This window comes from Egbenema bharatensis FJBBOT/2019, from assembly GCF_048077055.1.
GTDB lineage: Bacteria > Cyanobacteriota > Cyanobacteriia > Elainellales > Elainellaceae > Egbenema > Egbenema bharatensis.
In genome coordinates, this window is sequence record NZ_CP182236.1 from 3313187 (window position 1) to 3543872 (window position 230686).

184 protein-coding genes, 15 pseudogenes and 3 riboswitches (2 of these 202 cut by a window edge) are annotated in these 230686 nt (G+C 50.9%); of the genes and pseudogenes, 111 read left to right on the forward strand and 88 right to left on the reverse strand.

Annotation, left to right across the window (positions count from 1 at the left end; all coding sequences use genetic code 11):
- From ACM1PF_RS15385 to ACM1PF_RS15405, 5 genes are all read right to left on the reverse strand, one after another.
- Nucleotides 1-52, reverse strand: partial view of a hypothetical protein gene (locus ACM1PF_RS15385; RefSeq protein ID WP_416676106.1) — the 5' end (the start) only. The gene continues 398 nt to the left of window position 1, outside the view; 52 of the gene's 450 nt are visible here — the first part of the coding sequence; the start codon lies at nucleotides 50-52; the stop codon falls past the left edge of the window.
- Entirely contained in the window at nucleotides 42-206 is a 165-nt protein-coding gene (locus ACM1PF_RS15390; RefSeq protein WP_416676108.1) for a hypothetical protein, read from the reverse strand. The genes ACM1PF_RS15385 and ACM1PF_RS15390 overlap by 11 nt, the downstream gene beginning before the upstream one ends.
- Before the next feature lie 310 nt (nucleotides 207-516).
- A riboswitch (cobalamin riboswitch) is annotated at nucleotides 517-662 on the reverse strand.
- A gap of 102 nt (nucleotides 663-764) precedes the next feature.
- Entirely contained in the window at nucleotides 765-1316 is a 552-nt protein-coding gene (locus ACM1PF_RS15395) for a nickel-binding protein (protein ID WP_416676111.1), read from the reverse strand.
- On the reverse strand, nucleotides 1313-2851 hold the full coding sequence (locus ACM1PF_RS15400) for a hypothetical protein (protein ID WP_416676114.1): 1539 nt from the start codon (nucleotides 2849-2851) through the stop codon (nucleotides 1313-1315). The genes ACM1PF_RS15395 and ACM1PF_RS15400 overlap by 4 nt, the downstream gene beginning before the upstream one ends.
- The gene (locus tag ACM1PF_RS15405; protein WP_416676117.1) at nucleotides 2845-4446 is read right to left on the reverse strand and encodes a BTAD domain-containing putative transcriptional regulator; all 1602 of its coding nucleotides are present in this window, start codon (nucleotides 4444-4446) and stop codon (nucleotides 2845-2847) included. Before ACM1PF_RS15405 ends, ACM1PF_RS15400 begins: the two co-directional genes overlap by 7 nt.
- Nucleotides 4447-4989: 543 nt before the next feature.
- On the opposite strand from ACM1PF_RS15405, the gene ACM1PF_RS15410 reads away from it, so the two are divergent.
- The 11 genes from ACM1PF_RS15410 to ACM1PF_RS15460 all read left to right on the forward strand — a co-directional run bounded on the left by ACM1PF_RS15410 (nucleotide 4990) and on the right by ACM1PF_RS15460 (nucleotide 17266).
- Nucleotides 4990-5445, forward strand: coding sequence for an orange carotenoid protein N-terminal domain-containing protein (locus ACM1PF_RS15410; protein WP_416676120.1), 456 nt, complete (start codon nucleotides 4990-4992; stop codon nucleotides 5443-5445).
- 499 nt (nucleotides 5446-5944) lie between these two features.
- Nucleotides 5945-7504, forward strand: a complete 1560-nt coding sequence (locus ACM1PF_RS15415) for a fatty acyl-AMP ligase (RefSeq protein WP_416676122.1) — start codon at nucleotides 5945-5947, stop codon at nucleotides 7502-7504.
- Between the two features lie 17 nt (nucleotides 7505-7521).
- Nucleotides 7522-7812: a hypothetical protein gene (locus ACM1PF_RS15420; RefSeq protein ID WP_416676125.1), complete on the forward strand. Its 291-nt coding sequence runs from the start codon at nucleotides 7522-7524 to the stop codon at nucleotides 7810-7812.
- A 135-nt stretch (nucleotides 7813-7947) separates the two neighbouring features.
- Nucleotides 7948-8211 carry a hypothetical protein gene (locus ACM1PF_RS15425; protein ID WP_416676126.1) on the forward strand — a complete coding sequence of 88 codons (264 nt, stop codon included), beginning with the start codon at nucleotides 7948-7950 and terminating at the stop codon, nucleotides 8209-8211.
- A complete protein-coding gene (locus ACM1PF_RS15430; protein ID WP_416676129.1) occupies nucleotides 8145-9842 on the forward strand; it encodes a fatty acyl-AMP ligase in 1698 nt (565 codons plus the stop codon). Before ACM1PF_RS15425 ends, ACM1PF_RS15430 begins: the two co-directional genes overlap by 67 nt.
- A 13-nt stretch (nucleotides 9843-9855) precedes the next feature.
- On the forward strand, nucleotides 9856-11520 hold the full coding sequence (locus ACM1PF_RS15435; protein ID WP_416676132.1) for an aminotransferase class I/II-fold pyridoxal phosphate-dependent enzyme: 1665 nt from the start codon (nucleotides 9856-9858) through the stop codon (nucleotides 11518-11520).
- A 90-nt stretch (nucleotides 11521-11610) separates the two neighbouring features.
- Nucleotides 11611-12513 (forward strand): hypothetical protein, encoded by a 903-nt coding sequence (locus ACM1PF_RS15440; protein ID WP_416676135.1) that lies wholly within the window; start codon nucleotides 11611-11613, stop codon nucleotides 12511-12513.
- A gap of 25 nt (nucleotides 12514-12538) precedes the next feature.
- The gene (locus ACM1PF_RS15445) at nucleotides 12539-13786 is read left to right on the forward strand and encodes a glycosyltransferase (RefSeq protein ID WP_416676137.1); all 1248 of its coding nucleotides are present in this window, start codon (nucleotides 12539-12541) and stop codon (nucleotides 13784-13786) included.
- A 115-nt stretch (nucleotides 13787-13901) separates the two neighbouring features.
- Nucleotides 13902-14768: an SDR family oxidoreductase gene (locus tag ACM1PF_RS15450; RefSeq protein WP_416676140.1), complete on the forward strand. Its 867-nt coding sequence runs from the start codon at nucleotides 13902-13904 to the stop codon at nucleotides 14766-14768.
- A 413-nt stretch (nucleotides 14769-15181) separates the two neighbouring features.
- Nucleotides 15182-16261, forward strand: coding sequence for a GDP-mannose 4,6-dehydratase (gene gmd, locus ACM1PF_RS15455; protein ID WP_416676143.1), 1080 nt, complete (start codon nucleotides 15182-15184; stop codon nucleotides 16259-16261).
- A gap of 54 nt (nucleotides 16262-16315) precedes the next feature.
- On the forward strand, nucleotides 16316-17266 hold the full coding sequence (locus ACM1PF_RS15460) for a GDP-L-fucose synthase family protein (protein ID WP_416676146.1): 951 nt from the start codon (nucleotides 16316-16318) through the stop codon (nucleotides 17264-17266).
- A 358-nt stretch (nucleotides 17267-17624) separates the two neighbouring features.
- Here the strand turns inward: ACM1PF_RS15460 and ACM1PF_RS15465 are convergent, their stop codons facing one another.
- Nucleotides 17625-17972: a hypothetical protein gene (locus tag ACM1PF_RS15465; RefSeq protein ID WP_416676149.1), complete on the reverse strand. Its 348-nt coding sequence runs from the start codon at nucleotides 17970-17972 to the stop codon at nucleotides 17625-17627.
- A 271-nt stretch (nucleotides 17973-18243) separates the two neighbouring features.
- A riboswitch (Glutamine riboswitch) is annotated at nucleotides 18244-18339 on the forward strand.
- A gap of 42 nt (nucleotides 18340-18381) precedes the next feature.
- Between ACM1PF_RS15465 and ACM1PF_RS15470 the strand changes: the two genes are divergently transcribed.
- Both ACM1PF_RS15470 and ACM1PF_RS15475 read left to right on the forward strand, forming a co-directional pair.
- Complete coding sequence (locus tag ACM1PF_RS15470) at nucleotides 18382-18801, forward strand: DUF4278 domain-containing protein (protein ID WP_416676151.1); 420 nt, start codon at nucleotides 18382-18384, stop codon at nucleotides 18799-18801.
- Nucleotides 18802-18944: 143 nt separating this feature from the next.
- Nucleotides 18945-20120, forward strand: coding sequence for a GNAT family N-acetyltransferase (locus ACM1PF_RS15475; protein ID WP_416676153.1), 1176 nt, complete (start codon nucleotides 18945-18947; stop codon nucleotides 20118-20120).
- On the opposite strand, the pseudogene ACM1PF_RS15480 reads toward ACM1PF_RS15475, so the two are convergent.
- Nucleotides 20117-21249 (reverse strand): annotated as a pseudogene (locus tag ACM1PF_RS15480) (cob(I)yrinic acid a,c-diamide adenosyltransferase). The gene ACM1PF_RS15475 and the pseudogene ACM1PF_RS15480 sit on opposite strands and share 4 nt — an antisense overlap.
- A 353-nt stretch (nucleotides 21250-21602) precedes the next feature.
- Here ACM1PF_RS15480 and fraC point away from each other — a divergent pair.
- The 3 genes from fraC (at nucleotide 21603) to ACM1PF_RS15495 (ending at nucleotide 24275) form a co-directional block, all read left to right on the forward strand.
- Complete coding sequence (gene fraC, locus ACM1PF_RS15485) at nucleotides 21603-22244, forward strand: filament integrity protein FraC (RefSeq protein ID WP_416676155.1); 642 nt, start codon at nucleotides 21603-21605, stop codon at nucleotides 22242-22244.
- 53 nt (nucleotides 22245-22297) lie between these two features.
- Entirely contained in the window at nucleotides 22298-23395 is a 1098-nt protein-coding gene (locus ACM1PF_RS15490) for a DUF5357 family protein (protein ID WP_416676158.1), read from the forward strand.
- 100 nt (nucleotides 23396-23495) lie between these two features.
- Nucleotides 23496-24275 carry an ABC transporter permease gene (locus ACM1PF_RS15495; RefSeq protein WP_416676160.1) on the forward strand — a complete coding sequence of 260 codons (780 nt, stop codon included), beginning with the start codon at nucleotides 23496-23498 and terminating at the stop codon, nucleotides 24273-24275.
- Nucleotides 24276-24277: 2 nt separating this feature from the next.
- Here the strand turns inward: ACM1PF_RS15495 and gatC are convergent, their stop codons facing one another.
- The 3 genes from gatC to ACM1PF_RS15510 form a co-directional block, all read right to left on the reverse strand.
- Nucleotides 24278-24586 carry an Asp-tRNA(Asn)/Glu-tRNA(Gln) amidotransferase subunit GatC gene (gene gatC / locus ACM1PF_RS15500; protein ID WP_416676162.1) on the reverse strand — a complete coding sequence of 103 codons (309 nt, stop codon included), beginning with the start codon at nucleotides 24584-24586 and terminating at the stop codon, nucleotides 24278-24280.
- 307 nt (nucleotides 24587-24893) lie between these two features.
- Nucleotides 24894-25415, reverse strand: a complete 522-nt coding sequence (locus ACM1PF_RS15505; protein WP_416676163.1) for a photosystem I assembly protein Ycf3 — start codon at nucleotides 25413-25415, stop codon at nucleotides 24894-24896.
- Between the two features lie 395 nt (nucleotides 25416-25810).
- A complete protein-coding gene (locus tag ACM1PF_RS15510) occupies nucleotides 25811-29779 on the reverse strand; it encodes a DUF4347 domain-containing protein (RefSeq protein WP_416676166.1) in 3969 nt (1322 codons plus the stop codon).
- 674 nt (nucleotides 29780-30453) lie between these two features.
- On the opposite strand from ACM1PF_RS15510, the gene ACM1PF_RS15515 reads away from it, so the two are divergent.
- On the forward strand, nucleotides 30454-32088 hold the full coding sequence (locus tag ACM1PF_RS15515; protein ID WP_416676168.1) for an ATP-binding protein: 1635 nt from the start codon (nucleotides 30454-30456) through the stop codon (nucleotides 32086-32088).
- Between the two features lie 207 nt (nucleotides 32089-32295).
- On the opposite strand, the gene ACM1PF_RS15520 is transcribed toward ACM1PF_RS15515, so the two are convergent.
- Nucleotides 32296-33351 (reverse strand): class I SAM-dependent methyltransferase, encoded by a 1056-nt coding sequence (locus ACM1PF_RS15520; RefSeq protein WP_416676171.1) that lies wholly within the window; start codon nucleotides 33349-33351, stop codon nucleotides 32296-32298.
- Between the two features lie 159 nt (nucleotides 33352-33510).
- Here ACM1PF_RS15520 and cax point away from each other — a divergent pair, with 159 nt between their 5' ends.
- Nucleotides 33511-34599: a calcium/proton exchanger gene (gene cax / locus ACM1PF_RS15525; protein WP_416676172.1), complete on the forward strand. Its 1089-nt coding sequence runs from the start codon at nucleotides 33511-33513 to the stop codon at nucleotides 34597-34599.
- A 285-nt stretch (nucleotides 34600-34884) separates the two neighbouring features.
- Here the strand turns inward: cax and ACM1PF_RS15530 are convergent, their stop codons facing one another.
- Together ACM1PF_RS15530 and ACM1PF_RS15535 are read right to left on the reverse strand one after the other, a co-directional pair.
- Entirely contained in the window at nucleotides 34885-35883 is a 999-nt protein-coding gene (locus ACM1PF_RS15530; RefSeq protein WP_416676174.1) for a hypothetical protein, read from the reverse strand.
- A 550-nt stretch (nucleotides 35884-36433) separates the two neighbouring features.
- Nucleotides 36434-37822 (reverse strand): GH1 family beta-glucosidase, encoded by a 1389-nt coding sequence (locus tag ACM1PF_RS15535; protein ID WP_416676176.1) that lies wholly within the window; start codon nucleotides 37820-37822, stop codon nucleotides 36434-36436.
- A 102-nt stretch (nucleotides 37823-37924) separates the two neighbouring features.
- Here ACM1PF_RS15535 and ACM1PF_RS15540 point away from each other — a divergent pair, with 102 nt between their 5' ends.
- The 3 genes from ACM1PF_RS15540 to ACM1PF_RS15550 all read left to right on the forward strand — a co-directional run bounded on the left by ACM1PF_RS15540 (nucleotide 37925) and on the right by ACM1PF_RS15550 (nucleotide 39993).
- A complete protein-coding gene (locus ACM1PF_RS15540) occupies nucleotides 37925-38398 on the forward strand; it encodes a YbjN domain-containing protein (protein ID WP_416676178.1) in 474 nt (157 codons plus the stop codon).
- Between the two features lie 403 nt (nucleotides 38399-38801).
- Nucleotides 38802-39095, forward strand: a complete 294-nt coding sequence (locus ACM1PF_RS15545) for a DUF2288 domain-containing protein (RefSeq protein WP_416676181.1) — start codon at nucleotides 38802-38804, stop codon at nucleotides 39093-39095.
- Nucleotides 39096-39153: 58 nt separating this feature from the next.
- Nucleotides 39154-39993, forward strand: a complete 840-nt coding sequence (locus ACM1PF_RS15550; protein WP_416676184.1) for a Uma2 family endonuclease — start codon at nucleotides 39154-39156, stop codon at nucleotides 39991-39993.
- A gap of 19 nt (nucleotides 39994-40012) precedes the next feature.
- Here ACM1PF_RS15550 and ACM1PF_RS15555 read toward each other — a convergent pair whose 3' ends face one another.
- Nucleotides 40013-41311 carry an ABC transporter substrate-binding protein gene (locus ACM1PF_RS15555; protein ID WP_416676186.1) on the reverse strand — a complete coding sequence of 433 codons (1299 nt, stop codon included), beginning with the start codon at nucleotides 41309-41311 and terminating at the stop codon, nucleotides 40013-40015.
- A gap of 432 nt (nucleotides 41312-41743) precedes the next feature.
- On the opposite strand from ACM1PF_RS15555, the pseudogene ACM1PF_RS15560 reads away from it, so the two are divergent.
- Nucleotides 41744-42528 (forward strand): annotated as a pseudogene (locus tag ACM1PF_RS15560) (transglutaminase domain-containing protein).
- A gap of 5 nt (nucleotides 42529-42533) precedes the next feature.
- Nucleotides 42534-43286: a hypothetical protein gene (locus ACM1PF_RS15565; protein ID WP_416676188.1), complete on the forward strand. Its 753-nt coding sequence runs from the start codon at nucleotides 42534-42536 to the stop codon at nucleotides 43284-43286.
- On the opposite strand, the gene patD is transcribed toward ACM1PF_RS15565, so the two are convergent.
- Nucleotides 43248-43607 (reverse strand): heterocyst frequency control protein PatD, encoded by a 360-nt coding sequence (gene patD / locus ACM1PF_RS15570; protein ID WP_416676191.1) that lies wholly within the window; start codon nucleotides 43605-43607, stop codon nucleotides 43248-43250. The two genes, ACM1PF_RS15565 and patD, sit on opposite strands and share 39 nt — an antisense overlap.
- Before the next feature lie 515 nt (nucleotides 43608-44122).
- Here patD and ACM1PF_RS15575 point away from each other — a divergent pair.
- Nucleotides 44123-44649 (forward strand): annotated as a pseudogene (locus tag ACM1PF_RS15575) (HD domain-containing protein); the annotation flags it as partial.
- Nucleotides 44623-46389, forward strand: a complete 1767-nt coding sequence (locus ACM1PF_RS15580; protein ID WP_416676659.1) for a RelA/SpoT family protein — start codon at nucleotides 44623-44625, stop codon at nucleotides 46387-46389. The pseudogene ACM1PF_RS15575 and the gene ACM1PF_RS15580, both read left to right, overlap by 27 nt.
- Nucleotides 46390-46772: 383 nt before the next feature.
- Here the strand turns inward: ACM1PF_RS15580 and ACM1PF_RS15585 are convergent, their stop codons facing one another.
- Both ACM1PF_RS15585 and ACM1PF_RS15590 read right to left on the reverse strand, forming a co-directional pair.
- Entirely contained in the window at nucleotides 46773-47933 is a 1161-nt protein-coding gene (locus ACM1PF_RS15585) for an MFS transporter (RefSeq protein WP_416676193.1), read from the reverse strand.
- A 112-nt stretch (nucleotides 47934-48045) separates the two neighbouring features.
- Nucleotides 48046-48234, reverse strand: a complete 189-nt coding sequence (locus ACM1PF_RS15590) for a hypothetical protein (protein ID WP_416676959.1) — start codon at nucleotides 48232-48234, stop codon at nucleotides 48046-48048.
- Here ACM1PF_RS15590 and ACM1PF_RS15595 point away from each other — a divergent pair.
- Both ACM1PF_RS15595 and ACM1PF_RS15600 read left to right on the forward strand, forming a co-directional pair.
- Nucleotides 48162-48395: pseudogene (locus tag ACM1PF_RS15595) on the forward strand (Uma2 family endonuclease); the annotation flags it as partial. The gene ACM1PF_RS15590 and the pseudogene ACM1PF_RS15595 sit on opposite strands and share 73 nt — an antisense overlap.
- 1 nt (nucleotide 48396) lies before the next feature.
- Nucleotides 48397-48618 carry a hypothetical protein gene (locus ACM1PF_RS15600; protein WP_416676960.1) on the forward strand — a complete coding sequence of 74 codons (222 nt, stop codon included), beginning with the start codon at nucleotides 48397-48399 and terminating at the stop codon, nucleotides 48616-48618.
- A gap of 52 nt (nucleotides 48619-48670) precedes the next feature.
- On the opposite strand, the pseudogene sir reads toward ACM1PF_RS15600, so the two are convergent.
- Nucleotides 48671-50592, reverse strand: a pseudogene (sir, locus tag ACM1PF_RS15605) (sulfite reductase, ferredoxin dependent).
- A 264-nt stretch (nucleotides 50593-50856) separates the two neighbouring features.
- Here sir and ACM1PF_RS15610 point away from each other — a divergent pair.
- Nucleotides 50857-51273, forward strand: coding sequence for a secondary thiamine-phosphate synthase enzyme YjbQ (locus ACM1PF_RS15610; protein ID WP_416676196.1), 417 nt, complete (start codon nucleotides 50857-50859; stop codon nucleotides 51271-51273).
- Nucleotides 51274-51331: 58 nt separating this feature from the next.
- Here the strand turns inward: ACM1PF_RS15610 and ACM1PF_RS15615 are convergent, their stop codons facing one another.
- Nucleotides 51332-51610, reverse strand: a complete 279-nt coding sequence (locus tag ACM1PF_RS15615; RefSeq protein WP_416676199.1) for an HU family DNA-binding protein — start codon at nucleotides 51608-51610, stop codon at nucleotides 51332-51334.
- A gap of 251 nt (nucleotides 51611-51861) precedes the next feature.
- On the opposite strand from ACM1PF_RS15615, the gene groES reads away from it, so the two are divergent.
- Nucleotides 51862-52173: a co-chaperone GroES gene (groES, locus tag ACM1PF_RS15620; RefSeq protein WP_416676202.1), complete on the forward strand. Its 312-nt coding sequence runs from the start codon at nucleotides 51862-51864 to the stop codon at nucleotides 52171-52173.
- A gap of 350 nt (nucleotides 52174-52523) precedes the next feature.
- On the opposite strand, the gene ACM1PF_RS15625 is transcribed toward groES, so the two are convergent.
- Complete coding sequence (locus ACM1PF_RS15625) at nucleotides 52524-52877, reverse strand: hypothetical protein (RefSeq protein WP_416676205.1); 354 nt, start codon at nucleotides 52875-52877, stop codon at nucleotides 52524-52526.
- A gap of 249 nt (nucleotides 52878-53126) precedes the next feature.
- Between ACM1PF_RS15625 and trpS the strand changes: the two genes are divergently transcribed.
- From trpS to ACM1PF_RS15640, 3 genes are all read left to right on the forward strand, one after another.
- The gene (trpS, locus tag ACM1PF_RS15630; protein WP_416676207.1) at nucleotides 53127-54137 is read left to right on the forward strand and encodes a tryptophan--tRNA ligase; all 1011 of its coding nucleotides are present in this window, start codon (nucleotides 53127-53129) and stop codon (nucleotides 54135-54137) included.
- A 339-nt stretch (nucleotides 54138-54476) separates the two neighbouring features.
- Nucleotides 54477-54920: a pentapeptide repeat-containing protein gene (locus tag ACM1PF_RS15635; RefSeq protein ID WP_416676209.1), complete on the forward strand. Its 444-nt coding sequence runs from the start codon at nucleotides 54477-54479 to the stop codon at nucleotides 54918-54920.
- 386 nt (nucleotides 54921-55306) lie between these two features.
- The gene (locus ACM1PF_RS15640; RefSeq protein WP_416676211.1) at nucleotides 55307-56008 is read left to right on the forward strand and encodes a Crp/Fnr family transcriptional regulator; all 702 of its coding nucleotides are present in this window, start codon (nucleotides 55307-55309) and stop codon (nucleotides 56006-56008) included.
- 88 nt (nucleotides 56009-56096) lie between these two features.
- Here the strand turns inward: ACM1PF_RS15640 and ACM1PF_RS15645 are convergent, their stop codons facing one another.
- Nucleotides 56097-56450: a DUF6464 family protein gene (locus ACM1PF_RS15645; protein ID WP_416676214.1), complete on the reverse strand. Its 354-nt coding sequence runs from the start codon at nucleotides 56448-56450 to the stop codon at nucleotides 56097-56099.
- A gap of 337 nt (nucleotides 56451-56787) precedes the next feature.
- Between ACM1PF_RS15645 and ACM1PF_RS15650 the strand changes: the two genes are divergently transcribed.
- Complete coding sequence (locus tag ACM1PF_RS15650) at nucleotides 56788-60624, forward strand: TIR domain-containing protein (protein ID WP_416676217.1); 3837 nt, start codon at nucleotides 56788-56790, stop codon at nucleotides 60622-60624.
- A gap of 637 nt (nucleotides 60625-61261) precedes the next feature.
- Here ACM1PF_RS15650 and ACM1PF_RS15655 read toward each other — a convergent pair.
- Nucleotides 61262-61828, reverse strand: a complete 567-nt coding sequence (locus ACM1PF_RS15655; RefSeq protein ID WP_416676219.1) for a hypothetical protein — start codon at nucleotides 61826-61828, stop codon at nucleotides 61262-61264.
- A gap of 401 nt (nucleotides 61829-62229) precedes the next feature.
- On the opposite strand from ACM1PF_RS15655, the gene ACM1PF_RS15660 reads away from it, so the two are divergent.
- Nucleotides 62230-63447 carry a Coenzyme F420 hydrogenase/dehydrogenase, beta subunit C-terminal domain gene (locus ACM1PF_RS15660; protein WP_416676221.1) on the forward strand — a complete coding sequence of 406 codons (1218 nt, stop codon included), beginning with the start codon at nucleotides 62230-62232 and terminating at the stop codon, nucleotides 63445-63447.
- Between the two features lie 344 nt (nucleotides 63448-63791).
- Nucleotides 63792-64652 carry a response regulator transcription factor gene (locus ACM1PF_RS15665; protein WP_416676223.1) on the forward strand — a complete coding sequence of 287 codons (861 nt, stop codon included), beginning with the start codon at nucleotides 63792-63794 and terminating at the stop codon, nucleotides 64650-64652.
- A gap of 85 nt (nucleotides 64653-64737) precedes the next feature.
- Here ACM1PF_RS15665 and ACM1PF_RS15670 read toward each other — a convergent pair whose 3' ends face one another.
- The 7 genes from ACM1PF_RS15670 to psbZ form a co-directional block, all read right to left on the reverse strand.
- A complete protein-coding gene (locus tag ACM1PF_RS15670) occupies nucleotides 64738-65349 on the reverse strand; it encodes a pilus assembly FimT family protein (RefSeq protein WP_416676225.1) in 612 nt (203 codons plus the stop codon).
- A gap of 29 nt (nucleotides 65350-65378) precedes the next feature.
- Entirely contained in the window at nucleotides 65379-66428 is a 1050-nt protein-coding gene (locus ACM1PF_RS15675; protein ID WP_416676228.1) for a prepilin-type N-terminal cleavage/methylation domain-containing protein, read from the reverse strand.
- Between the two features lie 181 nt (nucleotides 66429-66609).
- Nucleotides 66610-67428, reverse strand: a complete 819-nt coding sequence (locus tag ACM1PF_RS15680) for a type IV pilus modification PilV family protein (protein WP_416676230.1) — start codon at nucleotides 67426-67428, stop codon at nucleotides 66610-66612.
- Between the two features lie 163 nt (nucleotides 67429-67591).
- Nucleotides 67592-72517: a hormogonium polysaccharide biosynthesis protein HpsA gene (hpsA, locus tag ACM1PF_RS15685; RefSeq protein ID WP_416676231.1), complete on the reverse strand. Its 4926-nt coding sequence runs from the start codon at nucleotides 72515-72517 to the stop codon at nucleotides 67592-67594.
- Between the two features lie 895 nt (nucleotides 72518-73412).
- Nucleotides 73413-73649, reverse strand: a complete 237-nt coding sequence (gene rpmB / locus ACM1PF_RS15690) for a 50S ribosomal protein L28 (RefSeq protein ID WP_416676233.1) — start codon at nucleotides 73647-73649, stop codon at nucleotides 73413-73415.
- Between the two features lie 238 nt (nucleotides 73650-73887).
- Entirely contained in the window at nucleotides 73888-74469 is a 582-nt protein-coding gene (gene ribH / locus ACM1PF_RS15695) for a 6,7-dimethyl-8-ribityllumazine synthase (RefSeq protein WP_416676234.1), read from the reverse strand.
- Between the two features lie 50 nt (nucleotides 74470-74519).
- On the reverse strand, nucleotides 74520-74708 hold the full coding sequence (gene psbZ / locus ACM1PF_RS15700; protein ID WP_416676235.1) for a photosystem II reaction center protein PsbZ: 189 nt from the start codon (nucleotides 74706-74708) through the stop codon (nucleotides 74520-74522).
- A 266-nt stretch (nucleotides 74709-74974) separates the two neighbouring features.
- Here psbZ and ACM1PF_RS15705 point away from each other — a divergent pair, with 266 nt between their 5' ends.
- Complete coding sequence (locus ACM1PF_RS15705) at nucleotides 74975-77821, forward strand: CBS domain-containing protein (RefSeq protein WP_416676236.1); 2847 nt, start codon at nucleotides 74975-74977, stop codon at nucleotides 77819-77821.
- 92 nt (nucleotides 77822-77913) lie between these two features.
- Nucleotides 77914-78240, forward strand: a complete 327-nt coding sequence (locus ACM1PF_RS15710; protein WP_416676238.1) for a hypothetical protein — start codon at nucleotides 77914-77916, stop codon at nucleotides 78238-78240.
- A gap of 24 nt (nucleotides 78241-78264) precedes the next feature.
- On the opposite strand, the gene ACM1PF_RS15715 is transcribed toward ACM1PF_RS15710, so the two are convergent.
- Complete coding sequence (locus ACM1PF_RS15715) at nucleotides 78265-78660, reverse strand: DUF4346 domain-containing protein (protein WP_416676239.1); 396 nt, start codon at nucleotides 78658-78660, stop codon at nucleotides 78265-78267.
- A 543-nt stretch (nucleotides 78661-79203) separates the two neighbouring features.
- On the opposite strand from ACM1PF_RS15715, the gene ACM1PF_RS15720 reads away from it, so the two are divergent.
- Nucleotides 79204-80334: an ABC transporter ATP-binding protein gene (locus tag ACM1PF_RS15720; RefSeq protein WP_416676241.1), complete on the forward strand. Its 1131-nt coding sequence runs from the start codon at nucleotides 79204-79206 to the stop codon at nucleotides 80332-80334.
- A gap of 31 nt (nucleotides 80335-80365) precedes the next feature.
- Here the strand turns inward: ACM1PF_RS15720 and ACM1PF_RS15725 are convergent, their stop codons facing one another.
- The 3 genes from ACM1PF_RS15725 to ACM1PF_RS15735 all read right to left on the reverse strand — a co-directional run bounded on the left by ACM1PF_RS15725 (nucleotide 80366) and on the right by ACM1PF_RS15735 (nucleotide 82451).
- On the reverse strand, nucleotides 80366-80752 hold the full coding sequence (locus tag ACM1PF_RS15725; RefSeq protein ID WP_416676242.1) for a DUF4278 domain-containing protein: 387 nt from the start codon (nucleotides 80750-80752) through the stop codon (nucleotides 80366-80368).
- A gap of 214 nt (nucleotides 80753-80966) precedes the next feature.
- Nucleotides 80967-82064, reverse strand: a complete 1098-nt coding sequence (locus tag ACM1PF_RS15730; RefSeq protein ID WP_416676243.1) for a Get3/ArsA fold putative tail anchor-mediating ATPase NosAFP — start codon at nucleotides 82062-82064, stop codon at nucleotides 80967-80969.
- Nucleotides 82065-82256: 192 nt separating this feature from the next.
- The gene (locus ACM1PF_RS15735) at nucleotides 82257-82451 is read right to left on the reverse strand and encodes a cytochrome b6f subunit PetP (protein WP_416676244.1); all 195 of its coding nucleotides are present in this window, start codon (nucleotides 82449-82451) and stop codon (nucleotides 82257-82259) included.
- Nucleotides 82452-82672: 221 nt separating this feature from the next.
- On the opposite strand from ACM1PF_RS15735, the gene ACM1PF_RS15740 reads away from it, so the two are divergent.
- The 10 genes and pseudogenes from ACM1PF_RS15740 (at nucleotide 82673) to ACM1PF_RS15785 (ending at nucleotide 92015) form a co-directional block, all read left to right on the forward strand.
- On the forward strand, nucleotides 82673-83458 hold the full coding sequence (locus ACM1PF_RS15740; protein ID WP_416676245.1) for a ferritin-like domain-containing protein: 786 nt from the start codon (nucleotides 82673-82675) through the stop codon (nucleotides 83456-83458).
- 26 nt (nucleotides 83459-83484) lie between these two features.
- A complete protein-coding gene (locus ACM1PF_RS15745) occupies nucleotides 83485-83871 on the forward strand; it encodes an SMU1112c/YaeR family gloxylase I-like metalloprotein (protein ID WP_416676246.1) in 387 nt (128 codons plus the stop codon).
- A 220-nt stretch (nucleotides 83872-84091) separates the two neighbouring features.
- A pseudogene (larB, locus tag ACM1PF_RS15750) lies at nucleotides 84092-84873 on the forward strand (nickel pincer cofactor biosynthesis protein LarB).
- A gap of 50 nt (nucleotides 84874-84923) precedes the next feature.
- Nucleotides 84924-85322, forward strand: coding sequence for a histidine kinase (locus tag ACM1PF_RS15755; RefSeq protein WP_416676247.1), 399 nt, complete (start codon nucleotides 84924-84926; stop codon nucleotides 85320-85322).
- 364 nt (nucleotides 85323-85686) lie between these two features.
- Complete coding sequence (locus tag ACM1PF_RS15760; RefSeq protein WP_416676248.1) at nucleotides 85687-87165, forward strand: ATPase domain-containing protein; 1479 nt, start codon at nucleotides 85687-85689, stop codon at nucleotides 87163-87165.
- A 44-nt stretch (nucleotides 87166-87209) separates the two neighbouring features.
- Complete coding sequence (locus ACM1PF_RS15765) at nucleotides 87210-87659, forward strand: response regulator (RefSeq protein WP_416676249.1); 450 nt, start codon at nucleotides 87210-87212, stop codon at nucleotides 87657-87659.
- 29 nt (nucleotides 87660-87688) lie between these two features.
- A complete protein-coding gene (locus ACM1PF_RS15770; RefSeq protein ID WP_416676250.1) occupies nucleotides 87689-88819 on the forward strand; it encodes an ATP-binding response regulator in 1131 nt (376 codons plus the stop codon).
- Nucleotides 88820-88961: 142 nt separating this feature from the next.
- On the forward strand, nucleotides 88962-90386 hold the full coding sequence (locus tag ACM1PF_RS15775) for a DICT sensory domain-containing protein (protein WP_416676251.1): 1425 nt from the start codon (nucleotides 88962-88964) through the stop codon (nucleotides 90384-90386).
- Between the two features lie 28 nt (nucleotides 90387-90414).
- Nucleotides 90415-91056, forward strand: a complete 642-nt coding sequence (locus ACM1PF_RS15780; protein WP_416676252.1) for a pentapeptide repeat-containing protein — start codon at nucleotides 90415-90417, stop codon at nucleotides 91054-91056.
- Nucleotides 91057-91091: 35 nt separating this feature from the next.
- Entirely contained in the window at nucleotides 91092-92015 is a 924-nt protein-coding gene (locus ACM1PF_RS15785; RefSeq protein ID WP_416676253.1) for a glutaminase, read from the forward strand.
- A 206-nt stretch (nucleotides 92016-92221) separates the two neighbouring features.
- On the opposite strand, the gene ACM1PF_RS15790 is transcribed toward ACM1PF_RS15785, so the two are convergent.
- Both ACM1PF_RS15790 and ACM1PF_RS15795 read right to left on the reverse strand, forming a co-directional pair.
- The gene (locus ACM1PF_RS15790) at nucleotides 92222-92548 is read right to left on the reverse strand and encodes a DMT family transporter (RefSeq protein WP_416676254.1); all 327 of its coding nucleotides are present in this window, start codon (nucleotides 92546-92548) and stop codon (nucleotides 92222-92224) included.
- Between the two features lie 211 nt (nucleotides 92549-92759).
- On the reverse strand, nucleotides 92760-92975 hold the full coding sequence (locus ACM1PF_RS15795) for a DUF4278 domain-containing protein (RefSeq protein ID WP_416676255.1): 216 nt from the start codon (nucleotides 92973-92975) through the stop codon (nucleotides 92760-92762).
- A 285-nt stretch (nucleotides 92976-93260) separates the two neighbouring features.
- Between ACM1PF_RS15795 and ACM1PF_RS15800 the strand changes: the two genes are divergently transcribed.
- Together ACM1PF_RS15800 and ACM1PF_RS15805 are read left to right on the forward strand one after the other, a co-directional pair.
- Entirely contained in the window at nucleotides 93261-95372 is a 2112-nt protein-coding gene (locus tag ACM1PF_RS15800; protein WP_416676256.1) for an NB-ARC domain-containing protein, read from the forward strand.
- A complete protein-coding gene (locus ACM1PF_RS15805) occupies nucleotides 95297-96814 on the forward strand; it encodes a WD40 repeat domain-containing protein (protein ID WP_416676257.1) in 1518 nt (505 codons plus the stop codon). The genes ACM1PF_RS15800 and ACM1PF_RS15805 overlap by 76 nt, the downstream gene beginning before the upstream one ends.
- A 93-nt stretch (nucleotides 96815-96907) precedes the next feature.
- On the opposite strand, the gene ACM1PF_RS15810 is transcribed toward ACM1PF_RS15805, so the two are convergent.
- The 4 genes from ACM1PF_RS15810 to ACM1PF_RS15825 form a co-directional block, all read right to left on the reverse strand.
- Nucleotides 96908-98326 carry a LuxR C-terminal-related transcriptional regulator gene (locus ACM1PF_RS15810; protein WP_416676258.1) on the reverse strand — a complete coding sequence of 473 codons (1419 nt, stop codon included), beginning with the start codon at nucleotides 98324-98326 and terminating at the stop codon, nucleotides 96908-96910.
- Between the two features lie 301 nt (nucleotides 98327-98627).
- Nucleotides 98628-99686 carry a photosystem II D2 protein (photosystem q(a) protein) gene (psbD, locus tag ACM1PF_RS15815; protein ID WP_416668356.1) on the reverse strand — a complete coding sequence of 353 codons (1059 nt, stop codon included), beginning with the start codon at nucleotides 99684-99686 and terminating at the stop codon, nucleotides 98628-98630.
- Nucleotides 99687-99858: 172 nt separating this feature from the next.
- On the reverse strand, nucleotides 99859-99993 hold the full coding sequence (locus ACM1PF_RS15820; protein ID WP_416676259.1) for a hypothetical protein: 135 nt from the start codon (nucleotides 99991-99993) through the stop codon (nucleotides 99859-99861).
- Between the two features lie 192 nt (nucleotides 99994-100185).
- Entirely contained in the window at nucleotides 100186-100797 is a 612-nt protein-coding gene (locus ACM1PF_RS15825) for a PEP-CTERM sorting domain-containing protein (protein WP_416676260.1), read from the reverse strand.
- A gap of 131 nt (nucleotides 100798-100928) precedes the next feature.
- Between ACM1PF_RS15825 and ACM1PF_RS15830 the strand changes: the two genes are divergently transcribed.
- Complete coding sequence (locus ACM1PF_RS15830) at nucleotides 100929-101057, forward strand: hypothetical protein (protein WP_416676261.1); 129 nt, start codon at nucleotides 100929-100931, stop codon at nucleotides 101055-101057.
- Between the two features lie 24 nt (nucleotides 101058-101081).
- Here ACM1PF_RS15830 and ACM1PF_RS15835 read toward each other — a convergent pair whose 3' ends face one another.
- The 3 genes and pseudogenes from ACM1PF_RS15835 to ACM1PF_RS15845 form a co-directional block, all read right to left on the reverse strand.
- The gene (locus ACM1PF_RS15835) at nucleotides 101082-102218 is read right to left on the reverse strand and encodes a GNAT family N-acetyltransferase (RefSeq protein ID WP_416676661.1); all 1137 of its coding nucleotides are present in this window, start codon (nucleotides 102216-102218) and stop codon (nucleotides 101082-101084) included.
- A gap of 181 nt (nucleotides 102219-102399) precedes the next feature.
- The gene (locus tag ACM1PF_RS15840) at nucleotides 102400-104340 is read right to left on the reverse strand and encodes a mannose-1-phosphate guanyltransferase (RefSeq protein WP_416676663.1); all 1941 of its coding nucleotides are present in this window, start codon (nucleotides 104338-104340) and stop codon (nucleotides 102400-102402) included.
- Nucleotides 104326-104957, reverse strand: a pseudogene (locus ACM1PF_RS15845) (nucleotidyltransferase family protein); the annotation flags it as partial. The pseudogene ACM1PF_RS15845 and the gene ACM1PF_RS15840, both read right to left, overlap by 15 nt.
- Nucleotides 104958-105542: 585 nt before the next feature.
- Between ACM1PF_RS15845 and ACM1PF_RS15850 the strand changes: the two are divergent.
- From ACM1PF_RS15850 to ACM1PF_RS15860, 3 genes are all read left to right on the forward strand, one after another.
- Nucleotides 105543-105725, forward strand: a complete 183-nt coding sequence (locus ACM1PF_RS15850) for a hypothetical protein (RefSeq protein ID WP_416676262.1) — start codon at nucleotides 105543-105545, stop codon at nucleotides 105723-105725.
- Nucleotides 105726-105975: 250 nt separating this feature from the next.
- Nucleotides 105976-106716 carry a class I SAM-dependent methyltransferase gene (locus tag ACM1PF_RS15855; protein WP_416676263.1) on the forward strand — a complete coding sequence of 247 codons (741 nt, stop codon included), beginning with the start codon at nucleotides 105976-105978 and terminating at the stop codon, nucleotides 106714-106716.
- Between the two features lie 6 nt (nucleotides 106717-106722).
- Nucleotides 106723-107565, forward strand: coding sequence for a precorrin-6A/cobalt-precorrin-6A reductase (locus ACM1PF_RS15860; RefSeq protein ID WP_416676264.1), 843 nt, complete (start codon nucleotides 106723-106725; stop codon nucleotides 107563-107565).
- Here ACM1PF_RS15860 and ACM1PF_RS15865 read toward each other — a convergent pair.
- Nucleotides 107562-107831: a YciI family protein gene (locus tag ACM1PF_RS15865; RefSeq protein WP_416676265.1), complete on the reverse strand. Its 270-nt coding sequence runs from the start codon at nucleotides 107829-107831 to the stop codon at nucleotides 107562-107564. The genes ACM1PF_RS15860 and ACM1PF_RS15865 overlap by 4 nt on opposite strands.
- Nucleotides 107832-107979: 148 nt before the next feature.
- Here ACM1PF_RS15865 and ACM1PF_RS15870 point away from each other — a divergent pair, with 148 nt between their 5' ends.
- From ACM1PF_RS15870 to ACM1PF_RS15900, 7 genes and pseudogenes are all read left to right on the forward strand, one after another.
- The gene (locus tag ACM1PF_RS15870; protein WP_416676266.1) at nucleotides 107980-109380 is read left to right on the forward strand and encodes a TldD/PmbA family protein; all 1401 of its coding nucleotides are present in this window, start codon (nucleotides 107980-107982) and stop codon (nucleotides 109378-109380) included.
- Nucleotides 109381-110070: 690 nt separating this feature from the next.
- Complete coding sequence (locus ACM1PF_RS15875; RefSeq protein ID WP_416676267.1) at nucleotides 110071-111861, forward strand: iron uptake porin; 1791 nt, start codon at nucleotides 110071-110073, stop codon at nucleotides 111859-111861.
- Between the two features lie 164 nt (nucleotides 111862-112025).
- Nucleotides 112026-112463, forward strand: a complete 438-nt coding sequence (locus ACM1PF_RS15880) for an RrF2 family transcriptional regulator (RefSeq protein ID WP_416676268.1) — start codon at nucleotides 112026-112028, stop codon at nucleotides 112461-112463.
- Between the two features lie 157 nt (nucleotides 112464-112620).
- On the forward strand, nucleotides 112621-113574 hold the full coding sequence (gene cysK, locus ACM1PF_RS15885; RefSeq protein ID WP_416676269.1) for a cysteine synthase A: 954 nt from the start codon (nucleotides 112621-112623) through the stop codon (nucleotides 113572-113574).
- Nucleotides 113575-113630: 56 nt separating this feature from the next.
- Nucleotides 113631-114370: pseudogene (locus ACM1PF_RS15890) on the forward strand (J domain-containing protein).
- A gap of 180 nt (nucleotides 114371-114550) precedes the next feature.
- Nucleotides 114551-115911 (forward strand): annotated as a pseudogene (gene der / locus ACM1PF_RS15895) (ribosome biogenesis GTPase Der).
- Nucleotides 115911-116849 (forward strand): energy-coupling factor transporter transmembrane component T family protein, encoded by a 939-nt coding sequence (locus ACM1PF_RS15900; protein ID WP_416676270.1) that lies wholly within the window; start codon nucleotides 115911-115913, stop codon nucleotides 116847-116849. Before der ends, ACM1PF_RS15900 begins: the two are co-directional and overlap by 1 nt.
- A 45-nt stretch (nucleotides 116850-116894) precedes the next feature.
- On the opposite strand, the gene galE is transcribed toward ACM1PF_RS15900, so the two are convergent.
- Nucleotides 116895-117896, reverse strand: a complete 1002-nt coding sequence (gene galE, locus ACM1PF_RS15905; protein WP_416676665.1) for a UDP-glucose 4-epimerase GalE — start codon at nucleotides 117894-117896, stop codon at nucleotides 116895-116897.
- Nucleotides 117897-118067: 171 nt separating this feature from the next.
- Between galE and ACM1PF_RS15910 the strand changes: the two are divergent.
- Nucleotides 118068-119518 (forward strand): annotated as a pseudogene (locus tag ACM1PF_RS15910) (cobyrinate a,c-diamide synthase).
- On the opposite strand, the gene ACM1PF_RS15915 reads toward ACM1PF_RS15910, so the two are convergent.
- From ACM1PF_RS15915 to ACM1PF_RS15950, 8 genes are all read right to left on the reverse strand, one after another.
- Nucleotides 119515-122043: a type I secretion system permease/ATPase gene (locus tag ACM1PF_RS15915; protein ID WP_416676271.1), complete on the reverse strand. Its 2529-nt coding sequence runs from the start codon at nucleotides 122041-122043 to the stop codon at nucleotides 119515-119517. The pseudogene ACM1PF_RS15910 and the gene ACM1PF_RS15915 overlap by 4 nt on opposite strands.
- A complete protein-coding gene (locus ACM1PF_RS15920; protein WP_416676272.1) occupies nucleotides 122040-122801 on the reverse strand; it encodes a peptidylprolyl isomerase in 762 nt (253 codons plus the stop codon). Before ACM1PF_RS15920 ends, ACM1PF_RS15915 begins: the two co-directional genes overlap by 4 nt.
- A gap of 122 nt (nucleotides 122802-122923) precedes the next feature.
- A complete protein-coding gene (locus ACM1PF_RS15925) occupies nucleotides 122924-124183 on the reverse strand; it encodes a competence/damage-inducible protein A (protein WP_416676667.1) in 1260 nt (419 codons plus the stop codon).
- Between the two features lie 105 nt (nucleotides 124184-124288).
- On the reverse strand, nucleotides 124289-125338 hold the full coding sequence (locus ACM1PF_RS15930; RefSeq protein WP_416676273.1) for a glycosyltransferase family 4 protein: 1050 nt from the start codon (nucleotides 125336-125338) through the stop codon (nucleotides 124289-124291).
- 694 nt (nucleotides 125339-126032) lie between these two features.
- Entirely contained in the window at nucleotides 126033-126341 is a 309-nt protein-coding gene (locus ACM1PF_RS15935; RefSeq protein WP_416676274.1) for a hypothetical protein, read from the reverse strand.
- Nucleotides 126342-127041: 700 nt separating this feature from the next.
- Nucleotides 127042-128109 carry a mechanosensitive ion channel gene (locus ACM1PF_RS15940; RefSeq protein ID WP_416676669.1) on the reverse strand — a complete coding sequence of 356 codons (1068 nt, stop codon included), beginning with the start codon at nucleotides 128107-128109 and terminating at the stop codon, nucleotides 127042-127044.
- Nucleotides 128025-128504, reverse strand: coding sequence for a mechanosensitive ion channel family protein (locus ACM1PF_RS15945; RefSeq protein WP_416676671.1), 480 nt, complete (start codon nucleotides 128502-128504; stop codon nucleotides 128025-128027). Before ACM1PF_RS15945 ends, ACM1PF_RS15940 begins: the two co-directional genes overlap by 85 nt.
- A 47-nt stretch (nucleotides 128505-128551) precedes the next feature.
- On the reverse strand, nucleotides 128552-128725 hold the full coding sequence (locus tag ACM1PF_RS15950) for a hypothetical protein (RefSeq protein ID WP_416676275.1): 174 nt from the start codon (nucleotides 128723-128725) through the stop codon (nucleotides 128552-128554).
- Nucleotides 128726-129362: 637 nt separating this feature from the next.
- Between ACM1PF_RS15950 and glgB the strand changes: the two genes are divergently transcribed.
- Nucleotides 129363-131672, forward strand: a complete 2310-nt coding sequence (gene glgB, locus ACM1PF_RS15955) for a 1,4-alpha-glucan branching enzyme (protein ID WP_416676276.1) — start codon at nucleotides 129363-129365, stop codon at nucleotides 131670-131672.
- A gap of 89 nt (nucleotides 131673-131761) precedes the next feature.
- On the opposite strand, the gene ACM1PF_RS15960 is transcribed toward glgB, so the two are convergent.
- The 3 genes from ACM1PF_RS15960 to cofH all read right to left on the reverse strand — a co-directional run bounded on the left by ACM1PF_RS15960 (nucleotide 131762) and on the right by cofH (nucleotide 134765).
- Nucleotides 131762-132406: a Uma2 family endonuclease gene (locus ACM1PF_RS15960; RefSeq protein ID WP_416676277.1), complete on the reverse strand. Its 645-nt coding sequence runs from the start codon at nucleotides 132404-132406 to the stop codon at nucleotides 131762-131764.
- Nucleotides 132407-132429: 23 nt separating this feature from the next.
- On the reverse strand, nucleotides 132430-133320 hold the full coding sequence (locus ACM1PF_RS15965) for an alpha/beta fold hydrolase (RefSeq protein ID WP_416676278.1): 891 nt from the start codon (nucleotides 133318-133320) through the stop codon (nucleotides 132430-132432).
- 278 nt (nucleotides 133321-133598) lie between these two features.
- Nucleotides 133599-134765, reverse strand: coding sequence for a 7,8-didemethyl-8-hydroxy-5-deazariboflavin synthase subunit CofH (gene cofH / locus ACM1PF_RS15970; protein ID WP_416676673.1), 1167 nt, complete (start codon nucleotides 134763-134765; stop codon nucleotides 133599-133601).
- 227 nt (nucleotides 134766-134992) lie between these two features.
- On the opposite strand from cofH, the gene ACM1PF_RS15975 reads away from it, so the two are divergent.
- From ACM1PF_RS15975 to ACM1PF_RS15990, 4 genes are all read left to right on the forward strand, one after another.
- Nucleotides 134993-135229 (forward strand): hypothetical protein, encoded by a 237-nt coding sequence (locus tag ACM1PF_RS15975; protein ID WP_416676279.1) that lies wholly within the window; start codon nucleotides 134993-134995, stop codon nucleotides 135227-135229.
- 75 nt (nucleotides 135230-135304) lie between these two features.
- A complete protein-coding gene (locus ACM1PF_RS15980; protein WP_416676280.1) occupies nucleotides 135305-135487 on the forward strand; it encodes a hypothetical protein in 183 nt (60 codons plus the stop codon).
- Nucleotides 135471-136058, forward strand: coding sequence for a hypothetical protein (locus tag ACM1PF_RS15985; protein WP_416676281.1), 588 nt, complete (start codon nucleotides 135471-135473; stop codon nucleotides 136056-136058). Before ACM1PF_RS15980 ends, ACM1PF_RS15985 begins: the two co-directional genes overlap by 17 nt.
- 104 nt (nucleotides 136059-136162) lie before the next feature.
- Nucleotides 136163-138412, forward strand: a complete 2250-nt coding sequence (locus tag ACM1PF_RS15990) for a peptidoglycan D,D-transpeptidase FtsI family protein (protein WP_416676282.1) — start codon at nucleotides 136163-136165, stop codon at nucleotides 138410-138412.
- Nucleotides 138413-138604: 192 nt separating this feature from the next.
- Here the strand turns inward: ACM1PF_RS15990 and glmU are convergent, their stop codons facing one another.
- Together glmU and ACM1PF_RS16000 are read right to left on the reverse strand one after the other, a co-directional pair.
- Nucleotides 138605-139954, reverse strand: a complete 1350-nt coding sequence (glmU, locus tag ACM1PF_RS15995) for a bifunctional UDP-N-acetylglucosamine diphosphorylase/glucosamine-1-phosphate N-acetyltransferase GlmU (protein WP_416676283.1) — start codon at nucleotides 139952-139954, stop codon at nucleotides 138605-138607.
- Between the two features lie 90 nt (nucleotides 139955-140044).
- Nucleotides 140045-141088 (reverse strand): response regulator, encoded by a 1044-nt coding sequence (locus ACM1PF_RS16000; protein ID WP_416676284.1) that lies wholly within the window; start codon nucleotides 141086-141088, stop codon nucleotides 140045-140047.
- 355 nt (nucleotides 141089-141443) lie between these two features.
- Here ACM1PF_RS16000 and ACM1PF_RS16005 point away from each other — a divergent pair, with 355 nt between their 5' ends.
- From ACM1PF_RS16005 to ACM1PF_RS16015, 3 genes are all read left to right on the forward strand, one after another.
- Nucleotides 141444-142313, forward strand: coding sequence for a sulfurtransferase (locus tag ACM1PF_RS16005; protein WP_416676285.1), 870 nt, complete (start codon nucleotides 141444-141446; stop codon nucleotides 142311-142313).
- Nucleotides 142314-142971: 658 nt separating this feature from the next.
- Nucleotides 142972-143490, forward strand: a complete 519-nt coding sequence (locus ACM1PF_RS16010) for a LabA-like NYN domain-containing protein (protein ID WP_416676286.1) — start codon at nucleotides 142972-142974, stop codon at nucleotides 143488-143490.
- A 132-nt stretch (nucleotides 143491-143622) separates the two neighbouring features.
- Nucleotides 143623-144582: a TIGR04168 family protein gene (locus ACM1PF_RS16015; protein ID WP_416676287.1), complete on the forward strand. Its 960-nt coding sequence runs from the start codon at nucleotides 143623-143625 to the stop codon at nucleotides 144580-144582.
- Between the two features lie 143 nt (nucleotides 144583-144725).
- Here ACM1PF_RS16015 and ACM1PF_RS16020 read toward each other — a convergent pair whose 3' ends face one another.
- From ACM1PF_RS16020 to ACM1PF_RS16040, 5 genes and pseudogenes are all read right to left on the reverse strand, one after another.
- A complete protein-coding gene (locus ACM1PF_RS16020) occupies nucleotides 144726-145388 on the reverse strand; it encodes a rhomboid family intramembrane serine protease (RefSeq protein ID WP_416676288.1) in 663 nt (220 codons plus the stop codon).
- 428 nt (nucleotides 145389-145816) lie between these two features.
- Complete coding sequence (locus ACM1PF_RS16025; RefSeq protein ID WP_416676289.1) at nucleotides 145817-146002, reverse strand: hypothetical protein; 186 nt, start codon at nucleotides 146000-146002, stop codon at nucleotides 145817-145819.
- A 464-nt stretch (nucleotides 146003-146466) separates the two neighbouring features.
- On the reverse strand, nucleotides 146467-146931 hold the full coding sequence (locus ACM1PF_RS16030) for a GNAT family N-acetyltransferase (RefSeq protein WP_416676290.1): 465 nt from the start codon (nucleotides 146929-146931) through the stop codon (nucleotides 146467-146469).
- 594 nt (nucleotides 146932-147525) lie between these two features.
- Nucleotides 147526-148176, reverse strand: a complete 651-nt coding sequence (locus ACM1PF_RS16035; protein WP_416676291.1) for a hypothetical protein — start codon at nucleotides 148174-148176, stop codon at nucleotides 147526-147528.
- Nucleotides 148177-148562: 386 nt separating this feature from the next.
- Nucleotides 148563-150280, reverse strand: a pseudogene (locus tag ACM1PF_RS16040) (metallophosphoesterase).
- Nucleotides 150281-150712: 432 nt separating this feature from the next.
- Between ACM1PF_RS16040 and ACM1PF_RS16045 the strand changes: the two are divergent.
- From ACM1PF_RS16045 to ACM1PF_RS16055, 3 genes are all read left to right on the forward strand, one after another.
- Nucleotides 150713-151981, forward strand: a complete 1269-nt coding sequence (locus ACM1PF_RS16045) for a glycosyltransferase family 4 protein (RefSeq protein WP_416676675.1) — start codon at nucleotides 150713-150715, stop codon at nucleotides 151979-151981.
- Nucleotides 151982-152120: 139 nt separating this feature from the next.
- Nucleotides 152121-153287 (forward strand): glycosyltransferase family 4 protein, encoded by a 1167-nt coding sequence (locus tag ACM1PF_RS16050; RefSeq protein ID WP_416676292.1) that lies wholly within the window; start codon nucleotides 152121-152123, stop codon nucleotides 153285-153287.
- Nucleotides 153288-153511: 224 nt separating this feature from the next.
- A complete protein-coding gene (locus tag ACM1PF_RS16055; protein ID WP_416676293.1) occupies nucleotides 153512-154957 on the forward strand; it encodes an O-antigen ligase domain-containing protein in 1446 nt (481 codons plus the stop codon).
- 141 nt (nucleotides 154958-155098) lie between these two features.
- Here ACM1PF_RS16055 and ACM1PF_RS16060 read toward each other — a convergent pair whose 3' ends face one another.
- Nucleotides 155099-155893, reverse strand: a complete 795-nt coding sequence (locus ACM1PF_RS16060) for a pentapeptide repeat-containing protein (protein WP_416676294.1) — start codon at nucleotides 155891-155893, stop codon at nucleotides 155099-155101.
- A 190-nt stretch (nucleotides 155894-156083) separates the two neighbouring features.
- On the opposite strand from ACM1PF_RS16060, the gene ACM1PF_RS16065 reads away from it, so the two are divergent.
- Nucleotides 156084-156605, forward strand: coding sequence for a 2'-5' RNA ligase family protein (locus ACM1PF_RS16065; RefSeq protein WP_416676676.1), 522 nt, complete (start codon nucleotides 156084-156086; stop codon nucleotides 156603-156605).
- 60 nt (nucleotides 156606-156665) lie between these two features.
- A riboswitch (Glutamine riboswitch) is annotated at nucleotides 156666-156801 on the forward strand.
- Nucleotides 156802-156835: 34 nt separating this feature from the next.
- The gene (locus tag ACM1PF_RS16070) at nucleotides 156836-157279 is read left to right on the forward strand and encodes a DUF4278 domain-containing protein (protein ID WP_416676295.1); all 444 of its coding nucleotides are present in this window, start codon (nucleotides 156836-156838) and stop codon (nucleotides 157277-157279) included.
- A gap of 129 nt (nucleotides 157280-157408) precedes the next feature.
- Here the strand turns inward: ACM1PF_RS16070 and tpiA are convergent, their stop codons facing one another.
- The 3 genes from tpiA to ACM1PF_RS16085 all read right to left on the reverse strand — a co-directional run bounded on the left by tpiA (nucleotide 157409) and on the right by ACM1PF_RS16085 (nucleotide 160124).
- On the reverse strand, nucleotides 157409-158143 hold the full coding sequence (gene tpiA / locus ACM1PF_RS16075; protein WP_416676296.1) for a triose-phosphate isomerase: 735 nt from the start codon (nucleotides 158141-158143) through the stop codon (nucleotides 157409-157411).
- A 119-nt stretch (nucleotides 158144-158262) separates the two neighbouring features.
- Nucleotides 158263-159198, reverse strand: a complete 936-nt coding sequence (locus tag ACM1PF_RS16080; RefSeq protein ID WP_416676297.1) for a histone deacetylase family protein — start codon at nucleotides 159196-159198, stop codon at nucleotides 158263-158265.
- Nucleotides 159199-159335: 137 nt separating this feature from the next.
- Nucleotides 159336-160124, reverse strand: coding sequence for a YdcF family protein (locus ACM1PF_RS16085; RefSeq protein ID WP_416676298.1), 789 nt, complete (start codon nucleotides 160122-160124; stop codon nucleotides 159336-159338).
- Nucleotides 160125-160969: 845 nt separating this feature from the next.
- Here ACM1PF_RS16085 and gyrA point away from each other — a divergent pair.
- Nucleotides 160970-163632, forward strand: a pseudogene (gyrA, locus tag ACM1PF_RS16090) (DNA topoisomerase (ATP-hydrolyzing) subunit A).
- Nucleotides 163633-163684: 52 nt separating this feature from the next.
- Here the strand turns inward: gyrA and ACM1PF_RS16095 are convergent.
- The 5 genes from ACM1PF_RS16095 to ACM1PF_RS16115 all read right to left on the reverse strand — a co-directional run bounded on the left by ACM1PF_RS16095 (nucleotide 163685) and on the right by ACM1PF_RS16115 (nucleotide 169559).
- Entirely contained in the window at nucleotides 163685-165067 is a 1383-nt protein-coding gene (locus ACM1PF_RS16095) for a hypothetical protein (RefSeq protein ID WP_416676299.1), read from the reverse strand.
- A 480-nt stretch (nucleotides 165068-165547) separates the two neighbouring features.
- Nucleotides 165548-166636, reverse strand: coding sequence for a hypothetical protein (locus tag ACM1PF_RS16100; RefSeq protein WP_416676300.1), 1089 nt, complete (start codon nucleotides 166634-166636; stop codon nucleotides 165548-165550).
- Nucleotides 166637-166764: 128 nt separating this feature from the next.
- The gene (locus ACM1PF_RS16105; RefSeq protein WP_416676301.1) at nucleotides 166765-167877 is read right to left on the reverse strand and encodes an LptF/LptG family permease; all 1113 of its coding nucleotides are present in this window, start codon (nucleotides 167875-167877) and stop codon (nucleotides 166765-166767) included.
- 257 nt (nucleotides 167878-168134) lie between these two features.
- Nucleotides 168135-168863, reverse strand: coding sequence for an LPS export ABC transporter ATP-binding protein (lptB, locus tag ACM1PF_RS16110; protein ID WP_416676302.1), 729 nt, complete (start codon nucleotides 168861-168863; stop codon nucleotides 168135-168137).
- Between the two features lie 174 nt (nucleotides 168864-169037).
- A complete protein-coding gene (locus ACM1PF_RS16115) occupies nucleotides 169038-169559 on the reverse strand; it encodes an LptA/OstA family protein (protein WP_416676303.1) in 522 nt (173 codons plus the stop codon).
- 387 nt (nucleotides 169560-169946) lie between these two features.
- Between ACM1PF_RS16115 and ACM1PF_RS16120 the strand changes: the two genes are divergently transcribed.
- Nucleotides 169947-170930, forward strand: coding sequence for an alpha/beta hydrolase family protein (locus tag ACM1PF_RS16120; RefSeq protein WP_416676304.1), 984 nt, complete (start codon nucleotides 169947-169949; stop codon nucleotides 170928-170930).
- Nucleotides 170931-170991: 61 nt separating this feature from the next.
- Nucleotides 170992-171695, forward strand: a protein-coding gene (locus ACM1PF_RS16125) for an IS1 family transposase (RefSeq protein ID WP_416665731.1) whose coding sequence is annotated in 2 segments (ribosomal slippage) — nucleotides 170992-171327 and nucleotides 171330-171695 — 702 coding nt in all. Because the reading frame shifts where the segments join, the coding sequence is not laid out codon by codon here.
- Between the two features lie 219 nt (nucleotides 171696-171914).
- Here ACM1PF_RS16125 and rsmG read toward each other — a convergent pair.
- Nucleotides 171915-172814, reverse strand: coding sequence for a 16S rRNA (guanine(527)-N(7))-methyltransferase RsmG (gene rsmG, locus ACM1PF_RS16130; RefSeq protein WP_416676677.1), 900 nt, complete (start codon nucleotides 172812-172814; stop codon nucleotides 171915-171917).
- A 30-nt stretch (nucleotides 172815-172844) separates the two neighbouring features.
- Nucleotides 172845-173522: an ABC transporter ATP-binding protein gene (locus ACM1PF_RS16135; protein WP_416676305.1), complete on the reverse strand. Its 678-nt coding sequence runs from the start codon at nucleotides 173520-173522 to the stop codon at nucleotides 172845-172847.
- Between the two features lie 219 nt (nucleotides 173523-173741).
- On the opposite strand from ACM1PF_RS16135, the gene ACM1PF_RS16140 reads away from it, so the two are divergent.
- Together ACM1PF_RS16140 and ACM1PF_RS16145 are read left to right on the forward strand one after the other, a co-directional pair.
- A complete protein-coding gene (locus tag ACM1PF_RS16140; RefSeq protein ID WP_416676306.1) occupies nucleotides 173742-174032 on the forward strand; it encodes a hypothetical protein in 291 nt (96 codons plus the stop codon).
- 38 nt (nucleotides 174033-174070) lie between these two features.
- The gene (locus ACM1PF_RS16145) at nucleotides 174071-174763 is read left to right on the forward strand and encodes a Sll0314/Alr1548 family TPR repeat-containing protein (RefSeq protein WP_416676679.1); all 693 of its coding nucleotides are present in this window, start codon (nucleotides 174071-174073) and stop codon (nucleotides 174761-174763) included.
- Between the two features lie 459 nt (nucleotides 174764-175222).
- Here the strand turns inward: ACM1PF_RS16145 and ACM1PF_RS16150 are convergent, their stop codons facing one another.
- Both ACM1PF_RS16150 and ACM1PF_RS16155 read right to left on the reverse strand, forming a co-directional pair.
- A complete protein-coding gene (locus tag ACM1PF_RS16150) occupies nucleotides 175223-175837 on the reverse strand; it encodes a hypothetical protein (protein ID WP_416676307.1) in 615 nt (204 codons plus the stop codon).
- 274 nt (nucleotides 175838-176111) lie between these two features.
- Nucleotides 176112-176234, reverse strand: a complete 123-nt coding sequence (locus ACM1PF_RS16155; RefSeq protein ID WP_416676308.1) for a hypothetical protein — start codon at nucleotides 176232-176234, stop codon at nucleotides 176112-176114.
- Here ACM1PF_RS16155 and ACM1PF_RS16160 point away from each other — a divergent pair.
- Together ACM1PF_RS16160 and ACM1PF_RS16165 are read left to right on the forward strand one after the other, a co-directional pair.
- On the forward strand, nucleotides 176233-177318 hold the full coding sequence (locus ACM1PF_RS16160; RefSeq protein WP_416676309.1) for a YdcF family protein: 1086 nt from the start codon (nucleotides 176233-176235) through the stop codon (nucleotides 177316-177318). The two genes, ACM1PF_RS16155 and ACM1PF_RS16160, sit on opposite strands and share 2 nt — an antisense overlap.
- 72 nt (nucleotides 177319-177390) lie before the next feature.
- A complete protein-coding gene (locus ACM1PF_RS16165) occupies nucleotides 177391-179142 on the forward strand; it encodes an ABC transporter ATP-binding protein (protein WP_416676310.1) in 1752 nt (583 codons plus the stop codon).
- 29 nt (nucleotides 179143-179171) lie between these two features.
- Here the strand turns inward: ACM1PF_RS16165 and recN are convergent.
- Nucleotides 179172-181069, reverse strand: a pseudogene (gene recN, locus ACM1PF_RS16170) (DNA repair protein RecN).
- A gap of 659 nt (nucleotides 181070-181728) precedes the next feature.
- On the opposite strand from recN, the gene ACM1PF_RS16175 reads away from it, so the two are divergent.
- The 4 genes from ACM1PF_RS16175 (at nucleotide 181729) to ACM1PF_RS16190 (ending at nucleotide 186566) form a co-directional block, all read left to right on the forward strand.
- Nucleotides 181729-183885 carry an ABC1 kinase family protein gene (locus tag ACM1PF_RS16175; protein ID WP_416676311.1) on the forward strand — a complete coding sequence of 719 codons (2157 nt, stop codon included), beginning with the start codon at nucleotides 181729-181731 and terminating at the stop codon, nucleotides 183883-183885.
- Nucleotides 183886-183937: 52 nt separating this feature from the next.
- Nucleotides 183938-185134, forward strand: coding sequence for an NAD(P)/FAD-dependent oxidoreductase (locus ACM1PF_RS16180; RefSeq protein WP_416676312.1), 1197 nt, complete (start codon nucleotides 183938-183940; stop codon nucleotides 185132-185134).
- Nucleotides 185135-185139: 5 nt separating this feature from the next.
- The gene (locus tag ACM1PF_RS16185) at nucleotides 185140-185805 is read left to right on the forward strand and encodes an HAD-IA family hydrolase (protein ID WP_416676313.1); all 666 of its coding nucleotides are present in this window, start codon (nucleotides 185140-185142) and stop codon (nucleotides 185803-185805) included.
- 218 nt (nucleotides 185806-186023) lie between these two features.
- Entirely contained in the window at nucleotides 186024-186566 is a 543-nt protein-coding gene (locus ACM1PF_RS16190; RefSeq protein WP_416676314.1) for a pentapeptide repeat-containing protein, read from the forward strand.
- Between the two features lie 14 nt (nucleotides 186567-186580).
- Here the strand turns inward: ACM1PF_RS16190 and uvrC are convergent, their stop codons facing one another.
- The 5 genes from uvrC to ACM1PF_RS16215 form a co-directional block, all read right to left on the reverse strand.
- On the reverse strand, nucleotides 186581-188551 hold the full coding sequence (gene uvrC, locus ACM1PF_RS16195; RefSeq protein WP_416676315.1) for an excinuclease ABC subunit UvrC: 1971 nt from the start codon (nucleotides 188549-188551) through the stop codon (nucleotides 186581-186583).
- A 159-nt stretch (nucleotides 188552-188710) separates the two neighbouring features.
- Complete coding sequence (locus ACM1PF_RS16200) at nucleotides 188711-189181, reverse strand: YdcF family protein (RefSeq protein WP_416676681.1); 471 nt, start codon at nucleotides 189179-189181, stop codon at nucleotides 188711-188713.
- A 244-nt stretch (nucleotides 189182-189425) separates the two neighbouring features.
- Nucleotides 189426-190175 (reverse strand): PP2C family protein-serine/threonine phosphatase, encoded by a 750-nt coding sequence (locus ACM1PF_RS16205; RefSeq protein WP_416676316.1) that lies wholly within the window; start codon nucleotides 190173-190175, stop codon nucleotides 189426-189428.
- A gap of 72 nt (nucleotides 190176-190247) precedes the next feature.
- The gene (locus ACM1PF_RS16210; protein ID WP_416676317.1) at nucleotides 190248-191999 is read right to left on the reverse strand and encodes an ABC1 kinase family protein; all 1752 of its coding nucleotides are present in this window, start codon (nucleotides 191997-191999) and stop codon (nucleotides 190248-190250) included.
- 10 nt (nucleotides 192000-192009) lie between these two features.
- The gene (locus tag ACM1PF_RS16215) at nucleotides 192010-192333 is read right to left on the reverse strand and encodes a DUF6825 family protein (RefSeq protein ID WP_416676318.1); all 324 of its coding nucleotides are present in this window, start codon (nucleotides 192331-192333) and stop codon (nucleotides 192010-192012) included.
- Nucleotides 192334-192511: 178 nt separating this feature from the next.
- Here ACM1PF_RS16215 and ACM1PF_RS16220 point away from each other — a divergent pair, with 178 nt between their 5' ends.
- The 4 genes from ACM1PF_RS16220 (at nucleotide 192512) to ACM1PF_RS16235 (ending at nucleotide 196513) form a co-directional block, all read left to right on the forward strand.
- A complete protein-coding gene (locus ACM1PF_RS16220) occupies nucleotides 192512-193672 on the forward strand; it encodes a DUF58 domain-containing protein (RefSeq protein ID WP_416676319.1) in 1161 nt (386 codons plus the stop codon).
- Between the two features lie 89 nt (nucleotides 193673-193761).
- Complete coding sequence (locus tag ACM1PF_RS16225) at nucleotides 193762-194190, forward strand: DUF309 domain-containing protein (protein ID WP_416676320.1); 429 nt, start codon at nucleotides 193762-193764, stop codon at nucleotides 194188-194190.
- A gap of 287 nt (nucleotides 194191-194477) precedes the next feature.
- Nucleotides 194478-194783, forward strand: coding sequence for a hypothetical protein (locus ACM1PF_RS16230; protein ID WP_416676321.1), 306 nt, complete (start codon nucleotides 194478-194480; stop codon nucleotides 194781-194783).
- A gap of 278 nt (nucleotides 194784-195061) precedes the next feature.
- Nucleotides 195062-196513: a BCD family MFS transporter gene (locus ACM1PF_RS16235; RefSeq protein WP_416676322.1), complete on the forward strand. Its 1452-nt coding sequence runs from the start codon at nucleotides 195062-195064 to the stop codon at nucleotides 196511-196513.
- A 287-nt stretch (nucleotides 196514-196800) separates the two neighbouring features.
- On the opposite strand, the gene ACM1PF_RS16240 is transcribed toward ACM1PF_RS16235, so the two are convergent.
- The 3 genes from ACM1PF_RS16240 to ACM1PF_RS16250 all read right to left on the reverse strand — a co-directional run bounded on the left by ACM1PF_RS16240 (nucleotide 196801) and on the right by ACM1PF_RS16250 (nucleotide 200344).
- Entirely contained in the window at nucleotides 196801-198429 is a 1629-nt protein-coding gene (locus ACM1PF_RS16240) for a peptide chain release factor 3 (protein ID WP_416676323.1), read from the reverse strand.
- 179 nt (nucleotides 198430-198608) lie between these two features.
- On the reverse strand, nucleotides 198609-199010 hold the full coding sequence (locus ACM1PF_RS16245) for a metal-sensing transcriptional repressor (RefSeq protein WP_416676324.1): 402 nt from the start codon (nucleotides 199008-199010) through the stop codon (nucleotides 198609-198611).
- Nucleotides 199011-199099: 89 nt separating this feature from the next.
- On the reverse strand, nucleotides 199100-200344 hold the full coding sequence (locus ACM1PF_RS16250; protein ID WP_416676325.1) for a hypothetical protein: 1245 nt from the start codon (nucleotides 200342-200344) through the stop codon (nucleotides 199100-199102).
- Between the two features lie 362 nt (nucleotides 200345-200706).
- Between ACM1PF_RS16250 and ACM1PF_RS16255 the strand changes: the two genes are divergently transcribed.
- The 9 genes from ACM1PF_RS16255 (at nucleotide 200707) to ACM1PF_RS16295 (ending at nucleotide 209089) form a co-directional block, all read left to right on the forward strand.
- Complete coding sequence (locus ACM1PF_RS16255; protein WP_416676326.1) at nucleotides 200707-201798, forward strand: calcium/sodium antiporter; 1092 nt, start codon at nucleotides 200707-200709, stop codon at nucleotides 201796-201798.
- A gap of 152 nt (nucleotides 201799-201950) precedes the next feature.
- On the forward strand, nucleotides 201951-203720 hold the full coding sequence (locus tag ACM1PF_RS16260) for a serine/threonine protein kinase (RefSeq protein WP_416676327.1): 1770 nt from the start codon (nucleotides 201951-201953) through the stop codon (nucleotides 203718-203720).
- Nucleotides 203720-204802, forward strand: a complete 1083-nt coding sequence (locus ACM1PF_RS16265; protein WP_416676328.1) for a glycosyl transferase — start codon at nucleotides 203720-203722, stop codon at nucleotides 204800-204802. Before ACM1PF_RS16260 ends, ACM1PF_RS16265 begins: the two co-directional genes overlap by 1 nt.
- Before the next feature lie 38 nt (nucleotides 204803-204840).
- Nucleotides 204841-205332 carry a hypothetical protein gene (locus ACM1PF_RS16270; protein ID WP_416676329.1) on the forward strand — a complete coding sequence of 164 codons (492 nt, stop codon included), beginning with the start codon at nucleotides 204841-204843 and terminating at the stop codon, nucleotides 205330-205332.
- 209 nt (nucleotides 205333-205541) lie between these two features.
- Nucleotides 205542-205727: a hypothetical protein gene (locus ACM1PF_RS16275; RefSeq protein WP_416676330.1), complete on the forward strand. Its 186-nt coding sequence runs from the start codon at nucleotides 205542-205544 to the stop codon at nucleotides 205725-205727.
- A 214-nt stretch (nucleotides 205728-205941) separates the two neighbouring features.
- The gene (locus ACM1PF_RS16280) at nucleotides 205942-206358 is read left to right on the forward strand and encodes a secondary thiamine-phosphate synthase enzyme YjbQ (RefSeq protein ID WP_416676331.1); all 417 of its coding nucleotides are present in this window, start codon (nucleotides 205942-205944) and stop codon (nucleotides 206356-206358) included.
- Nucleotides 206359-206416: 58 nt separating this feature from the next.
- A complete protein-coding gene (locus ACM1PF_RS16285; protein WP_416676332.1) occupies nucleotides 206417-207241 on the forward strand; it encodes a class I SAM-dependent methyltransferase in 825 nt (274 codons plus the stop codon).
- A 123-nt stretch (nucleotides 207242-207364) separates the two neighbouring features.
- Entirely contained in the window at nucleotides 207365-207502 is a 138-nt protein-coding gene (locus ACM1PF_RS16290; RefSeq protein WP_416676333.1) for a hypothetical protein, read from the forward strand.
- Nucleotides 207503-208132: 630 nt separating this feature from the next.
- Complete coding sequence (locus ACM1PF_RS16295) at nucleotides 208133-209089, forward strand: RNA polymerase sigma factor, RpoD/SigA family (RefSeq protein ID WP_416676334.1); 957 nt, start codon at nucleotides 208133-208135, stop codon at nucleotides 209087-209089.
- A 142-nt stretch (nucleotides 209090-209231) separates the two neighbouring features.
- On the opposite strand, the gene ACM1PF_RS16300 is transcribed toward ACM1PF_RS16295, so the two are convergent.
- From ACM1PF_RS16300 to ACM1PF_RS16310, 3 genes and pseudogenes are all read right to left on the reverse strand, one after another.
- Nucleotides 209232-209759: a CAP family protein gene (locus tag ACM1PF_RS16300; RefSeq protein ID WP_416676335.1), complete on the reverse strand. Its 528-nt coding sequence runs from the start codon at nucleotides 209757-209759 to the stop codon at nucleotides 209232-209234.
- A gap of 137 nt (nucleotides 209760-209896) precedes the next feature.
- Nucleotides 209897-211480 carry a DEAD/DEAH box helicase gene (locus tag ACM1PF_RS16305; RefSeq protein WP_416676336.1) on the reverse strand — a complete coding sequence of 528 codons (1584 nt, stop codon included), beginning with the start codon at nucleotides 211478-211480 and terminating at the stop codon, nucleotides 209897-209899.
- Between the two features lie 261 nt (nucleotides 211481-211741).
- Nucleotides 211742-212691: pseudogene (locus tag ACM1PF_RS16310) on the reverse strand (IS1595 family transposase).
- A gap of 396 nt (nucleotides 212692-213087) precedes the next feature.
- On the opposite strand from ACM1PF_RS16310, the gene ACM1PF_RS16315 reads away from it, so the two are divergent.
- The 10 genes and pseudogenes from ACM1PF_RS16315 (at nucleotide 213088) to ACM1PF_RS16360 (ending at nucleotide 223158) form a co-directional block, all read left to right on the forward strand.
- Nucleotides 213088-213660: a hypothetical protein gene (locus ACM1PF_RS16315; protein ID WP_416676337.1), complete on the forward strand. Its 573-nt coding sequence runs from the start codon at nucleotides 213088-213090 to the stop codon at nucleotides 213658-213660.
- Nucleotides 213661-213817: 157 nt separating this feature from the next.
- Nucleotides 213818-214987, forward strand: a complete 1170-nt coding sequence (locus ACM1PF_RS16320; protein ID WP_416676338.1) for a transposase — start codon at nucleotides 213818-213820, stop codon at nucleotides 214985-214987.
- A 57-nt stretch (nucleotides 214988-215044) separates the two neighbouring features.
- Nucleotides 215045-215605, forward strand: coding sequence for a hypothetical protein (locus ACM1PF_RS16325; RefSeq protein WP_416676339.1), 561 nt, complete (start codon nucleotides 215045-215047; stop codon nucleotides 215603-215605).
- A gap of 263 nt (nucleotides 215606-215868) precedes the next feature.
- Nucleotides 215869-216759 (forward strand): hypothetical protein, encoded by an 891-nt coding sequence (locus ACM1PF_RS16330; RefSeq protein WP_416676340.1) that lies wholly within the window; start codon nucleotides 215869-215871, stop codon nucleotides 216757-216759.
- Nucleotides 216760-217055: 296 nt separating this feature from the next.
- Nucleotides 217056-217262 carry a photosystem I reaction center subunit IV gene (locus ACM1PF_RS16335; RefSeq protein WP_416676341.1) on the forward strand — a complete coding sequence of 69 codons (207 nt, stop codon included), beginning with the start codon at nucleotides 217056-217058 and terminating at the stop codon, nucleotides 217260-217262.
- Nucleotides 217263-217328: 66 nt separating this feature from the next.
- Nucleotides 217329-218167, forward strand: a pseudogene (locus ACM1PF_RS16340) (DNA-formamidopyrimidine glycosylase).
- A gap of 279 nt (nucleotides 218168-218446) precedes the next feature.
- Nucleotides 218447-220027, forward strand: coding sequence for a gamma-glutamyltransferase (ggt, locus tag ACM1PF_RS16345; RefSeq protein ID WP_416676342.1), 1581 nt, complete (start codon nucleotides 218447-218449; stop codon nucleotides 220025-220027).
- A gap of 106 nt (nucleotides 220028-220133) precedes the next feature.
- Entirely contained in the window at nucleotides 220134-221732 is a 1599-nt protein-coding gene (locus ACM1PF_RS16350; protein WP_416676343.1) for an L-lactate permease, read from the forward strand.
- Between the two features lie 203 nt (nucleotides 221733-221935).
- Nucleotides 221936-222169, forward strand: a complete 234-nt coding sequence (locus ACM1PF_RS16355; RefSeq protein ID WP_416676344.1) for a hypothetical protein — start codon at nucleotides 221936-221938, stop codon at nucleotides 222167-222169.
- A 206-nt stretch (nucleotides 222170-222375) separates the two neighbouring features.
- Nucleotides 222376-223158 (forward strand): sulfite exporter TauE/SafE family protein, encoded by a 783-nt coding sequence (locus tag ACM1PF_RS16360; protein WP_416676683.1) that lies wholly within the window; start codon nucleotides 222376-222378, stop codon nucleotides 223156-223158.
- On the opposite strand, the gene ACM1PF_RS16365 is transcribed toward ACM1PF_RS16360, so the two are convergent.
- Nucleotides 223153-224001: an urease accessory protein UreD gene (locus tag ACM1PF_RS16365; RefSeq protein ID WP_416676345.1), complete on the reverse strand. Its 849-nt coding sequence runs from the start codon at nucleotides 223999-224001 to the stop codon at nucleotides 223153-223155. The genes ACM1PF_RS16360 and ACM1PF_RS16365 overlap by 6 nt on opposite strands.
- A 262-nt stretch (nucleotides 224002-224263) precedes the next feature.
- Here ACM1PF_RS16365 and ACM1PF_RS16370 point away from each other — a divergent pair, with 262 nt between their 5' ends.
- Nucleotides 224264-227356, forward strand: a complete 3093-nt coding sequence (locus ACM1PF_RS16370) for a Fe2+-dependent dioxygenase (protein ID WP_416676346.1) — start codon at nucleotides 224264-224266, stop codon at nucleotides 227354-227356.
- A gap of 523 nt (nucleotides 227357-227879) precedes the next feature.
- Nucleotides 227880-230686, forward strand: partial view of a putative Ig domain-containing protein gene (locus ACM1PF_RS16375; RefSeq protein WP_416676347.1) — the 5' portion only. 121 nt of this gene lie beyond the right edge of the window; 2807 of the gene's 2928 nt are visible here — the first part of the coding sequence; it begins with the start codon at nucleotides 227880-227882; its stop codon lies beyond the right edge, outside the window.

Consider the following 230686-nt stretch of genomic DNA (forward strand, 5'->3'; position numbering starts at 1 on the left):
TAAATTGATTTTGCCAGTAGCCGCAACCGACTTGCCAGAGATCATTTCGCATCGGCTTTCTCCTGAACTTGCCGTGCTGCTACCACCCTGTGGTTTAGAGTGGGAATTCCTTCTTTCCAGTATCCTTCCAGAGCCTTTCCCACGTCTTGGTTGTTGGCACTACGGGAATATTGCAGCGTTGTAGTTTGCATGTTTTGCAGGGGCATGATTGTAGGATCTTGATGCTGAGAATAGTTGTAAAAGCTGACTTCACTCCTGTAACCAACAGGCAGAGTGAATTGATTGAGTCGTGCAACACAATATTCACCAGGTAGAATTCAGTACTCTCCAAAAGATCTACCATAGTCGCCGTTCAATGGGTGACCTCCAAAAACGGATGCCTGAACAGAGCTGATTTTCTACAAGCTGGCAAATTCAAGTGACGACGCTACAAATTCACTCAAGAGAAATTGCCCTAAGCTCAATGAATCGTTTAAAAGCTAAGTTAGCCATCATCCGTACCTCGCAGATGTTTATGTAACGGGTTGACAAATCGGTGGGCATTCTGACTCAGAGAGTTGCACCTCTCCTTACAGCTGCGGGACAGCGGCAGATTTGCACTGCACTTTCCCCCTTGCGTCTGATGGCTGCTCCCCACCAGAACCGATATAAGTATTTGAAGATTAGCACAATAAGGGGGTGACAACACATTCTGATCTCAGAGCACTAAAACCTCTAGCGGAGTACGCTGGAAGTTCATAATTCTGTAGGGAACCCCAGACAGATCAGGAAATGGGCTGGATCAGCGTACCTTGCCAGATGTATTGAACAGGAATTTTGGCTCTGCGATAGAGCGATCGCACCTCCTCGACATTGGCAGTGGCAAACAAACCGACCGCATGGGTTCTATCCAACGCCAGGACGGAAACACGCTGAATGTTTAACTCCTCCAGGTCTGCCTGCATTTGTTGTTGGGTTGCCTGATCGTCCTCCGGGGTAATGGGTGCGTTGTAATGGCTCTCAACAATAATCAACGTAGCGTGTTGGGGGAAGCACTGGGGAAACGGAGGAACTTTTGCTGACGCTCGCTCGGCTGTCCAGACGCGCTGAAAGGGCATGCGGGCCTGGCGGCAAGCTTCCCGCAATGACTCGGCGTAGGGTGCATCAAACAGGCAAATCGAGCGATCGCCAGTTGATGACACCAGGGAACACAGCCAATCAACGTGGCGGACTTCCAGGCAGGAGTCGATCGCATGATTGTGCTGCATCCAGTTGTCGTAGGTCATCGTTCCAGGGAGCGGAGGTGAGTGGGTTCGCTCCAAAGCAACGAGTTTCATGGGGGAGCCTCCAGTAGATCTGACTGAATCAATAACTGCTCTAGATGCGCCAAGGCTTTCTGGGCACGAGCACTCAAGGGCTGATTCTTGAGCTTGGCTTGTAGTTCGCGGTGATGGCGTTGGGCACAGGCTAGGTTGCCCCTCTGGTGGCTGGCCTGGATGATAATTGACCACGCCAGGGCAATTTCGCTGGGATTATCTACCATCTGAGCTGCTTCTAGAGCTTCCTCGGCCCGGGTCACAGCTTGGAGAAGATGCCCCTGTTGCAAATCCCACTGTCCGGCGATCGTCTGAATGTAGGACAGGACGCGGGGAGAATCGATCTGAATCAGATCCTGGCGTGACTGCTCCAACAACACCGTAGCCTGTTCCAGATCATCCTCTTCCTGCAATAAATATTGAGTCACTGCATTCAGGGCTGCCGCATGGGGTGCCTCACTCCCTTCTCCCATTTGCGCTGAAACATGGAGCAGTTCGCGGCAATAATCCAGAGCCAGGTCAGGCGATCCGCGTTCCAGTTCCAACATCACCAGATTCATCAAACATGCACATTCTCGCCAGTGATCCTGAGACAGTTGCGCCATCAGCCAACCCTGACCCAGCAACGATCGCGCCTCCTCCAGTTGCCCCTGATAGCGACGCACACAGCCCAACCCAAAGGGGATATCGATTGTATCCAACCCCAGGCGATCGGCGATCGATTGGGCTTCCAATAACAGAGCTTCGGCGCGGGTCATTTCCCGGCCAATTTCTGCTAAACAGGCTCCCGTATGGGCCAGCATATACATCGTGGTGGCTGGGCTGGCCGTGCGTCCCTGTTCGGCCGCTCGCAGGGAATGCTGATGAACGGCGCGCAGGTTGCCATGATCGTAGTTCAGCACAATCAAAGCCTCTAAACCAGTTGCCTCTTCATCCTTGAGCTTCAGTGCAACGGCTGCCTGGATCAATTGCTGGATCTGCTGTTGGAATGGTGCTGCCTCAGCTTTAGGCACACCTGCTTTGACCAACACCTTCAGCAAATTTAGCTGCGATCGTACCCGTTGGATCGGCTCCAACGACTGACAGTGACGCATTCCCCGCTGGGCCAATTCAGCCGCTTCAGCATAGGCAAACAGTCGCAAACAGCGTTCAGCCGCCATCAAAGAAGCTGATGCTGCTAATTCGTGATCGTTCCCCAGAGCAGCGTGATGAGCCACATCGTTGATCAGATGGCTGGTGGGAGTGGCGATCGGATTCAATGCCCGGGCAATGTGGGTGTGAATGAGGCAGCGGCGCGGGTCGGAAAACTGCTGATAGGCCACCTGTCGGACAATATCGTGGGCAAAGTCGTAGAAAATTTCCCCTTCGATCGAGCTGCTGGGCCGAATCATGCCATACTGTTCCAGCTGATCGATCGCCGTTAATAAACGCGGTAGCGACCAGTCCATCACCCGGGCTAGCGTCGTTGGATTAAAACTATGTCCCAATGCCGCTGCCCAGGAAACGAGATCTCGCGTTGCATCATCCAGTTGGGCTAAACGACCTTGAATCAGCATTTCCAGCGTTCCCGACGAAACACGGGCTGCGGGAGATTGGGCCGAATCATTTCCAGAATAAACAGAGGATTGCCGCCACTGTTGGTAAAAACCTGGTCGTAGTCTAGTGCAGGTTCAGCGTATTGACTGTCAACCGATTGGGCTAAGTCCACCGTCTGTTGCCGATCGAGGGGAGCCAGTTCCAGGGTTTGCAGCCGCTGTTCTCGATGGAGGGCCTGAATGAATTTAAAAGCTGGACGGTTCGTTTCAATCTCTTTTTTGCGGGCAGCACAGGCAAACCCGATTGGGATTGCATGACTCAGGAGGCGCGACACGTAATGCAGGAAGGCGATCGAGGTTTCATCCAGCCACTGAATATCATCCAGCACCACCAACACTGGAGCCGTCTCCCCCAACTGCGCCATGAACTGGGTCGCCAGATCAAACAATCGTCCCCGGTTTAAGTTGGCGGAGAGGTCAGCATTCAGCACCAATGCCCTTAACTCTTTTAAAAAGTCCGTCGCTCCGATCGTCTGAAACGCATCAACCCAGGCTCCGTAGGGCCGCAGCATTTCTGCCTCAAACCCTCTCCCCCAGAGAACATGTCCGCCGATCGCCTGCATTTCATGGGCTAATTCTTCCAGCAGCCGAGTTTTGCCAATGCCAGGTTCTCCCATCACCAGTAGCAGCCGAGTATGAGTGCGATCGCGGCAGTTAAGCATCCATTGCTGAACCACAGCCCATTCCGTTTCCCGTCCGGTGAGGGGGATATCCAAAGGGGGGCGGGGCGGATGAATGGTGATTTCAGGAAGGGGGGGAACGGGCGCAGGAAAACGGGTTTGGGCGGCAGCGGCACAGCTTGCAGGGGGAAGGGCATCCTCCAGGGTCAACAGTTCCTCGTACAGCTTGCAGGTGGTGGGACTGGGATTCACCCCCAACTCTTCTTGCAGCACCGTCATACATTGGTGATACACTCGCAAAGCACCGGCCCGATCGCCTTCCTGGGCATGGAGGCGCATTAGATGGCAATAAGCCGGTTCATAGAGCGGGTCAATTCGCTGCAACTGTTGGGCGTAGTGAATCGCTGGCCGGGTGTGATTTTCCTGGGTCAGCAAGGTAATCAGCATTTCCAAACCCGCGATCGCCTGTTGCCGCAGTTGGTCACGGTAGGGCACAATCCAGTCATCATAACAACTGGGAAGCAAATCCCCTTGATAGAGCCTGGCTGCCTGTTCCAGAGCGGATTGGGTGGGATGAGTCGAGGCGATCGCTGCTTCAAAGGCAGCAATATCCAGAAAGCAATCCGAGTTTTGCACCCACTGCACCGTTTTGGGTTCAATCCGCAACCAGCGATCGGACTCAGGCATTAACTGTTTTAATTCATGGAGTCGTCGGCGCAGGTTAGCTTTAGCATCGGCATCGGTGACATCGGGCCAGAGCTGTACGGCTACTTGCTGTCGGGGTTGTGGCGTATTTCGATGCAGCAAAAGGAAGGCCAGTAGTGCCTGTAACCGCTCTGAATTGACCCCAGCGACGGGCAGTCCATTGGCGATCAGGCAAAATTCCCCAAATAGCTTGATGTGGAGATCAGTAGAGCCAGAATTTTGAGGGGACAAGCAGGCAAATGAAGGTTAGAAAATACCAAAATTTTAGGATGCTAAATCTGCGATCGGCTCAAACCGGGGGGAAACTTAATCTTGGGAGCATGTCACTTTTGTCGCCCTCACCCTAAATCCCTCTCCCGAAGGGCGAGGGACTTCGATCCGGTTCCCCTTCTCCCCGCCTGGGAGAAGGGGTTAGGGGATGAGGGTTAGACTTGCAAACATGACATGCTCCCCTTAATCTTTGGGGTCATCCAGTGCGGAGAAAGCAGATTGAAACCTGCGGTCATTTCACCCATTCGTTACATTTTGTAATCAGGAACACAACCCGCCTCCTGCCCCGACTTTCATCTGTCAAAAGGGACAATCTAGATCCACGCCCTGAAGTAGAGCCAGAAAATCGACGTTATTGGTTAACTTTTGTATACGGATGAGAACTTCTCATACTCAGGTTTCAGCACTGATCTGGGAAAAATACAGGAACTCTAGTTTGAAAGAGTGTTTTCTTGTGTTCAGTTCAGTCGCGGGAATAGACTTTGACTCGATCAGGAGAATTGTATGACGTACACTACTGACAAAACAACTCAGAAAGCATTTGAGCAATTTCAACGGTTTGATGTTGATACGCAGCTTGCCCTGCTTTGGTATGGTTATCTTGACATTAAGGAGCAGCTCCAGCCTACACCCACTTCCTCCACCGAGGATACGGGTGAAGCTCTGTTCGATCGGATTAAAGCTGGTTCAAAAGAGGAGCAACTGCAAGCCCAGCGGGATATCGCAACCTGTGCCAATACCGACATTAGCAAAGCCTACAGTGCTTTGAGTTCTAGCGGCAAAATATTCCTCTGGCTGCGATTAGCTCAAGGAATGGAAAAAGGAGCGATCGTCCAACTGCCCTCAGACTATCAATTACCTTCTGAAACAAAAGAGTTCGTGAATCAGGTCAAGAAGTTGAACTTTGAGCAACGCATTAACCTGACGCGCAGTGTAGTGGTGGAAATGGGCGCGAAGTAATAAGGGTTGATGCAGGGTGATGGCGTACGGCGATTTGTGAGTGAGTCCCGTGGTTGACCTATCCACCTATCTCTGCGTTCCTACCCCAAGTGTTCTACCCTCATACCCTGGACATGGATCTAGACATGAATCGCTATGTCCGGGGTTTCTGCAATTTGAATACACTCACCCGACCTGATTTGCCTCATGCCAGCTTTTTTGTAACGAACTATTTTTTAAATACTCTATCTACAGAGTGAATTATATTAAGCCTGAATGTGTTCTGAAGTACACCTGCTCTGATTTTTCTATGGCGGTAGCAACTGCTGACTTCACCCTGTTTATTCTGCGAATAGCGATCGACAAAAGCTGTACACCTTATATATCAAGTCTTTCAAAAAAACAATCTAATTATTAAAAAAGGTTTAAATCAGGAATAGAAACAGAGGAAGGGGAGTCAAAAAAGGACGGAGTCGGAGAGTCAAGGTTCCTGAAAAGGGTTGAACATTTAATTCATTCGATGAATAACGCACTATATTTGTTGAATGAAGATATGGCTAACAGGTATATGTCTGGTTATGTCCATTCAGCGGATGCCCAACTGGCAGTGGAGCAATCTGCGACTTTAATTGAACTGTTACGTCACCGCGCTTTGAAGCAGCCCGATCGCATCGGGTTTACGTTTCTGGCGGATGGTGAGACGGAAACCGATCGGTTGACCTATCGGGAGTTAGACCAGCAGGCCCAGCAGATTGCAGTCCATTTGCGATCGATCGGTCACCCTGGCAGTCGAGCCTTGTTGCTCTATCCGTTCTCTGCCACGCTGGAGTATATTGCTGCCTTTTTTGGCTGCCTCTATGCAGGGGTGGTTGCCGTTCCCACCTATGCCCCTCGCCCCCACCAACCGTTGGACAAGCTCCAGCAATTTGTCGCCGATTCTCAGGCAACCCTGGCTCTGACGGTAGATTCTCTCCTGACACGGATTGAACCCTGGATCAGCCAACATCCACCTCTGACATCCTTACGCTGGGTTGCCACCGATCGCCTTTCTGAGCCTACAACAGCCTGGCAGGAACCTTCGGTCACCGATGACACCCTGGCCTATATCCAATACACCTCTGGCTCCACCGGACAGCCTAAGGGCGTAATGGTGACGCACCAGAATATTTTGCACAACTCCGCCATGATTTACCGCAGTTTTGGGCACTCGGCGGCAAGTCGAGGGGTGATCTGGCTACCGTTGCATCATGATATGGGGCTGATTGGGGGGGTGATCCAACCGATTTATGGTGGGTGTCCGGTGGTGCTGATTCCACCAGGAGCTTTGATTCAGAAGCCCGTTCGCTGGTTGCAAGCCATTTCCCGCTACCGGGCGACAACGAGCGGTGGGCCAAATTTTGCCTATGAGGTGGCCTGTCAGCGGATTTCCCCAGAACAGCGATCGCAACTCGATCTGAGCAGTTGGAAAGTCGCCTTTAACGGGGCCGAACCTGTGCGGGCAGAAACCCTGGGGCGTTTTACTGAAACCTTTGCATCTTGCGGTTTTCGGCGATCGGCTTTTTATCCGTGCTATGGCATGGCAGAAACCACCTCTTTCTTTTCTGGAGGGGACAAGGCGATAGAACCGACGATTTTGTCCGTAGACCGAGCTGCCCTAGAGCAGGGACAGGTGGTAGAAGCAGAGCCATCTGCCGCAACTCGATCGATCGTCAGTTGTGGGCGGGTGGAGCATGGACAGACAGTGGCGATCGTTGATCCTGAGTCCTTCACGGGCTGTGGAGAGGGGCAGGTAGGCGAAATCTGGTTGGACAGCCCCAGCCTGGGCAAGGGCTACTGGAATCGGCTGACGGAATCTGAACAGGCGTTTCATGCCTATCGAGCCGATACCGGAGCGGGCCCCTTTTCCGGACGGGCGATTTGGGATTTTTGCAGGATGGGGAACTGTTTGTTACGGGTCGTCGGAAGGACATTATCATCATCTGGGGACGGAATCATTATCCCCACAACATTGAACAAACGGTCGAGCACAGCCATCCGGCACTACAATCTGGGGCAAGCGCTGCCTTTTCTCTGGAGCTGAATGGGGAAGAGCAGTTGGTGGTAGCCCAGGAGGTCGATCGCAGGGCGTTGCGCACCCTGGATGGGGATGCCGTGATTTTGGCGATTCGGCAGATGATTGCGGTGCAGCATGGTGTCGATGTGTTTGCGGTCGTATTGCTCAAACCGGGGCAGTTACCAAAAACGTCTAGCGGGAAGGTGAAACGCCATGCCTGCCGGGAGCAATGGCTGGATGGACAGTTGGATGTTGTTGGGGAATGGCGGCGGGATGAGGTCGATCAGCGTCAAGCCCTTCAACCTTTGGTAGATTCCGAGGGTGAAGAACCCTAGCAGAATTTAATTAAACCGATTGTTAAGCCGATTGGTAAACAAAGGGTTAGATAAAGGGCGGGACAACGGGTTAGACAAAAGGCGAATCAGTTCCATCAGTGGGTTGCCTGACTGGATGAAAAGGGTGAGGATTGAATGACTGTCAAATTGCGACTTGAAACCATTGCGGATATCTTGCACGATCGAGGGCAAAATCAGGCCGATCGCACGGCATTTATCTTCCTCCAGGATGGAGAGACAGAATCCGGGCGGTTGACCTATTTTGAGTTAGACCAGCGGCCAGGGCAATTGCGGCCCAACTACAAACCCGCACTCAGCCAGGCGATCGCGTCTTGCTGCTGTTTCCTCCCAGCTTGGAGTATATTGCGGCCTTCTTTGGCTGTCTGTATGCTGGGGTGATTGCCGTTCCCGCCTACCCCCCTCGTCCGAATCGATCGCTCCAACGGCTTCAGTCCATTGCTGCCGATGCCCAGGCCTCGATCGCGTTAACCGTGTCTACTACGCTGACGAGTTTAAAGCGGCAATTAGCTCAAACCTTAGAGCAAGCAGCCCCAGAACTTCAGAATTTACACTGGTTTGCCACTGATGCAATTCCCAACACCCTGGCGCAAGACTGGCAACCTCCTATCTTCAACCCAGATGCGCTGGCCTTTCTTCAGTACACCTCTGGCTCAACGGCTGCCCCTAAGGGAGCAATGATCACCCACCGCAATTTGCTGTACAACCTGGACTTGATCTATGAGTATTTTGGTCACAGTGCGGACAGCATTGGTGTGTTGTGGTTGCCGCTTTACCATGATATGGGACTGGTGGGGGGAGTGCTGCAATCGGTCTACGCCGGTTTTCCCGTCACGTTAATGTCGCCGCTGGTGTTTTTGCAAAGTCCAATTCGCTGGCTGCGGGCGATCTCCCACTATCGGGCCACGACAAGCGGTGGGCCAAACTTTGCCTATGATTTTTGTGTTCGTAAAATTACGTCAGAACAGCGATCGGGACTGGATTTGAGCAGTTGGACGGTGGCTTTAAACGCAGCGGAACCCATTCGCCCTGAAACGCTGGAGCGGTTCACTGCAACCTTTGCTCCCTGTGGCTTTCGGCGATCGACCTTTTTCCCATCCTACGGGATGGCAGAGGCAACGTTGATGGTGTCTGGTGGATTGCATACGGATGAACCTGTGCTGAAGACGGTGCAGGCAACGGGATTGGCACAGCATCAAGTCATTCCAGCGAACGCAGATGATCATGCACCTGATCATATAACTAATCATGGGATTGCTCATACAACTGATCATGCAGCTCATCCTCCAGTAGAGAATGCCACCGATCAGGATAACTCTCATGGGACTTCTCTCCAAATCCGAACCCTAGTAAGCTGTGGGAAAACCCTGCGTGATCAACAAATTGTGATTGTCCATCCAGAAACCCTGAGCCGCTGTGCGGCAAACCAAGTTGGGGAAATTTGGGTCGCGGGTGATAGCGTTGCGAAAGGCTACTGGGGAAATTTAGAGGCCACAAAGCGAGACTTTCACGCTTACCTGGCAGATACGGGGGAAGGCCCATTTTTGCGAACAGGCGATTTAGGATTTTTAGATCAGGGTGAGTTATTTGTCACGGGTCGCTTGAAGGATGTGATTATTATTAATGGACATAATTACTATCCTCAGGATATTGAAACCACGGTAGAGCTGTGTTCTGAGGCGATTCGCCCAACTTGCTGTGCTGCCTTTTCGGTGGACTTGCATAACACAGAACAGCTAATTGTATTGGCAGAAGTCGATCGCCGGTATTTTAGTCGCACATCCGGTCATCCTCAAACTGCTAAAAACAGCTCACAACCTAATGTAAAAGACATTACTCAAGCAATCCGGCGATCGGTACTAAAACAGCATGATTTGCAGGTCAGTTCGGTTGTATTGCTAAAGCCAGGCACGATTCCCAAAACATCGAGCGGCAAAATCCAACGCCATGCTTGCCGAGATCTTTTCCTCAAACAAAATCTAACGGAAATCGAGATACCCATTCATGTCTAAGCAGGAGCAACGTATGAAATGTCAGGATCACCTTAGCAATCAAACGATTCGGAACCTTGCGATCGCAGGTGGTGATCCGATTCAACCTGATAGTACGGCTCAGGCTTCTCAAACAGCGGTTCTTCAACAGTGGTTAATCCAAAAACTGGCGGAACGACTGAATGTTGCCCCTGGGGAGATTGATGTTCAGGCTGAGTTTATTGACTATGGTTTAAACTCCATTGAAGCAATCAATTTATCGGGAGAACTGGAGAACTTTTTAGAGCGGCGGCTGGATCCCACCTTACTATGGGAATATCCAACGATCGAAGCCCTATCGCTGTATCTGGCAGGTGAACTAGAAGATTGGGAGAATGCATTAAACGGCTCTGAATCTAATAGTCCTGAATCTAATAATCCTGAATTTAACAATCCTGAATCTAACCTTCAGACAAAAGCAGATGACATTCCGCCGGAACAATATCAGTTCGATCGCTACCCCGAATATTGCCAACTGCAACAGCAACAGGAAACGTTAGACGCATTAGGCATCCGCAATCCCTACTTCATGGTGCATGAGGGCATTGCCAAGGATATAACCCAGGTTGACGGACGGGAATTGATTAATTTTTCCACCTACAATTACCTGGGAATGTCCGGTGATCCAATCGTCTCGGCAGCCGCGAAGGACGCGATCGATCGCTATGGCACGTCTGTTTCCGCCAGTCGGATTGCTTCAGGGGAAAAACCGCTGCATCGAGAATTGGAACAGGCGATCGCTGATTGGATCGGCGTAGAGGATGCGATTACCTATGTAGGGGGTCATGCCACGAACGTCACGACCATCAGCCACTTATTCGGCAAAAATGACCTGATTTTGCACGATGCCCTCAGCCATAATAGTATTCTGCAAGGTTGTATGCTGTCTGGTGCCAGTATCGTTGCCTTTCCCCACAACGACTGGCAAGCCCTCGATCGAATGTTACATGAGCGACGGCATCGCTATCGACGGGTGTTGATCGTAATTGAGGGAGTGTACAGCATGGATGGGGATATTCCAGATTTGCCCCAGTTTATTGCGGTGAAGCGACAGCACAAAGCGGTGCTCATGGTGGATGAAGCCCATTCAATGGGGGTTCTGGGAGCACGAGGACGGGGCATTAGTGAATTTTTTGGGGTTGACCCCAGAGCAGTGGATTTGTGGATGGGAACGTTGAGCAAATCCTTTGCCAGTTGTGGCGGCTACATTGCCGGATGTGCAGCGGTGGTGGAACACCTGAAGTACAGCGCACCCGGATTTGTCTACAGTGTAGGACTCTCCCCTGCCAATGCTGCCGCGGCCCTGGCCGCCATTCGCTTGCTGGAGGCAGAACCAGAGCGAGTTAAAACCCTGGCCGATCGATCGCAGCTTTTCCTGCAGTTGGCGCAGCAGCGAGGCCTGGATACCGGAAAAAGTCAGCATTCAGCCGTGGTGCCCGTGATTGTCGGCGATTCAATGGAATGCATGAAGCTATCTCAAACCTTGTTCGATCGAGGAATCAATGTTCAGCCGATGGGATTTCCCGCTGTGCCCAACGGAACCGCCCGACTGCGATTCTTCATTAGCTGCACCCACAGCCCAGAGCAAATTTGCACCACCGTTGATACCGTAACCCAAGCATTCGCCCAGCAGCGTCAGGCAGGAGCAGCGTATGGTTAGGAATGCAATTTTAATTATCTGGAAATTCTTGTGGGGTGGGCATCTTGCCCGCCCAGTCAGCGAAGTAAACCGTTGCACAGGTTTTAATCCATGATCCTTAACATCCCAGAACGAGAACACCTGAACCTGGATGCCCCCTGGAGTATGGGGGAAGCCGCCTTTACCAAAATGATGGCGATCGTGCATCAGAAAGTGCCCCATCTCAAAACCCTGGTGGAATTTGGTAGTGGTAAAAGTTCGATTCGGTTAGCCAATACTTTTCCTGATGCCCAGGTATTTTCAATCGAAAGCGATCGCTTCTGTTTTGAGCAAACTCAAACACTGGCAAAGACATTACTAACACCCTGCCAATTTACCCAATCCAATCTCACCTTGCTACACCAACCGTTGTCCTTCCAAACCTATGGTTCTGGAGAAATTCTCTCCTACACTCCTACAACTAGCTGGAATGACTTAACGATCGATTGCGTGATTATTGATGGCCCGGCATTTTACACGCTGCGAGGACGGGAAGCCTGCCTGTATCAAGTGTATGATCAACTGGCGATCGGTGGAGTGGTGATTTTAGATGATTATCGGCGTACCAGCGAACAGGCGATCGTGAAAAATTGGCTGGCCGTTTACCCCAATAGCTTTACGGTCGAGATTGTGCCTGTGGGACATCGGTTGGCTGTATTAACCAAGCAAGCAACCGTAGCGGCTAATTGGGATCATCCGGTGAAACAAAAAGATCATCAGATACTCAGGCAAAACTATCAAAGGATTCGATCGCTGCTGCTCATGGGAACAGTCGATCGGCTCAACTGGCTTCAGCAACGAGGCGCACTGGGCAAACAGATCGTCCAGGTGATTCAAGCCATGCAGGCAAGCTATGGTATTTCTGAGGAACACATAGCCGCGGCCCAGATGAAATCCAATTCCTTCATCGATCGCCAGCGCATGTATTGGGAGAGTCTCCAGGTTTGCCTTCAGCTAGCTTATTTGGCGCGTTAGATCTGAAAAAGGGAGGGTTTCAATCATGAAGATCGCCATTCTCACCTCTGGTTTTCTGCCCGTTGTGGACGGTGTAACGGTTAGTGCCCTCCAGCGGTTGCAAAGATTAAGCCAGTGGGGTCATCAGGTGCGGGTATTTTGCCCCGATTATCGACCGCTAGAAGCTATCTATCCCAATTGGAAAGATTATACAGGGGAAATTCTGCCGGGGGTGACGGTAGTGAATCTGCCCAGCGGTTCATTTATGGGGGTAGAGTTTGAGCGCAATGTCAGCAGAACAGCGTACTCCATTTTGATTCAGGAATTGCAAAAATTCTCTCCTGATCTGATTCATGTGGATGAACCGGAAAGAATGTTTGTTGGGTTTCTGCATATTCCTGGAGTCCAGTTTGCTAGGAAATCTGGTATTCCCTGCATTGGCTTTTTTAGAACCAACTTTATGGAATACGTTGAAGATTTTTTCCCCTTACCGCCGATCGTCCTTACCCCTCTGAAAGCATTCCTGAAGCAGCTCATTGTCAAAATATACAATGCCTACGATCTGACCCTGGTAGCAAGTCCCATTACCCACGAGAAGCTGGTGCATATGGGAATTAAAAATACTCACTATGCACTACTCCTGGGCTGCGATACTGACCAGTTTCATCCTGATTTGCGGCAGGCAGGTTTCTTTAAACGCAACTACAACTTACCCCAGGTCGATCGCACCGTGAAGCTGGTGTTTTTGGGACGACTGACTCCCGATAAAGGCTGGCGTTTCACCATGAATGCCTTTGCTCAGGTGGTGCAGCAGGTCGATCGGAAAGCCATTTCTCTACTGATTGCGGGAGATGGTGAACTGCGCGATGAAATTGAGCAACGGTTGAGTCAGTTTGTGCCCCAGGTGCATTTATTGGGGCGGGTGCCTCCCGATGAAGTCCCTGCCCTGCTGGCCAATAGCGATGTTCATGTCACCACCTCAGAGAAAGAAACCAGAGGGTTGACTGTATTAGAAGCCTTTGCCTCAGGGATTCCGGTGATCGCACCACGAGCAGGGGGTGTGGTTGAGAATATTCGAGATGGCTGGAATGGCTTTTTGTTTACCCCAAAAGATCAAAGGGATTTTGTCACGAAGTTACAAACGTTGATCCAAAATCCAGAACAGCGGCAGATGATGGGGAAGAACGGTCGAGAATGCATTGCAGATTATAGTTGGGATACCGCCGTGAAGAACTTAATTAACATTTGGGAAGCACAAATTGCCGAAAAAGAAACTCTAAAATCTAAAATCTAAGGATCATGGATTAAATAACCTGCAACGTTTTTCTTTGTTGAATGGGCGGGCAAGATGCCCACCCCACAAGAATTTCAAATGATTCAATTCGTATTCCTGAAATCCAAAATCCAAAATGGCAAAGCCAATGATATGGCGAAAATCTAAATCAACGATCGCACCCTTCTACCATCACCACGCCATGATTGTTGGTGGGTCTAGCGGCATTGGCAAAGCAACGGCCCAACAGCTTGCCCAGTCCGGGGCCCATCTGTCCATCATTGCCCGAACGGTCACGACCCTGGAAGCGGCCAAAGCTGAAATTGAGTCAGCCAGAATTGATCCAGACCAGCGTGTTATCTCGATCGCCGCTGATATCACCAACGCCCAACAAATCGAACAGGCGATTCAGACAGCAATCCGTCAGCAGGGCACTCCCCATCTTCTAATTGTTGCAGCCGGAATGGCCCACTCTGGCTACTTCCGAGAATTGCCGATCGAAGTCTTTGAACGCACCATGGCAGTCAATTACTTTGGCTCCCTCTACGCCATTAAAGCCGTTTTACCTGCAATGGAGCAGCGGCGGCAGGGACATATCGTGCTAATTTCCTCTGGAGCCGGATTAGTCGGGATCTATGGCTATACCCCTTATAGCCCCAGTAAGTTTGCCCTGCGGGGATTAGCAGAGTCCTTGCGGGGTGAATTAAAAGCATCGGGCATTCACCTGTCGATCGTCTATCCTCCCGACACGGATACGCCCCAACTGCTCGCCGAGAATCAAACCAAGCCGATCGAAACCCAACGGATTACAGGCAGTGCCAAAACCTGGCAACCGGAGGATGTGGCGCGAGTGATTCTTAGGGGCATTCAGCGCAAAGATTTTACGATCGCTCCTGGATTAGAAATGTCTTTACTGTCCTGGTTGCATAGTTTACTTGCGCCGCTGCTGCGGTGGTATTTTGATGGTCTGGTCTTCAAAACCAATCGGGAGCCAAAGCAGTAGAATGATTCAGATCAAAAATCAGGGATGGAAAGCGATCGAGATCACTTCAGAAAAGTCTGAATCAGGTTACTGGACTTGTTTAAACCCACTTTTAAACACACAATCTTCATCCTTTTCTTAGCCGATTCTTATGATTTTTGTAGAGAAATCTGCGGATATTTGCCCTGAATTTGGTAAATCTACTGAGGGTGGTGTTCAATCAACTGATGGGAGTTCAATTTGAATTCACATTGACTAAACTAAACTGACCTTCCCAGTCCAGTGTACATTAGCGTTATTTTGGGAACGCTATCAGTTGAGACTCGGCAAAGTTTGTGCATCAACCGAACTGGCCGATTTTGGCAAAAGTTCTCTAGATACTGAAAAATAGGCTTTTTGCCGTTTCACCTACGTTTGATTAAGGATAATCCAAGATGACACAACGGAAATGCGCGCTAATTACAGGGATTACAGGGCAAGATGGCTCTTACTTGAGTGAGCTTCTGCTAGAGAAGGGGTACGAAGTTCATGGCATCATTCGCCGCACTTCCACCTTTAATACCGATCGCATCGACCACATCTACGAAGATCCTCATAAAGAAACCGCTAAACTCTTCCTGCACTATGGCGATCTCACCGATGGCACCACGCTTCGCCGCATTCTAGAAGAAGTTAAACCCGTCGAAATCTATAACCTGGGTGCGCAATCCCACGTTCGCGTCAGCTTTGATGCTCCCGAATACACCGTTGACAGCGTGGGCATGGGCACCCTGCGCCTGTTAGAAGCCATCCGCGACTACCGCCATCGCACCGGCATTGAAGTTCGCTTCTATCAAGCTGGCTCCTCAGAGATGTTTGGCAAGGTTCAGGAAGTACCCCAGAAGGAAACCACCCCCTTCTACCCCCGCAGTCCCTACGCCTGCGCCAAGGTCTATGGTCACTGGCAAACCGTCAACTACCGCGAATCCTACGGCATGTTTGCCTGCAACGGCATCTTGTTTAACCACGAGTCGCCGCGTCGGGGTGAAACCTTTGTCACCCGCAAAATCACCAGAGCTGTGGCCCGGATTGTGGCAGGACAGCAGAAAAAGCTGTTTATGGGCAACCTCGACTCCAAGCGGGACTGGGGCTATGCCAAGGACTATGTCCGCGCCATGTGGCTGATGCTTCAGCAGGAAACGCCGGATGATTATGTCGTGGCAACCGGAGAAACCTACTCCGTGCGTGAGTTCTTGGATCTAGCCTTTGGCTACGTCAACCTGGATTGGCAGGATTATGTTGAGTTTGATGAACGGTATCTGCGTCCGGCGGAAGTGGAGTTGCTGATCGGCGATCCAGCCAAAGCCAAGGAGAAGCTGGGTTGGGAGCCTTCGGTTACCTTTGAACAACTGGTGCAGATCATGGTGGAGGCAGACCTGAAGGCACTGGGCTTGATTCCCCTTAATGGCAACATTTCCAATGCCGCGCCCGATCACGCCACAATTCGTCCCAGCGTGGGCAGCCTGTCGTTTTAGTCGGATGCCCAATCCACTCTCCTCAGTTCCTCCAGAAGTAAGTGAAGTGAAATCATGACCTCAACTGATTTATCGCTGAACCATCAGCGGATTCTTGTCACCGGTGGAGCCGGGTTTCTGGGTCGCCAGGTGGTTGACCAACTCTGCAAAGCCGGAGCAGATCCCCACAAGATTACCACCCCCCGATCGCAGGATTGTGATCTGCGCTTGATGGAAAACTGTCAGCGGGCTGTAGACCAGCAGGATATTGTGATCCATCTCGCTGCCCATGTGGGCGGGATTGGCTTAAACCGGGAAAAGCCCGCTGAGTTGTTCTACGACAACTTGATGATGGGGACGCAGTTGATCCACGCGGCTTATCAGTCCGGCATCAAGAAGTTTGTCTGTGTTGGTACAATCTGCGCCTATCCCAAGTTCACCCCGGTTCCCTTTAAGGAAGATGACCTGTGGAATGGCTACCCAGAAGAGACCAACGCGCCCTACGGGATTGCCAAGAAGGCGTTGCTGGTGCAGCTTCAGTCCTACCGCCAGCAGTACGGCTTTGATGGGATTTATCTGCTGCCGGTGAACCTCTATGGCCCAGAGGATAATTTTGATCCCCGCAGTTCCCATGTGATTCCGGCACTGATTCGCAAGGTCTACGAGGCGCAGCAGCGCGGCGACAAGGAGATTCCAGTCTGGGGCGATGGCAGTCCGACCCGCGAATTTCTCTACTCCACCGATGCCGCCAGGGGGATTGTGATGGGAACTCAGTTCTACAGCGATCCGGAACCGGTCAACCTGGGCACGGGCTACGAAATCTCGATTAAAGACCTGATCGAGTTGATCTGTGAGTTGATGGGGTTTGAGGGCGATATTATCTGGGAAACGGATAAACCCAATGGTCAGCCCCGGCGTTGTTTGGACACTCAACGGGCGAAAGCGGCCTTTGGCTTTACCGCTGAAGTCGATTTCCGCCAAGGATTGAAAAACACGATCGACTGGTATCGTCAGCACGCTGCTTAAAGACTGCGAATTTAATCATCTGAAATTCTTGTGGGGTGGGCATCTTGCCCGCCCAATTCACGAAGCAGGCTAATTGCCGAGGTTATTTAATCCCTGCTCCTAACCCCAACTCATCGGGAGCATCCCATTGATGCAAATTGATCGATTTCCGTAGCGCAGGCATCTTGTCTGTCAGGGAACTATCTATCACGCAAATGCAATCTATCACGCAAATGCAAAAGTGGGATACACCCAACTCATCCAACAGGTTTTTAACGCAAATCCCCGATCTCCTGAGGAAATCGGGGAGCTTTTTTATTTACGAATATGACCCGAATGCAACTCGAATCTCATCCGAACAGCTTCAAACCGGTTGAGCTTAGATAATGCCGGTTCCCTTGCCGCGATCGTCTTCCTCCATCGTCAACTCGCCCGTCTTGTCGGTGTCTTTGACCTCATCGTATTCCTGTTCACGTTCGGCCTTCAACGCTTCCTCTTTCTCGCGCAGGTCACCCGGCTCATTAACGTACATTTCCGGTTCGATCGCAAAGTTATTGACCAGACCTTCCTTATCTACGCTGTAGCCACCTGACGTATCAATGCTATCGCCTGCATTCTCTTCAGGAACCTGCTTATATTGTCCGCCTTCTCGTTCCTTCCGAGCAGCCGTCTCAGCAGGCACAATCCCACGATCGTAGGTGTCTGGCTCTGTTCTCTTATCACTCATAAAAATACCTCGTACCAGCAACATTAAGTGTGTTTACAGGGTATGTTATGGAAAGCTGATAAGAAGTACCTCTATCTGAGGAGGAAAGATTCCCTGTTTGAGAATCTACCCATAGATACAAGATTCAGTCAAAGCCCCTAATAGCATCCCGTTCAGCCATCTTAGGTCAGCGGACTCTGTTCCCTGGCTCCCTTGAATCCGGGATTATTAAGATTGCTAAATTTACAAATCAATCTGAAAAACAGTAAAATAAGATACAGAAAGAAATCGATTCGTTTATCCTGCTTGGGTGCTCTCTGCGCTAGGAAGGGGCCCCTCAGGACGGAAGTAGGTTAGCAGCATTAGGTTGGCACCGAAGAAACGCAATATTTACCTCCCTTTAAATCCAGCGCATTCAGGAGCAGATGTTATGAAACTCTCATATCGTGGTACGTCCTATTCTTATCAGCCGACTCCCGTGGATATGGTAGACAGCGGCATCCCCGTTAAGTTCCGGGGGCAGCAATATCATTTGTCCTATCTCAGACATATCCCCGTACCGCAAGCCGTTTCTACCCTCAAGTATCGTGGGGTATCTTACCAAACGACGGAAACCGGAGAAATCCAGCCGATCGCTCCCGGTACTCGTCGGGTTACAGCCCTCGCTGGAAAAGCTGTTCCCCTGCCCCTAGCGACTCAGGTTCGTCGCAGGCTCCTGCCAGAAGATGCCCAAAGAGTCCATCAAGAAACAATTCGGCAACGGCTACAGCACCGAATTGATGTGGCAAAAGCACGGGGCGATGAACAGCTCCTGCATCAGCTTGAGGATGAATTGCATCGGTTTGCCTGAGGCAGATTGGTTTACCTGGCTTTGACCTTGTGATTCAGAGGGGGCTTCGTCCTCCTCTTTTTTGTTGAAATGCCCGATGGGGTGAAGCAAACTGCGATCGTTCTCGCCTAAGTTAGAAAAATTCTGCACTCTCCTAATTTTTTATGACAGCCTTTCTGGAATATGGTGTGCTGCAACCGGATGAAGCCCAGCAAGTTATCAAAGTTGAAGCGCAATGTTTCGTCAGCAGCCTCGATCGCGGGCAGGTATACTTCGATCGCATTGGTCAAGAAAACTTTCGTGTGGTGCGGCAGGGGACAAGGGTAGCCGGAAGTCTGGCCCTGATTCCCCTGGGGCAATGGTGGCAGGGGAAGCGGGTGCCCATGACTGGAGTTGCCTCGGTGGGCGTTTCGCCAGAGTATCGAGGAACCGGCGTGGCGATTACCCTGATGCAGCAGATGCTCTGCGAACTCTCCGAACAGGAAATGCCGCTGTCCGTCCTTTATCCAGCTACCCAACGGCTGTATCGCAAAGCGGGCTATGAGCAGGCCGGAACACGCAATTCCTGGTCAGTGCGGATGGCTGAAATTCAAATCACCGATCGATCGCTGCCCATTTACCCCATTGAACCCATCGAGGCAGAGTCCTTTAAGGTGCTTCAGCAACACTATGCCCAGCGCACCAATGGCAACCTCGATCGCTCTCCTCTCCTCTGGCAAGAAATTTTAGAAACAACTGGCTCAGAACCGCTTTATGCTTACCAGATTGGTGAGCCTGACCAGCCTCAAGGCTATCTGATCTTTCAACAGCATCGCTCGGCAGGGGAAACCATTCTTCGGGTGCAGGATTGGGCCATCCTATCGGCTCCGGCTGGACGAACCCTCTGGACATTGCTGGCGGATCATCGCTCCATGATTGACAAGGTTCGCTGGCGAGGGGCATTACTGGATCCATTGACGCTCCTCTTGCCGGAACAATCTCCGGAAATGAAAGACTCCGATCGCTGGCTGATGCGAATTATCAACGTGCGATCGGCCCTGGAAAAGCGCGGCTATCCGATCGGGGTTGCAGCAGAACTCCATCTGGAGATTCAAGACGATCTGCTTCCCATTAACACTGGCAAGTTCATCCTGACGGTATCCCAGGGACAGGGAGAAGTGAGTTCAGGAGGGCGAGGGGACATGAAGCTTTCCATTCGCGGACTTTCCCCCCTCTACAGTGGATTGTTTACACCTTCACAACTTCAGGCGATCGGGTTTTTGGATGGGACTGAATCGGCCATCAATGCTGCCACTCAGATTTTCGCCGGCCCATCTCCCTGGCTCCCCGATTTCTTTTAAAAATCTACACCCCGCTTCAAATCCACCCCCTTCTCCGCGTAGTGCTTATGGCAGTAAACCTCTGAGTGAATGCTGGCCAGGTCAAAGTAGGCGGGTTGATGTTTGCAGCGTCCGGTGATAATTACTTCCGTATCGCGGGGTTTGCGGAGCAGCGCATGGACGATCGGCTCCTGGGGCAATAGTTCCAGATCCACCGTTGGGTTTAGCTCATCCAGAATAATCGTTTTGTACATCCCCGACGCAATGGCGGCCCTGGCAATCTCCCAGCCTCGTTCCGCCTCCACATAGTCCAACTCCTGCTGCTGACCGCGCCAGACGATCGCATCTCGGCCGCAGCGTTGATGATCGACCAGATTGGGATAACTTTGCCGCAACGCAGAGATCGCATCATCTTCGGTATAGCCATTGCCTCCCTTCAACCACTGCATGATCAATACCCGGTGAGACTTATCCTGACTGATACCTTTGCCCAGGGCTTGCAGTGCCTTTCCCAGCGCACTCGTCGATTTTCCCTTCCCATCCCCCGTATAAATCTCAATCCCTTCAATCCCGTGGGCCAGGGCATTGGGATGATGCTGCGGTTTCATCTCTGAATGGAGATCTGCAATGTCTAGCAACGCCTGGGGGCCCCTCGTCCTGTGGCAATAATTTCCAGATCTTCCGTCTTCCGCTTCAGGGTTTGCACCACCTCCTCTACCGGCAGCAAGCCCAAATCCAGCACCGGATTCAGTTCATCCAGAACGACGACCGAATACAGCCCAGAAGCGATCGCCCCCTTGGCCACATCCCAACCGCGCTGGGCTTCCATCCGGTCAAATCGGGTAATTTCTTCTGCCCCAAAAAACTCCGCCCGTCCCGTCCGCACCTGATCGATCAAATGGGGAAAGCCGCGCCGCAGGGCTTCGATCGCTGCATCCTCATCATAGGTACGCCCCGGCCCCTTCAAAAAACGCAACAATAATACACGGGTTTGGGTTCCGGTATGAATGCCCAAGCCAATCGATCGTAAGACTACCCCCAAAGCCGCCTGGGACTTCCCTTTTCCCGCTCCATCATAAATATGAATTTGTCCAACCAATCGCTCAGCACGGGCTTGAGCCGTCCGAATACCAACACCAGTTCTTGTCATGGATCTAATATGAGTCATGAAGGGAAAGACGAGTCAGGATTGAGTATAGTTAGCGATGTTTGGTATCACCCTCACTCCCCCATTCCTGCCCGTATGTTACCTCTATATGTAGAGACTATAGTGTAAACAAACCAAATTAAATATCCACTCATAGCGTTTATTCATATTTCCCCTATTCTTTACCCCTACTCCCAATTCCCATTATCCCAACCCCCCACTCCCCCACCCACCTACTCCCCCACTCCCCCACTCCCCCACTCCCCCACTCCCCTACTCCCCACTCCCTCACCTCCCCACTCCCTCACCTCCTCACCTCCTCACTCCTCACTCCTCACTCCTCACTCCTCACTCCTATGTTCCCCACCGTCCTCCCCCTCCGCGCCATTGCCTTCCAGGCACTCTTCCTGCTGATTGCGATCGCCATTGAAGCGACGGTGCTGCGTCGAACCCTGGCAACGGAGAAAAAAGAATTTATTTCACCCAAGCAGAGCATTCACTATGCCGGCACCATTAATTTGCTGTGTACCGTGGTGGGCTGGCTGGGGTTTTTCCTGTTCTTTACGATCGCCTACACGCTTCCCTCTGCCTGGACTGCTCGCGTTGAAGCCAACCTGGTGAACTTCATCTTTTTTGACCAGTGGACGAATGAAACCGCAACCTCGCTAATTGTGATTGGCTTAATTATGTTCTTTGCCAGTTATGGCGTGAAGCAAGCGGGGTTAAATGGATTGCGATCGACGCTTCAGGCTGGAATTGACAACAAGGAGAAAGAACAGGCGGATCCAGGGGAGTCTGGTGAAAGTGTAATTCAGGAGGTAAAATCCCCTCGACGGTGGGCCCGGTCTGGAGCCATTCGGGTTCGTGGTAAAGAAACCTCCGCCCTTCAGACAATGCCCCCCCAGGCAAAGGCGGTTTTCTATGCCAATGCCTGGAGCTTCAGTGCCATTCTCGCTATTCTGATGCTGCGTTTAGCCCTATTGCGGATCACGGTTTAGCGACTGTTTCACCCCTACCCCTTTCCGTTCATCTTTGTGCCAACCCCAAATCCATGTCGTTCATCGTTAAGTTCTTTAAATTTAAGTTTCTTGTTGAGCTGTGCGATCGCATTAAAGAGCGAATAAAGGCAATCGCCAGTGGGATTAACCTCTTCTCCTGGCAAACGGCCCTGATGCTGAGTTTGTTTGCCTGGATCATCTACATCATCGTGATTGATCCGAACCTGGAGCAGTTTGTCGCACTGTATGGGTGGGGGTTTTTGATTATTGGTGTGGATTGGTTCTTTCTGGATGACAAAGATGACAAGAAGAAGCCAACCCTGCCTGGGCTAAACATTAAGCTCAACATTGGCCCCTGGATCACGGGTGCGTTAATCTGCCTGGCTTTACTCAGCTACGAAGTGATCTTGACCCGGTTTTCAACGGCACTGGTAGCCTGGCCTCTGGTTTCAGTCGGCGTAGCAACGTTTCATAAGTTTTTACGCCCCAGCTTCAAACCCAAAGTGTTCAGAATTCCCAACGATCCAGAGGTACGGCAGAATTTGATTCTGTTAGCCCTATTGGGAGCTTTGATGAGCTGCTGGTTTCAGTTCGGCATTTTGCTGGAGAGTTTGCTCGATCGCTACCCCAGCCTGGCGGGAGATGACTTTCGCAACAGTGCTTTTGTTGTGCGCACCAGTCCAACCACGACGAGTCAAGTTCCTGCCAGTGGAGCCTCTTTGTTAAATACCGCAGAAGCTCAAATTCGAGATGACCTGTCGGGGCGATCGTGGATTGACGTGCAGCGATGGCTACGGCAGATTGATGCTCAGGTGCCCCGGTTAGAACGCCAGATGATCGATCGCGTGTATGGGATTCCAGCGAGAACCGCAGAGAGTCAATTTTGGCGGCTGGATGCTGACCATGAAGATGGATTGCCCAATGACATTTTGCGGCTACGGTTGTTCTGGATTGGCCCAAGTTCCCAGGCAGGAGGATATACCTTAGAAAAGGTTTGCCTGATCCAGCGGGCTGGATTAACCGCGCCCGGCACTGCCCCCGTTCTGGGGGAGTCGTACCAGATGGAGTGTCAACCCATTACATCGGATTTGCCCACGGAAACCCAGCAACCAGAAACAGAACCCACCGGACGGGGCAGAATAATTGAATAGACGATTAGTTTGAATCGTCAGCTTGAATCGTCAGTTTGAATCGAAGAGCATTACACTTGTTTGTCCATCTTTTTTTGCATCGTATGGCGGGAGGGATGCTGTGAGCCTGAGCCGAACCCTGGTGATTGCAGCCAACGTGTTTCGAGAAGTGATCCGCGATCGGGTGCTGTACCTGATTGCCTTTTTTGCCGTCATTATGGTGGCGGCGATCGTCCTGGTGCCAGAGGTGGCGGCCAGCACAGAAAATCAGATTATTTTAGATATTGGCTTGGCGGCCATTAGCCTCCTGGGGCTGATGATTACAGTCTTTGTGGGAACAGGTCTGGTCAACAAAGAAATTGAAAAACGCACCGTTTATGTGATGGCGGCCAAGCCGATCAGCTCTGCCGAATTTATTGTGGGCAAACACTGGGGCTTTTCTGCGGTGATTGCAGTGCTGGTTTTTGCCATGACGCTCCTCTACCTGGGAACGCTGGCCCTGAAGCAAATTCCAGTTCCCCTGGGCAGTATTGGACTGTCTGCCCTATTTCAGTTTTTAGAACTCTCGTTGATTGCCGCTGTCGCTATTTTGTTTGGCGTTTTCACCAGTTCCCTACTGGCAACGCTGCTTACCTTTGCCCTTTACTTGATGGGGCATTTCAGCCGTGATTTGCTGGCCTTTGGCGCACTGACGGATAACCCTGGACTCAAGCAGGCAATTCAGGGGATTTATCTGACTCTTCCCGATCTATCCCGACTGAACCTGAAAAATCAGGCGATTTACGGCCTTAACCTGCTGCCCGAACCCAGCGAACTCCTCGCCAATGCAGGCTATGCGATCGTCTATATAGCCCTACTTTTGACGATCGCCATTGTCATCTTTTCCAGACGGCAGTTCTAGCCCTACTCCCCTTCACCGCTGAGAATTTGCGGCACCTTGAAGAAGTCTCCCTGGGGAGTGGACTCTCGATCGGGGGCACTCTCCAGAATCATTTCCCGGTTGTCATAAGGCTGGAGCTGATCGGCGCGGGTAATGTTGCTGACATCGATCGCCCGTGCAGTGGGCTGCACTTCTGCCGTGTCTAACTCGCTCAACTGCTCAAAGTATTCCAGAATGTCGCTCAGTTGCGTCGTAAACTTTGCTTCTTCGTCAGGGGTCAGGTCTAAGCGAGCCAGATGGGCAACTTTACGAACTTGTTCACGATCGATCATGGTGAGTTAGATGAGTTAATAGGTAAAAACAAGCGGCTAGAAACAAACAGCTAGAAACGAATAATAGCAAATGGGGCTTTACCCACCCCTAACCCCTCCCAGGAGGGAAAACCCTACCCCTACTGTTTGGACAAAGGTGTACAGAGGGAGGGTTAAGAATGTTGCTTTGGACAGAAGGAATTGACCCAATTAGCGAGGCATTACGGTTAGGGGGTATGCGGAAAAATAACGTACCCAGCGCACCTGGTAGGGGTGCACTGCTGTGCGCCCTCCCTTAATACCGTGATTCTTCGCAAACAGGATGGTTTTAGAAGAAAACATCCGCTTTCGATCGCCCGGTGGTCTTCAGCCAGTTTTGGGCTTCGATGTAGTTGTTGGGAGCCAGACGGATTGCCCGTTGCCAATAGTCGGCGGCTTTATCGTACCAGGAATCGGCTTCCTCCGTTTTTTCAGCTTCCTGGGCCTGATCCCCAAAGTGATGGTAGAGCACCGCAATATTGTTTAGCGCCTGGGTCATCCGAGGATTCAGATCCAGAGCCTGGTGATAATGCTCCAGGGCCCGCTCATGTTCGCCGTTGCTGGCATGGATCAGTCCCATGTTGTAAAGAATAAAGCTGCGATCGTAGTCATCTTCTTCGAGCTTCAATGCCTCTTCGTAGTTTGCCAGAGCTTCGGCGTATTCCCCATCTGCCTGGGCAGACATCCCATCCCGGTAGTAGGCAAAGGCTTCCTTCGCCGATTGGCTGGCGGGCAAAATCTTGAGGATAGTATCTGCCAAAACGGTAAAGGTTTTATCGATAAAGTTATCGTTTCGTTGAGTTCTGGGCATAGCTGCCTCGACTTTATTGAGGTTTGTAAATGAGCGGAAGGATCCACCAACTGATTATCTCAGATGTTGCAGTCCAATGCGGAGGACGGCTCGCAAGCAAAGTGTAGCCCATCGGATTGAATGATTGCAGATGGGTTGGCATTTATTAATTTAGCAAGGATGGAGTCGGGTTGGTGTCCTGGCAGTTCGCTATACAAAACCGCTATACAAAACCGCTATACAAAACCAGTAGATCTAAAATGGGTTCGTTTCACAGTGAACCCTGGGCTTGATCCCCCTAAATCCCCTTAAAAAGGGGGACTTCAACCCCTCTTCGGTTTGTGCTACGCACACGCTCCGCGAACGGTTCCCCCTTTTCAAGGGGGGCTAGGGGGGATCTAAACAAGGTTTGTGATCTACACAAAGTAATTACTGACGGTGAGCACTCCCGCATTGGCATCCCCTGGTTTGAACTTGATGCCCGTCACATCTGCAACCAGATCACGGTTCGCGGAGAAGCCTCTGGTGGAGTCGTTGACCGATAGATAGGTGCGTTTCTTCCAGGAGAAGAAGACCGCTTCATTTGCCCCCAGGGATTGTTTACCAGATTGCGCCTGATTTTTATCGGCATAGGCAGCTCTGGCGGCCGCCTGAAGGGTCTTTCCGGTGACCTGACCGGCGTTGAACAAGCCTTTGGGACGCGATCGGGTGCGCAGATTATCGTTAAAGTCAAGCTGGAATTTGTCCTTTTGGGCGAAGTTAAAGTCCAGAATCCGATCGGGTGCTTCAACGGTAGAACTTGCCAGGGCATCAGCCTGGGTCGCACCAGAGAAAACAAACCGATCGCGGCCACGGCCACCCCGCAGGGTATCCTGTCCCGGGCCACCCACCAGCACATCATTCCCCGCACCACCCACCAGAAAATCATTGGCTTCACCGCCGATCAGCGTATCGTTGCCCGCTCCTCCGTAGAGGCGATCGTTGCCATCTAACCCAATCAGGCGATCGTTCCCGCCTGCCCCAATCAGCACATCATTTTCATCCGTTCCCACCAGGACATCGGGGCCATTCGTGCCGCGCCGAACAATGCCCGGATCAAAGGCATCTACCGTTTCCAGGTTGACCCACCGTTGCAGGACGTTCTGGGTCAGGGGATTTTTGGCTGCATCGACAATGCCACTATCGCCTGCCGCAACGGAGAGAATATATTCTCCCTTCTGATTCGTCAGCTTTTTGATATTGCCCAGCGTCCAGGTAATGGCATCTGGACTGGTCAGGGTAGCCTGGCTCAGATCAATTAACTTGCCATCGCGGGTGAACCGAATGTCGCCCTTATCAAAGCCCTGAATCGCTTCACTGAAGGCAAAGGTAACCGCATTCACCTTGTCACGGCGCGGATTTGGAGCAACATCCACAATCTGTAGGCTGGGCAGGGTTTTATCAACCCGATAGACTTCACCCGTAAAATTGCCATTTTGCACTCCCCGTCCCCCCAGGGGTGTACCTAAGCTGTTTAAGATCGAGTCATTATCAACCAGATTCAAACCGATAAAGCCACTGCCGCTCCCTGTGTTCACCTGAACCGTATAAAAACTGCCATTGACTCGGGTAATCGTAGAGATGTTTGCGCCTGCAACACCCGACGTGACTAAGCGGAAATCTGCTGGATCAACCCGGACAACATTTTCGTTAAACAGAACGGTGAAGGTAATCGTATTGGCGTTGGTGGGATTCGTTTCCAATCGGTTGATTGCCGTGACTCTAGGGGGCTGCTTATTGACGGTATAAAGTGGCCCATTAAAGTTACCGTTTCCTGATCCGTTGCCTCCTAAAGGCGTGTTGACAGCGTTCTTAATGGAATCATTATCTCGGAGATGGAGTCGTAGCGAGCCACTGCCTCCCCCCGTGCTGATTTGAACATTGTAGTTGCGTCCACTACCGCTCACAGCTGTGACTCTGGCTCCGGTGATGCCCACAGCAGTCAGGTTAAAGTCAGATACATCCACCCCAGACACATCTTGACTGAAGGTGACTGCGTAGTTCAGGGTGTTGGCGGCGGTAGGGTTGGGATTGACTAACGTCATGGCCGAGACGATCGGCGAATTTTTCAGCAGGGAATAGGTCTGTCCGGTAAAGTTACCGTTGTTTTCCCCTCTCCCCCCTAACGCCACCCCAAGGGCATTTTTAATTGAATCATTGTCCCGCAAATCCAGCCGCACCGAACCATCGCCGCTGCCTGTATTGACCGCAACGGTATAGGTTTTGGCATCCACTGCTCGAATCGAAGCAATGCTGGCTCCTTTCACGCTGCCGCCTGCGATCACCCGAAAATCTGTGATGCTCACTCCGGTTACGTTTTGGCTGAAGGTGACGGTGTAATTGACGACGTTAGCCTTCGTGGTTTGAGCATCAACGCGCCGAATGGCGGAAACCACAGGTGGAGTTTTGTCGATCGCGTAGGTTTCTCCTGCAAAGTTGCCGTTGCCGTTGCCCGTTCCCCCCAGCGAGAGGCCGCGTTCATTGCGAATGGAATCATCGTCCACCAGATTCAGGCTCAGTTGGCCGTTGCCCGTTCCAGTATTGACTGCCACCTCGTAGGTGCGGGCATCCAGGCGTTTGACGCTGGAAACACTTGCTCCAGTAATTCCATTGGTGGTCAACCCAAAGTCAGTTCGGTCTACCCCGGTGACATTTTGAGTAAACGTGACGAGGTAGTGAACGGTATCCGCAGCCGTAAGATTCCCACTTTTGCGACTAATGGCAAAAACAGCAGGTGGCGTTTTGTTAATGGTGTAAACTTCTCCAGTTCTAGAACCATTCCCCAGTCCGGTTGCTCCTAAGGGCACGCCTGCATTGTTTTTGATCGAATCATTATCCTTTAAATCAAGCCGTAGAGTGCCGTTGCCTGTTCCAGTATTGACTTCCACCGTGTAAGTTTTACCGCTTCCAGTCACGCTGGCGATGTTAGCCCCTACCACCGTGTCGCCCGTTACAAGCTGAAAATCACTGGAATCAACGCCCGTCACATCTTGATCAAAGGTGACAACATAGCTAACTTTATTGTCTGCGGTGATTTGCGGTTGAACTCGGGCGATCGAGGCTACCATCGGCGGAATCACGATCGATAGGGAACCAAAAACATTATCATCATCTCCGGCAATGCCCCGATCGCTGGAGGCACTATTCCCCATAAAGGTAGGGTTCCGTTCGGCAATGACCGTGCCACCCGTTGCCACATAAATCGCGCCCCCTTTCCCCTGCCCTCTGGTTCCATTATTGTTAATAGAACCCCTGCCGCCTGACCCGCCATCGGCAAGATTGTTATTAAAGCTTGTGTTGCTGATCCGTAGAGAACCCGTGCTGCCGACAAAAATGGCTCCTCCCTGACCATTTCCCCCATTTCCCCCCACACCAGTGATGCTTTCGCCCCCCTCACCCCCGATCGCTTTGTTTTGAGAAAAATTAGAATTAACCAGCGTGACATTGCCCTGCTGGATAAACAGCCCCCCGCCGCGCCCATCGGAGCCAACGCCGCCTGGAGTACTGCCGTTATTGGTACCGGCACCCCCTTTAGCCAGACCATTGGCGATCGTTAAGTTGGTCAACCGAACATCGATTCCCGCTCTGTTGACCGTAAAAACCTGATAAATATTGCCGCCGCTAATGGTGTGACTATTGCCGACAAATTCAATATTGCTGGTAATGGTAGGAAGCTCCCCTGCCAGAACAATACTGCCGTTGAGCCGAATCACTGCACTTTCATAATCACCATTGTTCAACGGATTGGCTTCTAGAAACGATTCATAATCCCTATTGGCCTGCAGAATGGCTTCTACAAGCGACTCATAGCTGTTGACGTTAAAGTCTCGCAGTACCGATGGATAAGTGGCGAGTACCTCTGGCGAAAAGGCGATCGGCGTTTGGACTAATCCTGTTGCATACTCCAGTAACCAATTGCCCCCTTTTGCGGAATTCCCCACCAGCGTTTCTGAAGCTGCAATCTCTATCCCCAGGATTTGCCGCATTTTCTGGATAAAGGCTTTACCCCGATCGCCTGCGGCCACATTACAACTCATCAACAGCAGACTTGCGTTCTGAGCCAATGCTTGTGACCAGCCTCGCAACTGGAATCTATAGGCGTAAAGCGTTTCTGCATTCAGGTCAGCGGTGCCTAACTGTACACTGCCCTCGCTCCCATGGGACACGATCTGAAGACTGTCCAGGTCATGATAATAGCTCAGCACATCGCTAATTTGTTCAATCCCATCTCGACTGGGATCAAGAACAACCACATCTACATCAGAAGAGAGTCCTTGAATCAAATGCTGTGGGTCATCAACATTTGCATCGATAAAGATTAACGTGGCGGCAGTGAAAGAAGTCATGGCAAATGCGAGGAGAACTAGAGGATAGGGAATTTACAGAAAGATGATTGCAAAAGATGCATGGATATATCAAAAAGGTTGGCAAGTTTGAAAAGAATTTTTCTATTCGATGAATCAAAAGTATAAATTCAAGTTTCCATTTCCTTGACAGAATTAAACAAAACCAGAATCATTAATAGAAGAGGATTAAGCTTGCCCACAAGAGAAAATTTCAGCCCAAATCTGCCAACCATGATTCCTGTAAAAAGACTGAATCGTGATTGATCAATCACATTGATAAATGACAAGTCATGGGACTGATGGACTGATGGACTGATGCCGAGATTGTGAACCTATGGAATGTTTAGCTGGGGAAGCTCTTGAGTTTGGGTCAATGAAAACCCATGAGCCAGACTAAAGGGACAATCACTTCTGAAGAGAATATACCCATGAAGGTTAGAAATCTTACATTTGGGCAAAAATAGTTCGTTTGAGGGTTTGCAATACAATCCAGTCCATAAAGCATTTAAGGGTCGAATCAGGCAAACCAATAGCATAGGCAGATCCACGGACTGATGAGGGGCATCGCTTTATAGAATGCCCAAATTTCTAGGGAATCGATCGCTGATCAAAATTCATGGGAACCCTAAGGAAGTCATTGCCCCAGGGTGCTCCTGGATTAGCAAATCAACAAAATGCTCATGTTTGCTACAAACCATTCCTGTTCTTCCCCTCCAACCCCTTCCATTCGAGAAGGAAAGCATCAAGAGTTGTGCCTGGAATCGAGGCTGGCGGAACTGAGACTGTATGATTTCCAGGTTGATGCTTGCTGTTCCAGCCAAGCAATTTTGCCTAGCTTTGAACGCCACTCTACCCTGCCTGGCGTGGTGTTAGAAGAAAAGGGGCAGTTTTTGGGAATGATTTCACGGCAACGTTTACTAGAGTTTCTGCTACGCCCCCAGGCAATAGAACTCTTTGTTCCCCAACCGCTTTCCGTTTTGTATAGCTATGCTCGTGTCAGTAGCCTGATATTGCCTGAAACTATGCCCATTCTGGCTGCGGCTCAACTAGCACTCAGACGACCGCCTTCCCAACACAACGAGCCAATTGTCGTGGTTTGTGACGCGGACGATGAAATCCCGGTGATGAATCACGTTAAGAAGGATCTGAGCAATAGTCACCAGGTTAGGAGCGATCTGGAGCAGGGATATCTGAATAGACCAGATCTGGATAGTCAAGATCCTGATCTGGATGAGCACTGTCATCATGGCGATTGTTACGATCGCTGCGGTAATGGCGATCGGATTGAAGGGGCAAGACAACCTACCTATTACTTGCTCGATAGTCATGAACTGAATATCGCGTACTGGCAAATTCGCGGCATTGAAACCCAGGTGCGCTATGAGCGATCGCAGGTGCAAATGGTTCAGACGGAAAAAATGGCGAGCTTAGGACGCTTGGTGGATGGCGTAGCCCATGAAATTCTTGACCCCGTGGGATTCATCTGGGGCAATCTGGTGCATTTGTCAGACTACACCCATCAGGTCATGGGTTTGCTCAATGCCTATGAGCATCACTTCTCCGATCGGATGCCCTCGCCGATCGCCCAGCTTCGGACTGAAATTGAGTTAGACTACCTCTGCCACGACATTCCGCAGACGATCGCCAGTATTCGGGCTGGCGCAGAACGCTTGAAAAACCTGGCCTCCAGCCTGCAAAATTTTTGCCATATTGATGATGTCTATCCCAAACCCGCAGATCTTCATGATTGCCTGGACAGCATTCTGTTGTTATTGAAGAGTCACCTGACCGGAGAGATTGAGATTGTTCGCAATTACGGCCATTTGCCCCCTGTGAACTGCTACGCGGGGCAGTTGACCCAGGTATTTATGAATATCCTGTCCAATGCTGTGGATGTTTTGATGAATCAGGCAATCCGTCAAGATCTGGCGGACAACTTTGGCGGTGAATTGGGTGCTGATGTGCAGCAATACCTGAAGCGCAAACCGCAGATCACCATTACAACCCAGGTGCGATCGTTTCCTGCCAGTTTTCATCCCGCCAATCCGTCCCTGCGGTGGGTATCCATTCGGATCTTTGACAATGGCCCAGGTTTATCTACTGAAAAGCAGCAGCAGATCCTGGCTTCCTTCTCAGTTGAAAAACGGGCGGATAAAGAAACCAGCCTGGCCATGAGCTATCAGATTGTTACTGCAAAACATGGCGGTAAGTTTTACCTGCGATCGCCCGCTCCCGAATCAGACGATTCATCCCACCACTCCGACTCTAACCCAGGCACTGAGTTTGAGATCCTACTGCCATTGATTTAATCTCCATCACACCGAGTGCATCCCAATCAAGGACAGTGGTTCGATTACCGTAGCGCAGGCAGCGTTGTTAGTTAAAGTCCTTTCCCAGCGCCTATCTAAAACCCACTAAAGTTTTGGGAATCCAAAACCCCGTCAGGGGTTTTGGGATAGGTTCTTGTTGATCAACCAGATCAGCCAGATCAATCAGATCTAACAGATCTAATTCGCTCAGGCGGCTTTGCGAGCAATCCAGTATTTACTCATGAAATGGACTTCGGTTTGTACCGACATAAAGCCTGCCTTTTCCAGGCGATCGGCTAAATCATCGGTAGTGTAATGCCGATAGTACGGTTCGTGGAACATGGTGGGGAAGTTGCGCATGGCAGGGGCCAATTCTGGCGAATCGCTTAACTGAATCGAATCGCAGATCACAAACACACCACCGGGCTGTAACACACGGAAGCTTTCTTCGATCACCGTTTGGCGAACCTCTGGCGGCAGTTCATGGAACAAAAACACTGACACAATGCCGTGAAAATAGTCATTCAAGAAAGGAATACTTTCAGCATTCGCCTGGATCAGTTGAGGCAATGCACCTGGCACATCAGCAAGCAGTTGGTTGGCTTTCCGCAGATAAGCTGGCGATAGATCCACCCCGTAGAGTGATGTATCGGGCAACATCCCTTGAATTTGCCGCAGCGTCCGCCCTGTGCCACAGGCCACATCTAAAACCCGAGTTTGGTGATCAGGCAGGTTAAATACCTCTAAACCACGCTTCAGGGGTAATAGGGTGCGTCGGCGCATGGCATCGGCCGTGCCGTTGAAAAGAATCTCGACCTGAAGGTCGTAAAGATTGGCGGAAGTCTCGCTCAGGTAGCCATCTGTCTGGTGATGGAAATTTTGCACATAGTAGCTGGGATAGCCTTCCGTGCGAATGTCTGTGGAAAAGTCTTGATACCGCTTTTCCGCCGCCCGTCCCCAGATTGTGGGCATGTCCAGCCAAACGAAGGGATAAAACCGGAAGAAATCTTCCCAGGGATTGTCAAACAGTAGATGGGTGGGATAAACTCCCTGCTCAGCATCTAACCAATCTCGATCGATTAGATCATTCAACCGTTGCTGAATAAGGCCCAATAGGGCAGGGGAAAGGGGTTCTGTGCCCTGTTTTGCATCCGGGGCAAGGAAATTCATTAACTGGGTACTTAGAGTCTTGTGGGCCAGCCCAAAGTAGCTTTTGCCCTGCTGAAACGTTTGGTATGCCAGTTTGGTGAGAGTCTCAGCCATGAGAACAGCCTAGTTCGATGAGTATGTACAAAAGTGAAGGATAACTGTAAACAAGTGTAACGAAGAAATCACAAAACTTCCGGGTTGATCGCAGCCTGTAGGCGATCGCAGGGTGAAGCTTTTAGCTAACACTTAGAGACGGGAATACTTTAGAGACAAATGAGTGGCTCAACCATGACAGTCAAAAACATCATTTTTTCAGTACTGTTGATCTTTATACCGATTTCGCTGGCGGCTGAGTATCTCCATTGGGGGGAGTTGGCGGTATTCATTACGGCAGGTTTAGCGATTTTGCCGCTCGCTGCCTGGATGGGAACGGCGACTGAAGAAATTGCCCTGGTCGTCGGGCCTTCGTTAGGTGGACTGCTCAATGCCACCTTCGGTAACGCAACTGAGTTGATCATTGCTCTGGTCGCGCTGCGGGCGGGAGTGGTTAATGTGGTGAAGGCCAGCTTAACCGGATCAATCATCGGCAACTTACTGCTGGTGATGGGCTTTTCCATGCTGCTGGGGGGACTGCGCTACAAAGAGCAGGTCTTTCAACCGACGATCGCCCGTCTTAATGCCTCTACCATGAATCTGGCCGTGATTGCCATGCTGTTGCCCACTGCGGTGGATTACACGTCTGCTGGCATTGATGAACCCGAAATGCAAAAGCTCTCTGTGGTGGTGGCGATCGCCCTGATTGTGATCTATCTGCTGACGCTGTTCTTTTCTATGAAGACCCACAGTTATCTATATGACCTTAGTGCAGAGGAAGAGAGCGAAACTGAATCTCACAAGCCAAATGCCTGGCTGTGGACGGGCGTTTTGCTAACAGTAACAGTTCTGGTTGCGGTTGAGTCGGAACTTCTGGTGGGAGCGTTAGAAGAGGCGACAAAACAACTGGGGTTAACGGAACTGTTCACGGGCATTATTGTGTTGCCGATCATCGGCAATGCCGCAGAACACGCAACAGCGGTTGTAGTTGCGGTGAAAAATAAAATGGATTTGTCGGTTTCAGTGGCAATGGGTTCTAGTTTGCAGATTGCCCTATTCGTTGCCCCGGTATTGGTGATTGCTGGATGGTTTATGCATCAGCCGATGGATCTGAACTTCAACCCCTTTGAATTGGTGGCAGTAGCGGTCGCCGTTTTAATTGCCAATTCCGTCAGTTCAGATGGACGATCGAACTGGTTGGAGGGATCCCTGCTCTTAGCGACCTACATCGTCATTGGAGCTGCATTTTTCTTTCATCCACCCATTTAATTAGCAGCATCTTGCTGGTACGAACTGACACCTGGTATGAACTGATACAAAGGACGAATTTATGTAGCGCAGGCATCTTGCCTGCCAGAAAGATTTTTACAAAGCGAAAATATTACAAAACCAGATATTTGCAAAACAAAATATTTGCAAAACGAAGTTATTTACAGACAAGAACTTTACAAAACAAAGATACTACAAAACAAAACATCTACAAAGCAGACAAAAGATTGGATGCACCCGATCTAAATTCCGATCGCTCTCTGCGATTGGTCACCCCCGTCCCAATCAAACCGTTGGCTGGAGGTCTGGTTGCCGCGCTTCTCGTGCTTTAATGCGCACCGGAGTCAGCGTGTAAGGAGAATGGGGTTCTGGATAAAGTTTGGAGTACTTTGTGTCGTAATGCTGTACTTCCAGGTAGTGCAAATTATTGGGGTGCGGTTTATATAAGTTGAAACATTCCAGCAAGCAAAAAGTCGCTGCACTTTCGAGAGGGCCGACCATGACGATCTGATTTTTCCAGATCCGCTTCGATCGCGCCCAATATTTGATTTGCGCTTGAGACAAACAATACATGCCAGAGTGAGGATTCATACACTCAGCAAACTTGACACTGCCAAGCTGAAATGCCGAAAGCCGATTCCATGCCATTTCAGACTCAATCGTCAGGTCAATATATCGCTTTGTGCCATCGAGAAATTCATAGCGATTGGGTAAAAGCACATCCTGCACCGTGGCGTGTCGGTGAAAAGCTGCAATTTTATCCAGAAAAGAACCATCGTTAATCAAAATATCGTCTTCAATGAAGACAAACCAATCAAACTGATTGACGCAATCCACCAATTCATCTTGAACTCTAAAACCGACGTAGAGCGGATCGCAGCCAGGTTCTAGCTTGAGATGAATGCACTGCCGTTGATAGGCTGGCAGATATTGCACAACGTTTCGATGGGGTAAAGAACTAACGTTAATCGTCAAATTGCAGTGGGAAAAACTGGTGAGTAATCCATCAATTGTTCGCCGCAATCGATCGATTCGGTAAGCCGCTTTTTGGGGGTTTTGGGCTTCCTCTACCGGAGCAATATGTGAGATATTCACAAGAACTCTGGGACGAGCGATCGATGGGGCGATCGGTTCGTCTAGAAACGCAATCAGAGGTCGCCGCTGGTAAAACATCATCAGCTTGCACTTGCGCTGAACCGCCTGTAAAAAGTTTTTAACAAGTGCATAAACAAAAAAGATAGTGTGAGCAACTGCTCGCTTGAAGGTGCGTTGCTGAGTCGCCATAATTCTTTTCTCGTTAAACAATTTGTTTCGATTCAGACCGATTTAAGCTGAATCCAGATACTAAATACCCTAACCAAATGCTCTGGCTGTTTCATGATGCTTTAGAGCGATCTTGATAGAAGCCAACCAAAATCATTGCAAAGCAAAGGTATTATTTCTTAACCGAGCCCACAAGATAGATCAAGGGAAAGAAGATGTCAGCTGATCCTGACGAAGCAAACCGAATTAACCCTGATGAAGCAGCGAATGCTTAAAACAGATGATTAAAACAATCGCCCTGATAGCATTTCAACAAACTGGATATCGCAAAACTGAATAGCAGTTCAAGCTGAACCAGTGCCAAACGTAGATATAGAAATGCTACAACACAGATACCACGCGCTCCGGAATCAAACCAGCGAATCTGGAGCAAAACCGCCAAATTGCGTTGCCAAAAACTAGAACTCGCTGCCAAAGTACAGATTCTACAATCGATCAGCGACTTATCAAGTAATGTGACAAATTTATGCGAATTCGTCAACTTTAACGGCGAATTGTAGTTAACGTTACTTTAAACAATCTGATTGTGGCGAATGCAGGTAGAAAACCAATGAGCACTGGCTTTGGGGATGCGGGCCTGGGTGGCATAATCTACGTATACAATTCCAAATCGCCGATCGTATCCCCACGACCATTCAAAATTATCCATCAAGCTCCAGACGAAATATCCCTTCAGGGGGTAGCCTTCTCGGATAGCGCGATGGGACGCAGATAGATACTGCCGCAGGTACAGAATGCGATCGCTGTCCATAACTTCACCCTGGGCAGTCAGCTCATCATCAGCCGCACAGCCGTTTTCGGTAATCAAAATCGGTAAATCCGATCGACCCAGCGTTTCGCTAATGTGTCGCACTCCCCAATAGAGGGATTCTGGAACGATCTGCAGCCAGGGCATATGCATCCGAGGGTAGCCTCTGGGAAAATCCAAAATTTCGTAGCCCGGAGCCTGCTCGATCGCCCGCACATAAACGCCACTGTAGACGTTAAATCCCAGAGCATCCAGGGGTTGATGGATGGTCGCTAAGTCCCCTTCCTGAATTTCCGGAGCAGCCTCCCCCATTTTTGCCAGCCAGTTGGAGGGATATTCCCCTGTTAAAGCCGGAAGCAGAATCCCGCCGTTATAGCCGCAGAAGGGAAAGGCCTGACGCGCCGCCTCACAATCGGCTGGGAGTTCCGTCAGCGGTACGGGCACTGCAAAGTTATCCACTAAAGCCACCGAGCAGGGAACTGGAGAAGCCGATCGAATTGCCTGACATCCCAGACCGTGGGCCAGTAAGGCATGATGGGACGTTTGCCAAACCTGCTTTTGAGTCCTGACAACGGTTCCCGGCGCGTGAATGGGCACCTGCACCCCATAGCCAAAGTGGGTGAAGCACATGATTTCATTCAACGTCATCCAGTGCGTGATGCGATCGCCCAGGCGACTCACCACGGCTTCAGCATAGGCGGCAAAATCCTGAGCCATTTCGCGGCTTTGCCACGACCCGTAGCGATCCTCCAGTGCTTGAGGACTATCCCAGTGAAACAACGTAGCGTGGGGTGTAATGTTGTACTTCCGCAGTTCATCCACCAGCCGTCGATAAAAATCCAGTGCCGCTTCATTTACAATTCCCCGTCCATCCGGCATCACGCGGGCCCAGGAAATGCTGAACCGATAGTGCTGAATCCCTAGCTCCGCCAGCAGCCGAATATCCTCTGGGTAACGATGATAGTGATCACAGGCGATCGCTCCCGTCTGACCGTCCTGCACTCGTCCCGGAGTCGCACTGAAGGTATCCCAGACGCTGGGCTTCCGGCCATCGACCTCGGCGGCTCCCTCAATCTGATAGGCTGAAGTCGCAGCTCCCCAGACAAAATCTTCAGGAAATCGATCGCATTGCAGATCTAATTGCCGATCCATTGGTTACAAAACCCTAAAAAAATTGACAGGTTAGAGCGGATTTAGGTTCTTAGCCGTTAGAGTTGGTGTAGTCAACGTTCACTTTCGCTAAACCAAGCTGTTATGACTGCTTACGACCTTGAACTGAATCCGTCCAATGATTCCAGTCCATCTGATACGGATATTAACCCAAATTGCGTAGAGCTGATTGAAACAGTAATCTCCAGCCTGCAAGAGGATCAGAGTGCAATGGTTAGCCATACGGATAGTGGCTATGTATGGAAGTTTAAGTATGGCAGTGTAGAGGTGTTTGTTCAGCTTCTAGGACTGAACGAGGAAGATGAACTGACGGTCTGGTCGCCAGTGTTAAAGTTGCCAGTCAAAAACGAAGATCAGCTCATGCGAAAGCTGATGGAAATGAACTGGAGTGGCACGTTTGAGTCCCGCTTCGCTGTATTTGATGATTATGTGGTGATTTGCGCCAAACGCACCTTAGCTGGAATTACCCCAGGGGAAGTATCCCGCAACATTACCATCGTGGCAACGATCGCCGATGACAATGACGAAGCATTGCAGGCAGAATTCGAAGCGGTTTAACCTGAAACAATCGCAACGCGACTGGCTGAAATTTTGAGTCAGGCAAACCGTAGCGCAGGCATCTTGTCTACCATCAGAACAAGCCGCAGGCATCTTGTCTGCCATTAGAACAAGCCGCGGATTGCAATTTAACAAAACTGGGTTGATCAGGATCACTGAAACCTTGCTCAACTTCCAGCTGAATTACTTCGATCCAGGCGGGTGTATCTCACTTTTGCATTTACATAATCAATATCTCGCTGGCAGGCAAGATGCCTGCGCTACGGAAATCAATTTGCATCAATGGGATGCTCCCAAGCGGGCTGACACTATTCGGCATGGCTCCCTTCCTGGTATGACGATCGCGTTAGTCGGGTTGTGGTATCTTAGCGAGAACTAACCTACTGACATTACGAGAGATTTCATGCAGGATTTGAAAGCAGAACTGGCAACTATGGTGGATGAAGCCGAGTGGGAATGGCTGATTCCTCATGTACAACGGGATGCTGTGGTGATTGTAACTTCTGGATTAGAACTGGTGGATGTGGGTGTTGCTCTGGCCAGTGATGATGTAATGGCCGTGCAACGGTGGATTAGTGAGCAGTTAATTTACAAACCCACTTCAGAACAATTGGCAGACTGGGGAAACGATCGCAACCATCGGTTTAACGCCTTGATTGTACAGCCCTATGTGCTGGTGCAGGATTTAGCCGCATAGCGTTCACTCGATCGCTACAGTGAAGTTAGTGCCGACGACTAGAGAGGGAAAAGGGACTATGGTATCTTCGGCAACGTCTATTTCAAAAAGCGATCGAGCTACAGAATTGGCAGAAGCCGGTTGGCGCTATGAAACCGTCAACGATACCGATGGCACGACTGCGCTGATTCAAGTTCCCCTGACTCCAGAAGAATTCTTGCACCCCAAGGAAGGCTATCGCTTGCCCAACAGTACCCTTCATGATCAGATTGCAGGCGATGCCAGAGATATGCTGACTCGTCGCTATGCCGATCGCCCGGAAGTTGGCGTATTTCGAGATTTGCTGATTGAGTGGGAACCTCCAGAGTTGAGGGATCACTGTCCCGATACCTTTGTGGCCTTTGGAATTCAAAACCGGGATCAAAATCGGCAAAAGTTTATTGTTGTCAATGAGGGAGTACGCCCCACCCTGGTGATAGAAGTCGTTTCGCCGCGCTACCGCAAAGAAGATCGGGAAATTAAGGTCGTCGAATATGCCCGTGCGGGAGTGCAGGAGTACGTGATTATCGATCGGCGAACCTATCGGGGGCAATTACTGGAGGAAGTCCTGGGCTACCGGCTGGTGGCAGGACACTATCAGCCCATCACACCTGATGACGATGGACGGATTCTGTGTGAAACGGTGCGGCTGTGGATGAGTTTGCGAGACGGTCAGCTGCTGATGGAAGATGCGGATAATGGTCAACGCCTGAAGACTTCTCTGGAATTAGAGGCAGAAAATCGAGAGCTGGAAGCAAAGAACCGAGAACTGGAAGCAGCCAAACAGCAGGCAGAGCAGCAGGCGATCGACCTGGCGGCCCAGTTAGCGCGCTACCAGTCCCAGTTTGGGAATTTACCAGAACCCAATCCACCTGAATAGAATCCGTCCGTTGGCTTACCTATCGCTCATTCCACTCTGCCGCAGCATCTTCAACCGCCTGCTCAACGGTCTTTTCCCCCAGCATTGCCCCTTGCAAGTTGTCGTACACGATCTTCTGTAACTCTTTGATGTCCTTAATGGTGGGCAGCAATACTTCAGCATCCTGAAGCTGTCTGGCACTGACCGATCGCGCTTTCTCCAGGGTTGAAGCATCCGCAGACACCTCGGTAAAGTAGCTATCCTGGGCAGCGGCAACGGTGGAGGGCAGGACATTGGCAGCCTTGGCAAACTCCAGTTGGTTGGTGTCGTTGGTCAGGAACAGGGCAAAGTCAACGGCGGCATCGGGTTGATCGGTATTGCGGGGAATCACGACATTCATCACCGCCACATTTTTCTTACCCGTTGAACCAGAAATTTGATCGGCTGTTTCAGATACTTCCGCGATCGCCGGAGCATTGGTTCTGACCGTTTCCAGGAACTGGGGCCCGGTGGTCAAAAACGCCAACTCTCCCGCCTGATAGAGTTCGATCGCCCGTCTGTGTCCCTGCGTCAGGGCTTCTCTGGGCATTAGTCCTTCCTGGTAGAGATCCGTCCAGTACTGAAAAACCGCTCTCCCTTCCGGACTGTCGAACGCCGCATTCCCTTGCTCATCAATCAATTCCGCTCCCATCTGAACAAAGGATTGCAGCACCTCTGCCGAGTCTTCCGGCACAAAGGTTTTGAAGAAGGCATATTTCCCAGTCCGTTCCCGAATTTGCTGCGCGGCTTGAGCCAGTTCTTCGTAGGTGGTCGGCGGTTCATCAATTCCAGCCTGTTCTAGCAAATCCTGGTTGTAAATGGTGACATTCGTTGTCAGATACCAGGGTAGCCCAAAGGTTTTGCCATCCAGCGTATTCGCCTGCCAGATGTTGGGTAAATAGGCTTGTCGATCGCCCTCGGAAATGCGATCGTCCAGTTCCAGCCAGGCATTGCGTCCCGCCAGTTGAGCCGCAAAATCAGGATTCAGGTTCACCACATCAGGAGCTGTTCCCGCCGAAACTGCGGTCAGAATTCGGCTCTGCATATCTCCCCAGGGCACATCGACCCAGCGCACCGTCACTCCTGGGTTTTCACTCTCAAATTGCGCAATCAGCTGATTGAAATAGTCTGTGAATTGAGGTTGAAGCTGCATCGTCCAAAATTCCACCTCGGCGGTTCCTGAAGCGGATGGGTTGGACTGAGTCGAAGCGTTGGGGCTACAACTGCTGATCGCCCAGCTCATGACCAGACCAAGCAGGGCAAGTATTCCGAACGTTTTCCAGGTTTTGCGTCGTCTCATGGGCGGGTTCCTGACAGTCACCACTTTGATTTAACTTCACTAGATTAACCTGAGGGATGGATGCGCGAGAACAGTTAGAAAATGAACAATTGAAAAGATAGCAGTTGAAACCATCGCTCAGTTTCTTTCGGGAGGTCTGGGCAGGAAGTCCAGTTTGAGCAAACGAGGGAATGCTCGATCGGACACAATAAGTCCATAAGGGGAGCATGTCACGTTTGCAAGTCTAACCCTCATCCCCTAACCCCTTTTCCCAAGCGGGGAGAAGGGGAACCGGATTGAAGTCCCTCTCCCAAAGGGTGAGGGATTTAGGGTGAGGGCGACAAAAGTGACATGCTCCCGTCTATAAGTCCATCGGTTCATAGATCCCTAGGTTCATAAATCCCTAGGCAGTTTATTTAAAGTCGTCCGCTTCGATCGACGTGGAGAGTTGATATGCGTCTCAGTGCAGGATGTGAAATTTCCTTTGAAGCAAGTGCCTCAACACCGGCTATTTTCATGCTTCGACCCCGCAGTGGCTATGGCCAGTGGGTGATCCGCGAGGAGTATTTGCTGGAGCCGAGTGTGCCCGTTACAGAATACACCGATAGCTATGGTAACTTGAGCCAACGACTGGTGATTCCGCCCGGAACCTTTCAAGTTCGATCGATCGCCTGTGTGGAAACTGCCGATGCAATTGATGTAGATTTTGATGCCCCCTATGTTTCCGCCGAAGCCCTGCCAGAAACAGTGCTGCAATTTCTATTGCCCAGTCGCTACTGTCAGTCCGATCAGTTGGGGGATCTGGCAAGTGAGATTGTGGCCAATGCAACGCCGGGTTATGCCCAGGTGGAAACCATTCGGCAGTGGATTCAGTCTCATGTTACCTATGAGTATGGCACCAGCGATGCCTCGACCTCAGCGATCGACACTGCCAGTAGTCGCATAGGCGTTTGCCGAGATTTCACTCATCTGGGCATTGCTCTCTGCCGTAGTTTGAACATTCCTGCCCGCATGGTTGTAGGGTACTTATATCAGCTTGACCCAATGGATTTACACGCCTGGTTTGAAGCCTATGTTGGCAATCGATGGTATACCTTTGATGCCACGCAGAAAGAGCCACGGGGCAACCGGATTACGATCGCCTATGGCCGGGATGCTGCCGATGTGGCCCTCTGCACCCAATTGGGCCGATGCAGTTGCAGAAAATGCGGGTCTGGGTGGACGCGGAAGGAGCCTGAACTGGATGAGCCAGATGAACCAGATGAACCAGAACAGCACTATAGAACCCACTTCGCTCCAGCCACCCGAAGATTATCCCGTTACCCTTTGGGAAACCATTGGGATCATTATGGGTGCAATTGTTCTGGTCGTCATTGGGGTGGCAGGATTGGGGGTAAAAGCAGTCCAGAATGCCTACGAACCCGAACGAGCTGAAGCGATCGCCCACAGTTTGATTACCTATGATTTGCGGGATGGCAGGGGACAATTCGGCACGAACGTTGGCGGTGCCAGGATTGCCGTTATCTCCAGCAATGAACCCCCGGCGGAGATCTCTCCTTCCCTGCGGAATCAAGCAGAATCCCTGCCCCATTCGATCGAGCTATTGGTGGCCCGCATTCCAGTCAGCCAGGAATCAGAATCGTTGGAACTCGAAGCGGATATTTCCCACGGATTTTTCTCTGGGTTCTCATTCCTGCATCAGGTGGATGGTGTATTTGAGGTGACAACCCAGCGCACCGAATACAGAGAATTTTGCGGCGGTTTATCGCCAGTGATTCTTCAACGGGGAGTGCTTACCCTACCCGACCAAAGCACCCTACCCGCTGTTCGGTATGGGGTAGAGGCAAAACGAGAAACCGATCACTACATCGCAATTATTACCGCCGTCGGTCAAAACGCTTCCAGCAATGCGATCGAACTGTTTCGCTCCATTCGTTGCACAACCGTTCCTCCCTCCTCACCCCTCACTCAACAAAGCTTCACAATAAACCCGTAACCGCTCCAATCGCTCCCCCATCTGCTGCTGTCGCTGGGTTGAAGTTGCACTTTGGCGAGAAGCCTGGAGGAACATCACATCCATTCCCAGTAAACGCAATTGCTTATTAATCTCCGTGTAATAGGATTGGGCGTTGGTACTCTGCTGGGGATCAAGCCCATCTAAACCGAGATCAAGCACGGTTTGAAAAGACTGTTGAACAGCCTGAAAGCTTTTATGAATCAGGGGTTTAGGTGAATTGGGATCACGAAAAACGCCGCTGAATTGCTCCAGCGATCGCTCGAATGCGGTATAAGCCTGCTGGTAGGTCTCTGGGAGCATGGAGAAAAACTAAGGAGTGAACTCGATCGTTTGGCATAAATTAGCATCAATGATCGTAAAGGAAATTACCATTTGTTAAGGTGTACATAACTGATGGTGAAACAAATCCACGATTTAGGGTAGCAACGAACACATTCAGTCCCAGGATCAGTTAAAGTAGTGTTAAGAATTTTATAGCGTTCACGTTTAGTTGATCAAAAGTTCTTAAACAATCCCTCAGAAGAGTAACTGGGTTGAATGTTGTCAGGAACAAATTAGTAAGCTAGTAGATATCACTCAAACAGTACGACGGGTTCCCTGACGCACCTCAACCGATAGAGGAATGACAGTCCCAAGATTTGCTTAACTGAACGATTGATTTCAGTCCTATATTTTCAATACTTGTTTCAATACTTGCAGGTATTTTCAGATCGCTTCCAAATTGTTTTCTATGCTTCTAGGGACTAAATACCTTAGAATCAGCAAACATCTATCCACCCTCCAGCCTTCTCCATGACATCGTCGGGTTTAACCGTATGAATGTAGCAGCGTCCTCTCTTCCAACCGACATCAATGTACCTGATTGGCTTCGTGCGTGCATTGTTGACCACCGATCGCCCCTGACCGGTAATGATTCCGATGGCTCCTCGGGAGATGCAACTCTGGTTTGTCAAGCGTTCGAGTTTGCCTATTGTTTGCATCAGGAACAGTATCGCGCCTCTGGGGAACCCTACATTGCTCACCCAGTTGCCGTTGCGGGGTTGCTGCGAGAATTAGGGGGCGGTGCTGCAATGATTGCTGCCGGCTTTCTCCACGATGTAATCGAAGATACCGATGTGACCGCTGAGGAAATTGAACAACGCTTTGGGGTTGAGGTACGGCGACTGGTGGAGGGAGTCACTAAGCTGTCTAAGTTCAACTTCTCCAGCAAAACCGAGCGTCAGGCAGAAAACTTTCGCCGCATGTTCCTGGCCATCGCCAGGATATTCGAGTCATTGTGGTGAAGCTAGCCGATCGCCTCCACAATATGCGCACCCTGGAGCATTTATCCGACGACAAACGCCGCCGCATTGCCTTAGAAACCCGCGAAATTTTTGCGCCTCTAGCGAATCGATTGGGGATCGGGCGATTTAAGTGGGAACTGGAGGATCTGTCGTTTAAGTATCTGGAACCGGAAGCCTATCGGCAAATGCAGGAATTAGTCGCCGATAAGCGGATCGATCGAGAAACTCGTCTGGAGCGTGTCGCTGATTTACTGCAAGAACGATTGACCCAGTTGGGTGTGCGTTGTCACGATGTCAGCGGTCGTCCCAAGCATCTCTACGGCATCTACCAGAAGATGCAGCGACAGCAGAAAAGCTTCCAGGAAATCTACGATATTGCGGCGATTCGAATTATTGTTGACTCCAATGATGAGTGCTATCGGGCCCTTGCCGTGGTTCACGATGCCTTTCGTCCGATTCCCGGTCGCTTCAAGGACTACATTGGTTTACCCAAACCCAACCGCTATCAATCTCTACATACGGTGGTGATTGGCAATACGGGACGACCGATCGAAGTCCAGATTCGGACGCTGGAAATGCATCACATTGCCGAATACGGGATCGCTGCCCACTGGAAGTATAAGGAAAAGGGCAGTGGCTACAGCAAACTCAGTACAGATGACGAAAAATTTACCTGGTTACGGCAGCTTTTGGAATGGCAAAGCGACCTGAAGGATGCCCAGGAATATCTGGAAAACATCAAAGATAATTTGTTTGCGGATGATGTCTATGTCTTTACCCCCAATGGGGATGTGATTGCCCTGGCCCAAGGCTCGACCTCGATCGACTTTGCCTATCGGATTCACACCGAAGTTGGGAATCACTGTGCGGGCGCACGGGTCAATGAGCGCATGGTGCCGCTGGATACGCCCCTGAAAAATGGGGATATTGTTGAAATCATTACTCAGAAAAATGCCCACCCCAGCCTGGATTGGCTGAATTTCACCGTCACCCCCAGTGCCCGCAACCGAATTCGCCAATGGTACAAGCGATCGCACCGGGATGAGAATATCCTGCGCGGTCGGGATATGTTAGAAAAAGCCCTGGGTAAGGCTGGATTTGAGGCACTGCTGAAGTCGGAACCGATGCAAACGGCTGCCGAACGATGTAATTATCCCTCTGCGGAGGACTTACTGGCGGCTCTGGGCTATGGCGAAATTACCCTGAATCTGGTACTGAATCGCCTCCGGGAAGCCATTCGGGCCAAACAGCCGATCGATCCAGCCCCAGCCAACCAGGAAGCGGAACTGTTGATGTTGGCGAACAGTCCGGCTCCGACCCCGGCTCCGGCGCGTGGTAAAAGTTCACCGATCGTCGGTGTGGAGGGGTTGCTCCATAGTCTGGCAGGCTGCTGTAATCCGGTTCCGGGTGAGCCGATTATTGGGGTGGTGACGTTGGGCAGTCGGGGCATTTCAATTCACCGTCAGGGTTGTCACAATACTGAAAATATTCCCGGCGATCGACTGATCCCCGTCAGTTGGAATGTGAATGATCTCCACAGTCGTCCCCAAACCTACCCGGTGCAGGTGCAGATTGAAGTGTTCGATCGGGTGGGCGTTTTGAAGGACATTCTTTCCCGCCTCAGCGACTATAACATCAACGTTCGCAGTGCTCAGGTGAAGACTTTTCCCGGTCAGACGGCAGTGATTAACCTGGGAATCGATATCCTGGATCACAATCAGCTAGAGCGCATCTTCACGCAAATCCGCAAGATGAGTGATGTGTTGAAGCTACACCGCCTCAGCCAGGTAGATGATTAAGAATGAAAATTAAATAACCTAAACTTCTTGTGGGGTGGGCATCTTGCCCGCCCAGTCAACAGGGCAGAATGATCGACAGGTTACTGAATCCACAATCCTTTAGGAAATAATGCATGATTTTAAGCGCATCATTTCGGCGCATTATCTTCAGGGATTCGATCGCTCCATTTCCAGTTCCGAGCAACCCACCCCTAACCCCTCCCACGAGGGGAGATGGAGATCCCCGCTCAACCAGGATGAATGTCCATCAAATCCCCTCTTGGGAGGGGCAGGGGTGGGTGAAGCTTCACCCTTTCACGAAAGTAGGATGCTGCTGAGGCAAATCCACTGCGTAGCTGTCCCGTCCCAGACCCAGGGCAAACCGCAGGGAGTGGGATGTATCCTTACCCGCAAATGCCAGGAAGACTGCCAATCCCACTAGCGATAAAACAGCACAAATGCCAAAAATGCCCCGATAGCTCACCTGGGCCACCCATAGCCCCAGAACTGGCCGCCAGGGCAATCCCCGCATCGAACCCCAGCATACAAACCCCAAAAGTCCGCCCCCGCTCATTTGGATAGGAGCGATCGGCCATCAAAGCGGCAATCATTGGGACAAGGGTTCCAGACCCCGCGCCGTTTATCACTCCTGCTAGCAAAAATGTAGCGGCATGATGGGCCTGCCACAGCAGCAGCATCGCAACCGCATAGAAAATCAGGCTGATGCTGATAAATATCCCCCGACCGTAGCGATCGGAGGCGGGCCCTACTATCAAGCGAATACTAAAACTGGCCAATGCCACTGCGGTGTAGAACAAGCCCACGTTGAGCTGTGCCCCCACATCCTGAATGAACAGCGGAATAAAGGTACTGAGGGAACCAAAGGTTAAGCCCACCAACAGCAAGACGATCGCCGGAATCCGAATCCGAGGACTCAATAATAACCGCCAGAAGTAGTTGTGTTGGGCCTGTGCAGCAGTAGATTGGGGTTGTTGTATCTCTTTCACCTGAGTGGTGCAGACTAATCCTACGGTTCCTAAACCTGCTGAGATCAAAAACATGGGCGTAAACCCAAACCAGGCTTGAGCATAACCGCCGATCGCCGGGCCCAGTGCCATGCCGATCGGGTTTACCAGACTCATAAAGCCAATCACTTCTCCCCGGTGGTCTGGGGGTGATAGATCCACCACCAGGGCACTGTAAGCCAGCGCGAATGCCGCAATACTGATGCCATGAACCGCCCGAATCCCCATCAGCATTGGAATACTGTCAGTGAGAATGTATCCCAGAGGAGCCACGGCGACTGCCACCATGCCGATCAGCATCACCACCTTACGGCCCCGATGGTCAGCCAACCGAGACAACCAACCCCGTGAGGCAATTAACCCCGCTGCGAAGGTTCCCATCACAATCCCGACCATGTGGTCGCTGGCTCCGGTTCTCTGGATGTAGAGCGGTAGAGTTGGCAAAAGCGCGGCTAACCCCGACCAAAACAAAAGACCTGCGGTAAATAGGATCAACAGGTTTCGACGCAACACCGGATGAAACGACAGAAAAACGTTCAAGGCTTTTTCTCGATCGGAACGACAGATGAATGGAGTGGAGTAGCAAGATCACTTTACGGGCTTCTTTTCTTGACAGACTCCCATTCGTCAGCTTAACGTAATTTTACAATTCCTACAGGTCAGGACTGTAGAGGCGATCGCCCGCCTGGTTCTCCCTGCGAGCCAGAAGGAATCCGATCAAAATCTCGCTACACTGGAAGCTACCGTGAGTCTCCCAGGGCGAATGCCATGTCTGCCCCAATAACCGAATCGACTTCAGCCGGAACCCTATCACATCCAGTGGAGAACATCGTTTTTCCACCTGGCGATCTCTACAGTAATGAACCTCTCCTGGAAAGCTCTCTGCACCTCCAGCAGATCTTGCTGCTGCTGAAATGTCTGGACTGGCTCTGGCAAGACCGCAACAATTACTTCGCCGCAGGCAAGCTCACGGTTTACTACAGTCTCCAGCAGCGCAAGTCAGTTGGGAATTGTCGATCGCAGTCTTCGGTTCTTCTTGCCGGACGGTTCCCTTGTTCCCACCCCGGAGGAGTCTGCCCAAGCAGAGCAACGGCAGCGTCAGGAAGCGGAACGCCAGCGTCAGGAAGCGGAACGCCAGGTAACAGAAATGGCTGCATTGCTGGAACAATATCGCCAGCAGTTTGGTGATCTGCCCCATAGAGGTGAAGTAGGGAGTGAGGTTTGATCAGACCCTGCACCCCCTACAATGATGTTCTCGTGAATGACGTTCTCGTGAATTAGTCCTCAGACTGGGCTAACCCTTCCAGGTAAGCATCGATCGCTATATTGACAATCTCGGTCATCGATTTACCCTGAGCCGTTGCGGCTGCCTTGAGCCGACCATAGACTTCCTCTCGCACCCCAATCCGGTGACGAGACTTACTGGCGATCGTGGGTTGAGGTTTATAAGTCGCTGCATAGTTGCGGAGGGCATCAAAACCAACCCGATGGCAGAAGTCCCCAAAGCTTTCGCCTGTCTGGCGATCTTGCTTAAAGAAGACAAACAGCGGTTCAAAGTGCTTCTCCAAATCATCGATCGGCATACTGTCCATGTAGGGTTCCGATAGCCGCGTCTGGTTCGGATCTGCTCCCAGCCAGATCTGATAGGCTCCAGGTTTTTGACCCACAAATCCCAGTTCTGCCAGATAAGGACGAGCACAGCCATTGGGGCATCCCGTCATCCGCACTACGAAATGTTCGTCAGGTAAACCCACCCGGTTCAACAATGCCCGAATTCGATCGAGGATGCCAGGAATCGCCCGTTCTGACTCCGTTACCGCCAGACCACAGGTAGGCAGTGCTGGACAGGCCATGGAATAGCGCACCAGGGAATCCAGTTCCGGCTCTTTTTGAATCCCGCAGCGATCGAGGATGGACTGAATCGCCTCTTTCTGGTCTGGATCAATTTCGTAGAGCAGAATGTTGTGGTTAGGAGTCAGGCGCATCGGCAGTTGGTAGGTCTGCACAATCTCCCGCAGGGCGGTTTTCAGTTGGAACGCGCCATCATCTTTAACGCGACCATTCTCCACCGAGATCCCCAGGAACAGTTTGCCGTCCCCCTGTTCCTGCCATCCCAGGTAATCTTCATACTTGAATGGTGGCAGCGGCTTCATCGGCTGAATCGCCCGACAAAAGTAGTTCTCTACCGTTTCCCGGAACTTTTCTACGCCCCAATCATGCAGGAGATACTTCATCCGAGCATGACGACGATTAAACCGATCGCCATAGTCCCGCTGGGTCGCTACGATCGCCTTCACCAGGTCATACACATCCGCCTTTTCCACATAACCGATCGGATCAGCCAATCGCGCAAAGGTTTGCTCATTGTTGTGCGTCCGGCCCAGACCACCGCCAGCATAGACATTGAAGCCCTGTAATTCGCCGCGATCGTCGGTAATCACTACCAGTGTTAAATCCTGGGAGAATAAATCTACTGAATTATCCCCCGGAACGGTAACACACACCTTGAATTTGCGCGGCATATAGTGAGTGCCATAGATCGGCTCCTCTTTGTCATGGAAGATGGTGCGATTGCCGTTCTGCTGGAGGGCTGCCAGCACCTCAGGATGGGGTTCTCCAGAAATAGCTTTCTCACCATCTAACCAGATTTCGTAGTAAGCCCCCGTCTGGGGAGTGAGTAACTCTGCCACTCGCTCGGCATACTCCCAGGCATAGCCATACTCTGGCCGATTTTTGAATGGAGCCGGAGGGGCCATGACATTCCGGTTGAGATCACCACAGGCCCCAGGGTTGATCCCATATTGCGGATAATTTCCGCAACCACCGTCTTGAGGTTTTTCTTCAATACCCCGTGAAGCTGAAATCCCTGCCGGGTCGTGACCCTGAGGGTATGATTGCCGTATTCCTCCGAGAGGCGATCGAGCGTCAGATAAAGCTGCGGGGGCACCAGCCCACCCGGATTACGAGTTCGCAGCATGAACTGATAGTCCTTCTCCTGCCCTTTGACGCGGTTGTCCCGATTATCTTGCTGATAGGAGCCATGAAACTTGAGGATCTGAATGCCATCCTCGCTGAAGTGAGTCGTATCTTGCAAAATTTCGGTAGCGACTGGTTCGCGTAGGGCATTGCTGCGCTCTTTCAAACCCTCAACTTTGGAAACTTTGGGAGCGGTAGAAGGTGGTGTGGGAGTTGTAACCATTGCAGAATCAGGCGATATTACACTATGGAATTTCCAGCTTCCCGGCACATTTCCGGTTTTCCGGTCGGGATTAAGGTAAATCAGACGACAAATACGATCTTAACATCGCATCTGATGATCCAAATATCCGCAATGTTAGGAAATGTTTTACTTTGCCGTTGGGTGGGAGTGGACGACTACGGTTTATTGCGTTGGTTCTTTAAGTGAGTTCCTCAAACAAATTAGTTCCTCAAACCCTTAACTCAACCCTACAACTCAAACCCTATGGTGTACCAGGACGAATTTAACCTCATGACCAGTGGGCATGGCGATATGCACGACCTTACGCCCCTGATTAGCGAATTAGTTGCTCGATCGGGAATTCAGGTCGGCATGGTGAATATTTTTAACATTGGCAGCACCGCCAGCATTGGCACGATCGAGTTTGAACCAGGACTCCAACGAGATCTGCCCCAATTGCTTGATCGTCTGATTCCGCCCAGTCAAGCCTATGGACACGAACAAGCCTGGCATGATGGCAACGGCCATTCCCACCTCCAGGCAACCTGGTTAGGGCCGTCGCTGACCGTTCCAATCCATCAGGGTCGCCTGAAATTGGGAACCTGGCAGCAGATTTTTCATCTTGAATGCGATATTAAACCGCGCCGGAGAACAATCAGCGTAACGGTCTATGGAGAATGAAGTTGTAAAAAGAAGTAGTAAAGAAAGATAACAGCTCAATTGAGCTAACCACGGCTCACTACTTGGGTGCAACCATATCTTTAAAGAGTTTTCCGGCTGAAAAAACAGGAACAGTGGTTTCTGGAATGGTCATGGTTTCTCCCGTTTTAGGATTGCGTCCTTCCCGGGCTTGACGCTTACGCGCTTCAAATGAACCAAATCCCACCAGGGTTACCTTGTCACTGGTTGAAACCGATTCCATCACAACATCTAAGATTGCGGTTAAGACAGCGTCGGCTTGCTTTTTAGTTACGCCTGCCTTCTCCGAGATTTTGTCAACTAACTCACCTTTGTTCATAAACGAAACGTCCAGAATGCTTTACCAGAATAGTTTGCCGGAATTGTATCACAGGGGTTTAAACCCGCAACCATTTATTGACGATTCAGCAAAGAAACTGGACAAATTTCTATTAAGAAATATTGAGTCGATCGCACGATTCATCCATGCTGGTTTTAATCAACTCCTCTCCCGAAACCTTGCTATGATTGCGGTTCTGTGGCTAAATTAGCATTCAGGCAAACAAACACTAGAAGCATCAGGAGATTGGTATGGCAACGCTTTCGATCGAAGTTTCATCCTTCAAACCCCTGGGCGATCGGTTGTTGGTGAAAATCAGTGCAGCAGAGGAAAAAAGCACAGGTGGAATTATTTTGCCTGATACTGCAAAAGAAAAGCCCCAGGTGGGCGAAGTGGTCAGTGTGGGGTCAGGTAAGTTAAGCGATGAGGGAGTCCGCCAACCCGTTGACGTTGAAGTGGGCGCGAAAGTGCTTTATTCCAAGTACGCCGGGACGGAGCTTAAAATTGGCAACGAGGAATACATTTTGCTGCGAGAGCAGGATCTGTTGGCGATCGTCTCTTAACGGCTTTCAGGCTTTACAATTGACAGGCTTTGCAATTGACAGGCTTTGCAATTGAACGGTTTTTGCGCGAAGATTTTGCGTAAATATTTTGCGCGAAGATTCTGTGCGAAAATTCTGCGTGAACAATATTACTGCCGATCGCAATCGGGTGTATCCCACTTTTGCATTTGCATGAAGGATAGTTTACTGGTAGGCAAGACTTCGGCGTGAGCCCTTCGGCGTGAGCTCAAGTCAAGCGCTGCCTGCGCTACGGAAATCGATCAATTTGCATCAATGGGATGCTCCCGTCGCAATCCGGCTCGATCGCAGCTTTTCCTGATCGTGAAGGCTGCGGGTTGACCCGCTCAACGTCACTCCACCGATGACTTCAGGTAGTTTTGATGAATCTGAATGTGGCTTTGGGTCATTTGTTCCGCAAATTGCCGTTCAATGTTAGACATTTGCTCCAGAAAATCAGCTAGGCGATGGGTAGAAAGCAATTCATCCCACATCAGCCTCATGACCGCCGCTGCGATCGGATGCTCCGTTGCCAGGCGATCTTGCAGTTGGCTAAAGGTCTGGTTTGCTTCCTGATGATGTTCACTCTCCCTGGCTAAAACCAAACAGGCTTGCAAATGAGGGATCAGATCCTGTGTCATCATCAGCTCGACGGGTACGCTCGAAGTAAAAGTTTCAGGATTCGTTGAAGTAACAGTTGGGGACATAAACAATAACTTAACCAGTAGTTGGCAGAATAATTTATGCTGGAGGAGTTGTCTGATGGAATGACAGAAAACCTGCTATGTTCCGTCATTGTGATGGGTTCAGCCCCATCCTGCCAAGATTAATTTCCCTGGTTAATCAAGTCTTTATGATTGACTGATAATTAACTAATAATTGATCTGCTGACAACTGCTCTGCTGACCACCAACCACTGACAGAAGCTAGCGTTTGAGGGAATAATACGTAGATCTATGGGTAAGCCGCGCGTTCTCTCCGGAATTCAGCCAACGGGTAATCCTCATTTGGGCAACTATTTGGGCGCGATCCGCAACTGGGTTGAGTCTCAGGATCAGTATGACAACTTTTTCTGTGTGGTGGACTTGCACGCGATTACTGTGCCTCATAACCCAGAAACCCTGGCAGCAGACACTCGCACGATCGCAGCCCTGTATTTAGCCTGTGGCATTCAGCTAGAGCACGCCAATATTTTTGTTCAGTCCCACGTTTCAGCCCATAGCGAGTTGGCCTGGCTACTGAACTGCGTGACTCCCTTAAACTGGCTGCAAGACATGGTGCAATTTAAGGAAAAGGCACTGAAGCAGGGTGAAAATGTGAGTGCGGGTCTATTGAATTACCCCGTCCTGATGGCGGCTGACATTTTGCTCTACAATGCCGACAAAGTTCCAGTTGGGGAAGATCAAAAGCAGCATTTGGAGCTAACGCGGGATATTGCAGCGCGAGTCAATTATCTCTTTGGTAGTGAAGAGCATCCTGTGTTGAAACTGCCCGATCCACTGATTCGCAAGGAAGGGGCACGGGTAATGAGTCTGACGGACGGAACCCGTAAAATGTCTAAATCCGATCCGTCCGACCTGAGCCGAATTAATCTGCTGGATTCACCGGACGAGATCCAGCGCAAAATCAAACGCTGTAAAACGGATTCAGTGCGGGGGCTTACCTTTGATGATCCCGATCGCCCGGAATGCCACAATCTGCTCACGCTTTACATGATTCTCAGCAATCAAACCAAGGAAGCAGTCGCGGCGGAATGTGCCGATATGGGTTGGGGTCAGTTTAAGCCCCTGCTGGCGGATACCACCGTTGAAGCCCTCAAACCGATCCGGGAAAAGTATTACGCTATTATTGAAGATGAGACGTATCTAGATTCTGTCCTACGAGAAGGGCGCGTCAAAGCGGAAACGATCGCCAATCAAACGTTAGATCGAGTGAAAGAGGCATTGGGATACTCGAAGCCTCTTTGAGGATGCAGAACCTCCCCTCAGGGGGTTGACAGATAAAATTCTAGAAACCTGGAACTCCAGAAACCTGTTTCTCAACCTGTTTGGGATCACCTGTTTCAGATCGCTACATCTGGTACAGCTCTAAAGCTGTATCTGAACTCTGAATTGTTCATATGCCCGGCTAACTGGGAATTCTAACTATCAGGGGATTCAAACCACTGGGTTAGCTCGGTACACTAAGCTTAAAGATTTTCGTTCATTTGCGGAAAATCCGTTTTTTGTGTTGTATCCCTGTAACGTGTCAGTTCCGAAGCGTTGGTGACGGTGGCATTGCAGCGGATAAGGAGGAAAGAATCATCTATGAAGATTCAATCATTTGCAGGTATTACTGCATCATTGGCTTTGCTACCTGCCATTTTGACCGCAGGATCAGTTCAGGCGGAAAACCCGCAGCAGGTTCAGCAACTGCTGACGACCCGCATTTGTGCTGGATGTAATCTGGTGGGGGCCGATTTGAGTGGAGAACACCTGATTGGGGTCGATCTACGATGGGCTGACCTGCGAGGGGCTAATCTGGTCGGCACTAATCTGGAGGGAGCAGATCTGACTGGAGCCAACCTCGAAGGAGCTAACCTGACTGATGCATTCCTGACTAACGCAACGCTAAACGATGCGAACTTGAACGGGATCAATCTAACTCGTGCCCGTATGTACCATGCCCACGTCTCAGGCGCATCCATGCAAGACATTACCTTAACGGATGCAGAGGTCTTCGGTACGGGGATTAGCATCGGTGGAGAATGAGGGAGCTTGACTCCCCAAAGTCCAGATCAGAAAGGATTGAATCCAGGGTTCAATCCTTTTTTAAGAATTATTGATGAAATTTGGTCATAGTTTTTCTGCCCTACAGTAGAATTCTTATTTAGTGATTTAGTCGAGCGGAACTTCTTCACCAACTCCGAAACCTCAAATTCTGTATTCCAGAGGTCTGTGCATCAGATAGAGGATTGATTGAGAGTGGTTGTTCCCTTGTTCCCTTTGTCCTGCAAGCGTTTTGAGTTGGTTGTCTCTGCTTGACTGGGCTATGATGCAGGCATAGCTCATTGCGTATGCTCACTTTGAGCGATTTGAACCTCGGTGCAGTATCGTTTTCATTTTTTGCACGTTAACCACTGGAGTCATACTACTCCATGCATGATCGGTATAGTCCACGCGATTCTCGTGATATCTCTTTGATTCGTTCTGCTCCGTTTTTCAAGGGAATGCCTGAAGAAGCAATCGAGCAGGCAACAGCCCATGTCGTTCTTCGGAATCATCCGGCCAACCAGGTGATTTTATTGGAGAATGACTGGGGCACATCGGTTTATTTCATTCTGGAAGGATGGGTCAAAATTCGCACCTACAACCTGGATGGGAAAGAAGTCACCCTGAATATTCTGGGTAAGGGGGAGCTGTTTGGCGAAATGGCTCCTCTGGATGAGGTTCCCCGATCGACCGATGTGATTACTTTAGTGCCCACGGTGATTGGCAATATGCCTGCCCAGGATTTTGTCCAACTGCTGCATTCAGAACCGCAAGCCGGAATTCGCCTGGCCCAATTGATGGCACGACGACTCCGGCAGGTGAATCGTCGCCTGCGGTTGCGGGAGTCAGATAGCGTTTCGCGGGTGGCAGACATTTTGCTGTTCCTGGCAGACGGCCAGGGTCGAAAAAGTGATCAGGGCATCGAAATCCCCAACCTTCCCCACCGTGAACTTAGTAGCCTCAGTGGTTTAGCCAGGGAAACGGTGACTCGTGTTTTAAGCAAGCTAGAAAAGAAAGGATTGATCCAACGCGATCGAGAAGTCCTTTGCATTTTCGACATTGATGCGCTGGAGCGAATGCTGGTTTAAGCTGCGGGTTTAATGAAGCTGCGGGTTTAATGAAGCTGCGGGTTTAAAGTTATTGGGATCTGTTGAGGGAATGCAGTTTGAGCGACAGTTAAGTTTGTTCAAAAAAACGGCATCCCTCACAGGGCCCGGCTGGGTTGACCGCACAGCGGATCAGCTCCGATCGAGCGTTATAACCACAGGTAATATCCCCAATCACCCAGCGATCGTGAATGCGGCTGCGTTCAGTGGGACGTTGGGCTAGCTGAACGTAGAGCGCAATTTTGCGTAAGTGATATTTACCCGATTTGAACTGGTAGCGATGACGACGCTCCAGAACGGTATAGGTTTTACCCTCTAGATCAAGATATGCCCCTGGTTGAGGATTCCAGTCCAACCGGATATTGCCGATCGTTTGGTGCGGGTGGCTAAGAATAATCTCTGTGGGTAGAGACTCCTGCTCCATGAGATGCTAGTGAAATTGATAAAACTAATGAGTATGGATACTATCGTACTCACTTTTAAACCCAGAAACCCTGCGTTCATCCTTAAGTTTTCTGCAAAACAGCATTCTCTCGCAGCGAAATTCGACTTTAGCCTTTAAAATTTCAGTACTTCCTGATCTCCTGAAGATTTTCTGAAGCCCTACCGGAACCGATGGCAAAGAGTTTGGAACCAGATTTTCTGTAGGATCTTTAGTGAAAATCTAGTGAAAATCTAAGCGATTTCCTCAAACCTCACGATCGAGTTGAGGATTTTGGATAGAAATCTAATTCTCTATACGCAAGAGAATTCTAAACTGCATGATTGAGAATTCTGAACCCATCTACAATCCGCGTGAGAATGATATTTTTATCGCGTACTCGCCAGAGGATGATTTCTTCGCCAAGCGGTTAGAAAAAGCCATTATTAAACTGGGCCGTGACCCCTGGATCGATACGCAGGATCTTCCACCAGGCTTGAAATCTGAAATGCCGGAAGCCTGGAATCATATTGAAGTTGGGATTAAAAATGCAGATGTGTTTGTGTTGATTATTAGTCCCGCTTCGATCGCCCTGCAACGCAATCAGCAAGAACTTAAACTCGCCGCCCAATATCGAAAACGCCTGGTTCCCATTGCCTATCAACCCGTTGACCCAACTCAAATTCCTGCTTGTTTGGCAGCGGATGATGTCACCTGGCTGACGGTTGATCCCGACGATCCCACTGCCCAGATTGAAGAAACTGCCAAAACCATTCTGCATATTCATATTCACCAGCGGCTACTGATGCGAGCACTGGTTTGGGATCAGCAGGGCCAGAGCTTTACTGGATTGTTAGCTGGAACGGATCTGGAGGCGGTTCAGCAGTGGTTTGATGAAAATACCCAACGTCAACCGCATTTGACGGAACTCCAGCAAATTTACCTCACCATCAGCAGGAGGGCAGAAGCAAGACAGGATCATCTCAAGCAGTTGGATGTTTTTGTCTCCTATTCCCGACGCGATCGAGAATTTGCTGAAGCATTGTGTGATCAGCTTAAACAGGCAAATTTAAACATCTGGGTGGATTGGGAAAATATTCCGATTGCCGCAGATTGGCGACAGGAAATTCAGGAAGGCATTGAAGCCGCCCACACCTTTTTGTTTATTATTAGCCCGGATTCAGTCGCTTCTCCCTACTGCCATGATGAAGTGACTCAGGCGGTGAGTAACAACAAACGGGTCATTTCCATCGTCTATCGGCAAGATTACGATCGAATTTGGTTCAATCAAGTACCTGCCCTCAGCACAATTCGCCGCCACAACTGGCTGCACTGCCATTCCCTCGCTCGCCTGGAGCATACGACCCCCAAGCTGATTCATGCGATCAACACCGATCTGGACTATGTGAAAGCCCACACCCGGTTACTCTTGCAGGCGATCGAGTGGAAAACCCAGGAACGCCGCGAAGAATTTCTGCTGCGCAAAACCGAACTCAGCAACGCCCAGGCTTTAATTGCCCAGGGAAGGGCGATCGGACATCAGTGGCACAAACTCTCGGCGACACCACTACCCACTCCCTTGCAAGAGGAATTTGTCAGCGAAAGTGCCAGGGTGGAAGCTGCCATTGAACAGCAAGAACGCAAACGACTCCAACGGCTACGGCTGTTGGCAGGGGCAGTGATCGTGTTTCTGGGACTGTCTGTTTCGGCCATTGCTGGACAGGTTCAGGCTCAGAATCGCCAGATCGAAGCCCTGGTTTCATCGATCGAGGGGGTACGGGAACTGGATGCATTGATCAATGGACTGCGCGCCGGGCAGGAACTCGATCGCTGGGGCTGGATTATTGAACGGTTGGAGCCAGATTTGCGGGTGCGAGTGGTGACGGCTCTCCAGCAGCAGGTGTATAACCTGCGGGAACTGAATCGCCTGGAAGGCCATGAAGATCAGATTTTTAACACCAGTATCAGCCCAGATGGTCGGTTAATTGCATCTGCCAGTGCCGATGGTACGGTGAGGCTGTGGGATGGGCAGGGGCAACCCATTCAAGTCCTGAATCATCGCCAGGAAACAGGACGACCCTCAGTGGTGCACGTTTCCTTTAACCCTGGAGTGGAATCGGGCACTTACACCCTGGTTTCGGCAGGGGATGGACAGACCGTATCCGTTTGGAAAATCAAGCGATCGGCTGAGGGACGGTGGACTGCGCAACTCGATCAGGAGCTGGCTGTTTCTGAAGCGGTGCGTGCCGGTAGCTTCGATCGCATCTTTAGTCTGAGCTTCAGTCAGGGAGGGCAGATTTTAGCTGCTGCCAGTTCAGAAGGAACCGTCACGCTCTGGCGACGAAATTCAGCCGGACAATTTGACTTAGCCCATCGCATTGAGTTGGGTGACCGTAGTGCAGTTTTGAGTCTTGGTTTCAGCCAGTCTGAGCGCGGCGAAATCAAACTGGCCGCAGCCAACATTATGGGTTTGATCCAGGTGTTTACCAGTCGGGACGGCTTTCAAACCTACGCCACCTCTCCACCGTTGCAGCATGGGGCGCGGGTATTGCATGTCGCCTTTAGCCCCTACGGACGGACGATCGCTTCCGCAGGCGATGGCGGAGTGATTAAACTCTGGTCGCCTGATACGGGCGAGCAGCCGATTCAAGAACTGATTGGCCATGAAGGAACCGTCAATCGCGTGGCCTTTAGCCCCGATGACCGGACGATCGCCTCGGTGGGGGAAGATGGTTCAGTCCGGCTCTGGAGTCGGCAAGCAGACAATTGGCAGGGTGAGGTGGCACTCAACGTACTACGGGGGCATCGTGATCCAGTCTATCGCGTACAATTTACGCCCAGAGGGGATCTGATCGCTACCGCCAGCGCCGATGACTCGATCCGGCTGTGGTCACTGGATGGAACCTTACTGGATACGCTGGAAGGACACCAGGATGAAGTGTTGGGAATAGAATTCTCTAGAAACAATCGGGTCTTAGTCTCCTCCAGCAAAGATAAAACCCTGCGCCTCTGGAAAATCGACAATCCAATTCGCGTCTTGCCCCATAACTATCGAGTCTACGATTTGAGCTTTACCCCAGATGGAATGATGATGGCCTCCAGTGGTCAAAATACCATTCGGCTCTGGCGAACCTCCGACGGAGCACCTCTACTTGCAGAACCGATTCAACAGGATGGCATTATCCACAGTATCAGCTTTGCGCCGCGTGGGGATATGTCCAGCTCTCAGGGACAACTGCTGGCCGCTACCCGGCAAGATGGCATGGTCAATCTCTGGAAGCTGCAACGCAGTGAGGCGGGATACGCCGCGAATCCAGTCTCGGGAGAGGATATTAAGCACGACAAAAATATCTATAGCATAGACTTTAGCGCCAATGGTCAAATCCTGGCATCGGCAGGCGGGGATGGCACCGTAAAAATTTGGGAACTTCAGTCCACGGACGATCGCTACAGTGCAACATTGCTCGAAGAACTCAGAGGGTTGAATGGAGCTGTCCGTACCGTTCGCTTTAGCCCGAATGGACGAATGCTAGCAGCCGCAGGAGATGCAGGAATCATCAGCGTTTGGCAGCTAGAAGGTCAGGGGGAAGATCTACGAGCTCATCTACTCCACTCGATGACAGATCATGGACGCACCGTTCGTAGCGTGAGTTTCAGCCCCAACAGCCAAAGTTTGGCATCGGCTAGCGAGGATGGCACAGTCCGGCTCTGGCATTTAGAGGGAACCATGCTCCAGTCTCGTGTATTACGAGGTCACAGCGATGCAGTGCTAAAGGTTGAATTTAGCCCAACCGGACGGTACTTAGCCTCGGCCAGTCAGGATGACACGGTTAAACTCTGGACAATTGAAGGGACACCCATTACAACGCTGAGAGAACACCGTAGAGAAGTTTCCAGCATTGCTTTTAGCCCTGATGGTCAAACCTTAGCTTCATCCAGCTATGATGCCAGAGCCTTGCTGTGGCAACTGTCAGATGAGTTTGACTTAGCAGCATTCTTGAGTCAGGGGTGCACCCTTGCCCATGACTATTTGCTGACGAGCCAATATTCTGTAGGGATGTCATCGGCTCAGTATCAGAACGGACTAAAAGAGGTACAAAGACTTTGCAATCAACTTGTAGCGACAGAAGATCACCAGCCTATTCTATATGAACAAACTAAGGAATCAGATAACTGAAGACAGGGTGGGCGTTAGCTTGCTTTAGCTTGGCTATTTTTCGGTGTAGCTCTTCACTGTTTGAGCCTTTCTAGATCTTTCATTAGACCTTTTCAGACTTTTCCAGTTAGAACTTCCTCTCTAGCTCGATCGAATTGATAGATTAGGTAGATTAGCTCGATCGACAGCTTGATGGATCATTGACTGGATCGCAATTAGGTTGAGTTTGGTAGTATTCCACTTCAACTCCGGTATGCGATCGATAGGGAACGTCCAACTGGTTCGATCTCGGAGCAATAAGCATCTGAGGCAGAAGGATTGCCGAAGTTAATACTCCAAGGGTTACTGCGGTCTTGATCATGACTGAACTCACCTCCTTAAAAGTGTAAGTTTTACACTTTGACCTTCATTATAGGCTGGCTTTTCCAGAATTACCTGTGTGGAAATACGGATTTTTCAGCTTTTGCCCAGCGACTCTATCATCTGAACCTAGCCTGCAAGGATACCGTAAAAATCAGCTTTTAACGCAGTCAGGGAAATTAAGTTAAGTAACACGATCGTTAACGCGCATAATACGCAATTGACTGATTGATGGCAGCTCCTTTGAAACAACACCTATCCATCTACAATCATGCGTTCGAGAGCTAAAACTGGAGATCTAAATTGACTGGAAATCAGCTCTGCAAGTATCCAGAAGCCGCTGATCGTTTTCACTCACTTCAGCAATGTGGTGATAACCATCAATCTGGACTGGAACCGCAACTGAATCGTTGGAGGCGATGTAACCATCCCGCTGGATGGCGATCGAGTAGTCATTGGCTGTTTGACTGTAGCTGTCTACCACCATCAAGTCTAGCTGACTGCCTTGAAACTCTCCCTGGAAGCAGTCAAACGATGAGTGGGGCAGGTAGAAAGCTCCCGTCACTTGGGCTCCGCTGACCTCAAACACCATATAGGCGGATCCAATCTGATCAGGTTCAGGAGCCTCACCATATAGATAAACTCCATCTGATAGGGTTTGGCCTTCAGAGCTTACCCGCTCAGGAGATGCAGACGGGCTGGTTACCGACGTTTGGTTGGCTGCCTGCATTTCGGTGGCCGAAGCGATCGGGGCAACCAGTCCCAAACCCATAAATCCAGATGCGGCGATCGCTGCACCAAACAACTTGGCGGAATTTTGTACGAATCTACGGGCAGGTTGATTAAGCTTAAGCAGTTTGTTCATTTAACTGTCCTCCTCGTTGCCTTACCGATTACTTCACTCCCTGAGAGCAGCTTTTCGGTGTGTTGCGTATGTTTTCAGAATAGGAAAATTGCTCAACCCAAGCATCCTCCTGTAGTTTCACCCGTTCAGACCGTCATTTCGCCCGATCGGGTGACTCCGGTTTAAGCCCTACGGACGATCGCACCTACACTTCAGGTCAGCCGATACGACGCAACCTTAAGGCAGGACAGGAGGTCGGACAGGTTGACTATGGCTCAACTATATTCAGTCACCTTGGATTGTTCTAAGCTTTTCGTTCGTTGCTCGACTTAACGTCTGTGAACTCAAGACCGTATGCTAGAAGGATGACGCAAGCGGTTTGCCGTTACATTTAGTAATCCCTATTGGAACCCTTTGTTAACATGACTTCGGTGCAACCTTCGACGCAATCGGATCCCCAATCTCATAAAAAGGCAAAAGCTCTCAAGCCAGGCAGTCGTCGTCCTGCAAAGGAGCTATGCAGCGAATGTGGACTGTGTGACACCTATTACATTCACTATGTCAAAGAAGCCTGCGCATTCCTGAATCAGCAAATCCCTCAGTTAGAGGAACAGACCCACGGTCGCAGCCGCAATCTAGATAATCCAGATGATTGGTACTTTGGGGTGAGCCAGGACATGATGGCCGCTCGAAAGCAGGCACCGATCGAAGGAGCACAGTGGACAGGCATTGTCAGTTCGATCGCCATTGAGATGCTGAATCGGGGCATGGTCGAAGGGGTAATTTGTGTGCAAAATACGAAGGAAGATCGGTTTCAGCCCATGCCCGTGATTGCAACAACGCCGGAGGAAATTCTGGCAGCACGGGTAAATAAGCCCACGCTTTCGCCCAACCTATCAGTTCTGGAACAAATCGAGCAATCGGGGTTAAAGCGGTTACTCGTGATCGGGGTAGGCTGCCAGATCCAGGCACTACGGGCTGTTGAACAGGAGCTGGGGCTGGAAAAACTCTATGTCCTGGGAACACCCTGCGTTGATAATGTCACCCGTGAAGGATTACAAAAATTCCTGGAAACGACGAGCCGATCGCCGGAAACGGTGGTGCATTATGAGTTCATGCAAGACTTTCGCGTCCATTTCAAGCATGAAGATGGTTCCACCGAAACCGTACCCTTCTTTGGGCTAAAGACCAATCAGTTGAAGGATGTGTTTGCGCCCTCCTGCATGAGCTGCTTTGACTATGTGAACTCGCTGGCGGATCTGGTGGTGGGCTACATGGGCGCGCCCTTTGGCTGGCAGTGGATTGTGGTACGCAACGATCGCGGTCAGGAAATGCTGAATCTAGTGATGGATCAGCTAGAAACCCAGCCTGTGATGTCTCAGGGCGATCGAAAGAATGCCGTACAGCAAAGTATTCCCGCCTACGACAAAGGGGTAACGCTACCCATGTGGGCAGCAAAGTTGATGGGAGTGGTGATTGAGCGCGTCGGGCCGAAGGGGCTGGAATATGCTCGATTTTCGATCGACTCTCACTTTACGCGCAATTATCTTTACGTGAAGCGCAATCATCCAGAAAAATTGGCAGATCATGTGCCACCCTATGCCAGACGGATTGTTGCGCAATATAAGCTACCTGAATAAGAACCTATCCGAAAACCCCGTCAGGGGATTTGGATTTCAAAAACTCTAGTGAATTTTTCGGGTAGACCCTAAGGGCAAAAACTGACTTAAGTTGAACTACTCCGACCCCGACCCTCCTGGGATTTCGGGGTTTTTTATTAGCTTGTTGCAATTCCTTTACAAAGCTTTGAGAATCACTTCAATAATCGCAAAAAACCTTAAACCTAAACACTCGATCGAACCATGATCTGGTTAGACTGGAATCAAGCCAATAACCTTTTTTGAGATTTTTTCACGCTTTAATTCAGCAATTAAAACTAAAACTTGGTGATTCAGCCATCACCGTCCACTTTTTACAGAAAATCATGAGAATTTTAGTGATAGAGCCTGATGAGCTAACGGCTGAGGTTCTGGTTTCGATTCTCAGTCATCAAAACTATGCCGTTGAAGTGACCATTGATGGACAAACGGGTTGGGAATTAATTGATGTTTATCCCTATGATTTGCTAATTATTGAAACCCATCTGCCGGATATGCAAGGGGTGGATCTGTGCCAGAAAATTCGATCGCACCATTATCAAACGCCAGTTATTTTACTCACTGACCATAGCAGTGGTCATGATAAGGCGATCGGGTTGGATGCAGGGGCAGATGACTATATTGTTAAACCGTTTGATTGGGAAGAACTATCGGCACGGGTACGGGCTTTACTGCGTCGCAGTAGCATTACTGCGTCCCCGGTTTTAGAGTGGGAAAATTTGCGATTTGATCCGACCAGTTGTGAAGTGACCTATGCTGGAAAACCATTGGCATTAACTGCTAAGGAATGCGCGTTACTGGAGCTTTTTCTCCGAAATCAACGTCGTGTGTTTAACTGTAATGCCATCCTGGAACACCTGTGGGCCTATGAAGAAATGCCAGGGGAAGAAGCGGTTCGGACGCATATCAAAGGATTACGGCAAAAGCTGAAAGCGGTTGGTTGTCCCGCAGGCTTGATTGAAACGGTCTATGGAATTGGTTATCGGTTAAGACCGGCATCAACGCAAAAAAAAATGCCGGATCCAGGTTCCCCCGGATCGATTGATTCCCACAGGGAGATCGCTCCACGGAATGCCCCCTCAAGTTGTTCGCTGCAATCCTCCCATGAGCAGGTCTTACAAATTATGGAAAATGTCTGGGACTGGCAGCGAAATAAGCTGAGTTGGCGAGTCAAATCCTGGCAGTGATCGGGAGCATCCTACTTTTGTATCAGTTTATAACAGAGCAAAAATCAACCCACCCCGGCCCCTCCCAACAGGGGATTGGATGGCGTTAGTTATTGCAGGCATTTCCTTCGGCAGTTTGCATTGCTCCCAGCAGCGTTCGCACAATCACACAGCGACGGGCAGAACTGTTGTCTCTCGGTGCAAGCACAGTAATAATCGCCGGATTATTATCATTCACCTGGGGTGAAACAACCGTCCCATCTTTCTCGAACGCCACACAGTTTGTGTTGGGGCAGCCCTGGTTAGGGACAAGGGGGCCGCTGCGGACTTGTAACCCCAGCATTCCTGGCTCAGATGCTGCACCATCACCCAACGGAACCGCAGTGTTGCCCAGGGTAATTGTTGGAGGGTTGGCAGCTACGTTAAATTGCACCACTCGCCGCGATCGAGTCCGAATGGCATCGGCTTGAGCTTGCCGCAGGGTTTGCAAGACCTGATCGCGTCCGGTATTCGCCCGTCGATTATTGGCAAAGGCTAACCATCCCGGTGCTGCGATCGCTGCCAGGATGCCAATGATGACAATGACGGTAATCAGTTCAACTAGTGTAAAGCCCTTCGTCGAGTCTGGGTTTTGCCGGGTAGTGGATCGATGGATTAAATGCTTTGCCAGCAGGTTGCTGATCATCACTGTAGTCTCCAGCCTAAATTGAGATTGCATGAGCGATTGAGAGTAAGCACCGACTGAAATTACTGGGGCGGTAGCCGTCCTAAGGATCCTCTAGTGAGCACTCTGGTTTCGAGGGCAGGTAAGGTATCGTTGGCGAAGGTATTGTCGGCGTTGACTGTACGGAATCCTGCGATCGTATAGCCAGGTCTACCGTTGACATTGCCCCGGATGGACAGAACGACATCCTGATTTGCACCGCTATCCACTCGACGACTGACACAAGCGTAGAAACTTCGGACGTTTCTAAGAGGGGCAGGAACAGCCTGAATCGTAGCGTTACTGGGTGTGAGTTGATAATCCTGTGGGCAAGATGGATCACGACGACCATTGTTTCCAGCGGGAGCTACGCTATCTACGTAGTCCACCAGGGTGACAGGATCACCGACCAAGTTTCCAGGGGGTCTACCAGAACCCACCGGTCGCAGCCGCAAATCATTCCCGTTTGCGTCAAAGGGCCAGGTGGCAAAGTTGTTGTTATTGAGTCCAGGATTCACGTATCCTTGCGTCAACACGTTCGCGGTACTGCCAAACTCGGTCAGGGCATAGCGGGTAATCCGGGCATTGTTCGACCAAATATTACCAGGGTTGGCACTGCTCAAGGAGTAAACCACGAGGGAGTAGGAAGACCCTGACGCGCAGGCAATACCGGGCGTTTGCGCTGAAGTCTGAGCCCGACATCGATCCCTCATCCAGGTAGGAAAGGGTTGGTGCTTCCAGAAGGCCAGAACGGGCACACTGTTATTATTTGCCACAGCATTGGGAAGGTATTGGCTCAGGGTTGCCAGTTGCTCTCCATCGTAGACATAGACCGCTTCTCGGAGTTCTGTGCTGATGTAGTCCAGGGCTAACTGCATTTCCCGCTGGGTTTCCGATCGTGAGGATTCCCGCAAGTCTGTGTTGGTCAGTTGCACCACCATAAACATCAGTCCGGAAATGATGCCACCACCGATCGCCGTGGCCACCAGCAATTCCAGTAAAGTAAAGCCACGAGTGTTATGACGGGTTGCCTGATGCCGCTGAGATCCCACCCATCGTTGCTTAAACCAAGATCCGATCGCACGTTTCGCCATGACCATCCCACCCTATACAAGTAAATAAATCTTTGCCAATCCCGAGCATTCAGATTGAGAGCGTACTCTGCCTAGAAAAGAAAATTAAATAAACTGAAATTCTTGTGGGGTGGGCATCTTGCCCGCCCAGTCAGCGAAGCAGAGTCGCTGCAAAGGCTATTTAATCCACAATCCTTAATCCTTAGAAAGTGTCCTGACAGCTTTCAATTTGATTGCGCTGATCCCCCTGATATTCACAGAGCGTACTGTCTCGATCGCCCCAGGACATTCGGGTATACACAACCGCCAGTGGTCGGCGCAGTTGGTTCCCTTCACCAGAGGTCAGGGTCAGGTTTGCCTGTTGAGTTTGCAGATTAGTCAGGTTGCCCCCGAGTTGCACGCGTTGTCGAGTTGCATCCACTCGTCCGGCCGTAATCGAGTACACCCGCACGCCCATGCGAAACTCTGAGGGTCGCCGTTGATCAGCCCGTTCAGATATCGTGGTGGATCCCTGAGTGCGGAAAGTTTGCATCATGAAATCCGCATTGCAGTCTCCATCGACATCAATCAGGAGGGCCCGGTCGGACGGAATCTGGGCATTGTTGGTGTATCTGGTGATGCCTGGTGGGCAGTTGGACGCAGGTGTTTTCAGTTGGTTGAAGGCTGCGCCAGGTGGTTGAACTGCTTCTAAGCTTCCCCCTGCTGGGGCAACCGCAGGCAACCGAGCGGGCGTATGCTGATTGCGTTCGACCAGAACCCGAATTCGATCGATTTCTCCCTGGGCCAGTTGCAGAGCTTGTTCAGCACGGCGGGTTTGAACTCTCGTTGCAGAGGCAATGACTAAGGGAGGAAGCACTAGACCCACCGTTAGACCTAAAACGGCAACGGCGATCAAACATTCCAGAATCGATAGCCCCTGTTCTGATTTTTTTGGAGTAGGAGTGGGGCAGGTAGATTGGGTTCGCCAGCGCTGGCGCAACGCCTTCAGCGGTTTGAATGGGTGAGATTTCAAGGATGTCATTAATGCCTCCAGGGTTACTGTCTCCAGGGTTGCGGTCTCCAGTGAGATGGAATAGATCAGCTGAATGTGGGGCGTTCAAAGGAAGAGATTGAATCAGAAGGGTGGATTGGCGAGTGGACAACTAGAAGAAAGAAGAAAGTCGTTCACCCGCCAATATTTGCTGCTATGGGTTTGCTACACGGCAAGCACCAGGAGTTCTGGCACAGTTCGCTAGCTGGGCAATGAATGGATCATCCGCCGAGGGTTCACTGTAAAACTCACTCCGAGCAGGCTCAGGCGTTCGGAATCGTTCTGCAACAGGCCCGGGGTTGGCGTACAGCATCGCCACATCAAATCCCCAGCGACGGTTGGGGGGTGAGTAGTAGGCGATCCACTCATTCGCCCCTGACCCTGAAACCGGAGCAGGTTGCCCAACCTGCCATTGTTCCTGGTCAAAGGGGGCGGTGCCATAGGTACTGAAGTTCAGTTGCAGGAATGCCCCGGCGATGTAGAAATCTCGACTACCCCAGTTTTCAATGAATCGGGGGAAGTTGTGTAGCCCACCGTAGGATTGCCCTTCACGGGACGGCACCGTTCCAGCCACCGTAATCATGTTCATCTGAACTCCGGCATCTGCCGTGATCAGCGGTTTGTTGTTGCCGCTTTGTTGCATCTCGACATAGTTGCCACGGTATCTGTCCAACATCAGACTGTTACCCATGGCCATTAACTCACCAACATTGTTGATGAAGATGGGTGATTCGCCCCGACCATCTCCTGGGCGTTGAGCCGCGTTGATCCCCGTTGGTAGTGAAGCAGCCCATAGCGCATCCGCAATGTTGCTCCGAGTCCATTTCACGCCATTGTTCGCAGCCGTGATGTTGCCGTTGGGACGGTTCATGTTCAGGTAGGATGTCACCGCACCACTTTCCGTACAGCCGTAGCGCTCAGAGACATACGTACCGTTCAAGTTGCCGTTGGCGATCGGGGCAGCCGTAATGAAGCCATCCTCAATACTGCCATCACAGAAGTTATTGGATAGCGGCGTAACCGAGTCTGCAATGATTTCAGCCGGTCGCCACTGATCTTCTGCCAGCGTGGCAAAACTCTCATTCAGTCCAGAATTACCGCGTGTGTAGAAGTTGCCAAAGTTATCGGTGTTCAGCCGTTCGTTAAACTCTTCAATGCCCTGGTTACGAGCCGTGCTGGTGGAACCGGGTGGACGATGCAGGTTGAAGTGTCCTTGAACATAGACTGGCGCATCGGTAATGAATGATAAGCCCCGTCCGGGTGGATCCGCCTGATCGTTAATGGTTGAACCCGCAGATGTGCCTCGCCATAGGGCAACGCCGTTCCGTAGCCGGAAACCGTTGGGTCGTCGATCGGGGTCAGGGAAGTAGTCTACAGGTTTAGTCGTAATTCCGTTCGGGTTGCTCGGTGGATCCCTGGAGACAAATGCGGTGACATCGTGGGTTCGCATCTGACAACCAGGAGCGGTTCTGAGGGTTTGCTCAGTTCTACAAGATCCCCAGGCCGCCGCCGCAGGTCGTACAATATGGGCCTCAGAAACAGCATCTTCCCGGTAGGCGTAGATAATACCGCTCTTGGGGAACCAGAAGTCATTCCCAAAGGGCGTGCGGGCCTGCCGCAGCAGATCAAGGTCAATATCTAACGTCCGTACGCTCAACAGTTCCCGTCCGTTCATCAGAGCAGCATCCTTGAACGGAATCCGGAGCAGTGTGCCCTGCCGAGGACGACGATCGGTTGCGCTAATCGGCCAGGAACAGGGGGTGGTAGCGGTACAAAACTTCACCACGTCCTGCCTATTGCTGTTTGGAGTTGACCCACTACCGTCTACGGTGCCTGGAAGAATCCAGGAGGAGCCATTGTGGCTGGGGAATCCCAAGCCTCCGGTTGCAGGCTGTAGGGGACGCAGTGAAATCGCTGAAACATCCTCAGGCGTAGCAGGGGTGATCACCCGATAGCGAACCGTCTGATTTTCATCATCAAAGTAGGTGATGGCTGGGTTTCTATTGTCCAGAGCATCCCTGACCCGATAGCGAATCGCATCCTCGGCCACATCGCCATGTTCCACTAAAGGAAATAGGGAGTAGAGAATGGGATAGCGGGGGCGATCGGAACACAGGCGCATGAGAGGTTCATTCGCTGCGGCTTCTTTATAAGAATCAGCAAAAGGTACTCCCAGCGCGTACCAGGCTGCACAAGTCTCAGAAAATTTGTCTCCGCTGTTATTGGGGTTAGCTGGACTAACCGTTGCATCGGTGTATGACCCTTCAAAGCCATACTGTCGATCGCGGGCTACCTGCTGCTGGGTAATGAACATCTGCGCCAGGTAAATTTCCTGATTCAACTGATTCTTGAGGGTGGCATCGGGTGTAAAGTCACGCCATACTTCCATCAGTCGAACGTAGGTTTCGGGATCGGCGGAATATTGGGAGCGTTGGCTTGCCGTAATCCAGGCCATACCATTCATGTTGGCTCGCACCAGTCGCCGAACTCCCAGGGGAACCGTGTTTCGCAGCGCACCTGGGACAACCGGATCGCCTTCATCGGGGTTGGACTCCGCCGTAACACGCTCATCGTAGATCAGAGCATCGATCGCCCGGATATGCCCCCTTAACCCCTGCCAATAGGCAGCAGTGGCATTGTTAGCATCATGTACCACACCTGATCCCGCTGGTGAACCCAGCATTGCCGGTGGAGCATCCTCGATCTTGAACTTCGAGAGATAGTCTACGTTGTAGGCCAGCATCCCAAGGGTACAGGCCGCTGTATGCAGGGTTGTTTTATCGGCTGGACTAAGGCCACTGTAAGCAGTGCCATCCTGCATCTTTTTGATGACCCGCCGCAGCATGGAATAGTCGCCCCACATAGCCATCGAAGGGTACGGATGCACATTGGTGTCCTGGACGGGGGTAAAGGAAGGGGCACCGCCCTTGGGATCGCCTGCAAAGTTAGCTAAGTTTTGCAGCCCTCGCATTAGCGGACTATTGAGGTTGGCAAAGTCTGCCTCTCTGGGCAAGGAATACTGCCAGCCATTGGTACCCCTGCCCCGGAAGAAGTCCGTAATAATTTTGCCATCCCGGTACTCTGCGGGAAAAGCAGACTCAAACCCGGCTCCACCTGAGCCAAACGCCAGGTTTTCAAAGGTAGCACTTTTATCTAATGTTCCGGCTGTGCCTGGATGCACCGTGGAGACAATACAGGCGGCTGGGAAGTCTGCGGCATTAGCAGCATGATAAATGGCCGTTGACTGGACTGCGGCCAGGTTATCCCAGAGGTTTCGCCGCTGCCGCATTTCATTACAGCGAAGACCCGCCTCACAGGTGGCAAACTGCGATGACCTCCAGGGTCGGAGTGGTTCATCGCGCAACCTTGCCACATCTCGCATATTGTCTCCGTTCGTTCCCGTTGGCCCACCCCAACCGGCCGGATCTCCCAACTCCAGCCGTTGCCCAACGATGATTCGCAGTCCTTCCTTGCGGGCCCGCTGTTCCCAATATCCATCCAGTCCCACAATCTCATCATCATCGCCCACCAGAGCAACCTGAGCGCGGGGAATCTCGACTCCAATCTGGGCAATGGGGGTTCGTTCATAGCCAAACGTAGGCTTGGGCCCATAACGGTAATCAGCTCGGAAGAGGTCATCCAGGTAAGGAGTTGTTAGCCTCAGGTTTCTCATCCGCTCTTTCGCACGGAAATCTCTACCTTCCCAGCCCCCATCCCGTTGAGTTACTGGGTTAGCGATGGTTCGCCCAACGGAAACATCTTCCGTTTGCAGACGGACGGGATCCAGGGCAATGGCGATCGGGCCACCGCCAATATTGTTGACTGAATCTGCGCCATTGTTCATTTGCCGGTTTTGCAGGGGCGGACGATCCCTACCGTCCCACAGATCAAAGGCAGGGCTGCCGTTAAAGTTGTTATCGCGTAAACTGCCAGTGACAAACTGCCCCTGGAAGTTGGGAATGTTAGGATTGGGACTATCGACAATTTCCGGAGTGGTGAGCTGAGAAGCGGTTTGCTCGTATAGACAGGAGCGATGAGAGCTGACCATGTAAGCCCGGAAGCTACCCGTAAAGAAATAGCTGCCCTCTGTGTGCATTGCCCCATTCCAGTTGAACTGGGGCCCAGGGAAGACCTCCAGGTCATTACGGAACCAGGCTGCCCACCGGAAGCCCTGATTCGCCTCACGATCCTGCTGAAATTCCAGAGCTGCAACAGTGCTATTTTGATCCACCGCCCCGTTCTGACCAAGCGGTAGCACGTAGGCATTCACCTGAAAGTTTTTCCGCAGGCGAGTCTGGTTCAACTCATCCCTAAACCAACCGATTTCGTTAATGTCGATCCCGCCTCCATCACCCCCAGCGTTGCGAGCGCAGGCCGCATCTTCCTGCACGGGGTTGCTGAGGGGAGCGTTTCGTACCATGAGCCGACTGGCTCGCTGCTGTAAGGCTGGTTCCGTAGAGTCTCGCAGCTTTAGGTTTTGCTGGTTTGGATCGTCGGGGTCAGGGGTGCTGAAGAGAATTGAGTAAACGACGCGGCTATCGAGCTGCCCATCTCCGTTGCGATCGGCGAGATAATACCAGGCATTGTCTAACCGACCATCCCCGTTCAGATCCATTCGCTGTTCATCAGGGAAAACGTAGGGATCAGGGCCCGTGGCGGGGTAGCGAGGTGTGTTGTTACTGCCATCATTCAGCATCATTCCGAGTAGCTGAACTTCCGATGGCACCCCCCCGAACCGTCGATCGCGCTGTGGGTTAAACATAAACTCTAGCTTCGCCTTCGCCCGATCGATCGCGGGAGAGGCAGCATTATAAATCACGCGCTGTTGACGCTCGCCAATTGCCTGCTGGGAGCGAGTATACGTTCGATAGCCGATCGCTCCGACCGTCAGCGTCACCACCAACAGCAGCAGCACCGTTGTGGGGAGGACAAACCCTGCCCTGGATGCCAGCGGTCGCCGACCGATTACGAGTAGCCCCCGCAATAGCCAGCGAATCAGCCCTTTGGTAAGGCTTTGAGCCATACGGCTAATTTGTCTAAACAGATTTTGAACGGCTCTAGTAATCTTTGGGGTTGACATAGCTGCCTTCCTGATTGGATCGGGAAACCTGAAGGTGAAACGCCAGAATCGCGGTTTAAAGCCCAGCCGGAAGCAGATCGCTACCTGACCAGCAAGACGCACAAGCTAAGGACGTACTTCACCAAATATTCACAAACTCTTAGCCCAAGCAACACTGTCTTAACAGTTTGCAGCAGACCCATCAACAGAGAAAACACCAGCAGGGATTTTACGGGAATAATCTGACTGAGAGAAGCGGGAACAATACTGCGGGAACAATATTGTGAGAACAATACTGCGGGAGCAACTATTGCCAGAGAAAACGGCATGGGTTGAACGCCCTTACAGGAACCATCCCAGAATCAGCCTTCCCATGAATGGAAACTGACCGGATGGCGATCGAACTGAGTGAAGACTGATATGAACCAGCCTGACTCTAACGTTGATCTGAGCTGACCTGAGTTGGTCTGACCTGAGTTGGGAAGATATCAACCTGCCCTCACCACTGAACCCCAGCCTTGACTGGAGAAATTCTAGATGAAGAACCCAATCAGGGCGCTCAGTAGATACAGCCATACCCAGCAACCTCAGAAAGATTACCCGGTGTGAACTATCTTGCCCAGTTAAAGTAGCAAAACGATCAAGAAAACACAGATTTTTCGATCGAGCTAAACTAACGACTTCATAAACATTCAGTAAAAGTATCAGTAAATACCGATATTTTTATGCCATTAATGCTACTAGAGCAACCCCAAGCAAAACCACACACATCATAAGCCTCGCACCGGATAAAATCAAATCCTCCAACAAAAAAGAGGCAGGACTAGCCCACCTCCTAAGGAATACTGAGATCATGCGATCGATTTTGATTGGCGATCGATCGACTAACGCATAAAAAATACGTAAAACAGCCACATTAATACTTATTGAGATCGATTCCTGCTTCCTTCGCCATTGCTGCCAAACCCTTTTTCTCCAGGGTTTTAATCGCTTTGGTTGATAACCGCAACCGTACCCAACGCTTACCTTGGGGCCACCAGACGCGCTTTTCTTGCAGGTTTGCTTGCTGAAGCTTCTTCGTCCGACGGTGGGAGTGGGAGATCGCAAACGCATTGTTCGCCTGTCTACCCGTTAAATCACATTTACGAGCCATAGCATTTCGGGGATGAGTGGTCACAATCTATGATTATACAACGTTCCGTAGCGCAGTCCTCTTGCCTGACCGGAAATATTGGTCATGTAACTGCAAAATTGGGATATACCCTCAAAATTTGGATATACCCGCAGAAAAAGCAGATCGGAAGCAGAGGGCCAAATCGAAATTTACACCCCCTCACTCCCGATCGCTTGCAGACAAAATACCTGCACTACAAATTTTCTTTGCCTAAAATTCAATCCGCCTCTGCCGTTTCAGGAGCAGCACTCCGCAAAGAACTCGGTAGAGACTGATTACCGGAGGCTGAAAGGTTATTACCGCTATGCCCATCCGCATTCAACGGACGAATTTGCCGCATCAAACTGGCCATTTCGATCGCATTCATGGCATAGTCCCACCCGTGATTGCTCTTAATACCAGCCCGCTCTAAGGCTTGCTGCATGGTATCGGTGGTCAACACGCCAAACACAACCGGAACCCCCGTTTGAAAACTGGCCGCAGCAATCCCCTTAGACACTTCGGCTGAAACATAGTCAAAATGGGGAGTGGAGCCACGAATCACAGCTCCCAAACAAATAATGGCATCATACCGATGGGTTAACGCCAACTGACGCGCCACCAACGGAATCTCGAAACTGCCAGGAACCCAGGCATAATCCACCTGAGTTCCGTGCGGATCGGGATCAATCCCATGACGCTTCAAACAGTCTTGACACCCCTCCAGAAGCTTACCTGTCACCAGATCGTTAAACCGACCAATGACGATCGCAAACCGGAGAGCGTCGATCGGGGTAAAAGTGCCCTCAAAAACAGTCATATTATTTAGCGTATTAGGCGAGAACCAGAGCGAATCGCTCCTTATCTAGCCTAAACCACAAAGTAATTTAATCCACCAACCAGTAAAACGAGCAGTACCCAAACCCCAGATCCCAGAAAAATTAATCGTTTGTTTTGATCCCAGTTTTGGGGGCTAGCATAGGCAACAGGGACAGCCACAACCATCACAAACGACACAATTACGAGAGCCGCTAGGGCCAGTTGGAACAAAATAGACATCGTTTCCTCCCAGTACAGCAAGGGGTGTAACAGCCTGAGCAAGCCGAGACGCTTGCCCTCAAAATACCCCTGAAATGAACTTATCAGAAAGTGACACGCAGTGGAAAAGGATGTGCCTGTCAAAAGGCAGCAGGATGAAGGCGGCAGAATGAAGTTAGAACTCGCCCCTCAATTCCCACCTCCAAGCTCATACTGATGCTCCGCAAACGTTCGTCATTTCTCCCCCATTCCTCCCTCATCCCGTTTCCTTATTTCTGCCGCTTCCTATGGATCTCATCCTCTGCCATACCACTGCCGACTTTGATACGCTGGGTGCTGCTGTCGGCCTGACTCGCCTCCATCCAGGGGCAAGAATTGTTTTGACGGGTGGAGCCCACCCTACCGTGCGTGATTTTTTAGCCCTGCATCGAGATGAGTATGCACTGATTGAACGTCGATCGGTGAATCCAGACCACATCCGATCGCTGATTGTGGTAGATACCCAGTGGCGCGATCGATTGGGCAAGGCGGCCGAGTGGTTAGACTTACCCGACGTAAAAATCATCACCTACGATCACCATTGCGATACGGAAGGAGACATTCCCGCGACCCAGAGGTACGTGGATTCCGTTGGAGCAGCAACAACGCTGGTGGTGGAGCGGTTAATGGAAAGTGCCCACTCCTCACTCCTATCACTCCTTACCCCCTCCGAAGCCACCGTCATGGCCCTCGGCATTCACGTTGATACGGGTTCCCTCACCTACGACCATGCCACCGTGCGAGATGCTGCTGCGTTGACCTGGTTGATGGCTCAGGGTGCAAATTTGCAGGCGATCGCAGAGTATGTGGAGCCAGGGTTATCTCCAACGATGCAAGATTTGCTGACGGTGGCTCTGGATGAGTTGCAGACAGAGATTGTTCAGGGCTATCAATTGTCCTGGGTGTTGCTGTCGGTGGAGGAGTATATTCCAGGATTATCGAATCTGGCCTCCCATTTATTGAGCCTGACGGAGGCGGATGTATTACTACTGGCAGCACGGTATGCCGTGGGCGGAGGGGAAGAACGACTGACGGTGATTGGGCGTTCCCATAGTCGGGGAGAGTGGCGGTTTGACTCTCAGGAGGGGGTGGATCTGGGGGAACTATTCCGGCCCTTTGGTGGGGGTGGCCATGCCAGGGCAGCGGCGTTGACCGCCAGGGGCGTAGATCCAGAAAAGACGCTGGCAGAGGTATTGGAACAATTGCGATCGCAGATTCCCCACCCGCCCGTTGCCAGGGAACTGATGTCTTCCCCTGTTCGCACCATTCGCCCTGACACTACGATTCAGGAAGCCCAGCGAATTTTGTTGCGCTATGGTCATTCGGGACTATCGGTGGTGGATGCGGAGGGGGCTTTAGTGGGGATTATTTCGCGGCGGGATCTGGACATTGCCCTGCATCATGGCTTCAGTCATGCCCGCGTCAAAGGCTACATGACGACTAACCTGAGAACCATTACTCCAGATACTCCGTTAACCGAAATTGAATCCCTGATGATGACCTACGACATCGGACGGCTCCCCGTGCTGGAGGCAGGGCATCTAGTGGGCATTGTCACCCGGACAGATGTATTGCGGCAGTTGCATCGAGAGAAGGCGATCGGGGAGTCGGGGAGAGAGGAGAGAGAAGAGAGGAGAGAGGAGAGAGGCGCAAGGAAAAAGCAGAATTGGCGAGATTATTGCGTGTTGCCGGGGACAGTGCAGCAGATGTTGCGCGATCGGTTGGCGAATTCCCTCTGGGATGTGTTGATGGCAGCGGCGAAACAGGCGGAGGAGCGAGGCTGGCAGCTTTATCTGGTGGGGGGAGCCGTGCGGGATTTGTTTTTGTCTGATCTGGCGGCTGCCACGACGGATGAGGGAGACGATCGGTTTGAGGAGGGGGCAAATCTGTTCATGGCTGATATTGATCTGGTGGTGGATGGATTCCATCGAGCAGCGGATCATGCAGCAGGAGTGGAGCTGGCTCGGGCGTTGCAGCAGCAGTATCCCTCGGTGCGCCTCCAGATTCATGGTCGGTTTCAAACCTCTGCCCTCACCTGGCACAATGATCCCACCCTAAACTCTTTGTGGATTGATATTGCGACGGCCCGCACTGAGTTTTATCCCTACCCTGCCGCCAATCCAGAGGTGGAGGCCAGTTCTATTCGCCAGGATCTTTATCGTCGGGATTTCACGATTAACGCCATGGCCATTCGGCTGACGGCTCCTCGATCGGGGGAAGTGTTGGACTTCTTTGGGGGATTGCTGGATTTGCAGGAGCAGCACGTCCGGGTACTCCATGCCAACAGCTTTATTGAAGACCCAACGCGAATTTATCGGGCGGTTCGGTTTGCGGTGCGCCTGGGGTTTGAAATTGATCCCCAGACGGAAGGTTACATCCGCCACGCGATCGCCAGTGGGGTCTATCATCGAATCCAGACGGAAATGGCAAAATTCCCAGCCCTCCAAACCCGCTTAAAGCAGGAGCTACGCTACATCCTGGAGGCTCCTTACTGGACAAGGGCAATTCAGCGGTTATCCGATCTGGGAGCAATCTGCTGCATCCATTCCGATTTACAACTCACCGATCGCCTCTGGTGGCAACTGCGTTTGGTCGATCGCTGGCTGCGGCAGTTTGATACAGACCATCAAGTGGAACATTGGTTGACATTGTTGGAGGTATTACTGGCAGAGTTAGAAAAGTCCGATCGGGTCAAGGTGGCAGAAAATTTGCAGCTTCCTGCGGACAGCATTGATCGGCTACAAAACCTGGATGAAATGCAGCAATACCTCCAGTCCCATCTGCCCAAGTGCGATCGCCCCAGCCAACTCTATCAAGCCCTCATTCCCTACGATTTACCCACCCTCGTCTTACTGGCCGTCCTTGTTCCCCGATCGATTCGACGGCAAATCTGGCAATACCTGACGCGCCTTGCCCCTGTCAAACCGCTCCTGAATGGCAACGACCTGAAAGCATTGGGCTATAAACCAGGACGACAATTTAAGCCGATGCTGGAAGCACTTTTAGCCGTCACTTTGGATGGAGAGGTACGCGATCGAACTGAAGCCGAGCAGTTTATCCGCGATCGGTTTCCGCTAGAAGCTCACAAGAAATAACCGGATCCTGAAGCGCACAGAGGGAAGAGAGAAGGCATAATGGGCTAGACATGAATCAAAATCAGTAATCAAAATTAGTGCAGAACATTGGCGTGAAGTACTTTTTTTTATCCGATGGCTGGACAGTAGGGCGCGTTTGGGAATTTGGCGGACTGTGGAATGAGTCCGCATGGCGACGCAAGCCTCAGATTGAACAAACCAATCTGTGCATCTTAGAAAATGGGGAAAAGCTATGGCTATATCGCGTCGAAGATGATGTCTTAATGCTAGAAGTGTGTCCCATTGACCCTGCTCAAGCCAGACCCGCAGCCCGATCGATCGGGCAAGTTGTCCTCAAGCGTCTGATCAGCGCGGATCAGGCGATCGACCTGCTTTGTAAGGCAGAAGCGTTTTTAGAAAAATTGGCGGATGGCGGGTAAGAATCCTCAGTCCTGAAAGGGGACTCAGTCTTGAATATACTCCTGCCCGGATAACAGCGCGATTTCCGCCCGGACAAACTCCCGTCCCAGGTAAGCGGCATGATCGAGGTAGGTCAGCGGACAGGGTTTCGTTTCTTCAAAGATTTTGATGCAGAGTTCCTTCGCCGTTCTACCCGTAAACACAGTCGTAGGAACCCGCTCGACTTTGCTATCACAAGGTAAGGGTTTTCCTGTTTCCGGATCGCAAGCTACACCCTTGTCGTTGATGGTGTTGGTGTAATGCTTGGCACAAATTAATCCGGCAGCCCGATCGAGGTAAATCACGAAATAACCCGACGGATCCAGTTCAATAAACCGATTCGAGTACTGGTTGTCGAGGGCAACAAGCTCCTCAGAAGAGAGTTCAGTGGTCAGTTGCATAACTTAACTCAAGGACGGCTCTTGACCGCTCCTGCTTCAACATCTAACGTTAGATCTTGCTCTAGTGTAGTCTGCGATCGGGCTGGATGTGCGATCGCTGACCCACTCAATGGTTAAAAACCTTGATGCTTCAGGCAGCTTCAGGTGGTAAATCTTTGGTTGAACTGAACCATCGCAACGGGTGTATCCCAATTTTGCATTTACATTCAATCGCTCACGGGTAGGTAAAATGCCTGCGCCACGGAAATCGATGTTTTGCTCCCATGGGATGCCCCCTATCGCAACGAAATGTTTCCCAGCGTTCCCCAGCTTGGAAAGGCTGAGTCTGCCAGCCATGCAAAGCTTAATGCGAATAAGTTTCAAATGCCCTTTAAACTGGATTCAGACTAGATTAAAACTATCCAACTTAGGGATCTGCAATCAAATGGCATCCCAATTTTTGCAAAAATCGACTGTAAGGGCGCACAGCAGTGCACCCTTAACGGGTAATGTTATTTTGCCGCATCCCCCTTACATCGCACCTTAAGACCTAACAGACTGTCAATGGATCATCCCACTCTTCCAGAATCTAACCTTGTCCTCAACCTGGTCAACGTCACTAAGCAATTTGCTGGGTCTGCCGTTCCAGCCGTCTCATCCGTATCCGTTACCCTTACTCAGGGCAATATCCTGGCGTTGTTGGGTTCATCCGGCTGCGGTAAAACAACCCTGCTGCGCTTGATCGCTGGGTTTGAATATCCCGAAGCGGGGACGATCGCCGTCGCACAACAAATAGTGGCGGACGCTCAGAGCTGGGTTCCGCCGGAAAAGCGGGGGGTAGGCATGGTGTTTCAGGACTATGCCCTGTTTCCTCACCTGACCGTTAGCCAAAATATTACGTTTGGGCTGAATCAGAAACCGAAGGAGGTGGCAACTCAATCTCTGAACGAGGTCTTAACGCTGGTGGGGTTGGCGGGCATGGGCGATCGCTATCCGCATCAACTATCGGGTGGGCAACAGCAGCGGGTGGCCTTAGCCAGAGCCCTGGCCCCTCGCCCCTTTTTGGTACTGTTGGATGAACCCTTAAGTAATCTAGATGTGCAGGTACGACTACGGTTGCGGCAGGAATTGCGAGATATTCTCAAGGCAGCAGGCACTTCAGCGGTTTTTGTGACCCATGATCAGGAAGAGGCGTTGTCGATCGCAGATCAGGTGGCGGTAATGCGCGATGGACATCTGGAACAAATCGGAACTCCCGAATCTGTGTATGGTCATCCGGCCTCTCGGTTTGTGGCTGAGTTCGTGACCCAGGCAAATTTTCTATTAGCTCAGTCTCGTGGGCAGGGTTGGGAAACGGTGATTGGCACCCTCTCCTCGGATGCAATCAATCAGCACGAATCTACAGAGGTTGCGCTGGATCAGGCTGAAGCGATGGAGTTTATGGTGCGTCAGGAGGATCTGTCCCTCTCTCCTGATGAGACAAGTCCGATCGTCATCCGCGATCGACAATTTTTGGGGCGTGAATACTGCTATTGTCTGCAAACCCCTCCAGGTCAGCTGTTGTTTGCCCGTACTTCAACGAACATCGCTCTGCCCGTTGGCACGCAGGTGAAAGTGAGCGTTTCCCCTCGATCGCTGCGGGCCTTTCCAGTATCGCCCGATCGCCGTGCTCTGCTTCAAACATTGGTGGCTTGAGCCGGAGTTTGGATTGGAGCAACTGCACAGCTCAGGAACCCGATCGCCATAACCCACCCCGATACTTACCCACAATTTCCAGAGAATGGGTAGAGCGATCGGCAGAGGGAGCCTGATAACTCGCGCCCCGATAAGAGAGCTGCGACTTATCTTTACCTGTGGGGGTAGAATGCCGCTGAACCGCCTCATCCGCCTGAAACCAATCCGAATCTGTGGTTGATGGGGAGTCACCGTTGCCCTCAAGGTCTTTGAGAACTGCTTGCAGATGATTGCGCCGAATCAGCCATTGGCATAACACGGCGGTCAATACCAAAATCAAAAGTAAGACCTGCCAGGGTGCTTCAATCAAACCAACCATCATCAAGATGGCTAAAATGCCGAGGGCGATCGCATTCAAAATCGGAATCAGAAAATCCATTGATCAAGTTACTTAATAATGAAGTGAATCATACCTTATCATTAATTATCCCTGATAGACTTCCTCCCTTCGGGTAAAAAACACAAATCATTCATCGAATGGGGCTTGACAAAAAATCAAACTTCCCTCCTGAGTTAAAGCATCTCCCAGGCAGGCAAGATGCCTGCACTACGGATCACCTGGTTGAGCAATTACAATGCTTGATTTGCGTTAGTTAGAAGGAAATAATTAAGTACCCATCCTGGAACTTGGCTCCCGTTACCTGCTTGCCCTTTAGCTCTGGCGGTAAAAAGACGTTTCGCCGTTGATCACCTGCCTCGACCGTTACCTCCGGCCCATATTGAGTCAGCTTCACTTGCTTCTTGTCGAAACCGGGTAAGAACAGATAAGCCTTTCGTTCGGCCACATCTACCCGAACGGGTTTAGGAGCCTGGGCCACCTGAGTCAGGTCAGGGAGGGCTTGCATCAACGTTTGCCAGTCGCCATGACTCTGAGGCAGAGCCGTCACAGTCAGCGGAGCAAATTCTGACTGTATCGAATCTGAAACGGTTGCTTGATTCAGCAGTACACCCCCTACTGTCAGGCCGACCTGCTGAGCACTCCCCCAGAGATACTTGGCGGTGACTAAAGCACTTGCATCGTTCGTTGTCACCAGATAGGCAGAGACGCGATCGGGATCCGCCAGCGCGGCTTTCCCTTGCTCTAAAAGACCAGTAGCTTGACTGGCAGCAGGTTGAGCGAAAATATCCCCCGACCAGTTCACGTTGGTCAAAACGGCAGCGGAAAGGGGCTGTAAGAAAGGTGAAATGGCTTTGGCCAGATCAGACTCCATAAATACTTGCTGAAACCGTCGAGCGTACCAGCTCGCTACTTCTGGCATTCCCAGCATCCGCAACGTGACCTGATCGCCATTGCCATCGTAGACAATCACATCGTATTGCCCACTCTGATCAAACTCACGAATAGCATTCAGGGCCAGGGCCGTATCCATACCCGGCAAAACGCCCAATTCCTGCCCATACACTGCCTTGAAAAAGGGCGATCGCAGGTACTTAGCTTCCTGCTCTTTTAACTCTTCCCAGGCGCGCTCTAACAATACTGCTGCCTGAAGCTGAACCGCTTTCAGGTTTGGCTCAATGTCGTGGGGATCAGCAGTCACAGACGCACCCAGGAACAGCCCAAACGCTGGACTCGGATCCTGACTGACGAGCAAAACTCGGTTCCCTTGAGCCGCAAACTGCTTAGCAGCAGCGATCGCAATCGTCGTCCGTCCTGTACCACCTTTGCCTAAAAATGTCAGAATTCGCGCCATTTCTAGATACTTATCCCCAAAGATTCAACCGTCACAATACATAACAATAGTGACACTGCCTTCGCAAACTGCTTAGGGGGGATCCCCTCACTTAAGCCGATCGGTTAAAATCCAGCCAGCATTAGGAAATCCCCCAAGTTGAATCTAATGAGTTGAGCGAATCTAACTATTTGACTATTTAAGTTGAGAAAGCTATCCGATGGCTTCCAGTTCATCTTCAAAGAACCAGGTGGTGAAATTATCATCAAATTTCACCACAATGCCGACACCGCTTCCATCGACCATTTTGAAGTCTTTGATCACTCCAGTCTTGCCAAGACGTTGAACTACTTCCTGAGGAGTACGATCGCGCAACCGTCGTACCCGCACTTTCTGACCTACTTCCATCGCAACTCCACTGTGGACAAATTGTAAACAAATCTATGGACAAATCTTGAATCAGTGTAAGTGTATCAGTGTATGGGCCTTGATTACGTTATTCTGAGTGCAAGATTTTGAGGGCACTTGTTCTCTAACTGAATTCTTCACCTGGATTCTTCAATTTGCAGCACTTGACTGGAACGATTTGTCTGACATCACTCCTTGTATTGTTGATTCTTTTCTAGCCTATGTCTCTCCTCACACAAGTTCTGCATCTGATTGGTTCTGGCGCGACCGCCTACATCACAGCGCGCAACCTGCGCGATCGCCAAACTCGACCGGATATGCTGGCTGGATTCCAACTGGCAGAATCTGGCTCAGTACCATTTCTGGAGGCTCTGCGCGATCGGGCAACCAGGGAAGGAAATACCTGGCTGGCTGAAAAACTGAACACTCATGCCCAGGATGAACAGCGTCATGGTCAAATTTTTGCCCATGCCCTCAAGCAACTCGACAAGCAGGCGATTAACCTGAAAAATGTTCCTGAGCAAACCAAAGATGGCAAGCCAGATGAGCGTCGGCGCAGCCCATTTTTTGCTGCCTACTTCGATGGCTATGGTAAAGATGACTTGCATCCGGAACAGATCGATTGGACGGTATTTTTTGCCAGTACCTACATTCTGGAATTGGATGCCTGTAAAGACTTTATGCGAATGGCAAATGCCCTGCCGGATACCGATCGTGCCAGTGCCAACTTAAAGCAAGGACTGATCAGCATTGCCCAAGATGAACAGCGTCATGCAGCTTACCTGCGAGAGGCAATGGAACGGCAACTGCCCTACGCTGAGGTGGAGTTACTCGTCGATCAGTGGCGTACCCGCAAGGTCAATGCCATGATGGCGATGGTCAGCAATCTCCTGCAAAAAGGTGAAAAGCTACCCTCAATGGCGCAGGATGGTGTCCCTACAGAACTGTCGGCTGAAACAATTACTGAAGCGGGTACTGAAACAAGTCCTTCCCAGTTAGCAGCCTAGATTCAGGACAGGAGGAGATCAGACGCATGAACACCGCAGGTTTTCACCATGTGGCTGTCATTTGTTCTGACTACGAAAAGTCAAAACATTTTTATGTCAACATCCTAGGCTTTGAGGTAATTCAGGAAACCTATCGCGCTGCCCGAAATTCCTACAAGCTAGACTTGCGAGTGGGAGAGCAAGATGCGATCGAACTCTTCTCCTTTCCAGATCCCCCGGCACGGGTCAGCCGTCCTGAAGCCTGCGGATTACGCCACCTTGCCTTTCAAGTCAGTGATATTGAAGCTACGGTCGCTTACCTCCAATCACAGGGTGTTCAGTCCGAACCCATTCGTCTGGATGAGCTGACGGGCAAACGCTTTACCTTCTTCAGCGATCCAGACAACTTGCCGCTAGAAATTTACGAGCACTAGAAATTAAGGTTGCTAAATTCACGTCCACTTCTACTGGAGCACAAACCTTTTGGAACACAAACCTTTTAAAGTGGTAGAGGGGGAATTTTAACTCACAACGGCTCACCCCTTGAACAGCCTAATTTGAGTGGATAAATGCTCCCCTCACAGGCTTGGTGCCGCCGATCGTGTCCCCGACTTCCAACCCACCGCTAACCGCGCAGTCCTTAATTCTCCAACCGTGACCCAACCTGAAGCCCTCCAAAACCTGCTCAACGCCGTTGCTCTAGGAGAACTCAGCCCAGAGACGGCTTTTAATAAACTGAAACATTTTGACTTTGAGCCGATCGCCGATTTTGCCAAGATCGACCACCATCGATCGCTGCGGACTGGGTTTCCAGAAGTGATCTGGGGCCGGGCAAAACGCCAGAACAGATTCGGCAAATCATCCGTACCATGCGGCAGCGCAACCCAATCGTGATGGCGACTCGGATTGAACCCCAGGTGTATCAGCAGCTTCAGGCAGATATTCCAGACTTGCAGTATTACGAAATGGCGCGGATCTGTGCGATCGTTCCTCCCAATCATACCCCTCAGCATCCGGGAGTGATCGGTTTACTGTCTGCTGGCACGGCAGACCTAGCGGTGGCGGAAGAAGCAGCTATCACGGCTGAACTGTCGGGATTTCAAGTAAAGCGGCTCTGGGATGTCGGCGTAGCAGGTATCCATCGACTATTGAACAATCGCCAGGTGATCCACGAAGCAGATGTGCTGGTGGTTGTAGCGGGAATGGAAGGAGCCTTGCCCAGCGTAGTGGCTGGATTGGCAGATTGTCCCGTCATTGCCGTCCCAACTAGCATTGGCTATGGAGCAAGCTTCAATGGACTGGCTCCCCTGCTCACGATGCTGAATTCTTGTGCAGCCGGAATTGGTGTGGTAAATATTGACAACGGTTTTGGCGCAGCCGTGCTGGCGGGGCAAATTCTCCGTACCGCCCAACGACTGAAGACAAAAAGTGAATAACCGGATTTAATCTGTAATTTCAGCTATCTCAGCTTTAAGGAGTAATGGGAATGCCTGCTACACCATGCCATATCCTCGTCGAGGGAAATCCAGCGATCGTCTACGCCAGCAGGAACGGAACCCCTAACAAAGTTTTACCTCTCTTAAACCGATTTTTGGACACCTTTTGGCAAGAGCGTGACACCTCTGGGGAAGTCTGTGATACGCCCGAATGCCTGGTGGCTCAAATTATTGTCCGCTTTGGCTTTGAAATTTGTGAGGATGATTACTCTAATTTGCGGGTGGGGGTTGAGTTTCATCCGGACGTACATTACATCTACTGGATTAAAGCAGATCGCAGCATTCAAATCTGGGTTCCCGAAGCTGCCTATCGAACCAATCCCAGGATGGGACTACAGGGATGTCGTCTATTGATCGACTCTGATGCCCCGCTATCCACAAAAAGTTGAACGGGAGTATGTCACGTTTGCAAGTCTGACCCTCATCCCCCGACCCCTTCTCCCACAGGGAAAAGGGGAGCCGGATCGAAGTTCCTCGTCCTTGGGGAGAGGGATTTAGGGTGAGGGCGACAAAAGTGACATGCTCCCAGTTGAACCGTGTTTTGGGAACCCGTCCTATCCGTATCCTGCTCAAATCTCCTTTTCCGATCGCATCATTACAAGAACAGGCATCACTCCAAATAAAAACTTCAGAGCATCACTACTGATTGATTTCTTTTGATTGATTTCTTTTGCAATTTCAGGGATTTGCATTACTAACTGGACAACCTGATCTTTAATGGCAATGGTAATTGTCAGGAAAAGGGTGAAAGCAATGGTTCACGATCGTGCGGATCGGGTTGATCCTGCTGAGCGAGTTTGTACGGGAATTGAGGGACTCGATGAAGTGCTGAATGGTGGACTGGTTCCCCACCAAACCTATCTAGTTCGAGGTGGCCCAGGAACAGGAAAAACGACGCTGGGGCTGCACTTTTTAACCACAGGGGTTGCCAATCAAGAAACTTCTCTGTTCATTAATCTCGGAGAAGCAGCGGCGCAGATTCAACGCAATGCCAGATCCTCTGGAATCAGTACAGCAGGAATTTCTTTTCTCGATCTCAGCCCTACATCAGAGTTTTTTACCACTAACCAAACCTACGATATTTTTTCACCTGCCGAGGTTGAACGTGAACCGATCACTCAGCAAATTATTGAACAAATTGAAACCCTTAAACCCGATCGCGTTTTTTTAGATTCCATTACTCAATTTCGTTATCTCACGAGTGATGCTTTTCAATTTCGGCGGCAGGTTTTGTCCTTTCTGCGGTTTTTGATGGAGCATGATGCGACGGTTTTATTCACCTCAGAAAGCAGTGAAGAGGCCCCCGATAGCGATTTACAGTTCCTCTGTGATGGAGTGATTCACCTGAACTTTACCCCAAAGTACCGCACACTGCATATCTCTAAGTTTCGAGGGTCAAATTTTCAGAATGGCCATCACTCTTTGCGAATTACCGATCGAGGCGTACAGGTTTTTCCCAGGCTGCGCCCAGAATTACACAAGCGTAACTTTCACCCGGAACCCATTTCATCGGGTATACCTGACCTGGATGCTTTGCTTCATGGCGGACTGGAGCGGGGAACTGTGACGATCATCAGTGGGCCGAGCGGAGTGGGTAAAACAACGATCGGGCTTCAGTTTATGAAAGAGGCCGCCGGACGCGGGGAGCGATCGATCGTTTATACCTTTGAAGAAGAGGTTGAAATTATTCTGCAACGCTGTGAGTCGGTGAACATTCCGGCCCGCACAATGCTGGAACGGGGAACCCTGACATTGCAAAAGATTGAACCGTTACAGTTTACGCCAGATGAATTTGCCCAACTCGTGCGTCACTCAGCAGAAGCCCAACAGACCCAAATTGTCATGCTAGATAGCATTTCTGGGTATCGCCTATCGGTGCAGGGGGATGACCTGGTGAGCCATATCCATAGCCTGTGTAAGTACCTGGCCAATACGGGCATCACCGTTTTGCTGATTAATGAAACGGAAAAGATCGCAGGCGAGTTTCGCGCAACGGAAGTGGGTATTACCTACCTGGCAGATAACTTCGTGTTTATGCGTTACCTGGAACGGCGCATTGGTGGAGAACTGCACATTCGCAAGGCGATCGGGGTTTTGAAAAAACGGCTGTCTGATTTTGAGAAAACCTTACGAGAGGTTGAAATCACGCGATATGGCATTAAGGTGGGAGAACCAATGGAGGGATTAGAGGGAATTTTAAGTGATACTCCATTTTTGCGAGAGAAGGAATAGGAATTTAGGAAGACAAAAGTTTGAAGAGGCAGTAGCACCTATTGATGACCACCACAGCTCGAATTCTAGCCGTTGACCGCAATCAGCGTAATTTAGAACTATTGACGCAGTTTTTAAGCACGAAGGGGTTCCAACTTGTCACAATCAACGGTTTAGAGCAATTCGATCGCATCTTCACCACTGCCCCACCCATTCAAGCCGCCCTGATTGATATTTCAGGGTTTGATCGCCGCATTTGGACCCACTGCAAAGTCCTTTGCGATCGACAAATTCCATTTTTAATCCTGTCGTCATACTACAGTAGCCAGATTCAGCAGGTAAGTTTGGCGGCTGGAGCCTGTAGGATGTTGGTAAAACCTCTGGTCATCAGCGAATTAGTTGGATTGCTGCAACGTTTAGTTGAACCCCCGATCGCGGCATCTCCAATCATCGCACCGCAATCATTGAACCTCTCAATTACTGAACCGCCGATCCCCAGCCCCCCAACGGCATAGACCTGACTTAATGCTTACAAAAATCAGCCGTGAGCCGCATCCTATTACTGCTATCCCAACCCCAAAACCGTCGGCTGCTAGCAGACTGGTTGAGCCAACGCCATCAAGTGATTATTCCTGAGCTTACCGATATGGCCGATCCGCTTGATCCTGAAGCCAGAACCCTGGATCAGATCTGTACAGAGCCGTTTGATTTGGGGATTTTAGATGGATTTATGCTGATGCGGCTGGAGCAGGTGATTCAGGCCAAACGAGATGAAGTACAGCCCATCTTTCTGCCGTTTATTCTGGTGACGGCTCACCAGCGTGTAAAGCTGCTCACGGCGGAGGTGTGGCGAAGTGTAGATGATGTGATCCTGAGTCCGGTAGAAAAATTGGAATTACAGGCGCGGGTAGAGGTATTGCTACGATCGCGTCAACTTTCTCTCAGTTTGCAATCTGCCAACGATCGTCTGCTGGAATTGAACGATCTGAAAACCCGCTTCATTGGGATGGCTTCCCATGAGTTTCGGAATCCCATAACGGCGATCGTGGCTGCCGTCAGGCTACTGGAACTGGACGATCTGCCTGCCGATCGAAAGCAGCGTTTTCTGCAAATCATTGATGACTCTGCCAGGCGCATGACCCGCCTGCTGGATGATGTCCTGATCCTGACACGAGGAGAACTGTCCAGCAAACCATTTCGTCCGACTCTGGTTGATCTGGCTGATTTTTGTCAGAAGCTTGTCACCGAAGCCCAATTTTCAGCCGGGGAAACGCATCAGGTGCAATGGATCTCCTCGATCGATCAGTGCCCCGTCTATGCGGATACAGACCTGCTCCAGCACGTTTTGTCCAATCTGCTCTCCAATGCAATTAAATACTCACCCCAGGGGGGGACTGTTTCCCTATCGCTGGCGATTCAGGATCAATCCATTCAACTTCAGGTAAAAGATAGCGGCATTGGTATTCCCATTGCAGATCAGAAAAACCTGTTTGAATCCTTTCATCGGGCTGAAAATGTCGGTAAAATTCCCGGCACAGGTCTGGGACTGTCGATCGTCAAGCAGTGTGTTGAACTACACGGTGGGCAAATCTCAGTCTTGAGCCAACCTCAGCAAGGCACAACCTTTACAGTACTCATTCCGCTACAAACCCCCACGACAAACCCAGGAAATTGAGCATCAGCCGCCGTATGAAAGGGCGATCGGTAGCATTGACACTACTGCTCCGTGTCGAAGCATTTGGCGTTCGCCTCGATACCTTGTACGCTATACCCTATAGGCACTCATTTCGATTCCACTCATCGGCTAGGCAATAAGAATGCTTGACGGTTCTATTCTGCAAAAGCTGCAAGACGCACACCAACCGGAACAAACCGGAAAACCTGCCCTCAACTTTGGGGTGTACTACAAAAATACGCTGGTCGCCCTCTGTCATGCCCTGGAGGATGCCATCCTGACAGCAGATTATTCACCGTTGATGATTACAGCGTTTCAACGGGGAAAATGGTATCTGGAAGAGGCAGATCGATATGGAGAAATTGCTGAAAAGTCACGGCAGATTGCCATTATGGCGGCTCCCGAATCGGGATTTGCCGAACATCCCACCAGCCAAAAGCCAAATGTTGCCCTGGTCAACCTGACGGCAACGGATCCCGTCGCTCAGGAGTGGCACTTAATCATCCTATCGCCAGACTATACGGCAATGGTGCTATGTCAGGAACTTTCTGAATCAGATTATGGTGCATCAGGACAACCTGAACAGGATTTGGAGCGCAAATTTTATGGATTCTGGACGTTTGAACCGGATTTAGTTCTGGAAACGGCCAAACTGGCGATCGATCACATCCAGCCCTATGACCCTGATTTATCCCAACATTTGCTGAATCACTGGCAGGAAATCGCCGATCGCGCTCACTCGGAAACGGCAATGTGCGGCACACCGACTGCGGATCATCTGGGAAAAATTGCGGCATTAGTGGTAGATTATTTGCAAGTTAGCCACTTATCCGAGATCCCATCCCACCCCTCCCTGGATGCTAACCTCCTGTCAAATGAGTTGCAGGCATACCTACGAGTTGCACAGCTCATCGATCAAACTGACTTGAGCAACCCCAATGCTGCTGCCGAAGTCGCTACTCTGGCCGAAGCGATGGGGCAACTGCTAGACCTGCCTGCCTGGCAACTCCACCGTCTGCGTTTGGCTGGGTTGCTCCACCGTATCGCCTTTCTCCACAACACCGAAACCGTTCTGACGGGCAGCACACCCCGCTATCAGGAACAACCCAGTGTTCCCCTGACCTGCTCTCTCCTGCCAGGAATTCAGGTTTTGCGCCGGATGCCCCAACTCCGGGCGATCGCCACGATTTTGAGTCACCAATCAGAATGGTGGAATGGCAATGGCCAGCCCTCTGGGTTAGCGGGAGATGAAATTCCCGTAGAGTCGCGGATTCTGTCCCTGGTGACTGATTTCCAACAGCGGTTATCCAGCCGCCGCAATGCCTCTGCCACTGCTGATGCCCCGTCCCAGGATGATCTGGCTCAAGTTCTAAACGAATGTCGATCGCAGCAAGGTGAACGCTGGGATCCCAAACTCGTTGAAGCCTTAGGGTTACTTGTCGCTGCGATGCAGCAAGGCCTCAGCCTTTCCGTCGTTTTACCCAAAATTGCCTCTGGCTTGTGGATGCTAGACTCCAACGAAGAACTTCTCCTAGCCTACGAAGCCAACCTTACCCATCAACCTTAATCCCCCACTCCCTACTCCCCACTCCCTCATGGACATCGACGCAATCCGCACTGGAAAACTCAAGCATCTAACTGGAGCCGACCTGGAAGATGAAGATCTGTCCCAGGTCAACCTCAACCGCGTTAATTTGTCTGGAGCCAACCTGAACGGCGCAAATCTCAGTGCTGCCAGGCTGAATGGAGCCAGTTTGGATGGAGCCAGTTTGATGGGGTGTTGCTTGAGTCGAGCGGATGTTCGGGCGAACTTGCTGGGAGCCAACCTGATGCAGGCGGATCTATCGCAAGCCGATCTGCGGGGAGCCAATCTGCGGGGAGCCAACCTGATGCAGGCGAATTTGGTGAGAACCAGCCTGACGGGTGCCTTTTTGAGTGGAGCCAACCTGATGAACGTGAATCTGCAAGGGGTGGACTTGCGAGGGGCGGATTTACGAGGGGCGAATCTGACGCGGGCGAATTTAGGTGGGGCGAATCTGTCCCAGGCGGATCTGCAAGGTGCAATTTTAAGTGAGGCGAATCTGGAGGAAGCTGATCTGCGAAATGCAAATCTGGCGGGGGCGAGTCTGTCTGGCGCAAGCCTACTGTGTGCTGAGCTAGACGGAGCCAGTTTTGATGGCGCAATTCTCACTACAGCTTGTCTGAAAGGAACGATTTTGGATAAAGCAAACCCATGAAATATCCTTGAGGGGTTCCCTCTTCCCTTTGCCCTATGGCAGCACTTCAGTCCCTTCAAGATTTAACCCAATCCCAACTCGAAGATTGGGCGACCCAGGCGATCGCCTCTGCCGCTTCGGGTAAAGTGGCGCAACGGATTCCGCTACTGGCCAAGACCGATCCACGCTGGTTAGCCGTTGAAATTCATACCCAATCTGGACAGCGTTATGCCCTGGGCGAAACCGATCGCCTTTTTCCGTTAATGAGTGCCATCAAGCCATTTCTGTTGCTTTATTTGTTGGAAAAGTTTGGGCGAAAAACGGTCTTTCAGTGGGTGGGAATGATGCCATCTGACCAACCCTTCAACTCCCTCAACCAACTCACAAGCGATCGGGGAAGACCTCGGAATCCCATGATCAATAGCGGGGCAATTGTCCTGGCCGGGCGACTACCTGGCAAAACGGGAAGCGATCGCTGCCAGGCTCTATGTCATTGGTTAAATACTCAGGCAGGTTCTCAGCTTCACTTAGACAAAGCCATGCTGGACTCAGTGCGATCGGCTGGTCGGGAACCCAATCAAGCCCTCGTGCGTTACCTGGCTGAAACCGGATACTTAGCTCAACCGCAAGTGGCGATCGATACCTATGAACAAATCTGCTGTCTCTCAGGTTCAGTGACCGATCTATCTCGCCTAGGGAATTTACTCATTGATCCTTACGGCTCCATTGCGCCGCACCATCGCCAAACCGTGAATGCCATCATGCTGACCTGCGGACTCTACGAAGCTTCGCCGATTTACGCGGTCAACGTGGGATTACCAATGAAATCCGGCATCAGTGGAGCCTTACTTGCCGTTATTCCTCAACAGGGGACGATCGCCTGCTATAGCCCCGCCCTGGATAACGTGGGTAACCCGATCGCAGGACTGCACTTTGTCGAATCCCTGGCACGTCATTTACAACTGAGTTTGTTTATTTGATCGGGTTCTGAGCGATCGGCAGGATCGGCAGATATTTTTCCGGCAGGCAAGACTTCGGCGTGAGCTGAGTCGAACGCTGCCTGCGCGATGGAATTTGGCAGATATTTCTCTGGCAAGCAAGATGCCTGCGCTACGGAAATCGATCGGTTTGCATCAAGCGGTTTGCATCAATGGGGATAGACTCCTTCCCTTCTCCCCTTCCTCACCTAATTGCCCTGTGCCCCGCTGGCTATCAGACCAATGACTCCTATCGTTAGACAGAAAAGGGATAGGTTTTTGGTTAGCGTGACGGATTCGTGTAGCAGAGTAACGCCTAAAACCGAAATCGCCAGGATTGAAACCCCTGTCCACACGGGATAAGCAATGCTCATCTCAATTGTTCGCATCGCGATCGACAACCCTGTAAAGGACAAGGCATAGAAACAAACCATGAGGACAGAAGCCAGCAGGTTGGTAAAACCATGGGACTGTTTGGCGGCGATCGTTCCTGCAACTTCTGAAGCAATAGCAGCGATCAGCACAATCCAGCCCATTATCACGATTCTCCTACCATAGGGATCAATACCAATTAAATTGGCAGAAATTGCAAAGCCTGATCAGGGCGCACTGCTGTACGCCCCGACAGACGTTCTTTAACCAGTTCCCTGAACGAACAGAGTGAAGCGATCGGTTTGAACGGTTTTCTGAACGATTGAATGATTAAGTGAAGGAATGATAAGTGAAGGACTGAAAAACTAATCGGATCTAGCAAAAGCTCTGGGAAACGTAGAACGCACCCCGATATTTAAGGATCAGAGGGAATTGAGGGGGAAGGAGCAGTTTAAAGTTGGGAAGTTTCCAAATTGCGCCCCGATATTGTCCGAATCTGGGACGATCCGCAGCCTTTTCACTGATTGGCTTGAAATAGATCGGTTGATAGTCGTACTCAACTCCTCGGTAGCAAAGCTGAATGGTGTTCATAACTCCAAAACCTCAGTCATTTCGTATGTCCTATCTCAGGTATACGGCAGCAGACAGGGCGCGGATTTGGGTAAAAGTGGACTGAAGGTAAGGTAAAAGTGACTTAATTGTGCAGATTTTTTCGATTTGTCTTTACAATTAGGGTGCCGAGAAAGTGCAACGACAAGAGTAGCTGATTTCCTGAGTACCTGTTTTCCTTACAAGCTTGTTTTGGGACTCTGAAAACCATATCTGTCCAGAAAACCATATCTGTCCAGAGAATCTCGCTCCAGGAGTTATCAAACTATGACGGTCGAGGAAGCACTGGCGATCATAACGGCAGCATTGGCTCCAATGCAGTTAAACAAGCTGCAAGAAATCATTTTCCGTCAGTCCTGGCAGGGGCAATCTTATTTCAAAATTGCCAGAGAATCGGGGTATGGTGAGGACTACATTAAGGGTGTAGGGGCTGAACTGTGGCAGCTTTTATCTCAGACACTGGGTGCAAAAGTTAGCAAACATACGCTTCAATCCGTTCTGATCCAGTACGCCTATCGGGTGCAGCACAAACAACCATTATCCTCAGTTTCTTCACCGGAACCGTCGATCGCCCCGATCCGGGTGGACTGGAGTGAAGCGGTTGATGTCTCCATTTTTTATGGACGGACTCAGGAACTCACGGTTTTAACCCATTGGATTCTTCAGGAGCACTGTCGTTTGATTGCTTTGCTGGGAATGGGTGGCATCGGCAAAACGATGTTGGCAACCAAGTTGGGCGAACAAATTCAGGCAAAGTTTGACTTTGTGGTGTGGCGATCGCTGCGGGATGCCCCTGGAGTTGAAGAGATTCTGGCCAACCTGATTCGATTCTTTTCCCAACAGCAGGAAGTGGATCTACCGGATACTCTGGATGCTTTGATTACCTTGTTGTTGCACTATTTACATCAGCATCGCTGCTTGATCATTCTTGACAATGCAGAATCCATTTTGCGCGGTGGAGAACGGGCAGGACAATATCGTCAGGGTTTTGAGGGGTATGGAACACTGATTCGCCGAATGGGTGAATCCTCCCACCGCAGTTGCTTACTGTTGACTAGCCGAGAAAAACCGAAAGAAGTGTGCTTGTTCAGCGGCCCATCCCGACCCGTACGCGCATTTCAATTGATGGGACTCAACCCAGTGGATGGCCAAAAAATTTTACAGGCTGAAGGCATTTCGGGTTCTGAAATTGAACAGCAAGAATTATTAATTCGTTATGCAGGCAATCCGCTGGCGGTGAAGATTGCCGCAACGACCATTCAAGAGTTGTTCTGTGGCGATATTTCTAGCTTCCTGTCCCAGGGGATAGGAATTTTTGGTGATATCTGCGATCTGCTGGATCAGCAGTTTAAACGGTTAACCACATTAGGTCGATTAGTCCTGCATTGGCTGGCTATCAACCGTGAACCTGTGTCTCTGCCAGAATTACGGGAAGATATCCTGACTGCCATTACGCCCCAGAAGCTCTTAGAAACCCTGGAATCCCTGGAACGCCGATCGCTCCTGGAGAGAAGCCGGGCTGGATTCACTCTCCAAAATGTGGTGATGGAATATGTGACGAATCGATTAATTGAACAGGTAACTGAAGAGTTAAAAACCAGAGAAATTGGTTTATTAAATCGCTATGCTCTGATTAAGGCTACCGCAAAAGATTATGTTCGAGATGCTCAAATTCGTTTAATTCTTAAGCCGATCGCCAGTCAATTTGTCGAACATTTTATCCATATCGAACCGCAAGTACGAGCCTTGTTGCAAATAATTCAACATCAGCCTGAATTAGCGACGGGCTATGCCGCAGGGAACCTCTTAAATCTGCTTTGTTGTTGCCATAAAACAGTCGAAAACTACGATTTTTCCAACTTAACGCTGCGCCAGGTTTATTTGAATGGCATGAATCTGCACCACATCAACCTGGCACAATCCCATTTCGTCCATTCCGTTTTTTCTCATACGTTTGGAACCGTTTTATGTGTTGCCCTCAACCCCGATGGCACCATCCTGGCAACAGGAGATAGTAACGGTGAAGTTCGGCTTTGGCAAGCGGCAGATGGGCAACCGTTAGCAATTTACAAAGGGCATCGTAATTGGATCAGGGCGATCGCCTTCAGTCCCGATGGGCAAACGATCGCTAGCGGTAGTGATGACCAAACCATTTGCCTCTGGGATATCACAACCCATCGTTGTCTTCAGACGTTGCGGCGGCATACGGCCTGGGTGTGGTCAGTGGCCTTTAGCCCGGATGGTAAACGATTAGCCAGCGGAGATGATCAATCCATTCAGCTCTGGGATCTGGAAACTGGTCAATGTCTGCACGTTTTCGAAAAGAGGCAACCCCGGTTTGGTCGGTGGCCTTCAGCCCAGATGGTAAGACGCTGGTGAGCGGCAGTAGTGACCATCAAGTGCGGCTCTGGGATGTGGATACGTATCAGTGCCTGCATGTGTTTCAGGGGCATCGGAGTTGGGTACGCTCGGTGGCCTTTAGTCCGGATGGGCAAACGATCGCCAGTGGTGGTGATCAAACGGTGCGCCTCTGGGATGTGCAAAGTCGTCAATGTCTGCGAATTTTTCAGGGGCATACTGATCAGGTTTGGGCGATCGCCTTCAGTCCGGATGGGCAAACGATCGCTAGCGGCAGTGATGACCAAACCATCCGCATCTGGGATTTAAGCACTGATTCTTGCCTGCATATTCTCCAGGGACATACCAATCGCATCTGGTCGCTGGCCTTTAGTGCCAATGGCCAAACCTTTGCCAGCAGCAGTGACGATCAGACGGTGCGGTTGTGGAATGTTAAGAGTCGTCATTGTTTGCATACGCTGCAAGGCCATAGCCGCCAGGTTTGGTCGGTGGCTTTCAGTCCGGATGGGCAAACCTTAGTCAGCGGTAGTGATCAATCCCTTCGACTATGGGATGTTCAACATCGCCAGTGGTTACATTGCCTGGATGGTCATCGTAACCGCATCTGGTCGCTGGCCTTTAGCCCCGATGGGCAAACGATCGCTAGCGGCAGTGAAGATCAAACGGTGCGCCTCTGGGATACCCGTAGTCAGCAATGTTTCCATCGGTTTCAGTTCCCCAGTTGGATCTGGTCAGTTGCTTTTAGTCCGGATGGGCAATTGTTGGCAACCAGTGGTGAAAAGTCGGAAATTTTCCTGTGGGATCTGAATCACTATCGGTGCGTGAAGTCCCTCCAGGCTTCCAGTAATTGGGTGCGATCGATCGCTTTTCATCCGAATGGGCAATGGTTCGCCAATAGTGAAGATGAGGGCATTTGTCTATGGGATTTATCGACTCATCAGCGTCTTCATGGGTTTCGGGGACATACGCATCAGATTTGGGCAATCGCCTTTAGTGTCGATGGTCAACTGCTTGCAAGTGCCAGTGAAGATCGAACGGTAAGAATTTGGGATCTGAACACCCATCAATGTTTGCACACCTTTCGGGGGCATCAAAATCAGGTCTGGTCGGTGGCCTTTAGCCCCGATGTCCAAACGGTGGCCAGTGGCAGCGACGATCAAACGGTGAGAATTTGGGATCTCAAAACGGGACGGTGTTTGCATACGTTCGAGGAACATACCAACTGGGTGCGATCGGTGGCTTTTAGTCCCAATGGACGGATTCTTGCCAGTGCCAGTGCCGATGAAACCGTACGGCTGTGGGATGTGCAGTACGGTCGCAACCTGGAAACTTTGAGAACCCCCAAACCCTATGAAGGCACAAATATTACTGAGACAACCGGTTTAACCGCAGCTCAAACAGCATCACTCATTACTCTCGGAGCGATCTCCAACCCAGTGTCTACGCCCAAATTTCAGTCGTAAGAGCACATCCTCTTAGGACACATAGCATTGCCTTCCTGCCAGATACGTTATTTTTTCCCCTCTCCCTGCCGCATATCCCTAAAGCCCCCCTGTTCAGAGGATCCATCCCTTCACCGCAGACTGATAGATTGCCTGACAGCGAGTGCGCGCCCCTAACTTAGTCAGTACATTATTTAAATGAAATTTCACTGTGCGTTCACTAATGTGGAGTTGATGAGCAATATCTCGATCGCGCAACCCTTCAGCTAGAAGGCTTAGAATTTCCCGCTCTCGCTCAGACAGGACTGGGGATGTGTCTTCAGAATCCGCGAGTCCCCAGGATTCTCCCTGGAGAACTGTGTTGACTGCCTCACGCAGTTCGAGGGGTGTAATCCGCAAATTCACTTTGCCGACAATCCCCAAGGGTGGGGGCGTTCCGTCATCTACCCAGAGTACCTGGCGAGATGATTTAATCTGAGTCACATCATCCGTCAGCAGGGGAATCTCGGAACTGCCCATGCTGCAAACGTTTAAGCCTGCCTGATAGGCCAATTGGGTAAAGGCCGTTTGCAAAATGGGTTGAGCACAGTGAATTCGCAGCCACGCCGTTACATGACACCTGGGATAGGGAACTCGTAAGGCGACTTGAAACAACTTCTGGTTTGCTCCCGCTAACATTTGCAGCGTTCCACCGGAACAGGTCACACTTTGCAATACGCTACTAAACTGAGAGGCGACCCAATCCTGTACCGCTGGGTAGGATAGCTCTGGAGGAAAAATCATGGCTTCCAGGGCCACGTAGTCCAATTCATAGATTAATCGACAGTAGGTACAGTCCACTTCCGCCAGAACTTCAGCCATTTGCAGCAGAATGTAGGTGGTGGAGGTCGATAGGGGATGTTCTGTCCCAACCAGGCTGAGGCGCGTCCGAATCAGTATTTCTGCCAGGCGATCGGACAGGGGCGGAACCGTATAAGCGGTTCGGTGAGAAAGCTGAATTTGCTGCTGATGGAGTAGGGCATTCTCCAGGGCGATCGCCAGCGTGGTACAGAGTCCTTGCAAGACTTCCAAAAATTCTGGGGTCAGCGGATGATGACTGAACACAGCCATTACTCCGGTTACGGTATCTCCGATCGCCAGAGGATAGCCCGCAAACCCAGTAATATTGTGGTCGATCGCCCACTGCCGATCTTTCACCCAGGGTTCATCTGGCAGATGATTACTCAAGAAGGGAATGCGGTTTTGGGCAATTTTTCCTACTTTAAAGGAACCGACAGGAACCCTGGCAAAAAAGCCATCGGTGCGGGTGTAGATGCCGGAGGAAGCCACTAACCGCAAAGAAGTTTGATCGGGTTCCATCAACCAGATCCGGGCAAAGGCACAGTCAAATTGCTCAATTAAACCATCGGTTGCTCGTTTGGCAATCTCATCTGGATCAAGGCAACCATTTAAACGCTGCACCACTGCGCTGACTCGCTGCAAGTCAACCAGCAGCCGCATGGAATCCAACAACTGAGTAACGGGTTCTGACACGGCTTCGGCTGAATTAACGAACGACTGCTCTTATTGAGGGGCGATCGAGGAATAATGCTCTGTATCTTCGATAACAATTCCCTTTAACGTTATAGCGATTTTCCGGCAAACTAGCTACGCAGTCCCAGGTGACATCAGCACAGATTTAGCCCATTCAACCTATCCGTACAACGCGAGTCATGCCAGATTCTGCAAAATCTCATCATTAAAAAAGCTCCCACCCGGTGGCAGGAGCTATACAAGCTGTACAAGCTATAGCAATGTGCTAAAAGCGAAATGTGCTAAAAGCAAATCGCCCGAATTACAGTGCGTTACCCCGAGGCAGTACCTCTTCAGGGAATACAAAGTTTTCGTGAGGCTGATCTTGAGGAGCTAACCAGGCACGGATGCCCTCATTCAGCAGAATGTTCTTGGTGTAGAACGTTTCAAACTCAGGGTCTTCGGCGGCACGAATCTCCTGCGACACAAAGTCATACGCCCGCAGGTTCAACGCCAAACCGACAATCCCGACCGCACTCATCCACAAGCCCGTCACCGGCACAAACAACATGAAGAAGTGCAGCCACCGCTTGTTCGAGAACGCAATCCCAAAAATCTGAGACCAGAAGCGGTTTGCCGTCACCATCGAGTAGGTTTCTTCTGACTGGGTCGGCTCAAAGGCACGGAAGGTGTTGGAACCCTCGCCATCCTCAAACAGCGTGTTCTCTACCGTCGCACCATGAATCGCACACAGCAGCGCACCACCGAGGACTCCTGCCACGCCCATCATGTGGAACGGGTTCAAAGTCCAGTTGTGGAATCCTTGCAAGAACAGCAAAAACCGGAAAATCGCTGCTACCCCAAAGCTGGGAGCAAAGAACCAGCCAGACTGTCCCAATGGGTACATCAAAAACACGCTGACAAACACTGCAATCGGCGCACTAAAGGCGATCGCGTTGTAAGGACGAATGCCGACGAGTCGAGCGATCTCAAACTGCCGCAGCATGAAGCCAATCAGGGCAAAAGCACCGTGGAGGGCAACAAACGTCCACAGTCCGCCGAGTTGACACCAGCGGGTGAAGTCCCACTGGGCTTCGGGGCCCCACAAAAACAGTAGGGAGTGTCCCAGAGCGTTGGGAGGGGTGGAAACGGCAACGGTAAGGAAGTTGCACCCTTCCAGGTAGGAAGAGGCAATCCCGTGGGTGTACCAGGAAGTAACGAAGGTGGTGCCGGTGAGCCAGCCGCCGAGCGCAAGGTACGCGCAGGGGAACAGGAGTAAACCGGACCAGCCGATGAAGACGAATCGGTCGCGCTTGAGCCAGTCATCGAGGACATCAAACCATCCTCGATTGGCTTGCGCTCGTCCCATTGCTATGGTCATAGCGCAGATCTCCAAAAAGTTATGATCAATGAGTTCGCCCGTTCTACCACTGACGCTTGCCATTATTCGGCAAAAAACGCAATGGAATGTGAACAGAGTTTACTTTTCTTTACTGTTCATTCATTATACAGATTTCATTCTAGTTTTTTAATCCCTGATCCATTGGTATCGATCAAGTAATTGCCTTCAAATCCTCTAGCAGCATGGTTTGTAAAGATTTATTTTTAATCTGCGATCGCCAGGAAATTAAGGAAATGTACAGAATTGTAGCCTCTGTAACCGTATCTAGCTGAGTATATTTGCTCATTTTCTTAAAGTTTTGCGACCCTAGAGCTAGAGAAACAGGGCATGTCCTATTAACGAATGCCTGGAGCAAAACGGTTGCAATAAAAAACTCCGCCCTGAGGACGGAGAGCAGACTTGATACTAAGGATTGCCTGATGATGGTCGTTCAAACAGGTTGAAATTCAATTGCTTCTACGGGAACCCACGACTTGACTTACGCTTTTTTCTTTCTCAATACACCCAGACCGCCGATCGCCACCATTCCCAGAGCAGCCATCATGCCGGGTTCTGGAACCTCTACATTGTTGTTGTCTTTGGGCGCAACATTCGCAATGAAGATGGAGGCATGAGAAAGATCTCTCGCGTTGCCTTTGCCATTGACCGAAACGCCTAAGGTGTCAAAGGTGCCACTGGTGATGGGAGTGCTGCCATCGAAGAGGTAGGCACTGTAGGCATTACCTGCTTTAAAGCTAATGACGAAAGGCTGGGTAATGGCATTTAGCAGTTGCCAAGTTCCGCTGGTCTGATTATTGGAGGCAGTAAAGCTGTTGTTGCCATCATCAGATTTGCCAAACAGGCTCCACTGTGCGGTGCCAACATAGCTGCTGAATAGCCCACCGTTGAGGTCAGCGAGCAGGGTAGAACTTGCGCCAGTGTCATTTCCGGTGAATGATCCGGCACAAGCGGTGGCAGATCCAAACCCGTTAGCCGTGACGGAACCATTACTACAGGACAGCGAAGCCGCAGAGGCACTCATGGCAGAGAGGGAGAGGGCGCTAATTGCAATCAACGATGCACTGAACAAATGCCTTTTCATACGATTCATACCTTGAGGAGAATGGAACAACGGGCACTAACAGGTGCACAGGTATTTCCGTTGAATGCAGTTCAAGCAATCTCAACAGGAAAACACTGCAAAAAGGCGTTAGTGTCTATGTATAGAAAGTAACCAAAATTTTGCCGAAATCTATAAGTGTTAATACTGAGTTTGCACCAAGTTATTGCAATGATCATCAGCATGAAGATTTGCTGAAGGGCGCGATCGCCCTGAACTGTCGAATTGAATGGCTGGTGAATGGCTGGTGAATGGCTGATGAATGGCTGTTAAATCTATAGAGGCTTTTCGTACATCCGATAGGTTTTGTAGATTTTTGCCTCCACCCCTTCAATAATCCGCCGCGAGGGCAGGTTATCTTCGTAAACCCAGGATAGTTCAGCCTTGGTGTAGGGCTTTTTGCGCGTGACTCCGCCTTTCATCCCTACATAAATCAGGGCAGGGGCAACCATCTTACGCCGATATTCTGGTAACACACAGATGGCGATGACCCTGACTCGATCGATGCTCCGACGATACCAGAGAAATTTAAGGATACCGAACCAATTCAGTTTGCCGTTAACGTGCTTCAGAGCCAGGTTGTAGTCTGGCAGTGCCATAAAAAACCCAATCATTTCACCTTGCACTTCGGCAATCCAGAAAACATCTGGATCAACCAGGGACTGGAGCGATTTTGCTTCCTCCATGAATTCTTCCTGAGTGCGTGGCGTAGAACTCCAGTTATTCTCAAACGCTTTCGTAAATACGTCATACAATCCCATCGCATCCTTCTGAAAGCCCTCTCCCTTCAGGTGAATCGATCGAAAATTCACACCAGACTTAATCGCAATCTGATAAGCACGCTCATACTCAGAGGCAAGGCGATTTCCTGGAAAATCATAGGCATAGGCATCCTTAGCTTTTTGCCATCCAGCCTGCTCAACCCATTGAGGATAGTAGGGTGGGTTGTACGGCATCATGACGTAGGGGGGAGAATCAAACCCATCCACCAGAAACAGGCAGTTGTTATGGGTCGAGAGATCAATCGGCCCCCGAACCGCGACCATTCCCTGCTCTCGTAACCATTGGCAAGCCGCTTCCAGGAGTGCCATTGCCACATCAGCCGCATCAATGCACTCAAAGTAACCAAACAGCCCGATCGCCTTTTGCTCTTTTTGAATCAGACGATCGTTGACGATGGCGGCCACCCGTCCCACAGCTCTACCCTTTTGATCCAGGGCAATGAACCGTTGCAGTCGCCCGTATTGAAAAAAGGGATTGTCTGGCGCGAACTGTTTAGCAACACTACTTCGCAGCGGCGGCACCCAGTTGGGATCATTGGCATAGACCAGGTTTGGTACATCCAGAAATTGCTCGGCAGCTTCAGGGGTATTCACCGGCTGAATCTGAACCGTTGCGGGAGGATTTGTCATTTCAACCATGAGATTTGCATTGTTGCGGAAGGGAAACATCCCCTGGGAAGGGTTAGGGATGGGTTCCATTTTCGGCTGGAATCAGACTTTTGTACACATAGTCCCCCTGCCAGGGAGAAGGATTGAGGGGGAGGGCAGCAAAACTGGGATGCCCCCTTTCACAATCGAGCGCAGAGAAACGTTATTCTACTTCCTCCATCTGGCTCTCTTCCAAACCATGATCTCGATCGACAAACTCCTGTACATTAGCCCGGTACTCCCGCAACGTTTCATCTACCCAACCGCGATCGTGGCTATCGGCATAGAGATGCACCAGGGGTTCACCGGCATCGGGCAACACCAAAATCCAGCTATCGTGATGGCGATTGAAAATCTTGACTCCGTCGGTCAGATCCAGTGCCTCTGCGGGATGGGTTTGTACCAACTGCCGCATTAGAGAGCCTTTCACCGACCAGGGGCAGCGCACCGTCAGACTACGGTGGGACACGCGAGGCAGTTCTGTCCGCATTTGTCCCAGGGTTCTGGGAACACCAATCTCCCGTTGCTGAAGCGTGAGCATCTCAATAATTTTGGCGATACAGAACATGGCATCAAAGCCCGGATGAAGCTGGGGAAAAATAAAACCCATTTCACCGCTTCCCCCCATCACCACATTGGGGTTCGTATGGCAAACTTCCATCAGGGCAGTGGGATTCGCCTTAGTCCGGATAACGCGACCATCATGGCGACGGGCAATTTGTTCAACTGCGCTGGAGGCATTCACGGGAACCACCACCGTCCCTCTAGGATGATCCGTCAGAATCATGTGTACCATCAACGCAGTTAGCATCTCTCCCCGAATGGTACTGCCCGACTCATCCACCAGGATTAACTGTTCGCCGTTGGCCGCCACCTGAACGCCCAGATTCGCCTTCAACGCTTCCACAACGTGCCCCAACTGACTGAGCAGCACCTCTCGATCGCTGCTGGAGGGAACGGTATGGCTGAGGCTGGCATTGAGAACGACGGCATCACAACCAAGCTTGCCCAGAATTTGCGGCAAAATTGCTCCAGACACGGCATAAACATAGTCAATCACCACCTTAGAGTTGCTGTTGCGAATCGCATTCACATTCAGGTGACGTTCAAAACTGGCACTATAAATATCTGAGGCCTGGGAACTATAGACCACATTGCCGATTTCAGGTAGCTGCGCTCGGCGAAAGTCTTCTTTAAAGTAGGCTCCCTCAATTTTCTTTTCCCGTCCCTTGGAGAGGTTAATCCCCTTCTGGTCAAAAAACTCGATCAGAATATGATCCGATCGCTCTGGATGGACTCGGACATGAATCCCGGCGGCGACAGCCAGGGTTGGAACCACCGTTCGCGCGACCGGAATGGCAGTGGCTTCCAAATTCAAAACATTCACCCCAACCGACATCAAGCCTGCCACTAGCGATCGTGTTACCATCCGGGAAATGGGACGTTGATCGCGGGATACCGTGACCTGGGCATTGGGTTTCAAGGTCGAACCGAAGGCCGCCCCCAGGCGGACTGCAAATTCTGGGGTAATATCAACATTCGCCAGCCCTGATACACCCCTTAGCCCAAATAAATTCCGGTGTGCCGCATGACCCCAAATTAAATTCATATTCAGGGTGGCTCCTGGCTCAATTTTTTTGCTGGGCCAGACCCGCACATTTGGATTAACCAATGCCTCTTCCCCCACCGTAGAGAGGGAACCCACGATCGCCCCTTCCAGGACATTTGCGCGTCGGTCAATCCGCGTTCCCCGTGCCGCAACACAAGCCCGCAGGTGAGCTTCTTCTCCGATAATGACTCCATTCCAGACGATCGGACGCTTTAAATCTGCATCTGAGCCAACCAGCACGTTGTCTCCCAGGACAGTACCCGAAGCAATTTGCGCCCGTGCTCCCACCCGGCAGTTGTGCCCAATCAGGGCAGGAGTTTCGATCAGGGCAGATGGATCGATGTGCGTATTCTGACCAATCCACAAACCAGGCGATCGCTCAATATAGTCGAATTCGAGTTTGACCCGCTGATATAGGGCAGCATACTGAGCTTCGCGGTAAGCATCTAAATGTCCTACATCACACCAGTAACCGTCTGCAACAAAGCCAAACATCGGCTCGCCTTTCTCTAAGAGCAAGGGAAACAGATCCTTGGAGAAGTCCGTTTCCTGGTTAGCGGGCAAGTAATCTAAGACCTCAGGCTCCAGAATGTAAGTTCCTGTGTTAACGGTGTCGGAAAAAATTTCACTGCTGGACGGTTTTTCTAAAAATCGCTTGATGCGGTTATCCTCATCCAGAATCACTACGCCAAATTCGATCGGATTGTTGACGCTGGCCAGAACCAGGGTCGCCTTAGACTGCTTTTGTTTATGAAATTGAATAGCTGCTGATAAATCAAAATCAGTAATGCAATCGCCGCTAATGACTAGAAAGGTTTCATCTAAAAGTTCTGCAACGTTCTTAACACAGCCGCCGTTCCGAGCGGCTGATCCTCCTCTACCGCATAGGTCATCTGTACCCCAAACTCGCTGCCATCCTGAAAGTAATCGCGCATCAAATCCGGCAGGTAGTGGAGGGTTGCAATCACCTCCGTGATCTGATGCCGTCTCAGGAGATTGATGATATGCTCCGCGATCGGACGATTCAAAATGGGCACCATTGGCTTTGGCAAGTCACACGTTAAGGGTCTTAAGCGCGTTCCAGACCCCCCTGCCATTAACACTGCTCGCATAAATCCTCCTTGCACTCCGCCCTTTTTCGTACAAACATTCAGTTCTTAATTCTGCCTGTCGATCATCCTGGTCTTCCATCTTCATGCAGTTCTACATAACGGCTCCATCCTTCCACCGGAATAATTTTAGGGAGAACGATCGTCAGAAAGTTATCCAACTATTAAGCGGCACAGTCCACGCATTCCAGAGAACCAGGGAAATCGCGGGAATAGTTGACTTCTACCGCATTTCCCCAAAATCCGCTGAATTGCAAATCACATCTAGTCCCCTCACCTTACCTAGTCTACAAAGACTCAATAACTTCTTAAGTTAGCCAAAGAAGAAGTAAAGAATATTTAAGATTTTGTTCCTACCATGCGGCGAAGTCGATAGGAGTCTGAAGCAATTTGTCTAAAGCAGTTTATCTGAGGCAATTTGAACAGTGGGTTCATCCCCGTAGCCGTAGCCCGGCTTGCTAATCTACACTTGAAGAAAAGCTTGAGCTTGCAAAACGGAAACTGTCTATTCGTAAACTCTGGCTTTGGTGCTGTAGTCATTCACTAAACTCTTCTAGGGTTCTATCATCCAAATTTGTGGAGGTCTAAATGCTACAACTTGCAGTGCTGGCAGCGGGAGCTGTTTACGTCTATGGAGTCTGGAAATTCTGGACTGGGTTCAACCGCACCAACTTCAGCAATGGACGGCTGCACCTGTCGTTGCTCTGGCCCGTTTTCGTCATTGCCAACAAATCCTATCGGCAAAACTTCAATCGCGCCTTAAAAGGATAAAACGGGGATGCTCCTGATGCCATGAGGACTGGGCTACTGATATGGGCTACTTTTTAGATGCTGTGAAGTAGATGCTGTGAAGTAAATGCTGTAAAGAGTACTCAGTCCCACGGGCTTCCCCCACTCTGCGACCAGTCATTTGCCAGGTTACAGTCCAAGCTGGACAAATTAAGTTGCACAAGCCAGGCTATACAGATAACAGGTAAATAACAGGGTCAAGCTTCGATGTTCGACGATCTGAGGGTATTTAATGGCTAAGGCTGGCGATCGAGCCTCCCAAAATCAGAATCTTTCTGGGTTTCTAGGCGATCATCCTGCGCAGTCCTGGCAGGATTACATTGATGCGATCGCACTCCGGTTCAACCGTGAGTATCGACGAGAAGCATTCGAGTTGCCACCCGAAGTAGAAGCCATGCCGATCTTTCAGGAATGGATCAGTGGTTCCCTGGCGAACCAGGTGGCCTCGCCGTTTTGGGAGATTGCCAAACCGAAGAAAAACCAGAAATGTCTGGATATTGGCTGCGGCATTAGCTTCTTGATCTATCCCTGGCGCGATTGGAATGCTTATTTTTATGGTCAGGACATTAGCACTGTTGCCCAGGAATTTTTGAACACCAGAGGATCGCAGTTGAACTCAAAACTGTTTAAAGGGGTGAAATTGGGGGCTGCCCATGAGTTGAAGTACGACAACGAGCGGTTTGATCTGGTCATTGCCACCGGGTTTAGCTGCTACTATCCTCTGGCGTACTGGAATGAGGTGTTGGCAACTGTCAAGAAAATGTTGCAGCCCGACGGATTTTTTGTGTTTGATGTGATCGATCCAGAAACGCCGATCGCCGAAAACTGGGCAATTTTGGAAACCTACCTGGGGGCTGAAGTGTTCCTGGAACCGTTAGCTAACTGGCAAAAACTATTGAAAGCCGCCAATACAAAAGTTGTTAAAACCCAACCCGGTGAACTGTTTCAGCTTTACAAAGTTCAATTTCTCTAGTGGCCCATGACCCTCTGGCTAATCGGGGGAACCCAGGAAAGTGTAGCCCTGGCACGGGCATTGATCCCTCACCAGATCCCCTGCCTTGTCACCGTCACCACGGACACGGCCCGATCGCTCTACCCGATCGCCCCGACTTTGCAAATCTGGGTTGGCTCACTCAATCCCGCAACCATTCAGTCCTTCATCCATGAACAGTCCATCCACTGCATCCTGGATGCCTCCCACCCCTTCGCCGTAGAAATCTCCCAGTTGGCAATCACCACTGCCCAACGCCACCAAATCCCCTATCTCCGCTACGAACGTCCCGAGATCCAACCCTCCGAACCCTCCAACCCCTCCCGTTCGGCTGACGCTCACGGCGGAAGCCCACTCCCCACTCCCGACTCCCGTTCGGCTGACGCTCACGGCGAAAGCCCACTCCCCACTCCCCACGACCTGACCGGCCACCGAGTCCTTCTAACCCTCGGCTATCGATTCCTGCATCACTTCCAACCCTGGCACGATCGCGCCACCCTCTTCGCCCGGATTTTGCCCTCCACGACGGCTCTGGAAGCGGCACTGGCGGCTGGCTTCACCCCCGATCGCCTGATTGCCCTTCGTCCACCCATCTCTGCCCCTCTGGAAAAGGCTCTCTGGCAGCAGTGGCAAATTTCAACAGTTATTACCAAGGCATCGGGAACCGCAGGGGGAGAAGACATCAAACGGCAGGTAGCTCAGGATCTGGGTATCAGACTGATTGTGATCGATCGCCCTGCCATTACCTATCCTCAACAAACCAGCCGGATTGCGACAGCCGTAGATTTTTGCCTGCAAAATTTCCCGCCTGCCCGTGACTCCACTCCCTAAAACGCCTGAATCCATTCCGCCAGGTGATAGTCCGTCCAAATCCCGTTTTGCCAGTAGGGATCATCTTCGACGAGCTTCCGGGCAGCGACTTCGTCTTCGGCATCGTACACGCCAAACACTTTCTGCAAATCTTTGGTAGGGCCAATGGTGACAACGGCTCCAGCTTCTTTTAACTCAGTCAGGCGATCGAGATGGGCTTGGCGGTAAGGTGCCCGTTTTTCCAGCACGTTCTCGCAATAACTGCCCCACATCACATATTTCGGCATGGTATTCACCACTTACGACTAAATAATAGGCTGGTATTTGATTGAACCACATTTCCAACCAATCAACCTTCAGGGGGAATTCACCAATCCAGAACTCTGTCCGATCCTGATAGGATCAAGTCAACACTCGCCCATAGAAGGTTCGTTTATGTCCATCGCGCTGTCTGATGCCAAAAATAGATTGACAGAGCTAATTGCTCAATACCGATCGCAGGTAGACTATCTTGCAGTGCGATTGGAGGAGGCGGAAGGAACCGATATTTTGCTACGGGGACAGAAGGTAGAAACCCTGAGTGAAGGCATTTCGATCGGAGGGCAGGTGAGAGCCTGCTACAAGGGCGGCTGGGGGTTTGCCAGCTTCAATCAGCTCTCCAGCCTGCAGGATCGCATTGAAGAGGCGATCGCGGCGGCCCGATTAGTCGGGGATGAAGAAACCTTGTTAGCTCCGATTGAACCCATCCAGGATTTTCGGCAAATCCCCCTGACTGGAACCGACCCTCGGCAAATCTCTCTGGCACAGAAGAAAGCCCTATGCAGCCACTACGCTGAAATTTTACGCAGTGTAGACGATCGCATCACCACCACTTCCGTGCGCTATGGGGACAGTGCCCAACGCATTCTGATTGCCACCTCTGAGGGTACTTTAATTGAACAGTCCTGGATTGATCTGGAGATGCGGTTCGCAGCAACAGCCCGCAATGGTGAAACGGTGCAAACCGGGCGAGAAACCACCGGATCTCGGAAAGCCTACGAAGATCTACAGGCCCTGGATGCTCAGGTACAAAGTGCAGCCCAGCGAGCGGTGGATGCCCTGGCGTTGCCCCCCGTCAAGGGCAATACCTATACAGTGGTGATTGACCCCATCCTGTCAGGTCTGTTTGTCCATGAAGCCTTTGGGCACCTCTCTGAAGCAGACATGGCCTACGAGAACCCTGATCTGCTGGAAGTGATGACCCTGGGACGACGCTTTGGCTCTCCAGAACTGCAAATCTACGATGGGGCAGCTCCTCAAGGGCATCGCGGCAGCTACTATTACGACGATGAAGGGGTTCCAGCTACCACCACTCAACTGATTAAAGACGGAGTTCTGGTGGGACGGCTCCATTCTCGGGAAACCGCAGGCAAGCTGGGAGAAACTCCCACTGGCAATGCCCGGTGCTTAAACTATCACTATCCACCGATCGTCCGCATGACCAATACCTGGATTGAGCGGGGTAACACACCCGTTCCAGACCTGTTGAGCGACATCAAAGAAGGGGTTTATGCCCGCAACTGGCTGGGGGGGATGACCAACGGTGAAATGTTTACCTTTGCCGCTGGGGAAGCCTGGATGATCCGCAATGGTGAATTGGCAGAGCAGGTCAGAGACGTTAACCTCTCAGGCAATGTTTTCACAACGCTGGCAGATATAGAGGCGATTGGAGATGATTTCTTTTGGGATGAGTCTGGTGGCTGTGGAAAAGGCGGACAAAGCGGACTGGCAGTGGGTTGTGGCGGCCCTAGCCTTCGCATTCGCAGCGTTGTCGTCGGTGGAGAAGCTGCGGAATAAGCCTGGATGTAGACCACATCTTGAACTGTCTCCTACCATCTCCTGATTTTCTGTGTTATTCTGACTCACAGGTAGATAAAGCGTTAAACGCCTGCTACCACTTGGTTCCAGGAGCAAATTTTGTTCCAGGAACGGATCCTGAAGTCATACTCCACTCCACTATGTGGATCTGGTTCATTCAGGATTGATCCTTTAGAGATTAACCGTCTAGGGATAAAGGAGGTGATGCCCATGCAAGATAGTAGTAAACGGATGGGTCATCAGATTGGAGAAAGTTGGCTGTGTGCCGGGGCTGCTCTCTAGTAGCTGACCTGAACGCTCATCTAAAGCTGCCGCAATTAAGCTGCTGATTTGAATGAGTCGCTGGGTTGGTCTAAAGTTCCTCCCGGCAGTCTGGTTTCAATCTGAAGACCCGCTAGACCGCTCTCACCCTCTGACATGATGGACGCTGAACATAATGGACAGTTTCTTAAATGGCAGCCTGGTGGGAGCGGATAGTTTTCTAAAGTAATTGGGAATGCTTTAACAAGGCGTGTCGGAAAACGATCGCCTACTTAGCACTGAGATCGACAACAAAAAAGTAGATTGTGAGATTTTCATTAATCTATCTTGATCAATCGAATTGCTCAGGCTTAAAATGCAAGTGTGATAGTCTAAAGTCCCTTTAGATTAGGTGTGAGGACAAAACTAATGGCAACCAAAGTATTTTGGAACGCTCTGCTGACTACGCCAACCCTTCTAGGTGCGGCCTTGATGATGTCTACTTCTGCGGTTGCAGTGGAGTTGCAGCCCAACGCTGAGGTAGATTCTCTGTTCAATGATATTTCGCTCGATCTGGAAGCTACTGATTCTTTCTCCACATCGGTGACTTCTCTCGAAATCAGTGCGGCTCCTGCTGAAGTAGCAGCACCTGAAGCTCAAGCAGAAGTTGATGTCACTGTTGCATTGGATGACATCACTGAAACTGAAGTTCAAGTTGCCCAAGCTGCACCTGAACAGCCCGCTTCAGAAGTTTCTTCCATTGATGAGATTCTTCAGTACGGTAGCCAGGATTCCTTGTCTCAGGTTACTTCCATCACGCAATTGTCTGACGTTCGCCCCGAAGACTGGGCATTCCAGGCTCTCCAGTCCCTGGTTGAACGGTATGGCTGTATTGCAGGTTATCCCGATGGAACCTACCGCGGTCAGAGTGCCATGACTCGTTATGAGTTTGCGGCTGGTTTGAACGCTTGTTTAGATCGGATCAGCGAATTGATCGCAGCCAGCACGGCTGACCTGGCAACTCGTGAAGATTTGGCAACGCTCCAGCGTTTGCAAGAAGAATTCGCCGCTGAACTGGCAACCCTGCGCGGTCGGGTAGACAACCTGGAAGCACGGGTGGCTGAATTGGAAGCAAATCAGTTCTCCACTACGACTCAACTCCGGGGTGAAACCATCTTCGCTGTTGCAGTTCCGTTTGACTACGACGATGATGAGTTTGACAACTCCCAGGCCATTGGTGGTTACCGGGTTCGTTTGAACTTCGATACCAGCTTCACAGGCGAAGACTTGTTGAGAGCACGTCTACAAGCTCGTAACTTCCAGAGCTTTGACTCCTTGGCGGTCAACAACATGGGCTGGTCCTTTGGTCAGGATGGTTCTGCCAATAACAACATTGCCCTGGATGATCTGTTGTACACCTTCCCGGTTGGCAACGTTCAGGTCATCATCGGTGCAAACAGCATTGGCGATTCCGACTTCGTGGCAACCACCGTTAGCCCCTTTGATAGTGGCGGTCAAGGTTCCTTAACGAACTTTGGTACTCCTCAGCAGTACTCTGTCATTCCTGGTGGATTCGGTGCGGGTGCGATCGTCCAACTTTCCGAAAACTTCAGCCTTGACTTCGGTTATGCATCGGGTGAAGCCGGTATCTCCGCCGATGGTGCAGGTCTGTTCAACGGTGACTATGGTGCGATCGTTCAGTTGAGCTTCCTCAGCGATGCTTTCGATGCTGCGGTGATGTACTCCAACAGCTACTTCAACGACAGTTTCTTCCTCAACGTCGATCGGCCTCAAGTCCTGAACGTTTATGGTGCTCAGGTTAACTTCAAGCCGGCGGACTTCCTTCAAATCGGTGGTGGTATCGCCTACATCCCGACTCGCGTCATCGGACGGGGTGACTATGATGTCTGGAGCTACCAGGGTACAGTGGCATTCCCTGACCTGGGTGGAGAAGGAAACTTGCTGGGTATTCTGTTCGGAGCACCTCTCTACGCCAGAGGCTTCGGTGATGGGGTCTTCTTCGGTACCGAAAATGGTACTGCTCTGGTCGATAGCCGGGGTGCTAATCGGATTCCGTTCGCTATTGAAGGCTTCTATCGCTTCCGTGTCACCGACCGTATCTCCATCACGCCTGGTGTGATTTGGTTGAACAATCCCGGTGGCGACACTGATGTCAGTGATACCTTTGCAGGTGCGATCAGAACCACCTTCTCCTTCTAGGTTCTGCTGAATCGCGTTAGTTTAATCACTGTTTTGTGAAGCGGAAACTTAATTGATTTGCTCAGGTCTGAGAACGACCTGGGCATTTTTTTGTGAATAAACCTGCAAACCCCAGTGGAGAACCGGGGTATACTGGAGGAGCAATACATCATTGATCTTTGCCCGTGGAACTCTCTTGTAAAAGTGAATATGCCTTGTTAGCTTTGCTGGAGTTAGCAATTCACTACGGTGATGGTGAGCCATTACAAATTCGTCAAATTGCGGCCGAGCAAAATATTCCTGATCGCTATCTGGAACAACTGTTGGCTACGTTGAGGCGAGCGGGGTTGGTTCGGAGCCAGCGTGGGGCGAAGGGAGGATACTTCCTCTCCAGAGAACCCTGGAAAATTACCCTACTGGAAGTTGTGAACTGCATTGAAGGAGCCGATGCCAAATCGCCTGAAACGGGGCAAGAACTAAAATCCGTTGAAGGGATGGTGATTCGAGAAATTTGGCAGGAGGCTGGACAGGCGGCTGATCATGTTTTGCAAAAATACACGCTTCAGGATTTGACAGAAAAGCGAGATGTCAAACGGCAGCTAGACATCATGTATTACATTTAGATTCCTGATTCGTTTCCTGAACAGGCTTTGATAGATTCTCAACTTGCTTCTGACAAAACCCTCAATCAAATTCTGGGTGCGTTGAACGGTTTTGGATTGCTTATTTGCTCTGTATCATCCCTCACGGGCATTGATTCCTACTTCATTGGTTGAACCTATGCATATTGCCAGTAATGTTACAGAATTGATTGGCCGCACTCCCCTCGTGCAGCTCAACCGGATTCCCCAGGCTGAGGGTTGCGTGGCTCAAATTGTGGTCAAGTTGGAGGGTATGAATCCTTCAGCTTCCGTGAAAGACCGAATCGGCATCAGCATGATTACGGCAGCGGAACAGGAGGGGTTGATCACGCCTGGGAAAACGGTACTGGTGGAACCCACCTCAGGAAATACGGGGATTGCTCTGGCGATGGCAGCAGCAGCCAAAGGTTATCGCCTGATCCTGACTATGCCAGAAACCATGAGTTCCGAGCGGAGGGCAATGTTGCGGGCCTATGGAGCGCAATTAGAGCTGACTCCCGGTATTGAAGGGATGGGGGGATGTATTCAACGCGCTCAGGAAATTGTTGAATCCACCCCGGATGCCTATATGTTGCAGCAGTTCAGCAATCCCGCCAATCCTAAAATTCATCGGGAAACAACGGCGATCGAAATTTGGGAGGATACGGAGGGGCAGGTTGATTTCTTAGTGGCTGGCGTGGGCACGGGTGGAACGATCACCGGGGTTTCAGAGGTGATCAAGCAGCGGAAGCCAACTTTTCAAACGATCGCGGTGGAACCTGCGAATAGTCCAATTTTGACGGGGGGACGACCGGGCCCGCATAAGATTCAGGGGATTGGGGCTGGGTTCATTCCGCCAGTCTTGCGAGTGGACTTGATTGATGAAGTCATTGCTGTCACCGATGATGAAGCCATTACCTATGGTCGTCGCTTGGCGCGGGAAGAGGGTCTACTGTCTGGGATTTCCAGTGGAGCTGCCTTAGCCGCCGCCATTCAAGTGGCCCGTCGTCCTGAAAACACTGGAAAACTGCTGGTGATGATCCAACCAAGCTTTGGTGAACGTTACCTCAGTACGCCGCTCTTCCAGGATCCAGAACTTCTGGCTCCGATGTAATTTAATGTAGTTTTCCGAACCCCCGATCGGGCTGCAATCCCCGATACAATAGGCGCATGACTGATTCTAATCATTACGACACCCTGGAGATCAGCCCGGCTGCCACTCAATCGGAGGTCAAACAAGCCTACCGTCGTCTAGCCAAACGATTTCATCCCGATAGCAACCAGGCAATGATCAGTCACGATCGGATCGTTGCCATCAACGCGGCCTATGAAATTTTGGGGGATCCGCAGCAGCGCAGGCATTACGATCGCCACCTGGAATATACAACCCATCGATCCTATGGTGCGTCTGGTTCACCCAGGGCTTACAGTACCACGGCTCAATCCACCGATCGTCAAACTCGAACGGCTGCCGCTCAAGCGGAGTACTCTCGTCGCAGGACGGCCGAGATGCGGATGAACAACTCCAACTCTGGCTCAGTCGGATTTATCAACCCATCAATCGGCTGCTGTGCCAGATTATGAATCCTCTACCGGATCAAATTGATGACCTGGCGGCGGATCCCTTTGATGATGAATTGTTAGAGGATTTTCAAGCCTATCTGGACGACTGCCGCGAAGATCTTCAGCAGGCTCAACGGCTGTTTCGCTCCATGCCCAACCCTTCTAATGTGGCAGGGGTTGCGGCCCACCTTTACTACTGCCTGAATCAGGTGGCAGATGGGATCGACGAGCTTGAGCGATTTATCACTAGCTATGATGAGCATTACTTGCACACCGGACAGGAGTTGTTTCGCATCGCTAAAGGATTACGAAGAGAGGCTCAGGCTGCTATCCGGGAAATTCACTAGTTGAGTATTACCCCTGATCCCAACTTTTTAAGCAAGAATAGGAAAGGCTGATGGAGTTTCCTATTGGGTCTGGAAGAGCTAATCTGGGCATTTTACGGTTCAATGGATGCAGCGGAGCCACAGTCGATTCAACGGTACGACTCCAGACTTCAAGTTAGTTCTTCATTTCTCTTCTCTACCATGTCACTTCCTGTTGTTGCCATCATCGGTCGCCCAAATGTCGGTAAATCTACCCTGGTCAATCGCCTGGCTGGGGGCAAAGATGCGATCGTCCACGATGAACCGGGCGTAACCCGCGATCGAACCTATCGGCAGGCCTACTGGCAGGATCGGGATTTTCTAGTGGTGGATACGGGCGGATTGGTCTTCAATGATGACACTGAGTTTTTGCCGCTGATTCGGGAACAGGCCATGATGGCTCTGACGGAAGCGAGCGCAGCAATCCTGGTGGTGGATGGTCAGGCAGGGGTGACGGGGGCAGATGAAGCGATCGCGACCTGGCTGAGGCAGCAAACGGTTCCGGTGCTGTTGGCGGTGAACAAGTGCGAATCTCCGGAGCAGGGATTGATTCAAGCCTCGGAGTTCTGGAGTCTGGGACTGGGCGAACCGTTTCCGGTATCCGGCATTCACGGTAATGGGACTGGCGAATTATTAGATGAACTCATTAATCATCTACCGCCTACGGAGGAACTGGAAGAAAGTGATGAAATTCGGGTGGCGATCGTCGGTCGTCCCAATGTCGGGAAATCCAGCCTACTCAACGCCTTTGTGGGCGAGCAGCGATCGATTGTCAGTCCGATTTCCGGTACGACCCGGGATGCCATTGACATGGTGGTGGAGCGAGACGGCATCCGCTATCGGTTGGTGGATACAGCAGGCATTCGCAAGAAGAAAAATGTGGACTACGGCCAGAGTTTTTCGGAATTAATCGCGCGTTCAAAGCGATCCGGCGGGCAGATGTGGTGCTGCTAGTGGTAGATGCGCTGGATGGCATTACGGAGCAAGACCAAAAGCTGGCAGGTCGGGTCACTGAAGATGGTCGAGCCTGCATCGTGGTGGTGAATAAGTGGGATGCGATCGAAAAGGATTCCCATACCATTTACGAATACGAGCGACATCTAAAAGATCGGCTGCACTTCACCGAATGGGCCCCCACGATCTACGTCAGTGCGTTAACTGGGCAACGGGTCGAGAAAATTTTGGAACTGGTGAACACGTCCGCCGAGCAGCATAAACGACGGGTCAGCACTGCGGTCTTGAATGAAGTCCTGGAAGAAGCCCTGAGATGGCATACTCCCCCTACCACACGGCAGGGACGACAAGGCAAAATTTACTACGGCACTCAAGTCGCCAGCCAACCACCGACGATCGCCCTCTTCGTCAATGAACCGAAACTGTTTAACGACAACTATCGTCGCTATATTGAACGACAGTTCCGCCAACAGCTTGGCTTCATCGGCACCCCCATTCGGATTTTCTGGCGCGGGAAGAAGCTCCGCGAAGTTGAACGGAATAACCCCAATCGAGCCACTAAGATTTAATGGATTTACTGCGATCGCTGCCCATTGGCCTTTACTTAGAACAGCCCGTCACCTGGCTGCATCAGCTTGACCCCAGAGTGAAGTTAGCCTGGTTAATTAGCTTTATGCTGACTCCTATTGGAGCCAGTCCAGCGTGGCGACTGTCGATCGTGGGATGGTTAATTCTGCTCACCCTATCAACCCTGCTCCCCTTCCGAACCTGGCGACGGCAAATGGGGATTGTGCTGATCCTGAGCTTGCTGCTGTTTTTTGTCACCATGCTGGCTCCAGATGGGATTAATGTCCCCCAACAGCCACGCCTTCCTGCCAACGAGTTGGCGATCGCTCCGCCGGAAGCGGGTACTGCAACTGCCCCTGAAGCTGATCTGACAAACTCAGCAGAGGAATTACCCCAACCGACGGACTATCAATACGTGCTGTTTGAGCGGGGCATTATCCGCATCACCCGGCGATCGGTGGAACTGGCCATTCGGTTGGGGTCGCTTGTGTTCACACTCATTTACAGTGCGAATTTGTATTTGATGACCACCGCTCCAGAAGAAATTACGGCTGGTTTGGATAACCTTCTGGCTCCCCTGCGCCGCTTCAATCTACCCATCACCGAAATTGTTCTGACCCTGACCCTGGCTCTGCGATTTATTCCGCTGGTGCTGGAGGAGGTTCAGAACCTGGTGCGATCGGTGCGAACAAGAGCGATCAACTGGAAAAAGTTGGGGTTTCGCGGCACTGCACAAGTTTGGACGATGATTGCAGAACGGTTGATTGATAACCTCCTGGTTCGGGCCGAGCAAATTGCCAGTGCTATGCAGGTACGGGGATTTACCAGCCCTAATCAGCATCAAGTCCAGTGGCATCAGTTTCGGCTACGGCTGCGGGACTGGATTACGCTGGCTGGGGTTGGCGTGTTTTGGAGTGCCCGGTTTTTAGTAGGAGCATGAGGCAAGGGCTATGCGGAAATCACGTCTGAACCGACTGCTTCGCATTTACTGACCATGCCGCTGCTGATGCCAGTTCCAGGCGTGGGTCATAATTTGGGTCAGGTCTGCATATTGGGATTGCCAACCCAGAACCGATCGCGCCTTGTCGCTGCTACCCACCAGGGCGGGTGGATCCCCTGGACGACGATCGCATTCGATCGCTTTGATTTCCCGTCCGGTGATAGTCCTTGCCGCTTCAATCACTTCCTTAACGGAGAACCCATTACCATTCCCCAGATTAAAGGCCTGGCTTTCACCCCCCTTGAGCAGGTACTCCGCTCCTAAAACGTGCGCGCTAGCCAGATCGGTGACATGAATATAATCTCGAACGCAGGAACCATCAGGCGTGGGGTAGTCTGTACCGAAAATCGAAACTGAATCGCGTAGACCTAAGGCCGTTTGCAAGACAAGGGGAATCAGGTGGGTTTCAGGATTGTGATCTTCACCCAACCGGCCTTCAGGATCGGCTCCAGCGGCATTGAAGTAGCGGAAACAGACCGACTTGAAATCATAGGCAAGATTAAAGTCTGCTAGAATGCGCTCCACCATCAGCTTGGACATCCCGTAGGGGTTGATCGGGTCTTGCGGATGATCTTCCGGAATCGGCACTGTCTTAGGAACACCGTAGGTGGCACAGGTGGAGGAGAAGACAAACTTATTAATTCCTGCCTCCAGCATGGACTCCAGCAGGGTCAGGGTTCCCGTGACGTTGTTGCGGTAATACTTAGCAGGATTCGTCACCGATTCACCGACATAGGCATAGGCGGCAAAGTGCATGACGGCTGCAATGTCATGGGTATCAAACAGCTTGTCGAGCAGAACGCGATCGTTGGTATCGCCAATCACCAGTTCTACCTTAAGGACATTTTCCACCAGTTCCCGATGACCATACACCAGGTTATCCAGCACAACTACGTTATAACCCGCCTGTTGCAGGGCTAAAACCGCATGGGAACCAATATATCCGGCACCGCCTGTGACTAAAATTGTTGGTTTTGCGTCTGACACCATGAAACTCCTTGATATCCCCTCAGACATTTTGCAATGCATCTCGTTTGAGTTATAGCAGTTCCAATGTGCTAAACTCTCGAAAACTCTGGCATCCCGCTGCAAATTTATAGAAACTTTAAGCCTGTATCAAATCTTGATTTACTGATTTACATCTTCTTATGGCTTCCTATGGCTTTAGTCATTGCGGGTGAGCGCAGTGGAGTTGGGAAAACCACGGTGACATTATCCCTGCTGGCCACCCTCCGCCAACGCCAACAGCACGTTCAATCCTTCAAGGTCGGCCCCGACTACATCGATCCGATGTTTCACCGTTACGTCACCGGGAGAGCCTGCCGCAATCTCGATCCGGTTCTGACTTCCCCAGAGTATGTGCAGCAATGCTTCCAGCAGCATATTCAGGAGGTGGAATTTGCGCTCGTGGAAGGGGTGATGGGTTTATTCGATGGGGCTAGTGGCACGGATGATTGGGCCAGTACGGCTCACATTGCGCGTTTATTGAATTTGCCCGTTGTGCTGGTTCTGGATTGCAGCCGGATTTCCCGATCGATCGCCGCTCTGGTTCACGGTTATCAAACCTTTGATCCCAGGATCAAATTGGCTGGATTAATTTTGAACCGTATCGGCAGCGATCGCCATCTGGATTTACTCAAAGCAGCCCTACTACCGCTGAATCTACCAATTTTGGGCGTTCTCCGTCGCCATGAGGATATTACGATTCCCGATCGCCACCTCGGACTGATTCCCACCGATGAACTGCCTGAATTAAATCAACTGATCGATCGGCTGGCTTGTTTGGGAGAACACTGGTTTGATTGGCAGACCCTTCTCCCTCTCCTGCGAACTAATCCCTCCCTCCCTATACGGGCGAATCACGATTCGCCCCTACCCCATTCTTTGTATGGGCAATTCGCCGCAATTCGTCCCTACCCCACTCCCCACTCCCGTTCGGCTGACGCTCACGGCAAAAGCCCACTCTCCACTCCCAAACTCGCTGTTGCCCGCGATCGCGCCTTTAACTTTTACTATGCTGATAACCTGGAACGGCTGGAACAGTTGGGAGCTGAACTGGTGTTCTGGAGTCCGTTGGCGGATCAGGCTTTGCCCGATGGGGTGAGCGGCTTGTATTTGGGGGGAGGATTTCCTGAAGTATTTGCGGAGCCGTTGAGTCAGAATCGGTTGGCGCGGGACTCCGTGCGATCGGCCATCCAGTCAGGAATGCCGACCTATGCGGAATGTGGGGGGTTAATGTATCTAGCGGAGCAGTTAGTGGATTTTGAGGGGCGATCGTGGGAGATGGTGGGGATTTTGCCGACGATGGCTGAAATGGGCAAACGGCTGACCCTGGGATATCGTCAGGGAACGGTGATGCAGGATAGTTTTTTGTTGAAGGCTGGTGAAACGGTGTGGGGGCACGAATTTCATCGATCGACGCTGACCCAGTTACCGGCTGCACCCCTCTATCAATTGCGGGGCTATGAGGGCGATCGTCCCCTAACCAGGAAGGCTGGCATCTCCATCAGGTTCATGCCTCCTATGTTCACCTGCACTGGGGCGCAATGCCTCATATCCCCGATCGATTTCTTCAAGCTTGCCGAGCTTTTGAACAAACAGCGACCTAAATAGCTGCCTGCTGCCGTTGATACAGCGACCAATACAACCCCTTCTGGTTCAATAAAGTATCGTGAGTCCCCCGCTCCACAATCACTCCCTTTTCCATCGTCAGAATCAAATCGGCTCGCTTCAAAGGAGCAAAACGGTGGGCAATCAGGAACATCGTACGCCCCTGGGAAACACGCTTCAGGTTTTCCAGGACTTGCTGTTCCGTTTCCGCATCCAGGCTGCTGGTGGCTTCATCCAGAATCAGAATTGGAGCATTGGACAGAAACATTCGTGCCAGGGTAATACGCTGCCGCTGACCGCCCGAAAGGGAGGTGCCCCGTTCCCCCACGTTGGTTTCATAGCCGTGGGGCAGGTTGCAAATAAAGTCGTGGGCCACTGCGAGTCGGGCTGCTTCCACCACCTCTTCTGCACTGACATCCGGATTGCCCAGGGTAATGTTTTCTAACACTGAACCGTTGAACAGGAAATCTTCCTGCAACACAACGGCAATCTGAGGGCGCAGAGAAGCCAGATCGGCACTCTTAATGTCAAATCCATCCACCAGAATTCGTCCTGCTTCTGGTTGGTAGAGCCGCTGAATCAGTTTAGATAATGTACTCTTCCCTGAACCACTGCGTCCAACAATGCCGACAAACATCCCCGGTTCCACATCAAAGGAGATCCCCCGTAGAATCGGTTCCTGCTCTTCCTTGTAGCGGAAAAACACCTGATCAAAATTCACCTGACCGCGCAGGGGAGGCAGCATGAGGCCAGTTCCGGGTTCTGCCTCTGGGGGAGTGTTGAGAATATCGCCAATTCGATCGACCGCCAGCAACACTTCCTGAAGGTTCTGCCAGAGCTGGATCAGGCGCAGCAACGGCCCCGTCACCCGACCGGATAACATTTGAAAGGCCACCAGTTGACCGATCGTCAGTTCCTGCTTAATCACCAACTGTGCTCCAAACCAGAGGATCAGCAGGGCTGAAAAGCTGGTGAGAAAATCGCCCAGGTGGTTACTGATATTCGCCGTGGTCGTGGCTTTGAATCCGGTGCGAACAAAGCGGGCATAGAGTCCTTCCCAGCGATCGCGGGTGGTTTTCTCCGCAGCATGGGCTTTGACGGAGTGAATGCCTGTGACCGTTTCCACCAGGAAGGATTGGCTATCGGCACTGCGGTTAAAGGTTTCGTTCAACCAGTTCCGCAGAATGGGAGTCGCCACCAGGGTGAGGATGGCAAACAGGGGAATCACCGCCAGGGCCACCCCAGTCAGCTTGATATTGTAGTAGGCCATCATGGCCAGGTAGATGACGGAGAAAATGCTGTCCAGGACAACGGTTAGGGCGGTACTGGTGAGGAATTGCCGAATTTCCTCTAGCTCCTGCACCCTGGCAACGGTGTCCCCAACCCGTCTTGCTTCAAAGTAGGACAGGGGCAGCCGCAGCAAATGGCGGAACAACTGCGCCGACAGGGACATATCCAGGCGATTGGTCGTGTGAGTGAAGATGAACATCCGCAGGATGCCCAGGATTGCCTCAAATACAGCCGCCCCTAAGAGGGCGATCGCCATCACATCCAGCGTAGCCAGACTCTCCTGTACCATCACCTTGTCGATGATCACCTGGGTAATCACCGGCGTGGCCAGCCCCAGCAATTGCAGGGTAAAGGAAGCCAGCAGCACTTCTGTTAACAAACCCCGAAACCGCCAGACCGCAGGCAAAAACCAGCTTAAGTTAAACTGATCCTGCTTCTGGATCAGTTCCGCCTGCCACATTTGTCCGTCCCAGGCTGATTCCACCAGGGAACGGGGCATACTTTCACAGGTTTGATTGGGACTGAGGGGGTCGCTGATCAGCAGCCGATCGCCCCGGACTCCGTAGACCACCACCCAGTGACCATCCTGCTGCCATTGCAATAATGCTGGGAAGTTAATGCGCTGTAAATCCTGCCAGTTGCCCACCAGCAGTCGTCGCATCTGGATACCCAGCTTTTCGCCGCCGTTGATTAAATCCTTGGGACGGTGTCCTCGCAATTGCCGCTGTATCCATTCCAGTTGGGACGGGACTTGCAGAAATTGGGCCAGCATCGTCAGGCTGGCCGCTGCGGTATGGGGACTGGAAACAAAGGGATAGCCGGCAACGGGCTTGGGGGTAAGGGAAAAATTGGGCTGATAGTGCGATCGAACGGAAGCCCAAAACTGCTGAATTTCAGTGGACTCCAACCGATCCCAAACCGATGTCTCCCACGCCAGTACCACTACATCTTTACTGGCAGCTCTTGCTTTCCAGGCATCAGTGAGTTCCAGAGCATCGCCAAACCAGTCACCTTGCTTCAGGAGCACTGGCTTACCGTCACTGGGGACAAGACGAACATTTCCCTCCATCACCAGGAATTGCTTGCCGGGCATTTCCGTAGACCAGATCACTTCCCCCATGGCATAGCGATCGGGTTTTACCTGGGTTCTGATCTGGCTTTGCTGATCTAAAGTCAACCAGCAGAGAGGCGGTTTATCCCAGGTTAGATTGATCGGTTGGTCGTTTGTGATCATTCCCCTACCTGTAGTTTGATGGGTACTTGCTGCATTTTTTCGTTGAGCCATTGCTCGAACAGCTCATCTTCCAGGCTCTGTTTCAACTGCGGATCATCCAGGGTGGCCGGCAGGACTTCTTCAATGCGGAAGAGTCCCCAGCGATCTTCCAGTCCTAAGGGCCCCACTACATCGCCCACTTTGGCCAGATCCACCGCCGATCGCAAAATATCGGGCATTGACCCCCGGCTAACCGGCCCCACCATGCCATTCATCACCTTATCGTCGGTGATGGAGTATTCTCTGGCTAGCTGTTCAAAGCTGGCTCCGTCTTGAATTTGGCTGTGTAGCTCGTCGGCCAGTTCTTTATTGGTGGTAATAATCCGAGATAAAACAACGCGATCTAAGAAAATCTTGCGTTCAATAAAGTGCTCTTGTAATTTCGCTGCCGTGATGCTGTCCTTCAGTGCTTTCAGCTTAAAGTTGACTGAAACCTGATTATGAAACGCATCATAGGTCAGGTTATTATTCGCTAACCATTCCTGGAACTGATCCGATTCCGTAAGCTGATTTTGCAGGCGGAAGTCGATAATAGCTTGCTCAATCGGAGCAGAATTAATGTTTAAATCAGTTCGATCCTTCAGTTCTCGTTCCAGTACGAATTGGCGCACGATATCACCGATGAAGGCATCCAGTTTACCAGTGGCCTGGAGGTAGCGTAGCACTTGCCCGATGTAGATGGGCTGATCATCGAGTGTGATAAAAGGTTCGGAGGTCATGTCTCACCATTGGGTCTCCAGCAAACTCATTATGCCCAAACTCACGGTTGCTTCGCTCATTCTTTAAAGTTTGGATTAAGTAGTCGCTAGGAGATTTGCGGCACAGTCGCGTCGCTACTGGCTCACAATAATTTTCGCCTCAGTAGATCCAATGCCGTACAAGCACTGAGCCATCGCGTGAAGTCTCGACCTCGAAATGAGCCAAACTGGTACTGAAAGCACTCCACCTGCCCCTGCGGATTCGCTATGCCAATGTAAACCAGTCCAACGGGCTTTTCATCTGTACCACCATCGGGGCCGGCAATTCCGGTAATGCTAATCCCCCAGGAAGCTCCTAGCCGCTGACGAACACCCAACGCCATCTGACAGGCGACAACTTCACTCACGGCTCCGTACCGCTCCAGATCTGCCGATCTGACTCCCAGCAAACTGACTTTGACCAGGTTGTCGTAGGAAATGACACCGCCGCGAAAGTAGGTTGAACTCCCGGCAACCGTGGTAATGAGATGACCCAATCCACCCCCGGTACAGGATTCTGCTACGGCTAAGGTGTGTCCCTTTGCCTTCAACTGTTTCCCGACTACTGAAGCTAGCGTGTCATCATCCACCCCAAAGTAGTCTGTCCCTGCGATCGCCTTGAGTTCCTGCTCCACTGGGGCAATCAATGCCTCTGCTTCTGCCTCCGTTGCCGCCTTCGCCGATACTCGCAACCGGACTTCCCCATTTCCAGCATAGGGAGCCACCGTTGGATTCTCCATATTCAAGTAGGGGCTGACTTTCTCCGCCAATGCTGACTCAGCAATTCCCCAAAATCTGAGGATCCGGCTATGGATCATTCCCTGCCCCCATCCCTGACTGATCAGGTAGGGAACGGCCGTCTGTCGCCACATTTCCTTCATTTCACTGGGAACCCCCGGAAAGGTCAAGATAGTTAAACCCGATCGCGGCTGCCAGATCATCCCTGGCGCACTTCCCGTCGGATTGGGCAAAATCATCGCATCCTGGGGTAAAAATGCCTGCTTGCGGTTACTGGGAGTCATCTGCCGTCCCCGACGAGCATACTTCTGGGCAATGTCCTCTAAAACCTCAGGCCGTTCTACCAGGGGAACCCCAAAGAAATCTGCTAAAGTCTCCGTCGTCAGGTCATCCGGTGTGGGCCCCAATCCGCCAGTAAAAATTAGCAGGCGCGATCGCTCGCAGGCAATGGCCACCGCCTTTTGAATCCGCAGCACATTATCCCCCACCACGGTCTGGTAGTAATGGGGAATTCCTAACTGAGCAAGCTCCTGCGCCAGAAATTGCGCGTTCGTATTCAGGATATCTCCGAGGAGGAGTTCCGTTCCGACAGAGAGGACTTCAGCACTGCGTTGGAGGTCGGTCATGGCAGAGGGGGAGGGGGTGAAGGGGGTGAGGGAAGGGGTAGGGAAAACAGGCGATCGGCAATGAGGGGGCGAACGCACGCCCCTACCCTATCTCTGACTCCCCAATCACTGCTGCCGCGCATACTGCCTCACCTTCCATCCCGTGTAGCTCAGAAGCACCGTTGAGGCGATCGCATAGGCCAGTCCACTGGGCATGCCTGAGAAAGCGAGGGCCAGACTACCAACCCAGAGGGTTAAGACATAAATAAATAGGACAACGAGGCGATGAGGTAAACCGGCCTTGAGGAGACGGTGATGCAGGTGGCGTTTATCGGCAGTGAAGGGCGATCGACCGTTGCGCAGGCGATCGAAAATCACCGCAGACATATCCAGAATCGGCACAGCCAGAATTAAGAACGGCAATAAAACCGCTACAGTAGTAACGCTTTTGACCAGACCAATGACCCCGACTGCCGCCAGGGTAAAGCCCATAAAGTAGGCTCCACCATCCCCCATAAAAATTTGTGCCGGATTGAAGTTGTAGCGCAAAAAGCCGAGGGCACCTCCCGCTAATGCCGCTGCAATGATGGCTGCTGCGGGTTGATTCATAAACAGACAGACAATCATCATCACGATCGCCGCAATGCCCGAAACCCCTGCAGCCAGACCATCTAATCCATCTATCCAGTTGATCGCATTCACCATCCCCACCAGCCAAATCACCGTGACGGAAAGGCTAATCCAGGTCGGTAATGAAGTCAGTCCGACCAGAGGAATGGTCAAAAATTCAATCTGAACGCCCGCATGCCAGGCTAAACAAGCCACCGTGACTTGCAGAAACAGCCGGAGTTGGGGAGATAAATTCAGCAAATCATCTGCTAAACCAATCAAGAAAAAGGCCAACCCGCCGATCGTCACCCCCCAGACTTCTGATTCTTTGCTCGGAGACAACCCACTGAAACCGCCCAACCACCAGATCAGCAGTAGCGCGACCAGAACCCCTACAAAAATCGAAACCCCACCCAAGCGCACCATCGGCCGTTTGTGGATTTTGCGCTCACCGGGAGGATCAAAATACCCCTTTTTGAGCGCAATTTTCCTGACGATTGGTGTTGCCAGGAGGACAACCACAGCGGAAATTAAAAAAGCAGCTAAGTTATAAAAATGAGGGGGCATCTGCGCTCAATTTATAGATACAAGGACGATGAAGTAACAGGGTGGATTAAACTGCGGCATTGTCCAAAGCCGTCCTCACAAAACACACCAGCAGAAGCCATTGTGAACTTCTCTCAAGTGACATCTGAGGCGACGAACTGCGGAGGGTTGCGGGTAGATCCCTCAACACCGATGAGTTTGAACGGATTTAACTCTGTCCGAGAGTAGTTTTAACATATGATTTGGATGATGTATCTACCAATTTTGAATTTTTCGATTTGAATAGCATGAGGATCGCCAGGCTTTAGAATCATCTACCCCTGGAAAACGTTAACTTTGGATTCTGAAATCTTGGCAATAACCAGACCGGGACACTTCATCAGAATACAGCGAGTTGAAGTGGGTCTAGCGACACATACTAAAAAAGTCTTACATAGCCCCCTCAAAAGACTACCGCAAGACATCGACCTCAAAAGATATTAAACAGTGAAATTGTAAATGGTTGGAATCAGTAAGAGTTGCCCACCAATAACGCGCAGACGGTCAAAGTTAGCAACCTGAGACTCGAAGGACGATGGGAGAAGAGAACCCAACCTCGATCGCGTACTGCAATAGCCTCACTGCAATAGCCTCATCTGCAAGTCAAACACCCCTAACAAACCCCCTGATGTGGCATGGAACCAATAATTTTCTTATCCCAGAGCATTAGAACAAGCTACTCCAGCAGGGCTGAATTCGTGCCATCGGGTACTGTTTCGATAAATTCTTCCAGCCAGTTATCGCTGAGGGCGGCCCATTCAGATGAACTGGTCATCTGCTCAGATATATAAGCGCGGTGGGCCATTTCCGACATGTAACCGACGTAGTTTCCCATCAAGAAATACACTGCCACGAGGGCTGCCGCAGAGGACGAAACCAGAAATCCGGCAAGCATCAGGGAAAATTCGCGGTGTTGAATGGCTTCCTGCATCAGATGCAGTGCCCAGGCAACCAGCCCAACGACTAGGATCAGGATAAAAACCATTTTTATAAAGCTTTACGTTTCGTAATATTTACATATATTAACAGACTCTCAGGAATATGTCTCTAGGTTCATGTACTCACTCAGCCATCCCAGTGGTAGTACGGGAAGAAGCCCAGCTGGAATCGATGCTACAGAGCCAAAAGGTTTAAAGCATTCCCTGATGGACGTTCCTATGGTGCCAATGGGTTAGGACAGGAACACTCCATATAGAGGAAGCAGGGAGACAAAGAATTCCCAGCGAATGCATTTAGTGTATAGATAATTAAAAAAATTGCAACTAAAAATTACGACTGACTCAATCAATTTAGGTTTTATGCATTTTTGCCTGGCTCCACCCTCCCAGGAGGGGCACAGCCTGCTCTGTTCCTACAGATAGTCGTTAACCCAATTCCCAAAACTAGAACGGCAGCAAACTTCTCCACAAAAAAGCAGGACGGGCAGAAGGCCCATCCTACAAGAATTTCAACTTGTCTAACTTACATTTATGAGAATGCCGCCTGAACGTCGGGTTCTGCTTTCCCTATTTATGGCGGAATACGACTTCCTCATAGGGTCAGATTGCTGGAGTAACAATCTTGTATAGGGTCAGACATATTCTTAAGAGATGCTCTAGACCTGAGATTGAATGCTGCACCATCGTACCTTACCAAGAATCAGCTTCATCACCCTGTACGAATGAGAACAGTTACAACCGTGACGGTTACTGCCGCTTGAAGGAAGACACCCAGTTTCGGAGTTCCTCCGATGCAACATCACGACCTCCCAAACCAAAGGCCAGGGCGATCGCCACTGCAATCGCTCCAACCAGCAGACCGAAGGCCAGGTTAACAATATTGCTGGCAATTCCCATTTGTTGAAGGGCCATTGCAGACACCAGGACAATAATGGCAATCCGAGCCGTTTGAGCCAGGAGACGCGCCTGACGATTTCCAGAACTGGAGATCAGGTTAAAGGCGAGATTCGCCAGATATAGCCCAATTCCGAAAATAATGAGTCCACTGAGCACCTGAGCAGACACCGCCAGAATGCCATTGACGATCGCTGTGAGCACGGCGAAACCCAGTACTTCCGTAGCGGCAACGGCTCCCAGCAGAATGATGCCAATCAGCACAATAATGCCCGCAATTTCCGAGGGAGTACGGCGAGCTGGGGTTGGCGGTTGAACGACCGTTTGGGTGCCCGATGCTGGGGGAATATCGCTGGGGGTCGTGGGGGGTGGGGTTGGGGGGGTAACGGTGGGTCGCGGTTGAGCAAATCCCATCCAGTTGAAGACGTTATTAAACCCAATACTGGTCAGAATATTGGCAACCAGATCTGCCACAAACCGTCCAATAACGTAGAACAGCACCAAAATCAGGGCTGCGGTAAAGATTCGGGGTAGCGCCAGCAAGATGTCTTGCAACATTGAAACCGCAGGCGCGGAAATAGCTTCAATGCGTAGTGCGTTTAGGGCCGCGATCGCCGTAGGAATCAGAATCAACACATAGACGATCGTGCCAATCAGAGCCGACAAGGATAATCCACCCGTCGCCTGGGTCAAACCTACCCGAACGCCCAACTGATCCGTTCCCATTGCTGCCAGCAGATTTGTCACAATGCCCCGGACAATCCGCGCAATCAACCAACCCACTGCCGCAATCACAATCGCATAAAGGATGTTGGGCAGGAACGTGAGGAGATCATTCAGCAGGTTTTGGACTGGAAGTAAAGGCCCCCTAAATTCAATACATCCAGAATAATGGGCAGGAAAAACAGAAAAATGAACCAGTACAGAACATTTCCCAACGTTTCACTGAGCAGAAACGGTGACCGTTCTCCCGTTTGCGCTGCCAGGCGATCGTCCAGATTAAACCGCGCCAGCCCCCGTGTGACGATGAGTTTGGCAATTGTGGCCAGGGCCCATGCCAATGCAAGTAAGAGAGCCGCAGCACCCAACCGGGGGAGGAAACTGAAAATTTGCTCCAAAAAGCTGTTGAGCGGTGCAGAAACGGCCTGGAGATTGAGGGCATTCAAGAACGCGATGATGACGAACGCCATAATCAGCCAGAAAACGGTGGCCGCAACCCACCTTTCAACCGGCCAACCTGCGGCTTCTTCGGGTTGACCCGTCACCCAGCCCGCCAGTCGCCGATCGAGATCGGTTCTCCGCAGTAATCCTTTCACCACCGAGGCCACGATCGCCGCGATCAGCCAACCGACGATGAGAATAGCTAAGGCCCCAGCAGATTGGGAAGGAAGGTTCCCAATTGCCCGAAAAATAAGCCAATTCCTGCCGCAGTTCCAGCATCAGGCGCGGCAGGTTGGGGGCTAGCCTGAGCCAATGAGTAGAAGCCATCTATCCCTCCTGATTGCAGGATAGACGTAACACACCAAATTTGATTCATGGTTCAGTTAGAAGATGAGTACAACAACTGGGCTGAAAAAATACCAGCCACTAAAAAAATAAAACGTCTTCGGCAAAAATCACAGCTTCTTGAAGTACGTTTATGAAAAAAAACGTAAATTAGCCGAGTTTTGCACAAACGATCGGACTTTTCTCGCCCAATGCACCCCATATGAAGCGAATATTGCTAGTGAAGCCAGTTAAACTCTAAATAAAAAATAAAGTAGTGATCGAGGGACAACCCTCTCCCGAACGAGAGAAATTTGAAGCAGCCATTTCATCCCATAGAATCTTGAGCAAATTAATTGTGCTTGCCTAGGATTTGAGTGTTGAGCCGCAATTTGCTACTCTTTGTTAAAGCTTGTTTCGTTTTCTTAACAAATCAGTGCTTTTATTGTACGTATGGTGCTGCTGGTGATGTACGCCTGGATTAGTTCCATAACTTCCATAATTTCCATGATTCAACTAGAGCATCACAAATACTGCGATTAAAAAAACCAGGATCAAAGTATTTTCAATTCTGCGTACACTCAATATAAAGTGATTCTGAACGGTGTAGGATTGCCCCCTAAACCCTGACGTTGATTCAGTACATCCGTCTCATTCTTTGTTAAATACAGATATAGGTAGGTGACTTCATGCCCATGACCGTTGCTCCAGAACAGATTGACCGGATTGTTTGGAACCAGCACCACGACCCTTTTGAAGTCCTTGGCCCGCACCAGATCCAGCAAAACGGGAAGTCCGTCTGGGCGGTGAGAGCTTACCTGCCTCATGCGAGTGAGGCGTGGGTGGTTTGCCCAGAGGAACGGAAAGATTATCCGATGCAGTCTGTTCATCATCCCAACTTCTTTGAGTGCGTTTTAGAACGGGAGCACTTGAAGAACTATCAGCTTCGTGTGAAAGAGGGAGAGCATGAGCGGGTCATCTACGATCCCTATGCGTTTCGATCGCCACTACTCACCGATTTCGACATTCATCTATTTGCCGAAGGTAATCACCATCGCATCTACGAAAAAATGGGTGCTCACGCAGCCGAAGTAGATGGCGTGAAAGGGGTGTACTTTGCAGTCTGGGCACCCAATGCCAGAAATGTTTCTGTTCTGGGTGACTTCAACCGCTGGGATGGACGGCATCACCAAATGCGGGTCAGAAACAACGGAATTTGGGAGCTTTTCATTCCAGATATTGCCTTTGGAACGGCTTACAAATACGAAATTAAGAATCACCACGGCCATATCTACGAAAAGTCTGATCCCTACGGTTTCCAGCAGGAAGTTCGTCCTAAAACGGCTTCGATCGTTGCTGATTTGGATTCCTATGAGTGGCAGGATGCGGATTGGATGGAGTATCGCCGCCATACAGATCCTCTGACGCAGCCGATTTCAGTCTACGAAGTTCATCTGGGTTCCTGGATGCACGGAAATGCGGATGAGCCGGCGATCGATGCAGAGGGGAATCCCGTTCCTCCAGTTATCGTGGCGGATTTGAAGCCTGGGGCTAGGTTCCTGACCTACCGTGAACTGGCAGACAAGCTCATTCCCTACGTCAAGGAATTGGGCTATACCCATCTGGAACTGCTGCCAGTGGCCGAGCATCCCTTCGACGGTTCTTGGGGTTATCAGGTGACAGGATACTACGCTGCCACCTCCCGATTCGGCACGCCGCAGGATTTGATGTACTTCATTGACAAATGCCACCAGAATAATATTGGAGTCATTGTCGATTGGGTTCCGGGACATTTCCCCAAAGATGGACACGGACTCGCCTTCTTTGATGGAACGCACTTATACGAATATCCTGACCCTCGCAAGGGGGAACACAAGGAATGGGGAACGCTGGTTTTTGACTACGGACGCAACGAAGTTCGGAATTTCCTGGTCGCAAACGCCCTATTCTGGTTCGACAAATATCATATTGACGGGATTCGGGTGGATGCAGTGGCTTCCATGCTCTACCTCGATTATTTGCGCCCGGCCGGAGAATGGATTCCCAACCAGTATGGCGGTCGAGAAAACATTGAAGCGGCTGATTTCCTGCGTCAGATGAATCACCTGGTCTTCAGCTACTATCCCGGTGCGTTAAGCGTTGCTGAAGAATCTACCACCTGGCCGATGGTGTCCTGGCCCACCTATGTGGGCGGGTTAGGCTTCAACCTGAAGTGGAACATGGGTTGGATGCACGATATGTTGGATTACTTCCACATGGATCCCTGGTTCCGCCAGTTCCACCAGAACAACGTCACCTTCAGCATTATGTACGCCTTCAGCGAGAACTTCATGCTGGCGTTGTCCCACGATGAGGTGGTACACGGTAAGAGCCCAATGATCGGCAAAATGCCGGGAGATGAATGGCAGAAATTTGCTAACCTCCGCTCCCTCTATACTTACATGTTCACCCATCCGGGTAAAAAGACCTTGTTTATGAGTATGGAGTTTGGTCAGTGGAGTGAATGGAACGTCTGGGGCGATTTGGAATGGCATCTGCTAAATTACGAACCCCACCAGCAGTTGAAGTACTTCATGAGTCGCCTGAATGACCTTTACAAGAGTCAACCTGCCCTCTTCACTCAAGATTTCTCCTACGACGGTTTTGAGTGGATTGACTGTAATGACCAACGTCATAGCGTGGTGTCCTTTGTGCGCAAGGCGAAGGAAGACCCGGAAGATTATGTGATTGTGGTTTGTAATTTCACGCCGCAACCCCATTCCCATTACCGGGTTGGTGTGCCTGAAATGGGCTTCTACATTGAGTTGTTCAACAGCGACTCCCGGGAGTACGGTGGTAGCAATATGGGCAACCTCGGCGGTAAGTGGGCTGAGGAATGGTCGTTCCACAATCGTCCCTACTCCCTGGATTTGTGTCTTCCCCCATTGGGAGTGCTGGTTCTTAAGCCCGATCGCGCCAAGCGTTTACCGGGTAGCGAAGCTGAAACGACTGAGGCATAATAGTTACAATTATCAATTCCTTGGAGGGTGGGCATCTTGCCTGCCCTTTTTAAGTTTCCTTCTTCAAGTTTCCTTCTTTAAGTTTCCTTCTACGCTTCCAGCTTTCCAGCAAACTCCTCCAAAGCCTGAACGCTTCCGACTTCCCAAGCCCGATCGATCGCCTGGGAGATCCATGCTGTCACGGGAATATCGGGAAAAGTTGGACTTGTATCCGATTGAATATAGTGTTTATCTTGAAGTAAATAGATTTTGAGGGCAGAACTTGCATAAATCCACAGTTCTGGAACCCCGATCGCTTCATAGGCACCCAGCGTGGTTTTGGAGGTGACATCGGTTTCGATCGCCAAATCGGGAGGCGGGTCATCGGGTTCCAGCCGTCGCCGACCAATCATCTGCTGATAATGTTCGATATAGAAGCAAGCATCCGGTTCAACCCCTGCGGCTCCTTCTCGCTTGAAGGTCGTTGAACCAAAGGGCTGATATCGTCTACCTGTCCATTTGAGTAAGATTTTGACAATATCGGAAATGAGATCTCGAGGCAGTTCATGTTCAGGAAGCGGAACCATAATTTCCAACGTGCCATGACTGTAAGCAATTCGCGCCGATCGCTTCTCCCCTAACTCCTGCAAAATTGTTTCAAACTCCTGCCAGCTCACATCGGGAATGGAAACCAGGCTGCCTGGAGCAAACCACATTTGGCTGATGGGTTTAGTAACGCGGAGCTGAGTGGCCATAGCGAGCCTCAGTAAGGATTGATTCAGGACAGATATTTATTCAAGAACGGCAGAATGGCGCTGGCCAATTCATTGGGATACTCTTCGTGCAGTCCCAGAGAACCTGGTATTCGGGACACTTGTACGCCTGTAAAGTGGGCCAAAAACTCCATTTCAGCCAGCGATTTAGGGGGTGTTTGCTCTCCAATCACTAACATCACAGGTAGGGGGGGCAGGGGCTGGAAAAAATCAACAAAGTCGCTGCGATTGCGAACTGGATCGAGTGCGCCCGTCACAAAGGCCGCTGAGGCGTGTCTGGCTCCCCATTTTTGCGTGGTTTTGTACTTTTGCTGAATCAACGATCGCGTCACATTCTTTTCATCTGCAAACACATGCCGACGATACATGAAGTGCAGGAAAGGCGGCAGCGTATTAAGCAAGTAGAGGAACTGCCCAATCAGAGGTAATTTGATCAGGAATCTGAGCAAGTTGTAGAACCAGCGATGTTCCCCCATTGCCGTAGGCAGCGGACCACGCCAGGTGGGAGCAACCAGTACGACCCACGACCATACTGGCGGTTGACGTTGGGCTAATTTCATCACGTACCCCGCTCCATGACCACAGGCAATAACGACTACAGGTTCCGTGAAGACGGTGCTCACAAAGTCTTTGAGAAATGCCTGGTAAAGGGCGGGACGGTAGTTAAACCAGGGACGACTAGACTCTCCAAATCCCGGCCAATCCAACATTACAACCTGATACCGCTCAGCAAGCTGCTGGGTCAAACCTCGAAGTTCATCACGGGTCGAAACGCTGCTGAAGGCAGGCAGCATCAGGATGGGCTTACCTTCCCCAATCACTTCATAGATTGCGGTGACAGGTTTCTTCTTCCAACTCCAATGAAATTCACGAATTCGTCCACTAACAGGAGTCATGGCTTCCTAGTTCTGCTTGACAGGGTAGAGGGTTTCAGAAAAGGCGATCGCAAAATGCCCTGAGGCGGGCTGAACAGCGGTGCAAGTAGAATAACCTCAATCCAACCAGGGTAATGGCAAGTCAGAGGTAGATCTAATATTGACATACTCTATTGACATACTTTCCATGCCCATCAGAGATAATGCAGGAAGATGCTTGAGGGTGACCCCAAGAGTTCCGGCTACAACAGGTGCCCGCTAGACTGAGTGGGCGTGTCCTGCAATCGTGTTCTGATTCCCTACTCATTCTTGACGGTTTGCCTGGTTATCCTTCCATACAATGTGTCTCTTTGCTGGGCAGGGCGATCGATTGCCTGAATCGCCTGTTGTAATGCCTCCACATCCATACAGGTTCCCCCCTGCGCCCCTGCCATTGAAGTAATGTGTTCTTCCATGAGAGTGCCGCCGATATCGTTACATCCCCAGGTGAGTGCCGTCGTTGCTCCATCTAATCCCAGCTTCACCCAACTCGGTTGATGATTCACGATCCAATTGCCCAGAAAAATCCGAGCCACAGCCATTAACAAGAGCGCATCCGACAAAATCGGTTGATCTCGGCCGACCCGACGACGCAGCGGTTTGGGTGCATCCTGACCCACAAAAGGTAGCAAAATAAATTCTGTGATACCTCGATCGCCTCGTTCTACTGCGGCCTGTTGCAGCGATCGGAGGGCGGAAAGATGGCGAATTTGTTGGGCTGATGTTTCAATATGTCCAGACAGCATCGTGCTGGTGGTAGGCATCCCTAACCGATGGGCCGTTTCTACTACTTCTAACCAGGTTGCCGTATTAATTTTTTCAGGACAGATGACCCGGCGCACCTCATCACTCAACACCTCAGCCGCCGTTCCTGGCATCGAACCCACTCCAGCCGCTTGCAGGGCTGCAATTACCTCGGCATAGCTCAAGCCATCAATCCTGGCGATAAACTGCACCTCCTGTGGCGAGAAAGCATGCAGGTGTAGTTCAGGGAAGGCTGCTTTAATGAATCGCACCAGTTGCAGGTAGTACTTCAATACCGAGCCGTCTATGGTCGCCTGAGGATTCAGCCCCCCCTGCATACAAATTTCTGTTGCCCCTCGCTGTACCGCATCCGTCGTTTTCTCCAAAATCACCGATTCATCTAACCAATAAGCACCCGTCTCTCCCGGATCCCGCCGAAACGCGCAGAAGCTGCAATGCTGCTCACAGATATTAGTGAAATTGATATTGCGATTAATAACATAGGTGACAACCTCTCCCACCTGCCGTTGCCGCAACCGATCGGCTGTTTCCCGAATCGCCTCGATCGCCCCTCCCTCGGTCTGTTGCAGTAAAACCAACCCTTCAGCTTCCGACAAATCCTGCCCTGCCAGAGCGCGATCAAGAATAGCATCAACCGTTTGGGTAGAAGAAAGATGAATCATCACAGCGATCGTTAAGTAAGCAACTAATTAAGCAAGTAATCCAGATTGACTAATACAGATTAACGAATGCAGACTGACTTCATCATAAGTAAATGATACAAACTCAGTAGATCACAAACCCTGTTTAGATCCCCCCTAGCCCCCTTGAAAAGGGGAAACCGAGCCGAAGAGGGGTTGAAGTCCCCCTTTTTAAGGAGGATTTAGGGGGATCTAACGCAGGCGTTGCCGTGAATGCAATTTGTTTTCGATCGACTGAAACTTCCTTCTCTCCTCCTGCACTCTTCCTGCCTACCGACTTCCCCTCACTCTCCCCACTCCCCACTCTCCTCACTCCTCACTCCTCACTCCTCACTCCTCACTCCTCACTCCCTACTCCCCTCACTCCTCACTCCTGTTCACCGATCCCCACCACTACCCCTGGGGATCAAACGATCGACAGATTTTTACAGACTTTTCGGCCATGATTCGGCATATCCCCCTTATACTTTTGGAACATTCTGTTCCACTTGGTAAATGCAGGCAATTATTTTGCCTACGATGTGGGTACTATATCTGGAACAATATTCGCTCTGGAACAATATCTAAAACGATATCTGGAGCGATCGTTCAAGTCGGTGGCTGGACGGTTGGGGCAGAATGACAACGAATTGCAAAGACAATTGCAAATGATCGGGCAAAATATGTGGTCGCGCAGTAGGTGTGAGTATGGTTACGGCTCTTAAATCGGATAATTTAAGGCAACTGAGACCCCGTTCTAGACAAAATGCTGCTTCATTACGGGGCATTTCATCACGGGAATCAGGAGTTGCTTCATCCACCGTCCCTGCTGCGATCGAGGAGCGAAGTTCGTTGCGTTCGCAAGCGACTCAGCCGCAAACCAGTCCTTCCCCCACGATTGTTGACCCAAAGGTTGTGACAGCGTTACCCAGAACGCAAGGGATTCCAGGCTGGTTAAACCTACTGGTCAAAACCCATCGCGCCTCTTTAATGTTGACGTTTTTACTGGTGGGAGCGGTGCTCGCCGCTTATGGTTGGACTGTTGTAATTCAACAGCAATGGGGACGGGAATACCGTCGATTAGAAACCTTGCAAAAGCATGAGCGACAACTGGTTGCTGGAAACGAAGCCATCAAAAATCAAATGGCGGAGCAAGCCGAGTCTCCCACCAGTGGGCTGATGGTTCCCGACCCCAACAATGCGTTTTTCCTGGCTCCTGCCCCCAATCGTCCTCCAGCTGAACCTCCTCACCATCCAACATCCCAACCAGCTCCCGCTAAGCCTCTGGGATATTGAGCCTTCCCGTAGCATTCCCTGATGCTATTCAGCGAAACCATGCCTGGTGATTTTGCTCCCGGTTTTGCATCTCGCAGCATTTTAATTGATAGTGACGATCGCCCATGTCGATTTCATTTCCGTCCTTTCGCCCTCCCAACCGCCGTCGCACTGGCTCCCATCGACGACGTTCTGTATCCCAAAAGCCGCTCAACCCGCCGAGTACTCACCCTGCGCATCACCACTATCCGCGCATCTCTGCCCGTACCCGCCGAACGGGCCAACTTTTTCCTGATCGGATCTCCCGTCGGTTAGATGGGGGGTCGCAGCGGATTAGTCCTTCCCCCTCCCAGCCATCCGTTCCGTCCGACCGCCGATCGTCCCATTCTGCTTCACCGGCTACAGCCCGACCGGCCGCTATTCGATCGGCCAATATCCGATCGTCAATCCGCTCCTCGGTACAGTCAGCCTTTCTCCGATCGCCGCTGCGCCAACAGCTCTCCTTAGCCCAGTCCAGGCCGCGTGTGGTAATGATCTGGGGCGTTCTGATGGTAAGTGTTCTGCTCCTATCGCTGAATTTGTTTCGGATTCAGGTTCTGCAAGCTGAACTATTGCAGGAACGAGCCAAGGCTCAGCAAATGATCTACCTGAATCCGATGGTGCCGCGCCATCCCATTGTCGATCGGCAGGAAACGGTACTGGCGATCGACCAGCCAGTTTATACCCTGTATGCCCATCCCATTCTGTTTCAAAAGCCTACCTACGAGATTGCCCAATCAGTGGCGACATTGTTGAATCAAAGCCCAGAAGCGGTCATGGCAGCATTTGAGCGTAGTGAGAGTGGGGTGCGGATTATTGATGGGTTGACGGAAGACGTTGCCCGGCAAATTTCTCACCTCCAGTTTGATGGGCTAGAACTGGTGCAGGAACAACAACGCCTCTATCCCCAGCAGGACTTGTTTGCCGATGTGGTGGGTTATGTCAATGTCGATCGAGAAGGGCAATCTGGCGTGGAATACAGCCTGGAAGATCAGTTACGTCAACCGATCGAGGCAATGACTCTGAGTCGATCGGGGGATGGCATGATCATGCCGATGGGATTACCCAGCGACTTTTTGCAGCAAACCGATGGTCTGCGTTTACAACTGACTCTGGATAGCCGTCTGCAACGAGCTACTCGTCTGGCCCTGAAGCAGCAGGTAGACAAATATAAGGCAAAACGGGGGGCCGTTATTGTCATGGATGTCCATGATGGCTCGATCCTGTCACTGGTTTCAGAACCATCCTATGATCCCAATCGCTACTACGAAGCCAACCTGGAGGATCTGCGAAACTGGGTGCTGACGGATCTCTACGAACCGGGTTCAACGTTCAAGCCCGTTAACGTGGCGATCGCGCTACAGGCAGGGGCGATTCATTCTACAGACACTTTCTATGATGAAGGGGCGATCGAAGTGGGGGGCTGGCCCGTTCAAAACGCCGACTTTGAGAGTAGTGGCGGACGAGGCATGCTGAATGTCAGTGAAATTCTGCAATTTTCCAGCAATGTGGGCATGGTACGCATGATGCAAACCCTGCAACCCGGTGTGTACTACGGTTGGCTCCGGCGGTTGGAGTTGGACAAAAAAACCAGGATTGATCTGCCGGCTGAAGTGGATGGGCAGATGAAAAATTACTCGCAGTTTGTGAACGCCAGTATTGAACCAGCCACAACCGCCTTCGGTCAAGGCTTCTCCCTGACTCCCATGAAGCTAGTTCAACTCAACAGTATGATAGCGAACGGCGGCAAGCTGGTTACGCCCCATGTGGTTCGAGGATTGGTCAATCCAGCAGGGAAAGTCACCTGGAGTCCTGATCTACCTGCACCCCGACAGATTTTCTCCCCCGATGTTGCGCAATCTGTCCTGGAAATGATGGAAGAGGTGGTAACGGATGGCACAGGTCAGACGGCTCAGATTCCAGGCTATCGAATTGCTGGGAAAACCGGAACAGCCCAAAAAGCAGCTGATACGGGAGGATACACCAATGCTAGAATCACCAGCTTTGTCAGCCTGTTTCCCGTGGAAGCTCCCCAATATGCTGTGCTGGCAGTAGTGGATGAGCCTCAGGGAAATGATGCCTATGGTTCAACCGTTGCGGCTCCGGTGGTGAGAGCGGTGATGGAAGCCCTGATTCAAATTGATCAAATCCTACCGAGCCAGACGGCCAGTGAGGAGGAGCTTGAGCTGGAAGACAGACGATCGCTACCGGGTAACTATGCGCCAAAACCAGAGGATGCAGATCAGCCAGGAGAAGGATCTGACGCTAACAACCAGGAATACGGAGGTGATTTTGCAGAGCCTGAACCAGTCAACGGTGCTGCAATTGACGAGTAGTCTCCCAGCCAGGAAGGATCCGATTATGTAAGATCATGAATTCAATAACCTGTGCAACGTTTTACTCCGCTGACTGGGCGGGCCAGACTTCGGCTTGAGCTCAGAGTTCGGCGAGGCTCACTCGAGCCGTCGAAACGCTGCCCACCCCACAAGAATTCCAGATTATTCAATTCGCGGCCCTTAGGATATGACTCACTGCTTCAATCGCCATCCCCGCTTCACTACCTGTCGGGCCCTAGCAATCACCAGGCTGTTATCCGGCACATCTTCAGTGATGGTCGATCCTGCTGCGATCGTCACATCGGTACCAATGGTGACGGGAGCCACTAGGACGCTATTAGAACCCGTTTTGGTGCGATCGCCAATTTCAGTTCGATGTTTTTGCACCCCATCGTAGTTAGCGGTAATGGTGCCTGCGCCCACATTCACCCGCTCACCCAGAGTGGCATCGCCCAGGTAGGACAAGTGGGCCACGTTAGTGCGATCGCCCAGCGTCGAGTTTTTTAGTTCTACGAAGTTGCCAATGCGGCAGCCCTCTCCAACCTGAACGTGACCCCGCAGATGGGCATAGGGGCCGACTCTAGTATGCGGTTTGATCACACTATCCGACACCACAGAAAACATCACGGTAGTTGATTCACCAACCTCGCTGTTTTCAATCAGGCTGCCTGGCCCGATGCGACTACCGGCGCGGATCAGGGTTTGCCCCCGCAGATGGGTTTGCGGCTCGATCACCACATCTGCCTCTAGCTGTACCGTGTCGTCGATGGTCACGCTATCTGGATCAACGATCGTCACGCCTGCCGTCATCCAGCTATCCTTCACCCGCGTTTGGAGAATATCGTATGCAACGGCAAGCTGTTTGCGATCGTTAATGCCCAAAATCTCTTGATAATCCGCTACATCCACTGCCATCACCGGGTCAAGGTAGCTCACTACATCCGTCAGGTAATATTCTTGCTGATCGTTATTGGACTGGAGCTTGGGTAAGACTTGCGCCAAAGCAGACCACCGAAAGCAGTATATTCCTGCATTGACCCGACGATTTTGCCGCTGGGCGGGCGTACAGTCTCGATCTTCAATGATTTGTGTGACTAAATTTTGCCCATCGCAGAACACCCGACCGTAGCCCTTTGCATCGGGCAGTTGGGCAGTCAGAATAGTGGCAGCGTTCTGATTGGATCGGTGAACTTGCAGCAAGGTATCCAGGGTTTCAGCGCGCAGCAGCGGCACATCTCCATTCAAGATCAACAAATCATCTGAGAAGCCCTGCAAATGAGGCATCAATTGCTGGACGGCATGTCCCGTGCCAAGCTGCTCTCGCTGTTCAACAAACTCCACATTCGCTACATTCGCCAGCGATTCCTTAATTGCATCGCTGCCGTAGCCCACAATCACCAAAATTCGGCTGGGCTGCACCCCATTCGCACAACCTAACACTCTTTCCAGTAGCGATCGCCCACCCAATGAATGTAGAACCTTGGGTAAACGAGACTTCATCCGCGTTCCACGTCCCGCCGCCAGAATTGCTACCGCTACCATGACTTCCTTTGTCCTCTCTGTTCACCAACGGAGTATATCGTGCTTCTGTCCCTCTTTCAGACAGTTGATTTCGGGGAAGGTAAGGATTTTCTATGCAGTCATAATTTGTTGGTGAATGAATTCAGCAAATTTTTGCATCAATTCTGGATTTCGCCAACCTTTTGCCGTTTCCTGAAACATAATTTCCAGAGATTCCTTTGGCGTAAATGCAACCTTATAGGGCCGCTCATGGGACAGGGCATCGTAAATGTCAATCAGTTGAAAGATCTGGGCTAAAAACGGAATGGCATCACCGCTCAGCCCATCGGGATAGCCTGAACCATCCCAGCGTTCATGGTGATGGCGGATGATAGGAATCACGCCTTGCATGGTGCGCAATGGCTGACAAATTTGCTCGCCAATCAACACATGCTGCCGCATCACATCCCACTCTTCAAGGGACAACTTCCCCGTTTTTAGCAGCACAGCATCCGGGATACCCACCTTACCAATATCGTGCAAATACCCCCCCCACATTAGATCTCGGACTTCAGTGCGGGAAAGCCGGAGATATTCACCAAAGGATTTGCCGCGTAAAACCAACCGCTCACAGTGATCGCCGGTATTTGGATCTCGACGTTCGATAGTACGGGCGATCGAAAACAGGACTTTACTGGCGTGGTCGAGATCCTCGTTGAGCCGTTTCTGCCGAATCAGGGACTTGACGCGGGCAGATAGTTCAAGCTGATCAAACGGTTTAGAAAGAAAATCATCTCCTCCAACTTCAATGCCGTGGAGCCGGGCCCGGCGATCGTTCAAAGCCGTCACGAACACGATCGGAATTAAGCGCGTATGGTCTTCCTGCTTCAAACGGCGGCACACTTCGTAGCCATCCATCCCTGGCATCATCACGTCCAGCAAGATGAGATCCGGATCGGCTTCGTTCACGCAGTTCAGGGCAGCCTGTCCATCTTCCGCCTCTAATACTTCGTATCCTTCGACAGACAAAAGGGCAACCGCAGTCATCCGGCTAGAAGGATGATCATCGACTACTAAAATTTTCGGCTTTTCAGAGTCGTATTCGTTCACAGGAGTTCTCTTATACGAATCCGCAGAAACACTTAGCTTGGAACATAACGGCGTAGCTTGCAGCATAATGGCTATACAATCCTTCCCGATTGCTCTGGTGTCGGGCCAGTTCACCTCTGTGGGGAAGAGCGTTTAGGCAAGTTCCTCATCCATCAACAAGAGAAGACAACTACCAGTATGTGCAATTGCAGGGAGGCAAGGATCAGGTTTTTTACGGAGATTTACTCCATTTTTATCTCACCAGATTGCTGCCTCATGAAAACTCATGAACTTCGTAATGTTTCAATATTGATTTTCTCCACTTGATTTTCCGAATTTGAGGTTACGATTCAGTTTGGGTGTTCTACTTTTTGTGCTACTTCGTAGAGAATAAATAGTACTGATTGTCGTTCGTATTCGTTTGCAAGGGAAAAGTAACCCTATGAATCAACCAAACCTGGAGGATCCCTCCAGCGAGAACCAGCGAAGTTCCGTTGTTTCAGCGGCAGAGCTGTTTGAATATCTCAATGATGACCGAGTGGTGATTATCGATTGCCGATTTGACCTGGCGCAGCCCCAGCTTGGGCGATGGCACTATCAAACCAGCCACATTCCGGGAGCTTTTTATTTAGACCTGAATCAGGATCTGTCGGGCCCAGTTCAACGGCATGGGGGACGACATCCTTTACCGGAGCCTGAGCAACTCGCTGCCAAGCTGGAAACGATCGGGGTACGGTCGGGAAATGGACAATCGGCAACGTGGGTCATTGCCTATGATGATTCTCGCTTTGCCTTTGCAGCGCGTTTATGGTGGTTGCTGAGATTTTTAGGGCACGATCGAGTGGCTGTATTAGATGGGGGCTTTGCGGGATGGCAAGCGGCAGGCTATCCAGTCACATCTGAGGCTTCCCATCCTAAAACCAACCCTGGCACATTTGTTCCCCGGATACAGTCTAACTGGGTTGTAGATCGGGAAACTGTGAAAACCCAGAAGGACAAACTAGAAATTGCCCTGATCGATTCACGAGAAGCTGAGCGATATCGTGGGGAACGGGAACCCATTGACCCTGTTGCAGGTCACATTTCAGGAGCAATGAACTATCCCTGGACAGAAGTGACAAATTCCCAGGGCTATCTTTGTCCCTCCTCTGTTCAAAAACAACGATGGGCAAGTTTAGCGGGAATCCAGGAAATTATTGTTTACTGTGGTTCTGGTGTAACTGCTTGCGTTAACCTTTTATCTTTGGAGATGGCTGGACAGAACGGCAAGCTTTATGCTGGAAGTTGGAGCGACTGGTGTTCCTACCTCTAGGCAGATGCAAAGTCCGGATGGGCAGTGGTAAATTTATCTATAATATTTAGGATAAATTAAACGCTTATCTGCTTTTAGAGTCGCTAAATCCAGCTGACTCAATCAAATGCTAAAGGGACAAAAATGCAATGTAGCGATAGGTTTAAACTCGTATTTGCAATGATAGAAGAGGGTGGGTCTTTGTATCCAAATGCTCAGTCATAGTCTGCTGCTTTGGTATAAATTTGGTGAGCTACAGTATGATTGAATTTACGCTTAAACATTTGATCTGCTAGAGCGATTAGCTTCACCCTTATTCAACTTGATTGAATAAAACTGCCCTGATGATTGTGAGAATACGTTGATCATTGATATTGATCATTGCGTTTGTCTGTCTCTTTGACAGCCTGGTAGGCTGTACTCTACCAAAAGGCTGAATTATCTAGCTATTGTTCAGTGCTATGTTTTTTGTAGTGCTTTCAATGGCTAGGGTGATAGATGATGAAGCTAACGGCGAGGCTTGTTGGGCTAAGTCAAACTGGCGATGTTGTCTGTCGGCTAAGAATCTCTAAGCTTATCTTGAGCACAAGCGTATCTTGAGCGCAAATTAGCGGTGAGGAAACTGTCAGGATTGAGTGAATTAATGGACTTCTCTGCCAGAAAACTTAGGTTATTTTCTATGTCGTCTGTTATGAACCGTCTCTCCATATTTATAGACGGGAACAATATGTTCTACGCTCAGCAGAAGAATGGCTGGTTTTTCGATCCAAGGCGAGTATTAGAATATTTCACCCATGATCCAGAAGTGATGCTGATCAACGCTTTTTGGTATACGGGGTTGAAAGATCATCAAGATCAGCGTGGCTTTAGAGACGCACTTATTAGCTTGGGTTATACCGTCCGAGTTAAAGTGCTCAAGGAATACTACGATGACAACTCAGGTCGGATTTCTCAGAAGGCAAATTTGGACATAGAAATTGTTGTAGATATGTTCAATACGGTTGATCAGTACGATCGCGTCATTTTGTTCAGCGGTGATGGAGATTTTGAGCGGGCGATCGAGCTACTGCGCTCTAAAAATACTCACATTACGGTTGTTTCCACAGAGGGCATGATCGCGCGAGAACTGCGGAATGCAACCGATCGCTACATCGATCTAAACGATTTACGTCCATATATTGAGAAAACAGATGGCTGAATATTTGTGCTGATATTCCATATGTCAAAAAACAGCCAAAGAAAATCGGCCAAACTACCTCTCTTCTCTCTAGAAATATGTGAAAGTGTAAAAAGCTCACTATTCTGGAGAGAAATGCCTTTTGGAGTTAGTATGACTAGCACTCATCCCTTCCAGCCACATCAGGAACCATCCCCATCGTCATCGCTCACGATCGCCGTTATTGGAGATGTTCATGATCTTTGGGAAGCAGAGGATGAAGTAGCTCTAAAACAGTTGGGAGTTGATTTAGCCCTGTTTGTCGGAGATTTTGGGAATGAGTCCGTTGAAGTGGTGCGACTGATTGCCGCCCTGTCCCTACCCAAAGCGGTCATCCTGGGAAATCATGATGCCTGGTATAGTGCAACTGACTGGGGACAGAAGAAATGTCCCTACGATCGCCAGACTGAGGATTGGGTACAGCAACAGCTCGATCTGTTGGGGGAAGCACACGTTGGTTATGGGAGCCTGGACTTTCCAGAATTCCAGCTTTCCGTGGTGGGGGGTCGCCCCTTTAGCTGGGGCGGGTCTCAGTGGAAAAATCAGACTTTTTATGAATCTCGCTATGGAGTCCGCAATTTCGAGGAATCGACTCAGCAGATTGTCCAGGCGAGTCAACGTACGGCCTATGACCATGTAATTTTTGTTGGGCACTGTGGCCCCAAGGGATTAGGGGAAGCTGCTGAAGATCCATGTGGTAAGGATTGGCAGCCGATCGGTGGAGATCATGGCGATCCGGATTTGTCAACCGCAATCCATCAAACTCGTGCTTCTGGTAAAACAATTCCGCTAGTCACCTTTGGCCATATGCACCACCAATTGCGGCACACCAAGGAGCAACTTCGCAAAATGGTTGCGGTTGACCCTCACGGTACGGTGCATTTGAATGCCGCCAGTGTTCCTCGCATCAAAACCACTGCGGCTGGACGAATTCGCAACTTTTCCCTGGTGACACTAGAGTCGGGCATCGTTTCTAAGGCTTCCCTAGTGTGGCTTGATCCAGCGTTCAAGATTTGTTCTGAGCAGGTGCTCTATGAACTGCCGTGCCTGGTCGAGCCGTCGCTCGGTCGCTAAGGATCATGGATTAAACAACCTGTACAGTACTCTACCTTCCTGACTGGGCAAGCAAGATGCCCACCCCACAAGAATTCCAGGTGATTAAATTTGCGTTCCCCAGGGTGATTAAATCCATAACTCGGCACTGACTGGCTTGTGGTTCAAAACACCCTGATATAGCTGACCAGGTAGGCTGCAAACACTCCGCCAATAAAGCCGAACAAATGCCCTTCCCAGGAGATATCGGGTCGAGTAGGCAGAATCCCGATAATGTACCTGCCGTAGAGCAGAAACGTGACGATCCCCAAGGCCATTGCCAGGATGTTCCGCGAAACCAATCCATAGACCAGCAAAAAGCCAATATAGCCATAGATCACACCACTGGCTCCAATATGTGGGCTTCCCTCCCGCCCAAATAGCCATGTTCCTAAACCACTAAACAGGGCTGAAATGACTGAAACGACATAAAACAGCCGGAGTCCTTGCACAGCAATGAACAGTCCCAGAATCACAAAGAATACCGTGTTGCTAATAATGTGGGAGTTGTCCGGTTGCCCATTTTTAAAGCGGACACTGTGGAGAAATGGGGCGCAGACAACTCCAAATAGCCCGGTAATCTCCCTGGGTCGAATGCCGAATGCCCAGCTAAACGCACCTCTACCAAGGCCCCAATCCACAATATGAACCGCCCAAGCGAACAAGATTAGCTCCCCGACGGCTCGCCCCTGCTCTTCCAGGTTAAAGTTCTCTGCCGCTAAATAGAGTCTCAGGGCATTGAGAGGGCCAGGGTAAAACAACGGCTCCGAATAGAATGATATTGCCATAAACAGCTTTAGGATAGGCGAAAATCTTGAAAGACTACAGGAGGATGCTTTAAAGAGTCTTGCTGTTGGTAGTAAAACGATTTAGATCCCCCTAAATCCCCCTTCAAAAGGGGGACTTCCGATCCGGTTCTCCCGTTTTTAAGGGGAGGTAGGGAGGATCAACGTACCTAAAGTCACAACAGACCACTTTTTAAACATCCTGTGAGCACATTGGACACTGCACACAGCAAAAAGCTCATTCATTCTATTCTGCTTGCCCCAGAGAAAAATTTATTTTCTTTAAGATTTTGGCTCAACTCAGTCTCGAATAGTAGCCACAAAAAATAAGTCAAACAAAAAATTGAGCCAGCAATGAACTAGCTCAATTTCAGGGATTATTTAGTTGTAATGTTTGTTGACCCGACAGTAGCATCCCAAAAAAGAGTTTTTTAAACTAAATTCAGTAGGTGTGTCACCCGCTCCTTGGGCGGTGTGGACTTGCTGCTGGCTGCAACGACCGTTGTTAAGTTGGGCATCTCTTGACGGCAATGAAGGCAGAACCAGTAAACTTGCCCATGCCGGGCATGACGTAATAGTTGTTCAGAACAGCAAGGACATTCGTTGAGGGTTTTCATAAGTTTCTTTAAATTAAATGACTAAACACTGAACTGTATTGAAAAGCACGAACTTGAATTACTGTTTCTTACCCTTATATTGCTCATAATGACAAATCGTGATTGGAATTTCAACTGACCCAATGGCTGATTTTAGTGTGTAGAATTGCTCAAATTACCGACTCAAACCAAACGCATCCACTCTTGTATTTTTATTAATTTTTTGTGAGCGCGTCTGCTTCAAATCAGTCAAAGAGTTCATTGAAAACGATTGACTTACAAAGCTTTTCCAATCCAGATATCGGCAATTCACTTAGTGTAAGAATTGATCCCCATAGGGAGAAAATCAATTCTTATGTCCTTCAAGAAACAGAAGTTTTCCTTAAATTAATCAATCAATACTCGCCTCTCGTTTCGCGTCAACCCAGAGATAGATTTTTGGTATTGTTCACTACACTTGTATGTTTACCTGAATTGCCGGTAATTTACTGTAGCGATCGCCGCATTTCGATGTGTAAAATCCCGGCTTCATCAAAGGGTTCACCATAGGGAACAAATCCCAACTTTTCGTAGAACGCTTTGACCTGCATTTGCGCATTCAGCTTGATTTCAGGGATCGCCTGCTGATCCAGATAGTCCACCGCAGTAGTCATCAGCATTTTTCCCAAACCCCGGCCTCGATGGACAGACAGGACAGCCACCCGTTCAATTTTGGCCAGGCGATCGGTTAGCATGCGAATTCTAGTGGTGCCAACCGCCTGATCTGCCTGATAGGCGACAACATGCATCGACGCTTCATCCAACCCATCAAAATCAATGTCCAGGGCAACGCCCTGTTCTACATGAAAAACCTGATAGCGAATCGATCGAATGGCAGATTGTGCTGCCGCAAATGGGACAACCTGCAATATAAGATTACTGATAGTTTGATTACTTTCTGCGTGAGTCATTTCGCTGAGTTTTAGTAGCAATTCAATCAAGGCTTACCCGGTAGTTCAAGAGGTTGTTAGAATGCAAAATCCTGCATGACTGAAGGTAGAATTTAAAACTAATCATTGGTTGACGATCAATCCTCATTGACGGACAAAACTATCTACGGCTGCATGCCAAATTTACATTTACATGACAAAATTTACATGACAAATTCTGCCTGCCAGGCAAAATACCTGCGTTACAGGAATCGATCGATTGGTATCCATGGGATGCTCCCACCCTCCCCAGCCGACACCTGCATTGAGAGAGGGCTGGCCCCACCTCAGGTGAAATCGGGGAGCGAAGTTTTCTCCCCAAGGCAGAATCCTTAATCAGTCAGTCCGTAACCCGCCCTGAACGCCAATACCCTATCAAACACAGGCAAAATGCACTGTGATCTAGAATGCTTTTGCAAACAGCCCCTAATGTCAGTTTGGTTAACTTTTCAGGGGTTCCAAAAGGAGATAGGAGCAGGAGGCAATGGGGGAAGCAGATTCCTGCCGCAAAGTCCTAGATCACTGATTGAGCCCAAGATTCGCAACCTGCTTGAGCATTGGCTGAAACTGCGATCGTCACTGAAAATCAGACTGACAGGTCGATAGAATACGCAAATCATTCTCTGAAGGATTCTCAATCTGATGAAAACCTTCTAGTCCAACCGGGGTCACCTCCGCTTCTGTTGCCGCTAGGGTATCGGTGGGTTCCAGGGCAACGGCATAGGGATGGGATGTCTGCTCGTAGCTATCAATCACCGTGAGGGCCATTCGGTCTACCTGGAAGTCGCCATAGAAGCAATCAAAGGAAGACCTGGGCATATAAAAAGCACCAACGACTTCACCCTGCGTTACCTCAAAGATCATGTAGGCAGAACCAATCTGATCGCGCTCGGGAGATTGACCGTAAAGATACACACCATCTTCAAACGGCTGGGAACGGGTTGCCTGCTGAGAAGGCGTTATTTGGGCGGAGTGGAACTGCGTATGGTTGATTTCAGCCACTGCGGCGGTTGGGGCGATCGACGGCTGAGATCCTGAAGGTGAGGCGAGATGCAGCATCAGATGGTCTGGAACTTCAAAACTATGGGCAGACGAAATTCCATTGACCAGTAGGGTTGAGAGGGGGAGTCCTGCTAATAATGTACTTCCAACAGTTGGGCCAATTAACCGTAAGACTTTCTTAATCAAATCAGTTGAGGATGATACACCAAACAAAGAATTAAACACCGCAGATAATCCTCTCGCAAAACAAAATTCTTAAGCACAGTTTTCAAAATCTAAAAACAGGATTAAAACAGAAAGCGAATTTCTGAAAAATCAAATTAGAGGATAAATTAAGGAAAAATTGAACCTATTTCCACTCTAACGGAGAGATTGCCTCCTCCCCGTTTGCTACAGCAAAGACTTTACAAAGGTTGCAATACTTCTTTGTGAAGTTTATTTATTTTTTCTACTAATTAATTGTTTCGATCGAGGTAAAACGATTGTGGGGCAAAGGAAACTCCAGATCAGTTCATGCCAGTCCAGGGTTTGGCTTAAGTCATGAATTAATCACTTGAACAATCTCATTGCTCAGGTAGCGAAAACAGGTTCACTGTAAAAAATTGCAGTTCTTAGCGATCTTGCCTTAACTGGAACGCATCAAACTGAATTACTTCCGAATCGGGCGATCGGGTGTCAAACCGATAGCTACTCACGGTGCCTGTTGTGGTGTCCAAAATGCTGAAGACCGTAATATCGTTGCTGGCGATGTAGGGTTGGGGGTGGCCCTGTTCATTGAATAATGGACTGAGAATCGGCACGATCGGTTCCAACCCATTGGGATCACCCATGGCAGCATAGGTTTCCTGAAAGCCGATTGGAATCGATCGACGCTGGTGGTTAGAAAAAGTGTAGGCTCCGTAGGTGTTGCCGACGTTGGAGGTTTCCAAAAAGTGCATTCCCGTGGGACTGATGAAGCGGTTCCAGAGATGGGAATGGCCATAGAACACCAGTTGGACTCCGGCAGATTCCAGGAGCGGCACCACATCTCGAAGCAGGTAATCGGACTCCAGGGGATATTCGTAGCGCACTGAGAGAATTTGCGCCTCTGCATCAGGCTCCTGGGTTGAAAATCGATCGACAATTTGCACCGGATCAGTATAGGCAGGGACGATATTATCCCCCAGGGAATGGGGAGGATGGTGGAACATGACAATCCTATACTTCGCCTGCTGAAATTCTGGACGGTTCAATTCTGCCTGCAACCACTCATACTGGGGACTGCCAGGGGCGATCGACTCGAAAATATGCTGACCATAGCCCCAACTCATCGGATCATTTAAGTCCTCATCCCGTTCCCGGTAGCGACCTTTGGCGGAGGGAGCTAGATTAGGCGTTCGCCAAATATTGGTGACAAAGAGAGAAATCAGTCGAATCTCTCCAAAGGTCACAGCATAGTATTTTTTTCCGCCTGGGCTGTCCGTTGGTAAAGCAAAAATTTCTTCGTAGGTATCGGTATTGAACGTCCGCTCCTTCAGCCACCATTGCCGAAATTCCGCTGTATCCTCCTCTGCTCCAAGCTGGGATGCCATTTCTGCATAGGCTTGCTCTGCCACCGATCGCGGTAAGGGATTGTTAAATTGTTCGCCCAAAGGCTTTTCCATTGAAAACTGGCCCATCACCTCATGGTTGCCGATCGCCGGAAATAAAGGAGCTGACTGAATCGGGCCCCACCGCTATAGACAGTCGTTGTTCCCTCGCGCTCTAATTCGTAGGTGGCCCGTCCCTGTAAACAAGGAAAAAAGGCATTACCCCGCCGATCGTCAAACCACTCTGAGGCGCGATCGGGTATATCCACCAGGTCTCCCGCCATCAAAACCGCATCGACAGACCCAACGGTTTCAACCACTTTCTGAAGATTGGCGGCCGTCATTCCCTTAAGCTGATGATCCGAGGTCAACAGAATTCTCAGGGGAGTTTGGGGGGGAGGAGCAGGTGCTAAGGTAAACCGATCGCTGGTGACGATTTGCCGATCTTCTCGCCGACTACTGACTCGATAGGGCAGGCGAACCCCCGGAGCCAGTCCAGAAATTTCTGCCTCATGTCGCCAGAGGTTGCGATAGGTGGGTTTGGCATAAACTGAACCATCCCCTGCCTGTTCCCCCACATGGGATTCTTGATCTTCTCGCACCCGGCTGAGTTGGGTCGTATCCGCCTGAATCGTTCGTTCCAGCCGATCGCCATATTCAACAATATGCCGGGAACCCGCAAACTCTGTAAACCAGACCACTCGCACCGAATTTTCAGTTGGCAACTGGAGGAATGGATCAGTCAGCAGCCGGGGTTGCATAGAAAACGCTGGAGAAAAGAAGGTTGGAAATAGCCATTGCAACAGCAAGACGATACAGGTTAACCCCATCAGAAAGCCGATCGCCGTGAGGACAGCGCGACCGTTGGAATGTCGGGGTAGGGTAGGAGGGCGCGATCGACGAGACGTAGGAATACCTGGCATAACATCGATCAAATTCTACCGATAATTTATAAATTCATCCCCAGGATTCATCCCCTGTACCCTGGCTCTACTGGCCCTACTCCACCACAGCTCAGTAATCTCTCGGTTAAGAATTGCCGGACTCCTCTGCTAATTTACGAAAACTTCATATTTGCTGGGTTGCAGGGGGGAAAATTGGTAAAGAAAAGGTGAAGCTCCTCAAGAATCATTTCGTTCAATCCGGTACATGAGATTTGATAGGTAGGAATTAAAGTGGTGACAGTCAACTCAATGGCACTTAAGGTTGCATATCTCGTTAACCAATATCCCAAGGTTAGCCATAGTTTTGTCCGTCGGGAAATTCAGGCCCTGGAAGCCATTGGTGTTTCAGTATCACGCTTCTCGATTCGATCGCTGGCGGATGAGTTAGTGGATGATGCCGACAAGCAAGAATTGGAGAAGACCCGATTTTTGCTGAGCAATGGAGTCCTCTTCCTGCTGGTGAACTTGCTGCGGGTCGGGTTCAGCCGCCCAGGACGGTTTTTAAAGGCTCTGAAGCTGGTCTGGCAGATGGGATGGGCTTCGGAGCGAGGTATCGTTTATCACCTGGCCTATCTAGCTGAAGCCTGCATTCTGCTGGGTTGGCTCCTGGAAGCGGAGGTGGTTCATCTGCACGCTCACTTTGGCACGAACTCTGCCACCGTTGCCCTGTTGTGTCGGGTGCTGGGGGGACCGCCCTATAGCTTTACCGTTCATGGCCCGGAAGAGTTTGATAAGGTACAGGCGATCGCGCTACCCGAAAAAATTAAGCAGGCTGCCTTCGTCGTAGCGATCAGTGCCTTTGGTCGCAGTCAACTATATCGATGGTGTCCCTTTACAGAATGGTCGAAAATCCATCTGGTTCGCTGTGGAGTTGATCAGTCCTTTTTAAACCAGCCGCCTGTTCCCATTCCAGAAGCCCCTCACTTAGTTTGCGTCGGTCGCCTATGTGAAGATAAGGGACAATTGCTCTTAATTCATGCAGTCCAACAGCTTGCAGCGGAGGGCATTGACTTTAAGCTGACGCTGGTGGGTGATGGGTCACTCCGTTCAGAAATTGAGTCCTGGATTGCCACCTACGGGTTGGAACAGCAGGTTGAGATTACAGGCTGGGCCAGCAGTGAAACAGTCCGACAATGTGTTCTGGACTCTCGCGCCCTGATTCTGCCAAGTTTCGCAGAAGGATTACCCGTGGTGATTATGGAAGCCCTGGCATTGGGTCGTCCGGTGATCAGCACAACGATCGCAGGCATTCCTGAACTGGTACAGCCGGGACAGTCGGGTTGGTTGGTGCCTCCCAGTTCCATTGATGCCCTGACCCAGGTGATGCGAGAAGCGTTACAAGCACCTGTTACAGATTTAGAACAAATGGGACGGGCTGGGGCTGAACGAGTTGCGTATCAGCACAATGTGAAAACCGAAGCAGAGAAATTAGCCGACCTTTTCCAATTGAGCGATCGATCAGTATCCAGTCTGTCCCATTCTCCGGCCAATCTACTTTCCACTCAAACCTCTCAATAGCCTGAGGTGAAACTCCTGAGGTGAATGTCACAGAGCCGTTTCGCAGGTTGCATTTACTATGGTAAGACTCAAACTTCAAATTTCTGGACGAATCCAGGTTCTGCTCCATTCAGCCTCTACCATTCGGGGATGATGTGCCATGAAGATTACATTTGTAATGGCAGGGGGATTCAACCTGACTGGGGGAGAACGGGTTATTGCAGCCTATGCAAAGCATTTAATCCAACGGGGACATGAAGTGTTAGCGGTGTCCTGCCCCTCACCGCCGATTCGCTGGCGAGAACAATTTCGATCGCTCAGAAAAGGTAGAGGCTGGATTCCGGATAACTCCAATGAACCTTCCCACATTCGCCATGCCGGAGTGCCTCACAAGCTGTTGAAGGCCCATCGCCCTGTTGTCGATGCAGATCTCCCGGATGCAGACGTGGTGATTGCCACCTGGTGGGAAACGGCAGAATGGGTGATGAACCTATCCCCAAACAAGGGGACAAAGGTTTATTTTGTGCAGCACCACGAAGTTTTTGATTATCTCCCTAAAGCAAGGGTAGAAGCAACCTACAGGTTCCCACTGCACAAAATTGTGGTGGCAAGATGGCTGGCAGCCCTAATGAAGGAACGGTATGGCGATGCCGATGTATCACTCGTACCTAATAGTGTTGATACGGCTGTGTTCCATCAACCCAGCCGGAGTAAGCAATCTCAGCCCACGGTGGGAGTAATCTATTCGACTGACTATTGGAAAGGCTGTGATGTCTGTCTCAAAGCTTTCTCGATCGCCGCTCAAACTATTCCTAATCTGCGCCTGATTTCCTTCGGGGGAGATCGTCTATCGCCAGAACTACCCTTGCCAGCGGATGCCACGTTTGTTTATCGCCCTTCCCAACAGGAGTTAAAGTACCTGTATGGAGCTTGCGATGTCTGGCTCTTTGGCAGCCGATCGGAAGGATTTGGCTTGCCGATCCTGGAGGCGATGGCCTGTCGAACACCAGTGATTGGAGTCCCCACCGGAGCAGTTTTGGATCTCTTACCGGAAGGGGGCGGTATCGTAGTTAAATCAGATGACCCAGAAGCAATGGCGCGATCGATTGAGATAATTTGCAACCTGTCCAATGCCGAATGGCAGCACCGTTCTGAACAGGCCTACACCAAAGCCACTCAATACTCCTGGGAAGATGCCACCGATCGGTTTGAGGCAGCGTTACTGAGGGCGATCGATCGGCCGGAACAGCAGAAAGTGGCAGAGGCACCAAAGGTTGCCGGACTTAACGTGCTCAATTCATCATTGGGCAACTCTCAGCCCTACTGATGAAATCCGGGATGAAATAGATGAAATAACGGTCAGATCTCAGGGGCACTCTAGCAAAGTTTCTATAAAGCCAGCAGATTTCACCGACACGGGAAGAACTGATTTGATATCTTGATACAGAATCATAATGCTCCCTGGCGCGTCGATTGGGCTGATGAGCAGATTCACTGACTGTATTAAGTAGTCAGTATGCTTAAGCAGTAAATAGAAGTGGAGAGTAATCGATGGGTTTTACATTCACTGGCAATCCGTTTCCCAATGTGGCAATCACAACACCGCTTGTGATGTTCCTCTGGATTCCAGTGGTGATTTACCTGTTTTCCCGTTTTCCAGCTCGAAAAGCGGTAGTGATCAGCTTCCTGGTAGCGTGGCTTTTTCTGCCACAGGCCGTGCTGGAGTTACCTGGCATTCCCAACTACACCAAAACCTCAGCCACCTGCTACGGCATTCTCCTGGCCACCATCATCTATGATGTAGGACGGTTTAGCACCTTTCGATTTAGCCTGCTCGATCTTCCGATGGCAATCTGGTGCTTATGCCCGTTCGTTTCGTCTATCTCCAATGATCTGGGGGCATACGATGGCGTATCGGCCACGATGAACCAGGTGATGACCTGGGGCATTCCTTACTTTCTCGGACGAATTTACATTAACAGCTTGGACGGGTTTCGCTTGCTCGCTACCGGCATCTTTATGGGAGGACTGGTCTACATTCCGTTCTGTCTCATCGAAAACCGCTTCAGTCCTCAGTTGCACCGGATTGTTTATGGCGACCACGCATTTTTAGATTTTGGTCAATCCATCCGTCTGGGAGGGTTTAGACCGACGGTATTTATGCATCATGGATTAGCCGTAGGAGCATTCATGATGGTTGCAACCCTCTCAGGCATTTGGCTCTGGCGGGCCGGAACCCTCAAACGGCTCTGGGATATTCCCGTGAAATGGCTGGTATGGGCTTTGTTTATCACCTTCATTCTGGTGCGATCGACGGGTGCCTATGGGCTGCTGGCATTCGGGGTCGGAATTATGATCGTGGGACGACGGTTTCGGAGTGCTCTACCCATTTTCCTCCTGATTCTAGGCATTTTCGCCTACTTGTACGTCAATACCTTTACTGAAAGCTACGTTACCGATCAGATTCTCGACAACCTAGGGGGTGTTTTCCCGGAAGATCGGCTGCAATCCCTGGAATTCCGTTTCTTTAATGAAGAACTCCTGGCTCAGAGGGCACAACAGCGATTTTGGTTTGGATGGGGCGGTTTTGGCCGAGCACTGGTTCAGATTGATCCATTAAATCCCTGGTCTGGCATCACCGTGCAGGATAGTCTATGGATTATTGCCTTCGGACATCACGGCATTGTGGGGCTAACGAGCCTCTTTGTCTCCATGTTGCTTCCCGTGATCGTACTCTTCTGGTCGCGTTATCCGGCCAGACAGTGGTTCAACCCTCAAGTTGCTCCGGCGATCGTCCTGGCGGTGGGTGTTGTCCTGTACATGGTTGACTGTATTTTGAATGCTATGATCAATCCGCTCTATATTCTTGCCGTCGGAGGTATTGCGGGATTGGTGTTAAAGCCCAAGGAAAAATTGCGGAAAGCCAAACCTCGTATGGTCATGGTGGAGCAAGAGGCTTATCCTGCCATCAAGTCATCTGGATACAGGGGACTTTAGCATACCTCTGGAAAACCTAGTAAACGCAGGCGTGAATTTAGCAACCGTAGGGCGGGCATCTTGCCCGCGCAGGCTAGAAGCCTGCACTACGAAAGGTAGGTGTATTGCTGCCGAGGTCTACTAGCTTGGGAAAAGCCAAACTTAAGGTAACCCAAACCGCAGGAGCAGGGAAGCAACTGAACCTAAAACATTGAGAACCTGTATCCCAATCCCATTACCACCGCGCATGGCTGCCTGCTGTTTCTCCGTCGCTTCTTGAAAAGCGTGGATGCCGCTGACCACCTGAGTGGCTGCCTGTAGTCCTACCTCATGGCCTTGCTGGGAGTAAAGTTGTTCTGCCCATTGGGCATCTTCCAGCGCTCCCACCGGATCACCTGAATGAAAGCGCGAAATGCTGCGAGCCAGGTAAGCATGGGCAAAGGTTGGTTCCTGGGCCACTGCCTGACTGTAGTGATAAATTGCGCCTCGATAATTGCCGCGTTCTGCTTCCGCTAATCCCAGCCGATAGATCATTTCAGTGGTTGTAACCTCTGTCGGTAAGCCGATCGCCCCCAGAAAATTCGCACTCTCAATATTGGCGTTTTGTAGATTGGCTCCCGTGAGAATAGCCCCTCGCAGATCGGCCCCTCGCAGATCGGCTCCACTCAGATCGGCACCGGTCAAATTGGCATTAAATAAATTCGCTCCCGCCAGATTAGTCCGACTCAGGTTGGCTCCCGATAAATTAGCGCGACTGAGGTTAGATTGACTCAGGTTGGCTCCGTTGAGGTCAACATTGGATAGGTTGGAGTAAACTAATCCTGCGCGACTGAGGTTACATTCAGGACATTCTCGCGTACTGAGAAGCCGTTGCATCTGTTCGAGGCTCTCAGCATGGACAGGGGCAGTCCATCCGAGCAGCAGCAGGGTCAAAACGGGAACGGTGTAGCGTTTCATGGCTAGGGGGAGGGGTGCAAACGAAGGTTTCACTAATTCACTAATCTGTGGGCTAAAATCTGCAGACTCAAATCTGTAGACTAATTTTCTCTGGACTTAATTTTCTCTATGATGCCCGAAAATCTCGATTCTGAGTCATATGTTATTTGTTACAGCCGATTGCCCTCCTTCTAGATTTTTTATCGCCTTGATGGTGCCACCAGATGTGCAGGAGTATGCTCAGCAGGTGATCGCAGAACTGAAGGCGGATTACCAGACGGACACAGCAAAGGTTTCGCCTCACATCACCCTTCAGGCTCCGTTTCTCTGGCAGCCGGAGCAGTTACCAGAACTAGAGTCCTGTATTCGCGCCATTGCTCAGGTTCACTCAGAAATTCCGATCGCTGTGTCAAACTTTGGGGCCTTTGCGCCACGAGTGTTGTATCTGGATGTTCACAAAACCGCCGAGCTTTTAGCCCTACAGTCCCGCTTGGCAGAGCACCTGGAGGCAACGTTGGGAATTGTTGACCTGAAGGCCAAAACCCGTTCCTTTTCGCCCCACATCACGGTGGCTTCCCGAAACCTGAAGCGAAAAACCTTTCAGCAAGCTTGGGCCAGGCTTCAAGAGCGGCAAGTTGAATTTAATTTCATCTGCGATCGCCTCACCCTACTCCGTCACGATGGGGCACGCTGGCAAACCGCAACGGAATTCCCTTTTGTTAAGATTTTATGACTAAACCGGGTTTCGATTGACAGAAACCAGAAAAACGGTAACAATAGATACAGAAATCAAATCGTTCATCCTTCAAGGCGTTGATAAAGCACGATAAGCACGATATCGAGTGCAAGGTTATTAAACAAAAGCTTGGCATCGTATCAGTGAGTTAGCCTGATGGACGGAAGTAGGGAAAAACCCGAAGGAACGCGCCCCTCAAGTCCATTCAACCAAGAGAGGCGAAACCTATGAAACTGACCTATCGCGGCAAGAGCTACGACTACAACCCACCAGAAGTTGAATACGGTGATCTGAACCAATCGGGTAAGTATCGAGGACTGGATGTACGATTCCGCAACCCCAAGCGTCCTCTGGTACTGCAACCCACCCTTGATTTGTTGTATCGCGGCGTTGCTTACAAGAATAATGAGGTTGAAGAATCTCCAGCAAGCGTTCCCGTAGAAGCAGAAGTCACTAAGGCTCCAACCTTGTCTGTACAGGATCGGGCTCGGATGCTGATGATGTCCCATCATCGACGGGTGAAGCATCGTCAACAAGCTATGTTGAGCCGCCTGGATGTGCAAGTTGGTCTTCCTTCTGGAGAGGCATCCCAGTTTTGGAATCATGTTCAGGGTAAGGTGCATCCATCCTTTGGAGACACTTACGATCGCAGTCAAGCATCTTTGAGTTAGTTGCGATGACTGGCAGGATCGAGCACCAAACATCCTGTTCTTAAGTTAGCTGGTTGAGGGCACCCCTAGATGGGGTGCTTTTCTTTGGCTAGTTGGTTTTGGCTAGTTGGGTTTAGCCAGAACCAAACCCTAATGGACAGATTCGTAATTGACGATCCGCGCAAAATCCTTGGGATTCAAGCTGGCTCCCCCCACCAAGGCTCCATCAATTTCTGGTTGCGCCATGATCTCATCGATATTGCCTGGTTTGACGGAGCCACCGTATTGGATCGTGACGTTGGGGTTATCCAGCCGACTGCGAATGATACCGATAATGCGGTTGGCTTCATCGGCATCACAGGTATCGCCTGTACCGATCGCCCAGATTGGTTCGTAAGCAATCACCAGTTGTGCTTGATCAACATTCACCAGTCCCTTTTCAAGCTGACTGATGATCCATGCCTCTGTTTCCCCTGCATCTCGCTGCTGCTTGGTTTCACCCACACACAAAATGGGAATCAGCCCGTGGGACTGGGCCGCTTTCAACCGCAGATTGACCGTTTCATCCGTTTCACCAAAGTACTGCCTGCGTTCGCTGTGTCCGACCACTACATAGCGCACGCCAATTTCAGCCAGCATGGGGGCTGAGATTTCTCCCGTATAAGCTCCCACCTCTTCCCAGTGAACATTTTGTGCCCCTACTCGAATGCGGCTACCATGCAAGTTTTTGGATAGCGTTCCTAAGGCGGTGAAGGGCGAACAAAGCACAATCTCCCGATCGTCTGGGGTATTGTCTACATAATTTAGGAACCCTCGTAGAAACTCCAGAGCTTCTGTCTGGGTTTTGTACATTTTCCAGTTACCAGCAATGATGACCTTACGCACGGGTATCTCGATATATGTCTATAGCTTTTGTTTGTTAGAACACCAAAAGATGCATCCTCTAGTCTATGGCTCAAGGGATCTATCCACAAGCGCAGATTTGAATTATTCAGCTAAATGACTTAGTTTGAGCGGGGAAACAAACAGCGTTCGATCGTTGCCATCACTGAGTAGGAAAGGGTTTTGAAGTCATATCCCCCTTCTAAGCCAAACAAAATTTTGTGAGTGAACTGGAGGCAGTAGTCGGTCAATACACCGTAGTCTTCTGGTTGCAGAGCAATATGGGCGAGGGGATCCGCTTTGGTTGCATCGTATCCAGCACTCACAATCAACAGATCGGGTTGAAACGCCTGTAAAAACGGTAACACTGCCTGCTCAAATGGCTCTCGATAATCGGTTAATACACTTCCTGCCGACATCGGAATGTTCAGCACATTGTTAAATTGCCCCCGCTCCTGAGCCGACCCTGTGCCTGGATAGTGAGGAAATTCGTGCAGGGAACAGTAGGCAATGTGGGGATTTATCTCCACGATCGCCTGCGTGCCGTTGCCATGATGCACATCCCAATCCAGAATAGCCACCCGTTGAATTTCAGGCTGCTGGAGGGCGTAGTGGGCACTGATGGCAGCATTGGAGAAGATACAGAAGCCCATTCCCCGTTCTGCTAAGGCATGATGCCCTGGAGGGCGGGTCAGGGCAAAGGCAGGTTTTCCAGTTGCGAGCACCCGATCGATTCCATCCAGCCAGGCACTCACCGCCAGTAGGGCTACATCGTAGCTGTGGAGAGAAACAATGGTATCCGGATCAATATGCCCGCCCCCCATGACTGCCAGCCGTTGCACCGCTTGAACATACTGGGGAGAATGCACAGCATGGAGAACCTGCGTCAGTCGATCGCCTTGAGCTGACACAGGCGTAGGAACCTGCCAATCTAACTGATCTGCCCAGGGAGCAGACTTGAGGGATTGAACAATGGACGATAGCCGCCCAGCATTTTCTGGGTGAAATGACCCAGTATCGTGCTCTAAGAATTCTTCGGAGTAGATGACAGGAAACATAGGAAGACAGAAGAATACGGTTCGAGGGGACTGGAAGGGGTTGGCTTGACCTGGACAACAGATCAACTCCAGAATGACCTGACGGACGACCAGATTGCAACTGCCCTGAAGACTGCCCCAGAACGATCCTAACGTCTTCAACCGTTATGAGAGCTAGCAGGGTGCTGAGGCGGCAATGGGGAAAATGCCATCTCAGGATTAGGCTGACGGGAATATCGTCCCATGAGACCGTAACTCACCAAACCTACCCATTCTCTTAACACCGTAAATGTTTTATTGGTGCGATTCAGTCCCCGTAAACCAGAACTAATGACCGGCGTAACGCTAAAACCAAAGCCGCGAAAGGTGAGAATCGATCGCATCATGTGGGGAGAGTCCGTGACCAGGAGAATCCGCTTGACTCCCTGCGGCTTCAGCAACAATGCGGTGAATTTGGCGTTTTCATAAGTCGTTCGAGAACACTCTTCTCCCTGGAGGGATTGATCAGGGATGCCCTGGCCTTGCAACGACCTGAGAATTCTAGGAGCATCGGAAATGCCACTGGCAAAAATCAGGGGAGCGCGTTCCTCTTCCCATAGTTCCCTAGCCACCGTGATCCGTGAAGGGTTATATCCATTCCCTCGGCCCAAAACGACGATCGCCTCTGCGGGCATTCCAGAATCATCAGGAATTGGGCTTTCTAAAACCCTGCCAGCAAGGTTGATAAACAGGGGGGACAACGCGAGAAGATAGCTCAGAGCTAATCCCACCACCGTGATTCGAGCCGGACGACGACCCCAGCGTTTAGGAAGCAAGCTCACCAGCACGAATAGCCCGACAAACGCCAGCATGACCTCAGAGGGCTGCGTGATCCAGCGTGAGGCAAAGCGGGTAAACGATAGCCACGATCCAGCCGTGGATTCAGGACAAGCAAGCAAGGGCAGCATAGTTCCTCCAAGATGGGTCTACCAGGGGGTCTCTACTGTTCTACAGAATTTTATTTACAAATCGTGATGATTTTATTTGGGTTGCAGTTGGCTCCTGCCCTATAAAGTAAGCCACTTCCACCCCCCTGTATTCATGATGAATCGTCTAGCTCTTCAACATCTCTTTACAGAAGATTAAAGAGTGGGTGAAGCAGGAAGGATTTGGGCGGAGTCGGTCTAATCCAGAAAAGCTGCGCCAGCGATCGTACTCAGGCACCGGGTACGGGTCAATTTTGGATTGGCATGACAGCTGTTTACTGGCAAAGCGGTGTATCCCAATTTTGATTGGCTATAGACAAATCATTCACTGGCAGGCAAGACTTCGGCTTGAACGCTCAGTCGAAACGCGGCCTGCGCTACGGAAATCGATCGATTTGCATCAATTTGCATCAATGGGATACCCCCCTGGAATCGAGCATTAGGATCAAGTATTGGATTCAGCAAGGTGGGTAAAAAAATCAATTAAAGCTAATAGTAACCTCGGCGATCGATCGACCTTTTGTAATTAGAATTTAGATTTTTATTAGTCTGGAAATCAGATAGAAAAATAGGGGTTATCCTGGGAACTATTTTGCGAGGAATTTGATTTTATTTCGATGAATCAACACGGTAGCTCAAATGCCGGTTTGGCTCAGAATTCAGCACCTCTCCAGAGTCAAAAATTGTGTTAAAATCTTAGAGTCTATCTTCTGCTTTTAACTGTAGAGTTACCAGAGAGTTCCAGGCTAGGCGCGATTAGATTTGCTGACCCGTTTCTAGTCCCGTTCTAGTCGTTAAAATGCATCAGTTCGTGGAGTTTTTATCGTATGAGTATTCCCCAGGAACGGATTGTTCCCACCGATCTGCGAAACGAAATGTCTCGCTCGTATTTAGAGTACGCCATGAGCGTCATTGTAGGTCGGGCATTACCAGATGCTAGGGATGGTCTGAAGCCTGTGCATCGCCGTATTCTTTACGCCATGCATGAATTGGGGTTGACCAGCGATCGCCCTTTTCGGAAATGTGCCCGTGTTGTCGGGGAAGTGCTTGGTAAATATCACCCCCACGGCGATACAGCCGTTTATGATGCGCTGGTGCGAATGGCGCAAGATTTTTCCATGCGGTTTCCGTTGATTAATGGACACGGTAATTTCGGCTCTATTGACAACGATCCGCCTGCCGCCATGCGATACACCGAATGTCGGCTGCAATCACTGACCAGTGCCGCCTTGCTGCGCGATATTGAATCAGAAACCGTTGACTTTACCCCCAACTTTGATGGGTCTCAGCAGGAACCATTGGTATTACCCGCACGGGTGCCGCAACTGCTGTTAAACGGTTCAGCGGGGATTGCGGTTGGGATGGCCACCAACATTCCTCCCCATAATCTGGGTGAGCTACTGGATGGTGTGGTGGCGTTGATTCACAATCCCGACATTACAGACCTTGAGCTAATGCAGCACATTCCAGGGCCAGACTTTCCTACGGGAGGTCAAATCCTGGGTACTACCGGCATTCGGGAAGCCTACACCACCGGACGCGGTTCGGTGACCATGCGGGGCGTTGCGGCGATCGAAACCATTGAACAACGGGGACGACCCGATCGAGATGCCATCATCATCACCGAATTACCCTACCAGACCAACAAAGCGGCATTGATTGAAAAGATTGCCGAAATGGTCAACGAACGGCGGCTGGAAGGGATCGCAGATATTCGAGATGAAAGCGATCGAGATGGGATGCGGATTGTAATTGAACTGCGCCGCGATGCCTATCCCCGCGTCGTTTTGAATAATCTGTATAAGCAAACGCCCCTGCAAACGAATTTTGGCGTGAATATGCTGGCTCTGGTGGAGAGTGAGCCACAACTCCTGAGTTTGAAGCAATCCTTGCAGGTCTTTTTAGACTTCCGGATTGAAACGATCACCCGGCGAACCCGCTACGAACTCCGCAAAGCTGAAGAACGAGATCACGTCTTGCAGGGCTTGTTGATTGCCCTGGCTAATCTTGATGGAATCATCAACCTGATTCGTCACGCGGCCGATACTGCGAGTGCGCGCCAAGAGTTGATTGATTCCTATGCCCTCTCCGATGTGCAGGCAGATGCCATTCTGCAAATGCAGCTCCGACGGTTAACGGCTCTGGAAGCTGAGAAGATTCAGCAGGAGCATGAAGATCTCCAACTGCGGATTGCAGACTTGCAGGATATCCTGGCGCGGCGCGAGCGAATTCTGGAGATGATTGAAACGGAGGTTGCAGAACTGAGGGCAACCCACGCCAATCCTCGCAGAACGGTGATCGAACGGGCGGATGGCGAAATCGTTGATACGGACTTAATTGCCAATGAGCAGGCCATTATCCTGTTGACGGAACAAGGCTACATCAAACGAATGCCCGTCAGCACCTTTGAGTCTCAAAGTCGGGCGACACGGGGTAAGGCTGCTGCCCGCATCAAGGAAGATGATGGCATTGAACACTTCCTCACCTGTTGCGATCACGATAGCGTTCTGTTCTTCAGCGATCGCGGCATTTCCTACTGCCTCAAGGCTTACCAGATCCCGACTGGATCGCGCACGGCCCGGGTACGCCGATCGTGCAAATGCTGCCCATCTCCCATGAGGAGAAAATCACTTCGATCGTCCCTGTCACTGAATTTTCAGATGACGAGTATCTGGTGATGCTGACGCAAAAGGGCTACATCAAGAAAACCGAGCTGTCTGCTTTCAGCAATATTCGCGCCAATGGACTGATTGCGATTTCCCTGGAGGAGGGTGATCAACTCCGCTGGGTGCGTCGGGTGCGAGCGGAGGATAGCATTATCATCGGTTCTCGCCAGGGGATGACGATTCACTTCCGCGCCAATCACGAACAACTGCGTCCCTTGGGCCGACCGACGCGAGGGGTGAAGTCGATGTCCCTTCGCAAGGGCGATGAGCTGATCAGCATGGATGTTTTGCCTAGCCAGGTGATCGCCAGCATGGCCGAAAGTGAGGAGGCTGACATCGATACGGACACCGAAGAACTGGAAGCCGATTATCGGAATCAAGGCCCCTGGGCTTTGGTAATTACGATGGGGGGATTGGGTAAGCGTGTTCCTGTTTCCCAGTTCCGCTTGCAAAAACGGGCCGGTATGGGGCTACGAGCAATCAAATTCCGTAAGAGCAATGACAAGCTGGCTGCGCTCCAGATCGTGAATGAAGCTGATGAAATCATTATGGTGACCAGTCGAGGCATCATTATTCGCCAGGCAGTGAATGCCATTTCCTGTCAATCCAGGGCAGCAACGGGTGTGCGGGTACAGCGATTGGATGATGATGATGCGATCGTTGCGGTGGCGCTGGTGCCCTCGTCTGATGGTGAAGCAGACGGAACTGAAGTAGACGGAGCTGAAGCAGGCGAAATTGAAGCAGACGGAGCTGAAGCAGACGGAGCTGAAGTAAACGGAGCTGAAGTAAACGGAGCTGAAGCAGGCGAAATCGAGGAGAATTAAAGGCGCAATTCAACCGAAAATACAGCAATGCATCTGGCAGTGGCGAACGTCGTCACTGCTTTTGTTTGAGATCGTCGGTGGGCAACTCGCTGCTCAGAAGTTCAGGAGCAGGTTCAGAACGGCGATCGGATTTAGTTTGCGAAAAAATGCGGTATGGGGTGGGGCAGGTAGTACAGTGTTGGTTCATCGACACCAGGCTGTATTCAACATTCTCAGTATGAATAGTCATCGTGATGTTAAACACTTCTAAAAAGTGAATAATCCATTGGCATTCTTCTTCCGGATATTGCTCATAGTATTTAATTAAGCTGGCAATTCTTGCTTCTAAATGAATGCGGGAATAGGGGCAAATTAAAATTAGCTTCAGGAGGACAATCACCAGGGTCAACGAATTGCCCTTCGTGAGTAGCAGGACAAACAAAGCAGCCGGTTCCTGACCATTGGCAAGGGTCAAGTAGTCAATGACTTTATTCACCGATCGGATCAGCAACGGCTGATCTAACGGATCGGCATCATGGTGGGAATAAAGTGAGGTCAGTTTTTCAGATAGCTGTTGTTTCAATTCCGTCGCAATTTCACTTTGCCCGGATGAGAAAATCAAATACTCTGGCAAGCTGTGCTTAAACTGTCTATAGGTGACATCCTGTACCTGCTTCAAAAAAATTCGAGCCAAGTTGGAATAGTTAAAAACCCCTTGCTTGGCAACAATTTTCTGAATTAACCCAAACACATCGTCTGCTAATGAGGTCGGATTTTTTCGACTGTTATTCCTGGAATGTAGCTGATCTGAATGGGCTGTATACAGAGCCAGATCAAACTTAAATCGCTCTTTCAACTGCACATATAAATTCCTGGCTGCCTGCCGTTGTTCTACAGAATTCTCTGAATTAACGTATTGAGATAGGAGCAGGTAGGGGGCGTAGCGATGGCTCCAGTGGATGGCGTTTCGATCGTCATGGCGAGCAATAAACAGTTTCAGTTCCTGAAAATCCTGACTCTGGACAAAGTTTTGCAGCCATTTCCTGAGCCGTGTCAGCGTTCGGGAACTGCTAGGTTTCTCCAGGCTTGGATCAGAGAAAAGTTCAATCAGTTGGCAAATTGCCTGATGGTTTCTAGAAATCTCCCAGTTGTTAATCAAAATATAGCAAGATCGCTTTAAGGTATTGCGAAATTCGGTCTCCTGATTTGCGAATAGAAGTTGAGAAAGGGCAGGAATGATGTCTGAACTGGCGGATTCTGTTTGGTAGATATAAATCTGCTTAAATTCCTGCAATACCTCGTGGGCTGGCCAGGTTTTGACAATTTTTAATAGAAACGAATATAGATGCTCCTGCGCCTGAACCACATCACCCCGAAGATTTTTTTGCGTGGCGATCATCCTCCGGCGTGCTGCTGTGGGTTGAACCGATCGATGAGTGGATGGATGAATAGTCATAGTGTTTTGACAAACCGGTATGGACTTGCATTGAGCCGCGCTTTGGATAGCTACAGGTCGTTTCAGGACAACTCGACCTTCTGCGCTTCCCAAAAGGCTGAAATGCAAATTCTTAAGTAATATTACGCAATTTATATCCGACGCTTTAGTTATAAATACATTTCACCCTGAAGCAGTCACCCCGATGAGCAGTCACCCCGATGAACTGAGTGATTTTCCGCAAATAACGAAGTTCCAAAGAATCAAGATCGCGGATTTATGTAAAAAATACTACCCGTATTTTACCTAGAAACCATCGAAATTGCAAAGGTTTGATCCATTGAAAATCGCTTGCCTGGATAAAAAAGACACTACGCTACTCAGTCCGGTTCAACAGCCCGGCTGAATCCGGCTAAATGGGCGCTGCTCCACATCCGCATCAAGCATCAGTGAGAAAACACCTGATCGACGTAGTATTTAATACAGGCTAGTAGCTTCGCCTTAGGGATTTGAGAAAGTGTTAATCTGACCGCCGCCGATCGTCCGTCCCGGAGCAGAGCGGGGTACGGAGAACGGGGTGGAATCGGGTCGGGTCAATTGGGGCTGCACGGTGCCGAAGGTTTCAGGCTGCACGGTTGTCGGCAGGGTAACGGGAGGAGGGAGAATTCCCGGTAAGGTTTGCGGTGCGGTGAGCATTGTGGAGGAATCACCGACACCGATGGTGGGGGGCAAAACCCTCAGGCTGGCAGGAAGGGTGTACCCCGTTGAGCCAGGAGCAGGGGAGGTTTGGGGAATATAAATCGGCTGAGGAAAAGTTTGATTCGTCGAGGGCTGCCCTGGTAAGGGTTGGGGTAAATAGGGGCGGGGCAGGTTCAGGGGAACGGTAGCGGGAGTCGGCTCGATGCTGGGTTCCGCCTGGGCAGTGGGGGAAGAGATTGACTGACTGACAGAAGGGGTTGAAGCTGAGGCATCGGAAGGAGTTGAAACTCCAGCGTGGCGATCGAGGGCGGCTTGCAGAGGGCTAACGTTCGTCCCGGAATTGGGGCTGGCTGCCCCTGAATCTGGAGTAGATGAATGTCTCCTCGTTGCTTCTGTTGGGTTCATTGCCCCGTTAGACGGACGGGAGGCAGGTGTAGGGGAATCCGCGATTTGGGCAGGAATCGGAACTGGCAAGGATGGCACAGAGAGAGGTTCGAGAAATAGCCGATTCAAAATCTCTAACTCTGCCTGAGCAGTGGGGTTAATGAGCTGAAGGCCGGCTGGATTGGTTGTCTGATCGACCTGTGGAGCGGTGGCATTATTAAACCCTGGCTGAGATTGGAGATCCTCTGGAGCGGATGGCTCCGCCACAACGGAAAAGGGATCAAGGGGAGCGGGCTGATCCGCCGGGGAAGCAGAGTCAAGGGCTTCAGGGTTCAAACTGCGATCGCGCCTCAATCCGGTAAAGCGATCGGGTTGACTCCAATGCTCTGCCAGCACAACCAAACTCATTAGCAAGAGTGCCGCCGATCCCCAAACCGAGGGTCGCCTCAAGACACTGAGCCTGGCTTTTAAGTAGCGAATTGAAACGGGAGGCAGTCTCGACGGCATTCACTCAACCCTACAGTTCTTATCCCTGATAGATATAGCTTAAGTAATTAACCTGCCCCAGTCATCCGCCAGGCTGGTAATTATTCAAATATTTATCCAGATATTTATCCAGATATTTATCCAGATGCTTATTTAGATGAACCAATCAATAACCAACCGGCTGCTGTTAACCCGAATAAGTTGGGAATCCATGCCCCCAAAACGGGTGGAATGTAACCTAGCTGGGCGATCGAACCGCTGACAATTACCAGCAAGTAGTAAGTGAAAATCATCACAATGGTAATGGCGAACCCAGTGGCTCGTCCTGTCCGCTGCAACCGGGCCCCCAGAGCGGCTCCAACTAAACCAAAGGAAATGCAAACAAACGGTAAAGCGACCTTTTGGTGAATCCGCACCTTCAATTTTTGAATCCGATCGCTTCCTCCCCCCTGGCGTAACACATTGAGATACTCCAGAGACTGAGCAATGTTCATCTCATCGTAATCCCGGCGACGAGAAGCCAGATCGAGCGGGGCACGGGGGAGCTGAAGCTGTTGTTGCTCAAACTTAACAATGTTGCGGAAACTGCCATCTGCCGACACCACATAGATTGTCCCGTCGGAAAAATCCCACGTATTTTGATCACTATTCCAAACGGCAGATTTCGCGCTGACAATTTGATCCAGCCCTTCCTGGGAAAAGTCCAGAATGGTTAGTCCCAGCATTTGCCGCCCGTCAAACCGTTTGGCATAAAACAAGCGAGACAGCATATCTTCCCGATTGCCGTCTTCATCGCGGGCTTCCCGAAATTCTTGATATAAAATATTTCGCTCCCGGAAGCTGGGTTCTTCTCGGTTCAGGGCTTGCGCCAGGGTAACCGTTGCCTGGTAATTGGCAGCCGGAACCACGGATTCATTAAAGGCAAAGGTTAAACCCGTAACTAAAATACACAGGGCTAAAGCGGGAACGATCATCCGATATACGCTGACCCCGCAGGCCTTCAGGGCTGTCAGTTCACTATCGCTGGATAAGCGACTGTAGGTCATTAACGTGGCCAACAGCGTCGAGGTGGGAAGGGAATAGGCAACGAACTGCGGCAATTGCAGCAGTAACACCCGAAGGGCGATCGACAAGGGTAGCCCCGATTCTGTAACCCGGCGAATTAAATCAAACAGGATGCCGATCGAAACGCCCAAGGATGAAAAAACACCCACTCCAAACAAAAACGGTAGGATCAATTCCGTTAGGAGATAGCGATCCATGACAGATATTCTGAATGGCCAAACCGAAAATTGGAACGGTGGGCGAGACGATTTTGGGAATCCAACAGTCATAAAGTGAGAGACTTAAGGTTCGGGGTCAAAAGTTGCAGATCTGAGTTCAGGAATTGAGGGATCTAAATTTTGAGTTCACGCTCCTTACTCATCATGCGGATCACTTTCTATCCTATTCTCTACTCTACCCAGTCTATCTATCTTACGATGCCCAGCTTGTGATCACGAGTTGGATCAGTCGCCCGCTATATCTGAAAACTTTCACCCAGATAATATTGACGCACCAGGGGATTCGCATAGAGTTCTTCGGCACTGCCCGATGCCAGAATTTGTCCATCCCGCATAATGTACGCCCGATCGATAATTGCCAGCGTTTCCCGGACGTTGTGATCGGTAATTAGAATGCCCATCTGCCGATCGCGGAGTTTAGCAATAATTTCTTGAATTTCAGCCACGGCGATCGGATCAATTCCGGCAAAGGGTTCATCCAGTAGCAAAAACTTGGCACCTTCCTGCCCTGCCGCTAAAGCCCTGGCAATCTCAGTCCGTCGTCGTTCTCCCCCCGACACCCGGTTTCCTGGAGTGCGGGCCACTTTTTCCAGACGAAATTCCTTCAACAAATCACGCAGCCGACTTTTGTGTTCGTGGATGGGAATGTGAGTTTGCTGGAACACTAACAAGATGTTGTCCTGAACGCTGAGATTGCGAAAGATGCTAGGTTCCTGAGCTAGATAGCCGATGCCCAACCGGGCCCGCTCAAAAATAGGTAGCTCCGTAATGTCCCGCTCGTCCAACCATACCTTGCCCGAATCCGGTTTTTCTAGCCCAGTGGCCATGTAAAAGGTTGTGGTTTTACCTGCCCCATTGGGACCGAGCAATCCCACCACCTCACCTCTAGATACAGACAAATAAACGCGGTTGACTACAACTCGTTTACCGTAGGACTTATGAACATTCTCCAGAACGATTTTCAAGGGTCTGCTCTCACAGATGCTGATGCAAGGACGATCGATTTCAATGCGATTTTAGCCGCGCTTTTGATTGTATCAGAGAGAACTGGGCCACTTATTCCAGAGCCTTCTCTGTTCCAGAGCCAGGGGAATGCATTTGACCGCAGACAAGCAACGCAGTTTATGCCCTGTCTCGTCTTACTCGCTGATTGGATCTTTAAATTCAGCTTTTGGGTCAAAGGGATCTTGAACCTGGGTGGTTGTGTCTGCGGTTGGGGAGGCGTTGGGATCGTCAACCAGATAGATGGACTCCACCTGCTGTCCAGTGTCGGGGAGGGCTACAAACCGACCTTCATCGATCAAATAGGTAATGACTTCACCTCGTAAACTATTCCCGTTTTGCAGAACGAAGACATCACCCGTCAGGACAATTCGTCGTTCGCGGCTGTAATACTGAGCCTGAACGGAAGTGGCCTGAATTTGTCGAGCGGGGTAGTTAATTTGCACATTTCCCCGGGCCGTGATGACTCCTGTGACTGAATTGGCTTCTTGAACATCCGATCGCAGAGTAAGGGCCTGACTGCTATCTGTGACTTGAGCATTGGCTTCTGGAGAGGTAGCAGGGGCGATCGTGATTCCAGCAACCGTGACTGCCGAAAGCACAGTTAAACCAATGTGGCGCAGTCGAATTAAGTGGGGCGGCAGAACGAACAGCATCATGTTACTCAGGTAGCGATATCGCCTAAATCAAGGAAATTATGGATGTATGGTAATTCACTAACTCAATCAATGAATGAGATTTTGCTCAAAATGTTTCTGATCGAAAGGTGATTAAACCCTTGAAGGCTGTAACTCATTAGGTTTGAGCAGTTTCTCCATTGATCTAGCCGCTGTCTCTATCCTGGCATACCGTTCACAAAGATGTCTACAGCGCAGGGTTTCCGGGTTTGGCGCGGGAAGTTTGAATCATCGTTGAGCCAGGCTACGGTCATTAACCACCTATAAAGCCCAGCCTGTGGATACTTCTCATCCTCCTTTCAGCTTCTCCTCATTATTGCTCCAATTTCAGCCGTTAGCATGAGGGCGTAGAACTTCCGGAGCAGAACTATGTATATCCGAGCCATGTTTCGAGCTGCCAAAATCGAAACCGCTTCTTCTCCCTACGACACGATTCACATGAAAGTGTTTTACCCGGCCCAGGCATCTGGCAGTGAAGCAGAGCAAAATCTGGGGGAAGTTCCGGCAGATGTGCAACAGGCTCCATTTCCGATCGTGATTTTGTTCAATGGCATTAATTGTGGGATTGAGCTTTACCAGTGGCTCGCCATTAGGCTGGCAGAACGAGGTTTGGTCGTTGTCACATTTTCCTGGGTGTCCGAAAATCTACCTGGAATGGTCGCTCTGACCCCAGGTGTTGATCTTCAGGCATTATTCCCTGAAGTCTACGGAACTCGTCCAACTGCCTCAGCCTTACCTGCGCTCCTATCAGAAATTAAGCAAATCCAATCTCAAGGTATTCTGGCAGGATTACTGGATGAGCAAAAAATCATTCTGGGCGGGCATTCTGCCGGAGGACGAGTGGCGATCGAAAATGCTGATCCCAAATTTTTCCCTCAGGTGGTTGCCAGTTTTGCCTACGCAGCTCATACGGCCGCTGTGGTGCAACTTGGTTATGAACCAGGTAAAATCCTGCCCTTACCCGATGCCTGTCCCCAACTGCTGTTTGGGGGAACCCATGATGGCGTGATTGCCAGTAGTAGCAATCGTTATGGAGTCACATGGGAAAAGGCCACAACCCCCGTGTTACGCACATTCCAGGAAGCACTCAGCGGTGGACGCAAAGATAGTTACCTGGTGCTTTTAGAAGGAGCCAACCATTTTTCGATCGCCCATCCCTTCGACTCGACTACTGGCAGACCCTTCCTCGATCTACCCGCGACTCAATCCGAAGACCGCATCCGAGATCTGGTGTCCGAGACGATCGGCTTATTTATCGATGCCCACGTTCGCCATCAGTCCACGGCCCTGGAATCGTTACAGTACCTCCTATCTACGCCCAATCCCCTAATTGCATCCTTTGAACAAAAATAGTCCAAGTAAGCAAAAATAGTCCGGCGTTGCATAATTGAAAGATGATTTAGGGTAATCTGCAATGCAATGTCCAGAGTGTGGGGCTACTCATATCCGTAAAAACGGTAAGAGGAAAGGTAAGCAAAATCACATTTGTGTCGCTTGTGGTCGTCAGTTCATTGATACCTACGACCCGCATCGAGGGTACTCAGACGAGTTCAGACGCGAATGCATCAAGATGTATCTCAACGGCTCTGGGTTTCGAGCGATCGAACGGGTCAAAGGAGTACACCATACCACGGTCATTACCTGGGTGCAGCAGGTCGCAACGCGCCTGCCGGACGCCTATGCACCGGAAACGCCCCCCGAAGTTGGAGAACTCGACGAATTGGAAACCTTTGTCGGCTCAAAAAAAACAAGATTTGGCTATGGACAGCCGTTGACCACTTCAAAAAGGGAATTTTAGGCTGGGTTCTGGGTGACCATAGTGCTGAAACCTTTGTCCCGCTCTGGCAGACTGTGGCGGACTGGAACTGCTATTTCTACGTCACTGATGGGTGGTCGGTGTATCCCGGCTTCATTCCCGATGGCGATCAGATTGTCAGCAAAACGTATATGACTCGAGTTGAAAGTGAGAACACTCGCTTGCGGCACTATCTGGCTCGACTGCATCGCAAAACGCTGTGCTACTCCAAAGCCGTAGAAATGCTGGCTCACTCTATTCGGTTGTTACTTCACTACCTCAGGTTTGACGATGTTCCAGTTCCTCCGAGGTTCATCTCTTGATTCAGCAACGCCAATAGTCCAAGTAAGCAAAAATAGTTCAAGCCGCATAAAGGTTGAACAAACCAAACAAAAATGCAGGCAAGATACCTGCGCTACGGGGATGAAGGGCGACTGGAGGTCAGGAATCCGTCCGGTTTGCCCAATGGACGCTCTACTTCCCGACTCCCGACTCCCGACTCCCCACTCCCCACTCCTCACTCCTCACTCCTCACTCCTCACTCAAATCGGTTTCTGTACCGGAATCCCAACAGCTCGGGGAAACTGGCCTGGGGTTGGCTTCAGCTTTTTCAGCATCACACAATGGCGAATTCCCTGGCTGAGGGGCAGAGTTAGCCGATCGACTGCTGCCAAACTTCCCCCCAACTGAGACACCGATCGCTTCAACTGAGATTCCTCTTCCGGTGTCCACTGACCTCGATACAGCACTGCCACCCCTCCCACCTTTAACAGGGGTAATGCATACTCGGCACAGACTGAAGCGGCTGCCACTGCTCGAATCAATGCCAAATCATAGGATGCTCGGTGCTGCGGCTGCTGTCCGACCTGTTCCACCCGATCGACTAACGTTTTTGCATTCAGAATGCCCATCGTCTCCAATACTGTATCCAGGAAAGCCATCTTCTTCCGAGTTGAATCCAGCAAGGTGACTGTCCAATCGGGGCAGGCGATCGCCACAGGTATACCCGGAAATCCAGCCCCCGTGCCAATGTCGATGACTTGGAAGGAGTTAGGAGTTAGGAGTCGGGAGTCGGGAGTCGGGAGTCGGGAGTGAGGAGTGAGGGGTGAGGGGTGAGGAGTGAGGGGTGAGGAGTGAGGAGAAATGGCGTTTTGTAGCCCAGGCGTGCCTGCCTCTTGCCCTTCACCTCCTGGTTCCCCATTTCCCATTCCCCACTGCCCATTCCCGATCGCCCCCCGGACTCCACTCAAGGAATCCCACAAATGTTTCTCCCAAAACTCTGTTGGGTCAGTAATTCGGGTGAGGTTCAGTTGCCGGTTGCCTCCCAGAATCAGTTCATATAATTGCTGAAATTGCTGCTGCTGGACTGGGGTAGGCTGCCATCCCAAACTGTGCTGCCACTGCCCCATCATGGGTGGCAATATCAAGCCTTCATCGCTCATTTTGCGGCTTCCTTGTGCTAACACAAAACTTTACGCAGTTTGCCCTTTGATGGCTGCTTGCTGTTCGATTAAGCTTGCCGGATCAATAGGGGCGAGCTTACCATGATCCATCGTCCAGCACCGATCGGCGATCGACACCATCTCTCCCGGTTCATGGGAAACCACCAGCAGGCTCCATTCCGTCTTCAGCTTTGCCAGAACGTTAATGAGTTGGCGGCGCATTGACCAGTCTAATCCTGCTGTCGGTTCATCTAAGAGTAAGAGATAGGGTTGGCGGATCAGTTGAACTGCCAGAGCCAGCCGTCGTTGTTGCCCGCCACTGAGCGATCGCGGCGAAGTATTCATCGATAGGTGAGAGAGTCCTACCGCCTTCAGGGCTTGATCCATCCGTTCTTTGCTGAGTTCAGGATGACCCAACCGCAGTTCATCCAGGATTGTATTGCCGCAAAAGTGCCGCTCTGGAAATTGAAACACCAATCCTGCTAACTGTTGCAACTGATCAGGAGTTAGTTCTTGCTGTCGCCACTGAATATTGCCTGAGGATTTGCGCGCTAACCCTGCCAGAATTTCCAGTAAGGTCGATTTGCCCGAACCACTGGGCCCAACGATTAATCCCATTTGTTGCGGAGCCAGTTCTAAATTTACCGACTTGAGAATCGCTGTGGGCGTGGCGGCAGGGTGATAAACCAAATCTTTGAGATAAAGCATTCAGATCGATCGGTGGGTGATCTCAGACAAGTTCAATACTATAGTAATGGACTTGCCCGCCAGGGGGTTGGGCAGGACCGCGGAAACGATATCAGGAACCTTGAGGGTAGGGGCTTGCGTCTTAACGCTCATCTCTCAACCTCAGGTGGCTCAAGTGGGTGCTTGCTTAAACGAATCTTGAGTTTTCATTGCCTTTAACCTCAGTATTAGACAATTTCTATGGCATTAGTATCTGAAGTATCTGAAAAACCGATGCATCCTCGATCTTTCAAACCATCGTTCAAAGGGCTAAAGCGAATTACGGCTGCCCTCACGGGTACGATGACGATCGCCCTCGGTGTGTTAGCGAATCCTGCCTTTGCTGGCGATCCCTTTCGGGTCAACAATCCGCGGACGATCGGTAATCAAACCGAAGCGGCGTTCAAAAGTATGTTTGAGCAGGGAAATTATGTCGAGGCGGCAGCGTTACTCCAACAAGCTGAATCCGACGAACCCCTGCCCATGCCCTGAAAGCTTCGATCGCCTATGTCAATGAAGATCTGAATGGACTGGGACAAAATGCTCAACTCACCCGCGAGTCGGCGGAACGACTGAAGGAAACGGATCCATTACGAGGCCATCTTTACATCGCAGTCGGGCTTTTCCTGGAAGGGGCCCATTCGTTCCTATCGGAAGGAGCCGTGCGATCGACTCCTGCGGTGCTTGCCAAGCTCCAACAAGTATTTAGCAATCTGCGGGAAGCCGAGCGAATTGATTCCAACGATCCAGAACTGAACTTGCTCAAGGGTTATATGGATCTAATCCTGGCGGTAAACCTGCCCTTTGCTAATCCCGAACAAGCCATTCAGCGTCTCAATGATCACGCCAGTCCTGCCTATCTAGCCCAACGCGGCATTGCCCTGGGATACCGGGATCTAGACCAACAGCAGCAAGCCCTGGAGGCAGTCGATCGCGCCCTGGCTGAGGCCCCCAACAATCCAGAACTGTTTTATCTCAAAGCTCAAATCCTGCGGCGAATGAGTGATGATGCCACAGGGGATGAGCAGAAGCAGATCCAGCGGCAGAGTATGGCATTCTTCCGGCAGGCCTGGGCCTTACGAACGCAACTTCCAGAGGGCACGGTTGAACAAATCGATCGAGAAGCCTGCCGCACTTACCAGTACCTCCGCGATCGAGATCCGGAAGCCTGTGGTAATCGGGCTATTAACTGGCAGCGAGAACAGCAGGTTTCAGGCGGGTGAGGAGAAGTGAGGAGTGAGGAGTGAGGATTTCTGTGCTGGATATTAGCCCCAGAACCTGGGTGGACTGGGCGGGCAAGACTTCGGCTTGAGCTCAGTCGAAACGCTGCCCACCCCACAAGAGTGAGAAGTGCGGGCAAGATGCCCACCCCACAAGAGTCAGTAGATCACAAACCTGGTTTAGATCCCCCTGCCCCCCTTGAAAAGGGGGAACCGTTCGCGGAGCATGTGCGTAGCACAAACCGAAGCGGGGTTGAAGTCCTCCTTTTTAAGGGGGATTTAGGGGGATCAATTCCAGGGTTCACTGTGAAACGAACCCATTTTAGATCTACTGAGAGGGAAAAATGGAAGGCGGAAGATAAGAGACAGACAAGATGCCTGCGCTACCCAATCCTACTTCCACTCCTCACTCCCCACTCCTCACTCCCCACTCCTCACTCCCTACTCCTCACTCCCTACTCCTCACCTCACAGGCGATAACGGTTCATCCTCAGGAACAATAATCCGAGTGGGCGTAGCGGGAATGCCCTGATCGATCGGCACAAAGGTCGGTAATACATCGCGGGGTCTTCTACCAGCGGCAATACAGTCTTGCATGGCTTCAGTAAGCGTCAATGTATCCCCCTGTAAGCCAACAACGCAGTTTGAAAAGCGCAAAGGCAGCAAGCTGCGCCGGCAGAAGTCCGCAACATTGAGGGCGATCGGCTCTTCAGGGGCTTGACCAGAGATATTCACCACACAGGAAGCCAGGTCAATTGGGCGACGAGTTTGCCGACAGGTATTCAGGGCATCTGTGGCTAGAATTGCGGTGTTGCCGTCAATCCGAGTAACGCAAGTGGATAAATCCGCCGGATATAAGGCACCCGCACAAGCCGCTGCCGCTTCGTTGGTGGAAATACCGGCTCCAGTCAGCCCTGACAAACAGGCTCGATAATCCCCTTCACTGGCTCGATAAGTCGAACTAAAGGGAGTCGATGCAGCAGCAGGCAGGGGAGCTACTGTTGACACGATGCCTGCCACAATCAACTGAATTGCAGAGACACGCCATAAACGCGATCGAATGTCAGAATTTCGCATATCAAGTAACCTGGCAGGACTGGAATGCATATAGGTGTAGATGATTTGACCTTAGCAGAAACATAAGTCTTGCAGGTCATTCAATCTGGGGTTATTCTCCCACAACTGCGTTAAAAATTGTGCAATCCTTCCGGTTAGTCTGCTGTCTCACTGCTGTCTCACTGCCCTCCCCAGCCGACAGGCTTACCTTAATTTTGTGTGATTTTATTGTCCAGACAAATTTTTCTAAATAAATTTCTTATACTTGATTGATTTGCTCTGACTTTGAGTAGAGTTAAACAGGTTTAGGCGATCGGTTGGTTGTATCTACTGAGCCAGTGCAGACTGTTGATTTGAGCAGGTTGATGTGGTGATGGGTAATTTGGGGCGTTTGGGCCGTATAAGGAGGAGCACGCATGTATGAGTTGCTGACTCAGATCCTTATTCTGGTTGGGATTTTCTTTTTAATTCGGTTCATTTTCTGGACGCTGATTCCCAGACCGTATCTGGGTGGGTTTGGCATTGTTGTTCTGCTGTTCATCATGATGCTGGTGTTCTTCAGCCCTGATAATCGGACAGCCGGACTTTTGTGGGGAATTCTCTCGTTCCCCTTGCGCCCGTTAGGACTATCGTTGATTTTGCTAGGCTATGCCCTGCGATGGGGAACCGGTAAAATTTCCATTGCTCGACCGCAAATCCTGGCAGCATTCCTGATTCTGCTAATCACTAGCCTTCCTCTCACGGCCTATCTTCTGACTGCGCAAACCGAACAGCGATCGGCTCTGGAACTCAGCCAGCGTCCGGTCACGAGTGATGTGCAGGCGATCGTCGTATTGGGCGATGGAACGCTCCCCACTGACCCGGTTCATCGGATTCGGACTCAGCTCAGTAATGCTGCCAATGGATTAAGCGTCACCCTGGAATCCCGACTTACCTTTGCCGCTCAACTGTACAGTGCCCAAACCTGTGCCACCAATTGTCCGGTAATCATCGTCAGTGCTGGGCCGCAGGCTCTTTTAGCGCAACCCGGAGTGACGGCCACGGATGCCATTAATGCTTACCTGGGACGACTGGGGGTTCCGGCAGAGCAAATTATTGTGGATACGGAAGGGTTTGATCCACGCAGTAGTGCATTGGCGGTACGGCGCATTTTGTTGGGGGAAACAGGACTGGATTGCAGCATTTTTGCGATCTGTGATGATGGACGGACAGAAAACCTGACTCAAAGGCGGGATCTATCGATCGTCCCTGTGGTTTTGGTGGCACCGGCCATCCTGATCCGACGGGCCACTTCAACGTTTATCCAGCTTGGGTTTAACGTGGTGACTCGGCCCACTGATTTCTTCGTGTTTCAAATTCAGGGTGGGTTGCGCTGGGCCGCACTGACTGATCTGATTCCGAATGCGGAAGCCCTGGCTATTACGACCCGCGTTATTGATGAATATTTTGCCTGGATCTATTACTTCGTGCGGGGGTGGCTGTCTGATCCACTGAGCGTGTAAGGATAAACTGTAAAAGGTTCATTGCGAACCTGTTTGACTCAGCTCCTTACCCTCAACCTTATAAGTCCGTTTATGGCCTCTACCGCTCGACTCCAAACCCTCGCCAGCTACATGCGTCCCCACTGGCGAACGATGCTATTGGGGATTTTGTCACTCTTGGTGGTGAATGCCCTGGGGGTTTATATCCCATTACTGATCCGGGATGGGCTGGATGAGTTGCAGGCGACGTTTGATTTCGATCGCGTCATTTTTTATGCGATCTGGATTATTGGATTGGCATCCGTGATGTGGTTGGTGCGGATGGCCTCGCGGATATCGTTATTTGGGGTTGGGCGACGGGTTGAGTTTGACCTGAAACAACGGATTTTTAGCCATCTGTTGACGATGGATCCTGGCTATTTTGCCCTCAATACGCCTGGAGATCTGATCAGCCGGGCCACAAGCGATGTGGACAATATCCGCCGGTTGGTGGGATTTGCGGTGCTAAGTTTGGCCAACATGGTGTTTGCCTACGCGCTGACCCTGCCCGCAATGCTGGGGATTAATGTCACCCTGACCTTTGCCGCACTGGCGATATATCCTGCCATTTTGATTCTGGTACAAGCCTTCAGCCGTCGGTTACGGAATCAACAGTTGCAGGTACAGCAGGAAACGGCCAGCCTGAGCGATCTGATTCAGGAAGACATGAGCGGGATGGCACTCATCAAAATCTATGCCCAGGAGGAAAACGAGCGACGAGCCTTTGGGGGTCTGAATCAAAAGCTGTTATCCGCCAATCTTCGGCTGTCTAAAACCCAGAATACCCTGTTTCCCCTCCTGCGCGGTTTGGCCAGCCTCAGTCAGTTGGCCATTCTCATGTTAGGAACAGGGATGATCGCGGCTAATACTCTATCCGTTGGGGATTTTGTCGCACTGCTACTGTTTGCCGAACGGCTGGTGTTTCCAACGGCTCTGCTCGGCTTTACAATCACTGCCTATCAACGGGGGGAGGTCAGTATCGATCGCCTGGAGGCGATTCTTTCCAGTGAACCCCAAATCAAAGATGAATCGGGGGCGATCGCCCTACCGCCTTCTCAGGTGAAAGGTTGGTTATGCGCGCATCATTTGACCTATACCTATCCAGGGGCAGAAACCCCAGCCCTGAACGACATTCAGTTTTCCATCGAGCCAGGGGAAACGGTGGCGATCGTTGGGCCCATTGGTTCGGGTAAGTCCACCCTGGCGAATGCCTTGCCTCGACTGCTGGACATTGCACCCGGTCAATTGTTTTTGGATGGTAAGGATATTACTCAAATTCGGATGAAGGATTTACGAGCGGCGATCGCCTACGTGCCCCAGGAAAGTTTTTTGTTTAGCACCACGATCAAGAACAATATTCGCTACGGCGATCCGGTGTGTGAGCAGGACGAGGTCGAGCAGTCTGCCAAACAAGCGCAGATTCACACCGAGATTCTCAACTTTCCCCTGCAATACAAAACCCTCGTCGGCGAACGGGGCATTACCCTATCCGGTGGCCAGCGGCAACGAACCGCCCTGGCCCGCGCGCTATTGGTGGATGCTCCGGTGCTGATTCTGGATGATTCCCTTTCCAGCGTTGACAATCAAACGGCCACCGAAATTCTGCACAACCTTTCAGAAGGAACCCGGCGAAAAACCGTGCTGTTTATCTCCCACCAAATGTCGGCTGCTGCGTCTGCCAATCGCATTTTAGTGCTGGATCAGGGACAGATTGTTCAGTCTGGCACGCATGGGGAGTTAGTCAACCAACCTGGGCTGTATCAGTCCCTCTGGGAGAAGCATAAGCTGGAGCAAGGGGCGGAATAAATCGGCAAGCTGCCCCATCCCTGCCCCGTTCAGGAGGATTTCGATCGACCCGATCGAGATTTGGTTGTTTTGGACGTTGAGCTGGATTTAGCTTGCGCCGGTTTGGCGACGGAGACGTGAGGCGATCGAGCATTTGCAGCCTGGTTCAGCAGGGAATCAGCAAAGTTCATGGCCTCCTGATCGGACTTGCCCCCAGCCAGTTGGGCCAACTCTTCTCGCCGCTGTTGATCCGATAGGGGAATCACCCGCACGACCGTTCGAATCTCCTCCCCTTCCATCGGCGTTGCGCCATTGCTGGAGCCTTCTGACGCTTCAGGTTTGGACTTACTGCGTCGGCGTTTGGGAGTTGGGTTCTCAGTGGCACCCGTTTCCTTGGAATCAATAATTTCTTTGTTAACTCGGAAATGATGATCCGCCATTGCCGCTACGATCGGCTGATGGGTGACACACAGCACCTGATGCCGTTGACTCAGTTGATGCAGCTTTTCCGCGATCGCCTGGGACACTCTCCCGGACACCCCCACATCAATTTCATCAAATACCATTGTTCCCACTGAATCCACCTGGGAAAAACAGGCCTTCAGAGCCAGCAAAAATCGGCTCATTTCCCCACCCGAGGCAATATCGGTTAAGGGTTGGAGGGGTTCTCCAGGGTTAGGGCTAAACAGGAAGGTGGTGCGATCGGCTCCGGTACTGGAGGGGGGGCAGGGTGTGATGTCTACCTTAAACTGCACCTTTTCCATGGCCAGGGGCTTCAATTCTTTGATCAGCAAAGCTTCCAGATCCTGGGCGGCTCGATGCCGCATCTCCGTCAGTTTGGCGCACACTTCGATTAATTCTGCTTGTTTCTGCTCATACTGTTCCTCCAACACCTCCAGGGATTGACCACTGCCGCTCAATTCCTCCAGTTCCCGCTGCACCTGCTGGTTGTGGGCGATCGCTTCTGCCAGGGTAGGGCCGTACTTTTTGCAGATCTGCTTGAGTTGAATAATCCGTTCTTCCACCATTTCTAACCGTTCTGGATCGGTTTCTAACCCATCCCCATAGGCATTGATTTGCCGTCCCGCTTCTTCCACCTGGGCTAAGCCCCACTCACCAGATCCAGAATGGGCTGGAGTTGCGGATCATAACGCAGCATATCGGTCAGCAAGTTCTCTGCGGTTCCCAGGAGATCGGCACAGGCTTCAGAACCGCGATCGTTCTGGTAAAGGGCCTGGTAGACCTGATAGCTCTGCTGTTGCAGTTCCACACTGTGACTGAGTCGCTGGCGTTCCTGCTCCAGATCATCCAGTTCGGTGGGTTCCCCTAAATTAGCGGCGGCCAGCTCCTTCGCCTGATACTCAAACAAATCTAATTGCTGGAGGCGTTGCTGCTCAAACTGACGCCGTTTTTCTAACACTTTGAAGGCTTGCTGGGCGGCGACGTAGGCATCCATCACCTGCTCTCGCTGTTCAATCAACGCACTTCCCCCAAAGCCATCCAGCCATTCTCGCTGGAGATTGGGCTGCCCCAACTGCATCGTCTGACCCTGAGCCGTAATTTCCAGCAGTTGATCGCGCAGGGTCTCCATCTGCTGCTTATTCACCAGCACCCCATTCACCCGCGATCGGCTGCGAACATTCCCCCGATTTACCGTCAATTCTCGACTGCACACCAGGGACATATCATCGACTAGCTCGATTTCTTGCTCCGAGAGCCAGCCAATCAGGGATGGATCAAGATCAAAAGTCGCTTCGATCGTAGCTCGTTCGGCTCCCGTCCGGACTGCCCGTCCTGTGAGCTTGCCTCCCAAGGCGGCATCCAGCGCATCCAAGATAATCGACTTGCCTGCCCCTGTCTCTCCAGTTAGTACGTTTAAACCTGCCCCAAGCTCTAAATCCAGGCGGTCAACCAGTGCGAAGTTTTCAATTTGAAGGGAGATCAACATAGACTCAGAAATAGGTTTGACCAGGGAACAGACTAGTACACTGCGGCTTGAATATGCCTACCATCTGTAGGGCAGGCTTCTAGCCTGCGCGGGCAGGATGCCCGCTCTACGGTAGCTAAACTCACGCCAAGGTCTACTAGGGGATTGATTTGACCAGAAGTCAGGTCGTCTACAGGCGATCGGGTCACTGTTCTTAATATCAGTGTATCGGCAAGGGTTGAGGATGTATGGAGGCAGAATCGAGAAAACCCTGCCCTGAGCCGATCGCTCCTGCCACTCAAACCTTACTACCAGAGACGTTACGCATCACCCTCTGTCCATCTAAAATCCTGAAGGGCATCGGAGGAATCTTTCGTGGGAAAGAACCATCCCCCCCAAGCATCCTGTTACAATGCTTTACATAGCCCGTTGCAATTGTATATCAGCGTCATAGGTGCAGTCAGCTTGCGGGAATCTACACCGATCGGGTTTAGTTTTCTCGTCATTTAGGTCAATTCAATGACAACCTGCCATAGGGTACAGTCGGATATAGGTGCCATCTGTCACTGAGTTGATTCAATCCCTGAGTTGAATCAATCCGAACCAGGCGACTCAGAACATTACTGAATCCGAACTGAATTATTTAAATCCGCTAAACCCGAACCATCTGAATCCGAACAATGCCAATTCCTCCTTCCACAACGAACGATACAACGCCAGATCAAGGCATCGTGGTTGAAAGTGAACTCCACCCTTTGCCCCAAGAGCATCTTAAGTCAGTTCATGTGGGGGATCTGGAAGAAGTTCCTCGCTACGACCCAGAGGCGATCGCTACCCTGTATCGCAATCGTCCGACCCAGGTTTGGGGTCGAATTCTCTCCGTATTTTGGACATTTTTAGGCTTTGTGAGTTCATTATGGTGGGACAAACGCACTGGGCAAATTGAGCAAAATCAATCCAGGCGAGCGGTGCGGTTGCGGGAGATTTTGACGGATTTAGGACCGGCTTACATCAAAATTGGGCAAGCTTTATCGACGCGACCCGATCTGGTGCCACCGCTTTACCTGGAAGAATTGGCTCTCTTGCAAGACCAATTGCCGCCTTTCCCGAACGAGGTTGCTTTCCAGTTCATTGAAGAAGAATTGGGCGATCGACCGGAAAAAATCTATGCAGAACTGTCTCCCCAACCCGTCGCAGCCGCTTCCTTAGGGCAAGTTTACAAAGGCAAACTCCGCAGTGGTGAAACGGTGGCGGTCAAGGTTCAACGTCCTGGATTGGCCCAGCAAATTACCCTGGATCTCTTCATCCTGCGTCGATTGGCTGCCTGGGCCAGCAATAACCTGAAGCAGGTTCGGAGCGATCTGGTCGGGATTATGGATGAGTTCGGGGCGCGGATTTTTGAAGAGATGGACTATACCCAGGAGGGACAGAACGCCGAGCGATTCGCCCAACTGTATGGTCATTTACCCGATATTTATGTGCCGCGCATCTACTGGCAGTACACCCAGCGACGGGTACTGACGATGGAGTGGATCACGGGTACAAAGCTAACTCAACCCCTGGAAATTCGGGCGCAGGGGAATGATGCCAGTTATCTGATCGAGGTTGGGGTGCAATGTTCCTTGCTGCAATTGCTGGAGCATGGCTTCTTCCACGCCGACCCCCATCCCGGCAACCTGCTGGCAACGCCTGACGGTAAGTTAGCCTACCTGGACTTCGGCATGATGAGCGAAGTTAAGCCTTACCAGCGGTACGGGCTAATCGAAGCGGTTGTGCATTTGGTCAACCGTGATTTTGAGGGCTTGGCAAATGACTACGTGAAGCTGGAGTTTTTGACCCCAGAAACGGATCTAACCCCGATCGTCCCGGCGCTGGCAGGGGTGTTTAGTAACGCGCTGGGGGCGAGCGTAGCAGAATTGAACTTCAAGAGCATCACAGATCAACTTTCCCGTGTGATGTATGAATTCCCCTTCCGGGTTCCTGCCTACTATGCCCTGATTATTCGATCGCTCGTCACCTTAGAAGGGATTGCGATTAACGTCGATCCCAACTTTAAGGTTCTCAGTAAAGCCTATCCTTACGTCGCCAAGCGGTTATTGACCGATCAGTCTCCCCAACTGCGGCAGTCGCTGCAAGATCTGCTATTTAAGAACGGTGATTTCCGCTGGAATCGCCTGGAAAATCTGCTGCGGAACGCCAAAGACAGCCAGGATTACGACATTAATCAGGTGCTCAACCAGACGGTGGATTTCCTGTTTTCAGAACGGGGAGAATTCATTCGAGTTTACCTGACCGATGCACTGGTGAAGGGGATCGATGCCTATGGTCGCAATACTCTGGAGCAAGTGACCTACAATTTCCAACGCCTGATTAGCTGGAATAGTCCATCTGCCCCGCTGCCTGCACCGATCGCCCCATCGGATGATCTCCAGCGCGTTCAGCGGATCATTGAACTGCTGCGAGACACCCCCGGTTTTGACCCCATGCAGTTGGTGCCGATCATCCCGCGTCTGCTGGTGAAGCCTGAGGCTCAACAAATGGGGCAGCAAATCGTCGGTGGATTAGCCCAGCGTGCGGCAGCGCGCTTCATTCGAGAAATTCTACTGCAAGATCAAGTAGAGCATTTGAATGGCTTGGACGACTTATCGCTTGGGGATCAGCTTGCTAATGGTCGCTCCTCAAACGGCAAGTTAGTGACCTCAAATGAAAGGTTAATTGATCGCAATGGCAATGGTTACAGCAATGGGCGTTCAGTTGGGCATCAAACATCCGATCGAGAATTGAAAGTAACGCCTTCCCCAGACCGATCGCTGCCCGCCAGTACCCGTCGCAACTAATTGGCTCTTGTTATCCTGATAGGAAAAGCCTGCTATACGCACCCATCGAACCATGACCCAGCAACCGACTCGTATCTGTATTTTAGGTGGTGGCTTTGGGGGTCTCTACACTGCCCTTAAGCTCAGCCAACTGCCCTGGGATCCGGCTCATCTACCTGAAATTACCCTGGTGGATCAGCACGATCGCTTTTTGTTTGCCCCTTTACTGTATGAATTGCTGACGGGAGAACTGGAAACCTGGGAAATCGCGCCTCCCTTTACGGAGCTGCTGGCCAACACCAATATCCGGTTTCACCAGGCGGCAGTCAGTGCGATCGACATTCCGGCGAAACAAGTTCACCTGGAGGATGCCACGAACCTGGATTACGACTATCTCGTGCTGGCTTTGGGAGGGGATACGCCGATGGATCTGGTTCCTGGGGTGGCAGATTACGCTATTTCCTTTAGGACTCTAACCGATGCCTATCATTTAGAAGAAAAGTTACGGCTTCTGGAACAGTCTGACCTGGAAAAAATTCGGGTGGCGATCGTTGGTGGGGGCTATAGCGGGGTGGAGTTAGCCTGCAAACTGGCGGAACGGTTAGGCGATCGAGGACGACTCCGGATTATTGAAGTCGCGGAGCAAATTTTGCGCAACTCGCCGGAATTTAACCGAGAAACTGCCACTAAGGCCCTGAGCGATCGAGGTGTGTGGCTGGATCTAGAGACGAAAGTTGAGTCAGTGACGGCCGACTCTATCACCCTGGAATATAAGGGCAAAGTGGATACCCTACCCGTGGATATTGTGCTGTGGACAGTAGGGACTAAAGTGGCAGAGGTAGTACAAATCCTGCCGCTCAAGCATAATCTCAGGGGACAGTTGGTTGTCACCCCGACCCTTCAGGTGGTAGACCATCCAGAACTCTTTGCCCTGGGGGATCTTGCCGAAAGCCAGGATGCGGAAGGCCAAAAAGTACCGGGAACGGCTCAAGCCGCCGTACAGCAAGCCGATTACGCAAGCTGGAATATCTGGGCTTCTATCACCGATCGTCCCCTGCTGCCCTTCCGATATTCTCCTCTAGGCGAGATGATGACTTTGGGCACTAATAACGCGACCCTATCGGGCTTGGGCATCAAGCTGGATGGACTTCCGGCGCACCTGGCGCGACGGTTGGCTTATTTATACCGCATGCCGACCCTGGATCATCAAATCAAAGTTGGAATCAACTGGATTACTCAGCCCATTCGGGAGTTGTTGTTGAGTTTGTAGTAGCGATGACCAGCCAAAAAGAGCCATTCCCCCAGGTCATCTTTTTTGATGCTGTGGGAACATTGTTTGGGGTGAAGGATAGTGTGGGGGCGGCATACAGTACGATCGCTCATCAGTTTGGGGTCGAGGCAGATCCCCAGACATTAAACCAGGCGTTTTTCCAAAGCTTCAAAGCGGCAAGTCCGATGGCGTTTCCTGGATCACCCGTGGCAGACATTCCCCGACAAGAATATGAATGGTGGGAACAGGTTGCCGTACGGACGTTTGAGCAAGTCGGTTTATACTCCCGGTTTCATGATTTTTCTGCTTTTTTTTCGGCTCTCTATCAGTACTTTGCTACGGCTGAACCCTGGTTTGTTTACCCTGAGGTGGCTCGATCGCTGGTCTACTGGCGGCAGCAAAACGTTGAGTTGGGCATACTCTCTAATTTCGATACCCGCCTTTACCCAGTTCTGAAGGTCTTGAAACTGAGCGATTACTTTACGTCTGTCACCATTTCCACTGAAGTTGGAGCTGCTAAACCAGAGAGAGCCGTTTTTGAGGCGGCTCTGGCTAAACATCAATGTTCCCCCGATCGAGCGTGGCACGTTGGAGATAGTTTTCGGGAAGATTACGAAGGGGCAAAAGCGGCTGGATTGCGGGCAATCTGGCTCAAGCGATCGAATACCTGAAGGAGGCAATCTTGCAGCATAACAAACGACCCTAAAGAAAAAGTTAAATATTGACACTTTTGCAGCCTATCTTCGTAAACTTTTATAAAGAGAAGATAGGTATATATACTCAACTTTTTCATAGGGACAAGCCGTCTTTTTTTGCTCATCCGAAACCTTAGCTCAAGCTTCGATCGGGAGAACTAAGAGGGCAGTTTTGATGTGTCGGAATATCTTGTATGCGGAAAATCACCGTTCAAGAACTTCTAATCGAATACGCCAACGGTAAGCGTAATTTTCAAGAGGTTGATCTCAGTCAGGCGGATTTGTTTGAATGCGATCTACAAGGAATTAACCTGCAGAACAGTAACCTCAGGCAGGCTTACTTGCCCTACGCTAACCTCAGTCGGGCCAACTTGCAGGGCGTAAACCTTACAGAGGCAGAACTGGGAAACGCCAGGCTGCAAATGGTTAATTTAGCAAACGCAAACCTGCAACAGGCTAACTTAATGCGATCGGATCTCAGGTACGCTTGTCTGGAAGGAGCAAATCTAACGGGGGCTAATGTACAGAGTGCGGACTTATATGAAGCAGATCTGCGCTTTGTGAACTTAAGCAATGCCAACTTATCCAACACCAATTTGCAGCAGACTCAGTTGACCAAAGCAAATCTAGGTGGTTGTAACCTCGCGCGCGCCCAATTTGCCGACCTGAGTGAAGCCTTCTGCGATGGGGCAACGATTTTTCCCGATGGACACCGGGGTAAAGAAGGGCAAGCCTAATTCAAACTCTGTTTCTACGTTGATTCCAAACCTGCTCCCACTGAATCGATCGCCCCACCCGCCTGATTGGGATGAAAGTAGTCATAGATCTGCTGTGCCATCTTCGGCCCAATTCCAGGAACTTCAGCAATTTGAGTTGGGGAGGCTTCCCGCAGGTAATCGATCGAGCGAAAGTGGGCGAGTAACTGCTTCTGGCGATGGTGACCCAAGCCAGGAATTTCGTCTAACCGAGAACGACGCATTCGATCGCTGCGCTGTTGACGGTGGAAGCTGACCGCAAATCGGTGGGCTTCATCTCGCAGGCGGCGCAGGAGTTGAACGCCAGGCTGTTCGGCATCGGTGGTCAGGGGTAAGGATTCTCCGGGTAGAAAGATCTCTTCTCGCTGTTTGGCCAGACTGACCACCCGCACATCCCCTAACAAATTCATCTCCCGCAGAACTTCTACCACCGCAGAAAGCTGTCCTTTCCCGCCGTCGATCATTACCAGATCAGGAAAGTCATCCTTCGAGGAAGAAAGGATAGAGGATTTCGGACGATAGTTAAAGTCCTTCCCTTCTGCCTGCGATCGTCCCCCTTCATACTTGCGGAATCTGCGCCGAATCACCTCCGCCATGCTGGCAAAGTCATCGGAATGCCCCGATCGCACGGTGGGAGTTTTGATTTTATAGTGGCGGTAATGCTGCTTGGCAGGAATCCCATCGACAAACACCACCTGGGAGGCAACGGCATCCGAACCCTGGATATGGGAAATGTCGTAGCCCTCAATCCGGTGGGGCAGATCCGGTAAGTCCAGAATCGTCGCCAGATCCAGCATTGCCTGATTATTGCGATCGGCAAATCGCTGGGTGCGGGCCAGTTCATAGCCTGCATTGCGCTCCACCATTTCGATCAGCTCTGCTTTTGATTGCCGCTGGGGGACGTACATGGCAACTTTTCGCCCTTTGCGCTGTGACAGAAACTCCGCCAGAATCTCATGTTCAGGGAGTTCGTGCTGCGTCAGAATTTCGGCTGGAATTTCCACAGACTCCACCGTAGAGTAGTGTTCCTCCAACACCCGCTGTAAAATCGCTCCTGGCGTACCCGACTGGGCATCGGCCACAAATCCTAATCGACCCACCAGGCGACCGGCGCGAATCTGGAATAGCTGTACACAGGCATGGTGATCATCTGCCATCAGGGCGATCGCATCCCTGGAAACCGTATCATCCGGCAGGGCCACTTTCTGGTCAGCGGTCAACGCCTGCAAACCGCGAATCTGATCCCGCAACCGGGCTGCATACTCAAAGTTCAGCTCCTCGGCGGACTTTTCCATCTGTTGCGTCAGCATCGCCTCCAGTTCAGTGGTTCGCCCCTGAAAGATCATCACCACCTTCAGGATCATCTTGCGGTAGTCTTCAGCGGACACAATCTTCTGGCACACGCCTAAACAGCGACCGATATCGTAGTTCAGGCAGGGACGGTCTTTAAACAGGGGTTGAGGTCGCTGCCGCAGGGGAAAAATCCGCTTCACCAATCGCAGGGTGCTACGAAGGGCATGCACATCAACATAGGGGCCATAGTACCGATCTTTGCCCTTGCCCAGGCGGCGTTTGCGCGTAATAAAAATCCGGGGATACTCTTCGCTCCAGGTGACGCAGAGATAGGGATATTTCTTGTCGTCCTTCAGCAGCACGTTGAAGTGGGGTTGGTGCTGCTTGATCAGGTTGGCTTCCAGGGCCAGGGCTTCCGCTTCCGTATCGGTGACGATGAATTCAATCTCCGCCACCTGCATCACCATCAGGGCAATCCGCGGGTTGCGATCGTGATCATCCCGAAAGTAGGAGCGCACCCGGGCCCGCAGCTTTTTCGATTTACCAATGTAAAGAATATTATCCGCCGTATCTCGCATGAAATAGACCCCCGGTTCAGGGGGAATTTCCTTGAGGCGAGCTTCCAGGCGATCGGGATCTTTGACGAGGGTTAGGGCTTTGGGGGAGGTCGTCACGGGCTAACGTGGGGTAACGTTCTGGCAAAAGGTTCAGAGGGGGGAATCCCCTCTCCTTCTAGGATACTGCGTTGGCCGGACGGACTCACCCACCTGGGAGTAGAGGAATCCCGGCTGAAGACGTGCAGATCCAACAATTCCCAATCTACTCCCGATGCCCTACTCCCGATACCAGGTCTGCGCCAGACTCGCTCCCGTGCGTCCTGTAACCACCCAGGAAACCGATCGCGCTGCATCTCGAAGAACCTTGCCCCAGGGTTCAGGAGAATAGTCAGACGGTACGGCGATCGGTTTGAACGCAATCCCCTGACTGCCAAACACAATCTCTCCAATCACCTTGGCGCGTCGCATATGATAATCCGAAGTAATCAGATAGACGCTGTGAATTCCTCTGGATTTAAACTCATCGACCAGGGTTGTGAAGTTTGTCACTGTGTCAATGGCTTGATAATCCAGATGCAGCCGTTCCGCATCAATTCCGGCCTCCAGAAACACCCACTCGGCATACTCAGGGTTACTCCCCGAGGAAACCCATACAGGTAAATCTGGGTATTTTTTGGCAAACTCTGCTGCAAAAATTTCTCGCTCAACCGCCCCCCCCAACACCAAGACGGCTTCCGGTGTCCGCATAATTCCTTCCAGTGTTTTAACCCCGATTCCCAATACCAACAATATCAGGATCGTGCCCAGGAAACGCTGGCGAAAACTGACTCGCTTTCGGGAAGGATTGCCATGTCGAGAAGCACGACGAGAATGTAGACGCTTAGACGAGGTGAACCGACGCGATCGCATAGTAGAGGCGTAATAGAGCGAGAGTAGTTTAGCAAATTTGAGCTGATTTCACAGCACCCATCGCTTATAACATGAATTTTCTCTATCCGAATGTATCGTCGGCGATTGAGTCATCAAATGCAACAATTACAACGGTGATATTATCCCGTCCCCCCTTATCCTTCGCCGCGTTCACCAGCGACAGGGCCGCTCGATCGCAAGCCCGAATACTTTTGAGGTGAGAAGTAATCAGACCGTCAGACAGTTCTTCTGTCAAACCATCGCTACACAACAGGAGGCGATCGTTCGGCTGCAGGTCAAACGATTGCACATCAATCTGGCGCAGATCTTCCCGCCCCAGGCATTTAGAGAGAATATGTCGCCAGGGATGAATCCGGGCCTGATCGGGGGTGATATCCCCCAGCCTCATGGCCCGGGCAACCCATGTATGATCTTCTGTAATCTGCTGAAGTTTTGCTCCTCGCAGACGATACAGGCGGGAGTCGCCAATGTGGGCACACCAGGGTTGCTCATCGCGCAGCAGCACGGTTACAGCCGTTGTCCCCATGTCCGATCGCTCTGGATGCTTGGACTGATCCTGAAGGATTGCCTGGTTTGCCCGCAGGAAAGCAGCCTCCAGGAGCGTCTTAGACGGTTCAGAAGAATCCCAATAGGTGTCGAGGTGTTCCTGAATGGACTGAGTGGCAATGCGGCTGGCTTCCTGCCCTCCAGTGTGACCTCCCATTCCGTCTGCCACGATGAAGTATCGACCCTGTGGATCGATGTAATAATCATCCTGATTGACGCTGCGGACAAGTCCCGGATCAGTCAGACCCGTGAAAAAACGTTTCATGACGTAACAAGTAGCACTGGCAACGGAATGGGGTGGACATTGAACTAGAGAATTGAACCAGACAACTGAGAACTAGAACATTCGATCGAGCCGATCAAGGCGGATCATCAGCCGAACCAGGGCGATCCCTGCCATAACTGCCAGCGAAGCAGATAGGATAGCGAGCCAAATGTATTGGTTCACTAGAAGAATCGTAGCGGATATTGTAAACGCAACGACGAGCAGCGTGTAGTTTGTTCCCATATTAACGCCACTGACGCGACGCAGGGCCCGATCGGTTTCAGTGGCCCGAACTCGAATTCGGATGTCACCGCGATCGAGCTTTTCCAGGGTATCTTCAAAGCGACGGGGGAGACCCAGAGCCGTACTGCTGACCTGAGCCGCTTGCCGACCCAATTCACCAATGATGCTTTCCGAAAGACCATTGGATCGAGAACCATTGCCGTTTGTCATAAGCTGCATTGCAAAAGGTCTTGCAACCTCCATAAAGTTAAATTCTGGATCTAGCCCTTTGCCAACTCCTTCCAGGGTGGAGAAGGCGCGCATGACAAAGGTAAAGGTAGCCGGAAACCGAAAGGGTTGATCGTAGGCGATTTCGTACAAGTCATCGCTGATGGTGGCAACGGACTGTTCCTCAAAGGGCTTGTCCATGAAGTTGTCCAGCATAAACTGAACCGATCGCCGCACCGGGCCCATATCCTCTGCTTCAGCTAACGCCCCCAACGCCACCAACGAAGAAACCACGCGATCGGCATCTTTCTGGGCAATGCCGAAGAATGTATCCATCAGCTTTTCGCGGGTGATCGGATTGACGCGCCCCATCATGCCAAAATCGTAGAAGATGAGGGAACCATCGGGACTGACTGCGATGTTGCCAGGATGGGGATCAGCATGGAAAAATCCATCATTGAGCAACTGCTGTAGGTAAGCCTTCGCGCCCAGATTAGCCAGGTGTTTGCGATCGAGTCCTGCGGCTTCGATCGCTTCGTAGTGACTAATCTTGATCCCTGGCATATATTCCAGGGTCAGGATGCGCGGCGAACTATACCGCCAGTAAACCCTGGGAACCTTGACCCAGCCCTCATCACGGAAATTGCGCCGGAACGTATCGGCATTCCGGCCTTCGTTGAGATACTCAATCTCTTCCCAGAGGATGCGGCAGCACTCTTCGTAAATACCAAGCCAATCCCGCCCTCGTCCCCATTTCGGATGTCGCTGGAAATATCGAGCAATTCCTTTCAGGATAGCCAGGTCAATGGTGAACAGCTTCTTCAGCCCCGGCCGCTGCACCTTAACCACCACTTCTTCACCAGAATGAAGCTGGGCCCGATGCACTTGTCCCAGACTGGCTGCTGCCAGGGGGATAGGGTCAAAACTGCGATACAGCTCTGGAATGGTTCTGCCAAAATCCTGTTGAATAATGGACTCAACCTGCTCGTAGCTAAACGCAGGCACCTTATCCTGGAGCTTAGATAGTTCTTCAACGTACTCAACGGGAAATAGGTCAGCACGGGTCGAAAACAACTGTCCCACCTTAATAAAGGTAGGACCCAAATCTAACAGAGTCTCCCGAATCCAAACGGCTAACCCGCGTCGCCGCTTTGCCTTGGCTTCTTCCGTCATCCCATTAGGATACGTCCAGGCTTTACCGTAAGCCCAATTTGCCGCCAGCAGCCTTAGCACAAACGTCCATATATCAATATACCGACGCTGTTGTGAGTAGTTTTCTCGATTCCAGCGGTAGGCTTTTGCACGCTGCGCCTTTGCACGCCCCCATAGTAAGCCGCTTGAACCGTCTACATAAATTGGTTGTGGGTCACTCATCCCTGGCACACTATACGGAGCGGTTGCGATATCGTTGTAGTTCAGCTCGAAGTTGAGCCGTCTCAGCTCGGAGATCATCGATCATGGCTTGCAAATCAGCCTGGGAACGGGGGGAGTATCCCTCTGAGGCGGGACGATCCTGCATCGCCATTTCCTCAGCCCGGTTCGCCCGTTCCATCACTTCCTCAGTAAACTGACGCAACCGTTCGCGCTGCTCTGCATCAAATTTACCCAATTCACTGAGGGCATTGGTTACAGTAATCTCAACTTGCTCCCCAACCGCCTCCGCAAACGCTCTACCGACAAAAAAAGCATGAACTAAAGGGTTACTCATAAAGAAAGTTTACGCTGCTTCGCCCAAATTATAGCTTGAGACACCTTCTGGGGACTAGGGATCGAAAGGTAGGGATTGTAGGGGGAAGAGGGAAAAGGGGGATAGAAACTTTGGTGGAGCAGGAGGGCACAATCGATTTTATGAGAAGTCAGCACAGCCTGAGCCATTTGTACTACCCATGCTTTACCGCTTATTACACTGGTGTGAAACTCGATGGATTGCTCCTGCCTACAGCAGTTGGCTGATGGTGGGACTGGCTTTATTTTTCTTTGGAGCTGCAACAAATACGATGGCGGGCTGGCTTTATGTCATGAGCGGGATCATGCTGGCTCTGCTGCTGCTGGCTGCTTTTCTGGCTCCTCGATCGCTCCAGGGAATTCGGATGACGCGACAGCCGATCGCCCCAGTCAGCATGGGAGAACCCCTCACCATCACCCTGAAGTTGGACAATCAGACCTCCACCTCAAAGAGCCTGCTTCAGGTAGAGGATATCTTGCCGCCTGAGCTGGGGAAATCAGTAGTGCAGGCAATCGATCGCATCCCAGCCGAAAATTCTTACCTCTGGAGCTATGGGCAACCTACAACGCATCGCGGGGTTTACCACTGGCAGACGATCGCCCTGAGGACGGCCGCCCCCCTGGGCTTGTTCTGGTGTCGGCGGGAGCAGTCCATTTCGGCAAAGGCGATCGTCTATCCTACGGTTTTATCCTTGAGCCAGTGCCCATTGATTGATCAAATGGGGCAAAACACGCATCAGCAGATCATCAGTGCCTACCACTCCCATGCCGCGACCGAGGGGCTAACTCGCACCCTAAGACCCTACCGCTGGGGAGATGCAATTCGGTTGGTTCATTGGCGTACCAGTGCCCGCTATGGGGAGTTGCGGGTGCGAGAGTTAGAAACCTACACGGGGGGACAGTCCATCATCATTGGTTTAGATAGTGCGACCCAGTGGTCAGCCCCAGCCTTTGAGCAAGCCGTCATCACTGCTGCTTCCCTCTACTTCTATGTTCTTCAACGTTCTCTTCCTGCCCAGGTATGGACGGCAAAAACAGGATTAGTCCAGGGCGATCGATCGGTTTTGGAAACCCTCGCTGCGGTTCAGTTTGGCGAAGCTCGTCTGAGTCAGCCCCCCCCTCAACCGCTGATCTGGATTAGCCAAAATCCTGGAAGTCTCAGCACTTTATCGCCCGGTAGTCGCTGGATACTCTGGCAAACCGCGGATTCAGAGCAATTATCGGCACAAACACCGTTGACCCTTGCGGTTCAAGGCGATCGATCGGGATTGCTGATTCACTCCCATGAGTCACTCCAATCCCAACTCCAGACTGCCCCATAACATGAATCTTGAACATCCTGAACAGGATCAGGATCTCCTGCACCTTTTCAAGCTAGGGTGTACTCAGTCCACAGGCTCATCAACCCTTCATGACTGACGATACTGCCGCTGAAGTTGCCGCCGAGTTTTGGCACGGAGTCGAGCAATTTAATCAAGGACAGTTTTACGAGTGCCATGACACCCTGGAAGCCATCTGGATGGAAGCTACTGAACCTCAAAAGAGCTTCTATCAAGGGGTTTTGCAGATTGCTGTTGCCCTCTATCACCTGAGTAATCAAAACCTGCGAGGCGCAACCATTCTCCTGGGAGAGGGAATCAATCGATTACGTCGCTACTTGCCATCCTATGCCACGGTGGATGTGGAACAGCTTCTTGATCAAAGTGTGGCGTTGCTCAGAATCCTACAACAGGCACAACCTGAACAGGTTCCCCAGTTCGCAGAGCAAGTCAAATTACTTCAGCCCGTTGCAGAGAACGATGGACTGATTTTACCGCGCATTACAACGGTTGACGGATAAAGCATCGTTCACCTGCTCTGTTGAGCGGTTGTGTTCCGCTCACGCATTCTGTGGGTAAACTAATATCAGAATTTCTCACCTCTATATTTCTCACCTCTATGCATTTGGGGCAGGCTAGCAACGAGCCAGTTCGCCCCAGTTAGTCATCTACCCGCTCGCTTCACGCCAATCTGGGAAGCCACAGTCGGTTTCGAGTCTGAAATCTTCCTGCGGGCTTTCGGTTTGGATTTTTCGGTTTGGATTTTATAGTAATCAAACTTTACCCTCTTTCAAGTCACAGGGGAAAAATGGACATTGCTAATTTTGCGAATGTATTAATTAAGCTGGTGATTGCCGTAGCTTGTGCAGGTGCCGCCAATATTTTTATTCCCAGAAGCATTCCAGGAAAACTGGCTGGCATGATTTTGATTGGTATGGCAGGGGTAATACTGGGAGAATGGAGTTTTCGACTCCTACAGCAACGGTTTGGCCTTGACTTTATGTTTCTTGACTGGAATGTGCAAGGGGTACTGATCATTCCGGCCATTATCGGCTGTGCGATCGTCCTTTACATTGTCTCTACGATTCTCAGTTGGTGGCGTTACGGGATTTAGATTGAGGCAATTTTTTAAGTGAATTTGTAAAACAGCCTCACATTGAGGCACAGACGGCTTTATCTTAAATAAAGTAGAAACACGATAAAGAGTCAGGAGATCGCATGGTTCACTCATGGGTTGAGTGGAACGGAAATTGATCTGCCGACTCCTTGTGTTTTAGGGCTTGTTTTAAGACTGGGTTTGTTTTAAGCCTATTTAAGGCCTAATTGATCTTCATCTCCAACGGTTTAAACCGCCTTTCCTTCAGCGATTGAGACTGAAACGATTAAATCACTATGGCAACTGAACACTTTTCTGACCCTACCGCCATGCAATCGGCTGATCCGGGTTCCCGTCCCAGAGTTACCCTCCTGACGATGTTTCGTCTGGGACTCTTCCAGATGGGGTTAGGTATTATGTCTATCCTGACTTTAGGCGTACTGAACCGGGTTCTGATTGATGGACTGGCAGTTCCAGCAATCATTGCGGCTGGAGCGATCGCCATGCATCAATTTGTGGCTCCGGCGCGGGTTTGGTTTGGGCAAATGTCGGACTCAAAACGGCTGTTTGGTCTGCATCGCAGTGGATATGTATGGTTGGGCACGATCTGTTTTACCATCCTGTCCTTCCTGGCAGTGCAGGTCACCTGGCAGGTGGGAAATAGCATCAGTGCAGCAGGGGCATGGGCTTGGACACCGCAGATTGTGGGCTGGACGATCGCTCTCGCATTCCTCTTTACGCTGTACGGTCTGGCTTTAAGTGCCGGTTCCACCCCGTTTGCTGCCTTACTGGTGGATGTATCAGATGAAGACAATCGATCGCAAATTGTTGGGGTTGTCTGGTCGATGCTGATGGTGGGAATTGTGATTGGCGCAATTCTCAGTGGTGGACTACTGCGTCAACTGGAGGCCGATGCACCGATCGCTAGTTTACAGGTTGCGATCGATCGATTATTTGTTATCGTGCCTGCCCTGGTGATTGTGCTGGTGATTCTGGGAACGGTCGGCATTGAGAAAAAATATTCCCGGTTTTCCAATCGATCGACCTTCACTAAAACCAATCGAGAAGACAAAATCACGCTGGGCACTGCGTTAAAAGTCTTGACCGCCAGCCGTCAGACGGGGCTATTCTTCTCTTTCCTGCTGGTAATGACAATTAGCTTGTTTATGCAGGAACCCGTCCTGGAACCTTACGGGGGGCAGGTCTTTGGCATGACCTATGCGGAAACGACGCAACTCAATGCCTTTTGGGGTATGGGTACGCTGGTGGGTCTGAGTTCAACGGGCTTTTTGGTTGTTCCTCGTTTAGGAAAACAGCGGACTGCGGCGATCGGCTGTTGGTTTGTTGCGGTTAGCTTTTCGCTGATTATTCTCTCTGGCTTCACCCAAAATCCATCCCTGCTACGGGGCGCACTGCTCCTATTTGGGCTGGCCTCAGGAGTGACGACCACGGGAGCCATCAGCATGATGCTGGACTTAACGGCAGCAGAAACCGCCGGAACCTTTATTGGGGCATGGGGACTCTCTCAAGCCTTGGCGCGGGCGATCGCCACTGTCACCGGAGGAGCCGTTCTATCCTTAGGTCGGCAACTGTTTACCAATCTGGTTTTCGCCTATGGATTAGTGTTCGCTATCCAGGCAATGGGGATGATGATCGCAGTCTGGTTCCTGAACCGGGTCAACGTGAAGGAGTTCCAGGACAATTCTCGGCAGGCGATCGCCACTGTTTTGGAAAGCGAACTGGATTGATTGGCTTCAGCGCAAGTTTGTTGATGGGGGAGTGGGGAGTAGGGAATGGGGTGTGGGGAGTAGGGAATGGGGTGTGGGGAATGGGAAGCCAGGAATCAGAACGAAGGGCCCATCGGGTGTATCCCACTTTTACATATTGCACCATGAATAGCTCCCTAGCAGGCAAGACTTCGGCGTGAGCTTCGTCGAACGCGGCCTGCGCTACGGCAAACCGTCTCTACTCCTGGCTCCTGGCTCCTGGATTCTGACTCCCGACTCCCGACTCCCGACTCCCGACTCCCGACTCCCTACAAAGCCTCCGGCTCCTGCCCCGACACCACCGGAGCCACCGACTTCAGCTCTAATTCTGGATGCTCTCCTTCCACCTGCTGACAGTTCCACTCATTGCGGAAAAGCAGAACTGGACGACCCCAGCTATCTTTGACCGTGGCCGTATTAAATAGGCGACCCACTTTCTGCAATGCCTCCCAGCCGCTATCCACCCAACGCGCCACGCTAAAGGGTAATGGATCAAGCAGGGTTTCTACCCCATACTCATTCAGCAAGCGAAACTGTACGACTTCAAACTGGAGTTGGCCAACTGCCGCCAGGATGGGATCGCGTCTGGATTCATCGACGGAATACATAATTTGTACAGCTCCCTCTTCCCGGAGTTCGCTGACCCCTTTGCGAAACTGCTTGAACTTAGAAGGGTTGGGGTTTTTCAGGTAGGCAAACAGCTCTGGCGAGAACATGGGAATTCCTTCGTATTCCAGTCGCTTGCCGTTGTAAATCGTGTCGCCGATCGCAAACACACCCGGATTGTTCAAACCAATCACATCCCCAGGGAAAGCCTCTGCCAGGGACTCTCGATCCTGTCCAAATAGCTTTTGGGGGTGGGAGAGCCGCACGGTTTTTCCCGATCGGGCATGGCTCACCGTCATATCTTTCTCAAACTTGCCAGAACAAACCCGAATGAAGGCAATTCGATCGCGGTGCTTCGGATCCATGTTGGCTTGTAGCTTGAACACAAACCCAGAAAAATCGGGATAGGACGGTTCAACATCGCCTATGGTGCTGCGGCGGGGGCTGGGCTTGAGGGCATAGTCTAAAAAGGAGTCGAGAAAAAGCTGTACACCGAAATTGGTCATGGCACTGCCGAAGAATACTGGGGTTTGCTGCCCCTGATGCACCTTCTCCAGGTCAAAATCGGCTCCCACTTCCTCCAGGACTTCCAGATCTTCCTTGAGCTGATAGTACAGATCCTGTTCCAGCAGTTCTTCAATCCGAGGATCGCCCAGATCCACTACCGTATCTTGAGCGGTACGACTCCCGTGGGCAGACCGTTCAAACAGGTGAATCTGCCGATTCCGTCGATCGAATACGCCCTTGAAGCGATCGCCCATACCAATTGGCCAATTCACCGCGTAGGTTTGCAGATCTAACTCCTGCTCAATTTCATCCAGTAGCTCAAACGGATCTCGTCCGGGGCGATCGAGCTTATTGAAAAAGGTAAAAATTGGCAGACCCCGCATCCGGCAAACCTCAAACAGCTTGCGAGTTTGGGGCTCCAAACCTTTCGCAGCATCTTCCAGCATCACTGCATTATCCGCAGCCGCCAGCGTTCGGTAGGTGTCTTCACTAAAGTCCTGGTGTCCTGGCGTATCCAGCAAATTGATCCAGAACCCGCCATAGAGAAATTGCAGCACGGTAGAGGTAATGGAAATTCCCCGCTGTTGTTCCATTGCCATCCAGTCGGACGTGGCATGACGCTGGGCCCGCCGCGCTTTCACCGCACCGGCTTCATGAATCGCGCCTCCATAGAGCAACAGTTTCTCTGTCAGGGTCGTTTTCCCGGCATCCGGGTGAGAAATGATTGCAAAATTTCGACGTTTTTCAACGGCTGCTGCCAGGTCTGTCTGAAGTTCTGTCGCCATGCCTTCTGAGGATTATGGGTTTAGGTTTAATTATATTAAGTGAGGAGTGAGGAGTGGGGAGTGAGGAGTGGGGAGTGAGGAGTCAGAAGTGGAAACTGCTTTCCTTAGCGCAGGCAGCGTTCGACTAAGCTCACCCCGAGGTCTTGCCTTTTCCCTACGGCAAATCCTTACGGCAAATCTTATGGCAAAAACCGATCGAGGGCTGCCTTCAGTTCTTCAATTTCTTCCTCAATCTTGCCTTCCTTAGCGGCCCTGGCAACGCACTCGCTCAGGTGTTCATCTAAAATCATGCGGGAAACCCGGTCGATCGCCCCTCGAACGGCGGCAAGCTGGATCAGAACATCGGGACAGGGACGACTTTCCTGCACCATCATTTTAATACCGCGAATATGTCCTTCTACGCGAGAGAGGCGATTGACAATTCGCCGCAGGGACTCTTCACTGTGAACGTGCGGATGAACTGCAGCGTGTTCATGGTCACCATGAGGATGATGCGGATGAGGATTGGCAGTCGGTTCAACTCCGTTGGTGGAATGAGAATGACTCTGGGACTCGGACGGGGAAAGTTCAGAAGCTGTCATGCAAAACGTGGTTGCCAAAGGTAAAGATCGAACTGAGCGATCGCACCCAGTCGCTTAGATTCTAGCCTAGTCTGGTTGGGCCCAGGCAATTATTGGTTCACAACGCTAAGACCATTTGGGGTAAATCGTTTGGAGGGAGATGAGGGTAGTGTTTGGTTGGACTGGGGAGGAAGGGGGGAAATGTCGTTGGGGACAGAGGGAAGCATCGGAGCGGTGTACTGATCGCCTGGCGGTAGCGTATCAACAGGCGGCAGCCACTCATCGGTGTAGAGCGAATCGACATCTGGAGGCAGTTCAACCGCTGGGGACGACGGAGCATTATCAGACGGTAATTCTTTGAGGGGAACATCAGATCCAAGTTCGGGGGAAGGACTGATGCTGTCGGTGATTGCAGGAGGAGAATAGGATGGATAACTCTCAGAGGGGAGTGTCTGCCAGGGATCGACCGTCTCTGGGGAGGAGTTAGTCCGGTAAAGCGGTTGTTCGATCGCAGTTTCAGGAGTATAAATTGCCCGTTCGCGGATGGGCCAGCTTCCAGCAGATGGAAAACTCTGCTCTTTATTAAATAAGTTCAGGGCTGCTTTGCCATTCTCCTGAGGGGTGGCAGCGATGCGCAAGGCCAGTCCCATCCCAGCTCCCACAAAGCCACCGACGAGAGAGGCAACCATCAGAGCCGCAGGTATTCGTTGTCTCCGAGGCGATTTGAAAACCTCAGCAGGACTGGAACGAGCGACGGAAGACGGAGTTGCAAGGGAGGAGACTGGCGTAGATGGATATGGAAAACTGGCTGCGGGAGCAGAATGGGCGGGGGCAGTCAGTGTAGATTTCAGTGTAGATTGTTGAACGGTTGATCCTACGGGCTGGGATTGCCTATCCTGAAGCGATTTGTCCTGAAGTATTTTGTTCTGAAGCGGCTGATCCGGGAGCTGTTTATCTTGAGCATTACCCGTTCCTTGGATCAGCTTCGATCGCTCAACCTGCCCGTCCTCAACCGCTTCAACCGCCACCGAAAACCAGTCGCTCAATTTGACCGGAGGCTGATCGGGCTGGAAGGGCAGAACTGCGAACGGTAGATTATTTTCTTCAAAACAGTCCAAAATCCGGAGTGAAGACTGGGGCTGCTGCACCAGCGATCGAACTTGCTGCTTAAATTGCTGTTTGAGTTGGTCAATATCTGGTCGCTGTTGGGCAACCTGATTAAAGGTGTGAAGGATAACGGGCTGATTCAGGTAAGTGTGGATTGCTTGATAGGTGACCCCAAGGTCGCTGAGGTTGAGAATATCCTGAATCTCGTACTTGTTGTGCTGAAGCGATGCGCCAACCGTTAACGTCATAGGATTACCTGGACTCGATCGCCCTATAAAACTTTCGCTCTATATCTTAACCTGTCAACAAAGGTTAACAATACTAAGTTGCAAGGGGCGCATAGCAGTACATCCTTACGAGTACGTTTTCCGCACAAAACTTAACAACATGAAAAATTGCGTGAAAAATCGCTGCTAACATTCACTTAAGATTAAAAGTACTGGTTCTGGTTCAACGCGCTTCCAGCCTGAATGATGAGAATCAGGCGATAATTAGTGAATCTGAGTGAATCTGGCTGAGAAAAATTCTGTCTTTTCAGATACAGAACAGGTTCAAAATAAGAATTAGTAATTTGTCAATTTTTTACTCAACCTTCTGGAGAACTGGTTTTATGAATGGAACAGTGCTGGTTTTGTTAGTCATTGGTTTAGCACTGTTGGTAATTGGAGCAGAAGCTTTGGTGAGGGGTGCATCCAGGATAGCCGTGATGGCTGGTATTTCGCCTCTCGTAATTGGGCTAACGATCGTTGCCTATGGAACCAGTTCACCAGAAATGGCGGTGAGTATGATGTCGAGCTATGTCCAACCGGATATTGCGATCGGCAACGTCATTGGTAGCAACATTTTTAATATTCTACTCATTCTGGGTTTGGCGGCTCTGGTTGCGCCCCTGGTGGTGGCCCAGCAGCTGATTCGGCTGGATGTGCCAATCATGATTGGGGTATCGGTTCTGGCACTGGTCTTTGGACTGGATGGCAGGATTGGTCGGATGGATGGGATCATTCTTTTTACTCTGGGTATTGTCTACACGGTCTTTTTGATTTACCAAAGCCGGCGTGAAACCAATCCCGCCGTTCAGGAAGAGTATGCCAATGAATATGGCAACCTCGAGCGATCGTCTCTGGGATGGCTGAAGAACATTGGTTTTATTTTTGGTGGTTTGGCACTGCTAGTCCTTGGCTCTAATTGGCTTGTGGATGGAGCGACAGCAATTGCCAGGGCCCTGGGGGTGAGTGAATTAATTATTGGATTGACCATTGTGGCGGCGGGAACGTCTTTACCAGAATTGGCGACCTCGATCGTTGCCAGTGTTCGCGGGGAACGCGATATCGCTGTGGGAAATGTTGTTGGCAGTAACATTTTCAATATTCTGGCAGTCCTGGGGGTTGCGGCCATTACCGCTCCTAATGGGGTCAGTGTTTCCAGTACGGCTCTGCGCTTTGATATGCCGGTCATGATTGCGGTTGCCCTGGCCTGCTTACCGATTTTCTTTACGGGTAATTTGATTGATCGGCGGGAAGGGCTGCTGTTTACGGGATACTATCTCGCCTACACCCTTTACCTGATTTTGTACTCCACTCAACACAGCCTGCTCCCGATGTACAGCACTGTTATGCTGCTGTTTGTTCTGCCCATCACTGCGATTACCCTGGGCATTGTAATGTGGCGATCGTATCAAGCCCGACGGTTGCGCCTGAAATAGGCAGTAAGCTATCAGCTCCCGATCGCCAAACCCGATCGCCAAACCCGATCGCTAGATCTGTCCACTCTCCTCATTCCCCTCTCATCCAGTTGAGCTAAAGTGGTTTCAGTCTTCTAAGTCGATAGACCGACGGGCAAGCCGGACGTATGAATATGCTGATAGGGAAAGCATTGCAGGGCGGGAAATACACCCTGGATGAGCAGTTGGGACAGGGCGGATTTGGGATTACCTTTCTGGCAACGCACCACTTTTTGGATGAAGTCTGCGTGATCAAAACGCTGAATCCAGACCTTCAGCGAGATCCCCAATTTGCCCAACTGGCAGCCCGATTCCGGGATGAAGCTAGAAACCTGCGGCGATGTGAACATCCAAATATTGTGCGAATGCGGGATTTCTTCGTGGAAGAGGGAATTCCCTATCTGGTGATGGACTATATCCCCGGATATTCGCTGGATCAGGTCGTTTTTCCAGAAAAGCCGCTCCCAGAAGCTCTGGCAGTCCACTACATTCGCCAGATTGGTGCAGCCCTGGAAGTGGTGCATCAGCAGGGGTTACTCCACCGTGACCTCAAACCGGAGAATATGATTTTACGGGAAGATACGGATCAGGTGATTCTGATCGACTTTGGGATTGCGCGGGAGTTTACTTTAGGCAAAACCCAGGCCCATACCAATCTGGTCACGGTGGGCTACGCTCCGGTGGAACAGTACCTGCTCAACGCCAAACGATCGCCTGCAACAGATGTGTATGGGTTAGCCGCCACGCTCTATGCCCTGGTGACTGCCCGAGTGCCTATCGCCTCGATCATGCGCGATCGCCAATCCATGCCCGAACCGCGCCATTTGAATCGTAGCCTCAGCCCTGCGGTGAATCAAGCAATTCTGTGGGGTATGGCTTTGGAGGCAGATCAGCGTCCGGCAACAGTGACCGAATGGCTGGACTTACTCCCTACGATCGCTCCCGCAGCGACTCCATCGGTGCATCAAACTAATCCATCGACAGCGGCCACTGTGGCGGTGAGTCCCCCAAGGGCAGGGTCTCGTCCCGTTGCCCGTACTCCTGTCCCGGATCCCCCTCCCAGACAACCCGCAGCAGCGACAGCCGCCACCCTTGCCCTCACGCCAGATGCGCCCAGAGCTAAATCCGTTGCCGTCCCCTCAACCGTCACCACCGCTCCTCCCCCCCGACGATCGAACAAAGGTAAAGGACGAGGGATTGCGTTTATTGGATTAGTTACTCTGGCCAGCATAGCGATCGCAGCCGTTTCGGCCGTTCTCCATTACAATCAGCAAACGGCTCCCACCGAGGATTTTGAGTCACTGCCAGAGGTTTCGGAACTGCCGGAGAGTGTTGTTGTAGAACCAGAGGTCATTCCATCCCCAGAACCCGAACCCGAACCGGAGCCAGAACCGGAACCAGAACCGGAAGTCCTCCCTCCCGTGGACTCGGCTCCACCAGACGACAGCATTAATACACGACCTCCCGAACCCGAACCGCCTGCGGCTTCACGCCCCCACCCCCCTCCCATTGGCAGTTCCATCAGCCGCGTTCCAGGCTTTGCACCGGGAACCTCTGAACAGCAGGTCATCCAACAGTTGGGAGAACCCGATCGCCAGCGGGATGAGGGCAACGCTTTGCGGATTGCCACCTACATCGTGCCGGAACAGGTGGATCTGGTTTATATCTACGGTCAGAGCAATCAAATTGAACGCACCGAGGCCTATTTCTCGCCCTACACCGATTTCAATGTGATGCGAACGGCTCTCAACGGCATGATGAACTATCGCAGCAGTCCAGAAATTGAGCAGGCGTTGGAGCAAGTCCGTCGGGGAGAAAAAACTTCCTACTCGTTCAGTAACGGTTCCGTTGAAGGGGTGATCGAACGGGCAGGCGATCGAATTTACATAGGAGTGTGGGAGTAATGCCTCAACCGATCCTCTATGCCGCAGTGACCAATCATGGATTTGGCCACGCCACGCGCACGGCTTCGATGTTGGCGGAGGTGAAACGGATTTGCCCAGAGGTGGTGATTATTTTAGTGACGGCAGCTTCTCGACCACTGCTGGAATCATATTTTCGAGAAGACTTTATTCACCGTCCCAAGCCGCTGGATATTGGTGTGGTGCAGGCGGACAGCCTCACGATGGATAAACCTGCCACCCTGGAGAAGCTGAAGCAAATTCGGGATCAGGAAGCCACCACCATTGCAGGAGAAGTTGCCTTTATTCGGCAGAATCGGGTTCAATTAGTCATCGGCGATATTCCTCCCCTGGCAGCATCGATCGCCCGTGCTGCGAATATTCCCTGCTGGATGGTGAGTAATTTTGGCTGGGATTTTATCTATCGAGATTGGGGTGGTGAGTTTGTTGAAATGGCGGATTGGATTGGGGAACGGTTTAGCTGGTGCGATCGGCTGTATCGCTTGCCGTTTCATGAAGCCATGAGTGCCTTCCCGAACATCATTGACATTGGTTTAACCGGGGGCGCACCGCTCTACTCCCCCGATGAAATGCGGCAACGGTTTAAGATTACGGCTCCGGTGGAACGAACGGCATTGCTCACCTTTGGCGGGTTGGGGTTGAATCAGGTTCCCTATCACAACCTGGAACGCTTTCCCGACTGGCAGTTCATTAACTTTGATCAGCAGGCTCCCGAATTGCCAAATATAGTTAAAATCACCGATCGCAGGGTTCGTCCGGTTGATTTTATGCCGCTCTGTAGTCAGGTGGTTTCTAAACCCGGATATAGCACCTTTGCGGAAGCTTGCCGGATGAATGTGCCTGTGGTGACCATTCCTCGTGATGACTTTGCCGAAGGCCCCGTTTTGACCGAGGGAATTCGGAAATATAATCGTCATCGCGTTCTGACTCCAACGGAATTTTTTGAGGGTGACTGGAATTTTTTGCAGGAACCGCCCTATCCTCCGGAGCAGCCAGAACCCTTACCGAAAGATGGTAATGAGGTCGTTGCCAGGGCGATCGTCGAATATCTGCATTCTGATTAAACCGATAGGGGCAACGCGCCAAACAACCCAGCGATTCAATGGAATTTGAGCCGAAACCAGATGGATTTGTCACACTCAATTTAACGATTCAAGATGCGCGATCGGTGCTGGATCAACAGCAGCAACTCCGACAGCTTTCTTTAACTCAGCTCAATATCTTGTTTGTCACTAATACGGCTCTGTTAACGGTGTTATCGATTTCACGATTGCTGTTTACCGTGAGTCTTTTTAGCGTTGCAGAAGTCATCGGGTTTTTGTTCAGTTTTAGTGTGCTAATTTACGCCCTCCTGCCGCGTCAGCCCCTTGTGACACCGAACCTGGAGGATCAGGAATCGATCGAACGGTATCTGGCCCTTTCCCCCGATGAGTATCGGCTGCAAATGCTGACAAATTTAATTGCGGTGTATCAAGCCAATAAGCAGCGATTGGATGACATTACTCAGGCGCTCTCCCTGGCGACCTATTTTGTCTGGGCCACACTGATTATTACTCTGTCCCACGTCCTCTGGATTGTGTCGCTGGCGCTTTAGATCGGGGTATCCCAGTTTGGCAGTTGTGGGGTGGATAGACTGGCAGGCAAGATGCCTGCACTACGAAAATCGCTCGGGCTGGTTCCACCGTAGGGACACTTTGGGGACTGGCAGTTTAAATTGGAAAAAGCTATTGTTAAAGGATAGAGATAGTCAATTCTGATTATCTCCATGTTTGGAGTGAATTTAACTCTTTACACCTTCAAAATATGCTTGCAGCTCATCCATCCGTTGAGGAATCCACCGATCGAATCAAGCTTCCCAAGCCTGATTTGAAAAATATTACGGTGTTGACGAACAAACTCCCCAACAGTCCCATCCTGCCCTGGAACCACTACGACTCTCCCTGGCTGGATGATGAGGCGGCGGAAGATCCGCCTGAAACCGCAGACTAGATTTAGAGCTTCAGGGATTAGAGATCCTGGATTGAATAACCTGATTATTGAATAACCTGATTGCCGTTCTGCTGCTTTGACTGGGCGGGCAGGATGCCCACCCCACAAGAATTTCGGGTGATTGAATTTCAGGTGATTCCGTTTGCCTGCCTCAGGGCGGAAATGGCTCGTTGTTAAGATTGAGCTTTGAGTGTTCAATTTGAGTTTCCCGTCCATGACCCATTACCAACAAGCTGTCAAGGTAAAAACAAGCGGCAAGGCCCTCCACAAAGTCACCTCTAAAGTGGCTGATGTTGTGGCCGATTCTGGTATTCAAACCGGGCTTTGCACCCTGTTTTTGAGGCACACCTCCGCCAGCTTAATCATTCAAGAAAATGCCGATCCAGATGTACTGACTGATTTATCTAACTTTTTATCCAGGCTGGTGCCAGAGGGCGATCGCTACATTCACAGCACCGAAGGCCCAGACGATATGCCTGCCCACATTCGCACGGTTTTAACCCATACTTCTGAACAAATCCCGATCGCCAATGGTCGCCTGGTGCTGGGAACCTGGCAGGGCATTTACATTTGGGAGCATCGGCAGCACAGTCATGTCCGGGAGTTGGTGGTGCATGTTATGGGGGAATAGATGGAGGAAAGTTGAGCGGGATGGGTATTCTGAGGATGAGCATTTACCTTTTGCTTTAGTGACTCCCCCAAGCTTTTATACCCTTTGCTATATGGACTACCAACGGTTTCTCAAGGAATTGCCCACGCTCTATCGTCATTGGGGAACGGAGCAGGTGCAGCCCAAATCCGATCGCTTCCAGGCGGTACTCAGTCAGGTGCGCGGCATGACCACGCCAAACGTGATGCAGTTACTCAACTGTGCGATCGCCTGCATGGAGGCCAATGAAATTTATTGTGAAGTAGGCAGCTTTCGGGGTTCAACGCTGATTGGGGCATTGCTGGATCATGGCGATCGTCTGGCCTATGCCGTGGATAACTTTTCTGAATTTGATCCATCCGGCGAGGGCGAAGCGATCCTGGCAGCCAATCTGGAATCTTTTGACCTGGCAGAACAGGTTTGCTTTTGCAATCAAGACTTTGAAGCGTTTTTCTATGACCTGGGACAGTTGCAAGGTGACGATCGCATTGGCGTGTATTTATATGATGGAGCCCACGACTATCGATCGCAGTTAATGGGCTTGCTGTTAGTGCGACCCTTCCTGGCGGATCAGTCCCTCATCATTGTGGATGATAGTAACTGGAGTGCTGTTCAGCAGGCAAATTGGGATTTTATTGCCACTCATCCCCAGTGCCGTTTGGAGCTGGATCTCGCCACCCCTGAAAATGGTCACTTTACTTTCTGGAATGGTTTGCAGATTCTGAGTTGGGATACGCGCCGCACTGCCCCCTGCGACTGGGAGGAGATTCAGACCCACCGCGATCGAGACTTGCTGAACGCCATTTACAATTTGCACTTTGAATTTGAGCAGCAGCGGGAAAAATTAATCTCCCATAGGAGCTAACTGGACAGGGGGACAACTCTGGGTCAGAATTGGCGAAAAGGTTGGTCATAGGGGAACATGGAACCGATTCTGATTATCGCTGCACTCATAGTTTCGTTCCTGGTCTTCACTTTTTTGCTGAGAGTGGCAAAATCTGCTATCAGCACTGCCGTCACGATTGCGATCGTAATTTTGCTGCTGCAATTGTTCTTTGGCGTTGGGCCGGGTGAACTGTGGGAGCAAATTGTTAGCCTGTGGCGCGGCTTGCTACAGAATTTTTAACCATTATTTCTTAGAAAAAATTAATGAAGTTAAGTGTGGGTACTCTCCTCTTTCTTAAGGTAGAGTTCAGCCGATTTGTTCTCCAGGATGCATTTAGCAGAGGGAACAAAGGGTATTCTGTACGTATTAGTTGAGATAAACAACAACAATCCTATTCCTAAGACTGTGACAAAAGAGTTAAAAAATGTTACGATTATTAGAAATCGTTTAGCAGTAGCGGTTTGGATGTAGTTTTGGTGGCGTTTATCTAATTTGTTAGTCGATTACATCACGCTTGACTGCATGGCATCCCGTTCCCGCTTGGTTACATTGCATTCATTGCTCACCTACGGCTTAAAGCTGAAGACTGTATATTGGCGTTCTATGGATATGGGCTAGATCAGGACTTGTTAAGAATTTGGTAGGAAGGCGGTCAGATCTTTGCCCCCGTAGCTTTCAGTAGCTGCACCGCGCGTTACACTCTTCTGCTTCAAGGCTTCCGCTTGATGTTCAACATCTTGACAAAGCGTTACAACCTTGCTGAGTCACAGCTTTGGCTTTCTTGATTTTCAGGAAAATCTTGAACTTGACTCTTGCGCAGTTAGTACATTTGTCCTAAACTAAGTTCCTCCTAGTTCAAGACCCGGCGATATGAAGACTACTCAGACCTCTGCGGATATGGTACGTGCTTACTTACGGGAGATTGGTCGTGTTCCCCTGTTAACGCACGAGCAGGAAATTCTGTTTGGTAAACAAGTGCAGCAACTGACCGCACTAAAGGATATTAAGGCCGCTTTGAGTGAGCGTCTCGGCTATGAACCCTCTCTGGCAGAATGGGCAAAGCAAGCTGATCTGACAACGGAAGAGTTGGAGCAGTCCCTTGAAGAGGGGGAACAGGCCAAGCGGAAGATGGTGGAGGCAAACCTGCGGCTGGTTGTCTCGGTGGCGAAGAAATACATCAAGCGCAATGTCGATCTCCTGGATCTAATTCAGGAAGGGACGATTGGCATGCATCGGGGAGTCGAAAAATTTGACCCCACAAAGGGCTATCGGTTCTCAACCTATGCTTACTGGTGGATTCGGCAGGCCATCACCCGAGCGATCGCCGAGAAGGGACGTACTATCCGCTTACCGATTCACATTACTGAAAAGCTGAACAAGATTAAGAAAGTCCAACGGCAATTGGCCCAGCAACTGGGGCGGACTGCCACAATCTCAGAGTTAGCAGCCGAACTAGATTTGTCTCCCAAGCAGGTGCGCGAGTATCTGGAGCGATCGCGGGTTCCCCTATCGCTGGATTTGCGGGTGGGAGACAATCAGGATACAGAGTTGGGCGAATTGCTGGAGGATACTGGGCCATCCCCGGAGGATTTTGCAGCTCAGTCTTCCTTGCGAACCGAGTTGGAACAGTTGATGGCAGAATTAACCCCCCAGCAGCGGCAGGTCTTAGCGTTACGCTTTGGACTGGATGATGGACAGGCTCTCACCCTGGCCAAGATTGGCGATCGGTTAAACATTAGCCGGGAGCGGGTGCGCCAAATTGAGCGGGAGGCTTTGACGAAGTTACGGAAGCGCAGAGCCGATATTCGGGAGTATCTGGCCAGTTAAGCTTGAATTTGACTTGAATTTAAACAGTTTAAGGAGTGAGGCTGGTTATGTATTGTGTTCTAACCAGGCTGCCACTTCGTCCGGCTGGGTGAAGTCTAAGGAAGCTTCGCCCAGATTCCGTCAGTCAAAAGAGAGGCTTGCCCTAATACACCGATCGCCCCATGTAGTTACCGGGAGGATCATAACGGCAAACCAGAATATCATTCCCTCCGGCTGAGGCGAATCCACAACCAACTTGAGCCGTATCGCGCCAGATGATTTGGGTGTAGTGCCCTACGTCAAACCAGCTTCCGGTGGAACTGACTGCCGGAAAGGCTCCTGCGGTGAAGTACTGCTGTTCAGCTCCCCAGCGGTTGACCATGTCGCTATAGCTGAAATGTCCTGAGGTTCCCATCCAGAGATTTTCACCCTGATCGGCAACCTGACTATGCTGCAAGGTATGACCGCCGATCGCCGCCAGATGATCGGCCCATTCCTGGGCCTGTTCGGCCAGAGTATCTGACCAGGTGAGGGAAGGGACGTTCACCTCAGTGCGGTACTGATTGTGGGTCGTTAAAATATCGTCAACGAATGATGAGTGGGGCAACGATGCAGGAGTGACTTCAGGGGTTTGGGCCAGGCTGATTAGCCCTAAAAAAGCTGTAAGCGTCGTCGTTTTGGGTGGCATCATCTTTGGATCTAAGTAAAACTACTGAAGCTGTAAACGCTGGAAATCGAGCCTTGGTTAGGCTGCGATCGACCCGTAGAGAGTCTCTCAGATTCGCACCCGATCTGCAAGACGGATTCAATTGCGAAATGTTGCAGTGTTCAACGAAATACTTCCTGCCAGCCTTCTGTGCCGCATTCCTGCTGAAATTCCTGAATCACCCAGGTCAAATCTTTCCCCAGTCGTTGCGCCACTTTGATTAAATAGTTCCGATAGGCGTACCGATCCTCCAGGCTGGGCATATCGCCAAAAATGGAGCCAAAACACCAGTCGGGTTCCGGGGCACAGCCAAATTCTTTCTGGAAAACTGCGATCGGCCAACTGGGGGCAGCTCCTTCTCGGTAGGCTTTCTGACGCTGCGATCGGAAAAAGTCGTACATTTTCCGGCGTTCGATCTGGTGAAGCACCTCTTCGCTGTAGACTTCAACCATCGCTTCGGTATTTACAGCCGGTTCCGCTGGCCAGATGTAGCCACAGCCAGGGCAGGTCATGATAAAGCCCCAGGTGAGGCGGTTGCAGTCGGGGCATTGTTTGGTGGGGGTGACTTCGGTGGTTCCCGGTTCGCGGCTGGTTGGCAATCGGTATGCTTGAATATCTTCTGGAAAACCTAATCGTCGCAAATTATTGGCCTGATCCAGAATAATGCCGTAGCGTTTTCCGGTAGCTGGAGAGATCCGCAGCAGCCGTCCGACTTGCTGATAGTGGAGTGCCTGGGATTGGGTAGGGCGAAGGAGTAACCCCACTTCAACGCTGGGTTCATCAAAGCCGATGCTGATTACATTGCAGGAGGTGAGGACGAGCAATTCCCCAGTGCGTAGAGCGTTGTAAAGCTGTTGTCGTTGTTTGATCGGAGTACTGCCATCGACAACCGCAGCACTCACATTCGCAGCTCGAAAGGCTTCAGCCACATGGCGGGCGTGTTCTACATCCACGCAGAAAGCGATCGTCCGTTTTCCGGGGGTGAGACGATGCCATTCTTCGACGATGCGCTGCACCAGTTCGGGGCGATCGCAGGCATTTTTCAAGTCCCGTTCATCGTAATCTCCGGCGCGGGTGCGAACTCCCTCCAGGCTGATTTGGGAGTCGGTGGAAACGCCGTAGTATTGCATTGGGGCGAGGTAGCCCATGCGCTGAAGTTCGGCGGGAATCGGGGAAGCCACGAAGCTGTCCATGTGATCGCCTAATTGCTCTTTTCCCAGGCGATAGGGAGTTGCGGTCATGGCCAGATGAACGGCTTTGGGATGGGTGCGATAGATAATCTCCTGCCCAATTTGGCTGAAGACGGTGGTATGCCCTTCGTCAAAAAACACGACATTGGCAGGAAATTTGCGCCACCACGATCGCTTTTCCATGGTCTGAATGCTGGCGATCTGGATTGGAGCGGTGGGATCTTCCTGCCATCCGGCTTTGATAAATCCACAGTGCAAGCCAAAGGACTGCATTTTCTGGTAAGTCTGCCGCACTAAGACATCCAGATGCACCAGAAACATGAGTTTCAGTCCTCGCGCAGCCGTATCAGCACAGATCTTACCCCCAATCACGGTTTTTCCGGCTCCAGTTCCCGCAATAATGGCAACTCGACGATGACCCTGCCCCAGTCGGGTGTACAGGTCTTTGATCAGTTGGCTCTGGTATGGACGAAGGGTGGGAGGGTGCAGCGAGGGTGGGGGTGATTTCGCTGGCATCGGCTAATTCCTACGAGGGGCAAATAAGTGCGATCGGCTCTAAATTCTACAACATTCGGGCTGATGTGGTTCAACATCAACAATCTACAGATTCGTGTAGCGCAGGCATTCTGTTTGCCAGTAGGGTACATGCGATCGATGACGCTGTAAATCCTCCTGACTACGTTCTTGAATCCGATCGTTTGTAGGGAGCGATCGGGTTTGGGCGGGGATGTAAGCAGAACAACATGACAGCCTAAGAATAGGGCTAAGATCAAGGCTCTATAGCTGTTTCGGGGAGATAGGCAGCAGGATTTCCAGGAGAGTGGAAATTAAAGCTCTGCCTCTTTTACGTGCATTGTGAACCACTTCAAAAAAGCCCAGGTACACCGGCAACTTCTCTTGAGAAATCCCTCGATGAGGTCGTAACCATGAACGCAGCAACGACCAAAACCCTTCCATTGTGTTGACATGGATTTCATAGAATCCATCGCCATCCTCATCGCGGGCATACTCCCCACTCCCATGACACACGGTTTTATGCTCATAGCCCCAGCATGTCAACCCATTGTAAATGCCATACTCATCTGTATAAATCTGGCTTCCAGGAGCGACCGTTGCTTGGATGAGGGGTTTAATCGTCTCTTGCTGGACATTTTCCAGCATCCGAATCACCACCAAGCCGTGACGTTGGATCATGCCGAAAATCGGCGGCTTTTCTTGGGCAAGCGTCCCCCGTCCCCGAATCCCTTTGAGCTTATGGCGCCGTCCTTTGCGCCCCTTTTTTTGACTTCATGGGGTTGGCCTTTATGCCCCGCTGTCAGATACACTTCGTCGAATTCGACCTCTCCACTTAAGTGCACCTCCGGCTTGTTGTCCACAATGCCTTGACGCAGTTGCATCGTCATCTGGTAAATATCGTCCTTGTCCAGGGCTAACTCGGTGGCAATTTGTTCACTCGATAGGTTCAGTCCCATCAAATACAAGCAGCCAATCCACTTTTGCAAGGGTTGATGATGCCCTGCAAAAATCGTATCGCTCAGGTCGTCGAAATGGGCTTTACAGGATTTGCAGCAGTAACGTTGTCGCTGAGGTTGAGTTTCATCGCGGCCATTTTTGACCACCTGCTCACTCTGACAGCGAGGGCATCTCACCCCTTCAGACCAACGAGTTTGGCGAATCAGTTGATAGCATTTGGCATCGTCAATCAGAGTACTCAAGTTGATACTCATCGCACCTAACCCCTACAATGCTTCTGCTATCCTAACAGCAGCTTCCCCTACACCTCCATCTCCCTGAAACACCTATTGAGCCAAGATCAAAATGGAAAACATCCAGAATTTTGCTGCATATCTCCCTTCAGCAGGGCTATTATGCAGACTACCTGCTGTTCATTCACCCAAATCAAGTGATTATACAGCAGATAATCTGTATAACTGCTCGTACTGGGTAGTTATACAGAGTAACTCTATACAATAAATTGTTCGGCTGCTTAGGCTTTCGGTGGAGGTCATTCTCGGAAGTTTATCTGTGGGAGTTAACAGCCCAATCAGGAAAAGTAAGCTTGTCAAAGCATTAGGTAAAGATGTTGCTACAATTTCACCAAAGTAATTCTGGTTTCAATGCCAATGGTAGAAGCATTGTTTGGGATTTTTGGGGTATTGCTCGGTTCATTGATTTCGTGGGTGACTTCTGATCGTCATTCCAAAATTCAAACTACGCTCGAATTGCACCGAGAATTTAGCTCAGAAGATGTACTTCTATCAAGAAACACGGCTGGCAGAATTCTTGTTAAATATCTTGATAAGCCCTTGGTTCAATTTTCTGCATCTTTAGAACCGGAAGAATATTCTCATATCTGGAATATAATTCATTTCTATCAACGACTTTGGGTCTCTATTAAGCACAAGCAAGTTGTTTCTAGTATGATCCCTGACCTTTTCGGGGAGGTGTTTATGAGATGGTATATTCCATATTTTGAAACTATGCTTGTTCCACTGAGTTGGAGTTCCAGTAAAAAAATAAAAGAGCTTAGGGATTGGTTTGAAAATAATTCCTCTCAGGACGATTTTAGAGAGTGGATCAGGTTGGCTCGACAAGATCGAGAAGTAGTTATGCAACGCGCTGGACTGTTACCAAAGGATTCAAGTTTGCCAAATCCGCAGCCGAACAATCCGGTTGGAGCGGACTGGCAGGGTTAGCCAGTATTAAGTTGTGGGATTTTGCAGCCGCTCAACCGGAACGATTAGACCCTGGCTGCCTGACAGAAGTAGGTGAAACCGAATAAACACGAGGGAATTGGCGAAAAGGGTAGAGAGACATGAGAGGCTAGAGTTATCACACAAACAGCCAAAAATCATGACAACCTCTACCCATTTGTATAGTCAACTATTCGACCAGTTGCGTCAACACAGTCGTGTGTGCGACCTACGTCACTTGAAAGCCCTGGGATGGATGGTCAGTGCCTTGCTCTGTAGTGGAGAATTGAACTTAGCGGCATGGGAGCCGTATGTGCCCAGTCGAGCGACCAAAGCGCAAAGTACAGAACGACGCTGGCAGCGATTTATGGGCAATTGCCGCATCAGCGTGGTGGCAATCTACGTACCGTTGGTGCTAGTAGCTCTGAGGGGATGGCAGCACCAGCGCTTGTACTTAGCCTTGGATACAACGGTTCTATGGAACCGCTTTTGCATGATTCATCTATCGGTGGTGTGCTGTGGACGAGCCATTCCCCTGCTGTGGCGAGTTGTGGAACAGGGTAGTGCCACCGTTGCCTTTGAGGAGTATCAACCCCTATTGCGCCGTGCTCGGTGGCTGTTGCGCCATCATCCTGATGTGATGCTGTTAGCCGACCGCGGCTTTGCCAATCACCAATTGATGCAATGGCTACGCCAGAGCCGTTGGCATTACGGTTTGCGATTACCGTGTGATGTGTTGATCCATACCCAACGACGCTCTCCCTCGATGGTTGGGACGCTCTATCCTCCCCTGGGCGAAGCCCGTCTGTATCAGAATGTGGGCTTGTGGCTTGATGGTGAGCATCGCTGTAACTTGGTTCTGGCAACGGTGCAGGGAGCCAAAGATGCTTGGGCAGTCGTGACTGACGAAGCTCCAACCCTACAAACGCTTTGGCAGTATGCCTTGAGGTTTCGCGTCGAGGAATTGTTTTTGGACAGCAAGTCTGGTGCCTTTGAGTTGGAAGATTCGCGTTTGCGCTCCCCTGAAGCTATAGTACGGCTCTACTTGGTCTGCGCCATTGCCCTGCTTTATGCCACCACTCAGGGCATGGCGGTGCAATTAGCGGGGTTGCGCCAACAGGTAGACCCCCATTGGAAGCGAGGCATTAGCTATCTCAAAATCGGGCTGCGTTGGCTCCAAGGAGTCATGCACAAAGGCAGAAAACTCCTCTCTCCGGTTGCTCTGCTGCCCCAAGACCCGCAACCTGTTTTTGCTTCCAAACGAGCAGAACGTGACTTCTATAACCAGATTTGGTTCACTCGCATCTGTTCGTTAACCTGTCAGCCATAATTCTACGAAGGCGTAAAAAGATGTGGCAGGCAGTCAGGTATTACCACTTCCGTGCTGGTGCCACTGATTGCTTTGGCTGTGGTGACTGCGGCCCAATCCCTCCCCTATTTTGTCGGGGCAAACATTGGCACTTCAACCACCGCAATTATTGCGGCAACTGCTTTAGCCAGCGATGGGGATCCAGCAGGGGTGGCTGCTTTAAATTTGGCATTTGTCCATCTGATACTTGAGTTTTTTGCCATTGCAATCTTGTTTCCGATCCGACAGATTCGTCACTTTCCTGTATGGTTGGCAGAACACACCGCAGGCTGGTTTGGTCAGGGGCGATTCTTTGCGTTCGGCTATATTGCGCTTTTGTTCTACCTGCTGCCGTTTGGTGGTGTTTGGTTAACGGGAGATTTAGAAATCGCCGATTTTTATGAGCCTGTGGTGCCGCAAGAGGTGCAAGAGTTAGAGGCAGGTGAAGCGGATGCTGAGGAGGTCGAAGAAGATGTTGAAGGCGTGGCAGATGCCGACGATGCGGATGATGCCAATGGTGATAACGGTGACAACGGCGATAACGGTGGCAACAGTGATAACAGTAACAATGGTAATAATGGGCTAGACATAGACGTTTGAACCAGAATCAATGTCTATTTCATGTTCAATTCAATAGGGGAACCGGAGCTCATCGATCGTGTTCTTCCGGTTCTCTAGATTTGTTTTGGATCAAAGGCCAGTTTCTGATGATCTGTTTTTGATTTTTCAAACAAGATTTGAAGCTTAAAGGGCAACGATCGGCTGTCCAAACTCCGTGTTTTCCGCAAGCAAATAGAAAGAATTTAGTTTATTCTGAAAGAAGTAGTAAAGATTTTATGATCGTTATCTCCGGGGGTGGAGGAATGCATCGATTTTCACTCATCACAAAGTTTCCACTGGTTGCGGCGACGGTTTTTGCCATGACGATCGGTGGATGTGCTTTGCCAAGCGGTCTTTTTGGAGGTGGCGAAACTGGAGAAGAGACTCCAACCGAAAGTCCCGTGGCAGTTTCTCCCACCGATGAGGCAGCCGAACCAGCGGAGCAACCCACTGAAGAACCCGTTGCAGATGCAGAAGCTCCCGTCACAGACACCGTGACTGAGGCTTCCCTACCCCGCGATTTAGATCTGATCCCCTCCACCGATCCAGATCAGCGTCTTCAGTCCCTGGATGGAGAACGAAATGATCCATTCTCCCTCGTGCCCACGACTCCTTCCGTTCAAATTACGATTACCGAAACCCCTCAGCCCGAGGCTCCAACAGCCCAGACTCCCCCTGGCACAACGGGCAATGGTACGACCGCTCAAACTCCGACTCCCCCTGGCACAACGGGCAACGGTACTGGACGAACTCCGACGACCACTACCCCGACCACGCCAGGTGGGCTTGCGCCCATTCCAAACCTGGTGCCTCAACCCTCTCCTGCGGTTGCCGCCGCGCCCCTGCCGCCTCCCCCACCCCAACCCGTTTTAGCCAGAGCCGTTGAAGTGTTGGGAGTGGTGCAAATCGGCAGTACGTCCTACGCGATCGTGAATGCACCCAACGAGGCCAGCAGTCGCTATGTGCGGGTGGGGCAACGGCTCTCGAATGGACAGGTCGTCGTGAAGCGCATTGAAATGAACGGGCCAGAACCTGCTGTGGTCTTTGAGCAGTTTGGTATTGAAGTGATCACATCAGTGGGTGAAGGCGGTGTTCCTGATCCTTCCCCTGCTGCAACCTTGCCGACTTCTGCCCGTCCCAACCAGCCGGGATAACGGTGAAGCGAAACCCAACTTGATGATTTTCAATTCTCAGCAATAAAACTTAAAACGAAAATCAACCGATCGACCTGACGGAGTAGTACGCTGAAAAACGATCGCAGTTTATTGCTTCCCGGATTTCTTTTCTGAGGAAGCCGTCTTATTAAGTCTCTATCCAAAAACCCGATCGGAGTTTTGAAGTTCAAAGCTTTGAAGTTCAGAGTCTTGAGATTCAGAGTCTTGAAATTCAGCCCTCCGGTGGTGTCTCGGATAGGCGTTAAAGATCAATAACCTTAAAAAGGAAACGACTCATGGTTCAACGCGGTTCTAAAGTTCGAGTTCTTCGGCAGGAGTCTTACTGGTACAACGAAGTGGGCACTGTAGCTTCCGTGGATCAGAGCGGTATCAAATACCCAGTGATCGTTCGTTTTGAAAAGGTGAACTACAACGGCTCCAGTGGTTCATCCGGCGGAGTCAATACCAACAACTTTTCTCTGGAAGAACTGGCTGAAGTTTAACAACTCACGGTCGGGACAGGTCAGAATAGACAAGTCCTGAACGTGGTTGGATCTACGATTTGAATTGTGCCAGAACTACCAGAGGTTGAAACCGTTCGACGGGGTTTGAATCAGGTAACCCTTAATCAAACTATTACGGGTGGGAAAGTGTTGCTCGATCGCACCATTGCCCACCCCTTTTGTGTATCTGAGTTTCTGGGGGGTATCACCGGAGCCGCGATCGTCCAGTGGCATCGTCGAGGCAAATATCTTCTGGCCGAATTGAGTCCGAATCATGGCTGGCTGGCGGTTCACCTGCGGATGACAGGACAACTGCTATGGGTTGCTCAAACCCTGCCGCTTCAAACCCACTGCCGGGTTCGTCTCTTCTTTCCCAACCAGCAAGAATTGCGCTTTGTTGATCAGCGTACTTTTGGGCAAATGTGGTGGATGCCGCCTGATCAACCGCCAGAAGAAATCATGTCCGGACTGGCTGCCCTGGGCCAGAACCCTTTTCGGATCAGTTTTCGATCGCCTACTTTGCTTCCAGACTCCACAATCGCCATCGTCCGATCAAAAATGCCCTGCTGGATCAAACGATCGTGGCAGGAATAGGGAATATTTACGCCGATGAGGCCCTCTTCCTCAGCCGCATTCACCCCCAAACCCACTGCGCCAAACTGACCCTGGAACAAATGACTACGCTGCATGGCGCGATCGTGCAGGTGTTGTCCGATGCGATTAACGCTGGAGGGACGACCTTTAGTGACTTCCGGGATGTGCAGGGAATTAACGGAAATTACGGTGGTGTGGCCTGGGTCTACGATCGCAAAGGCGAACCCTGCCGCATCTGTCTGACTCCCATTGAGCGGTTAAAGCTAGCCGGGCGATCGGCCCATTTTTGTCCGCAGTGCCAGTGTCCGTAACCCCACCCCCCCACTCCCCACTCCCCCCTCCTGACTGCTGACTCCCCTTATTTATCTTGATTTCCTGACATAACGCCCATTTGTATACCGATATACGACAAAACACTTCATAAATTCTTAAATTTCTTTGCAAAGGCTTTTAGATTCCAGGATGCAGAACGCCAGGGGAATTGTGTACCCGGTATACAGTCCCTGCGGTTCTCATCGGTGGGATGGAGTGTCGTCGTTTTTCTCAGGGCAAGCAAAATGTCTGCCAACGTCCGATATCCAACGCGCCCTGTGGCATTAGGGACCCGCGGAATGGTGGCTTGTCCCCATCAGTTAGCCTCGATCGCAGGGCTGCATACCTTACAAAAAGGCGGAAATGCCGTTGATGCAGCTATCAGCATTAACAGCACCCTCGGGGTGGTATACCCGCATATGACCGGAGCAGGGGGAGATTCCTTCTGGTTGATTTATGATGCCAAAACCCAGAAAGTTCACGGGCTGAATGGGTCTGGGCGATCGGCTCAATCTGCTACTTGCGAATTTTATCGATCGCAGGGGTTGCAGGCGATTCCAACTCGTGGCCCCCTGGCGGCAATTACGGTTCCAGGGACGGTGGATGCCTGGGCAACCGCTCAAGCTCGCTTCGGCAAACTGTCCTTAGGGGCAGTTCTGGAGCCTGCCATTCAGTATGCTGAGTCTGGTTATCCGGTGTCGGCATCTCAGGTGAACTGGACGCGCAGGAATGAGGCTCTGCTCACTGAATATCCCTTTTCCCAGAAGGCATTTCTCCCCAAAGGAATTCCAGAAGTGGGAGCGGTACTGACGAATCCAGGGTTCGCCCATACCCTGCGATCGATCGCCCGCCACGGACGGGATGCTTTTTATCAAGGGGAAATTGCCGCAGAGATTGTTCGATCGCTCAAGGAACTGGGCGGGATTTTGACCCAGGATGATTTTACGGCTCACCATTCAGACTGGGTAGAACCGATCACCACGACCTATCGCGGTTACACGATCTGTGAAATGCCGCCTAACACTCAGGGCTTTTCGGTGCTGCAAATGCTTAACCTGTTGGAAGGCTTTGATTTGCAGGCGATCGGGCATGGTACGGCCGATTACTATCACTTGATGGTAGAAGCCACCAAAGCTGCCTTTGCTGACCGCGATCGCTGGTTGACTGACCCTGATTTTGTCCAGATCCCCCTCGATCGCCTAATCTCCAAAGCCTATGCTGAGGAGCGTCGTCAGCAGATTGATCTAACCACAGCCAGTTCCTATCAGCCAGGGGCGATCGGAGGTGACACGACCTTTTCCGCCGTGGTGGATGCGGAGGGGAATGCGGTGGCGATGATTCAAAGCCTGTATTTTGACTACGGCTGCGGCATCGTCGCTGGGGAAACGGGTGTAGTTTTACAGAATCGTGGTGCTTTCTTTTCGTTGGATCAAACCCATGCCAACTGTCTGCAACCCGGCAAACGCACCTTCCATACCCTGATTCCCGCCATGGCTTTGAATGCTGACGGCAAACCGGAACTGGTGTTCGGCACGATGGGCGGCGAAGGACAACCCCAAACCCAGGTGGCGATGCTGACTCGCGTGATTGATTTTGGCTTTGATCCGCAAACGGCGATCGACTTGCCCCGATGGCTCTATGGACGCACCTGGGGAGCTGAAAGTAGTGCGTTGTCACTGGAAGGGCGAATGGATACTGGAATTGCTCACGCACTGTCCCACAGAGGCCATCCCGTTAAGCTGATCAACGACTGGGCGGAAGCAATGGGACATGCCCACATGATTCGGATTGATCCAACAACTGGAATTCTTCAGGGCGGTTCTGATCCGCGCAGTGATGGGATTGCGGTGGGATGGTGAAGTTCATTCGCCTATTTAGATTCGTCGCAATCGCGGTCAATGTACCAATCGCGTTCAACGGACAAATGGTTTTATTCCGCAAATAATCTAAGGGAGATATTACTGTATGGAGGCTTACGTTACTGGCTTAAATTGGTTTCTCACCTTTTTACCGATCGCCGTGTTGTTAATTCTGATGATTGGCTTTCGGTGGGGGGCAGCAGAAGCCGGCCCGATCGGCTGGATTATTGCAACGATCGCCGCTCTGACGGTGTTTCAGGCTCCTTTAACGCTGGTGGCTTTAGAAAGCGTGAAGGGGTTATGGGCAGCATTTTTGATTCTTTATATTGTGATCTCAGCCATCCTGATCTATGAAGTCACTCAGGAAGCCGATGCCTTTGAACCCTTCCGCCGAGGAATCGAACGATTTTCACCCAATCGTCTGATTCAGATTCTGGCCTTTGGTTGGGTGTTTGCTTCTTTCTTGCAAGGGATTACCGGATTTGGAGTGCCGATCGCAGTTGCAGCACCGCTATTAGTCGGAATTGGAGTGCGTCCCCTGTATGCCGTAATTATTCCGCTGGTCGGTCATGCCTGGAATAATACCTTTGGCACATTAGCAGTCGCCTGGTTAACCCTGAAGGAGGTGACGGCCCTGAGCGAAGCCGATGCCGCTGTGACTGCTCTTTATGCGGCTGGATTTATTTGGGTGATCAGCATTGCTGGGGGATTACTGGTGTGCTGGCTCTACGGGCGTTTGGCGGGAGTGCGGGAAGGTTTAGCCGCCGTGATTCCGATTTCCCTGGTGCAGGGTGGATTGACGATCGTGCTTTCGCAATGGAATGACACGATTAATGGATTCATTGCCAGTGTGGTTGCCTTTGCCCTGATCTTTGTAATTGGGAAACTGCCCCAGTATCAGCGTCCTTCGGTGGTTCGCTCCAGCCGCATTTTTACAGATGTTCCCAGAGGCGAAGCAGCAGGGGATGAGTTACCGCAACCGCAAATGGGGGTTCATCAAGCCTTTACACCGTACTATTCCTTGTTGGGCCTCACCTTTGGCATCCTGCTGATTACTCCGATTAAAAACGCCCTGGAATTCTTTCGGTTCGGCTTATCCTATCCGGAAACGGTCACCGGGCTGGGCTTTGCCAATGGCTCCACTGAAACCAGCGTCACGATCTTTACTCACGCTGGAACCTTCTTGCTGGCGGCCGCTCTCATTGGTTACTTCACCTTTGCGGCAATGGGAGCCTTCCGGCAGGGAAGTATGCAACGCATTTTAGGTCGAACGCTTGATAAATCCGTACCCTCAATTATTGCCGTCTCTTCCCTCGTCACCATGTCCTTTGTGTTACGGGGTAGTGGACAGGCAGAAGTCTTAGCCTATGGCGTGGCGGAAGTGGCCGGTGGATTTTATCCCTTCCTATCTCCCTACATTGGTGTCCTGGGAGCATTCATGACCAGTTCCAACTTGGCTTCCAATGCCCTGTTCGGCAGCTTCCAACAGGTGACAGCCCAGGTGGCCAACCTGAACGAGTTCGCCATTTTGGGAGCCCAAACCGCAGGCGGAGCCACTGGAAACACGATCGCCCCTGGTAACGTGCTTCTGGGAACAACGACCGCAGGGATTTTGGGACGGGAAGGGGATGTACTGAAAGTCACCCTACCGCTGGCGTTGTTGATTGCAGCGGTGATTGGCGTGGTGGCGTTGATAGTGGCTTAGGGAGTGAGGAGTGAGGGGTGAGGAGTGAGGAGTGAGGGGTGAGGAGTTATTTTCCGTGGCGCGGATATCTTGCCTGTTAGTGACATAGAGCTAGAACTGAACCTGGTTTTATTCTCAGTCCTCAGTCCTCATCACTCAGTCCTTCGCTACAGAAACTTAAAGGAAACAAAATTGATTGAATTCAACTGATTGGAGGAACGTCAATGCGAATGAGTTTGAAAGCAAAATTACAGACGATCGCGGGAGTGATTGCCCTGTTGTCAATGCCCATTTTGTACATTGGGGGGATTTCGGGTAATGGCTTTTTGGAAGTGCTGGGCTTTTTGATGTTGGCATTTGCCATGCTCAGTACCCCTGCCATGAAGCTATTGATGAAGGAGCAACAGCAAACTTTGTCTCGATCGGAACGGGCACGGCAGCAAGCTGGACGGTTGTAAAACGCTCCCTTTAAACTGATGGGATGAGCAAGGACACGCTCCTTCAACTATTTCTCTTGTGGGATGGGCATCTTGCCCGTCCTTCTCCGAAGATTCTAGGATGGGCAGCATACCTGCCCTCCAGCAATACTCTTGTGGGATGGGTTGCCCGTCCTTTCCAACCAGGTAGACTCAAACTAAACCAACTACAGGAACGTAGGGCAGGAATGGAAGCGAACGGAATTCTTTTGGCACTGGGCGGCATCTTTTCAGGGGTGCTGGCTGGATTTTTGGGCATTGGGGGAGGGGTTGTCCTGGTTCCGATCATGGTGGCTCTGGGGTTTATTCCCGTTCAGGCAGTCGCCACAAGCAGTCTGGCCATCTTAGTCACCTCGATCGCCGGTAGTATTCAGAATTGGCGCATGGGATTTTTTGATACCCGTCGCGTTTTGCTGTTGGGCTTTCCAGCGGTGATCACAGCGCAAATTGGGGCGTACTTAGCAGGTTTGTTTGTGCCCTATTTGCTTCTTGCGGCCTTTGGAGTCCTGTTGCTCCTGAATATTTACCTGGTGGAGATGCGAAAGCGAATTATCGCTAGAGGAGGGGATTCTACTAAACTGTTTAGCCCCCTGGCTGCCCGCTTAATCACTGGGGGATTAGCTGGATTTTTGGCGGGTCTATTTGGCGTAGGGGGTGGGGTGATTATGGTTCCCCTGCAAATTCTGCTGTTAGGAGAACCCATCAAAACCGCGATTCAAACCAGTTTGGGGGTCATTGTCATTACAGCGATTTCCTCCTGTTTGGGACACATGATTGCAGGGAATGTTTTGTTTGTACCGGGATTGATTTTGGGCTTTGGCGGGTTGATTGGGGTACAGTTCAGCACCCGGTTTCTGCCCAAGCTGCCTGACTCAGCGGTTAGCTTTGCGTTTCGGGCAATGCTGGCGATGCTGTCGGTATACATCTTCGTTCAGGCATGGCAAAACTATATTGGTTCGATCGAACTATAGCTGCCAGACTCTAGGCGGACAGGCCGGACGGTTGCAATAAGCCGATCGCAAAATTTGCCAGACTTGAATGAACCAGTGGCGAGCCTCTGCGGTGGATTGCCCTCGATAGCGGCAAAGGATTCCGTCCCTTAACCGAGTTGCGCCGACCTCCCCCGTTCCCTGCCAGACCGATCGCGCCTTTTCCACTTCCTCAGGAACAACCGATCGCCCCAGCATGACAAAACTGGACACCACCGGGCATCCCGCCAACCCATGCAGACTGTCCAGCATCTCACTCCCCCCCTGAATTCCCTGCGGATCCACCCACAGGAGCCGATCGCCCTGCCACACTTCTATCTTCGATCGCCAGCTTCCACTGGCAAACCGTTCCCCTCTAGCACTCCGCCCTAATCGCGTCATCTCCCACCCAAACCAGATGGCATTGGCCGCCAGATCCACCCGCATTTCCTGCTGATACACGGCCCCATCAAACACGATCGTCTCCTGGGGAAACCACTCCAGACAGGCTCCTGCCGCGATCGAGATCTGGGTGGTTTGCTGCGCCTCTTTTCCACTTCTGCCATACACCTTAGCGGCTGCGGCTGTTGTGACTAAGGCCTGGGCGTTGGGGTGAAGAATGATTTGGTTAGAGAGCCGATCGCTGCCGACAATTCCCCCTGCTGTATGCAGCATGACGCTATGACAAACGGCATCCCCTTCGGGATAAAACGGTCGCTGTATCTTGAGGGGAGCCTGGGCGTGGCTGTGGCTCAGAATCGTTTTAGAGGAGCGATGCAGAAATTCCAGGTGGAGATGTCCGCGCCAGTGGGAAGCTGAGGAGGGGGAGGCAGGAGAAATGGGCAACACAGAAGAATGGAACTGGAGAGTGGAACTTGAGAATAGAACTTGAACGGGTCAGACGCGATCGGCTAAGAATTACCAACGGTATGACCCAAAGCCTACCGCATCTCTTCCCCTCTCTGCAAATCTGGTACAACCAGGGATGAAATCGTGGATTAAAGCAAAACAGCCAAACGGCGTAGATGCTGATTCAAGCGCAAATCTGGGCATATTGAAAATAGACCTGTTTCTTGTCCGGTTGCTTGAGCAACTCTTGAATTGCTTTATGCCTCGTTCTTCTCTACAAACCCCCGATGCCTCCAGTGATTCGACCCCATCCCGTTCGAGGCATGATTCGAGTCATGAAATGTTGCAGCAGGCAATTCAGCTAGGGCAAAGGGGGCATTGGGCTGAGGCAATTCAGCACTGTCGTCAACTAATGGCACAGATGCCTGATCACGTTCAGGGGCATCATTTTTTAGGGTTTGCGCTGCTGCAAAGATCAGAGCATTCGGAAGCGATCGCCCATCTGCAACGGGCGATCGACCTTGACCCAACGCAGGCAGAGATTTACAGCCACTTGGGATTGGCATACTGTCAGGCAGGACAGCTAGAAGCGGGGATTTCTGCCTATCAGCAGGCACTCATGCTGGAACCTGAAGCATTAGACATACGATATAACCGGGCGATCGGGTTACAGAAGCTAGAACAATGGCAAGAGGCAGCCCAGGAATTTTTGCATTTGCTGGCGCAGGAACCACATTGCATTGCAGCCTATTACCAACTGGGCAATGTTTCACAAAAACAGCAAGACTTTAACACCGCATTGAGCTACTACCGCAAAGCATTGGAATTGTCCGATCGAGCAGAAGTAGCAGCCGTGCCGCTCAACCGTTTGTTTGCAGTGCGTCTAGAGGCAATCTGGTATAACCTGGCTGTTGCGCTTCAGGAGCTTGGGGAAACCCAGCCTGCATTACAGGCTTGTCAGCAAGCTTTACAAATTCAGCCGCAGTATAGTGAAGCCCACAACGCGATCGGCACTTTGCTAGAAAAGCAAGGGCGCAGGGAAGAAGCCATTTTCCACTTTCAGCAAGCCCTGCAACGGATGCCAGACTACATTCCCCTGTTAAGCAACTGGGGCAACCTGCAAACGCAACAACGACAATGGCAAACTGCTGAAGCTGCCTTCCGCCGCATTTTGCAGCTTAATCCTCAACACCTCAAAGCGCTAAACGGTCTACTCAAAGTATTATTGCAAACCGCCCAATGGACAGACTTGGCTGAATTAACTGAAAAACTGTGGCAAATCGGGCAACACCAAATTTGTACAGATATTGTCCCTTACGATGTGCTTTCCCTCAAGCTTTCGGCTGCCCAACAGCAAGTTTTAGCCGAAAACCATGCTAAGGCAGTCGCTCAAAAAATTGCCCCACTGCGGCAGCAACTCAACTTCCTATTCCCACCCCGCCACCCCGATCGCCTGCGGATTGGCTATGTCTCTGGAGATTTTCGGAATCAGGCGATTGCCCACTTAATTTATCGGTTGTTTGAACTGCACGATCGCCAGCAGGTTGAAGTGTTTGCCTACTCGCTGGGTAAAAATGATAACAGCCCTTACCGCCACAAACTAGAAGCTGATTGTGATTGTTTTCAGGATGTGCAGGGTTGGTCGGATCAGGCAATTGCCCAACAAGTTTATAACGATCAGATTGATATTTTGATTGATCTAGAAGGCTATACCGAGTACGCCCAAACCAGTATCTATGCCCTGCGTCCGGCTCCGCTCATCGTCTCTTATTTAGGGCATTCTGGCACAATGGGGGCAGATTACATTGACTATTTCATTACCGATGAAGTTGCTACACCTCCAGAGCAAGCAACTCATTTAACTGAGCAATGTATTTACTTACCCCATTCACACATCGTCACCAACAATCAGGAAGTAATCGCCCCAACTGTATTTCAAAGAAGTGATTTCGGTTTGCCCGATGCAGCGTTTGTTTTTTGTGCCTTTCACAAAAACGCAAAAATTGAGCCGCATACCTTTGCCGTGTGGATGCGGATTCTAAAAAACGTTCCTGATAGCGTTCTTTGGTTAAAAATAAATGATCCGATTGCCCAGCAAAATTTGATTGCCCACGCAGAGCGAAGTGGTATCTCTGGCGATCGGCTAATTTTTACATCCAGTTTTCCCAAGGCAGAATATTTAGTTCAATTGCAATGTGCAGATCTATACCTGGATGCATTGCAGTTTAATGCCTGTGTGACAGCAGTTGACTCGCTCTGGGCAGGGTTGCCGCTTTTGACCTGTGCTGGAGAAGCCTTTGCTTCGCGGATGGCGGCTAGCTGCCTCAGCGCGGTTGGCTTGCCAGAATTGATTACCACCAGTCCAGAAGCCTATGAGCAGCAAGCCATTTACTTGGCTACCCATCCTGATGAGCTGCAAGCACTTCGGCAACGGTTGGTGCAGGCGCGATCGAATGCTCCATTATTTAATACAGAACAAACTGTTCGCCATCTCGAATCTGCTTATCAAATGATTTGGCAAAACTATCAGGCAGGGCTGAACCACCAGCCCATTTATGTTCCCACCCTCCCTGCATCCTCTCCCGTTTCATCTTCCCCATCTTCTGCATCTCCCCCATCCTCCCCGCCGCACTCAAGTGCTTCCAATGCCTCAAACCCTTTATCTACCAATCTCATTGCCCTGCCTGCTGGTTTTTGCCTGCATCAGGTTCTTACCCAGGAGGAGCTGAATTACATCACCTCAAAGTTGAGGATTGCAGAATTTGAAGATGGCAAACTAACCGCTGGTAAATATGCCCAACCCGTAAAGCACAACTTGCAGCTTAAAGATAGCCCGATCGCCACTGAGCTTCGCCAAATGGTAGTGACTGCCCTGACTCGAAATTCGTTGTTTCAAGGGGTCGCGTGTCCTAAGATGATTCGTTCTCCGTTGTTTAGCCGCACTGAAGTGGGAATGCATTATGGCACCCATATCGATAATGCTTTGATGGGAAATCAATTTTTCCGCTCGGATCTTTCGCTGACCCTGTTCCTCAGCGATCCGGACAGCTATGACGGAGGAGAACTGGTAATTGAAACCCATCAAGGCAGTTATCCTGTGAAGCTAGAGGCAGGTTCAGCGATCGTTTACCCTTCGACGACGCTGCATCAAGTGACACCCGTAACGCGAGGGGTCCGTCTGGTTGCCTGCACCTGGGTTCAAAGCCTGATCCGCGATCCGGGCGATCGAGAAATTTTGATGGATCTGGAAATTGCCAGCCAAGCCCTGTTTGAGCAAACGGGCAAAACGAAGGCATTTGATTTGGTTTTAAAGGCTCATGCCAACCTGATGCGGAAATGGGTTGAAATGTAATGCTTTTTAGAAGCTTTGCAGATTGGGGTGATTTAAAAACTTCTGGTAAATCTGGAATGCGTTCGTTAGAACAGGGTTGCAATTGGGAAAGATAGCTATAAGCGAGAAGAGGAAAATAATCCTGTTTCCGCCGTCCATCCTTGTGGCATTTATGGCAATAGACAGAATGCTTCGGACAAGTTCCATGTTAAAAAACTATCCGTTCAAGGTTCCATTCGCCTCACTGGTTCTGGCTTTTGCTCCATTGTCCACTGTGTCCAACGGTTCAGCAGATACATTTTCAGTACAGGGTAAAAACCGATCGATCTAGCCTCACCTTCAGCCGAAAAGCCGCCTGACTTTGAGCATCAATTAGTGTTACAGCTTGGCAGGTATTAGCGGCAAATAAAGCCCTTCAACTCTTTCCCTACCTGAAAGAAGCCGTTGTGCTGGCTTGACAGCCAGCTTCTTTTTGGCTGTTCTGTGACTGCCCCACCCCAAACGTTTCTATCGCAGCAGATAGGAGTCTGCTTTTAGAGTAATTATGGAAAATGAATTAACCTTTTCAGGACAAGTTCGACCGATCGGTGAAACAGTTCAGTTTGTTTCTGGTTCAACAACTATTACTGCTCCAGACATTGCCCTAGACGATAAGGGGAATATTGTGGTCTTGTGGCAACAGCCTTATTCATCACAAGATGGGAAACTGTATGTCGCCCAACGATTTGACCGCAACAACACTCCAGGGGAATTGCTCACGCTTCAGTCTACTGGCTGTTGCGGTAGTTTTACCGATGTGTCCGACATTGTAATGGACGACAAGGGCAACTTCATCACGACCTGGAGCCACGACGGTACGGTTAAAGCCCGAATTTTTGGTGCAGAACCCTCTGAAGCTTTGACGGTTGCTCCGGCTAATTGGAGTAGTTCTACTGCCATCAGTAGAGACAACAATGGTAATTTTGTTGTCACTTGGGGTGTAACAACATCCGTATATAGTGATTTTCCTTCCTGGCATATGAGTTATTCATCTACCATCTATGCTCAACGTTTTGACAGTGCAGGCATAGCGCAGGGAGAGGTGCTTACAGTAGCTGCTTATCCTGATAAGTTAGACAAATCGGATGTAGCAGTTGATGCAGATGGTGATTTTGTTGTTGTCTGGGGAAACGGCAGTGATATCTTTGCCCAAAAATATAGTAACCAGGGAGTCCCAATCGGTAATCAATTGCAGATTGATACTCCTGGTGGCTCTGACCGGGAAGTTCAGGTAGCAACTGATGCCAACGGTAACTTTGTTGTCACCTGGGTTGGTGGTCCTAGCTCCAATGAAGTCTTTGCTCGTCTCTATGACAACCAGGGGCAAGCAAAGGGTAATACATTCAAAGTCAATTCAGATGGATCGGCCAATAATTCTCGTGTGGCGATGGATAAAGATGGTGATTTTGCCATCACCTGGAACCAATCCGTCTATTTCAGTGAGGCAGGTACTCATACAGTTCGGGTACAAGCCTTTAATGCTCAAGGACAATCCTATGGCGATGCGCTAACGCTTGCAGAACGGCATAACTCTGAGTTTATGTTTGGTTTTCCTTTTTCTGCTCCCACCATAGCAATGGATTCTGACAATGACTTTGTCGTTGCCTGGCAGGATTCCCTACAAGGCGAAGGCGGAGGCATTTTTGCCCAGCGGTTCACCTTAAATCCACCGAATGCCGCACCCACTACCAGCGACAAAACAGTCACCACAGCAGAAGACACGCTCTATACCTTTACTGCAAGCGACTTCCCCTTCATTGATACTGACCCGGCAGATAGCCTGAAAAAAATCAAAATCACCACTCTGTCAAATAACGGCTCGCTCTTCCTGGATGCGAATGAGGATGGAGAGGAAGATGATGGAGAAGCGGTTGAGATCGGTCAAGAAATTACTGTAGGCGATCTAAGCAAGCTGAAGTTTGCTCCTGACCTTGACTTTAATGGTTCTGCCACCTTTGAATTTAAGGTCAGCGATGGTACAGCTTTTAGCAGTGAGGCTTCTACCCTGACGGTAAATGTAACTCCTGTCAATGACGCACCAGAGGCGATCGATCTGTTGGGCGACGAAGTAGACGAAAACAAAGCAGGCGCAATCATTGGCAAACTAAAGGTCACTGACCCAGACGAAGGGGATGAGCATACCTTTGAAGTAGATGACGCTCGCTTTGAAGTGAAGGATGGACACCTCAAACTCCGGGATGGAGTAAGCCTCAACTACGAAGAAAGTGCCACGATCGACGTAACAGTGACGGCAAATGATGGGGAGCTTAGTACTGAGGAAACATTCACGATTACCGTCAAAGACGTAAATGATGCGCCGATCGTTGCTAATGCCATTCGAAGTCAGAAGTATCTGCTAGGTCAGGAGTTTTCCTTTACACTACCTGCCGATACCTTCAGCGACGAAGATGGAGATGAGCTAACCCTCAGAGCCACCCTTGCCAACGGTGAAGACTTACCAGAGTGGATCAGCTTTGACCCAACAACCGGCACATTTACAGGAAAAGGCTCATCCATCGCTCAATTCCCGCTGAAAGTAACAGCTACCGACAAGGCAGATGCATCTGTCGATGCTGAATTTTCCCTGACGTTTACAGATTTCTTCGATCACCATCCATGGCCTTGGCCTCATCCAGAACCTAACCCAACCCCAACCCCAACTCCTAACCCAACCCCAACCCCAACTCCTAACCCAACCCCTAGCCCAGCTCCCAATCCGACTCCCGTTCCCACCCCCGTTCCCACCCCCGTTCCAGCTCCATTACCGACTCCAAATCCGACTCCGGTTCCATTACCGACTCCAAATCCGGCTCCCACTCCCGTTCCAGCTCCATTGGGCGGAGGAACCGGAAGCCTACCTGACATCACCTATGGCGAAATTACCAAACGGATTCAAGGTACGCGTAAAGCCGACAAGCTAGTCGGTGGAGACGAAAACGATCTGCTCAACGGAAAAGGCAAGAACGATCGCCTCATCGGACGCGGAGGAGATGACTCGCTAATTGGTGGCAAGGGCAACGATCGCTTGAATGGGGGTGCTGGCAATGACCGCCTCGATGGTAGCCAGGGTCACGATCGTCTGATCGGCGGCCAAGGAGATGATGTATTGACCGGCGGATTGGGTCGAGACACGCTGATTGGCGGAGCAGGCAAAGATACTTACGTCTTCAGCAACCACCAGGCAAGGCATACGGATCTTATCATTGGTTTCGAGTCCGCAAACGATGTGATTGATCTGCGGGGCATCTTTGCGAAACCTGAGTTCCAGGGGGCTTCCCTGGATCAAGTGGTGCGACTAGAGCAAATTGGCTC

Excerpts from the sequence above, each read along its gene's own strand:
- gatC (WP_416676162.1), bottom strand. The coding sequence starts at position 24,586 with ATGATCGATCGTGAACAAGTTCGTAAAGTTGCCCATCTGGCTCGCTTA.
- ACM1PF_RS15705 (WP_416676236.1), top strand. The coding sequence starts at position 74,975 with ATGGATCTCATCCTCTGCCATACCACTGCCGACTTTGATACGCTGGGT.
- glgB (WP_416676276.1), top strand. The coding sequence starts at position 129,363 with ATGCCCATGACCGTTGCTCCAGAACAGATTGACCGGATTGTTTGGAAC.
- ACM1PF_RS16150 (WP_416676307.1), bottom strand. The coding sequence starts at position 175,837 with ATGCGAAATTCTGACATTCGATCGCGTTTATGGCGTGTCTCTGCAATT.
- ACM1PF_RS16190 (WP_416676314.1), top strand. The coding sequence starts at position 186,024 with ATGCGGAAAATCACCGTTCAAGAACTTCTAATCGAATACGCCAACGGT.
- ACM1PF_RS16260 (WP_416676327.1), top strand. The coding sequence starts at position 201,951 with ATGCTGATAGGGAAAGCATTGCAGGGCGGGAAATACACCCTGGATGAG.
- ACM1PF_RS15790 (WP_416676254.1), bottom strand. The coding sequence starts at position 92,548 with ATGGGCTGGATTGTGCTGATCGCTGCTATTGCTTCAGAAGTTGCAGGA.
- ACM1PF_RS15535 (WP_416676176.1), bottom strand. The coding sequence starts at position 37,822 with ATGGATCGGCAATTAGATCTGCAATGCGATCGATTTCCTGAAGATTTT.
- ACM1PF_RS15835 (WP_416676661.1), bottom strand. The coding sequence starts at position 102,218 with ATGACAAATCCTCCCGCAACGGTTCAGATTCAGCCGGTGAATACCCCT.
- ACM1PF_RS15720 (WP_416676241.1), top strand. The coding sequence starts at position 79,204 with ATGGATCATCCCACTCTTCCAGAATCTAACCTTGTCCTCAACCTGGTC.
- ACM1PF_RS16250 (WP_416676325.1), bottom strand. The coding sequence starts at position 200,344 with ATGACGTTAACGGTTGGCGCATCGCTTCAGCACAACAAGTACGAGATT.
- ACM1PF_RS15515 (WP_416676168.1), top strand. The coding sequence starts at position 30,454 with ATGCTCATGTTTGCTACAAACCATTCCTGTTCTTCCCCTCCAACCCCT.
- ACM1PF_RS16060 (WP_416676294.1), bottom strand. The coding sequence starts at position 155,893 with ATGAAACGCTACACCGTTCCCGTTTTGACCCTGCTGCTGCTCGGATGG.
- ACM1PF_RS15435 (WP_416676132.1), top strand. The coding sequence starts at position 9,856 with ATGAAATGTCAGGATCACCTTAGCAATCAAACGATTCGGAACCTTGCG.
- ACM1PF_RS15820 (WP_416676259.1), bottom strand. The coding sequence starts at position 99,993 with ATGAGCAAATATACTCAGCTAGATACGGTTACAGAGGCTACAATTCTG.
- ACM1PF_RS16270 (WP_416676329.1), top strand. The coding sequence starts at position 204,841 with ATGGAATTTGAGCCGAAACCAGATGGATTTGTCACACTCAATTTAACG.
- ACM1PF_RS15640 (WP_416676211.1), top strand. The coding sequence starts at position 55,307 with ATGCATGATCGGTATAGTCCACGCGATTCTCGTGATATCTCTTTGATT.
- rpmB (WP_416676233.1), bottom strand. The coding sequence starts at position 73,649 with ATGGCTCGTAAATGTGATTTAACGGGTAGACAGGCGAACAATGCGTTT.
- rsmG (WP_416676677.1), bottom strand. The coding sequence starts at position 172,814 with ATGAGCGATGAAGGCTTGATATTGCCACCCATGATGGGGCAGTGGCAG.
- ACM1PF_RS15915 (WP_416676271.1), bottom strand. The coding sequence starts at position 122,043 with ATGATCACAAACGACCAACCGATCAATCTAACCTGGGATAAACCGCCT.
- ACM1PF_RS15965 (WP_416676278.1), bottom strand. The coding sequence starts at position 133,320 with ATGACTCCTGTTAGTGGACGAATTCGTGAATTTCATTGGAGTTGGAAG.
- ACM1PF_RS15530 (WP_416676174.1), bottom strand. The coding sequence starts at position 35,883 with ATGGCGACTCAGCAACGCACCTTCAAGCGAGCAGTTGCTCACACTATC.
- ACM1PF_RS16065 (WP_416676676.1), top strand. The coding sequence starts at position 156,084 with ATGGTGCCACCAGATGTGCAGGAGTATGCTCAGCAGGTGATCGCAGAA.
- psbD (WP_416668356.1), bottom strand. The coding sequence starts at position 99,686 with ATGACCATAGCAATGGGACGAGCGCAAGCCAATCGAGGATGGTTTGAT.
- ACM1PF_RS16115 (WP_416676303.1), bottom strand. The coding sequence starts at position 169,559 with ATGATGCTGTTCGTTCTGCCGCCCCACTTAATTCGACTGCGCCACATT.
- ACM1PF_RS15870 (WP_416676266.1), top strand. The coding sequence starts at position 107,980 with ATGTCCATCGCGCTGTCTGATGCCAAAAATAGATTGACAGAGCTAATT.
- ACM1PF_RS15445 (WP_416676137.1), top strand. The coding sequence starts at position 12,539 with ATGAAGATCGCCATTCTCACCTCTGGTTTTCTGCCCGTTGTGGACGGT.
- ACM1PF_RS15425 (WP_416676126.1), top strand. The coding sequence starts at position 7,948 with ATGACTGTCAAATTGCGACTTGAAACCATTGCGGATATCTTGCACGAT.
- ACM1PF_RS16230 (WP_416676321.1), top strand. The coding sequence starts at position 194,478 with ATGGACATTGCTAATTTTGCGAATGTATTAATTAAGCTGGTGATTGCC.
- ACM1PF_RS16245 (WP_416676324.1), bottom strand. The coding sequence starts at position 199,010 with ATGACAGCTTCTGAACTTTCCCCGTCCGAGTCCCAGAGTCATTCTCAT.
- ACM1PF_RS16225 (WP_416676320.1), top strand. The coding sequence starts at position 193,762 with ATGACTGACGATACTGCCGCTGAAGTTGCCGCCGAGTTTTGGCACGGA.
- ACM1PF_RS16100 (WP_416676300.1), bottom strand. The coding sequence starts at position 166,636 with ATGCCGTCGAGACTGCCTCCCGTTTCAATTCGCTACTTAAAAGCCAGG.
- ACM1PF_RS16155 (WP_416676308.1), bottom strand. The coding sequence starts at position 176,234 with ATGCGTGCTCCTCCTTATACGGCCCAAACGCCCCAAATTACCCATCAC.
- ACM1PF_RS16200 (WP_416676681.1), bottom strand. The coding sequence starts at position 189,181 with ATGCGGACACCGGAAGCCGTCTTGGTGTTGGGGGGGGCGGTTGAGCGA.
- ACM1PF_RS16180 (WP_416676312.1), top strand. The coding sequence starts at position 183,938 with ATGACCCAGCAACCGACTCGTATCTGTATTTTAGGTGGTGGCTTTGGG.
- gmd (WP_416676143.1), top strand. The coding sequence starts at position 15,182 with ATGACACAACGGAAATGCGCGCTAATTACAGGGATTACAGGGCAAGAT.
- hpsA (WP_416676231.1), bottom strand. The coding sequence starts at position 72,517 with ATGTCAACCCCAAAGATTACTAGAGCCGTTCAAAATCTGTTTAGACAA.
- ACM1PF_RS15780 (WP_416676252.1), top strand. The coding sequence starts at position 90,415 with ATGGACATCGACGCAATCCGCACTGGAAAACTCAAGCATCTAACTGGA.
- ACM1PF_RS16295 (WP_416676334.1), top strand. The coding sequence starts at position 208,133 with ATGAAGACTACTCAGACCTCTGCGGATATGGTACGTGCTTACTTACGG.
- ACM1PF_RS15950 (WP_416676275.1), bottom strand. The coding sequence starts at position 128,725 with ATGAATCAAATTTGGTGTGTTACGTCTATCCTGCAATCAGGAGGGATA.
- ACM1PF_RS15825 (WP_416676260.1), bottom strand. The coding sequence starts at position 100,797 with ATGAATCGTATGAAAAGGCATTTGTTCAGTGCATCGTTGATTGCAATT.
- ACM1PF_RS16030 (WP_416676290.1), bottom strand. The coding sequence starts at position 146,931 with ATGACTCACGCAGAAAGTAATCAAACTATCAGTAATCTTATATTGCAG.
- psbZ (WP_416676235.1), bottom strand. The coding sequence starts at position 74,708 with ATGTCTATTTTGTTCCAACTGGCCCTAGCGGCTCTCGTAATTGTGTCG.
- ACM1PF_RS16330 (WP_416676340.1), top strand. The coding sequence starts at position 215,869 with ATGCATCGATTTTCACTCATCACAAAGTTTCCACTGGTTGCGGCGACG.
- ACM1PF_RS15920 (WP_416676272.1), bottom strand. The coding sequence starts at position 122,801 with ATGACCTCCGAACCTTTTATCACACTCGATGATCAGCCCATCTACATC.
- ACM1PF_RS15400 (WP_416676114.1), bottom strand. The coding sequence starts at position 2,851 with ATGCTGATTCAAGGTCGTTTAGCCCAACTGGATGATGCAACGCGAGAT.
- ACM1PF_RS16320 (WP_416676338.1), top strand. The coding sequence starts at position 213,818 with ATGACAACCTCTACCCATTTGTATAGTCAACTATTCGACCAGTTGCGT.
- ACM1PF_RS15415 (WP_416676122.1), top strand. The coding sequence starts at position 5,945 with ATGAATAACGCACTATATTTGTTGAATGAAGATATGGCTAACAGGTAT.
- ACM1PF_RS16220 (WP_416676319.1), top strand. The coding sequence starts at position 192,512 with ATGCTTTACCGCTTATTACACTGGTGTGAAACTCGATGGATTGCTCCT.
- ACM1PF_RS15460 (WP_416676146.1), top strand. The coding sequence starts at position 16,316 with ATGACCTCAACTGATTTATCGCTGAACCATCAGCGGATTCTTGTCACC.
- ACM1PF_RS16255 (WP_416676326.1), top strand. The coding sequence starts at position 200,707 with ATGAATGGAACAGTGCTGGTTTTGTTAGTCATTGGTTTAGCACTGTTG.
- ACM1PF_RS15935 (WP_416676274.1), bottom strand. The coding sequence starts at position 126,341 with ATGGTTTTTATCCTGATCCTAGTCGTTGGGCTGGTTGCCTGGGCACTG.
- ACM1PF_RS15615 (WP_416676199.1), bottom strand. The coding sequence starts at position 51,610 with ATGAACAAAGGTGAGTTAGTTGACAAAATCTCGGAGAAGGCAGGCGTA.
- ACM1PF_RS16050 (WP_416676292.1), top strand. The coding sequence starts at position 152,121 with ATGAAGATTACATTTGTAATGGCAGGGGGATTCAACCTGACTGGGGGA.
- ACM1PF_RS15540 (WP_416676178.1), top strand. The coding sequence starts at position 37,925 with ATGACTGCTTACGACCTTGAACTGAATCCGTCCAATGATTCCAGTCCA.
- ACM1PF_RS15765 (WP_416676249.1), top strand. The coding sequence starts at position 87,210 with ATGACCACCACAGCTCGAATTCTAGCCGTTGACCGCAATCAGCGTAAT.
- ACM1PF_RS15735 (WP_416676244.1), bottom strand. The coding sequence starts at position 82,451 with ATGGAAGTAGGTCAGAAAGTGCGGGTACGACGGTTGCGCGATCGTACT.
- ACM1PF_RS15390 (WP_416676108.1), bottom strand. The coding sequence starts at position 206 with ATGCCCCTGCAAAACATGCAAACTACAACGCTGCAATATTCCCGTAGT.
- ACM1PF_RS15470 (WP_416676151.1), top strand. The coding sequence starts at position 18,382 with ATGAAACTCTCATATCGTGGTACGTCCTATTCTTATCAGCCGACTCCC.
- ACM1PF_RS15450 (WP_416676140.1), top strand. The coding sequence starts at position 13,902 with ATGGCAAAGCCAATGATATGGCGAAAATCTAAATCAACGATCGCACCC.
- ACM1PF_RS16355 (WP_416676344.1), top strand. The coding sequence starts at position 221,936 with ATGCGAATGAGTTTGAAAGCAAAATTACAGACGATCGCGGGAGTGATT.
- ACM1PF_RS15805 (WP_416676257.1), top strand. The coding sequence starts at position 95,297 with ATGTCTGCACGTTTTCGAAAAGAGGCAACCCCGGTTTGGTCGGTGGCC.
- ACM1PF_RS16025 (WP_416676289.1), bottom strand. The coding sequence starts at position 146,002 with ATGAAAACCCTCAACGAATGTCCTTGCTGTTCTGAACAACTATTACGT.
- ACM1PF_RS16085 (WP_416676298.1), bottom strand. The coding sequence starts at position 160,124 with ATGCTGCCCTTGCTTGCTTGTCCTGAATCCACGGCTGGATCGTGGCTA.
- ACM1PF_RS16175 (WP_416676311.1), top strand. The coding sequence starts at position 181,729 with ATGCCAATTCCTCCTTCCACAACGAACGATACAACGCCAGATCAAGGC.
- ACM1PF_RS16350 (WP_416676343.1), top strand. The coding sequence starts at position 220,134 with ATGGAGGCTTACGTTACTGGCTTAAATTGGTTTCTCACCTTTTTACCG.
- ACM1PF_RS15505 (WP_416676163.1), bottom strand. The coding sequence starts at position 25,415 with ATGCCCAGAACTCAACGAAACGATAACTTTATCGATAAAACCTTTACC.
- ribH (WP_416676234.1), bottom strand. The coding sequence starts at position 74,469 with ATGACTGTTTTTGAGGGCACTTTTACCCCGATCGACGCTCTCCGGTTT.
- ACM1PF_RS15875 (WP_416676267.1), top strand. The coding sequence starts at position 110,071 with ATGGCAACCAAAGTATTTTGGAACGCTCTGCTGACTACGCCAACCCTT.
- ACM1PF_RS16135 (WP_416676305.1), bottom strand. The coding sequence starts at position 173,522 with ATGCTTTATCTCAAAGATTTGGTTTATCACCCTGCCGCCACGCCCACA.
- ACM1PF_RS15645 (WP_416676214.1), bottom strand. The coding sequence starts at position 56,450 with ATGGAGCAGGAGTCTCTACCCACAGAGATTATTCTTAGCCACCCGCAC.
- ACM1PF_RS16045 (WP_416676675.1), top strand. The coding sequence starts at position 150,713 with ATGGCACTTAAGGTTGCATATCTCGTTAACCAATATCCCAAGGTTAGC.
- ACM1PF_RS15740 (WP_416676245.1), top strand. The coding sequence starts at position 82,673 with ATGTCTCTCCTCACACAAGTTCTGCATCTGATTGGTTCTGGCGCGACC.
- ACM1PF_RS16165 (WP_416676310.1), top strand. The coding sequence starts at position 177,391 with ATGGCCTCTACCGCTCGACTCCAAACCCTCGCCAGCTACATGCGTCCC.
- ACM1PF_RS16265 (WP_416676328.1), top strand. The coding sequence starts at position 203,720 with ATGCCTCAACCGATCCTCTATGCCGCAGTGACCAATCATGGATTTGGC.
- ACM1PF_RS15715 (WP_416676239.1), bottom strand. The coding sequence starts at position 78,660 with ATGCAACTGACCACTGAACTCTCTTCTGAGGAGCTTGTTGCCCTCGAC.
- ACM1PF_RS16055 (WP_416676293.1), top strand. The coding sequence starts at position 153,512 with ATGGGTTTTACATTCACTGGCAATCCGTTTCCCAATGTGGCAATCACA.
- ACM1PF_RS16105 (WP_416676301.1), bottom strand. The coding sequence starts at position 167,877 with ATGGATCGCTATCTCCTAACGGAATTGATCCTACCGTTTTTGTTTGGA.
- ACM1PF_RS15520 (WP_416676171.1), bottom strand. The coding sequence starts at position 33,351 with ATGGCTGAGACTCTCACCAAACTGGCATACCAAACGTTTCAGCAGGGC.
- ACM1PF_RS16215 (WP_416676318.1), bottom strand. The coding sequence starts at position 192,333 with ATGAGTAACCCTTTAGTTCATGCTTTTTTTGTCGGTAGAGCGTTTGCG.
- ACM1PF_RS16000 (WP_416676284.1), bottom strand. The coding sequence starts at position 141,088 with ATGCTGCAAGCTACGCCGTTATGTTCCAAGCTAAGTGTTTCTGCGGAT.
- ACM1PF_RS15760 (WP_416676248.1), top strand. The coding sequence starts at position 85,687 with ATGGTTCACGATCGTGCGGATCGGGTTGATCCTGCTGAGCGAGTTTGT.
- ACM1PF_RS16360 (WP_416676683.1), top strand. The coding sequence starts at position 222,376 with ATGGAAGCGAACGGAATTCTTTTGGCACTGGGCGGCATCTTTTCAGGG.
- ACM1PF_RS15670 (WP_416676225.1), bottom strand. The coding sequence starts at position 65,349 with ATGCAATCTCAATTTAGGCTGGAGACTACAGTGATGATCAGCAACCTG.
- ACM1PF_RS16185 (WP_416676313.1), top strand. The coding sequence starts at position 185,140 with ATGACCAGCCAAAAAGAGCCATTCCCCCAGGTCATCTTTTTTGATGCT.
- ACM1PF_RS16275 (WP_416676330.1), top strand. The coding sequence starts at position 205,542 with ATGCTTGCAGCTCATCCATCCGTTGAGGAATCCACCGATCGAATCAAG.
- ACM1PF_RS15730 (WP_416676243.1), bottom strand. The coding sequence starts at position 82,064 with ATGGCGCGAATTCTGACATTTTTAGGCAAAGGTGGTACAGGACGGACG.
- ACM1PF_RS15550 (WP_416676184.1), top strand. The coding sequence starts at position 39,154 with ATGGTATCTTCGGCAACGTCTATTTCAAAAAGCGATCGAGCTACAGAA.
- ACM1PF_RS15610 (WP_416676196.1), top strand. The coding sequence starts at position 50,857 with ATGGTGTACCAGGACGAATTTAACCTCATGACCAGTGGGCATGGCGAT.
- ACM1PF_RS15440 (WP_416676135.1), top strand. The coding sequence starts at position 11,611 with ATGATCCTTAACATCCCAGAACGAGAACACCTGAACCTGGATGCCCCC.
- groES (WP_416676202.1), top strand. The coding sequence starts at position 51,862 with ATGGCAACGCTTTCGATCGAAGTTTCATCCTTCAAACCCCTGGGCGAT.
- ACM1PF_RS15850 (WP_416676262.1), top strand. The coding sequence starts at position 105,543 with ATGCTACAACTTGCAGTGCTGGCAGCGGGAGCTGTTTACGTCTATGGA.
- fraC (WP_416676155.1), top strand. The coding sequence starts at position 21,603 with ATGTTCCCCACCGTCCTCCCCCTCCGCGCCATTGCCTTCCAGGCACTC.
- ACM1PF_RS15635 (WP_416676209.1), top strand. The coding sequence starts at position 54,477 with ATGAAGATTCAATCATTTGCAGGTATTACTGCATCATTGGCTTTGCTA.
- patD (WP_416676191.1), bottom strand. The coding sequence starts at position 43,607 with ATGCTCCCAGAGACCTACCAGCAGGCTTATACCGCATTCGAGCGATCG.
- ACM1PF_RS16240 (WP_416676323.1), bottom strand. The coding sequence starts at position 198,429 with ATGGCGACAGAACTTCAGACAGACCTGGCAGCAGCCGTTGAAAAACGT.
- ACM1PF_RS16140 (WP_416676306.1), top strand. The coding sequence starts at position 173,742 with ATGGCATTAGTATCTGAAGTATCTGAAAAACCGATGCATCCTCGATCT.
- ACM1PF_RS16305 (WP_416676336.1), bottom strand. The coding sequence starts at position 211,480 with ATGCCAGCGAAATCACCCCCACCCTCGCTGCACCCTCCCACCCTTCGT.
- ACM1PF_RS15860 (WP_416676264.1), top strand. The coding sequence starts at position 106,723 with ATGACCCTCTGGCTAATCGGGGGAACCCAGGAAAGTGTAGCCCTGGCA.
- ACM1PF_RS16370 (WP_416676346.1), top strand. The coding sequence starts at position 224,264 with ATGCCTCGTTCTTCTCTACAAACCCCCGATGCCTCCAGTGATTCGACC.
- ACM1PF_RS15855 (WP_416676263.1), top strand. The coding sequence starts at position 105,976 with ATGGCTAAGGCTGGCGATCGAGCCTCCCAAAATCAGAATCTTTCTGGG.
- ACM1PF_RS15555 (WP_416676186.1), bottom strand. The coding sequence starts at position 41,311 with ATGAGACGACGCAAAACCTGGAAAACGTTCGGAATACTTGCCCTGCTT.
- trpS (WP_416676207.1), top strand. The coding sequence starts at position 53,127 with ATGGGTAAGCCGCGCGTTCTCTCCGGAATTCAGCCAACGGGTAATCCT.
- ACM1PF_RS15675 (WP_416676228.1), bottom strand. The coding sequence starts at position 66,428 with ATGGCGAAACGTGCGATCGGATCTTGGTTTAAGCAACGATGGGTGGGA.
- ACM1PF_RS15840 (WP_416676663.1), bottom strand. The coding sequence starts at position 104,340 with ATGTTTGGCTTTGTTGCAGACGGTTACTGGTGTGATGTAGGACATTTA.
- ACM1PF_RS15490 (WP_416676158.1), top strand. The coding sequence starts at position 22,298 with ATGTCGTTCATCGTTAAGTTCTTTAAATTTAAGTTTCTTGTTGAGCTG.
- ACM1PF_RS15565 (WP_416676188.1), top strand. The coding sequence starts at position 42,534 with ATGAGCCAGATGAACCAGATGAACCAGAACAGCACTATAGAACCCACT.
- ACM1PF_RS15990 (WP_416676282.1), top strand. The coding sequence starts at position 136,163 with ATGTCGATTTCATTTCCGTCCTTTCGCCCTCCCAACCGCCGTCGCACT.
- ACM1PF_RS15475 (WP_416676153.1), top strand. The coding sequence starts at position 18,945 with ATGACAGCCTTTCTGGAATATGGTGTGCTGCAACCGGATGAAGCCCAG.
- cofH (WP_416676673.1), bottom strand. The coding sequence starts at position 134,765 with ATGATTCATCTTTCTTCTACCCAAACGGTTGATGCTATTCTTGATCGC.
- ACM1PF_RS16095 (WP_416676299.1), bottom strand. The coding sequence starts at position 165,067 with ATGACTATTCATCCATCCACTCATCGATCGGTTCAACCCACAGCAGCA.
- ACM1PF_RS16210 (WP_416676317.1), bottom strand. The coding sequence starts at position 191,999 with ATGAGTGACCCACAACCAATTTATGTAGACGGTTCAAGCGGCTTACTA.
- ACM1PF_RS15465 (WP_416676149.1), bottom strand. The coding sequence starts at position 17,972 with ATGAGTGATAAGAGAACAGAGCCAGACACCTACGATCGTGGGATTGTG.
- ACM1PF_RS15865 (WP_416676265.1), bottom strand. The coding sequence starts at position 107,831 with ATGCCGAAATATGTGATGTGGGGCAGTTATTGCGAGAACGTGCTGGAA.
- ACM1PF_RS15900 (WP_416676270.1), top strand. The coding sequence starts at position 115,911 with ATGGATTTACTGCGATCGCTGCCCATTGGCCTTTACTTAGAACAGCCC.
- ACM1PF_RS15800 (WP_416676256.1), top strand. The coding sequence starts at position 93,261 with ATGACGGTCGAGGAAGCACTGGCGATCATAACGGCAGCATTGGCTCCA.
- ACM1PF_RS16005 (WP_416676285.1), top strand. The coding sequence starts at position 141,444 with ATGAATCAACCAAACCTGGAGGATCCCTCCAGCGAGAACCAGCGAAGT.
- ACM1PF_RS15545 (WP_416676181.1), top strand. The coding sequence starts at position 38,802 with ATGCAGGATTTGAAAGCAGAACTGGCAACTATGGTGGATGAAGCCGAG.
- ACM1PF_RS16015 (WP_416676287.1), top strand. The coding sequence starts at position 143,623 with ATGACTAGCACTCATCCCTTCCAGCCACATCAGGAACCATCCCCATCG.
- ACM1PF_RS16280 (WP_416676331.1), top strand. The coding sequence starts at position 205,942 with ATGACCCATTACCAACAAGCTGTCAAGGTAAAAACAAGCGGCAAGGCC.
- ACM1PF_RS15410 (WP_416676120.1), top strand. The coding sequence starts at position 4,990 with ATGACGTACACTACTGACAAAACAACTCAGAAAGCATTTGAGCAATTT.
- ACM1PF_RS15785 (WP_416676253.1), top strand. The coding sequence starts at position 91,092 with ATGGCAGCACTTCAGTCCCTTCAAGATTTAACCCAATCCCAACTCGAA.
- ACM1PF_RS16080 (WP_416676297.1), bottom strand. The coding sequence starts at position 159,198 with ATGTTTCCTGTCATCTACTCCGAAGAATTCTTAGAGCACGATACTGGG.
- ACM1PF_RS15655 (WP_416676219.1), bottom strand. The coding sequence starts at position 61,828 with ATGAACAAACTGCTTAAGCTTAATCAACCTGCCCGTAGATTCGTACAA.
- ACM1PF_RS16335 (WP_416676341.1), top strand. The coding sequence starts at position 217,056 with ATGGTTCAACGCGGTTCTAAAGTTCGAGTTCTTCGGCAGGAGTCTTAC.
- ACM1PF_RS15985 (WP_416676281.1), top strand. The coding sequence starts at position 135,471 with ATGGTTACGGCTCTTAAATCGGATAATTTAAGGCAACTGAGACCCCGT.
- ACM1PF_RS16235 (WP_416676322.1), top strand. The coding sequence starts at position 195,062 with ATGGCAACTGAACACTTTTCTGACCCTACCGCCATGCAATCGGCTGAT.
- ACM1PF_RS16070 (WP_416676295.1), top strand. The coding sequence starts at position 156,836 with ATGAAACTGACCTATCGCGGCAAGAGCTACGACTACAACCCACCAGAA.
- ACM1PF_RS16160 (WP_416676309.1), top strand. The coding sequence starts at position 176,233 with ATGTATGAGTTGCTGACTCAGATCCTTATTCTGGTTGGGATTTTCTTT.
- cax (WP_416676172.1), top strand. The coding sequence starts at position 33,511 with ATGAGTGGCTCAACCATGACAGTCAAAAACATCATTTTTTCAGTACTG.
- ACM1PF_RS15795 (WP_416676255.1), bottom strand. The coding sequence starts at position 92,975 with ATGAACACCATTCAGCTTTGCTACCGAGGAGTTGAGTACGACTATCAA.
- cysK (WP_416676269.1), top strand. The coding sequence starts at position 112,621 with ATGCATATTGCCAGTAATGTTACAGAATTGATTGGCCGCACTCCCCTC.
- ACM1PF_RS15725 (WP_416676242.1), bottom strand. The coding sequence starts at position 80,752 with ATGGATTTTCTGATTCCGATTTTGAATGCGATCGCCCTCGGCATTTTA.
- ACM1PF_RS15665 (WP_416676223.1), top strand. The coding sequence starts at position 63,792 with ATGAGAATTTTAGTGATAGAGCCTGATGAGCTAACGGCTGAGGTTCTG.
- ACM1PF_RS15925 (WP_416676667.1), bottom strand. The coding sequence starts at position 124,183 with ATGACCGACCTCCAACGCAGTGCTGAAGTCCTCTCTGTCGGAACGGAA.
- glmU (WP_416676283.1), bottom strand. The coding sequence starts at position 139,954 with ATGGTAGCGGTAGCAATTCTGGCGGCGGGACGTGGAACGCGGATGAAG.
- ACM1PF_RS15660 (WP_416676221.1), top strand. The coding sequence starts at position 62,230 with ATGACTTCGGTGCAACCTTCGACGCAATCGGATCCCCAATCTCATAAA.
- ACM1PF_RS16020 (WP_416676288.1), bottom strand. The coding sequence starts at position 145,388 with ATGGCAATATCATTCTATTCGGAGCCGTTGTTTTACCCTGGCCCTCTC.
- ACM1PF_RS15650 (WP_416676217.1), top strand. The coding sequence starts at position 56,788 with ATGATTGAGAATTCTGAACCCATCTACAATCCGCGTGAGAATGATATT.
- ACM1PF_RS15510 (WP_416676166.1), bottom strand. The coding sequence starts at position 29,779 with ATGACTTCTTTCACTGCCGCCACGTTAATCTTTATCGATGCAAATGTT.
- ACM1PF_RS15625 (WP_416676205.1), bottom strand. The coding sequence starts at position 52,877 with ATGTCCCCAACTGTTACTTCAACGAATCCTGAAACTTTTACTTCGAGC.
- ACM1PF_RS15960 (WP_416676277.1), bottom strand. The coding sequence starts at position 132,406 with ATGGCCACTCAGCTCCGCGTTACTAAACCCATCAGCCAAATGTGGTTT.
- ACM1PF_RS15775 (WP_416676251.1), top strand. The coding sequence starts at position 88,962 with ATGCTTGACGGTTCTATTCTGCAAAAGCTGCAAGACGCACACCAACCG.
- ACM1PF_RS16120 (WP_416676304.1), top strand. The coding sequence starts at position 169,947 with ATGTATATCCGAGCCATGTTTCGAGCTGCCAAAATCGAAACCGCTTCT.
- ACM1PF_RS16315 (WP_416676337.1), top strand. The coding sequence starts at position 213,088 with ATGGTAGAAGCATTGTTTGGGATTTTTGGGGTATTGCTCGGTTCATTG.
- ACM1PF_RS15745 (WP_416676246.1), top strand. The coding sequence starts at position 83,485 with ATGAACACCGCAGGTTTTCACCATGTGGCTGTCATTTGTTCTGACTAC.
- ACM1PF_RS15930 (WP_416676273.1), bottom strand. The coding sequence starts at position 125,338 with ATGCCCCCTCATTTTTATAACTTAGCTGCTTTTTTAATTTCCGCTGTG.
- ACM1PF_RS16300 (WP_416676335.1), bottom strand. The coding sequence starts at position 209,759 with ATGATGCCACCCAAAACGACGACGCTTACAGCTTTTTTAGGGCTAATC.
- ACM1PF_RS15395 (WP_416676111.1), bottom strand. The coding sequence starts at position 1,316 with ATGAAACTCGTTGCTTTGGAGCGAACCCACTCACCTCCGCTCCCTGGA.
- ACM1PF_RS16205 (WP_416676316.1), bottom strand. The coding sequence starts at position 190,175 with ATGAAACGTTTTTTCACGGGTCTGACTGATCCGGGACTTGTCCGCAGC.
- ACM1PF_RS16010 (WP_416676286.1), top strand. The coding sequence starts at position 142,972 with ATGTCGTCTGTTATGAACCGTCTCTCCATATTTATAGACGGGAACAAT.
- ACM1PF_RS15755 (WP_416676247.1), top strand. The coding sequence starts at position 84,924 with ATGCCTGCTACACCATGCCATATCCTCGTCGAGGGAAATCCAGCGATC.
- ACM1PF_RS15680 (WP_416676230.1), bottom strand. The coding sequence starts at position 67,428 with ATGACATCCTTGAAATCTCACCCATTCAAACCGCTGAAGGCGTTGCGC.